Raw genomic sequence first — 227,305 nt, 5'->3', positions numbered from 1 at the left:
GAGTTGCAGCACGGCGGTGGAGGCGAACAGACCGATCCACCCGGTCTTCGCGACGAGCAGCGCGGCCACCGGCGGTCCGGCGACCCAGGCGACCGAGAGCAACGTCCGCAGCACGCTGACGACCATCGACGGTCCCTGCGAGACCTGCCGGCCGTACGCGAAGAGCTGTGGCAGCAAGGCGCCCGTGATAGCGACGAACACGACGGACGTGCCGAGCAGGAACCAGTAGTCGCGCAGCACGGCGAACAGGCCGTATCCGACGGCCCCGGCGACCCCGCCCGCGGCGAGCAGGTACCGGCGCTGCACCCGGCCGTCCGAGAGCCTGCCCATGATCGTGCTCGCCACGACCTGCGCGATCGGGCTCACGATCAGGAAGAAGCCGAGCTGGAACGGCGTGACCTTGATCTCGCTCGTGAGGAACAGCGAGCCGAACGGCATCGCGAACGCCATCGACAGGCCGCACACGACGCTGATGCCGGAGAGTTGGAGGAACGTACGGGACAGGAGCGGCGAGGATGTTCTCTCGCTGAGAGCCGTCACCGGGTAATCGTGCTCGTTGAGCGGTCAATCAGGAAACTAGATATCCCATTATGCGGGCAATCTCTCACACCACGACGATCGCACCGTCGCGACGGTGATCTGCACCACCTCTGAGCAGGCCGGATTCGGTCATTTCGACCACCTGGCAGCCGCCGAAGAACATGCTCGGCGCGCGAAACCGGGTGATCGGGAGTTCGCTTTCCGGTCGAATTCCCGGTTCGACGTGGAGGTGGTCTCCGCTCAGGTGCATGCGCGGCGCGTCGACCGCGTCCTGGGCGGCCATGCCGCGGTCGAGGACGTTCACGAGCACCTGCAGGATCGCGCCGCAGATCCGGCTGGACCCGGCGCTGCCGAGCACGAGTTCGGCCTGCCCGTGCTTGGTCACCACGGTCGGCGCCATCATCGACGGCAGCCGGTCGCCGGGCGCGTGGCTGAAGAACCCGTCCGGCGACAGGTCCTCCTCCCCCATCATGTTGTTCAGGTGCACGCCGGCGATCGAGATCCCGGAGCCCGCGCCGTTCGTCGTGGTCACGCTGCAGGCCGTGCCGTCCGCGTCGAGCACGGAGATGTGCGTGGTCGAGCCGAGGCGGTTCAGGTGCGTCTTCGGGGTGGCGAGTGCACGGATGAGGTCCTGCTGCGACGGGTTGTCCGGCAACGCTTCCAGCATCTGTGTGAGCAACGCACCACCCGCGGCGGGTGGTGGGTTCGTGTGGATGTCACGGCCGCGATGCCGCACGTGCAACGGCTCGCGGCGCACGGCTTCGTAGGCTTCCAGGTCCTGGCGGCTGAGGTCGCCGCCCTTCGACCTGATCCAGTCGGTGATCGCAACCGCGATGTCGCCGGTGTAGAACGGCGCCGCGCCGTCGCTGCCCAGCCGGTCGAGGGCCTCGGCGAGTGCGGGCTGCACGAGGAGTTCGCCTTCTTCGAACGCGGTGAGGCCCGCGCTGTGGGCGAGCGGCACCAGCAGGGACGTGACGTACGCCTGGTACCGGTTGATCCGATGGCCTTCACGGGCGTGCATCGCCGCCGTGGCCACGAGTTCGTGCAACGGCGCACGCCCGTAGGCGGCGGCTGCGGCAGCACCGGCCGGCATGCCGTACGCGGCGACCGAGGACGGTCCCACGTGGAATTCCTGTTCCGCGTCACCGAAGTGGACGGTGATGGGGGTCAGCGGAGCGCGATCGCCCGCCGTCCCGAGTCCCGGTGCGACGGCCGAGAAGTCCAGCAGCACAGGGATTTCCCCGGCCGGCGCGATCATCATGTACCCGGCGGAACCGAGCCCGGTCAGCAACGGCTCGGTGACGCAGGAAGTCAGCATCGCGGCGACCGCCGCGTCCACGGCGTTCCCCCCGGCACGCAGCATCACCGCGCCCGCCTGTGCGGTGAGCGGGTGGCCCGCCGCGATCGCGCCTCGCACCGTGAACCTCCAGAAGAGAAGGCGGTCAACGGTAGACCTCGATGCGGCATGCCGACCACTCGGCCCGCTCGGCGAGCACTTGGGTCCCGGAGGTTGAGATCATGGTCAAAACGGGTATTTCGACGACCATGGAGTGGATCACTCGGCTGATGGAGGCGCTGGGCTCGCCCGGCGCGGGCATCGCGGTCGCACTGGAGAACGTGTTCCCGCCGGTGCCGAGCGAGGTGATCCTGCCGCTGGCGGGGTTCACCGCCGGCCAGGGCAAGATCTCGCTGATCGCCGCCATCCTGTGGACGACGGCGGGCTCGGTGGTCGGTGCCCTGGTGCTGTACGGCCTGGGCGCGTGGCTCGGGGTGGAGCGGCTGCGCAAGGTCGCGGACAAGATCCCGTTCGTCACCGCGTCCGATGTGGACAAGGCCGACGAGTGGTTCGACAAGCACGGCACCAAGGCCGTGTTCATCGGGCGCATGGTGCCGGTCGTGCGGAGCCTGATCTCCATCCCGGCAGGCGTGTCCGGGATGCCGATCCTCAAGTTCACGCTCTACACGGCGGCGGGCAGCCTCGTGTGGAACACCGCGCTGATCCTCGCCGGCTACGCGCTCGGCGACAACTACGAGCTGGTCGACCGCTACCTGGGGTGGGTGTCGACGGTGGTGCTGGCCGCGCTGGCCATCGCCCTCGTCTGGTTCGTGGTCTCCCGCGTCAAGGCGCGCCGTTCGTAGAGCACCGACGCCACCGCGATAGCGAGACCGGCCACGGACAGCGCCACGCCGACCCACGCCGTCGAGGTGTAGCCCCAGCCGGCCGCGATGGCCAGGCCGCCCAGCCACGCACCCGCGCCGTTCGCGACGTTGAGCGACGAGTGGTTGGACGAGGCCGCGAGCGACGGGGCGTCCGGCGAGGCGTCCATCAGCCTGATCTGCAGGGCGGCCGCGAGGATCTGGATGGTGAAGCCCAGCAGGAACAGGAAGAGGAACAGGAAGACCGGGATGGTCGCGGTGAGCCCGAAGAGCACCAGGATCACGCAGACCGCGATCAGCCCGCCGAACACCGAGCCCGCGGGCGAGCGGTCCACGAACCGGCCGCCGAACGTCGCGCCGAGCGTCATGCCGAGCCCGAACACCGCGAGGATCCACGGGACGACACCGGCGGGCAGCCCGGCGACCTCGGTCGTCAGCGGGGCGACGTAGGAGTAGACGGCGAACATGCCGCCGAAGCCGATCATGCCGGTGAAGATCGCGAACCACACCGTCGGGCGGCCGAACGCGCGGACCTCGCCCTTCATCGACGCGCCCTCGACCTTGGGCACCAGCGGCACCCAGGCCGCGATGGCCCCCGCCGTGACGAGCGCGATCACCGCGACCGCGAGGTACGCCGTGCGCCAGCCGATCTGCTGCCCCGCCGCTGTCGCGAGAGGCACACCCACGAGGTTCGCCACGGTCAGACCGACCATCACGCGCGCAACGGCCGTACCGCGCCGTTCTGGGGCAACGAGCGTGGCGGCGACAACGGCCGCGATGCCGAAGAACGCGCCGTGCGGCAGTCCGGCCACGAACCGCGCGATGAGCAGCAGCGTCTTGTCCTGCGCGACTGCCGACAACCCGTTGCCCAGGGCGACCGCGAGCATGAGGCCGATCAGCATCCCCTTGCGCGGGAGCTTGGCCCCGAGCACCGCGATCAACGGCGCGCCGACGACGACACCGGCGGCGTAGAGGCTGATCGCGTGACCTGCCTCGTAGTCGGGGATGCCGAACGTCTCCGCGATCTGCGGGAGCAGGCCCATCGTCGCGAACTCGGTCGTACCGATGCCGAACCCGCCGAGCGCGAGAGCGGTCATGGCGCGGGTGGTGTTCAAGGCTTCCCCAATGGGTGTCAGCAGCAGAGACTAGTTAGCTACTGGAACGATTTTACGGTCCTTCTGACGCGCTTCAGAAGACTCCGGGGCGGTGCCGCTGCTCACACGCCGTTGGATCAGAGGCCTAACTCGTCACGCGCAAGAGGCCGGCCCCGTAGGACCGGCCTCTCTCTTGTCAGCTACCTCAGATGCGCGGGACGTCCACGAAGGTGCGGCCGTTGAGCGGCTGCGTCGCACGGGCGTTGCCCGCGGTGAACAGGCCCTTGAACCGCGCGATGGTCGCGGCCGACACGTGCTGCTCGCCGGTCAGGTACCACTCGACGCCCTCGGTGAACGGCGCCGTGGTGAGCGAGCCGGTGTAGTGCAGCGTGTGGTGACCCGCGGGCAGCAACCGGTTGAGGTCGATGGACTCGATGTCGACCGGCGCACCGCACTCGGGCGAGAGCGTCGCCAGCACGTCGTCCACCACGGAGTGCGAGCCGACGACCAGCGGAACGCCGACCACCAGCAGCTTGCCCGCGGCGCTGCGGTGCACGAGGTGCATCTCGAGCGGGGTGTTGCGGCCGCCGAACTGGTGCTCGGACGGCGTGTGGAAGTGGAACTGGACCAGGTCGTATCTGGTGCCCGCGACCGTGACGTGGCCGGCTCCGGGCTCGACCTCCGCCTCTTCCGTCTCCTCGTGGTCGCGGACCGTGCAGCCGTCGGCCTGGTCCGCGTCCTTGCGGATGTACTTCAGCTCCAGTGCGGAGTGCCCGTAGGACACGTCGAGCTTCGGCGCGTGCGGGTCGAACCGGATCGCGCCGGCGGTGACGTTCACGGGGCTTTGCTTCGGCGTCGCCGACTCGGCCGCGCCGCTCGCGAAGAAGGTCGCGGTGAGCACGAGTGGAAGAAGCGCCGGAAGGGATCGCTTGATGTTCATGGCGCTACTTTTCACCCGATCGGGTGAAATCGGAAAGAGAGTGTGGTCGCGCTCTCATAAGCCGGAAATATTCCCGGTGTTCCAATCGTGACAATTCTGAACTGCTTCAGCGTCGCGACGTGCGAACATGCAGGCCAAAACGATGCAACCCACTTGCAACAAGCGTTTTCGAAACCAGTTCGTTGAGCACGCAAATTCGAATTGAGACGGCGTTGTCCCGGCGCGAGAATTGAAGAACGAGAACGTTCTCGATCACCATTGTCCGATTCAAGCTTATTTGCCGAATTTGCCTGAAGTGACTCCGTTGACGCGGTGTGTCCGACAAGATGGACCGATGGTGACCGTCGCCGACATCCGCGCCGTGGCGCTCACGCTTCCGCGCACCACCGAACACCTCATCCGCGACCGCGTGAAGTTCCGCGTGGGCCAGATCGTCTACGCGGCCCTCTCCCGCGACGAGACCGTGCTGGGCTTCGGCTACCCGCGCGAGGAACGCGAAGCGCTCGTCGCGAGCGACCCGGTCAAGTTCGCGTTCCCCGGCCAGTCCGACATGCGCTTCCAGTGGGTGCACGCCTCGATGGCCGAGCTCGACGTCGAGGAGATGACCGAGCTCGTCATCGGGGCCTGGACGATGTGCGTGCCGAAGAAGGTCATCCGCGAGCACCTCGGTGAGGACTATATTTAGTCAACACTGAAGCTATCGAGCACACCGTCACCGAGTGAGACGAACGTGCCGTCGCGATGCGCGGTCGGCCGGAACCCCGGCACCAGGCCGATGCGCGTGCCACGTTCGGGGTCCCAGACCTCAAGGCCGTCGGCACCGGTCACGTACAACAGTCCTCCGTGGCCCCACATCGGGCCGGCCGGTCCCGCGAACACACCCTGCCGCAGCCCACTCGGCAGTGCGTACAGCTGGACGCCGTCGAGCATCGCCTCGTCGTCCTCGCCGATGCGCTGGACGGCCACCAGGTCGTCCGACACCCAGGCGACCGGCTGGTCCCAGGCGTACCAGCGCTGCGCCAGCCACGTCCCGGCCGGCTCGCCGCCATCCGCCTGCCAGGCTTCCAGGTCGATGGCGTGCGGCATCCCGGCGGGACCCCACACCCAGCGGTCGTCGAGAAGCCACCGGCCGCCGGGACTCGGGGTGAGGCGTCCGTGGAAGGCCCCCGTGCCCTTCGCCTCCCGTTCCGTCAACCGCTCACCGGAGGGCAGGGCGAAGACGTCGAGAACGCTCCAGGCCGTTGCCGCGACCACCCGGTCTCCCGGTAGGAACGCGAGCGGATACGGCGTCTGCTCGGAGTGATAGGTGCCGCGGCCGACCTCCAGCACCACGGTCTTGGTGTTCAGGTCGAGGACAACGGCCCGGGATCCGTTGTCGACGCACACGGCGGCATAGCGGCCGTCCGCCGACGTGTGGAGTGCGAGCAGCGGCTTCCGGGGGTGGTGCGGTTGGGCCTCGTCGACCTCCAGTTCCACCGCGCAGACGAGCCCGTCCTGATCCACCAGGCCCGACTCGGTCAGCGCGAGCCAGCCGTGCGGCAACGGCGCCAGGCAGCGCTCGTTGAGGGGCCGGACGTCCCAGGACTCCGCTCGCACGGTTCCCGCCACGAAGCGGTCCTCGTGCCGGATCTCGGGAGTTCCTCTCCAGCCGAGGCTTTCACCCCGGTCCTCTGCCCTCTCCGCGCACCCCTCGCAGACGGTGAGCAGCGGCTTCCCGAGGCACTCCCCGCACACCACGTCGTACCGCACGCCCGAGCCCGTCAGCACGCGGTAGAAGTCGGGCGACTCCTCCACCAGCATGTGTTCGCACGTGCGGAGGGAACCGGCGGCGGCCGCGTGGCCGCACTCGAGCAGTCTCACCAGGCCGACCCTACTCAGCGCAGAGGCAGCCCACCCCGGGTTCGACCCACTCCCGGCCTGGGGTCAGGGCATGTTGAGGCGGCTCACGGTCACCGCGTAGTCGCCGCCCTCGAAGGGTTTCCGGTCCCAGGTCGCGAACCGTTCGACCAGCGTGAGCCCGGCTTGCGCGCAGTGCTCGTCGTAGTCCTCGGCGGTGTAGCCGCGGTCCAGGCTGAATCCGGCGATCAGCACGTTCCCGACGTGCCTGGCCACGCCGGCGACGAGCGCCGCCTGCGTGCCGGGAGGGGTGAACAGCGGCACGTTGCCCGCCATGACGACCACGTCGAACGTCCGGCCCAGGTCGAGTTCGGCCAGGTCGGACCGCACCCACGGGATGTCCGGCGCCTGCTTGCGCGCGTGGGCCAGCATCGAGGCGTCGACGTCCGCTCCGACCACCTCGATGCCGTGCCTGGCCAGCTCGATCGCGACCCGTCCGGTGCCGCACCCGGCGTCCAGGACGGAGGCCGGCTCGAACGCACGCACGAAGGTCGCCTCTCCGTGCACGTCCATCCCCGACTCGGCGAGCGAGTCGAACCTGCGCTGGTACTCCGCCCCGTTCCACACGACGGGCATCATAGATCCGAAGATCGGCGGATACCGGACGAGCAGGAGCGCTGCCAAGGTCGAGGTATGACGCGCTTTCTGCTGGCAGTGGCGTTGCTCGTGGCCACGGCCTCGCCCGCGCAGGCCGCACCGCCGCGGTGGGTGGGCACGTGGGCGACGGCGCCGTCCTCCGCGGTCCCCGGCACCGAGAACGGCTATCCGAACTTCTCGATGCGCAACATCGTGCACGTCAGCGCCGGGGGCAAGGAGATCCGCGTCCGGCTCTCCAACGCCTACGGCCGCACCCCGGTCCTCTTCGGCCAGGTCACGGTGGCCCGCGCGGCCGGTCCGGACACGCCCCTCGCGCTGCCCGGCACGATGCGCACGCTGACGTTCGGCGGCTCCCGGTCGATCACGGCCCCGCCCGGTGCCGACGTGGTCAGCGACGGCGTGGCGCTGACCGTCCCCGCCGACTCCGACCTGCTGGTGAGCGTCTACACGCCGGAGCCCGGCGGCCCCGTGACGCGCCACCAGCTCACGATGCAGAACTCGTACTTCACCCGCGACGGCGACCACACGGCAGACGAGTCCGCCGCCGCCTACCGCGAACGCACCACGAACTGGCACTACGTCTCCGGCGTGGACGTCAGGTCGTCCAGCCTGCGGGGCAGCGTCGTGGCGCTGGGCGACTCGATCACCGACGGCGCGAACTCGACGTGGGGCGCGAACCTGCGCTGGCCCGACCAGCTCGCCGACCGCGTGAACACCCGCCTGGGCGTGCTGAACGCGGGCATCAGCGGCAACCGCCTGCTGCTCGACGGCGACTGGGCCGGTCCCAACGCGCTGGCCAGGCTGAACCGCGACGTGCTCACCCAGTCCGGCGTCCGCACGGTGATCGTGTTCGAGGGCATCAACGACATCCAGCAGACCCCGCACCAGACCGACCCGGCCAAGATCATCGCCGCGCTGAAGCAGATCGCGTCCCGGTCGCACGACCGCGGCCTGCGGGTGATCGGCGCGACGATCACCCCGTTCAAGGGCTGGAACAGCTACACCGAGGAGCTCGAGTCGGTGCGCCAGGCCGTGAACGCGTTCATCCGGACGAGCTCCGACTTCGACGCCGTCGTCGACTTCGACCAGGTGATCCGCGACCCTGCCGACCCGCAGCGGATCAGGCCCGACTACGACGAGGGCGACCACCTGCACCCCGGTGACAAGGGCTTCGAGGCGATGGCGAAGGCGGTGCGGGTCGCCACCCTCTGACACCCGATCGAGCGATGCCGGTTTGTGAGAGCCCCTGGCCCGGTCATCCGATGGAGATCGACACGAACCACCGGACTAGGGGTCCACGCATGCGTCTCACGATCCTCGCCGCCCTGCTCGCGATCAGCGCCACGGCTTGCGGGGCGCCGGACCCAGCCCCCCAGGCGGCCTCCACCACCGGCTCGGCCACGCCCACGCCGGCGAACGACAAGCAGCGGCACGCGGTGAAGGCCGAGCTGACCATGCAGGGCAGGCCCGGCCTCGGCCTGCTGGCCGCGACGAACCAGGGCACCGCGCCGATCACGTTCCAGGGCTGGCCGAAGCTCGCCTTCAGCAACCCGGCGAACCAGCCCGCCGCGATCCCGGTGGAGCAGAAGCTGGTGCCCGGCGAGGGTCCGTCGATCACGCTGCAGCCTGGGCAGACCGCTTTCGCCGGTGTGCAGCTGGACGTGGACGACGACGCGAACTCGTTCGCCATCAACGAGATGACCGCCGAGCTGCCGGGCATGACGCCGGTGAAGGTGACGTTCATCGGGACGGACGGCCGGCCGATCGCCGACCTGACCAAGCTCAAGGTGAGCGAGGCCGAGGTCGGGACGATGCAGCCAGCCGCCCAGGGCGTCCTGGTGTTCGACTAGCTCTTCATCCAGCGGTACTGCAGGTGCACCTCCCACGGGTGGGCGGCCCGGTCGAGGAACATCAGGCTGTCCATCCGGCAGTTGCAGGCGTTGCCCTCACGGGTGTTCTGCGGGTAGCTGCCGCCGATCTTGTACCCGCGCGGGTCCGTGGCGGACGCGCGGTCGGGCTCCGGTTCGCCTTCGAGCTTCCACGGGTCACCGGCCACGACGTAGTTGCCCGCCAGCGGCTTTCCGTTGCGGTACAGGGCCATCGTGCCGGTGTCGAAGTCGAACGTCGCCGCGAGGAACACCCATTCGTTCTGCGGCAACAGCTGCTGCCACGGCTCGGCGGCCGCGAACGTCTGGGACTCGCCTCCGTCGATCCTGCGGGCCAGCGCGACCAGCTTCAGTTCGCCGCCGACCTGGATCAGCTCCAGCAGCGCGCGCACCGCGTGGCCGTTGGAGTCGCCGGTCAGGATGCCGGCCAGGCCGATGGCGCCGTAGAGGTCGTCCGGGTCGGCGGAGTTCGAGTTCGGGGCCGGGTTCTGGCCCGTCATCTTCACCCAGCCCATGATCGACGCCTGGCGCGTGCCGTTGAACGCCTTGAGCGTGGGCACACCGGTTTCGCTGTACAGGCCCGCCTTCCAGTCGTCGTTGCCGGCGAGGGCCGGGTTGATCTGCTTGAGCTGCAACGAGTTGCGGCTGCGCCGGAACGCTCCGTCGCGCACGCGCATGTCGGCGCCGCCGTTGATCAGCTGCAACGCCGTGCCTGAGCGGCCGCTGTCCCGTTCCAGGGACTCGTTGCCGCGCACCGGGTGTTCGAAGTCGTAGTACGACACCAGGTTGCGGGACAACGTGGGCAGCACCGTGCCGAACGTGGCCTGCGCCGGTGCGGCCAGGCCGACGCTGAACACCGTGACCAGCCCGAGCGCGAGAAGCCGCCTCATCGAACCCCCTTGCCCTGCACTCGCAGGTCGCGAACTCTGCCGATGTTGTCGAAGGAGCCGAAACCGACGCGGCCAGAGGAGAACGTCTTGTCCACTGCGGTCATCAACGGGTACGGCGAACCGTCCACGTACACAGCGATCTCGCCCGAGTCGGCGCAGTGCTTGACCCGCACGCGATGCCAGGCCGTGTCGGTGACGGCTGGAGGCGCGCCGACGGAACGCACGGCATCCCACTGGTGGTCGAGGCGCAGGCGGTCGGCGTTGTTCACCACGAAGATGCCGTTGTGCGGGTAGATCTTGTTGTCCGACGAGAGATGCGCATAGTAGAACTCGGTGTCGGAGCGGTGGCCGAACACGATGATCACGTCCCGGTTGGACTCGGCGACCGGGGTGTCCAGCCGCACCGACGCGTCGACCTGCACCGAGCCGAACGCGGGACCCTTCCGCAGCACCGCGTACTCGAACGGGCGGCGCGGACCCGGCCGGGCGACGCCGGGCTGGGCCAGCACGACCTCGCGGCCGGGGAACTGCCAGAGCGACGGGGTCACCGGCTGCCACGACCGCGCGGAGCCGGTCCCCGCGACGAAGTCGTGGCCGGAGCGGCAGGCGGCGAAGGTGCGGGCACCCGTCACCTTCCAGACCTTGCCGTTCGCCTTGGCCAGCACGTAGAGCTCACCGGCCGCGTCCTGGCCGAAGCGCAGGTCGACCCGGTTCGGGTCGTTCACCAGAGCCTTCATCGTGGTCAGCTGCCCGTTGACGTAGACCATGAGTTCGCGCGACACGGCCATCGGCTTGCCCGCCCGCATCTCGCGTTCGTCGGCGTAGTAGAGCAAGCCCTTCACGCCTTCGCCGTAGATGTACTTGCCGCGCAACGAGGGGATCTTCGAACCGCGGTAGACGAAGCCGCCCATCAACGCGTTGCCGCTGTCCGCACACGGCCGCTGGGACGAGAGGCGGTTGTGGTCGAACGCGGTGACCGGGTAGGTGTAGCCGTACTTCGCGTCGTCGGCGGGCAGCGGGAACACACCGCACGACGGGTCGCCGCGCCGGTACTCCCAGATGCCCTCGCGTTCGCTCCAGCCCAGGTTGGCACCCTTGCGGACCTCGTAGACCGCGTCGACCGCCTTCTCGCCGATGTGGCCCATGTACATCCGGCGGGTGACGCGGTCCCAGCTGAAGCGGTACGGGTCGCGCATGCCGTACGCGTAGATCTCCCCCAGCGCGCCTGCCTTGCGCACGAACGGGTTCGCGCGCGGGATGCCGTACTGCCCGTTCACGCCGTCGCGACCGGCGGGGTCGATGCGCAGGATCTTGCCCTGCGGCAGCGCCAGGTCCTGCGGCACGGTGGTCGAGACGCCGATGCCGCCGTCGCCGGACGCGATGTAGAGCAGGTCGTGGTCCTCGTCCCACCAGCGCGCCGTCGGGTTGAAGCCGATCTCCTGGAAGCCGTGGATGTACGACGCGAAGCCGACCCGCAGCAGTTCGCGGCGCGTGCCGGAGAAGACGTCCGCGCGCGGGTCCGAGGCGGTCCACTCGGTGACCACGCCGTGCACCTGTGAGTTCGCGGGTGAGGGCAGGTCGGGCTTCTTGGTGGTCAGCGCGGCACCGGTTTCGGTGTGCACGGTGTAGAACTTGCCGTTGCGCCTGAAGTCCGGGTGGAACGCGGCGAACCCGAAGCCGCTGCCCAGGCCGCGGTGGGTGTGGAAGTCGGGGCCGATGGCCGCGCCCAGGTCCAGGAACGCGTGCTGCACGCCCTCGTCCAGCAGGTAGAGCTTGCCGTTCATGTCGGGCACGAACATCCGGCCGGAGCCGTCGGGCACCTCGCCGAGGTAGTTGATCCTGTTGTAGCGCACCAGTCTGGTGTCGGTGGGCGGTGGCACGGGCTGCGACTTCGGCAGCTGCGCGACCTCGGTCAGTTCCAGGCCGGTACCGGAGGCGCCCGGTGTCGGCAGCGGGTCGGCGATCGGCGCGTCGGACTGCGCCGACGCGATGGGCGCGAACAACGCCGAGAGCACGAATGTTGTGACTGCCAGACAGGACAAGCGTCTGTACATCCCCCACCACCCTGTGGGCCAGGCCGTGGCAGCACGGCAGCGGAAAGCGCTTTCCAACGCGGCGGCTCCCGGAATCTACCCAGCTAATAAGGTGGTTACAACCCCGCACCCAGTCGTGTGGGCTCGGTGCCACAGACCTTGATCCCGCGCGGAGCGGCGGCCGGGTGCTCGAAGTCGTAGTGGTGCACCACGGCGGACGCGATGCCCGGCGACACCTCGGGCGAAGCTCCGGCCTGCACGGTTGCGGCCGCGCACTCGTTCGGACGGCGCGGACCGGGCCTGGCCGCACCGGCCCTGGAGAGCGCCACCTCGTCGCCGGGGAACCGCCAGCGCGACGGCGTGACGGGCTTCCAGTCGCCCGCACCGCTGTTGGTTCCCGCCGGATCGATGCGCAGGATCTTGCCCTGCGGTACCGAGACGTCCTGCGGCACGTCCGACCGGTAGCCGATACCGCCGTCGCCGACGGCCAGGTACAGCAGCCCGTCCGGGCCGGAGCCGATCTCCTGGAAGCCGTGCAGGTACATCGCGAACCCGACGCGCAGCAGCTCTCGCCGGGTGCCCGCGAACGTCGCCGCCTTCGGGTTCGACGCCGTCCACTCGGTGATCACACCGTGCACCGCGGAGTTCGGCGAGGGAAGGTCGGGCGTGCGGTTCTTCAGCGCGTCCTTGGCCTCGGTGTGCGCGGTGTAGAACTTGCCGTTGCTGGCGAACCGCGGGTGGAACGCGACGAAGCCGAACCCGCTGCCGAGACCCTGGTAGTTGTGGAAGTGCGCGCCGACGGCCGAGCGGACGTCGAGGTACGTCCGCCGCCCGCCGCCGTCCCGGTTCAGCGTGTACATCCTGCCGTTCACGTCCGGCACGAAGAACCTGCCGGAGCCGTCCGGAATTTCGCCGATGTAGTTGATCCGGTTGTACTGCTTGAGCCTGCTGTCCCCCGCCTCCGGAGTGGTCGACGACTGCGGCAGCTGTGCGATCTCCTGCAGCCGCAAGCCGATCCCGGACGGCGCGGGCGCAGGGAGCGGATCCGTCACCGGGCCGGGCTGGGCGGCCGCCTGTGGCACCAGGGTGGCCGCCACCACCGCCAGCACGGCAACGACGGACAGCGATCTCTTCATCGGGCACCACCTCGTGGACAGGCTTGGGAAAGCGCCTACCACGCGGCGGCTGACTGGACTCTACGCTCTCAGTCGTGCCCTGTCACGGCTCCCAGCAGGTCGCGGATGTGCGCGGTCGCCGACGCGAACTCCGGACGGGCCATCGTCGTGGAGTAGTCCCGCTCGGCGGGCAGGTCGACCTCGATGACCTCCTGGACCACCGCGGGCCGTCGCGTCAGCACGATCACCCGGTTCGCGAGGTACACCGACTCCGCGATCGAGTGCGTCACGAGCAGCACCGTCGTGCCGGTCTCCCGCCACACCCGGTGCAGCTCGACGTTCATCTGCTCGCGCGTCAACGCGTCCAGCGCGCCGAACGGTTCGTCCATCAACAGCACGCGCGGCTGGTGCAGCAACGCACGGCACAACGCCACGCGCTGCTGCATGCCACCGGACAGCTCGTGCGGCAGGGCGTTCTCGAACCCGGAGAGCCCCGTCATCTCGATGAGCTCGTCGGCCCGCCTGCGCGCCTCGGCCGAGTTCATCCCGCGCATCTCGGCCTGCAGCAGGATGTTCCTGCGCGCCGACCGCCACTCCAGCAGGGCGGCGCGCTGGAAGACGAACCCGATGTCGTGGCGCGGGCCGCGGACCTGCTCGCCGAGCAGCGTCACCGAGCCCGACGACGGCTTCAGCAGACCGGACACCAGCTTGAGCAACGTCGACTTGCCACAGCCGGACGGCCCGACGATGGACACGAACTCGCCCGGCGCGACGTCGAGCGACACCTGCTGGATCGCCGTCACCTCCGTGCGCTTCGACTGGAAGCGCACGGAGACGTCGTCGATGGCGACAGCGGAAGTGGTTCCCAGAGTTGTGCTCATCCCTGCGATGCTCATCCCTTCGGGGCAACGCTTTCTTCCCAGTAGGCCGACGGCTCGGCGGCTTCCTTGATGATGCCGGTCTTCTGGAAGGTGTCGATGGTCTTCTTCCAGTCCTCGACGGTGTTGGCGCCCGGCGCCTTGTCCTTCGTGGCCTCGGTGTGCAGCAGCGTCAGCGTCGTCTTGAACTGCTCCAGCACGACCGTCGGCGACGGCAGCTGCTCGGCGGCGCCCTTCATCGACTCGGCGGCGGCCTCCGGTGCCTTCTCGGCCTCCGCCCACGCCTCCTGCGTGGCCGCGACCATCTTCTTCACCAGTTCGGGGTCCTTCTGCAGCATCGACTTCGACGTCAGCAGCCCGTTGCTGAAGTAGTTCAGCCCGAACTCGGAGAACCGCAGGTAGCTCACGTCCTTGCCGGACTTCTCCTTGATCGTCGGCCCCTGGTCGGACGCGAAACCGAGCAGCACGTCCGTGCGGTTCGAGATGACCGCGGCCATCTTGCCCGCGGGGTCGATGTTCTGGATGGAGACGTCGGACTCCTGCATGCCGTTCTGCTTCAGGAAGGCCGGGAAAGTCTTCGTCAGCGCGTCCCCCGCCGTTGTCGCGACGGACTTGCCCTTCAGGTCCTCCGGCTTCTTGATGTTCTTGTCGGTGAAGAACTGCACGGACGCCGGGGTGGTCTGCAAGAAGACGCCGATGCTCTTGGCCGGCACGCCCTGCTCGACCGCGGTGGCCAGCGCGGACGTGTCGGCCCAGCCGAAGTCGGTCTGGCCGGCACCGGTGGCCGTGACGGTCTTGCCGGAGCCCTGGCCCGCCTGGATCTTCAGCTTGATGCCGTGCTTTTCGTAGATGCCCTGCTTGACCCCGTAGTAGAACGGCGCGTGCTCGCCGTACGGGTACCAGTTGAGGGTGAGCGTGACCTCCTTGGTCTCACCGCCCGGCCCGGACGTCGTGCCGCCACCTCCACCGCAGGCGGCGACCAGCAGCATTGCGGGAAGTAAGCCTGCGAGCAGTTTCTTCATGTTCCGCCCTTCGCTAGGAGAGTGGTGACGGCGGCGCCGCGACGGCTGGCGTGCCACGGCAGCATCAGCTTCTCGGCGAGGTCGAGCAGGAGGAAGAGCAGGACGCCCACGACCGAGATGACGATCAGGCCGGCGAACAGCATCGGGGTGTCCATGTTGCCGTTGGCCTGCAGGATCACGTAGCCGAGGCCTTCGTTGGAGCCGACGAACTCGCCGACCACGGCACCGGTCACGGCGAGCGTGACGGCGACCTTCAGGCCCGCGAAGAGGTGCGGGAGGGCCGCCGGGAAGCGGATCTTCACGAACGTCTTGACCGGGCCGCCGCCCATCGTCGCGGCGAGTTCGAGCATCTCGGTGTCGACCGACTTGAGGCCGGTGACCGTGGAGATGACCACGGGGAAGAACGCCATCAGCACGGCCACGATCACCTTGGGCTCGAAGCCGAAGCCGAGCCACACGACGAACAGCGGCGCGATCGCGATCTTCGGGATGACCTGGGCGAACAGCAGGATCGGGTACGCGGTGCTCTCGATCGTCCTGGAGTAGACCATCGCGACGGCCACGAGGACACCGAGGACGCCCGCGATGACGAAGCCGAGAACGGTCTCGTAGGTGGTCACCCAGGTGTGACCCGACAGGTACGACCACTTGTCGGCCAGCAGGCCGAAGGTCTTGGCCGGTGACGGCACGAGGTAGGCCTCGACCAGGCCGGTGACGGTGATGAGGTGCCAGATGGCGAGGCAGGCGGCGAGCAGCGCGGCCGGACGCCACGCCCGCTCCACGACGCCGCGCCAGCGGTCCGCCCGAACCGTGTCCACGAAGCTCCCTGAGGTCTCGGAAAGCGCTTTCCAAGTACGCTATGTCCGGTCCACTGCACGGTCAAGACGAAGGATCGATGTAGCAGGACGTCTGCGGATGGGGTGAGACACCATCCGCAGCCTGGACGTACGAGACGACTGAATCGATCTCCCTCACTATTAGCAATTATCTGACGCCGGCGATACCCGGTCAGCCGGTGTGGCAGGTCGACGGGGCGGCCGGATTTTCGGCCGCCCCGTCGACCGCGGATTCCCGATCGGCGCGTCGTGGGGGAAGCAGCGGTGCGAGGAGCCGGAGCCGGCCGCGGTTCAGGAGCTGTCGGGCGAGCTGTAGGTGTTGCCGGCGTGGTCGCGGCCGCGGGCGAGGTAGATCTTGTGGTCGCCGGGTTTCAGGAACCGAACCGTGGTCGGCATGTACCGCATGGTGTACCCGCAACGGCGCATGGTGCTGCGGTTCGGCGGGCTGCCGTGCACCAGCATGGCCGAGTGCACGCTGCACGCCCCGCGCTCCAGCTCCACGTCGACGGCGCGTGACTCGTCCACCGCCGTCTCCTGGTTGAAGAACGAGTCGGCGGTGCCGGTGTGCTCGACGGCCGCGAGGTGGCTGCCCGGGATGACCCGCAGGCAGCCGTTCTCGACGGTCGACGGGTCGATCGCGAGCCACACGGTGATCGCGTCGCCCGCGGGCGAGATGCTGTCGCGCCAGAAGTGCGCGTCCTGGTGCCACGGCACGGGTTTGCCGTCGCCGGCGGGCTTGCAGATGAAGTGCGACGAGAACAGCGCGATGTCCGGGCCGATCAGCGACTCGACGAGGTCCAGCACGTCCGGGTCGAGCAGCCACTCGAACAGGGCGGGATCGGTCAGGTGCGGCACGTCCATGTGCTCGGGACGCCGGCCCTCGGGCAGTGCCGCCAGCTTGGCCTCGAAGTGCGCGGCCAGCGCCTCGAACTTCGCCGGCGCGAGCACGCCGGAGTGCGTCTCGTAGCCATCGGTCTGGAACATCGTCACCTCACGAGTAGGCCGGTCTCCTTGTCGTAACGCAGAACGCGTGCGGGCGGCGCGTCCACGGTCACCGTCGTGCCGATCTCGGGCTCGTCGTCCTCGGGCACGACGTAGCCGATCTGGTCCTCGCCGCAGTCCAGCGTCACCAGCGATGTCACGCCGAGGTTCTCCACAATGGACACCTCGCCGGTGAACAGGCCGTCAGCGGCGGGTGAAAGGTATTCGGGCCGCACGCCGATGATCTGTGAGCCGCGTGGCACGAGGTTCATGGGCGTCGAGCCGATGAAGTTGGCGACGAACGTGTCCGCCGGCCGCTGGAACACCTCGCGCGGCGTGCCGAGCTGCCGGATCCGGCCCGCGTCCATCACCGCGATCCGGTCGGCCAGCGCCAGCGCCTCGGCCTGGTCGTGCGTCACGAACACCGTCGTCAGCGCCAGCTCGCGCTGCAGCTTCTTGAGGAACGTCCGCGCCTCCAGCCGCAGCCGGGCGTCCAGGTTGGACAGGGGTTCGTCCAGCAGCAGCACCTCTGCCGACGCCGCGACCGCGCGGGCGAGCGCCGCCCGTTGCTGCTGGCCGCCCGAGAGCTGGCCGGGCCGCCGGTCCAGCAGGGCGCCCAGGCTCAGGCCGTCGGCGGTGCGCACGGCCGTCTCCCGCTGCACGGACTTCGCGACGCCCCGCACCCGCAGCGGATAGGCGATGTTCTCCGACACCGTCATGTGCGGGAACAAGGCGTAGTCCTGGAACACCATCGCCACCCGGCGCTCACCGGGCTGCAGCCGCGTGACGTCGCGGTCGCCGATGGCCACGGTTCCATCGGTGGCACCTTCGAGGCCCGCGATCGTGCGCAGCAACGTGGTCTTGCCGCAGCCGGACGGGCCGAGCAGGGCGAACAGCTCGCCGTCGGCGATCTTCAGGTCCAGCGCGTCCACCGCCCGCACCCCGTTGGGGTACACGGTGGACAGACCCTCGACAGTGATGGCCGCCATCAGCTCTTGATGCCTCCGTGGAATCGGAACCCGTACCGCTTGCTCACGAACAGGTACAGCACGACCACCGGGATCGAGTACAGCAGCGAGAACACCGGGATCACCGTCAGGTCGGCGCTGCCGCCCTCGTCGTAGAGGGTGCGCAGCAGCACGGCCGCCGGCTGCCGGCCGACGTCGCGCAGCAGCAGGAACGGCAGCAGGAAGTTGCCCCAGGCGTTGACGAACGCCCACACGAAGATCGTCGCGACACCGGGCCGCGCGACCGGCAGGACGACGTGGGCGAGCACCTGGCGGGGCGAGGCGCCGAACACCCGCGCCGACTCCTCGTACGACCGCGGCACGGCGTCCACGAAGTCCTTGAGGATGAAGATGGCCGCGGGCAGCATGCCGCCCGCGATCACCAGCGCCGTGCCGAACTGCGAGTCGATCAGGCCGAGCTGCAGCATCATCACGAAGATCGGCACCATCGCGGCCGTGCCCGTGACGACGCTCGACAACAGCAGGAGCAGGTACAGCAGCAGGTCCCTGCCGGGAATCCGCACCCGTGACAACGCGTAGGCCGCCAGCGCCGCGAGCACCGTCGTCACCACGGTCGCGATCACGCACAGCACGAGCGAGTTCACCAGCGACGTCAGCGCGTACGGGTGGTCGAAGGTCGCCACGACGTTGCGCAACGTCCAGTCCGGCCAGCGCAAGCCCAGTCCGGGCTTCGCGTCGAACGGCGCCGAGGCCAGCCACAGCATCGGCACCGCGAAGAACGCGAGCACCACCGCGATCAGCACGTAGAAGCCGATCCGCCGGACGATCCACAGAGGACTCATGCCCGCCTCCGCAGCAGCCGCAGGTACACCAAGGCGATCACCAGGTTGCCCACCAGCAGCAGCATCGACATCGCGGACGCGTACCCGAGCTGCCCTCCTTCCAGGGCCTGCCGGTAGATCAGCACCGGCAGCACCTCGGACTGGTGGTTCGGGCCACCGGACGTCAGCAGGAACGGCGTGAAGTCGTTGGCCGTCCACAGGCTGATCAGCAGCGTGTTCGTCAGCACGTGCCCGCGGATGTGCGGGAACACCACGTCCCGCACGGTCTGCCAGCCGGACGCGCCCGCCAGCCGCGCGGTCTCCAGCTGCGAGGGCGGCACCGCGGCCAGCGCCGAGGTGTAGAGCAGCATCGAGAACGCCGTGCCGCGCCAGACGTTGAAGATGATCAGGCTGGTCATCGGGTACTGCACCAGCCACGACGTCTCCGGCTGCCCGAGCAGCAGCCCCAGTGTGCCCGTGTCGCGGCTCAGCACGGCGAACCACAGGAACGCCACGACGGTGCTGGGCAGGATCCAGGAGAGCAGCACCAGGCCCTCGGTCGTGCGCCGCAACCACGGGCTGACCGAGCGCAGCAGCCACGCCAGCAGGAAACCGAGCACGTTCTGCCCGATGACGGCCGAGAACAGCACGAACAACGCCGTCAGCCACACCGAGTTGGTGAACAGCGGGTCGCGGACGGCCTCGACCAGGTTGTCCAGCCCGACCACCTGGGGGTTCGCCGCCGCGGGCCCGGTCAGCTGGTAGTTCGTGATGCCGATGTAGAGCGTCCACAGCGCGGGGAAGACCAGGAAGATCCCGATCAGCACCAGCGCCGGCGCGACGAACCCGACCGCGCGCCGGACGCCGAGGCCGGAGCTATCCAACGTTCTGCTCGCCGACCGCCTTCACCAACGCCTCTCTGTAGGCCCGCGCGACGTCGTCGGGACTCTTGCCGGACACCACGTCCGCGGTCGCCTGTTGCAGCGCGGCGGACACCTTGGGGTAGTCGGCGAGGCCCGGCCGGTACCGGGTGATCGGCAGGACCTTCTCCGCGATGAACGACAGCATCGGGTCGCCGCCGAGCACCTGGTCGTTCACGTCCTGGCGCTGGGTGAGCTGCGCGGTGCCCGCGAGCGACTCCTTCACGGCCTCGGCGGAGTTGAGGAACTGCATGAACTCCCAGGCCTGCCTGGGGTACCGGGTGTTCGGGTTGATCACGCGCACGCCACCGCCGGACATGCTCACGAAGTCCTGCCCGCCGACCCCCGCCCTGGACTCCTTGGCCGGGACCAGCGCCCAGCCGACGGCGGCGTCGCGGTCCGCCATCGCGGCCACGCCGTTCTTCGGTTCCACGACGGATCGCCAGAAGTAGTCGCTCTCCAGCAGAATGCCTATCTTGTTCTCGCTGAACAGCGTGAACGAGCGCTGGCGGCCGTTGGCCTCCTGCTGCAGCACGGGATCGCCGAGCCCGCCGCCGTAGATCTTCTGGTAGAGCGCGAGCACGTCCTTGAGCTGTGCCGAATCCCCTTGCCACTTCCCGTTCTCGTAGATCGGCCTGCCGGTGCCCACGAGCGCGGGCAGCACACCCTGCATGGTCGTGGCCTCGCCCATCGCGCTGCCTGCGTTGAGCTGGATCGGCGTCACGCCCTGGAGGGCCTTGAGCTTCGCCCCCGCGTCGAGCACGTCCTGCCACGACTTCGGTTGCCACTCCGCCGGCAACCCGGCCTGGGCGAAGAGCTTCTTGTTGAAGAACAGCACGCGCCCGTCCGTGCCCATCGGCACGCCGTACCGCTTGCCGTCGAACTCGCCGAGCCCCTGCACGGCCTTGGGAATCTGGTTCCAGCCGTCCCAGCCGGTGTCGCCGACGGTCTCGTCGAGGGGTTTGATCTGCCCGGCCTGCGCGAACTCGCCGAGCCAGATGCCGTCGATCTCGATGATGTCGCCGCCACCGCCGGTCTTCAGGTCGAGCGCGACCTTGGTCTTGTAGTCCTCGTCGCCGGTGCCGTTCTGCTCGAACTTGATCGTCGCCGTGACGCCCTTGGCCTTCTGCATCTCGGTGAACTTCGGGATCACCCAGTTCTGGATCCAGCCGGCCCCGCGCGCGTTCTTCCCGCCCACCGCCGCGTTGGCGACGATCGTCAGGGTGATCTCCTTGGCGTCGGCGTTGCGCGCCTGATCACCGCTCTGCGTCTGCCCCAGACATCCCGCCAGCAGCCCGCACACCACGAGCAGCCCGAACACCTTTGTCCGCCCCATCGGTCCAACATGGCACCGGATCACGGCGGCCACAAGCTCTCAGCGCCCTCTCAGTGGGCGGCTGCGAGGCTGGCGCGCGAAGGGGGTAGATCAACAATGCAGCTACTGATGGCGGCCGTCCTGGCCGCGTCCACACTGACGACACCGCAGCTCACCGGCCCGTTCGCGGTCGGCACGTTCGACGCCCGCCTGACCGACTCGACGCGTGCGGACCCGTGGCAGCCGGGGAAGAATCGCGAGCTGATGGTGAGCGTCAGCTACCCGGCGAGGCGGACCGGGCAGCAGGCGCCGTGGCTCGGCGCGTCCCTCGCGACGGCGCTGGACCCGGTCATCTCCAGCCCGGCCTACCTCGGCATCCCCGCCGGGACCGTCGACTGGTCCGGCACGAGGCGACAGGCGCGCGTGAACGCCCCGGCCACGCCGGGCAGGTGGCCGGTCGTGCTGTTCTCGCCGGGTCTTCAAACGCCGCGCGAGTTCTACGCCGCGGCCGCGGACGACCTGGCCGGCCGCGGCTACGTCGTGGTCACGGTGTCGCACACGCACGAGACGGTGGCGGTGGAGTTCCCCGGCGAGCGCATCGAGTGGGGCCTGATGCAGGACGCGAGCCAGGCCACGATGAAGAGGGCCGTCGACGCGCGGGTCGCCGACATGCGGTTCGTGCTCGACCGGCTGCCGAGCCTGCACAAGGGCGCGGACACCACCCGCGTCGGCATCGCCGGGCACTCGTACGGCGGCTACACGGCGGCCGAGACGATGGCGAACGACCGCAGGTTCGACGCGGGCATCAACATCGACGGCGCCATGGAGCACACGGGTGACGACGGCCCCTACGCGCCGGGAAAGGCCGTCACCGGAGGCCTCGACCGGCCGTTCCTGCTGTTCGGCGGTGATCTCGGCGAACGCGAGCTGAGCCACGTCGACACGAGCCTGACCAGGACGTGGGCCGACTTCTGGCCGAACCAGCGCGGGTGGAACCGGGACGTGCACCTCGACGACGGCGCGCACCTCGGCTTCAGCGACCTGCAGTGGTCCGTGCCGCAGATCGCGGCCATCCCGGCGGAGCGCCGCGAGAGTCTCATCGGGACGATCGACTCCGGGGATTCGCTCAGGGCCCAGCACGACTACGTGGCGGCGTTCTTCGACCTCCACCTGAAGCACCGGGGCACCTGGCTGTTCGAGCGGCCGCGGCACGAAGGCATCCGTCTGGTGCGGTGATCGGCGGTATGGTCCAGACCGATGTCTGTCGAGTTCGCGGTGCTCGGACCCCTGCAGGTCCGCGTGAACGGCAGGGAGCTGCGGGTCGGCGGGTTCACCCGCCGGGCGACGCTGGGTCTCCTGCTGCTCAACGCGGGCCGCGTGGTGTCGATCAGCGAGCTCACGGCCGCGTTGTGGCCTGACGGGCATCCGCCCACGGCACGCGGGATCCTGCTCAACGTCGTGTCGGCGTTGCGCAAGGCCGGGCTCGACATCGTCACCCGCAAGCCCGGCTACCTGCTGCGCGCGGAACCGGATCGCGTCGACCTGCACCGGTTCCGCGCCGCCCTGCACCGCGCTTCGGCCGCACCGGGGCCGGGGCAGACCGCCGCGATCCTGCGGGACGCGCTGGCGTTGTGGCGCGGGCCCGTCCTCGCGGACCTGGTGGCGGACGGCGTCACGTGGCCGGAGCTGGTGGAGATCACGCACCTGCGCGACGGGGCGGTGGAGGACAGGTTCGACGCCGAACTGGCGTGCGGGCGCCATCGCGAGGTGATCGCGGAACTCGAGGCGCTGGTGCGCGATCACCCGTTGCGCGAACGGCTGCGGGGTCAGCTGATGCTCGCGCTCTACCGGTCCGGCAGGCAGGCCGACGCGCTCGCGGTCTTCCGTGCGGCGCGGGAACGCCTCACCGCCGAGCTCGGCATCGATCCGGGGCCGGACCTGGCCCGGCTGGAACGGGCGATCCTCACCCAGGACCCGGCGCTCGCGGCCACCTCCTCCCCCGCGACGACCGTGCTGGAACGCAAGAAGGTCAGCGTCCTCGTCGTCCGGCTGGAACTGCCGGGAGCGGACGAGGCCGCCGACGAACGGCTGGACACCGCGGTCGCACAGGTGCTCAGGCACGTCGAAGACCTCGGCGGCACCACCGTCACGACGCTCGGCTCGACGGTCTGCGCGGCGTTCGGGGCGCCGGTCAACCGCGAGGACGACGCCGCACGGGCCGTGCGGGCCGCGTTCGAGATCACCGGCGAGCACCCGGCGGCCGCCGCGGTGTCCACCGGGCCCGCGCTCGTCACGTCAGGTGATCGCGTCGAGGTCGGCGGCACGGTGCTCGACGCCGGTCTGCGGTTGCTCGCCCAGACCGCGCGAGGTGAGGTCAGGACGTGCCCGGTGACCGACCGCGCCCTCACGCCGGCCGGGGACGACGCGCCGTTCGTGGGCCGCTCGCGCGAGATGGCCCTGCTCGTCGAGGCGTACGAGCAGGTCAGGACGACGAGCCGAACCAGGACGATCACGCTGGTCGGCGAGCCGGGCGTGGGCAAGAGCAGACTCGTCCGGGAGTTCGCCACGGGCCGCCGGACGCTCACCGGCCGCACGCCCCCGTTCGCGCGCGACGACGTGTTCGCCCCGCTGGCGGAGATCGTGCGGAGCCACGCGCAGATCTTCGACACCGACGACGCCGCCGCGGTCACCGCCAAGATCCAGGCGATCAGCGACGACCCGTGGCTCGTCACCCAGCTCTGCGCGCTCGCCGGAGCCGGCCCGCAGGGCGGTGACGCGCTGATGGCGTGGCGCAGGCTGGTCGAGCACCTCGCGGACGAACCGCTGGTGGTGATCGTCGAGGACGTGCACTGGGCCGACGAGCTGCTGCTCGGCTTCCTGCACGGGCTGGCCGACACCGCGGACGACGTGCCGTTGCTGGTGCTGCTCACCGCACGGCCGGGGCCGCCGGTCCGAGGTGAGTCGATCACGCTCGAGGCACTGTCCGAAGAGGACACCACGCGGCTGCTTGAAACGTTGATGGCACGCCACGACGTCGTGGCCGACGTGCGGACGCTGTTGCGACGGGCGGCGGGCAACCCGCTCTTCGCCGCCGAGTACGTGCGCATGCTCCGCGACGGCGCTCCGGACGCCCTCCCGGAGACGGTGCAGACCGTCATCGGCGCGAGGCTCGACTCGTTGCCCCCGCTGGAGAGGTCCGTGCTGCAGGACGCCGCGGTGATCGGTCCGGCGGTCTGGCCGGGCGCGGTCGCGGTCGTCGCGGAGCGAGACGCCGCCGAGGTGACGCGCTGCCTGGAGGTGCTGGCACAGCGGGACTTCCTGAAGCGCCAGACCAGCAGGGTCTTCGGCGAGGCCGAGTACGCCTTCAGCCACGTGCTGGTGCGCGACGTCGCCTACGACCGGGTTCCCCGCGGCACCAAGGCGATGAAGCACTACCACGCGGCCGAGTGGGTGCAGGCGTTGCCGTTGGAGCACGTTCCCTTGCTGGCGCACCACTTCCAGGAGGCGGTGTGGATCGCCGAGGCTTCCGGGAAGCCGTGCGACATCATGGGCCGCAAGGCACGGACGGCTCTCACCGACGCGGGCCGCAGGGCCACCGCCCTGGCCGCCGGGGAGACCGCGATCCGGTGCTACCGCGCCGCGCTGGCGGTCTGCCCGCCCGGCCATCCCGACAAGGCGGGCCTGCTCACGTTGCTGGGATCGAGCCTGGCGTCGAGCGGTGAAGGACTCGGGGAACTGGCCGAAGCAGTCGAACTGCACCTCGGCGCCCAGAACTTCGCGGGCGCGGCGGAGGCCTCCCGGGCGGCCTGGCGCGCCACCTGGCACCGGGGCGACCACGTGGCCGCCGAACGGCACCTCGACCGCACGATCGAGTTCCTCGCGCTGGCCGGGCCGGACGGGCGGGTGTCCGGCGTGCAGGCGTACCTCGCGCATTCCCTGACGCTCGTGGACAGGCTGGACGACGCGATCAGCGCCGCGCGGGAGGCGTTGCGAGGTGCCACCGGCGTCGACCGAGCCGTCGCGCTGGAAGCCCTGGGCCTCGCCAGGGTCAAGCAGGGCGACCCGGAAGGTATCGGCGACCTGCGCCAGGCCGTGACCGAACGCAGAGCGGCCGGCGTCTCGCCCAGCCTGTGCCTGTTCAACACGGGCACCGCCTACGCCGTGCTCGGCGACGCCAAGGCACGGCTCGCGGTGAGAGCCGAGGCACGGGTGGCCGCCCGACGGCACGGCGACGACGACACGATCACCTGGCTCGACTCATCCAGGTACCTGGACCTGTTGTGGGACGGCCGGTACGCGGAGGCTCTCCAGCACCTGGACGAGACCGTCGCCCGCTCCCCCGGCCAGTCCCACCTGCACGCCGCCCGCGGCCGCGTCCGGCTGCTGACCGGCGATCTCGCCGGGGCGGGCGAGGACGCGGACCGGGCGCTGGACCTCGCGAGGAGCAAAGGCCACCCCGGCGAGTTGCAGCACCCGCTGACGCTGAAGGCGCGCATCGCGCTCCGGAACGGCGCCCCGGCAGAGGTGGACGAGTTGCTGGCGCTGCTGCCCGGCCGCCCGATCACCGGCCCGGTCGGCGTCGACCTGCCGATCGTCCTCGCCGCCGCGGGCCACGGCCCGGACTGCCTCGCCGAGGTGTCCTGGTCGCGCTGGAAAGAGGCCGCGGCCGCCTACCTCGGCGGGGACCGGGGCGAGGCCCTCCGGATCTACCGGGAGATCGGCTCCGAGCCCGACGCGGGCGATGAGTCGCTGGTTATCGACCGGAAATAACGTCCGGGACGTGCCCGCGATCCCGCGCTACTACCAGGCCAAGACCAGGCTGCTCGACCTGGTGAACGAACTGCCCGACAACACCCCGTTCCCGCCGGAACGCGAGCTCTCGGACGTGTTCGGCATGTCCCGCACCACCATCCGCAAGGCGCTGGACGAGCTCGTGCTCGAGGGCAGGCTCGTCCGCGGGGCAGGCCGGCAGGGCACGGCAGTCGCGCCCCGCAGGCAGGTCCACCGGATCGGACTCGACGCGCTGGTGCGGGACCTCGCCGCACGCGAACGGGTCGTGGTCAGGACCAACGGCGGGCAGGACGTGATCAACGTCGAGTCGGTCCTCGTGCGCGGGGACGAACCGGTCGGCGTGCGCTCGACGTTCCTGCGCGCCTCCCGGTTCCCCGGCTTCGCCGAGCGCTACGACGGCACGACCCCGCTGCGGCAGTTCCTCTCGGACGCCTACGAGATCCGGTTCGGCGACGTCCACCCGTGGTGCACGACCGCTCTCGCCACCCCTCGCGTCGCCGGGCTGCTCGACGTCCGCCCCGCCACACCGCTGCTGTCGGCCGGGTGGCTCGGCCACAACCTCCGCGGTGCGCCGGTCGAACGGTCGTGGGCCGTCCTGCGCGGCGACCGCGCGCACCTCACGATGCGGGGCCTTCCGCTCAGCGCACCTGCTCGGCCTTGAACTGCATCCGCGGCGCCGCGTAGAACTCCTGGGCCTGCACCAGCCGCAGCTCGCGCTCACCGGAGCGGTAGGTCAGGTCGATCAGGTCGAAGACGCTGGACGCGGTGCGCTCCAGCGCCACCGCCGCGTCCTTCGTCTGCACGTAGTGGGCGGTGAACAGCGCGGCCGTGACGTCGCCGGACCCGTTCGCCTTGAACGGCAGGTGCGGGGTGGTGACCAGCCACGCCCCGGCGTCGTCCACGACGAGCATCTCGATCGTGCCCTCCTCCCGGTCCTGCCGCTCGACGCTCGTGACCAGCACGGTCGACGGGCCCATCGCGCGGGCGAGGTCGGCGGAGGCGAGCGTCGAGTCGATGCTCACCGGCTCGGTGCCGGTCAGGAAGCCCAGCTCGAACTGGTTCGGGGTGATGATGTCGGCCACCGGCACGACCCGGTCGCGCAGCAGCACGGGGATCTCGGGAGCCACGAAACAGCCGGACTTGGCGTTGCCCATGACCGGGTCGCACGCGTAGACCGCCGCCGGGTTCGCGGCCTTCACCCTGCGCACCGCGTCGATGATCACATCGGCGATGCCCGTGCCGCCCTGGTAGCCGGACAGCACGGCGTCGACCTGGGGGAAGATCCCGCGCTCCTCCACCCCGAGCAGGATCTCGGCCACGTCCGACGGTGGCAGGAGCGGACCGCGCCACGCGCCGTACCCGGTGTGGTTGGAGAAGTTCACCGTGGGAATCGGGACGACCTCGACCCCGATGCGCTGCAGCGGGAACACGGCCGCGGAATTCCCGACGTGGCCGTGAGCGACCACGGACTGGATGGACAGAACCTTCATTCTCCCACCCTAGAACGCCGCCCCCGGGGCGCCTCACCGAGACCGAATAGTGTGAACGGGTGGCCGCCCGACGCACAGTCCTGAAGACCTTCGCCCTGCTCCCGCTCGCCGGGTGCGCGACTCCACAAGCGACAGACCCGGTCAGCGTGGCACCACCGGCCACGACGACGAGTGCGGCACCTGTGCGGCACGACGCGTTGTTCGAACTGGAGAAGAAGTTCGACGCACGGCTGGGCGTCTACGCGATGAGCGACAACGGCAGCACGATCGAGCACCGGGCGGACGAGCGGTTCGCGTTCTGCTCGACGTTCAAGGGCCTTGCCGCGGCGGCCGTTCTGCACCGCAACCCGATGTCGCATCTGGACACCGTGGTCACCTACACCGAGGCCGACCTGATGAGGAGCTCGTTCGTCACGAAGCAGAACGTCCGGACGGGCATGAAGCTGCGCGACCTGTGCGACGCCGCGGTCCGCCACAGCGACGGCACCGCGGGCAACCTGCTGCTGCGCGACCTCGGTGGCCCGGCGGAACTCACGAGGTACCTGCGCGAGCTCGGCGACACCGAGACCCGCATGGATCGCGTCGAGCCCGACATCACCTCGGCCACACCCGGCGACCCGCGCGACACCGCCACCCCGCGCTCGCTCGGCACGGACTACCAGCGGATCGTGCTCGGCGACGCCCTCGAACCGGCGAAGCGCGACTTCCTGACCGGCCTGCTGGAACGGTCGGTCACCGGGGCGAAGCGCATCCGGGCCGGAGTACCGGCGGGCAGCAGGGTCGCCGGCAAGACCGGTACCGGCGCGCACGGCACGGTCAACGACATCGCGGTCGTGTGGCCGCCCGGCCGGGAGCCGGTCCTGATCGCGATCATGTCCAGCAAGTCCGCGGCGGACGCCGTGTACGACGAGGCTCTCGTCGCCGAAGCCGCCGCCTACGTCGTCAAGACCCTCACCTGACGCACGACACGTCCGCCCACACGGTCTTGGAGTCGGGGAACCGGTTGTGCCCCCACACCTGCGCCAGGCCGTTGACCAGCAACAAACCGCGCTGTCTGCGTCCGAGGAACCCCATCCGCCCGAGCTGCGGGAACCGGCCGGGCGTCCCGTCGTCGACCTCGACCCTCACCACCTCGCGCTCCGGCAGGCACAGAATGCGCGCGCGTCGCTGCGGGGCGGCGTGGTGGTAGGCGTTGCTCACGAGTTCCGTGGCCACCACCATCACGTCGACCACGACGTTCTCGTGCATTCCCCTCAGAAGACGACGAACTTCCGCGCGCACGTTCGCGAGCGGTAGAACACCCTCCGGTAGGACGAGGTCCAGTCGTTCGGTGGACCGTCCTGCAATACCCATCAGCATCTCCCCGCGCCCTGTTGTTTCAAGGCACGTGCCTCCGTACCCCAGAGCGCACCCGTCGAAACCTGCCGGCCTTCCATCACGCTTCCCTCGGAAGAACGGCCCAGACCACAGTGCCGCCGTGAGCTCTGTCCACACCCCAGCGGTCGGACAGCCGGGCCACCAGGACCAGGCCGTACCCGCGCTGCGGACGGGACACCTGGCGCAACGGCGGATGGGCACGGGCGTCGTGCGCGATCTCGATGCGGATTTTGTGTTGTTCGACGACGACGCGCAAGAACGACGGTTCCGACGTGTACCGGTACGCGTTGCTGACCAACTCGTTCACCACCAGCAACACATCGGCCACCGCGTCGGTGTCCTCGCCCGTCAACTCCAGCCGTACCCAGCGGCGGACGGCCGCGAGTGACGGTCGTTGCCTGCCCAGGGGCAGATCCGCCGCCTCGCCCGTCCTGGCTGCCTGGTCGCGAGCCAAACCGCTCCTCGGTCAGATGATCAGTTAGGGAGCGGGTTACCCAGGTGCATCCGCCGCCAAACCAATCGTTCATCAACTTGAACTACCCTCACTGCTCCGCCGCGACTCCAGGGGGAAGAGCATGCCGAGATCCTTCACTCCGTTATTGGCCGCGTTGCTGGTCATGTACTCGGTGCACCAGATGCTCACCGCCGTCATCGCCCCGCTCGTCGGCGCACTCGCGCTCAGCGCGTTCCAGCTGAGCCTGGTGTTCGCGGTCACCTCCGTGACGATCACCGTGGCGAGCGTGCTCTGGGGACTGCTGTTCGACGCCGCGGGACCGCGTCCCGTGCTGTTCGCCGGGCTCGTGCTGTGCGTGGCCGGGCCCGCCGGTTTCGCGGCGGCGGTGGCGTTCGGCCTCGACGAGACGCTGACCCCGGACCTGGCGTTCGCGATGGTTCTGGTGTTCCGCTCCGTGCTGTTCGGCGCCGGCCTCGCCGCGGTGCTCGTCACCGCGCTCGCCGTCGCGGGACTGTCCACCCACGGCGAGACGGCGCGCACTCGGGCCATCGGCTTCATCGGTGCCGCTCAGAGCCTCGGCGGCGTGATCGGCCCGGTAGCCGGCGGCGCGCTCGCGGTGGCGTCCCTGTGGCTGCCGCTGTACGTCGCGCCCGCGGTGGCCCTGGTGCTCTCGCTCCTGGTCCTCGTCACCATGAAACCTCTCGCTCCGTCCGCGGGGGAACCGGTGCGAACCCAGCCGCTGCTGCTGGTGCCCGCCTTCGGCACCGGCTTCTTCCTGCACCTGTCGCTCGGGATGGCGCAGGTCGTCGTCGTGCACCTCTCCACGGAGAGGCTGCGAGAGACCACGGGCAGCGCCGAGGGCGTGCTGTTCGCCTCCGTCATCGGGCTCGTGCTGACGCAGGGACTGCTCGTGCCGTTGCTGAAGTGGTCCCCGGCCCGGCTGATGCGAATCGGCTCCCCCGTCTCGGTGGCGGGGTACGTGCTGCTCGCCGTGGCGCCGTCCTCCGCGCTGATGGCACTGGCGTTCCTGGTGGTGGCGGTCGGTGTGGGTCTCGCGCTCACCGGCTTCGCCGCGGCGGCCTCGTTCGGCGTCGGGCCGCGGCACCAGGGCCTGGTCGCCGGGCTGGTCACCACCACGAGCGGGCTGACGTTCGTCGTCGCGCCGACGCTGGGCTCGCTGCTGTACGAGGTGGAGCCCATCCTGCCCCTGTTCGCCGCCGCGGTGGCCGCGGTCATCGCGACCGGGTTGTCGTTCGTCCCGGTGACACCGCAGGTCCCACGGCCGGTGGCCTGAGGCCGGCCCGCGGTTCGGAGGCTGCCGGACTGATCGACAAAGCCGTTACGCTGCGCGCGTGACGCGTTACCTAAGCGTGCTCGTGCTGGCACTGCTCGCCGCGACGGCCATGGCCGTCCCCGCGCAGGCCCACGCCGAGCTCAAGAGCAGCAATCCGGCGTCCGGCGCGGCCCTGGCGGCTCCGCCCGAGCAGGTCGAGCTGGTGTTCAGCGCGCCCGTCCAGCTGCCGGACGGGGACGCGGTCACCGTCACGGCGGCCGACGGCACCAAGCTGCCGGTCACCCAGGTGCAGGCCGTCGACCGGACGATCACCGCGAAGATCGACACCGCGGCGGCCAAGTCCGGCGCGCACACGGTCGCCTGGTCGGCCAAGTCCGACGACGGCGACACCGTCAACGGCACGTTCAGCTTTACGATGACCGTCGTGGCTCAGTCCACGTCGGCCAGTGCCCCGCCGTCGTCGGTGACGCCGAGTGCGCCGGTGTCGAACGCTCCCCCGTCGAGCACGTCGCCGGAATCCGGTGGCGTGCCGCTCTGGGTGTGGATCCTGATCGGGCTAGCGATCGTCGTCGGCGCGATCCTCCTGGTCCGCCGCCGCAAGCCGGAGAACCCGTAGCCGCTCGCTCAGGAGCTCGCGTTCGGCCGGGTGCTCGGCCCGGTCGAACGCGGCCTCCAGTGCCGCCGCCGGATCCTTCCCGAGCCGCCGCAACAGGTCCGCGCGCACGGCGTGGAACAGGTGGTAGCGGTCGAGGTCGAGCGCGTCGACCTCCGGCAACGCCCGCTCCGGGCCTTCCGTCTCGGCCAGCGCGACGGCGCGGTGCAGGGCCACGACGGGGCTCGGGGTGAGCGCCATCAGCTGGTCGTACAGGGCGACGACCTGGTGCCAGTCGGTCGGCGGGTCGCTGTGCACGGCGTTGATCGCGGCCTGGAGCTGGTACGGGCCGGGCCGGTTCCAGCGCAGGCAGCGGCGCACGAGGTCCTGGCCCTCCCGCACGAGGTCCGCGTTCCACAACGCCCTGTCCTGGTCTCGGAGCAGGACGATCCGGCCGTCGCGCAGCCGCGCCTCCCGCCGGGACTCGACGAGCAGCATCAGCGCGAGCAGCCCCCACACCTCGGGCTCGTCCGGCATGAGCGCCGCGAGCACCCGGCCGAGCCGGATCGCCTCCTCCGCGAGCGCCGCCCGGTCGAGGTAGCCCTCGTTGAAGACCAGGTAGACGACGGCGAGCACGGCCTTCAGGCGGTCGGGCAGGTCGGCGTCGCGCGGCACCCGGTACGGGATGCGGGCCGCGCGGATCTTGCCCTTCGCGCGCACCATCCGTTGCGCCATCGTGGGTTCCGGTACCAGGAAGGCCTTGGCGATCTCCGCCGTCGTCAGGCCGCCGAGCAGTTTCAACGTCAGCGCGACCTGGGCCGGAAACGCCAGTGACGGGTGGCAGCAGGTGAAGATCAGCCGCAGGCGGTCGTCGGGCACGTCCCCCACCTCCTGCTCTTCCGGTTCGTGGTGCAGCAGTGCCGCCTGCGCGTGCTTCTCCTGGCCCTTGGCCTCCCGGCGCACCCGGTCGATCGCGCGGTTTCGGGCGGTCGTGATGATCCACCCGGCCGGAGCCGGTGGGACGCCGTCGACCGGCCACCGCAGCACGGCCGTGGCGAAGGCGTCCTGCACCGCCTCCTCGGCGAGGTCGATGTCGCCGAGGAGACGGGTCAGGACGGACACCGCACGGCCGTACTCGGCCCGGAAGACCTCTTCGATCATCAGGACGCGACGGGCCTGACCTCGATCGACAACGGGCTGAGCACGCCCGCGAGGCGGCGGCCCCACTCGAGCGCCTCGTCGAGGTCGGCGGCCTGGATGACCGTGAAGCCGCCGATGTGCTCCTTGCCCTCGGCGAACGGCCCGTCCGTCATCAGCACGTCGTCGTCCTTCGCCCGGAGCACGGTCGCGGTCGACGGCGGGTGCAGGCCGGCGGCGAACACCCACGCGCCCTTCGCCTGCATCTCCTCGTTCAACGCGCCGAGCTTCGTCATGATCGGGCCGAGCACCTCGGGCGGCGGGGCCTCACCGTCGGGCTGGTAGATGCTGAGCAGGTACTTCTGCGTCATGGTGGACTCCTTTCACCCTTTGTACGAACGGGGCGGGCCTGTTTCGACGACCACGGCGACATGATCCCGTTGATCCTCCCGCTCGACGACCCGCGAGCCGTGCTGGCCGTGGCCGGCGGCAAGGGCGAGTCGCCGGCGAGGCTCGTCCGCGCGGGCCTGCCGGGTTCCACCTCACGACCCGCGCCTACCGCGAGCGGTCGGTGGACGGTGTGCTGGAGTGGGGGCATCGGTCCCACGACGAGTTCGAGATCCACGACCCCCGTCCCGCCGAGGCACCGGGGTGGCTCGCGACGCAACTGGAGGCGCTGGCGGACCCCGTCGCGTTGCTGGAGCGGCAGGCGGCGGCGCGGGCGGCCGCCTGGGACCGGCTGGTGGCGGCGCACCCGCGGCGGGCCCGCCGGATCGAGCGGCGGCTGGCGCGCCTCGGTGCCGGCGCGCGGGCCCGGGAGCAGGCGCGGTCCGAGATGGTGCGCGCGTTCTGGGTGATGCGGGCGTTCGTGTCGCGGGCCGGGGAGCTGATGTCGTCCGGGGACGACCTGTTCTTCCCGCCGATCGACGACGTGCTGCGCGTGCTGGCGGCGAGACCTCGTTGCTGAACCGCGTTCCCGCTCAACGGCAGGCCTTTGAGCGTTACCGCGCGCTGCCGCCCTACCCCGCCGTGATCCGCGGCCGGTTTGATCCGGAGTCCTGGGCCGCCTCACCGGACCGGCGGGCCGACCTCTACGACGCGGCCTCGGACGTGCCGATGCCGTCGGACGTCACCGGGTTCCCCGGCTCGGCGGGTGTGGGCGGGGGAGTGGCCCGACGTCGGCGCGCCGTTGTCGCACGCGGCGATCGTGGCGCGAGAGCTGGGCATCCCGGCGGTGGTGGGGTGCGGCAACGCGACGACCCGCATCGCGGCGGGAGACGTCGTCCAGGTCGACGGCGCGCGGGGCACCGTGAAGAAGGTGCGCTGACCTCGCCGCCGGGGGTGGGCTCAGTTGCGTGCGAGCGCGCCCTGCATCGAGACGAGCTGACGGCGCATGCGTTCCCGCACCAGGTCGATGACCTCGGTGACCGTGTCACCCTCCGCGTACGCCTGCACCTCGACCCACTTCAGGTCGAGCCGGGCGTGCGCGTGGATCACGGACTTGTCCGCGGTCAGGTTGACCCAGGCGAAGTCGACGCGGTCCGGCGCGTAGCGGTCGAGCGAGCCGATCCGCGCGGACGCGTAGTCCCTGGCCTGCTCGGGAATGGCCTCCCCGAGCGAGACCTGGATGTAGTCCATCGACACCTGCCTCCTCGAGCCGTGCGGCACCGCCGCGCGGCCGGTTCGACGATACGAACCCGACCGCGACGGCGAACCGGGCGTTGGTCCCGACAGTGCAGGGACTTTGTACCGAGGACACGGGACCCGCCGATGTCATCACGATCAAGTCTTTGGTACCAAAGAGGAAACTCGTTGGTTCAGCTGCTCCTCGGTGGGCGAGCCGGTGAGCATCTCCACGGAGCCGTCGGTGCCCACGAACGCGAACGCCGGCTGCGCGGTGACGCCGAACCGCCTCCACACCGCGCCGTCCAGGTCCGCCAGGTGCGGGAAGGCGGACATCCTGTGGTCGCTCACGAACTTCTTCATCGCGTCGAGCTGGTCCTCCGCCGCGACACCGACGAACTGGACCTTGCCGTGCTTCTTGGCCACCGCCTCGACCGTCTCCGCCTCGGCGTTGCACGCCGGGCACCACGGCGTCCAGAACCAGAGCACGGCGGGCTGGCCGACGAGCTTGTCGCCGCGGAACTCCGCGCCCTCCAGGGTCTTGGCGGTGAACTGGAACTTCTCCGGTGTCGGTGTCTTCTCCGCACAGCCGGCGAGCAGCAGGATCCCTAGCAGCAGTCCGAGGATGCGCATTCGGCCCCTCACCTCCTGTCCGGGCGTACGGCCTCGCGCCGGCTCCGGTTCAGCCACCGAAGTCACGCCTGCGTGGTCCAGGCGGCGATCTGGGCGCGCGACCGCACTCCCAGCACCGACTTGAGGTCGCGCACGTCCGCCTCCACGGTCCGCAGCGACACGTGCAGCCCGTCCGCGATCTGCTTGTTCGTCAGGCCTTCCGCGACCATCGCGGCGACGCGCAGCAGCCGTTCGTCGCGCCACGAGAGCGCGGCCTCCTCCGGTTCGGCCTGCGGCCGCGGCGTCGTGACCGACACCCCCGGCAACGCGAACTGCCGGACCGACTCGAGCATGGTGAAGTCGGGTTCGAGCAACGACCGCGACCGCAGCCGCTCCGCCATCTCCTGCCCGACGGTCCCCGGCATCAGCGCGAACTTGTGCAGCGCGACCTTCTCGCCCTCGGTCAGCAACTCGTAGCCGCGCTCGAACGCGGCGTGCAACGACCGGTGGTGCGCCGGAGCGTCCCGCGGCCCCGTCGTGAGGACGGCGAACCGGTCGTCCAGCCGCGCCACGATCTCCTCCAGCGTCAGCACGCGCACCAGCCGTGCCGCGAGTTCGAGCGCCAGCGGCAACCGGTCCAGCCGCGCGCAGACGACGTCGAGCAGCGAGGCGTTCTCGTCGAACTCGCTGTCGAGCGCCACCGCCCGGTCGACGAACAACCGCTTCGCGTCACGCGCCCCGAGCGGCGTCAGCCGGTACACCTGCTCCCCCGGCACGTTCAGCGGCGCGTGGCTGGTGGCGAGAACGCGGAACGAGGGGTGCGCGGCGATGAGGTTCGCGCAGTCGTCCAGCACGTGCTCGCAGCCGTCCAGCACCAGCAACCCGGGCCGCGGGGCGCCGGCGAGGAGATCCGGAACCCTTCGGACGTCCGCCAGTTCGACCATCAGCACGTGCTGCCGGTTCGCGACCACCTCGTGCACGAGCCGCGACTTGCCGACGCCGGGCGGCCCGGTCACGGTGACGATCCTGTTGCGCCCCAGCAGAGTGGTGAGCTCGGCCAGCTCGGTGGTGCGGCCGGCGAAGGTGTCGAGGCGCGGCGATGTGGGAACGACGTCGCGGGACCGCCTGCGGTACGCGCGCTGACGGCACGCGCCGGAGCAGTACTTGGCCGTGGTCAGCTTGGTGCCGCACTCCTCACACGTCACGAGGCACCGCCTGGGCTCCGCCGGGCAGGCTCGCGCAAGGGTCCCCTTCGGCTTTGGGTCCCCCGCGTCCCACCGTAGCCAGCAGGTCCGACACTCCGGCCCGCGTCGTGCCGTCGCCCGCGGCACTGCGGACAGGTTCGACACATCCGCTCATCGCGCCCACGCCAGCAGATCCGGCACTCCAGCCCACCGCACCGCTGCCGCCAGCACTGCGGACAGGTCCGGCGCACAGGCTCTTTCCACTCACGCCAGCACGTCCGGCGCTCCGGCTCACCGCGCCCACACCGCCAGCAGGACCAACCCCTCGCTCAGCCCACCCCTCACCGCCAACAAATGCGGCACACCGGCTCACCGCGCCCTCGCCGTCCGCGCGGTCCGCGCGGTCCGCGCCGCCAGCTGCGTCCGCGAGCTCAACCCCAGCCGCGAGAGCATCTGCGTCACGTGCGACCGCACGGTCGCGACCGAGATCCCCAGCCGCACCGCGATCTCGGTGTTGGTCAGCCCGTCCGCCACGAGGTCCGCGATCTCCCGCTGCCGCGCGGTCAGCGGTCCGTCCTGCCGCGGCGTGCCCACGTACGCGAGCAGCCCGGCGTGGTCGAGACGCTCGCCCAGCGACCAGGCCCGCTCCGCCCGTCGCGGGCCGGCGGAGGACAGCGCCCGTTCGCGTGCGTCCGCCACCATGCGGTTCCAGGGCTCCTGCTGGCGGGAGCCCCGTGTCCTTCGGGTGGCGGCCGCGGCGGCCATCAGCACCACGGCGCGGTCGGCATCACCTCGGTGTGCCGCCACGACGGCCAGGCCTTCGAGCAGTCCTGCCTCCGAGACGGCCGCGGGGGCGCCCACTCGCAGGGCGATCGCGAAGTGGTGCTCGGCCTGGTCGACGTCGTTCGCCGCCAGTGCGATCACGCCCGCGGTGTGCCGGGACGCCATCAGGCGGAAGCCGTCCAGGACGCCCAGCGACAGCGATTCCAGCGCTGCCGCGAGTGCGGCCGTCAGGTCGTCCAAGCGCAGCAGGAGCCACGCGTGGTTGTTCAGGAACGTCATCAGCAGTTCCGGGTCGCCCAGGGAACGCGCTGCCGCGACCGACCGTTCGTTGGCGGTGTGCGCGCCGGCGAGGTCGGAGTTGATCCCTCGCGCGTAGCCCAGGGTGTTCCACCCGCGGGCCTCCCAGGCGGGCTGGCTCATGGCCGGGTGTGCGACCAGGGCCTCCGCATACCGGAGGGCGGCCGCGTCGTCGCCGGTGAAGCCGGCCAGCCAGGCCGCGCGGAAGAGCAGCAACTCCGCGTGGGAGGTCAGCGGGCCGCGCGCCAGGGCGGTGGAGGCCATGCGCATCGCCTCGCTGTAGGAACGGTGCAGGTACCAGACGTGCACGACGCCCGCGACGAGCCACGTGTGGCGCGGGTCGGTGCGCGGTACGCGCGCCACTGCCTGCAGCAGCTGGTGTTCCTGGCTCGCCAGCCAGGTGTCCATCTCGGACGTCACCACCGGTGCGGCCGAGATCGACTGGATCGTCGTGGTCAGCGAGTCGACCAGCAGGTCGAACGTCGTGCCCGCCTCGCCGCTCTCCTCCAGCCGCGCCAGGCCGAACAGGCGGATCGACTCGAGCATCCGGAACCGCGCGCTCGACGACGACGGCGAACGCACCACCAAGGACTTGGCGCGCAACGATCCCATCAGCTGCACGACGTCCGCCTGGTCGCCGCACACCGCGGAGGCCAGGTTCAGGTCGAAGTCGCCGATCAGCGTGGAGAGCCTGCGCAACGCGGACCGCTCGGCCGGCGACAGCAGGTCGTAGCTCCACCCGATCACGGCGTCGAGCGTGCGGTGACGCGCGGGCACGTCGGTGCGGGCCGCGGCGAGTTCGATCGCGAGCGGCAGGTGGTCCCGCACCGAGTCGGCGAGTTCCGGGACACCACCGCATTCCAGGAACAGCTGCCGCGCGTCGGCCGGAGACAACGGGCCGATCTCGACGCACATCTCCCCGGCCAGGTCGAGGGGTTCGCGGCTGGTCACCAGCACGCGCAGGCGCGGACAGGCGGCGAGCAGCTCCGCCACCGCCGAGGCGGCCTCGCGGATCAGGTGCTCGCAGTTGTCCAGCACCAGGACGCGGTGATCGGCCAGCGCGCGGTGCACGGTCTCGCGCAACGGCGAGTCCGGTTCCTCCCACACGTTCAGCGAGAACGCGATCACGTGCCACAGCAGGTCGGGCCGGCGCACGGGCTCCAGTTCGACGACGGCGTCACCGAGGCGCAGTTCGGCCGCCAGCCTCGACTTCCCCGCTCCACCGGGCCCGACGAGCGTCACCAGCCGATGCCGCCGCAACAACCGTCGCACGGTGGTCAGTTCCCGCTCTCGTCCCACCAGACGAGTCCGCGAGTCCACCGACCACCACATGCGCGCGATTCTAGGAGCGAAGGTGATGCGAACAAATGTCGCCCGACAAATGCAATACCGCTCACAAAGCGGTTTGAGCTGCGCGAACACCGATTCCGGCGGACGGGAACCGGCCGCCTGCTGAGACGGCGGTTCTTCCCCTCCGTCAGCACGCCATCCGCCCAGCAGGTCCGGACGGCCGGTCGCCGAGTTCGTCCGGACCTGCTGGGCGGCTTCGGTGCTCTACACGGTGACGGGCTCAGTCCACCGGGTCGAGGGGCGTCACCGGGGGCTTCCCCACGTAGGGCCCGGAGCAGACGCTCTCGCTGCGGTAGCAGGTGAAGTACTCGAGGCCGTCGTAGGGATCTGCGCTGGTCATCCAGACATGGGCCCGGAGGGCCCCGCCCGTGACGTCCGTGTCGAGGGCGAGAGATGCGGGCCCGGACCTGTCGGTCCAGGTGCTGGAACTGGCCCAGTCCAGCCAGGTCCTGCCTGCCCACGCCTGCGCGTAGACCCGCCGTTCCCCGACGGCCTTGAACGCCCCGTCCACGCCGACCGACCGGTTGTACCAGGTGACCGTGCCCTTGTAGTAGCTCGCTCCGACCTCGATCGAGAAGGTGCTGGTGGGGTAGCCGGCGGCCGTGGCGGCGGGCGCCGCCGCGACAACCGTCCCGGCGACCGACGCCACCGCGGCCAAGACCGCGCCGAATTTCCTCGTGCGGCTCTTCGCCTTCGTCGTGTCCTTCAGCCTCGCCATGAAACCACTCCCAGGTTCTTCGAGTAACGGGTGCGCAAGCCACGGATCACCGTCGTGCGGAGGCGATCGCCTCGGATCGGCCGGTGAACGTTGCTGCCGTTGTCCGGCAACACCACTCAACCCCGCATGGACCTCGCACCGGAAAGGATTCGAACCGGCTCGAATCCACCGCGACCACTGCTACCGTCGGCGCGGTGCTCACGCTGCGTGTAGACGCCGACACGGTGTCCAGGACACGGTTGTCGCCCTCCCCGGCGTCGGAGTCCCTGGCGTGGCTGAAACTCACCGCCGCGTCGGCACGGCACCCGGTGTTCGGAGATCCCGGACCACTCGCCCGCGCGTCTCTCGCCCACCCGGACGTCGCACTGCTCGCGGACCTGTTGCCGCAGAACGGTGACACCTACACGCCCGACCTGCTCACCCCGCAGCCGGGGACAGACGCGCAGCACCGTGACCTGCTCGACGAGCAGATCGCGCAGATCGAGGCCGCGGCGCAGGACGACCTCGAAACCCAGGTCTTCACCTACACCCGGACCCACTGGAGCAGGCCGCTGCGCGCCGCGACCCGCCGGATCGCGGAGTCGGGGCGGATGCAGCGACGTCTCGCCAACGGCCTCGCCCGGTTCTGGCGGGACGCCCTCTCCGACGGCTGGCCCGAGCTGCGCTCGATCCTTGACCAGGACATCGCCCACCGCGCGACGGCCATCGCCACCCACGGCGTCGGCCGAGCGCTCGGAGCACTCCACCCCGACATCGACTGGGCCGGCGACGCGGTCACCCTCGCCAAGTCGCGGGACGGCGAAATCGACGTCACCGGCCGGGACCTGGTTCTCGCCCCCAGCGTGCTCGGCCGGCCCGACGTCGTCATCCAGGTCGACACCCCTGGACAGTTCGTCCTCTACTACCCCGCCCAGCGGGTCGGAGCCGGCCGGGACCGCAGGTCCGGAAGCATCGCGCAAGTGGTCGGCAACGCCCGAGCGGCCCTGCTGGCGGACCTCGACACCGCCCGGTCGACCGCGGAACTCGCCACCCGGATCGGATACACCCCGGGCACCATCTCCTACCACCTCGGCGCACTGCACCGCGCACACCTCGTCACCAAGGTCAGAGACGGGCGCTACGTGTTGTACCAGCGGACCGCACAGGCAGCACGTCTGCTGGAGGAAGAAGCCCGCGACTAGCCGGCCGACCGGGCTTCGGAGGACGTTCACCTCGTCGGCCGAGTCGGTGCGGGGCGGCGCGGAAAGGACACAGGATGTCCGTTCCTGTGAACCTTGCGCACGGGGAAGCCGCTGACCCGCGGTCCGCAAGGTAGGTCCGGACACCGCGGGGTTCGGGCGGGCACAGCGGTGTGCGATCAGGTGTCCTGTCCAGCCGAACATTGCGGTGTCCAGGGCAAGTTTGCGGTGCTTGCCACGGCGTCCGAGCTAGTTTGCGGGCCGCCACACGTTCCGCCTGAAGTTGGCCACCCATGTGCCACGCCGTAGTCAGGCGGCCTCCAGGACGAAGAACAGGAAGCTCAGGAAGGCCCCGGAGGGGAACCTCGCCATCTCGTCGGGAAAGAGTTCGTGGGCTTCCGGCGCCGGAGGCGGCTCGCTGATGACGGCGGTGCGGAAGCCTGCTGCGGTGAAGGCATCGGTCATCGCGTGCAGCGGGCGGTGCCAGTAGGTGAGCACGGCCTTCTGGCCGTTGAAGTCGTACTCGTCGGACCACTTGGTGGTCGCGAAGTAGTCAGTCTCGCGATGCACCATCTTGAGGAGGATGGGGTGGTTGACGACCACGATCAGCCGGCCACCGGGCTTCAGCACCCGCCGCAGCTCGGCCAGCGGTGCGGTCCAGTCCTCCAGGTAGTGCAGCACCAAAGCGGCCACGGCGTCGTCGAACGCGCCGTCGGGGTACGGCAGCGGGCCCGTTATGTCGGCGACCCGCAGGTCCACGTCGTCGCCGAGCCGCTGCCGGGCCAGCTCCACCATCTTGGCGCTGCGGTCGAAGCCGCTCACGACGGCTCCCCGATCACGTAGCGCCACGGACACAGGACCAGCACCGCAGCCGGCGTCGAGAATTCGTCGACCGGCCACGTCGCCGGCCAGGTCCACGATCGCGGGCCGGACGTAGTAGGCGTTGAGGAGGCTGGTCTCGTTCTCGGCCGTGTACGCCTCGGCGAAGCCGTCGTAGTCGTTCTCCACAGCCACATCGGCGATGACGGCGGAACTCTCGGGAATGGCAGGCATGTTTCCCATACTGCCCAGTGATCAATCAGGGCGCTAGGAGATCATCTCCCTCGCCAATCGCCCGCTTGGGCAGCGCGCAGGGCCAGGAATCCGCAAACCAGCCCTGGACAACAGCCGTTCGCATCCCGTCCGCGCTACCTTGCGGACCGCAGCTCACAGATCTGCACCACCGCAAACTTCAGCCGGACGAGACATCAGGTCCGGATGGTCAGCGACGGAACGCGCTGCCGCCCGCGCTCGTCGGCGTACGCGAGCTCGAACCGCTCGGCCAGCGCCTGCGGCGTCTCGCCAGAGAGATGATCAAGCGTCGGCACGGCGGCATTCTCTTGGGCGGCGCCAGCGCCGCCTCACCCGCCCCGACTGCTCCAGTCGGACAAGACAGATCTGTCAGACACGTCTTGTGGCCCCGCGATTACGCGCGGTATGGTCTAGACCTTCAATCGCCGCCGCGATGTAACGGGAGTACGCACACATCAAGGCAAAGGAAGACACATGAAGATTGGACGCAAGGTTACGGCCGCCATGGCCGGCGTTCTCGCTGCACCGCTGATCGTCGTGGCACTCCCCTCCGGCACGGCGTTCGCGCACGGTTATGTGAACTCACCTGCCAGCCGTCAGGCGCAGTGCGCGAGCGGCGTCGTGAAGGACTGCGGTGCCATCCAGTGGGAGCCGCAGTCGGTCGAGGGCCCGAAGGGCCTGCAGAGCTGTCACGCCAACCTGTCGCAGTTCGCGGTGCTGAGCAACGACAGCAAGGGCTGGAGGGTCGCCAACACCGGCCGTTCGGTGACGTTCAACTGGACGTTCACCGCGCGGCATCGCACGCGTGACTACGACTACTTCGTCGACGGTCGCAAGGTCGCGAACTTCAGCGGCAACAACCAGCAGCCCCCGGCCAGCGTGTCGCACACCGTCAACGTGGGCTCGGCGGGACGGCACAAGGTGCTCGCGGTGTGGAACATCGCGGACACGCCGATGGCGTTCTACTCCTGCATCGACATCAACGCGAGCTGATCACCGATCGCGTGAGGTCCCCTTCCTCTCACGCAACAGCTCGTCGACGTCGAACGGCATCAGGTTCAGCGGCGGACCGGACAACGGTTTCCGCAGCGCGTCGAGGATTCTCGCGTTCACCTCGTCCATGATCGCGCGCGCCTCGGTGTCGGTCTCGGCCGCCAGGGCGCGGGCCCTGGCGGTCTCGGCCTGCTTGCGCAACAGCAGGGAAGGGGGCACCCCTGTCGTGCCCTCTTCCTCCCGGACCTTCTTCCTGATCCACCAGTCCTCTTCGAGCGGCTCACCCGCGCCGGGCAACGGTTTTCCGGCGCCCGGCAGGTCGTCGAACTCGCCGCGGTCCTGGGCCTCGCGGATCTGCCTGTCGATCCACGACTCGAAGCCCATGCCGGGCGGTTTCCGCTGTGTCACGGGGAAAACCTCCTGACCGCGGCCCCGATCGCCTCTCCGAAGGCGGGGCTGCCCTTGTGGCCACTGTCGTCCACGAGGGTCAGCTCGGCGTCCGGCCACGCCTGCGCGAGCGCGTAGGCCGTGTCCGCCGGGCAGCTCATGTCCCTGCGGCCGTGGATCAACGCGGCCGGGATGCCGGCGAGCTCGCCGGCGCCACCGAGCAGGTCGTCCACGAAACCGCCGTGCGAGTAGTAGTGCGCGATGATCCGCACGAGCGCGATCACCTCGTCGGACGCACGGTCGGCGAACACGTCCGGCTTGCCGAAGTTCTCCAGCGACAGCACCGTGTCCTCCCAGCGGCACCACTCCAGCGCCGCCTGCTCCCGGATGCCGCGATCCGGGCTCTCCATCAGCTCCGCGTACGCGCGGACGACGTCGGGCGCGCCACCGGCGTGCGCGCTGAACCGGGCCCAGGCCTCCGGGAAGAACCGGGAAACGCCCTTGTAGAGCCAATCCAGCTCGCGTTGCGACGACAGCGTCACCGCTATCAGAATCATCTCCGACACGCGCTCGGGATAACGCTGGGCGTAGGCGACCGCGAGCGTCGTGCCCCAGGAACCGCCGTACAGCAACCACTTCTCGATGCCGAGGTGCTCGCGGAGCTTCTCCATGTCCGCGATCAGGTGCTCGGTGGTGTTGACGCTCATGTCCGCGGCCGGGTCGCTCGCGTGGGGTGTGCTCTGGCCGCACCCGCGCTGGTGGAAGATCACGATCCGGAACTTCGCCGCGTCGAGCGACTTCCGCGCGCCCTTCGCCGGGCCGCCGGGACCGCCGTGGAGGAACACGGCAGGCTTGCCGCCGGGATTGCCGACGGTCTCCCAGTAGATCTGGTTGCCGTCGCCGACGTCGAGCACGCCGTGGTCGTAGGGCTCCATGAGAACGAGCGTACCGAGCTACACCGACAAGATCGTCCAGGTCAGTCCGGCGTCGTCCGACCGGTGAAGCTCGGCGAACTCCTGGCCGGGCCCGCCGCGCACCAGCGTCGCGTGCCGCGCGTCGGAGAACGCCAGGTCCTCCAGCGGCGGCCCGCCGAGCGTGAGCGGCGTGTCCCACTTCTCGCCGGATCCGCGGTGCACGAACGACCAGTCGCGTCCGGTCGCGGCCACGAGCGCCGCCTCCGGTGACACCGCGAAGCCCGTCGTGATGCCCGCGCGCGGTGGCACGCCGACGGTCTTGAACGGCCCACCGCCCACGGCCTGGCGCAGTTCCTTGGTCATGTTCCCGAAGCCGGGATCGAAGCTGCACAACGCATAGCGGTCGGCGCCGACGGTGCCGAGCCGGGTGGCCGAGAACTCCGTGCACGGCGCCGGTTCCTCCAGCCAGCCCGCCGGTGACCGCGTCCAGTACCGGTTCTCCACGCCGATCGTCGACAACGAGACCTGACCGGGAGCGATCGAGCCGAACGCCCTGCCCTCGACCTCGACGCCCGGCACCGGCTGCCACGAACCGAACCACAGCTCGCGGTGGTACAACCGCGACGACGTGCCGTCGTGGATCACCGCGAGGAACCCGGCGCTGTCGAAACCCAGCGCCCCCACCGTTCCCTTGATCCCCGACGGTTCCCAGCGCGTGCCGCCGTTGCTGGTGACGAACAGCTGCTCGCCGTCGGTCACCAGGCCGGCCGCGTCGTCAGCGAACAGCACGCGCAGCCGGTCGGTCTCCGGCACGGACAGCGCCGGCGTCTTCACCCGCGTCCACGACGCGCCGCCGTCGAGCGTGCGGACGAGCTGCGGGCAGTTCGCGGTCTGGCACACCGTGTCGAGCCCCAGGACGAACCCCCGGTCAGCGGACGTCCACGACGTCGACGCGGGCACGACCCCGGTGCCCGCCCGCGCGGCGGAGGCGGTCAACCCGGTCAGCAGCAGCGAAACAGCAAGAACAGCAATGCGTTTCCCCCACATCGCCTTCTCCCCTCAAGAGGCTGATTCCCACTCAACACCTCTTGCGCGCGAGGCGGCAACCACCCACAACGACACCAAAACCCCGGCACCGCCCGCGATGACGAGGATCAGCCGCGGCCCCAGCACGTCGATCAGCAGACCACCGGCGACGTACGACACCGCGGCCGCCACCCCGATCCCGCCGTAGAAGTTGCCGAACACCCTGCCCGTCCGGTCGCCCGGCACGAGCCGCTGGACGAGCGTGCTGTGCGCGACGTCCATCGCCGCGATCCCCAGTCCCCGCACCGCCTGCAGCGCGAACGCGGACGCGACGCCCCACGCCAGACCGGTGAACAGGTTGCCGGCACTGCTGATCAGGAACCCGGTGACGAGCAGCGCGACCATGCTCCACCGCGCGGAGCCCCTGGCCAGCAACGCATAGCCGAGCAGCAGACCGACGCCCACCGCACCGAGCACGACGCCGGCCACGCTCTCCGGCTCGCCGAACACCCCCATCGTCAGCTGCAGCACCGCGACGTCGTCGATGGCGGTGCACGCGACGACACCGCAGAAGCCGAGGAACACGATCCGCAACGCCCGGTTGCGCCAGATCTCGCTCACCCCGGCCTTCACGTCGGTGAACAGCGTCTCCCCCGGCTCGGCCGGTACCACGAGCTTCGGCAGGCGCAGCAACAACAACGCCGACAGGCCGAACGAGACCGCGTCCACCAGCAGCACACCGCGGGTGTCCATGAACTGCAGCAGCACGGCGGCGAGGAACGGCCCGATGACGTCGGCGCTGTTGGATCCCAGTCCCAGCGCCGTGTTCGCCTGCGGGAGGTCCTTCGGGGCGACCAGGCTCGGCACCGCCGCCCGCGAGGCCGGGAGGAAGACCTGCCCGATCACGGCCCGCACGCCCACCAGCGCGAGCAGGACCGGCAACGGCGGCAGCGTGAACGCGATCACCGCCAGCAGGGCGCCCTGCGCGACCTCGCAGACGATCATGACGGTGCGCCGGTCGAACCTGTCGCTGATGACTCCGGTCAGCGGGCTGAGCAACGACGGCGCGAAGTCGCCCACGAGCAGCAACGCCGCCACCGCGATGGCCTTCCCCAGCACGGACTGCACGTGCACCATCAACGTGACGAGGCTGAGCGCGTCCCCGACAACAGAAACGACCCGTGCGGTGCTGAGCACGCGCAACGGGCCGTTTTCCTTCAGAAGCGTCAGCACATAGCTACTTTGCCAACACCTGGTCGAGCTGGTCAGCCAGTTTGTTCATGATCCCGGCGTAGGAGGAGTAGCTCAGCGGCGCGACCGCGCTCCACTCGACGAACCGGCCGGCCTGCACGGCGGGCAGGCCCTGGAAGACCGGGTGGCCCTCCTTCATCTGCTCCGGGGTGAGCACGTGCTGGCGGGTGTCCCACATGATCACGTGCTCTTTGTACGTGCCGGAGTTCTCCCACGACAGCGACTGGAAGTAGCCGCCGCCCTCGGTGTCGGGCGTGTCCGGCGTGAGCAGCGGCAGTCCGAGCTCCTTGACGTACCAGTCGAGGTCGGGGTTGCGGGCGGGCACGGCGACGTACAGCAGCTTCGGGTCCGCGCCGATCACCTGGATCTTCTGCTTCGCGTCCGTCATCTTCTTGCCGATGGCCTTGAGCCGCTCGGCGGCCTTGGTGAACGCCTCCTCGTCGGCCTTCACCTTCGGGGACTCGACGTCGGCGCCGAGCGACTTCGCGAGCTCCTTGAAGCGCTTTATCCCGTCCGGCAGCTGGATCTTCGACTGGCCGATGCCGACCGTCGGGGCGACCTTGAGGACCTTCTCCTCGAACTCGGCGGTGAGGTGCCAGAGCCCGGTGACCTCGGGGTAGTAGCCGGCGACGACCAGGTCGGCGTTCAGCGCGGCGAACTTCTCGAAGTCGATCTCGCCGTAGCCGGGACCGGTGACGTCGGTGACCTGGCTCGGGTCGATGCTGCCCGCCTCCGGGTCGGTCGTGCCGTCCGCGCGCTTGAGCGGGCCGAACGTGCCGACAACGTTGACACCGTAGTCCTTGAGGGCGCCCGCGGCGGACACCTGCGCGACGACGCGTTCCGGCCGTTTCGGCGCGGTGACCTCCTTACCGCGATCGTCCTTGAAGGACCACTGGCCACTTCCCTGCTCCGTGGGAGCGTTTCCACCGCACCCGGCCACTAGGCCGAGCAGCAGAACCGCGGCGACTGTCCTGCGCAACTGTCCACCTCCTGATTAGGCATGCCTAACCTATCAAGCGGGTTCACGAACCGGGAAACTGCGGTACGTTGATCACCGTGCGGAATCACTCGACGACAGCGCGTCGCTCAGCCGTCGTCGTCGCACTGATGTTGTTCACGTTGTTCGTGCTCCACCCCGCGTGCCCGCCGGAGCCCGCCCACCACGCGGCGTTCACGCCGGGCATCTCCGGCGAGATCTGCCCCCACGGCGAGACGCACCACGTGTCACCCGCGGCGCCCGCGCAGGCAGCGGTGCAGGTCAGCCCACTGTCGTTCACCACGCCGGACCCGGACGGCACGCCTGTCGCGCGCCCCGCCCGCACGGCGCGGCCCTCCTCGCGCGGCGAGCACGTGACCACAGGCCGCACACTCCTGCTCGACCTCGGGATCTCTCGGACATAGGCCGGCCCCCGCTCCCTTCACCGGCCTGTCACCACGTTCTTCCGAGGAACCCCCATGTCTGTACCTGTGCTGGACACGAGCACGCCCGTGCTCTGGATCGACGAGCTGTCGCGCACCTCCGCCTCCGGTTTCTGGGCGAAGCTGGAGAGCGCGAACCCCGGCGGCGGCATGAAGGACCGCGCCGCCCTGCACATGATCGGCCGCGCGCTGGAACGCGGTGATCTCCGCCCGGACGGCCACGTCGTGGAGTCGACCAGCGGCACGCTCGGCCTCGGCCTGGCGCTCGCCGGCATCACGCACGGCCTCCCGGTCACCCTGGTGACCGACCCCGGCCTGGAACCGATCATCCAGCGGATGCTGCGCGCGTACGGCGCGACGGTGGACGTCGTCGACCGCCCGCATCCGACCGGCGGCTGGCAGGAGGCCCGGCGGCAGCGGGTCGCCGAACTGCTGGCGGCGCTGCCCGGCGCCTACTGCCCCGACCAGTACGGCAACCCGGACAACGTCGCCGCCTACGCACCGCTGGCCCACGAACTGGCCGCGCAACTGGGGCACGTGGACGTGCTCGTGTGCGCCGTGGGCACCGGCGGGCACAGCGCCGGCGTGTCCTCGGTGCTGCGTCAGCACTTCCCCGCGTTACGCCTGGCCGGGGTCGACACGATCGGCTCCACGATCTTCGGCCAGCCCGCGCGGACCCGGCTGATGCGCGGGCTCGGCTCGAGCATCTTCCCCCGCAACGTCGACTACTCCGCGTTCGACCAGGTGCACTGGGTGAACCCGGGCGAGGCGGTGTGGGCGTGCCGGGCGCTGGCCTCGCGGCACTACGCGAGCGGCGGCTGGAGCGTCGGGGCCGTCGCGCTGGTGGCCTCCTGGCTGGCGCGGACCTCCCCGCCCGGCACGCGGATCGCCGCCGTGTTCCCGGACGGGCCGCAGCGGTACTTCGACACCGTGTTCAGCGACGAGTACTGCGCCGCCCACGGACTGCTCGGCGTGGTTCCCGCCGTGGATCCCGCGGAGATCTCCTCACTGGGTGAGCGTGAAGTGTTCTCGTGGACCATGTGCCGGTCCGTTGTGGACCCTCTGGCGGTGACGGCGTGATCGCACGGTTCCGTTCGTTCGACCGCAGCGTGCAGTTGTTGCTGCTCAACCAGTTCAGCATCAACGTGGGCTTCTACATGTTGATGCCGTACCTCGCCTCGCACCTGTCCGTGACGCTGGCTTTGGCCGGGTGGGCCGTCGGGCTCGTCCTGGGCGTGCGGAACTTCGCGCAGCAGGGCATGTTCCTGATCGGCGGCACGCTCGCGGACCGCCTGGGCTACAAGCCCCTGATCGTGGCGGGCTGCGCGTTGCGGACCGGCGGGTTCGCGTTGCTCGGGTTCGTGGACGGGGTGCCGACGCTGGTGATCGCGTCGGCGGCCACCGGGTTCGCCGGGGCGCTGTTCAACCCCGCCGTGCGGGCCTACGTGGCCGCGGACGCCGGGCCGCGGCGCGTGGAGGCGTTCGCGCTGTTCAACGTCTTCTACCAGACCGGGATCCTGGTGGGGCCGCTGGTCGGGCTGGCGCTGACCGCCGTGGACTTCCGGCTGACGTGCCTGGTGGCGGCGTTCGTGTTCCTGGTGCTGACGGTGCTGCAGTGGCGGTCGCTGCCCGCGCGGGCCGGTTCGCCGTCGGGCGGCTCGGTGCTCGCGGACTGGCGGCTGGTCCTCTCCAACCGGCGGTTCGTGCTGTTCGCGCTGGCGATGACCGGGTCGTACGTGCTGTCGTTCCAGGTCTACCTGGCGCTGCCGCTGGCCTCGGGGTCGGCGGTGCTGACCGCCGTGCTGTTCGCCGTGTCGGGCGTGCTGGCGGTCGCCGGTCAGATGCGGGTGACGGCGTGGGCGCGCACCCGGCTCGGGCCTGACCGGTCCCTGGTCGCCGGGATGGCGGTGCTGGGCCTGGCCTTCCTCCCGGCGCTCTACGGCGGCTGGCCCGGACTGGTGCTGTGCGCGGCGTTGCTCGCCCTCGGCACGATGATCGTGTTCCCGTTCGAGATGGACGAGATCGTCTCGTTGTCGGGCGACCGGCTCGTGGCGACGCACTACGGCCTCTACAACACGGTCGTGGGCGTCGGGATCCTGCTCGGCAACCTGCTCACCGGTGTCGGCTTCGACGCCGCCGCGCGGGCGGGCGTGCCTTGGGCGCCCTGGCTCGTTCTCACGGCCGTGGGGCTCGGATGCGCGTGGGCGTTGAAGAAGCTGGCGGCGCGTGTCGATTCCGGCGTCGCCGGTTCGACGTCCCCGTAGAAGGCAGGTTCCGGATCGGAGGGTCGCCATGATCGCCACGCTCATCGCAACACTGGTCGAAGAGGACCGCGCGGAGGACGACGGCGTCCTGGCGCCCGACGACCGCCTGACCTGCCACGTGCACGGGAGGTGGATCCACCAGTGCGTCTCGTCGCCCGTGCACGTCAACCCGGTCACGCGGCACCGCTGGTGCCGGGGCTGCGACTCGCCGCTGGGCGTCGTGGTCGACGAGCTCGCCGGTGCCGTCGCGATGCGCTGCCCCCGCTGCGGGTGCGGGGACAGCGCCGCCACCGCCCGCCTGATCGCCGCGTGCCGTGCCTCGATCGAGGCACACCGGGCCGCCTGACCATAACCGGCACGCGGGGCGCTTTCGTGCCGTCTTTCCGCACGAAAGCGCCCCGCGTGCGCCCCGTCATCACATCCGCGACGAGGTTCGCCAATTGACGAATTCTTGTCTTATGTCAACGCACGCGGGGTCCTTTCGTGCGGCATGACGGCACGGGAGGTCCCCGCGCGTGAGCAGGCGGGGCCGGAAAGGTTGAACCCCGGCACCCGTTCGGCCGTACGCCTCCTCAGAAGCCGATTCCGACTCCTGAGGAGGCCGCGTGCCCGGCCGTGCTGCAAGGACTACCGCTTTGGCCGCCGTGATCGCCGCGACGGTGGTGTCGATGCCTTCGGCGCACGCGCAACCCGCCGACGACGCGCTGAAGGTCTACAACGACCTGACGCGCGAGGCGGAGAAGCTCAACCAGGACCACCTCAAGGCGCAGGGCGACCTGTCGACGGCGAACGGGATCGTGGTCGCCGCCACCGAGGCCGAGAAGAAGGCGCTCGCCGAGTCGGAGCAGTTCCGCGGCCAGGTCGACACGCTGACCGAGGCGACGTTCGAGGGAGCCCGGCTCAACGACCTCTCGGCGTTCCTGACCTCGACGTCCCAGCAGGACTTCCTGGAGCGCATGCAGGCGATGAACATCATCGCCGCCGACCAGAACGCGGCGGTGTCGCGCATGAACGCCACGCTGGCCGAGGCGACGAAGGCCCGCACCGACGCGGCCAACGCCGCGGCCGCCGCGCAGAAGCTCGCCGCGGACGTCTCCACCCGCAAGGTCGCCATGGAACAGCAGGTCTCCACCGCGCGGACGAAGTACCAGTCGTTGTCCGCGCCGCAGAAGCAGACCCTGGCCGCTCCCGGCCCCAAGGTCACCGTGAACGCGCCCGCGGGCGCCGCCGGCGCCGCGCTCACCTTCGCACTGGGCCAGCAGGGCAAGCCGTACGTGTTCGGTTCGAACGGACCGAACTCGTGGGACTGCTCGTCGCTGATGCAGGCCGCCTACCGGTCCGCCGGTGTGTCCATTCCGCGCGTCACCTACGACCAGGCGAAGGTCGGCCGCGGAGTCGGCCGCGGCGAGGTCGCGCCTGGCGACCTGATCATCTACTACTCGGGTCAGTCGCACGTGGCGATGGCCGTGGACGGCACCCGAGCGGTGCACGCGTCCACTGAGGGCGTGCCGGTGAAGATCGCGAACATCGACTCGATCGGGCCCATTTCGGTGATCCGCCGAGTTGTCGGGTGACGCGTCTCTCCTACCCCGCGATAAACCCACGTGGACGACTGTGAGAGCGTGCTGGCCGGTGAACTGATGGGCCCCCGGTGGTAGACGAGAGCAAGGTCATTCCGTAACCTTGCCGAGACCTTCGGCCCAGCAGTTAACCCACTCGGGGCACACGCCAAGGTTGCCGCCTCACGCGCAGTAGTTCTCGCGGGGCGGCTGCCAGGAAAAAGGAGGACCCGCGACGTGGTGTCGCAACCCTCACGCCGCATCGTGCGTGGAGCATTCGTGGCGACGGCAGCAGTTGTCGCCGTGGCACTGCCCACGGCACCGGCCACCGCACAGCCCAACGCCGCGGACGCGCTCAAGAAGTTCAACGAGCTGTCCGAGCAGGCCTCCAAGCTCAACCAGGACCACCTCAAGGCCCAGGAAGACCTGAAGGCCAAGCAGGGTGAGCTGGACAAGGCCAAGGGCGACCTGGCCAACGCTCAGAAGGCCGAGGAGTCCCTCCGCGGTCAGGTCGACCTCCTCACCGAGGCGACCAACTCCGGCGCGAACTTCAGCCAGATCTCCGCGCTGCTGGTGAGCGACTCGCAGCAGGACTTCCTCAACCGCATGTCGGCCATCAACATCCTCGCGGCCGACAACGCGGACGCACTGCAGAAGCTGACCGACGCCGTCAACGCGGCCGACGCGGCGACGAAGTCGGCCAACGAGGCGACCGAGACGTCGAAGAAGCTCCTCGCCGAGATGGACCAGAAGAAGGCCGCTCTCGACAAGCAGCTCGCGGAGGCGACGGCCCAGTACCGTTCGCTGAGCACGTCGGTTCGCAACACGCTGGCGCAGTCCGGCGACATGTCGAACATCAACGTCCCGGCGGGCACCGCGGGCCGTGCTCTGCAGTTCGCGCTCAACCAGCGGGGAAAGCAGTACGTCTACGGCTCGAACGGTCCGGACACCTGGGACTGCTCGTCGCTGATCCAGGCCGCGTACCGCTCGGCGGGCGTGTCCATCGGCCGCACCAGCTACGCCCAGGCGGCCGCCGGTCGCCCGGTCAGCCGTGGTGAGGTCAAGGCCGGCGACATCATCGTCTACTACTCGAGCCAGTCCCACGTGGCGATGGCGGTGGACGGCATTCGTGCCGTGCACGCGTCGACCGAGGGGCAGCCGGTGAAGATCGCCGACATCGACTCGATCGGCCCGATCTCGGGCATCCGCCGCATCGAGGGCTGACCGTCGCACTTGTCGAACGCCCCCTGCCTTCGGGCGGGGGGCGTTTTTCACTCCCTCGGGTGCACGTGCGCCGCCGGCCCGGCGCGACGGTGGCGGCCGGGAACTCACCGCGGCCGACAGCTGACCAGCGTCAACGGGTACATGCTGACCCTGCAGTCCGACGGCAACCTGGTCCTGTCGGAGAACACCGGCACGGTGTGGGCCAGCGGCACCGACGGCAAGGGCGCGGTGCGGGCCGCGCTGCAGGACGACGGCGACTTCGTGCTCTACACGAGCGACGACAACGCCGTGTGGTCCACCGGCACGCAGGGCAACGAAGGCGCACGCCTGGTGCTGCAGGACGACAGGAACCTCGTCGTGTTCGGCGGTGACGGCGGCGCGAAGTGGGCCTCCAACACCAACACCGACTCGCCGCAGCCCTCCCCTGAGGCGCCCGCCGCCGCTCCGGTCCAGGAAGCGCCGGCCGCACCCGCCGCTCCGGCCGTGCAGACCTGCACCATCGCGGGCGGCGACACGCTCTGGGCGACCGCCGAGCGCTTCTACGGCGACGGCAACCGCTACGGCGAGATCGCGTCCGCCAACGGCATCGCGAACCCGGACCTCATCCACCCCGGCCAGGTGCTGACCATCCCCTGACCGGGGCCTGTGCGAATCGGGCCGGACACCCTTCTCACGGAGGGGTCCGGCCCGATTCGCATGTCAGGGAACCACCGTTGATTCCACCTGACCAAAAATCTCAGCCGGACTGCTCCTGGCGGGCGATCGCGAAGGCCGGGTTGCCCTCGTCGTCCTGCCGCACGTCGAGGACCTTGTCCTCCAGGTACTGGGCGGCCGCCGGTTCCAGGATGACCTTGGCGCCCGCGGGGGCGGCCACCACCTCGTCGCCGTCGACGGCCTCGCTGAGCGACAGCTCCAGGGCCGCCTGGCTGTCCTGCTCGGTGGCCAGGGCGAAACGCAGGCCGATGTCGTCGGTGGTGCCCTCTGACTGTGTCGTCAGCTCGTTGATGACCTCGGCAGCCATCGGCGTGACTTCGAGCATGTCGGCCCCTCACACATCGGAAACAAGAAACTCGTTCCGTGTTCCCGGCATGGGCCGGCTTCAACCGCCATCGGCCGAAGTCGCAGGTAGAACGCCCTTTCTGGCAGCAGGGCGGTGTTCGTGACGGGCGGTAGGCGCATCTCGCCGCTAGGCGACGCGGTGCGCCTGCCGCGACACCTCGTTCCGCACGTGCCCGCAGGCCGAGCACACGCGCTGCACCGGGATCAGTTCGGCGACGAGCCGCCACGAGTCGGCGAACGACGGCACCTCCTGCCCCGGCACGAGCAGGCTGTCGAGCACCTCCTGCCGGCGGCGGCCCTTCTCCCGGCTGCGCTCCACCGGGTCGCGCCGGTGGGCGAGGGCGCGCGTCTCCGCCTGCGCCTGGCGGCCCTGCGCGGTGAGGCCGACGCCTCGGCGAGGAGCGTTCAGGGCGGCGTTGCGCCGGTTCACCCGGTACCACTCGCCGAGGGAGATGCCCGTCAGCGGCGGCTTGGCGAGGCCCGCGCCGTCCGCCGTCCAGGTGCGCAGGCGGGCACGCAGGAACTCGTGTGCGACCTGCGCGCGGGAACGGGGGCGGCCCTGGCTGGTGCCGTCCGGCTTCTTGTCGATGGCCACGAGCAGGGCGTCGACGCTCCAGCCCGCCCTGAACCACGGCTCGAGCAGGCGCCGCACCCAGCGGCGGTCGGCGTCGGCCCACGAGGCGCGCACGCACAGCGACTCGACGGCGACGTCGACGTCGGAACCGGTGGACGGGACCACGCGGCCTGGCCAGCGGTTGGGTTCGATCTGCATCGGGAACTGACCTCCTCTAGCACGCACACGAACACCTGTTCGACATGCTGCCACGGGGGTCTGACAAAAAATGAACCTCCAGCGCCTGACCAGGCAAAACTCACCCGTTCAGCAGAGCCCGAACGGTACGGCGGCGTGGCGTCCCGCAGACCGCCACTCCGGCGCTAACCTGCGGAAATGACCCATCACGAGCCCCACGACGAGGTCGCCGGCAACCGGATGAACTGGCTGCGCGCGGGCGTTCTCGGCGCCAACGACGGCATCGTGTCGACCGCCAGCCTCGTGGTGGGCGTCGCGGGCGCCACCACGGACCGCGCCCAGATCCTCGTCGCGGGCCTCGCGGGCCTCTTCGCGGGCGCGATGTCCATGGCCAGCGGCGAGTACGTGTCCGTCAGCAGCCAGCGCGACGCCGAACGCGCGCTGCTCGCGCAGGAGCGCCGGGAACTCCGGGAGATGCCCGAGCAGGAACTCGAGGAGCTCAAGGAGATCTACGAGGACAAAGGCCTCGACGAGGAGACCGCCGAGGAGGTCGCCAGGCAGCTCACGAAGCACGACGCGCTGGCCGCCCACGCCGAGGCCGAGCTGCACATCGATCCGGACGAGCTGACGAACCCGTGGGGTGCCGCCATCGCGAGCTTCATCGCGTTCACCATCGGCGCGCTCCTCCCCCTCGCCGCGATCGCCCTCACCCCGACCGGCCTGCGCGTGCCGATCACGGTCGCCGCAGCCGTCCTCACCCTCGCCCTGACGGGTTTCGTCAGCGCCAGGCTCAGCGGCGCCGGCAAACGCCGGGCGGTCGTCCGCAACATCGCGGGCGGGCTGATCGCGATGGGCGTCACGTACGCCATCGGCTCGCTGGTCGGCCAAAGCATCGGATAGCGCCGAACTGGGTACTGGGAAGCACATGAGCGAAGAACGCGGCGCGTACGTCCAGCAGGACTCCGAGGACTTCGAGGGTCTGGACGAGGACAACCTCGGGCACGACCCGGTGGAGACCGAGCCGGAGGAAGGCTGGGCGGAGTCCACCAAGTACGGCATGACCGAGTACGAGCAGGCTCACCCACGACCGCTGGACGACCGGCTCGCGGAAGAACGCGCCGACGTCGGCGAGACGGGTGCATGATCGAGACATGAGCCTCGGCATCCCGGAGAAGATCACAGCGCTGCTCTTCGACCTCGACGGCGTGCTCACCAGCACCGCCGTGCTGCACCGCCAGGCCTGGCGGCAGACGTTCGAGGCCATGGGCCAGCCGTTCAGCGAACAGGACTACCTGGCCTACGTGGACGGAAAGCCGCGCTACGACGGCGTCCGCAGCTTCCTGACCTCACGCGGCCTCACGCCGTCGGAGGACGAGGTCCGCCGCATCGGCGACCAGAAGAACGACCTGGTCAACGCGATCATCGACGAGCAGGGCATCAACCCGTACCCGGCCTCGGTCGACTACCTGAAGGCGGCCAGGGCAGCCGGCATGCCCATCGGCGTCGTCACCTCCTCCGCCAACGCGATGCGCGTGCTGCGGGCGGGCAACCTGCTGGACTACGTCGACGCGCTGGTGGACGGCAACGTCATCACCGCGTCGAACCTGCGGGGCAAACCGGCACCGGACTCGTTCGTCGAGGGCGCCAGAAGGCTCAGGACCGCACCCGAGAACGCCGCCGTCTTCGAGGACGCGCTCGCGGGCGTGAAGGCAGGGCACGACGGCGGGTTCGGGTTCGTCGTCGGCGTCGACCGCGGCAACCAGGCGGAGGCGCTCAAGGCCGGCGGCGCCGACGTGGTCGTCGACGAGCTCGACGAGCTGCTCTCATGAGCTACGCCGTCGAACCGTGGCAGCTGCGCTGGCAGGGCCTGTCCGTGGACCACCTGCACCAGACCGAGTCGACGTTCGCGTTGTCGAACGGCCACATCGGCCTGCGAGGCAGCCTGGACGAGGGCGAGCCGAGAGGCCTGCCCGGCACCTATCTCAACGGCTTCTACGAAGAGCACCAGCTGCCGTACGGGGAGGGTGGCTACGGCTACCCGGAGGCGGGCCAGACCGTCGTGAACGTGACCGACGGCAAGATCATCCGGCTGCTGGTCGAGGACGAGCCGCTGGACATGCGCTACGGCAACGCCGTCGAGCACGAACGCACCCTCGACTTCCGCTCCGGCACGTTGCGCCGCCGCACGGTCTGGGAGTCGCCGACGGGCAGGCGTGTGATCGTGCGCAGCGAACGGCTCGTGTCGTTCACGCAGCGCGCGGTCGCGGCCATCCGGTACGAGGTCGAGCCGATGGACGACCTGCAGCTCGTCGTCCAGTCCGACCTGCTGGCCAACGAGCCGATCAAGAGCCGCAGCGACGACCCGCGTGTCGCCGCCGCGCTGGATTCCCCGCTGGTCAACGACTTCACGATGGCCGAGAAGATGCGGGCCGTGCTGTGCCACCACACCAAGGTGTCCGGCCTGCGCATGGCCGCCGCGATGGACCACGAGATCGACGTCGACGGCGTGGACACCCGCACGGAGATCCGTGCCGAGGACGACCTCGCCCGGTTCACCGCGGCCGTCGACGTGCCCGCGGGCGGCTGCCTGAAGCTCACGAAGTACCTGGCCTACGGCTGGTCCGGCCAGCGGTCGACCCCCGCGCTCCGGGCCCAGGTGGAGGCCGCGCTGGCCGGTGCCTGCCAGACGGGCTGGGAGGGGCTCCTCCAGGAGCAGAGGGCGTTCCTGGACGACTTCTGGGAAGTCGCGGACATCGAGATCGAGGGCGACGACCAGCTGCAGCAGGCGATCAGGTTCGCGCTGTTCCACGTCCTGCAGGCCGGGGCGCGCGGCGAGTCCCGCGCCATCCCCGGCAAGGGCCTGACCGGACCGGGCTACGACGGCCACGCGTTCTGGGACACCGAGATGTTCGTGCTCCCGGTGCTCACCTACACGGTCCCGGACGCGGCCCGCGACGCGCTGCGCTGGCGTCACGCCACTTTGGACAAAGCGCGGGAACGAGCGAAGGTTTTGGGGCTCAAGGGTGCCGCGTTCCCGTGGCGTTCGATCAACGGCGCCGAGTGCAGCGCGTACTGGCCGGCGGGCACCGCGGCGTTCCACGTCTCCGGCGACGTCTCGTACGCCATCCAGCAGTACCTGAACGCCACCGGCGACGAGGACTTCGATCGGTGCGAAGCCACCGAGATCCTGGTGGAGACCGCACGGCTGTGGATGTCGTTGGGGCACCACGACCCGCACGACGGGTTCCGCATCGACGGCGTGACGGGACCGGACGAGTACTCGGCGATCGTCGACAACAACGTCTACACCAACCTGATCGCCCAGCAGAACCTGTGGGCCGCCGCCGACGCCGCCGAGCGGAACCAGTACGACGTGGCGGAAGAGGAGATCGCGGGCTGGCGCAGCGCCGCGGCCGCGATGGCGGTCCCGTACGACGAGATGCTGCAGGTGCATCCGCAGGCGGACAACTTCACCAAGCACGCGGAGTGGGACTTCGAGAACACCCCGGAGGACAAGTACCCGCTGCTGCTGCACTTCCCGTACTTCGACCTGTACCGCCACCAGGTGATCAAGCAGGCGGACCTGGTGCTCGCCATGCACGTGCGCGGTGACGCGTTCACCGACGAGGAGAAGGCGCGCAACTTCGCCTATTACGAGGCTCGCACGGTGCGTGACTCGTCCTTGTCGGCGGGCACTCAGGCGGTGCTGGCGGCCGAGGTCGGGCATCTCGGACTCGCGTACGACTACCTGGTCGAGGCCGCGTTCACCGATCTCCACGACCTGCACGAGAACGTCACCAACGGCCTGCACATGGCCTCGCTGGCGGGTGCGTGGACGGCGCTGGTGGCCGGGTTCGGCGGAATGCGCGACCACGGCGGCGAGCTCACGTTCGCGCCGCGGCTGCCGGACGAGCTGACCCGGTTCTCGTTCCGGATGTCCTTCCGGGGCACGAGGATCTCGGTCGACGTGAGCGAGGCCGGGGCCACCTACCGGATCGTGGACGGCACCGAGCTGACCACGAGGCACCACGGCGAGCAGATCACGATCACCGCGGACACCCCGGTGACCATGCCGATCCCGAAGGCTCCCGACCTCGAGCGACCGAAGTCGCCGTTCGGCCGGGAGCCGCGCAGGCACTAGTGGAGCTGGGAGACCTGGTAATGCGCGATCAGGTCTCCCTTCACCAGCACGCTGAGGTGGACGTTGAGCGTCGGCCGGTCGACGAACGAGAAATCGACGTTCACATAGCCGAGAACCAGATCTTCGGCGAGCCGGCGCGTTTCCAGAATCTTGTACTCGGCTCTCAGCCCGACGGGCTGGGAATCGTAGTACTCGGCGACAGCGGCCCTGCCCACTCCGTAGGGGCGGAGGCCCTGGAAAATGGCGTCCTCGGTGAAGTTCGCGGCCACGCCCTCGGGGTCGTGCGCGTCCACGGCGGCCTTCCACCGGTCCATCACGTTCTCGATGATCATGTCAGTGCCCCGCGCTCTGGCCGCCGTCGACGTGCAGGATCTCGCCCGTGACGAAGCCGGCCTGTTCCAGGAAGGTGACCGCGTCGACCACCTCGGAGATCTCACCGATCCGGCCGACGGGGTGCAGCCCGGCGAGCGCCTCGTGGGTCTCCGGGGCGTGCATCGGCGTCTTGATGATGCCGAGCGCGACCGTGTTGAAGCGGATGTCGCGCGCCGCGTACTCGACCGCGAGCGACCTGGTGGCGGCGTTGAGACCGCCCTTGGTCAGCGACGCGAGGGCTGACGGCACGGCCGACAGGGCGTGGTCGACGAGGCTCGTGGACACGTTCACGACGTGGCCGCCGTTCGCCTCCATCGCCGCCACCGCGCTGCGGGTGATGTCGAAGAACCCGACGAGGTTCGTGGCCGTGACGGTCGCGAAGTCCTCGTCGGTGTACTCGGTGAACGGCTTGGCGACGAAGATGCCGGCGTTGTTCACGAGCGAGTCGATCCGGCCGAACCGCGCGAGCGCCTCCCGCACGACCCGCGCGCCCTCACCGGTCTTCGAGAGGTCGGCGCGAACGGCGAGCACCTCCGGGTCGTCGGAGTTCTCGACGGAACGCGAGACCGCGACAACCGAATAGCCGAGCTTGCGATAAGCGGGAACGAGTGCCGCGCCAATCCCCTGCGACGCTCCCGTGACGATTGCCACCTTGCTGGTCATTGTCCTGCTCACTTTCGAAGGAGGAGTAGCGGATCTGACAGCCACAACCACCCGCGAACCGGCTTCATTTCACGGAATTGTGACGCCTTTCCTCCGACGTGTGAGGCTCAGCCTCCCAGGGCGCGGTAGGGGTCGTCCGAGGGCAGCCAGGCGCGGTCCAGGCCGAGGTCGCCCACGTCCCGCACGATCGCGTCGGCCGCGGCGACGACGTCCGCGCGCTCCTCGTCCTCCCTGCGCACCAGCGACCAGGTCCACAGCACCTCGGGGTCGACGACGGGCCGTGCCACGAGATCCGGCGGCAACGGCGTGGTCTGCCCCTTCGGCGAGTTCAGCACCGGCGTCGTGCACACCCGCACGTGGTCGAAGAAGGCCGGTCCGGTGATCGCGCCGTTGTGGATGCGCCGGACGCGGCAGCCGGTGTCCTCGGCGAACTCCTCGGCGTAGTCGTTCCAGGACTGCCACGACGTCACGTCGTCGTCGACCAGCACCGCGATGTCCTTCGCCCTGACCGGGCTCGTGTCCGTGCCGACGGCCACCGCGTAGAGCCGGTCGGCACCGAGCAGCTGCGCCTTGAGCCCGAGCCGCGCGGCCTCGGTCCTGCGGATCCAGCACACGGCCAGGTCGAGGCTGCCGTCCGCCACCCGCGCCGCCTGCTGGTGCGACGGCACGACCCACGCGTCCACGTAGAGCTGCGCGACCCCGGCCGTGCGGGCGGTCAGGTCCGGCGGCAGCCAGTTCACGTACCCGATCCGCACCGGCCGCGACCCGGACAGCTGCCGCGCGTGCCGGTGCAGCTCGTCGGCCCGTTCCAGCAGCGCCCGCACCTCCGGGACCAGCGCGGCACCGGCGGACGTCAGCGCCACGGTGCGGCGGTCGCGGGCGAACAGCGGCACGCCGAGGTCCCGTTCGAGCGCCTTGATCTGCTGCGACAACGACGGCCCCGCGATCAGCAGCCGAGCCGCGGCCCGGCCGAAGTGCAGCTCTTCGGCGACCGCGAGGAAGTACCGGAGTTGACGCAGTTCCACCCGCCCATCCTAGGAGGCTCAGGCTCTCACGCAGGAGAAAGCCGGTCGTGGCATCCGCGGCGGCCCGGTCGCACGATGAGGCCATGAGAGAGTTCATCGTCGAGATCACCACCACGATCCCGGACGGCACACCCCAGTCCGAAGTGGACTCGCGTCGCGCGGCCGAGGCGGTGCGGGCCGGGGAACTCACCACGAGCGGCAACCTCGTCCGGTTGTGGCGCCCGGTCGGCGAACTGCGCAGCATCGGTCTGTGGCGCGCCGAGGACGAGGCCGACCTCCACGCTCACGTGCTCGGCACGTTGCCGTTGAGCCCGTGGATGAAGTTCGACGTCACCGCTGTGCAGCCCCACCCGAACGATCCCGGCCGACTGTGAACGTCCGGCCGCTGTCGCCGCCTGTACCCTCGGAATCACAGCTCCAGCACCACCTTCACGTCACCGGGCCGCGACTCGAACGCCTCCGCGAACGACTCCAGCGGCACCCGCCGGGTGATCAGGCCGGACAGCCAGGCGTCGTCCGCCCGGTCCAGGACCGCGGCGGCCTCCCGGTAGTGGCGCGGGTTCGCGTTGACCGTCCCGAACACGATCCCGTTGCGCAGCACCAGGTCCCGGTTGATCTGGCCGATGTCGGCCGGCAGCACCTCGCTGGACGGCACGCCGGTCAGGCACACCAGGTCCCGTCCGAGCAGCCGCGCGACCAGCGACGGCGCACCGGTCGCCTCGATCACCACCGGGCAGTCGGGCAACGTCCGGTGGTAGGTGGCTCCCAGCGACTCCACCAGGTCCGGCTTCGGCCCGGACTCGGCCAGGTCGAACACGTGCACGTCCAGCCCCCGCTGCACGCCGATCAACGCCGCCAGCAGCCCGATCGGCCCGGCCCCGGTCACCAGCACGCTCTCGAACGGGTACAGCGCCAGCCGGTCCAGCCGCTCCCACGCCTTGACCACGACGGAGGCGGGCTCGACCAGGACACCGGTCGAGGAGCTGACCGCCACCGCATAAGCGGCAGGCACTGTCCACAAGGTCGAGCCGTAACCGTCGAGCCCGGTGATGCCGCGCTCGGTGTACTGCCCGTTCCGGCACATGTCGAACTCCCCGCGCGCACACGCCACGCACGGCACCGGGTCGGGCCTGCGGACCACGCCGGCCACCAGCGAGCCCGGCGCGAACCCCGGACCGCTCACGACCCGCCCCAGGGACTCGTGTCCGATCACGAGGGTTCCGCCGACCCCGAACTCGCCGCGCACGATCTCGCGGTCCGTCCCGCAGATGCCGATCGCCAGTCCCTCGACCAGCAGGTCCTCCGGTCCCGGCACCGGATCGGGCAGCTCGGTCAGTGCCAGCGACCCGGCTCGTGCAAGATCCACCGTCAGTGCGCGCATGAGAACCATTCTTGACATATGAACAGCGACGCGCTGGTATGAGAGCGCTCTCACGCAACCCTGTCTCAGTGAGGAGATAGTCGATGCGCAAGCTCCTGCTGCTCGCGACATCGGCCCTGCTAGGGCTGACAACGATGTCCGCACCTGTTCAAGCGGCTCCACCGAACCTGCTCCCGCTCACGGTCACGAACAACTCGGGCCGCGGCGACGCGGTCCACCTGTACGTGTTCGGCGAGATGGGCGGCCGGCTCGGGTACGTGAACGCGAACGGCCAGTTCACCGCCTGGCCCGGAGGCGGGATCCCCCCGACTCCCGCACCGGACGTCTCGATCCCCGGCCCCGGGAACGGCGCCAGCCGGACCCTGCAGATCCCGCTCAACCTCGCCGGCGGCCGGCTCTACATGTCCTTCCGCGACAAGCTGAAGTTCTCCCTCGTCCCGGGCGGCCTGGTGCAACCGGCGCCGTGGGCCGCGGGGGACCCGAACCGCGACATCCTGTTCGACTGGAGCGAGTTCACCTACAACGGCGGCGGGCTGTGGCTGAACAGCTCGCAGGTGGACATGTTCTCGGTCCCCCACGCGGTCGAGGCGACGTCCCAGGCGGGCGCGACCAAGCGCACCGGCCAGGTCGTCTCCAACGGCCGCAACCGCATCTTCGACCAGCACCAGCAGCTGGGCGGGGACTGGGCGCGGCTGGTCCACACCCGCTCCGACGGCACGCGGCTGCGCGTGCTGAACCCGAGCAAGGGCCTCGACGCGGGCCTGTTCTCCAGCTCGTACTTCGCGAACTACGTCAGCAGCGTCTGGTCGACGTACCAGAACACGCCGCTGACCGTGGTCCCGTTCCAGAACGAGCCGAACCGCCGGTTCACCGGTCGCGTGAGCGGCGGGGTCATGCGGTTCACCAACACCTCGGGCCAGCAGGTCGCGGAGTTCCAGCAGCCGTCGACCCGGGACATCCTCAACTGCGACGGCAGGCTCGCGGCGCCGAACAACGAACTCGGCGCGATCTCGCGGTCGCTGTGCGCGGCGCTCAACCGGTCGACGCTCGGCTTCCTGCACACCCAGCCGACGTACAACGCGAGTGAGTTCTACACCCGCGCGACCACGAACCACTTCTCGAAGATCGTGCACCAGAACATGGTGGACGGGAAGGCCTACGGGTTCGCGTTCGACGACGTCGGCGCGTTCGAGTCACTTGTTCACGAACCGAACCCGCGTTCGGCGAAAGTCACGCTGACCGGATTTTAGACCGAAGTATTCTTGCGTTTGATCGACTTTCACTCCACTGTGTGAGGCGCCGTCGCCGCGGCTCTCACACAGTGGAGTCGTTGTGTGCGTACGGGTCCTGCTGGTCGAAGACGACGAGCGAATCCGGCAGGCTTTGGGCCTCGCCTTGTCCGATGAAGGTTTCTTCGTGGACGAGGCCGGTTCGGGCGAAGAGGCGTTACACCGTTTGGAGACGGAATCGTTCGACGTGGTGCTGGTCGACCTCACGCTGCCGGGTGTGGACGGCCTGGAGGTCGTGCGGACCCTCCGCGCACGCGGTGACCTGCCGATCATCGTGGTGACGGCGCGCACCGACGCCCGTGACGTGATCGCCGGGCTGGAGGCGGGAGCGGACGACTACGTCACGAAACCGTTGATGGCGACCGTTCTCGCCGCACGCGTCCGCGCGTTGTTGCGCCGGCGCGGACCGGGCCGTGAAACAGTTCGGATCGGGGCGCTGGAAATCCGTCCGCAGGAAGGGCTGGTGCACCGGGCGGGTGAACGCGTTCACCTCACCAGGACGGAATTCCGGCTGTTGCTGGAACTCGCTGGTGCGGGCGGCCGAATCGTCACCAGGGAACAGTTGCTGCAAAAGGTCTGGGGATACGACTACTTCGGTGACACCCGGTTGCTCGACGTGCACATAAGACGACTTCGCCGCAAGATCGAGGCGAATCCGGACGATCCGGAACTGCTTCTCACCGTGCGCGGCAGCGGCTATCGGATCCGCTCGTGAGACTGACGCTGCGCTGCCGGGTCACCCTCTCGTTCGGTTTCGGCCTGCTGGTCGTCACGAGCGTGCTGGCGTTCGCCACCTGGAACCTCGCCTCCGGCTACATGCTGCGGCAGCGGGAGGCGAGCGCGACGCGGCAGGCCGAGGTCAACGTGCGGCTGGTCGAGAGGTCGCTCGCCTCCCCCGGTCTCGACGAACTGCTGACCGGCCTCACCACCGGGCCCGACTCGTCGATCCTGGTGCTGAGCCACGAGGGCCTGGTGTGGGCGGGCCGCAAGGTCGAGCCGTCGCAGCTGCCCGCCGGGCTGGTGGAGCATCCGCCGGGCACGGAACGGATCACCGTGGACGGTCTGCCCATGCTCGCCGTCGCGCGGCCGGTGGCGGGTGACGCCGTCTACGTCGAACTGTTCGGGTTGCAGCAGCTCGACCGCACGTTCGCGTTCCTGAGCGCGGTGCTGATCGCCGGCACGATCGGCTCGGCGCTGCTCGGGGCGGCGCTGGGCTCGTGGGCGTCGAAACGGGCGCTGAAACCGCTGGCGGAGCTGAACTGCGCGGCGGGCCGGATCGCGGGCGGTGATCTGCAGGCCCGGCTGCCCGACCAGGACGATCCGGACCTCGCGGCTCTGGCGGCGAAGTTCAACTCGACGGCGCACGCGCTGGAGCAGAGGGCGTTGCGGGACGCCCGGTTCGCCTCGGACGTCTCGCACGAGCTGCGGTCGCCGCTGACGACGATGGTGAACGCGGGTGCGGTGCTGCGCCGGCGTCGGGACCACCTGCCGGGCACCGCCGAGACCGCGCTGGAACTGCTGACCTCGGAGGTCGACAGGTTCGCGCGGATGGTCGTGGACCTGCTGGAGATCTCGCGCGCCGACCAGACCGACGACTACGAGCCGGAGGAGTTCGACCTGAGCGCGTTGGTGCGCAACGTGATCGCGACCCGCTGGAGCGCGGTGCCGGTCGAGGCGGGCCCGGTACGGGTGCTCGGTGACCGCCGGCGGCTGGACCGGGTTCTCGCGAACCTCGTGGAGAACGCCGAACGGCACGCGGGCGGTGCGATCTTCGTGGCGGTGAGCAGGGCGGGCGACCGGGCCCGTGTCGAGGTCGAGGACGACGGGCCGGGTGTGCCGGAAGCGTTGCGGGAACAGATCTTCGAGCGGTTCGCGCGGGGCAGGCCCGGCAGCCGGGGAGACGACTCGGGCAGCGGGCTCGGGCTCGCACTGGTGCGCGAGCACGTGCAGCGCCACCATGGCCGCGTGTGGGTCGAGGACCGGTTCCCGCGGGGCGCGCGGTTCGTGGTGGAGCTGCCAGCTCTTACGAAGTCATGACGTGATGAGGCCTGACGGCGCGCTCCCCCGCGGTCCGGTCCTACGGTCGGTCCATGCGAGTACTGATCACTGGCGGGGCCGGGTTCATCGGGTCGCACGTCGCGGACGAACTGACCTCCCAGGGCCACGAATGCGTGGTGCTCGACGCCTTGCTGCCCGAAGCGCACGGCACTGTTCCTTCGCTGGAACACGAACTCGTCGTCGGTGACGTGACCGACGCCGCCGCGCTGCGGCCGCTGCTGTCCACAGTGGACGCCGTGTGCCACCAGGCGGCGATGGTCGGGCACGGCGTGGATCCGTTCGACGCGCCTTCCTACGCGCGCCACAACGACCTGGGCACGGCGGTGCTGCTGGCCGAGATGCACCGGGCCGGGGTGTCGCGGCTGGTGCTGGCGTCGTCGATGGTCGTCTACGGAGAGGGGCGCTACCGGTGTCTCTCGCACGGGATCGTGCGGGCCGAGCGGACCGCCGCGGACGTGGCGGCCGGCATGTACGAGCCGCGCTGCTTCTGCGGTGACTTCGTGGTGTCCGAACTGGTGCCCGAGGACGCCCCGCTGGAGCCGCGCAGCACCTACGCGGCGACCAAGCTGGCGCAGGAGCACCTCGCGCTCGCGTGGGCCCGGCAGACCGGCGGCAGCGTGTGGGCCTTGCGGTATCACAACGTCTACGGCCCGCGGATGCCGCGCGACACCCCGTACGCGGGGGTGGCGTCGATCTTCCGGTCCGCGCTGCAGAACGGCGTCGCACCGCGGGTGATGGAGGACGGGCGGCAGCGGCGCGACTTCGTGCACGTCACCGACGTGGCTCGGGCCAACGCGCTGGCGCTGGCCTCCCCGCGCCCCGGCTTCGAGGCCGTCAACGTCTGTTCCGGCACCCCGCACACGATCGGGGACCTGGCGTTCGCGCTGGCCGACGCGTGCGGCGGACCGGCGCCGGAGATCGTGGGCGGAGCGCGGCCGGGCGACGTCCGGCACGTCGTGGCGTCACCCGCGAAGGCGTTGGACGTGCTGGGTTTCGAGGCCGGGGTCGGCTTCGAGGAAGGGGTGCGGGAGTTCGCCTCCGCCTCGCAGCGGGAGCCCGTCACCAGTTCGTGAGCACCAGGTGGTTCACCGCCAGGGCCGTGACGGCCTGCGCGGTGAGCCACCGCTTGTCCAGCCTGGCCGTGCCGGCGAGCAGCCAGACGGCGAACGGCAGCCAGATCCGCTCGGTCTCGGCCTTGCTCAGGCCGGACAGGTCCGCCGCCAGGATCGCGATGCCGGCGGCGATGACCCACTTGTCCTTGCGCAGCCCCTTGATCCCGGCCGGGCCGATCACCAGCGCGAGTGCCGCGAGGTTCGCCCACGCCCAGTACCAGTACGGCCTGGTGTCGCCGATGCCCTGGTAGTAACGGAGTTTCACGAGCTCGTAGCCGTCGAGCCACCAGAACCCACTGATCGCGAACGCCGCCACGACCGCGAGCGCGCCCGCGACGGCCCAGCCGATCCTCCTGCCGACCGCGACGATCGCGAGCGGGGCCAGCAGCACCAGGCCGTAGGACAGGAACAGGCACCAGCCGAGCACGACGCCGCCCAGCAACGGCCACCGGGTGAGCAGGTAGACGCCGACGGCCGCCACGCCCATGAACATGCCGTCCGCCGACGCCCCGACCCACACCGCGCCGGGGAACAGGACGAGGAACGGCAGCACCGCGTTGGTGCCGATGGCCTTGGGGATCGCCACCACGGCGAGCGATCCGACGAGGACGCAGAAGATCGACGCCGCCGCTCCCCCGCCGAGACCGATGCGGTCGAGCGCGACGAACGTGAGCAGCGCGCCCGGCGGGTGCCCGGAGACGTGCGTGGTCCACGAGTCGGGCTGGAAGTCCGGAATCCGCGCGGCGAAACCGCGCAGCATCGCGGGGATGTCCGTGACGCCGGGAACCTCGTGCAGGTACTCGTCGTCGGTCGTCAGCCTGGTGACGAACCGGTTCCAGCCGTCGATCATCGCGAGCGAGAACGTCCACGCCGTCGCCGCGACGTAGGCGATCGGCAGCGCGAACCGGTGGCTCGCCAGCTCGGGTCCCTTGGCGACGACGAGGAACGCGATCAGGACCGCCACGGGCGTGCCGGGACCGAGGTGCGGCTGCCAGTCGCCGAAGAGCGGTGCCGCGGCGGCGAACAGGACGCCGGGGTCGTTGACGTTGACGACGACCCCGATGATGATGGCGGCAGCGAGGAGCAGCCCTGCGATGACTAGACGCACCGCGCCCAACCTAGGGGGTCGGCCGGGTGCCCGCAGGCCTCGCAAGACAATCGTAAGAACTCCTCCGTGCGTCACAATTCTGTAAGCACCACAACACTTTCCCGTGGTCCAGGGTGGACCCATGGATGTCGTGTTGCCCTGCCTGGACGAGGCCGCCGCACTGCCCGCGGTCCTCGCCGCCCTGCCTCCCGGACACCGCGCGATCGTCGTGGACAACGGGTCGTCCGACGGCTCGCCCGGGGTGGCCGCCGCGTGCGGTGCCCTGGTCGTGCACGAACCGAAGCGCGGCTACGGCGCCGCCGTGCACACCGGTCTGCTCGCGGCCACCTCGGGCCTGGTGGCGTTCGCCGACGCGGACGGTTCACTGGACCTGGCCGAACTGCCCGCGATGGCCGCGCTGCTGGCCGATGCCGACCTCGTGGTCGGCCGGCGAAGGCCCGTTCATGCCGGCGTGTGGCCGTGGCACGCGCGGGCCGGCAACGCCGTGATCGCGTCCCTGTTGCGGCGCAGGGGTTTGGACGTGCACGACATCGCACCGCTGCGCGTGTGCCGGCGGGAGGCGTTGCTGGCGCTGGACCTCCAGGACCGCGCCTTCGGCTATCCGCTGGAACTGCTGGTGCGCGCGGCGGAAGCCGGCTGGCGGGTGCGCGAGGTCGACGTGGCCTATCGGCCCCGCGCGGCCGGCACGCGGTCGAAGGTGTCGGGCTCGGTGCGCGGCACGATGCGGGCGGCCCGGGACATGGCGGGGGTGCTGCGATGAGGTTCTGCCTGCTGATCATGGCGAAGTCGCCGGTGCCGGGACAGGTGAAGACGCGGCTGTGCCCGCCGCTGTCGGCCGGGGAGGCGGCGGACGTGGCGGCGGCTTCGTTGCTGGACACGATCTCGGCCGCCCAGGACACGCCGGGCGCCGTGCCCGTGGTGGCGCTGGCCGGGGTGGTGCGGCGCGAGGACGTGCGTGACGCGCTGGCCGAGTGCGTCGTCGTCCCGCAACGCGGTGTCTCGTTCGCCGAGCGGCTGGTGAACGCGCACGCCGACATCGCGCGGTTCCGGATGCCGGTGCTGCAGATCGGGATGGACACGCCGCAGGTCACGCCGTCGCTGCTGGAGTCGTGCGCCGGGTTCGGGGAGGCGGCGCTCGGGTTCGCGCTGGACGGCGGCTGGTGGGCGCTCGGGCTGCGGGATCCGTTGCGGGCCGCGGTGTTGCGCGACGTGCCGATGTCGCGTGCCGACACGGGGGCGTTGACGCTGAAGGCGTTGCACGGGCTGGAGGTGCGGACGCTACCGGTGCTGTCCGATGTGGACACGATGGCGGACGCCCGTGCGGTGGCCCGGCAGGTGCCGGGCAGCCGGTTCGCGGCGGCGCTCGCCCAGGCGGCGGCGGTGACGCGATGATGTTCGACCAGGCCCTGAAGGGTCATCCCGGCTGGCTCGACCTCCCCGGCACCACCTCCCGCGAACTCAGCGTCGCCCGCTGGCACGCCGACGCGGACGGCGGCGACTCCGTCCTGCTCGACGTCTGCACCGGCCCCACCCTCGACGTCGGCTGCGGCCCCGGCCGTCTCGTCGCCGCGCTGCTGGCCCGCCGGGTCCGGGCGCTCGGCGTCGACGTGTCCCCGGAGGCGGTCCGGCGCACCACCGAACGCGGCGGCATCGCGATTCGCCGCGACGTGTTCGACCTGCTGCCGGGCGAGGGACAGTGGCAGCACGTCCTGCTCGCCGACGGCAACATCGGCATCGGCGGCGACCCGGCCGCCCTCCTGCGCCGCGTCCGGACCCTGCTGCGGCCCAGCGGAACCGTCGTCGTCGAGGTCGAGCCACCGGGTGCGGGCCTGACGACCGGCCAGGCGCGGGTGCGGACCGAGGACACCCGCGGCCAGTGGTTCCCGTGGGCCTGGAGCGACGCCGAGTCCCTGACCGCCGACGGTCTCTTCCTGCTGTGGCAGGCCGAACGCGCCGGGCGCTGGTTCGCGTGCTGGGAGCGGTTGTGAAACTCCCCGCCTTCAAGGCACCCGTCTTCAAGGCCCCCGCCCACCACACGGGCGTGACCAGCCGGGTCGGCACGTGGCTCGGCATCACGTTCGGGCTGTGCTTCGTCACCGGCCTGATCAGCCACGGCGTGCAGCACGACTGGGTGTGGCCGACCCGTCCGGTCGGCCTCTACCGCGTCACGCAGGGCGTGCACGTGATCTCCGGGGTCGCCTCGATCCCGTTGCTGCTGGCCAAGTTGTGGAGCGTCTACCCGAAGCTGTTCGAACGGCCGCTGGTGAAGTCCGTGCCGCACGCCCTGGAGCGCGGCTCGATCTTCGTGCTGATCGCGGCGTCGTTCTTCGAACTGGTCACCGGCCTGTTCAACGCGGCGCAGAACTACCCGTGGTCGTTCTACTTCCCCACCGCCCACTACGCGGTGGCGTGGATCGTGATCGGTGCCCTGCTCGTGCACGTCGCCGTCAAGATCCCGCTGATCCGCCGCACGCTCGAACCCGAACCGCCCGAGAAGCCCCTGTTGTCCCGCAGGGCTTTCCTGCGCACGACCGCGTTGACCACCGGTGTCGCCGTAGTGGCGACGGCAGGGGTGACGGTGCCGTGGCTGCGCAAGGTCTCGGTGCTGGCGTGGCGGTCGGACGGCGACCTGCCGGTCAACCGCACGGCGAAGGCCGCCGGAATCTTGGTGCCGCAGGACTGGCGGCTGAAGGTGGGCACGAGGAGCTTCTCGCTGGCGGAGCTGCAGGCGATGCCGCAGACCACCGTCGACCTGCCGATCGCGTGCGTCGAGGGCTGGAGCCAGAACGCGACCTGGACCGGCGTCCGCGTCTCCGAACTGGTGGGACGAGGGGACGTGCGGGTCGAGTCGCTGGAGAAGGACGGGCTGTACCGGGCGACGACGCTGCCCGAGGCGTTCGCGCAGGACCCGCTGACGCTGCTGGCGCTGCGGCTCGACGGCGAGGAGCTCAGCCCGGACCACGGGTATCCGTGCCGCCTGATAGCGCCGAACCGGCCGGGTGTGCTGCAGACGAAGTGGGTCACGTCGCTGGAGGTGCGGGGATGAGCGGCACGTTCTTCGCGCGGGTCCTGCTGGGCATCGCCGGAGCCGGCCTGGGAGCCTGGGGCGCCTGGCTGCTCCTCCCCCAGGTCACCCTCGAACTGCTGCTCTGGCTCGGCGGTGGCGTGGTCCTGCACGACTTCCTGATCGCCCCGCTCGTCGGCGCCGCCGGACTCGTGGTGAAACGCCCGTCCGTCGGCGTCGGCCTGACCGTCTCCGGCGTCGTCACGCTCGTCGCGGTGCCGCTCCTCTGGCGCGAGCACAGCGGGCCGGTGAACCCCGGCCTGCACGACCGCGACCACCCCACTGGAGTCGCGGTCGTGCTGGGCCTGACGTGGGTCTCCGTGGCCCTATACGAGGTCGCGGCGCACCTTCAGAAGCGTCGCCGCGCCCACGAAGAACACGACGTACCCGACGAGGAACAACGCGGCGGTGGTGCCGCTCAGGTCCGTCAGCACGCCGGGGGCGCCGGATCCGCCGACGGCACCGGCGAGGTTGCCGGCCGACCCGCCCGGCAGGACCTCGGTCAGCGACTCGACCGGCCCGAGCAGGGAGCCCACGCCCCGCAACAGGTTCTCGGTCACGATCGCCCACATCAGGCCGAGACCGACGGCCAGCGCGGGGCCCTTGGTGGCGACGCCGAGGAACACGCCGAACCCCGTCCACATGGCGGCGATCAGCAATGACGCGCCCAAGGCCTGGAAGACGCCGAGACCCGGCAGACTCCAGTCCCAGCCCTCCAGCGACGCCACGGTCACCGCCGCGCCGAGGTTCACGACGAACGTGAGGGCCACCAGCAACACCACGACGATCCCCAGCGCCCCGAGCGTGCCGGCCATCGCCGAGACCCGGCGCGGGCCGGCCGTCAGGGTCGTCTTCCAGGTGCCCCAGCCGTATCCGCTGCCGACGGCGAGCGCCGCCAGCACGAGGATGATCGCACCGCCGAACATGGGCAGGCCGCGGACCACGGCCGCGCCGACGTTCTCCGGTTGCATCGCGCTGATCAGCTGCTGCTGGGACATCGAACGCGTGTTGGTGCCGCCGTTCAGAGCGAGGTAGCTGAACACGTAGCCGAACGTCAGCGTCATCACCAGCCAGACGCCGATCAGCACCCAGGTCGCCGGCCACTTCCACAGCCTCAGCAGCTCCGCCTTCACGCTGCCCATCACGCCGCTCCCGTCATCTCGAAGAAGACCTCTTCCAGCGTCCGGCGCAGCGGCCGGACCTCCTGCACGTCCACGTCGGCGTGCACCAGCGTGCGCACCAACGCCCTCGCGTCCGCCTCCCGCACGTGCAGCACGTCGCCGTGCACCTCACTGCCCTCGATCAGCACGTGCGCCTTCTCGATCGGGTCGGCCCTGATCAGCAGGACCGTGTCGCCGCGCAACTGCTCGACCGTGCTCTCGGCGACGAGCTCGCCGTTCGAGATCACGCCGACCCGGTCGCAGATCTCCTCCACCTCGCCGAGCAGGTGGCTCGACAGCAGCACCGTCTGGCCCTGCGCGGCCAAAGCCCGCACCAGGTCGCGCATGTCGGCCATGCCCGCCGGGTCGAGGCCGTTGGTCGGCTCGTCGAGGATCAGCAGCTCTGGCCGGCCGAGCAGGGCCGCGGCGACGCCGAGCCGTTGCTTCATGCCGAGCGAGTACCGGCGGAACTTCTCGGCGGCGGCGCCCACCAGGTCGACCTGCTCCAGCGCGGTCTCGACGTGCGTCCTGTCCACGCCCCGGCGGGCGGCGTGCACGCGCAGGTTGTCGCGGCCGGACAGGTACGGGTAGAAGCCGGGTCCCTCAATCAGCGACCCGACCTTGAGCAACGCCCCGGGGGTGCCCGGCTTCTCGCCGAGGACCCTGGCAGATCCGCTGGTCGGCTTCACGAGCCCGAGCAGCATGCGGATCGTGGTCGTCTTGCCCGCGCCGTTGGGACCGAGGAACCCGTAGACCTCGCCCCGCCGCACGGACAGACTGACCTCGTCCACCACGGCGCGGTCGCCGTAGCGCTTCGTCAGCTTCTCCGTCGTCACGATCATGAGCTCAACTGTGGCCCCGCAGGATCTACGGGTCGTCCGCTCCGGAGCGTCATGAAGATACGCACATCTGCGTACGCCCTCGGTCGTATGGTCGGCGGCATGCGGATCAAATGGCAGGACGGCGCGCTCACGGCGGCGCTGCTGTTCTTCGGCCTCGCGGGCACGCGGTTCGCCGCGCGTCTGCAAGGCGGCGAACCCCTCGACGCCCTCGCGTACGCGCTCATCGTCGTGGCGGCCTGCGGCCTGCTGTTCCGCTCCGTCCGCCCGTTGTGGACGGTGCTGGTCACGATCGCGCCGATCGTGGTCTACCTGGCGCTGGGATACCCGTTCGGCCCGATCCTGGTGAGCGGTGTCGCCGCGATCTACGCGGTGGCCCTGTACGCGCGCGTCGAACTCGCCGCAGCCAGTGCCCTGCTGTACGCGCTGGCCATCCTGCCGTGGTGGAACGACTCGCTGACGTCGTGGGTCACCTGGTCGGCCGGCTGGATCCTGCTGCCCGGCGCGGCGGGTGCGCTGGTGAAGCTCCGCCGCCGGTCCGCTGTGGACGTTCGCGAGCGCACCGCGATCTCCGAACGCCTCCGGCTCGCCCAGGAGGTCCACGACGTCGTCGGCCACGGCCTCTCGGTGATCGCGATGCAGGCCGGAGTGGCGCTCTACGTGCTGGACAAGGATCCCGCGAAGGCCCGCGCGTCACTCGAAGCCATCCGCGACACGTCCAAAGAGGCGTTGGAAGGGCTGCGGTCCGAACTGGACACCCTGCGCGGCTCGGCTCCCCTGACCCCGGCGATCACGCTCGACGACATCCCGGCTCTGGCGGCACGGATGCGCGAGGCAGGGCTGGAGGTGTCGGTCGAGGTCGCCGGAATCGAGTTGCCGGACACCTACCAGCTGGCCGTGTACCGGATCGTGCAGGAGTCGCTGACCAACGTCCTGCGCCACTCCTCCCCCGGTGTCACCGCGTCCGTCAAGGTCTACACCGTGCGCGACGATCTGGTCGTCCACGTGACCGACACCGGCACGGCCACCGAGTTCACCGAGGGCCACGGCATCACGGGTATGCGTTCACGGGCCGAAGCACTCGGCGGCACACTCGAAACCGATGCGGCGCACGGCTTCGCGGTGATCGCCCGGATACCGTTGCCCGCATGATTCGCGTGGTGGTGGCCGACGACCAGCCGCTGGTCCGGATGGGGCTGCGGACGTTGATCGAGACCGAGGACGGCCTCCAGTTCGCCGGAGAGGCCGCCGACGGGCGGGAGGCCCTGGCGCTGATCCAGGCGACGAAACCGGACGTGGTGTTCCTCGACATCCGCATGCCGCTGATGGACGGCCTGGAGGTGTTGCGCCGCATCAGCGCCGACCCCGCGTGCGCCGACGTCAGGATCGTCGTGCTCACGACGTTCGACCTCGACGAGTACGTGTTCGAGGCGCTGCGGACGGGCGCGTCCGGGTTCCTGGTGAAGGACTCCGACCCGGCGGACCTGCTGCGCGCGGTGCACGTGGTGGCCGACGGCGGTTCGCTGCTCTCGCCGTCCGTCACGCGCCGGGTGATCGACCGGTTCGCGTCCGGGGCGTCGGCGCGGCCCGTGCCGCACCTGGACAAGCTGACCGAACGCGAGCGGGAGATCATGCGGCACGTGGCGTCCGGCGCGTCCAACGACGAGATCGCCGCGGTGCTGGTGATCTCGCCCGCGACGGTGCGCACGCACGTGTCGCGGGCGATGATCAAGCTGGGCGCTCGCGACCGCGCCCAGCTCGTCGTGTTCGCCGTGCAGTCAGGCCTGACGTGAGTCGAACGCGGCCTTGAGGCCCTGCGCGATCTCGGGCGGGATCGAGTCGTAGGCGCGCGGCGGCTGCGGGTCGTACTCGATGCCGACCTGCACGGCCTGCGCGACCATCTCGCCGAACTCGGCCTCGACCAGCCGCAGCGCCATGTCGATGCCCGCGGAGACACCCGCCCCGCTGACGACCTTGCCGTCGAACACGACCCGGTCGGTGCTCACCTCGACGCCGCGCACCTCCAGGTCCTCCCGCGCGGCCCAGTGCGTCGTGGCCTTCGAGACCAGCCCCGCCTCGGCGAGCAGCGTCGACCCGGTGCACACCGACGTCGTCCACTTCGTCGTCGGGTGCACCTCCCGCAGCCACTCGACGACGCCACCGGAGTCCTTCAGCAGTTCCCTCCAGTGCCCGGAGCCCGGCACCACGACGACGTCCGTCGACTTCAGCGAGTCGAACGTGTCGGTCGGCACGACGGTCAGCCCGTTGTCGCACCTCACCGGGTCGAGCGTCGCGGCGACGAACCGGGTCGTGACGACCGGCACGCTGCCGAGCACCTCGTACGGGCCGACGAAGTCGAGCGCCGTCATGTTCGGGTAGAGCACGAACGTGGCTTCCATCAGGCAACCCCAGTGGTCCGGAAACGGGCGCGGTAGCTGCCCGGCGACACGCCGAGCACGCGCAGGAAGGCCCGGCGCAGGGTCTCGGCCGAGCCGAACCCCGACTGGCGGGCGACGAGGTCGAGCGAGTCGCCGCTGCTGGCCAGCCGGTCGGCGGCGGCCTCGACGCGGGCTCGTTCGACGTACTGCGCGGGCGAGACGCCCACGCTGCGGGAGAAGACCCTGGCGAAGTGCCGCACGCTCATCATGGCCTTGCGAGCCATGACCGGCACCGTCCACTCCCGAGTCGGATCGGCGTGGATGTCGTCCAGCAGCGCGCGCAGCGAGCCGTCCGACACCGGCTTCGCGCGGGTGTGCACGCTGAACTGCGACTGGCCTCCCGAGCGTTGCAGGAAGACGACGAGGTACTGCGCGATCCTGCGGGCCAGTGCGGGCCCGTGGTCCTGCTCGACCATCGCCAGCGCCAGGTCGATGCCCGCCGTCACCCCTGCCGACGTGGCCACCTCCCCGTCGCACACGAAGATCGCGTCCGGTTCCACCTCGACGCCGCGGCTCTCCAGCTCGCCGGTGAACGCCCAGTGCGTCGTCGCCTTCTTGCCGTTCAGCAGCCCGGCCCCGGCCAGCACCACGGCGCCCGTGCAGACACCCGCCACGCGACGCGACCGCAGCGCCAGCCGCCGCAGGTTCGTCGTGAGCACCGCGTCGGACGCGGCCTCGTCGTACCCCCAGCCGCCGACCACGAGCAGCGTGTCGATCGGACGGTCCAGCGCGAGCAGGTCGGCACCCGCCTCGACGCGCACGCCCGCCGTGGCGGCGAACGGTTCTCCCCCGATCGTGGCGAGGGTGACCTGGTAGCGCTGCTCTCCGTAGTTCGCCGCCTGGAACACCTCGACAGGTCCCGCCAGGTCCAGCAACGCGACGCGGTCGTAGCCGACCACGACTATCTCCCTCAGATTCCCCACACCTCCACTTTCCTCACCCCCGCCCAGGGCGGCAACGCCATATCCCCCTCGCATTCGGCCACCCACGTAAACTGGCCCGCGATGCGCAAACTGCTCTTCCTCGCGGCGATCGGCCTGCTCACGATCGTGCTGGTCGTGAGCGACCACGTGTTCCCGCCGCCCTCCGACGCGGACCGCGAGACCAGGACCGCGGTCGTGTCGCTGGGCGACAGCACGATGTCCGGCGAGGGCGCCGGTGCCTACGAGCCGGGGACCGACGGCGAGGACGGCGGCAACTGGTGCCACCGCTCGCGCGCGGCCGAGATCATGAAGACGTCGTTCGAAGCCGACCAGAAGATCAACCTGGCGTGCTCGGGCGCCAACTCGGAGAAGCTGCGCAACGAGCAGCTGCCCCGCCTGCGCGAGCTCGCCGGGTCGAACCAGATCGTCGCGATCGTCGTCGCCATCGGCGCGAACGACGACCCGCGCTTCTCCGAGATCCTCAACAAGTGCTTCGAGGCGTGGGGCAAGCGCAGCGACTGCACGTCGTCCGTCGCACCGGAGTGGACCAAGCGCGTGCGGCGGATGATCCCGAAGGTCGAGAACACGCTGAAGGCCATCCGCCAGACCATGCGCGACTCGGGCTACCTCGACTCGTCCTACCAGCTGGTCGTGCAGTCGTACGCGGCCCCCGTGTCCCCGAAGATGCCGCAGTCGCTGCAGAACCTGTCCGGCTGCCCGCTGCGCACCGCCGACCTGGAGTGGGTCGTCGAGGAGGCCGTGCCGGAGCTGTCGAACGGCCTGCGCGCCGCCGCGGGCAAGGTCAACGCGCGGTTCCTCGACCTGGCGCGGGCCGGCGAGGGCCACGAGGCGTGCGTGGGCGGGGACGAGCCGGAGACCGAGTGGTTCACGCGGCTGTCGGTCGACTTCGACGGTCTGAAGGACCAGAGGCGCGCACCGCACGCGTTGCAGGAGTCGTTCCACCCCAACGCGCGCGGTCATGAGCAGATCGGGCGCTGTCTCACCGAGTTCCTGGCCTCGGACAAGCGCGACGGGGCGTGCGTGCCCCGGCTGGACGGCTCGCTCGGCCTCACCACCGAAAGTTAGACCCAGCGTTTCACTTCGTGCCGCGGCCAGCCGGGATCACCCGTGCGGGCGAACCTCGCCCACGCCTGGGCGATGTCGCCGCGGAACATGTCCGGCACGTCCGCGCCGTGGTGCGCCGGCGTGCGGGCGTAGACGGACCGGAACGCGCTCCCGTGCTCGTCGGCCAGCCGCATCGTCGGGCGCTGGAACAGTTCGGCGTCCTCGGCGGCCGTGTGGCACACCATCAGGTCCACGTCGTACGGGCCTTCGAGCGGACTGCGCGGCAGCGTGTCGCCGTCGACGATCGGTTGGTACAGCACGACGTCGGGGTCTGCTCGCCGCTGGACCTCGGCGGCTTCGAGCGGCGTGAAGAACCGTCCGGCGAGGCTGTGCGCTATCGCGCGGTGGAACAGACCGGCAGCGGAAGGCATGACCATCAGCGACGCGACCGTCTGCGCGCCGGACGACTGGCCGGCGACGGTGACGTTCGCCGGATCTCCGCCGTAGCGGGCGATGTTGCGCTGGACCCACCTCAGCGCGGAGACGACGTCGAGCAGCCCTCGGTTGTGCTGGATCCCTTCCAGGGCACCGTATCCGTCGGCTGCCAGGCGGTAGTCGCAGCTGACGAACACGATTCCGTTCGACGCGTGCACGTCACCCGCGTACTCGGGCTGTGCTGACGAGCCGACCGTGTTCGCGCCGCCGTGGACCCAGAGGATCACCGGCGCTGCGGAGTCCGCTGTGGACCAGACGTTCAGCGTGTGCCGGTCGCCGAACGCGCCGGTCGGCTCGCCGTCGCAGTCCACCGGTGGGTGGAGGCGCAGCGGGCCGACCGGCGGTTCCGCGTAGCGGATGCCGAGGTTCAGGCCGTCACCTGGTGCGAGACCGGCAGCACGCGCAGGTTCGCCGCCGCCCGTTCCAGCTGGGAGAGCACGCTCGGCCGCAGTCCCGCGATCTCCTGGTCGGCGGCCGGTCCGGCGACCTCCTGCAGCAGCACCTGCTGCGGGTGGTCACCCTCGGCCTCGGCCACCGCGAGCACCCGGAAGGGCGTGCCGGGCGCGAAGACCACGCGTTCCTCCGTGGCCACGGCGACCCGGTCGGCCACCTCGACCCGGCGGCCGGTGACCGACCAGATCAGGTACTCGGTGACGCCGTCGACGCGCTGGGACGGGTTCGCGATGGCGTCCAGCAGGCCGTGCTCGACCAGGACGTCACCGCTGCGGTAGCGCCTCGGCCCGGTCGGGCCGCTGACACCCCACACCACCGCCACGCCGCTGTGCACGGGCAGGCGGTTCAGGCCCGAGACGATGCACGCGACGTACGGGCGCAGGCGGCCCAGGCGTCCCATGCGCAGCGTCTCGACGACCATCTCCTCGTCCTGCGACACGCACGCCAGCAACGCCGTGAGGTCGGTGACCATGGCCTCGAACGCGGCCGGGTCCTCCTCCGCGTCCGGACGCTGGGAGAGCAGGCGCACGACCGTCGCCGCGTGCAGGCCGTAGCGCTCACCGAGAGCACGGCGGACCGTGTCGCGTTCGGCGTCGGAGCTGCTGTGGTCCTGGGCGACCGTCTCGCGCTCGCCGTCGTTCTCCGGCGGGGCCTCCCACATCGCCAGCGGCTGCAGCGGGAGCGGGCCGTCGACGCGGAACCTCACCGGGGTGGAGTCCGGGTCGTCCGACGGGAACGCGGCCTCGTCCGGGTCGTCCGCCAGCGCGTGCGACGTCACCGTCGCGATCGCCGGACCGGCGCCCATGCTCGCGTACGCGGGCCGGTCCTGTTCGGGCTCGGCCGACGTGACGGGGGTGAAGAAGCCGGTGCCGCTGTCCGCCGGCTCACGCGTCGACAGCGCGTGCGCCGCCGTGCTCAGAGCCGCGGCCGCGCTGTTGACGGGAGGCTGTGCGGGCGGAGGTGGCGGCGGTGCGATCACCTTGGAGTCGCAGAACACCAGGCGCAGGAGCTTGCGCACCTCGGGCTCCAGGCGTTCCACGAGAGCAGCGCCGTGCACCGCGACCGCACCGGGCGTCGTGCGCCCAGGCGTGCCCACGGTCAGACGAGCCCACTCCGGGTCCAAGGGCAGTGTGCGCACCTCGGCGGCGTTGTACGGCTCGTCCTGCTCACGCACCCACAGGCCTGAGGGGACGACTTCGAGCACCACGCCATCGCCGAGGGAGAACACCCCGGGCGAGACCTCGGTGAGGCCCTGCACCGGCGCCCGGTAGCCGGAGACCACGGGCACGGCCTCGTCCGGCACGCACAGCACCTCGGTGACGAACGGGCGCCACGTCTGCTGCCCGCGCGGGTCGACCGCGATCACCGCCGGCCCACCGCCGCGCAGGTTGCCCACCGGCAGGCCGGTGAACATCGCGATCGGCTCGCCGATCTGGTCGGCGACGAGGCTGCCGATGGCGGCGTCGATGCCGTACGGCACCAGCCGCACGCGCGACCGGGCCGCCTGGGGCAGCGCCGTGAGCAGGCGGCACACCTCGTCGATCGGGATCGACGACTGGCCGGGCCCGCCGACGACGACCGTCAGCACGTTGTCGCGGCACGGCAGCGCCACGATCGGCCGCGAGTCCTGGGCGGCCGGGTCGAACGGCGGCACCTGCGCGCGCAGCCAGAGTCCGCTCGGGATCGGCTCGGAGATGCCGACCTCACCCGTCGGCCACGGCGAGTTCGGGTCCATCGCCTCCCACTGCGGCACCGGGAAGCGGCGGCCGTAGGGCATCGGGGACGCGTTCGGCTGGAACTTCACCCAGCTGCCGTAGCCCTGCGTGCCGACGACGAACGCGGCACCGGGCACCGTGGTCAGCACGCCGTCCGGCGCCACGACCTCGGCCTGCAGCTGCTCGGCGAGCCACTGCGCGGGCGCGGTCGGCCGCATCGTCCCGGCGTGCGAGACCGCGAGCCGGATGGGCCCGCGGCCGTGCAGCGCCGTCACGACGTGCGGCCAGAAAGTGCTTTGGTCCCCGCCCGGGAAGTCGACCACGACGACGGTCCGGCCGTTGTCGGCCGGAAGCGCGCGGGCGAGGCCCGCGGCGCCCTGACTCGGGCCCTCGGGAGCGGAGACTACGAGCGTCGACCCGACGGAGTTCGCCGCGAACGGCGTCCTCTGGGGTACTGGCTCCGGCTGCGGCGCTGCTGCCGGGGGCTGCTCGACGGGATACAGATCCAGGTCCTGGTCGGTGCTCGTGATGGTCTGAACTCCGAAACTGCTCTGGCCAGAACTCTGCTGGGTCTGTGGTTGCTGGTCGCCATGGGCGGCGGCACGTCGGCCCATCAAGCGCCTGATCACCTCCGTGCCATCCCGGTCACTCGCCCTTTCGGCTTAATCGGGCAACGGTCGTGCACGCTATCAAGACGCGCAACGCTTCCGTCACCCAGTCGGGTTATTTGATCTCATCCGATCGATACCCACACGGCCCGTGCTCGTCCGCACACTCCGTGAGGCCCGATGATGGCGGACGCCGAGTAGGCCTTGCGTCCGTCCTTCCCAAGCTCCCATGCCAGGAGCACGTGGTCCACGCCCAGTTCGACCGGCTGCTCCACCTGGGCGACGAAGGTGCCGAGCACGAACGCCGGACCCCCGTCCGGTGCCACCGGCTGCGCGGACGGACAGTCGAGCGCGGCCCAGACGATCTCCGGGAGCACGCTGACCCCGTCGTTCGGCAGTACGTCCGTCGGCGTCCACACGCCGGCCCACTCGCTGCGGCCGTCGAGCGGGCCGAGCAGCGCGGCGATGCCGTCCTCACGGCCGGGACCGCAGCCGAAGCACGTCGGGAACGGGTGCTTGTCGCGCCACGGCACCTTCGCGGAGGCCTTCAGCGCCTCGTCTAGCGTCGGTGCGGCGGGAACCTCAAGGTCGAGCGTGGCGGGCTCGGCCGAGGCGATCACGACGTCACCGTCGAGCAACTGCCCGTCCCCGACCTGCATCTCGCGGTCCAGCGGCACCGGCTTGCGCAACCGGACGCTCACGGTCCGGGCGTCGACGTGCCCGGCGAGCAGACCGGCCGAGTACCCGCCGTTGCCCATGCCGGGAGGCCCGTTGAACCTGCTCGCGACCGTCACCGTGCTCATTCCAGGCCCTCCGCGTACACCCACTGGCCGTTCTCCCTGATGAACTTGCTCCGCTCGTGCACGACGCCGCCGACATAATGCGCCCGGAACTCCACCACACCCTCGGCCTGGAGCAGACCGCCGTTCTCGGTGGCCAGGATTTCGAGCTTCAACCAGCGATCGGTCGAGTCGATCCCGGCACTGGAAGGACGGTGCTTCGCGGCCCACGTGCGCAGCAGGTAGTCCTCATCGGACACGGCGAAAGCGCTGTAGCGAGAACGCATCAGCTGCTCGGCGGTGGCCGCCTTGCGGGCTCCGGAGTGCAGCGCACCGCAACAGTCCACATAGGACTGCCCGGTACCACAGGGGCACAGTTTGTTGTTCACGTCCACATTGTGCCTGGTGAACCCGTTAGAACCGATGTCGCGCCCTGTACGTACCCCTTGTCAGGACTGACTCGCGGGAGGCAGAGGAGACGGCAGTGAGTGTCGACAGCAGGACTGAGCTCGTACCGCTGCGCACGTGGTTCGGGCTTCGATGGCGCGGTTACGACCGCGACGAGGTGGACGACTACGTCGCCGAGCTGGAAGCCGAGCTTCGCCTGGTCACAGCCGACCGCGACGCGTCGGAGGCCCGCGCGGAGGCCCTGGCGAGCCGGCTGGTCTCGGTCCAGGAGGAGAACGCCGCCCTGCAGGACGGCCTGCACCGCATCTGCCTGACCCCGATCGACCTGAAGGGCCTGCCGGAACGGCTCGCCCGGATGGTCGCCCTGGCCGAGGAAGAACGCCGTGAGGTCATCAGGGATGCCCAGCTCAAGGCGTTGATGATCGTGGGCGAGGCCGAGCAACGAGCCCGCCGGCTCGACGAGGAGGCGGCCGCGAAGCGCGAGGGGATCCGCGAGGACTTCCGGCTCGCGATGTCGGCCCGCCGGGCCGAGGCGATGCGCGCCCTGGCCGAACTGCGCAACGTCGCCCGGGACGAGGCGGACCGCATCGTCGCGGAGGCGAAGATCCAGAGTTTGCACATCGAGTAGCCCGGACACCTTTGAGAGGATCAGGCAAGAAGCTGACAGCTTTGATCTCCTCGCGACACCACCTCACCTGGTCTGCTTGGTTCATCGAAAACCAAGCAGACCAGGACAGGCGGTAGGAAATGTCAGTCGCGATCGTGACCGGTGGCAGCTCGGGCATCGGCTGGAGCACTGCGGTGGAACTGGCCAGGCGAGGCGCCTGCGTGATCCTCACCTACAGCTCGAACGAGGCCGGCGCCGAGCAGGCCGTCACGGCCATCGAGCAGAACGGCGGCCAGGCCACCGCGCTGCACCTGGACGTCGGCCGCAGCGACACCTTCGCGGCGTTCCGGGACCAGGTCGCCGAGGTGCTGCGCGGCTGGGGCCGCGACGAGTTCGACGTCCTCGTCAACAACGCGGGCTTCGCCCAGACCGCCCTGTTCCCCGACACCACCGAGGACCTGTTCGACAGGTTCTACCGAGTGCTGCTCAAGGGCCCGTTCTTCCTCACCCAGACCCTGCTCCCCCTCCTCGCGGACGGTGGCGCGGTGATCAACACGACGAGCAGCTCCACCGAACACGCCGAACCCGGCTACTCCGGCTACGCCACCATGAAGGGCGCCCTGGTCGTGCTGACGCGCTACCTGGCCAAGGAACTCAGCCCCCGGCGCATCCGCGTCAACTCCGTCTCCCCCGGTGCCACCCGCACCCGGCTGGGCGACGACGCCTTCGAGAAGTTCCCGGAGGTGATCCCCGCGCTGGCCGCCAACACCGCGCTGGGCCGCGTGGGCGAGCCCGATGACGTGGCGGTGGCGATCGCGGCACTCGCAGGCGACGACGGACGGTGGATCACCGCGCAGAACGTCGAGGTGTCCGGCGGCTTCGGCCTCTAGGGCGTGTCCCGTCAGTCTCGTCCGCGGTAGTCGCGGCCGAGGGCCCCGGAGACCGTGACTCTCATCGAACGGACTTACGGAACACGCTAGCGGGTCGGCCGACCACGAGGCGCCGCGGAGCGGCTCGGCGGCGGCGCGCGGAACCGGCTGGAGCGGGGCGGTGGTGGTGCACGTGGGTCAGTCGACGAGCCTGGCCAGCTTCGCCGGGGCGAGCTTGCGGTAGCTCTCGGCCAGCAACTCGTCCACCTCCGCCCAGTCCGCATCGGGCCGCACCTTCATCCCGACGGCGTCCTGTCCCCACGCCGCGCGGAAGAACGGCTCTCCGGCGCCGACCAAGGCGTCGAACTCCTCGGGCTGTGCGCGAAAGGTCATGATCACTGTCGGCTCGGTGAGCTCCGCCGCGCGGCTGTACGCGCCCTCCTGGCCGGGGTGCGCCGTGAAGACGTGGAGGAACGTGCGGTTGCGGATGCGCCACCGCGTCCCCACCCACGCCGCTTCCTCACGGCTCTCCGGAAGCCTCGCGCAGATTCCGCGGAGCTCGCCGAGCACCTCGGCCGGCACGTCCGCCCGATCGGTCATGTCACACCCCCTGCGGACTGGCGACTCGGGACCACCGTGCCTTCTCGAACTCGCGCAGAGCTTCCTCCTGCCGGTAACGCAACAACCGTCTCAATGCGACGTGGAAGAAAACGGCTCCGACTTCGCACCAGGACCCGGAGGGCAGCCGCATGAGCACACTCCACATCGCAGCTCCGTTCGTCGGAGCGGTCCTCTCCGAGGTACTCCACTGGTACCGGGTGCGGGAGAAGCTCGAGTCGGCCAAGTACCGGAAGCTCCTGCACTCCCGACCGTACTGGATCATCACCACGCTCGCCGTGCTGTTCGGCGGTCTCAGTGTTCTGATCCTCTTCGGCGCGCGGTTCAACGACGGGGAGCTCCTGCTGGCCGGTGCCGCCTTCCCGACGTTGCTGCGCAAGGTGATCGCCGCGTTCGTCGGATCGCCCAAGACCGTGCTGGGCACCAACGATCGGCGGGTCGTCACCGACTACTTCGCGGTGGCCTGACATGCGAGCCGCGCTCGCCGTGCTCGTGCTGGTGCTGGTCACCGCGTGCGGCGGAGGCGGCAGACAGGCCGTCAGCACCGGCGGCCAGCAGCTGATCAAGAAGTACGCTTCCGCGCCCAGGTCCGCCGACGAGTACCACAACATCTTCGGGAAGCAGACGGAGAACCCGAGGGAGATCGAGGACGTCCTCAGGCGGACCGAGTCGTCGGGCTTCACGATTCCGCTCGCCACCAGGACGAAGACAGCCGCCCAGAAGGTGCTGGACGACTTCGCACAGCAGGAATCCGGCTACATGATCCTCATCGGACACAACGACAAGGGGATGTTCCGCTTCCCGGACACCAGCTCCTTCGACCTCAGGTCGGTGAGCAACCCGAAAGCCACCCTCGTGGTGATCTCGTGCGAGTCGTACCTGTACGCGTCCCGCACCTCCATCGGCGTGCCCAGCGAGCTGATCTACGAGGTCGCTTACAGCACGCAGGCGAAGTTCGTGGCCAGGATCAACGCCGCGACACCTCCCGTGTCCAGATCCGCGGCACAGACCATGCTCGACGAGTCGTTCCGCGCCGCGGTCGTCGAACGCGGCGCGAAGAAGGTCGCCGGTGCCACGCTGGGCGTCGGCGTCACGGCCTCGGTGATCGGCATCTCGATCCGCGGCGACCGCTGACCACACTCGTCCAGGCGGCCCGTTCGCCGGTGAGAGCGGTCGAAGCCTCTCACCGGCGCCGAACCCGACTAGTCGCGCTCGATCAGGTGCCCGATCACCTGCGGGCCGGGGTGCGCGTGGCCGGAGCCGTCGCGCCGCGGGTCGATGGCCGGCAACTCCACCGGCGCGCCCTTGTCGTCCGCACCCGCCGGGCGGGAGCCGATCCACGCGAGCACCAGGTGCGTCTCGCCCTTGAGGAAGCGTTGCGACCGCACGCCGTTCGTCGCGCGGCCCTTGGCCGGGTACTCGCTGAACGGGGTGACCTTGACGCTCTGGCCGGACGAGGTGACGACCATCGGCTCGCCGTGTTCGTCGTCGTCCGTGCGGATCGCGCCGAAGAACACCACGTGTGCGTCGCCGCTCAGGTTGATGCCCGCCATGCCGCCGCCCTTGAGGCCCTGGGGCCGCACGAGTTTCGCGTCGTAGCGCAGGAGTGACGAGTCGGAGCTGACGAACGCGAGGGTTTCGCTGCCGTCGGTGAGCCACGTGCAGCCGACGATCTCGTCGCCGTCCTTGAGCGAGATGACCTCGAACTCGTCCGAGCGGACCGGCCACTCCGGGACGCAGATCTTCACGGTGCCCTGCTTCGTGCCCAGCGCGATGCCCGGCGAGTCCTTCGGGTCGAGCGGCGCGATGCCGACGACCTTCTCGCCCTTGCCGAGCGGCACCAGCTCGGACGCCGCCATGCCGCCGCGCATCGAGACCGTGCCGCTCTGCTCCGGCAGCACGGGTAGTGGCAGCACGTCCGTCTTGAAGGCGCGGCCCAGGTTCGTGATGAGGACGACCTGGCCTCGCGCCGTGGAGTGCACCACGGCCGACACCGCGTCGTGCTTCACGCGGCCCGCCCGGCGCTTGCCCTCGGAGGCCTCCTCCGACTCGGCCGCGGTGCGCGCGACGAGTCCGGTGGCGCTCAGGATGACCTGGCACGGGTCGTCCGCGACCTCCAGCGGACCGGCGGGCTTGGACGCCGCCAGCACCTCCTTGAGGTCGCCGTCGATGAGGCTGGTGCGGCGCTCACCGCCCAGTTCCTTGGCCACGGCGGCGAGTTCGCTCGAGACGAGCTTCTTGAGAACGCCCTCGTCGTCCAGGATCGCGCTCAGCTCGGCGATCTCCTTGCGCAGCTTCTCCTGCTCGCTCTCGAGCTCGAGCTTGTCGTAGCGGGTGAGGCGGCGCAGCGGCGTGTCGAGAATGTAGGAGGCCTGGATCTCCGACAGCTTGAACTGCTTCATCAGGCCGTCCTTGGCGGCCGCCGCGTTCTCGCTGCCCCGGATCAGCTTGATGACCTTGTCGATGTCGAGCAGGGCCAGCAGGAGGCCCTCGACGAGGTGCAGGCGTTCCTCGCGCTTGCGGCGGCGGAACTTCGTGCGCCGCGTGACGACCTCGTAGCGGTGCTGGAGGAAGACCTCCAGCAGCTCCTTGAGGCCCAGCGTCTGCGGCTGGCCGCCCACCAGCACCAGGTTGTTGATGCCGAACGACTGCTCCATCGGCGTCAGCCGGTAGAGGTCGGCGAGCAGGGCCTGCGGGTTGACGCCGACCTTGCACTCGATGACGAGCCGGATGCCGTTCTCGCGGTCGGTGAGGTCCTTGACGTCCGCGATGCCCGTGAGGCGCTTGGACTTGTTGACCTCGTCGGTGATCTTCTCGACGATCCGCTCGGAGCCCACGCCGTACGGCAGCTCGGTGACCGTGATGGCCTGACGCCCGCGGGAACCTTCGAGCGGACCGGTCTCGACCTTCGCGCGCATGCGCACGACGCCTCGCCCGGTCTCGTAGGCCTTCCGGACCTCGTCCAGGCCGAGCAGGATGCCTCCGGTCGGCAGGTCAGGACCTGGAATGAACTCCATCAGCTTGTCGAGGTCGGCTTCAGGGTGGTTGATCAGCCACCGCGCCGCCCCCACGACCTCGCGGAGGTTGTGCGGAATCATGTTCGTGGCCATGCCGACCGCGATGCCCGACGTGCCGTTGACCAGCAGGTTCGGGAACGCTGCCGGCAGCACCGTCGGCTCTTCCAGCGAACCGTCGTAGTTCGGCCGGAAGTCGACCGTGTCCTCGTTCAGCTCACCGACCAGTTGCATCGCCGCGTGGGACATGCGCGCTTCGGTGTTGTGGTTGACGAACCCGCCCGCGAGGAACGAGTGGTCCTCCGAAACGACCCGGACCGAGTAGACCTCGGCCGGTTCCGCAGCCTCGACCGTGGTCACCGGCTCGAATCGATAGCCGGAATCCATGATCGGCAGGATCGTCGCGAGGACCTCCGGGTCCTTGATCCGGTCGATGATCCTCAGCCGCTCGGTCTCCCAGCGCTCGACCCGGTCGAAGTTGTGCTGGGTCAGCCACTTGCGACCGCTGCCCCGGCGGTCGAAGTCGAGCGCGCTCCGAACGTAGTCGGCGACGAACGGCACGGAGTCCTGGCTGAGCCGGTGCGGTCGCAGCGGCGAATGCTTCAGCAGGTCCTTCAGCTTCGCCTGCTTGGTCTTGAGGAAGCCAACGCGCTCGGCGAAGGCCGTGACGTTGCGCAGCCCCGAGACAACCAGTCGGTGTTCCACCGCGCCGCTGACACGGACGTAGCGGCGATGCGCGGCGATGACGCCGAACTCCGCAAGCAGCTCCTGCATCTCAGCGGTGAGTCGCTCGCTGTAAGACGAGTACTGAACCGTGAAGCCGTCCTTAGCGACGCGGCAGCCGCCGTCACCTTCGAACGCCGCCATCAAAAAGGCGCGCTTGACGCCCCAGCCACCGCGCCAGACGCACTCCGGCACGAACTTGTCTCGTGCCTGATGGCCTATGAGTTCTGCCAACGGACTCGCCCGGAAGGCATCCATGCCACCCGAACACTCCTGAACGTCAAGCTCCCAGATCTTCTTCCGGCCCCGGCGCGTCTCCCGCTCATTGAGGTAGCGCTGGCCTCCGACCACCTGGTCATAAGCGTGCAGGACCTCACCGAAGAAGTGCTCGTCGGTGTTGTTGAACCCAGCCCGCGTCGCGGACGCAAAACCCTCCGACACCCATGCTCCGGCGAGAACTCCGAGGACGTACTCCTGCGCGGTGGGGGTGATCTGAGACCAGGCGTTGCGGGCCACAGCCACGACCGCGCCGGGCTTGAGCTCATCCAGGCGCCGCCACTGGAACAGTGGCACACCCATTGGCGCCTCAAGGCAGAGAACTAGATGGTTTTCGCTGCCACGGACCGAAAACCCGGACTTCGTGGTCATCCGAAGCGTCGGGTGCACACCGGAGTTGAAGACCTTGTCGACCTGGACAGCCTTGCCGTCCTTGTCGAGCACCTCGAAGTCGGCATCGGCCTCGGAATCGGCCGGAAGGTCGACCAGATCACCGATACGCGCGCTGGACCCGTCGGCGAGCCGGATTCGGGTATCAGCCACCACGCAATAACGGCTCGCGGCCGGTCCATCGTCTGGTGACCCGAAATTTCCATGCCCGTCGATCAACGGCTCGTTCAGGCTGAAGTCCTGTGCGAGACGTACTAGCGCGTCATAGATCGCTGTGTCTCCGTGCGGGTGGTAGCGGCCCATCGTGTCGCCGACCACGCGAGACGACTTCACGTACGGCGATGTTGGCCGCTGTCCGTTGTCGTGCATCGAGTACAGGATGCGGCGGTGCACCGGCTTGAGGCCGTCCCGCGCGTCCGGCAGTGCCCGCGAGTGGATGACCGAGTACGCGTACTCCAGGTACGAGTCCTCGATCTCCGTCTTCAGCGAGTTGTCGAGCACCTTGGCGCCGGCCCGGTCGAACGCGGCCGGGTCGACCTTGGTCGTGGGTCCCTTGCGGCGTGCCATGACTTCGTGACTCCGTCTGTCTCTTGAAGGCTTAGAGGTCGATGGCCGACTGGTCGACCCGTGCGGCGGACTCGACGAGCCAGTTGCGGCGCGGTTCGACCTTCTCGCCCATCAGCAGTTCGAGGGCTTGCTCGGCGGCTTCGACGTCGTCCATGGTGATGCGCCGGACCGAGCGGGTGGAGGGGTTCATCGTGGTGTCCCACAACTCGTCCGCGTCCATCTCGCCCAGACCCTTGAACCGCGGCACCGGGGTGACGACCTGCTTGCCGGCCTTCTCCAGCCTCGCAACGGTCTGTTCCATCTGCCGCTGGGTGAAGGTGAAGTGCGTCTCGGCGTTGCGGCCGCGCGTCATGACCTTGTGCAACGGGGGCATGGCCGCGTAGAGGCGGCCGTCCTCGATCACCGGGCGCATGTACTTGGCGAACAACGTGATCAGCAACGTGCGGATGTGGCTGCCGTCGACGTCCGCGTCGGCCATCAGGATCACCCGGCCGTACCGCATCTGGGAGAGCTCGAAGGTGCGGCCGGTGCCCGCGCCCAGGACCTGGACGATGGACGCGATCTCGGCGTTGCGCAACGTGTCGGCCAGTGAGGCCTTCTGGACGTTGAGGATCTTGCCGCGCAGGGGAAGCAGCGCCTGGTACTCGGAGACTCGGGCCATGCGAGCGCTGTTGTGGACGAACACACCGGCTTCGAGTGCGAAGTTGTGGTAACCGTCGACGGTGAGGTCGTAGACGTCCTCCCGCTCGGGCAACGCCTCGACGGACGCGACCGAGTGGTTCACCATCGACGCCGCCTCGCGCAACCGCGTGAAGTCGTCGTCGTAGTGCGCCAGGACCTTCAGGAACTTCAGCCCGGTCGTCGCGTTCGCCTTGCGGTCGAGCTCGTAGGACAACGCCAGTTCGAAGTTCGACGGCGTGTCCAGCATCGGCGCCATCCGCTTCAGCGCGGCGATCCGACGGCCTTCGACCTGCTTGGCGACCCGCTCAGCGCGTGGAGTCGACTCCACGTACCGGCGACGACCCTTCTGAATCTTCTCCAGGTGACCGGTGGAGGTGTCGGCCATCCGCTGCTGCATCCGAGCCGAGTGCTCGCGGCCGAACTCCGGGTTGTTCTCGTGCCAGGCGATGACCGCGTCACGCTGGCGCTGACGTTCCGCCGGGTCGGCGAACTGCTCGGTCGTGGTGCGGGAACGCCAGGCGAGAAGCTCCTCGTCCTGCCACTGCCGCAGCGACCGCTCGCTCCACTCTTCGCGCTTGCCGGGCTGGGTGAAGAACGCGCGCACCCGCTCCGCTGCGGCGGCGCGGTGCTCGGGCTTGGCCCAGTACTCGGCCTGCACAGCACGCAGGCGCTCGGCGTAGGCCGCCTTCTCGTCGTCGTTCAGCGCCGAGTACCAGTCCAGGAAGCCCTGCTCGATGCGGGCGCGGAACTCCGGATCCAGGTCGCGTTCAGCGAGGCAGGAGGCGCGGAAGTCCGGGTTCTTCCACTGCTCGGAGAGCATCGCCGACTTGAACTCGGTGCCGCCGGCCGCGAGCCATGCGCGGTAGCCCTCGTGCACGTGCTCGCCCATCATCGCGGCGTGCAGCGCTGCGTGGTCTTCCCACGTCATGCGCTTGAGGTTGCGTGGGTCGTTGTTGCGCTTGTCGACGTCCACGTGGTGCCGGACGTTGCCGTCTTCGGTGCTGTCGAAGCCGTGGCGCAGGTTGTAGGCGTCGGCCAGGTAGTGGGTGTAGACCCATTCCTGCCGGTCGTTCATCCAGACCCGCTCGTAGCCGTCGAGGTTGTGTCCCTCCGCCTTCGAGGACACCGACCGGTACAGCGGCATCAGCGAGTCGCCGGCCTGCAAAGCGTCCGCGCGGCGATAGGAACCGTCACGCAGCCGGAACAGGTGGTCAGGCGTGCATCGCACCGACTCGCCGTTGTCCAAGGTCACGCGGACGAGCGGCGCGTCCTTCTTGGTCAGCCGCGGCTCGACCAGCGGGACAACGACGACACGACCGGCCTTGTTGGTGGCGTATCCGAAGTGCGAGACACCGCGCTGCCAGTCCTCCACCAGTTCCAGGAACGACAGGGACTTCCCAGACGCCAGTGCGACCCTGGTCTCGCCGACGAAACAGCCCAGCGCGCTGTCGCCCTCAACGAGAAAAAGTTCGCTACGCGAAACACCTGTGGTGCGGCAGTCGACCAGCTTGGCCGGCATCGCCGCGCCCTCGAGCGCGGTCTTGCGGCGTGCCGCGTCCTTCTGCTGCTTCTGGGTCAGCCGGACGCGCGAGGCGTCGACGACCTTCTGCAGCACGGTCTTGGCTTCGAGCTTGGTCTTGCGGTCTTCGGTCCAGGCGCGGATCTGCTGGTCCACGATGCCCTGCAGCACCTTGGTGATGCCGGCGGTGGAGAGCTCGTCCTTGGTCTGCGAGGTGAACTGCGGTTCGGGGATGCGGACGTGGATGACGGCCGTCATGCCTTCGAGCACGTCGTCCAGGGTCGGCATCTCCTCCTTCGGCTTCAGCAGGCCGCGGGTCTTGGAGATGGCGTCCTGCACGGACTTCAGCACGGCGCGGTCGAAGCCGCGGCGGTGCGTGCCGCCGTGCACGTTGCGGATCGTGTTGGTGAAGCATTCGACGATGCGCTCGTAGCCGGTGCCCCAGCGCAGCGCGACCTCGATCTCGGCCTGACGCTCCACTTTGGACCGCATCACGCCGTTCTCGTCGGCGGCGTTCTCGAAGTAGGTGCCGCTGCCGGTGATCACCAGCGTGCCGGAGACGGCGCGGTCGCCGGCGGGCGCCAGGAAGTCGACCATGTCGGTGAGGCCGTTGGGGTACTGGAAGACCTCTTCGGAGATCGAGTCTTCCAGGGCGGTCCGCAGCACGTAGGTGACGCCGGGCACGAGGAACGCCGTGTTGCGCAGCTTCTGGCGGACGGTCTCCACGTCCAGCGCGGCGCCGTTCTCGAAGTAACGGGCGTCGTACCAGTAGCGGGTCGAGGTGCCGGTCGACTCGTTGCGCTTCATCTTGCCGACGACGTTCAGCCCGTTCTGGCGGGTGAACTTGGCCTTGGGGCCGGGGCCGTCGAAGACTCCGGGGACGCCGTGGGCGAACGACATCGCGTGGACCTTGCCGCCGCGGCGCACCGTGACGTCGTAGCGGTGGGACAGCGCGTTGACGGCGGAGGCGCCGACGCCGTGCAGGCCGCCGGAGGTCTTGTAGCCGGAGCCGCCGAACTTGCCGCCGGCGTGCAGCTTCGTGAGCACCAGTTCCACACCGGACAGACCGGACTTCGCGTGGACGTCGGTCGGGATGCCGCGGCCGTCGTCGTCGACCTGGACGCTGCCGTCGGCGTGCAGGGTCACCACGATCTTCGTCGCGTGGCCCGCGACGCCCTCGTCGGTGGAGTTGTCGACGATCTCGCTGAAGAGGTGGTTGATGCCCCGGCTGTCGGTCGACCCGATGTACATGCCTGGCCGTTTGCGTACGGCCTCCAGACCTTCCAGATGGGTGAGGTCGTCGGCCCCGTACAGGGTCTCTGCGGTCACGGGTATTGCTCCCTGATTGTGTGCGGACTGCCAGCAGGGTATCCGCACCCACTGACAATTTTTCGCAGGACGCCCGTACCGGTCGCGGAAACCGCCCTGGGTGGTGCGTCACAAAGCCCGAGCCACGGTCCGCCAGCGGAGCAGGCTATCACGGAGAGCGACGAACCCCGCGACCGCCGTGCACACAGCGTCACGACGGTGAGCGGACGAGCGTTCGGTCCTGAACGGCCGACTGGAGCCACCGCCTCCACCACTTCCACTGAACGGGGTTCGCGCACCCGCGATCAGGACGGGGTACCCGCCGCGGCGCCCGCCCACGCCGGTCGGGTGCATCTGACACCAGAACCCACCATCGAGACACGACACCGAGACTCTGTCCGATGTGGACAGTCAGGGCGTCCGCCGAGGTGAGGAACCGGAGTGGGCGAGGTTGCGCGCGAGACCGTTCCGAGACCTTCCCGCAACGGACCCGTGAACCGCGATGAACATCGGCACGTATGCCCCGGTGTCGGAAACGGATCGAAGGACGGAGTGGTCGCGTGCGGCATGGTGTGGACTCGGGTCTCTTCCAGCAGACCGCCCACAGCCCGTCCTACTTCGAGCTGTCGCGGACGGGTGCGGGTGAACTCGTCGACTTCTGCATCCCGTGCAATCCGTACTTCCCGACGCCGGAGATGTTCGACGAGCTGTCGAAGAACCTGGAATCGGTCCTCAAGTTCTACCCGAGCGATTCCAGCAAGATCGCGGACCAGCTCTCCAAGGTGCTGGGGCTGAACCCGGCGACGCTCGCGATGTCGAACGGCTCGACCGAGCTCATCACGTGGATGGACCACCTGTGGGTCCACGAGAGCATCGCCATCCCGATCCCCACCTTCGGGCGCTGGACCGACCAGCCGATGGAGAGCAACAAGCGCGTCGACATGTTCCTGCTCCAGGAGAGCGACAACTTCGAGCTGGACGTCGACGAGTACATCAAGTTCATCCGCACCCGCGGCAGCAGGGTCGCGGTCATCTGCAACCCGAACAATCCCGACGGCGGCTACCTGCCGCGCCGGGAGATCATCCGGTTCATGGACGAGCTGTCCGACCTCGACCTGATCGTGATCGACGAGTCGTTCATCGACTTCGTCGAGGTCGAGCGCAATCCGTCGGTCGCCGCCGAGGCGTCCATCCGGCCCAACGTGGTCGTGCTGAAGAGCCTCGGCAAGAACTTCGGCCTGCACGGCATCCGGTTCGGCTACCTGGTCGCGAACCCGGGACTGGCCGGGAAGATGCGCAAGGCGCTGCCGAAGTGGAACCTCAACTCCCTCGCGGAGACCGTCGTGTTCATGCTGGCCGACCACGAGGCCGAGTACGCCGAGAGCCTGCGGCTGCTCAGCCGCGACCGCTACCGCATGGGCGTGGAGCTGTCGCGCATCCCCGACCTGACCGTCTACTCGTCGCAGGCGAACTTCCTGTTCGTGAAGCTCGGCGGGGGCATGGACGGCCGCGAGCTGCGCGACCACCTGCTGGCCAGGCACCAGGTCTTCATCCGCGAATGCGGCAACAAGCTCGGCATGACCAGCAAGTTCGCCCGGCTGGTCGTGCGGCCCGAACAGGACGTGGAACGACTCGTCGAGGGCATTCGCGACTTCACCCAGGCGCGGTGGACGAGCCATGCGGTTCACGCGAGCCACTCCAGCGAACCGTCGCTGCTCATGCACAGCGCCTGAACGAACGCACAGCACCCTGAATTCTTCTCCGAAAGGTTGCCCACAGATGTCATCACCGCACGCCCTCAGCGGTCGGCGCGGCCAGGTGGCTGCGGCCGCGCTGGTGGCCGCCACACTGCTGAACGCGGCCATGTTCGGCGGTACCGGCGCCACGGCGTCGTCTCACCGCGAGGCTCCGCTCATCGCGGGTGACCCGGCCGTGGACAACACGGACCTGTACGCGTTCGTGAGTCCCGACCACAAGGACACCGTGACGCTGGTCGGCAACTGGTCAGGGTTCCAGGAACCCAACGGTGGCCCCAACTTCTTCCCGTGGGCCGAGGACGCGCAGTACGACTTCAACGTCGACAGCGACGGTGACGCCAAGCCTGACGTCACCCTGCGGTTCACCTTCCAGAACGACGACCGGCGCAAGAACACCACGTTCCTGTACTCCAACGGTGTCGTGGACTCGCTCGACGACGAGAACCTGCTGTTCCGGCAGCGCTACGACCTCGAGGCGATCTACCAGAACGGCCAGAAGGTCAAGCTGGTCAAGAACGCCCCGGTCGCGCCGTCCCCGAACGGCCCGGCGTCGATGCCGGACTTCAAGAAGCTGCGCGACCAGGCGATCACCCAGATCGCCGGTGGCGGCAAGGTCTACGTGGGCCCGTCCGAGGACGCGTTCTTCGCCGACCTGCGCGTGTTCGACCTGCTCTACGGCGGCAACCTGAGCGAGGTCGGCCAGGACACGCTGCGCGGCTACAACGTCAACACCATCGCGATCCAGCTGCCCAAGCAGGCGCTGGCGTTGCGCAACGACGCACACCGCAACCCGAACATCGGCATCTGGAGCACCACGCAGCGCCGCACCCTGAAGCTCTCGCCCGGCAAGGCGGAGGCGGTCGGCGACTTCGTGCAGGTCTCCCGCCTGGGCAACCCGCTGGTGAACGAGGTCGTGGCGCCCGCGGGCCTCAAGGACGCGTTCAACGGCCTGCGCCCCGACCAGGACGCCGGCGTGAAGGAGCTCGTCGACCGGGTGGTGAACCCGGAGCTGCCGAAGCTCGTCGAGGCGATCTACAAGATCCCGGCACCGCAGGGCCAGCGCGACGACTTGGCCGAGATCTTCCTGACCGGCATCACCAAGAAGCTCGGCGCGCAGATCAACGCCGACCTGAATTCGCAGGTCAACAACCAGGACGTGGACGCGAGGCGGTTCCGCCCCTCGGAGATGCTGCGGCTGAACATGATGATCGAACCGAACGCCAACCCGAACCGCCTGGGCCTGCTCGCGGGTGACACGCAGGGCTTCCCGAACGGCCGTCGCCTGACCGACGACGTGGTGGACATCGCCGTGCAGGCGATGGAGGGCGCGGCGGCGTCCGGCAAGCTCGTGGACGCACTGGCCACGGGTGACAAGGTCGACGCGAACGACCAGCCGTTCGAGGCGAACTTCCCGTACGTGGGCCTGCCCCGCAACGGCACCGCCGTCAACGCCTCGGGCACCACGGCCGAGGTCGCGGTCAACCCGGTCGGCAAGATCGGCAACATCGACCCGATGGCCATGACCACCGCGGTGGGCTCGGCTTTCGTGTTCGGCGCCGGGTTCCTCATCTGGCGCAAGCGTCAGCAGCAGATCCGCAAGTACGGGTCGCACTCGAAGTGAAGTACCAGCAGCGGCAGGCCGCCGCGGTGGTTCTCCTGGTCACCGCGGCGCTTGCCCACCTCGCCGCCTCCGGTCCTGCCGACAGCAGGGCCGGGGGCGCGCCCCCTGTCCCGGCTGTGGCGCAGCAGAACCGGATGCACAAGGTGGTGCACCAGCTGCAGCAGCGGTTGCACGCGGTTCCGCAGGACAAGTCCTCTTGGGCGCAGCTCGGTTCGTCCTATGTGGAGCTGGCGAGGGTGACGGCCGATCCCGCGTACTACGCGAAGGCCGAAGGCGCGCTGAAGAACGCGGGTGACACGGGCCTTGCCGCGATCGGCATGGGCACGCTGGCCAACGCCCGCCACGACTTCCACGCGGCCCGCGACTGGGCCCTGAAGGCGATTGCCGCACTGCCCGCCTCCGCGGAGGCGCACGGCGTGCTGGCGGACGCGTTGACGCAGCTCGGCGACGACGCGGGCGCGCAGGACGCGGTGCAGAAGATGCTGGACCTCAAACCGAACACGGCGTCGTTCGCCCGTGCTTCCTTCCACTTCGAACTCCACGGCGACGTCGACGGTGCCCGCGACGCGATGCAGCGTGCGCTGAAGGCCTCCACGACGCCCGAGGAGATCGCGTTCTGCCGTTACCGGCTGGGCGAACTCGCGTTCGACCACAACCGGATCGACGAAGCCGCTGAGCACTACGAGCAGGGACTGGCGGCGAGAGGAGACGACATGACTCTCACTCAGGGCATGGCCAAGGTCGCGGCGGCACGGGGCGACGTCCCGGTGGCGCTGGAGTCGTACCGCAGGCTCGTGGCGCGCGCTCCCCTGCCGCAGTACCTGCAGGAGTACGCGGAACTGCTGGAAGCCGGCGGGAAGACCGAAGAGGCCGCCCAGCAGTACGCCGTGCTCACCGAGCAGCAACGACTGATGGAGACCCAGGGTGCTTCCGACGATCTGGCCGCGGCCCTCGTCGCCGCAGACCGCGGTGATGGCATGCAGGCGCTGCGCCGTGCGGAAAGCGAGTGGAGCCGCCGGCAGAGCGTCTTCGTCGCCGACGCCATGGCGTGGGCCCTGCACGTCAACGGAAGGGACGCGGAGGCGTTGAGCTACTCCGACCGCGCGGTGGCGCTGGGCTGGCAGAACGCCACGTTCTCCTACCACCGCGGCATGATCCTTGCCGCGCTCGGCCGGGTCGCCGAAGCCCAGGAGGCACTGGTGCAGGCACTCAGGCTGAACGCGAACTTCTCCCCGTTGCAGGCGTTGAAGGCGGGCCGCAAGCTCGCGGAGCTCCGAGGCGGCCGGTGAGCCTGTCCAGCTGGGTGGTGCGGCCCGTCCTGGTGGCGGTGTTGCTGCTCGCCGGAATCTTCTTCATCAACGGCGAGGCGTCCGCCCACCCGCTGGGCAACTTCAGCGTCAACCACTACCACGGGCTGCACCTGCACCCGGACCGGATCGACCTGCGGTCCGTGGTCGACGTGGCGGAGATCCCGACGCTGCAGGAGAACCTGAAGGCCCGCGACGCGAAGCAGTGGTGCGACGAGGTCTCCAGGACCGACCGCTCCACCGTGGACGGGCGGCAGATCTCCTGGACGCTCTCCAGTTCCACCAAGGAGCACCCGGTCGGGCAGGCCGACCTGAGCACGACCCGGCTGGTCTGCGAGTTCACCGCCAGGGTCGACCTCGACCGCCCGGCCAGACTGGAGTTCCGCGACGAGTCGAACGCCGACCGGGTCGGCTGGCGTGAGATCACCGCCGCCGGCACCGGCATCAGGCTGACGGACTCGCCGGTGCCGACCGAGAGCATCAGCGACGAGCTGCGGACGTACCCGGAGGACCTGCTCAGCAGTCCGATGGACGTCCGTTCCGCCGTGTTCAGCGCCGAACCGGGCAGCGGGTCCGAGCCGAAGATCGCCTCCGGCTCCCCCGTCCAGTCGTTCAGCGCCACGGCGGCCAGGCTCAACGACATCCTGGGCAGCGACGACCTCACGCCGTGGCTGGGGTTTCTGGCGTTGTTGCTGTCGTTGGTGCTCGGTGCCTCACACGCAGCGTTGCCCGGTCACGGCAAGACGCTCATCGCCGCCTATCTGGCTGGACGACAGGGCACGCCCAAGGACGCGTTCATCGTCGGTGTGTCGGTCACGGCCACGCACACCGGTGGCGTGCTGGTCCTCGGCTTGGTCATCAGCGCCTCCAGCGCGCTGGCCGGTGAACAGGTGCTGCGCTGGCTCGGGCTGGTCAGCGGCGTGCTGATCGCGATGATCGGTGTGATGCTGCTGCGTTCGGCCCTGTCGGCGACCCGCGAACCAGCACTCGCCGGAGTGGTGGCGGGGCACGGACATGGTCACGGGCACGGTCACGGACATGGGCACGGTCACGGCTACAGCCGCGCGAGCCTCATCGGCATGGGCGCGGCCAACGGCCTGGTGCCCTCGCCGTCCGCCCTGGTGGTCCTGCTCGGTGCGATGGCGCTGGGCCGCACGTGGTTCGGCGTCCTGCTGGTCCTCGGCTACGGCATCGGCATGGCCGGCACGCTCACCGCGGTCGGACTGCTGCTCGTGAAGGCGCGGGATCGCGTCGAAAGAATCCTGGACGGCCGTGCCACCCGCCTGCTGTCGCATTACGCACCCGTGGGCACGGCCGCGACGGTCATCGTCGTCGGCGCCTGGCTGACATTGCAGGCGGTCTAATTACACCAATGCAAGACGAAGGGCCCGGATTCTCTCGAATCCGGGCCCTTCCGCTTGTTTCCGCCCTTACAGGTTCGCCACCACGAACTGCTTGCCCTCGGTGTTCTCGACCGCGATCGACTGCACCTGGTCCGACGGGACGCTCACCATGCCGCGCACCGTCGCGCCCTCGACCCTGGCCTTCTCGGACGAGGTCCACGCGAACGCCTCGGACTTCGTGCCGTCCTTGGCGATCACGACCAGCTTGCACTTCTGCAAGGCCGGCAGACCGTTGATCTTGGCCGTGACCAGGTAACGGTCCTGCGACGACGGTTCGATGCCCGCCACCAGCTTGATCCCGCCGGTCGCCGTCGCCTCGCCCGTGCGAGGTCCGGCGATCGACGTCTGCGGCGCTTGGTTCTGCATGAGCACCGCGGCACCCCCGAACGCGACCACCGCGGCTACCGCCGCGGCGGCGAGATAACCCGGCCAGCGCCGGGGCCTGGCGTGCAGCGGTTCGGGAAGGTCCTCCACCGCCTGCGGACTCGCTCTCGGGCCTGGGGCGGCCTCCCGCTGCTGCGGGATGACCGACTCCTGCCTGATCTGCCGCAGCGTGCGCTGCAGCAGCAGGTCCGACGGCATGGGCAGGTCGTCCTCGAGCTCGTGCAGAAATGCCTCACGAGGCACGTCGTCAAGTGCTGTCCGGATCCGATGGAAGTCGGCGACCTGCGCACGGCAGGGCGGACAGCCCCGGAGGTGCTGCTCCACGCCAAGATTCTCGTGCGCGTCCAGAACGCCGAGCGCGTAGCAGCCAAGGGTGACCGCGTCGTGCGCGCCAGCTGTCATACGACCTCCTCGTCGTCCCGATTCGACCCCCGCGGCGAAACGGTGTCACGAAGGAAAACGGGCAGATAGGAGTGGTCGGTTCAGCGTTCGAACGAGTTCATTCTGATTGCGCATAACAATGGCATTACGTAACCGCCCCGCTACCCTTCTCCCTCGCGCTGAGCTGCGCTTTTCACTCGATCGGACGACTCAAGGTCCCATGTTTGACTACAAGCACGTCTGTGGACGAACCAGCGGTCGTTCCTCCGACTCAATGAACACCGCGAGGCCGTCCAGGACCCGCGCGAGGCCGAACTCGAACTCGTCCAGCAGGCGTTCGAAGCCGCCCGAGTTCCAGATGTGGGTCATCATCGGCAGCCGGTCCGGCGTGAAGTGCTCCCAGAGGGCGTCTCGGCCGTCCCACCAGTCCTCCTCGGACACGCCGGTCTCCCGCTCGGCCTGGACGCGGTCCGCCATCGTGCGACCAACGCCGTCGACGAAGTGGGACACGGTCGTCACCACGGCCACGATCTCCTCGGGCGCGAGCCCGAGCTCCGACACGGCGGCGTAGGCCGCGTCCTGGCGGGTCATGGCGTGCGGGCCGGGCATCCGCCGCGAAGTCGTCAGCTGCAGCATCCACGGGTGCGCCCGGTACATCGCCCACACCTGCCGGGCGAAGAACTCCAGACCGGCGCGCCACGGGCCCCGGGGCGTGGGCTCGGTCTCGCCCCACACCGCGTCGACCATCAGGTCCAGCAGCTCGGACTTGCCCGGTACGTGCCGGTAGAGCGACATCGCGGTGTTGCCCAGCGTCTCGGCGACCCGGCGCATGGTGAGCGCGTCGATGCCGTCGGCGTCGGCCACCTTGATCGCCGCCTCGACCACTCGCGACTGGCTCAGCGCGGCCTTCGGTCCCCTGGTCGGCTCGGCCGGCGGCTCCCACAACAGGCGCACGCTCCGGTCACGATCGCTCTTCACCCAGCCCCCTTCACAAACCTGCTTGCTGTGAATCCTAGAACCGTGTACAACGTACACCCTGTGTACAAAGTAAGCAGTTAATCCACGGGGGTGAAGTCGTGGGACACGCGGTGCTCGCGGAAGGCCTGCGCAAGAGATTCGACAAGAACTGGGCGCTGGACGGGTTCGACCTGGCCGTGCCCGCCGGAACGGTGTGCGGGCTGCTCGGCCCGAACGGCGCCGGCAAGACCACGGCGGTGCGCATCCTGGCCACCTTGCTGCGCCTGGACGGCGGCCGGGCCGAGGTCGCGGGCCACGACGTGGTGCGGGAGGCACCGGCCGTGCGCCGTCAGGTGGCGTTGAACGGTCAGCAGTCCACGGTCGACGACGTGCTGACCGGCAAGGAGAACCTGATCATGTGGGGGCGGCTCTACCACTTCTCGAAGCGCCAGGCCGTGGCACGGGCGGACGAGCTGCTGGAGCAGTTCGGGCTCACCGACGCGGCGGACAAGCGGGCCAAGCAGTACTCGGGCGGCATGCGGCGGCGCCTGGACCTGGCGTCGAGCTTCATCATGCGGCCGTCGGTGCTGTTCCTGGACGAACCGACCACCGGTCTCGACCCGCGCAACCGCGGTGAGGTCTGGCGGGAGGTGAAGCGGGTCGTGGCGGAGGGGACGACGGTGCTGCTGACCACGCAGTACCTGGACGAGGCCGACCAGCTCGCGGACCAGATCGTCGTGATGGACACCGGACGGGTCGCCGCGCAGGGCACGCCGGACCAGCTCAAGTCCAAGCTCGGCGGCGACCGGATCGAGGTGGTGGTCCGCAACGCCGACGAACTGCGGGTCGTGGCGGACGTGCTCGGCCCGGACGCCGAGGTGGACCCCGACTCGTTCCGGGTGAGCGCGGCCGTCGCCGACCGGGTGGCGGCGCTGACGCGGGTGACGTCGGCACTGGCCGCGAAGGGCGTGGAGGCCGAGGACATCGCGCTGCGGCGGCCGACGCTGGACGAGGTCTTCCTCGCCATCACCGGGCACAGGGCAGTCTCGGAGGTGCGGGCATGAGGTACGCGGTCGTCGACTCGTGGATCGTCGCGAAGAGGGACCTGATCCACTGGGTGCGCGAGCCGGTCAGGGTGTTCGCGAACCTCGCCTACCCGGTCATCTCGGTGCTGATCTTCGGGCTGGTGTTCGGCAGCGCGATGAACGTCTTCGGCGGCGGTGACTACATCGAGTTCCTGCTGCCGGGCATGTTCGGCCAGACCATCGCGTTCGGTGTCGGCTCCACGCTGATGATGGTGTCGATGGACGCCGACCGGGGCGTCACCGACCGGTTCCGCGCCTCACCGATGTCGCAGACCGGCGTGGTGGCCGGGCGCAGCATCGCGGACCTGGTGAACTCGTCGCTGGAACTGCTGGTGCTCGCCCTGTGCGGGCTGGTGATCGGCTGGTCGTTCCACGACGGGCCGCTCAACGCGCTGCTGGCGTTCGCGCTGTTGCTGTGGCTGCGGTTCGCGCTGGTCTGGGTCGGCATCTACATCGGCCTGCTGGTCAAGCCGGAGGCGGCGCAGGCGTCGTGGATGTTCCTGTTCCCGCTGACGATGTTCGCGAACACGTTCGTCTCGCCGGAGCTGATGCCGGGCTGGCTGCGGGTCGTCGCGGAGTGGAACCCGCTGTCGTCGACCGTGGCGGCGGCGCGTGAGCTGTTCGGCAACCCCGGGGTGGGCGGCGACTCGTGGGCCGCGCAGAACTCGTTGCTACTGGCGGTGCTGTGGCCCGCTTTGTTCGTGGCGATCTTCTGGCCGCTCTCGGTGCTGAAGTACCGCAACCTCAGCCGCTAGGAGGTCGGTCCGGAGCTGGTCGGCGAGCCACTGCGCCAGCAGTCGCCGCCAGTTCCGGACCCTGGCCAGGTTCTCCGGCTTCAGCGTCCGGTCGGCCTCCCACTGCCGCCAGTCCGCGCTCGCGAGCCAGCCGACGCACCCGGCGATCCGGTGCACGCGCAGCAGGTTCGGGTCGGGCCGGGAGCCGTACCCGGTCCAGAACGCCTGGGGCAGCACGGTTCCGTGCAGGTAGAGGTGTTCCTCGAACGCCGCCAGCTCGTCGAGCGGATTGCCCAGGCCGGGGTTGTCCCAGTCGATCAGCGTGGCCGCGTCCTCGCTGACGATGATGTTGTGCAGGTTCACGTCGTTGTGCAGCAGACCGATCGCGTGGATCTTCGCGAACGCCTCGCCGACGCGCCGCCAGACCTCCTCGGACACCGGCAGCGCCTCCGCCAGCGTCCGGCCCTCGACGTACTCGACCAGCACGTCACCCCGGCCGTTGTGCGCGAGGACCTCCGGCGCGCCGGGCACGACGAACTTCGGCAGGTCGCGCGCCACCTTGGGTTGCCGCAGCACGGCTTTGCGCCCGTCGGCCAGCGTCACGAGGTGCAGGACGTTGGTGAGGCCCTCCCCCTCCAGCGGCTCGACGCGGACGGCGGTCTCCAGCAAACGGAACAAACACCCACCTCCAGTAGCGATCGGTGTAACACAAGACACATCGGACAGATAAGGAACCTCGGGGGTGCATTCGGCGGCGACGACGCATGGAGGCCTACCGATGGTTCAACGTCCTCGGCGCTGGGCGCTGTTCGCGGTCCTGACACTGGTTCTACCACTGGCTGTGACCGGACAGGCACTCGCTGATCCCAACAACAACTCCCCTGCGAAGCTCACCCAGGCCGTCACGCTGAACGGCGTCCTGCGACACCTCGACGCCTTCCAGTCCATCGCGGACACCCACGGCGACCGCGCGGCCGGACGTCCTGGATACCAGGCGTCGGTGAACTACGTGGTCTCACAACTGAACGCGGCCGGCTACTCGCCGACCGTGCAGGAGTTCGACTTCCCGTACGTGGAGGACGACTCCCGGCTCGACCGCGTCGCGCCGGTGCCGCGGATCTTCCAGCGCGACAGCGAGTTCACCCGCAACGGGTTCACGCCGACGTTCGAGGGGGACGTCACCGCCGCCATCCAGCCCGTCGACGTGGTCGTCCCGCCCGCGCCCGTGCCGAACACGAGCAGCAGCGGGTGCGAGGCGGCCGATTTCGCCGGGTTCGCCCCCGGCCGCGTCGCCCTGCTGCAGCGCGGCACGTGCGGGTTCAACGTCAAAGCGCTGAACGCGCAGGCCGCGGGCGCGTCCGCGGTCATCCTGTTCAACGAGGGCCAGCCCGGTCGCACCGGCCTGACCACACCGATCGGCGCCACCCCCGGTCTCGCGATCCCCGTGGTGTTCGCGACCTACGCCGCCGCCGAGGAGCTCATCCTGCTCACGCCGGGCGCCACGGTCCGGGTGAAGGTCGACTTCACCGAGGAGACGCGCAAGACGTGGAACGTGTTCGCCGAGTCCCGTGCCGGCAACGCGGGCAACGTCGTCATGGCCGGCGCGCACCTCGACAGCGTCCAGGACGGGCCCGGCATCAACGACAACGGCAGCGGCACGGCGGCGTTGCTGGAGACCGCGATCCACCTGCAGGGCGTCAAGACCAACTCGAAGGTCCGCTTCGCCTGGTGGGGTGCCGAGGAGGAGGGCCTGCTCGGGTCCGAGCACTACGTCGCCACGCTGCCGCAGGCCGCGCAGGACAAGATCGCGCTGTATTTGAACTTCGACATGGTCGGCTCGCCGAACCACTTCTTCGGCGTCTACGACGGTGACGACTCGAGCGGCACCGCGCCCGTGCCGATCCCGCCGGGCTCGGCGCAGATCGAGGACGTGTTCGAGAAGTTCTACGCCGACCGGGGTCTGCCCTCGGAGGACTACGGGCCGTTCATCGCGGTCAACATCCCGGCCGGTGGCCTGTTCACCGGGGCCGAGGATGTGAAGACGGCCGAGCAGGCGGCACGGTACGGCGGCACGGCGGGCGTCGCGTTCGACCCGTGCTACCACCAGCCGTGCGACACCCGGTCGAACCTGAACCTGACCGCCCTGGACGTCAACGCCGACGCCATCGCCACCGCGGTGATCACGTTCGCGTTCGACACCTCGACGGTGAACGGCGTGCGCGCGCCCGGCAAGTCGCACGGACGCGCGCCGCGGGGTTCGTTCAGCTAGTGGTGTGGCCCGGAACGTTGCCGGGTGAATTCGCGGTCAGACGGGTGCGTCGTGGTGCCGCCCCCACGTCCTCATACTGGACGTATGGGGGCGTGGGGGCGGTGCCGCGAGGCACCCTGCTGAGCGTGAATTCGCTCGTCAACGGGCCGGGTCGCTCCACTGATCCCAGAGGTCGCACCGGTGATCCACCCGTGCGACCTGCTCTGTCGCGAACAGCCGGACGTCCTGGCGTGCCCAGCCGGGATGTCCGGTCTTCGCGAACCGGGTCCACGCCCCGACCATCTCGTCGGACAGCTTCTGCTGCTTCCCTGCGAGCTCGACACCGGCGTACTGGAACAGGAACGGCAGCTCCGAGCCGTGGTAGGCGCCGTACGGGAACTCCGGCATGCCCGGGAAGATCATCGGTGGCTCGGGCTCGGCGAACTCGTAGCCGAACGCGTGCGTCTGCGCGCGCAGCTCCGCGGTGGGACAGGCCGAGGTCATCGCCGAGAGCGCCGCGGAGAGCGGCACCCGTTCGTCGCCACCGCGCGGCGGGTAGGCGGCCAGGATCCGCTGGGCCTTGGCCGTGCCGAAGCCCTCGACCAACGCCTGCTCGTACCCGGCGGCGTCGAGCGGCGGGTAGAACATCGCGGCGAACACCGAGAACTCGTCGCGCGCGTTGCCCGCGAGCACCGGGACCTTGTGGAAGCGGCCTTCGCGCAGCACCGTGATCGGGTTCTCCGGCAACGCTTCCGTGCCGTACGCGGGCGACGAGAACTGCGGTGTCAGCGCCTGGACCTGCTCGACCGTGAGCCGGCGCAGGCACGCGACGTCCGCGCAGCCCGCTGCCTGGGCACCGGCTCGTTCGACGTCTTCGCGCTTGACCCAGGTGTGCTGGACGTTGTTCTCGCCTGCCGGGACACCGAACTGGCAAGGTCCACTTTGGATGATCGCCTTGTGGAACAGGCCGCGCGTCCGCGGCGTGGTCAGCTGCGCGCACGTCGACAGGCCGCCCGCCGACGCCCCGAAGAGCGTGACGTTGCGCGGGTCGCCGCCGAACTGCCGGATGTTGCGCTGGACCCAGCCGAGCGCGGCCTGCTGGTCGCGCAGGCCGAACGCGCCGGAGCCGGCGAGCCCCGGGAAACCGAAGTACCCGAAGGCACCGAGGCGGTAGTTGATCGTGACGACGACGGAACCGCCGCGCACCAACTGGTCCACGCCGTAGTCGGACCCGGCACCGCTGGTGAAGCTGCCGCCGTGGATCCAGACCAGGACCGGGCGGTTCGCGGCTTTCGCCGGCGTCGTGACGTTGAGGTACAGGCAGTCCTCGTCGGTCTCGCACCGGGGACCGGGCCTGTCCGCTGGCAGAACGCCCTGCCAGGGCTTCGCGGGCTGCGGATCGCGCCAGCGGTTCTCCCCGGTCGGCGGTGCGGCGAACGGGATGCCCTGGAACGAGCGCAGGGCGTCGACGGAGGTTCCCGACACGAATCCGGTGTCGGTGCGGACGATTCCCGCGGCGTGGGCGGGAACAGCGGTTGCGGCAACGAGTACGGCCGCCATCAAAAGGGTTGTGGTTGAACGCATGTCACGATCAACCTAGCCCGTGCCGCAACCGCTTTAGGGCCGTGTCGAAGTCTGGTTCGATGAGAGTCGAGCTTGAGGTGGTTCCTGGGGGCCGGCTATCGCGGATCAGACTTCGACACGGCCCTACACCACGGCTTTGTTCCGGGACAACAAGCGCGCCGCCACCGCCGCCGGCACGTACATCAGCACGCCGTACACGGCGGGCGGGATCGCCATCGTCTCGTCGTTCAGCACCGTCAGCGCCAGCGTGATCGCGATCGTGGCGTTGTGGATGCCGATCTCCATCGCGCTGGCGATCGCCTGCTTGCGCTCCACGTTGAACGCCTTGGGCACGTAGTAACCGATCAGCAGGCTGAAGATGCTCAGCAGCAACGCCACCGGGCCGAGCGTCGCGATGTTGTCGATCAGCTGCTGGTAGGCCTGCGCGATCGCGGCGATGATGACGAGCACCAGCACCACGACGGACGCGATGCGCACCGGGTCGTTCATCTTGAGCGCCCAAGCCTCGAACCTGCGGCGCACCAGCATGCCGATCGCCACCGGCACCAGCACGATCGCGAACACCTGCACGAACTTCGCCGGCTGCAACCCGACCTCGGCGGTGTCCGCCATGAAGTGCGCCATGCTCAGGCCGACGACCAGCGGCAGCGTGAACACCGCCAGCACCGAGTTGATCGCCGTGAGCGTGATGTTGAGCGCCACGTCCCCGCCGGCGAGGTGGCTGAAGAGGTTCGCCGAGGTGCCACCGGGCGACGCGACGAGCAGCATCATGCCGACGGCGAGCACGCCCTTGAGCCCGAACGCGAGCACCAGCCCGAGGCAGATCGCGGGCAGGACCACCACCTGGCAGACGAGGGCGATCACCGCGGCCTTCGGGTACTTCGCGACCCTGGCGAAGTCCTCGGTGGTGAGCGTGAGGCCGAGGCCGAACATCACCAGGGCGAGTGCCAGCGGCAGGAAGATCTGTACGACTAGCACGGTGGCCTCCGCGGATGTCCAGCTTGTCCAGTGTGATCTGTCCGGAAGATCCTGGCGTTACGCCCGGCCCGATGGAATCGGCCGGCTGGCGGCACCATCTCACGGATCGCGCCGGGGAGCGCACACTGAAGGGCGTGCAGATCGGCGTGTTCACCGCGGGCGACCTCCCGCCGTCGGAGATCGTCGCGCTGGCGATCGCGGCCGACGAGGCGGGGTTCGACGTCTTCGCGGTCGGCGAGCACCACAACCCGCCCTACACCTCGTCCTGCCCCGCCACGCTCCTGGCGCACGTAGCGGCGAGGACGACGCTGCGGCTGTCCACGGCCACCACGCTGATCACCACGAACGACCCGGCCAGGCTCGCCGCCGAGTACGCCACGCTCGCCCTCCTCGCTCCCGGCCGGACCGACGTGGTGCTCGGGCGGGGCAACACCGCGAGGGTGTTCGGCTGGTTCGGCAAGGAGATCGAGCACAGCCTGCCGCTGACGGTCGAGCACTACCTGGAGTTGAAGACCTTCTGGCCGGACCGGCCCTACCTCTGGCACGCCTGCACGCGGTCGCCCGAGATCGCCGACCTGGCGGCGGAGCACGGCGACGGGCTGTTCGTGTTCTCCGATCAGACCGAGCACCTGAGCAGGTACCGCGACCAGGCGGCGCGTCCGAGGGTCGGCGTGCTGGCGAACGAACTGGACGAGGGTCTGGCGCAGGAACCCGACCGCCTGCTGGTGAAGGTCCGCAGCCCCGCGGACGTCGAAAAGCTGGGGTCGGCGGTGTGTTCAGCCTTGCCACACCGCCACTCTTCGCCGGACTCCGTTCGGCACGGAACGTCCTGATCGCCGGGGCGGGGGGTGGCTTCGACGTGTTCGCGGGCATCCCGCTCGGCGTCGCGCTGCGCGAGCAGGGCAAGCGGGTGCACTACGCCAGCTTGAGCTTCAGCGACCTGGAACGCCTCGACCTCGACGCGTGGCTGGAGCCCGGACTCGCCGCCGTCGCACCGGAGACCTCCGGTGAGGACGCGTACTTCCCCGAACGCGAGCTCGCGCGGTTCCTCGACGACACCGTCTACGCGTTCCCGCGCACCGGTGTGCGGCCGTTGCGCAGCGCGTACCGCACCATCATCAAGAGGCACTCCATCGACGCGGTCGTGCTCGTCGACGGTGGCACGGACATCCTGCTACGTGGCGACGAACAACACCTCGGCACGCCGACCGAGGACATGACGAGTCTCGCCGCCGCCGCGGGCGTCGACGGCGTGGTGAAGATCGTGACCAGCCTGGACTTCGGCATCGACGCGCACCACGGCGTGTGCCACGCGCACGTGCTGGAGAACCTGGCGGCATTGGACAGGCAGGGTGCCTACCTCGACGCGCTGGCCCGCGGCGTGCACTACCTGCCCGCGCTGGAGAAGGCGCGGACGGCGTTCGACGTGGCGCTCGCGATCGAGGACTACCGCGAGGGCATCGATGACCGACGCCCTCGCCGCACACTCCCCCGCTGAGGCTCATCGGCGCCGGATCACCACCGCCACCACCAGAACCATCACGCCGATGGCAACGGCCGAGCCCAGCACCCACAGTCCGTAGATCGCGAACGCCACGAACTCCGAGCCGATCGCGGCCACGGACGTGACCGTGGCACGGGCATCGGAGGAGATCCGGTGCTGGAGCTCGGTCTCCACGTGCACGAGCACGAACCGGTAGAGGCCGTAGAACAGTCCCAACAGGACGATCGCGAGCGGCACGGCCAGCAGTGCCGCCGCGATCAGCACCGCACCCGAGGCGAACAGCACCCAGCCGCGGAACGGCAACCGGCCGCCGAGCGAGGCGCCGGCGGCCCCCATCAACGGCACGCCTATCGTCGCCATCGGCACCCACACCGTCGGCACGTCCCAGTCCTGCGCCAGCAGCGTGAAGTACTCCTCGAACGCGTCGATCGCGTACACCAGAGCCACCGCGAGCACAGCACGTTTGATCGGCACGGACGCGCGCAGGCCGGTCTTCAGCGTCGCGAGGTACCCGAGTTCGTCGTCGTCCTCGTCGCCGCGTTCAGGTTCGGGGAACCGCGACGCGATCACGGACGACGCGAGGCACATCGCGACCGACGCCCAGCCGGCCAGCTGGTAGCCACCGAACGAGAACAACGCGGTGGCGATGACCGCGACCGGCACCTGGGCGATCAGCTCGATGGTGTCGACGCGGGCGTTGAGCGGTCCGTACCGGTCCTCGTCGCCGTTGGCCGCGAGCCCGTCGTAGAGCAGGGCCTCGAAGGCACCGGACTGCAGCGTCCCGCCCAGGCCCCACAGCACGAAGCCGGCCGCGAATCCCCAGAACGACGGGAACAGCACCCAGGCCGCGTACCCGAAGGCCTGCAGCACACCGGAGGCGATCAGACAGCCGCGCCGGGAGAAGCGGTCCGCGAGCGCACCGGACGGCACCTCGAACACGACCGAGGTCAGCGACCAGATCGCGAGCAGCACCGAGATGGAGGCGTCCGACAGCCCGCTGTCGGCGAAGAGCAACGCGTACAGCGCGTAGATCGGGATGAGGTGCGAACACCACGCCCACGCCGTCGCGGTCCGGGAAAGATCAGTTGAAGATCAATGTCGTCGTCGCATGGCACAAGACTAGGCCGTCAGCGCCACCGATTAAACGACGCTGACGGCCCGTGGTCGGCTAGAAGCCGGCGGTGATCTTCGTGAACTCCAGCTCGGACTGCGGGATGCCGGAGCAGCTCGCGGACACCTGGCCGTCGCAGCCACCGCGGTCGCGGTTGACCGACCAGAAGGCCAGTCGCCCGAGGCCGTTGGCCTTCGACCAGTCGCGGATCGCGGTCCAGTCGTCGGCCGTGGTCAGCTCGAGGTGGTCCGACAGGCCGTTCATGCCCGAGATGCCGACGTGCTTGAACGCCTCGGCGTCGCTCCAGCCGAAGGTCGACTTGAGCTTGTTCTTCAGCCCCGTGGCCGCGTTGATCGTGTCGGTGCGGATGTTGGAGCTGTTGAAGTCGAACGGCATGATCGTGAACACGTCGATGTTCGCGTTCAGCGCCTTGGCCTGGTCGATCAGCCGGGCGCCGTAGAAGTTCGGGCCCGTGGTCGAGGTGCCGAACGTGACGATCGTCTGGATGCCCGGGTTGTTCTGCTTGACGATCCGCAGAGCGTTGACGATCCGGTCGGCCACGACGGTGTTCTCGAACTCGTCGGTGTTCTCGATGTCGATGTCGATGGCCTTGAGCCCGTAGGCGTTGATGACCTGCTGGTACGCGCCGGCCAGCGCCTCGGGGGTCGAGCAGTTCGGGCCCAGCTTGTTGCCGCTCCAGCCACCGAACGACGGCACGATGTCACCGCCGGCCGCGCGGATGGCGTTGATCGCCTGCTGGTCGGCGCCACCGGTCAGCGGGCGCTGGCCGTCCCACGACGGGGTGCACCCGCCGCTGGACAGGACGAACGCGAGGGTGAACCACTTGACGCCGGTCCGGCTCATGACCTCCGTCGCGCTCTGCGGGTTGCCCCAGCCCAGGTACAGGTAGGGCGCGCCGCGGCCGGTGCCGGGCACCGGCGGGTTCGACGTCGTCGGCGTGGTGGTCGTGGTCGTCGTCGGCGGGTTGCCGGTGCCGTCGCAAGAACCGCCGTTGACCTTGCAGCCGGACGGGCTGCCGCCGGAACCCTTGACGGTGAAGCCGAAGCTCACCGAGCCGCCGACGGGAACGCTGCCGTTCCAGGTGTTGCGGACGGTGATGTTCTGACCGTTGGCGCCGTAGCTGCCGTCCCACAGCGACGCGATCGACTGCCCGCTCGGCAGCGTGAACTCGACGGTCCACGACGAGAGCGCGGACCCGCCGCTGTTGGAGATCGTGTACTTGGCCTCGTAGCCGGTGCCCCAGTCCGAGGTCTTGGTGAACGCCGCCGTCACGCCCGACGCGCCGCTCGCGGGCGCGGCGGCAACGCCTCCGACCACGGTGGCCAGGGCCAGACCGAGGGTCAGGATCTGCCAGCGAAATTTCTTCATGGTGCTCCGTTCACGTGCAGGGGGTACGTGATGCAGGGCACGTTAACTGGTCTAAACCAATGGTTCAAGGGTGTGAACACCGCCAATCGGATGCGGTGATGAGAACGCTCTCTCATCCTGCGACGCGATGAACGCCCGAGAGATCGCCTCGCTGATGGCCGCTTCGGCACATGGTTCGGACATCCAGGTCACCCAGACCGCATACCGTCCCGAACTGGCCGCAGGTCCGAACGGGACAGTGGTCGGTACCGATGTCGCGCCGACGCATCGACATGCGCTGAGGAACTGCTGCGGCAGACCTCGCGCAGGAGCGCCAACGTGCCGCTGCCCGCCTACGCCCTCACAGCACGCTGGTGCGCTCCGTTCGTTCGCGATCGCGCTCTGCCCGATCGCGGTCCCGCTCCTCCAGCAGCTGCAGCAGCGCGTAGGTCGTCTGCCGCTGCTCCTCCACGAGCTTCGTCAGCCACGACCCGAAGTAGAGGAACCCGCCGACCCCGATCAGCCCGACGCCGAGGATCCCGCCCGACACGACGTACGGGATCTGCTCGAACGTGTACCCGGTGTGCGCGACGCCCCACCAGGCGAACAGGATCGCCGCGATCCCCGCCGTCATCAGCATCGTGCCCACGAGTCCGAGCCCGCTGCGCATCCGGGCGCGGCGCCGGTCCTGGATCGTCATCGCTCACCCGTTGCGGAGGTCGGGGACACCGGTCGGGTGCCCGGAGGGACAGGGACCGCCGCCCAGCAGGAAGGTGCCGAACGACTTCATGCCGAACGCTCCCGCCGCGGCGACCCCGAGACCGGTGAGCACGAGCAGTGCCGGTACGCCGGGGAAGTCGAGCAGGGAACGGGGCCTGGTGCGGGCGGAGGCGACCGGCGTGACCGGCTTCGACGGTGGGGTCACGCCCGCGACCGGAGGCGAGCCCAGGGCCGGCGGTGGCGCGTCGGCCGCGGGCGGCACCACGGGCACGATCGGGGCCGGTGCGTCCGGCGGTGTCGAAGCCCCTGAGGCGGAAGCGTTTGCGGCGGCCTCGGTGTCGCCCACGACGACCACCATCTTGCGCAGCGGGTTGAGCAGCGGCACGAGTTCCTTGGGCAGCAACGGGGCCAGGACGCCGTCCAGGATTCCGCCGAGGCCGAGCCTGGTGCGCAACGCCAGCACGTCGACGGTCAGGGTGAGACCGCGGCTGGTGGACGTCGCCGCGGTGCCTTCGAGCTTCGTCGCGGCCGTGGGCCAGGTGAGGGTGATCCCCAGCGGTTCCAACGCCTTCAGCAGTCCGTCCGGTGGCGCGTCCGGGGCCTTGACCGGGAACTTCTGGCCCAGCACGGTGAACTCGGCGATCGAGAACGTGCTCGTGCCGCTGCCCTTGCTGCCGTCGCTGACGGCGACGGACTCGAACTTCACGCCCGACAGCACGACCAGGCCGGCCAGCAGCGTGATCGTCTGCGCGGACGTGACGGCGGTCGAGCGGGCCTCGGACGCGCCCGCCGAACTGACGCTGCTCGACGACAGGCCGTCGGCGGTCAGCAGGAACGGCACCTCCTGCTTCGCACCCGCGTAGGACTCGGCTTTCGCGGCTCCCGCGGTGGCCTTCATGCCCGGCTGGGACTCATCCGCCGGGCCGCCGGGGTAGGCGGCGTTGGCCTGCACCGGGTAGGCGAAGCCGAGCAGCTGCGGCAGGCCGGTGCCGACGGCCGCGCCCGGCCACAGCGAGCTGGCGACCGAGCGGCCGATCGGGCCGGAGCCCAGTTCCGTCCGGGTGTAGGAGAGGTGCGCCTCGCCCTGCGGTTCGGCCGGCACCGGGATCAGGTCGGTGTGCAGCAGCACGGACACCGGCGCGGCGTGGGCGGTCAGCGTGAACCCGCCGATGTCCGCCCTCGCGGCGGGTGCCGGGGACAGCAGGAGGAGCAGCAGGACGAGCGCGTACCTCATGACGTCCCTCCGAAGTAGACGGTGGCCAGGTCGTTGTCCGCGGAGATCTCGCCGTGCGTCATCACGACGACCTGGTCGGCGACGGCCGATGCGGTCTCGGCGAACTGCTCGACGATCAGCATCGTGACGCCGGACCGCGCCAGCTCCCCCACGACCTCGTACAGCTCGGCGACGATCACCGGGGCGAGGCCCATCGAGAGCTCGTCGATCACGAGCACGGCCGGGTCGGTGACCAGCGCGCGGGAGAACGCGAGCATCTGCTGCTCGCCGCCGGACATCGAGCCCGCGAGCTGCCCGCGGCGCGCCTTGAGCTTCGGGAAACGCTGGTAGACCAGCTCGGCGTCCCCGCGCATCAGCCTCAGGTTCTCCGCCACGGTCAGGTTCGGGAAGATCGCGCGGCCCTCCGGGATCGTGCACAGGCCGGCGCGGGCGAGCTCGTCCGGCGCGGCGTCGTTGACGTGCACCCCGCCCAGGTGGACGTGGCCGGAGGTGGCCCTGATCTGTCCACTGAGGACCTTGACCAGGGTGGACTTGCCGGCGCCGTTCGGGCCGAGCAACGCGGTGACGGTGCCGCGCGGCACGTTCAGCGACACCCCGCGCAGCACCTCGATCCGGCCGTAGCCGGCGTGGACGTCCGTCAGGTCGATCATCCGAGGTACGCCTCCCGGACACCCTCGTGCGCGCGGACGACGTCCGGTGTGCCGGAGACCAGCAGCCGTCCCAGGTTCAGCACGTGCACGTGGTCGCAGTAGCCCATCACGAGGTCCATGTCGTGCTCGACCAGCACGACCGAGCGGCCCTCCGCGCTCAGTTGCCGCAGCAGCTCCCCGAACGCGTCGGTCTCCGCCCGGTCGAGGCCGGACGACGGTTCGTCCAGCAGCAGGAGGCGTGGATCGGTGGCGAGCGCGCGAGCCAGTTCCAGCAGGCGCGCGGCACCGGTCGGGACGGTGTCGGCCTGGTTGCCCGCGAACTCCGCGATCCCGACCCGTGCCAGCAGCTCCTGGGCCAGCTTCGCGGGCCTGCGGCGGCTTTCCAGCGCCACCACGACGTTCTCCCAGACCGTCAGCGACCCGAAGACCTCCAGCCGCTGGAACGTCCGCGCGACACCGAGCCTCGACCGCTGGTGCGGCCCTCTGGTGGTGATGTCCTCGCCGTCGAGCAGCACCCGTCCGGCCGTCGGCTTGCGCAGCCCGCTGATCACGTCGAACAACGTCGTCTTGCCCGCCCCGTTCGGTCCGATCAACCCGGTGACGCCGGGTTCGACGGTCACCGACACGTCGTCGACCGCGGTCACCTCGCCGAAGCGGACCGTCACGCCCTCCACCCGCAACGTGCTCATGCGCGCCGCCGGGACCAGGCCCGGAAACCCCAGCTGACCAGCCCGTTGGGATCGCGCGCGAGCCCGGCCGCCGCCACGCCGAGCAGCACGACCGCCACTCCCGCGAACGCCGGGAAACCGCTCTGCAGCACGGGGAGCAGCATCAGCAGCACCCCGCCGAGCAACGCCCCCGACACCGACGTCACGCCCGCGATCACCGCGAACAGCAGCAGGGGCAGGTTGTTGAACAGCTGGAAGTCGCTCGCCGCGACGGTCTCCCGCAGCTGCGCGAACAACCCGCCCGCCAGCCCCGCGATCGCCGCAGACAGGGAGAACACCCAGACCCGGATCCAGCGCACGTTCAGCCCGAGCGTCGCGCACGCCGCCGAGCTGTCCTTGACCGCGATCATCCGCCGCCCGAGCCGTCCTCTCCTGACGGCCAGCACACCGACGCCGACCAGGAGGAAGACGGCCGCGGCCAGCAGCAGCTGAGCGGTCGCCGACTCGACCAGCTTCGGCACCTGCAGGCTGCCCCGCACGCCGAACGCGATCGGCGACTGCAGCACAAGCTTGTCCATGAGCTGCGCGAACCCCAGCGTCGCCAGCGCCAGGTACAGCCCGCTGACCCGCAACGCCGTCAGCGCGATCACCGCCCCGACCACCGCCGCGACTCCGGCGCCGATCAGCAACGTCACGGGCGACGGGCTGCCGAGCCGCGCCACCGTCACCGCGCCCACGCCGACGAACGTGAACTGCCCCAGCGACACCACACCGCCGTACCCGGTGAGCAGCACCATCGACAGCAGCACGATCCCGAACACCAGCGCCAGCGCGAGCTGCCCGGCCACCACCGGGTCCACCAGCAACGCCAGCACGACGACCACACCCGCGAACAGCCCGGCGGCCACACCGGTCGTCAGCGCGGTCGGCACGGCGACACCACGCGATCCCTGGACACCACCGATCCGCAGCGGCGACTGCGGCATCGCGAGCAGCACCACGAACAGCAGAAGGGCCGGAATCGCCGCCCGGAAGGAGATCCAGAACGGCGACGACGGCAGGTACGCCACCGCGTACGACTGCACCAGCCCCAGCCCGAGCGCGCCGGCGAACGTCCACGGCAGACTCCGCAGCCGCCCCACCAGCGCGGCCGTGTACGCGGTGATCACGAGCAACGTCATCGTCACGTAGTCGAGCTGCACGACCGGCGTGAGCAGGATCCCGCCCAGCGCCGCCAGCGCCGACCCGATCGCCCAGCTCAGCGCGGACAGCCTGGTCGGCCGCGTCCCGTAGAGCGCGGCCAGCTCCGGCGCGTCGACGCAGGCCCGCATCGCGAGCCCGGTCCGCGTCCGGTTCAGCAGCGCGTACAGCCCGCCCGCGACGAGCACCGCGCAGGCCAGCGTCACCAGGTCGTGCCCGCTGACGAACGACTGCCCGACGTGGATGCCGAGCTGGTCGAGGAACGGCCGCACCGGACGCGCCTGCGGCGGCCACAGGACCTGCGCCACCCCGATCAGCCCGACCAGCAACCCGACCCCGGCCACCAGCGTGATCCCGACCGGCGCCCCCGCGAGCCGCCGCATGACGAACCGCTCGACCACCAGCCCGAACAGCGGCGCGCACACACCGACCACGAGCAGCAGCGCGAGCCACTGGGGCAGGCCGCGGTTCTCGGCGAGTTCCCAGTAGAGGAACGCCATGACCATGCCGATCGCGCCGTGGCCGACGTTGAAGACCTTGGACGTGCTGTAGGTCAGCACGAGGCCGCCGGCGACGACGGCGTACGCGCCACCGGTGACGAGACCGAAGATCGTGTAGGCGAGGAGGGCGGTCATCCGCCCACCCCCGTGTCGATCAACGTGCCGCACGAGTACCCGGACGCCGGGGCCAGCCGCGACCACGTCCCGCCCTTCAGCCGCACCAGCGTCATGCAGGCCGAAGTCCGCTTCCCGCCGACGTCCTGCGGCGCGACCATGCCCTCGGCGGTGAAGTCGTGCACCCCGCGCACCGCCTCGATCATCGCCTTGCGCGTCAGCTGCGGCCCGACCTTCGCAGCCGTGGTCACGAACAACCGGGCCGCCGCCCAGGCGAACATCCCGAAGTAGGAGGGCGCGGCACCCGGCGCCACCCGTCCCAGCCATTGCTTGTACAGCGCCACCTGGGCGTTCGACTCCTCGAACAGCGCGCCGTTCGTGTAGACCACGGTCCCGTCGACCGCCGCACCGCCCTGCTTGACGTACTGCGGGTCGTACGCGGACGGGTCCGTGATGAACGCCTCCGGCGTGTACCCCTGTTGCCGCATGGCCTGCTGCAACCGCACCGCGTACTGCGCCGAGCCGATCCAGTACACGATCTTGGTGCCGGTCTCCTTGAGCTTCGCCACGTACGGCGCGTAGTTGACGTCGGTGATGTCGATGGCCTGCGAGTAGACGAACCTGATCCCGCGCGCCTCGGCCGCCTTCTGCATGCTGCGGGCGTTCTGCGCGCTCGCGTCGGCGTTGAGGTACAGGTAGGCCGCGGCACCGATGCCGCCGGGGAAGCTCGACTTGACCAGGTCGGGACCGGCCGAGGACACGAGGTTCACGACGTTCGACGCCACACCGAAGCTCACGGGCGTGCGCTGGCGTTGTGCCGTGACGGTCGAGGCCCGCAGGTCCGGTATCCCGCAGCCGGCCGCCGCGGGTCCACCGCCCTGGTCGAACGCCGACATCGAGCCGACCAGCGCGAAAGCCTGTTCGCAGGCCTGGGAGGTGGCCTGCTGGTCGCCTCCGCTGTCGGTGCGGGAGTCGAACGAGACGAGCTTGAGCTTGCGCCCGCACACCGAGCCCTGAGTGGCGTTGAAGTACTCGACGAACGCCTTGGTGGCCTGCTGGGCCGACTGGAAGATGCCGGGCACCGGGCCGCTGATGTCGGAGATGTTGGCGATCGTGATCTCGCCGGCCGTGACGCCCTTGTCCGTGGCGCCGCCGGTGCCCTGGCAGCCGCCCGCGATGCTGCCGGGCGGGTTCGGCAACTTGTCGGGCTGCTGCGGGTTCGCGGCACCCGGTTGCTCCGCGGTGCCTTCGGAGACCACACCGTCCTCGCCGGTCACCGCACCGTCCTGGGTGCCGGCCGACCCTCCCTGCGGCACGACGAGCGCTGCGCGCTGGTCGTCGGTGAGCCTGCTTCCGCACCCGGCGATCAACGCGCAGATCGTCAGTGCGATCAGAGCGGTCCTGCGACGCATGCGCACTGACGCTAGAGCTCTGCATCCATCCAGGTCTACGCAGCTTCTAGAACGCGTTCTACATGCAAACAATCGCCTGGAAATCCGTCACCAAAAAGCGGTCACCTCGTTATGGGCGACCGCGTCAAGGAACACGTTCTACTTACGACGGCGGCAGCAGTTCCGGACGGCGCGGCCGGATCACGTCACCGGACGACTCGCCGCGCACTCGCCGCATCACCCACGGCACTACGTGCTCGCGCGCCCACTTCCAGTCCTCCGCGCGCCGGACGCGGCGGTCGACCAGCGGGGCCATGCCCAGCACGGTCCGCTCCAGCGAGTGCGGGACACCGAGGGCGTCGAGAACGGAGATCGCGACCTCGGCGTGCCCGGCCGAGTTGAGGTGCAGCCGGTCCGGCGACCACATGCGGCGGTCGCGCAGCTGACGCATGTTCCACATGTCGCCCAGCACGCACGCGTGTTCGGCGGCGATCGCGCGCACGTGCTCGTTGTAGATGGCCACGCGACCACGCATCTTGCGGAACACCGGGTCGTCACCACCGTCGACGCCGGTGAAGAGGATCACGCGCGCGCCCGCGTTGGTCAGGCGCGCGACGGCCGCGCGGTAGCGGCGCATCAACGCGTCGATGTCCACCTTGGGCCGCATGAGGTCGTTGCCGCCCGCGTAGAGCGAGACCAGGTCCGGCTTCATCGCCAGCGCGCGTTCGAGCTGCTCGCCGAGCACCTGCGGCAGCAGCCGGCCGCGCACGGCCAGGTTCGCGTAGGTGAACTCGGGGTCCGCCGCCCCCAGCACGTCGGCGACGCGATCCGCCCAGCCCCGCACACCGTTCGGACGACCAGCGTCTTCGTCGCCCACACCTTCGGTGAACGAGTCCCCCAACGCCACAAAACGCTTGCTCATGCTCACGACCCTATGACGGGCATTCGGAGCAGACGCCGCGGGGGTTGCGGCCGCTTCGATAACGTTTCGGTAACGGCGACGTCTCGAACTGAGGCGGCTTCCCATTCCTGGCCGTATTCCCGTTCGTGCGACTCCCCATGGACTTGGCGAAACCGACGCGACTGATGGTCGCGCTGGCAGGCTGTGCGCTGGCGGTGCTCCTGAACACCGGAACCGCTGCGGGGCAGCCCTCGACGCCGTCCACCCCCATCTCCACGCCGCCGCCGGACAGCGGCGGCAAGGGTGACGAGATCGTCCAGACGCAGTGGGGGCCCCTCGGACCGGCCGACCGGGACTTCATGAACCGCGTCAAGCAGGCCGGGTTGTGGGAGAAGCCCGCGGGCGAGAAGGGCAAGGCCAAGCGGGCAGACCAGCCCAAGATCCAAGAGGCCTGCAAGCACCTCATCGAGGGGCACACGCTCCTGGACAACGTGGTGAACCGGGCGGGCGTTCTGCTCGGCCACACGTTGCCCACGGAGGCCTCGGACGAGCAGAAGGGCTTCCTCGCCGAGATGGACGCGGCGAACGGCGACGAGTTCGACGCCGTCTTCGCCAACCGGCTCCGCGCGGCGCACGGCAAGGTCTACGCCTACGCCGCGCAGATCCGGGCCGGTACCAAGAACGAGCTCATCCGCATCCTTTCCACGCAAGCGATGATCACCGTCTTCGACCACATGAAGGTGCTCGAGGAGACCGGTCGCGTCGACTTCGCCGGACTGGAATCGCCCCAGCCGCTCGCGCCTCCCCCGCCCGCCGGCGATTCCGGGACCCCGGAACCGACGGGCGACCAGGCGGCCGAGCAGTCGGCCAACCCGACCGACGGCGTGATCCCGACCGTGCCGCAGGGCACCAGGTTCACCCGCACCGCCGAGCAAGGCGTGTTCGGGGACAACAACGGCGTCTTCTTCGGCGCCATCGGGGTGCTCGCGCTCGCGCTGGTGGGGATGCGAATGATATCCCGGTCGAAAAAGTCACGGCGGAAATCTCGTTCGTACTAATCAAAACAGCACACCCAGGTTCATCCAGAAGATAGCGGCCCCATACCGCCGTCAGCTTCACCATGCCGTTTTATCGGACTACCACGAGGTGGCAAATGGCTATTCACCGGAGGAAATCCACGATCTGGCTCACCGCCGCCGCGGCGGCGATGGCCGTGGTCGCGGGCGGTGCCGCGGTGGTGGCCATCAGTTCTTCTGATGGCGCCGCGCTCGCCGACGGTCCGGACAAGAGCTTGTTCGTCGACATCACCAAGGTGAAGCCGAACGTCAAGAAACCAAAGCCGGAGAACGACGCCACCACAGGCACGTTCACCGTCGACTGCGGCCGGAACGAGAACGGGCACTTCAACCCGGACAACTTCATCGCGCAGCCTGGTGTCCGCAACGGTGCTCAGCACCTGCACGACTACGTCGGCAACCTCTCGACGAACGCGGACTCCAACAACAAGTCGCTGCAGGCAGCGGGCACGACCTGCAAGAACGGTGACAAGTCCGCCTACTTCTGGCCGGTCGTCCGCATCACCGACGAGGAGCCGGAGGAGGCCGCACCGCCCGCGGAGCAGGCCCCGCCGAAGAAGGACGACAAGGCCCAGCAGGACAAGGACAAGGCGGCCAAGGAAGCCGCCCAGCTCGAGTGCCCCGACGTCGCGTCGCTGCTGCCCGAGGACGTGCCGGACGCGGCCCAGGCGGAGATCGACCGCGAGCTCGAGAACATCGAGAAGGTGACCGCCGAGGCCGAGAAGAGGCTCGAGCAGGTCAAGGCCCAGGACCGCGACAACATCATCGTCGGCCCGACGCGCGAGAAGCGCGCCGCGATCCTGAACCGGATGATGCTGGCGTTCAGCCGCCAGGGCAAGCAGGCTCCCGACCTGAACCCGGCCGCCGCGTGTGCGGTGAAGGACAAGGCCGCGGGCGAGGAGGGTCTCGACAACGGCGGCGAGAACGCCGAGGCCGCGCAGGCCGAGGGCACCGAGGACAAGAAGAACCAGAACAACCCCGAGGAGAACGCGAACAACGAGCTCGAGGGCAACGAGGGCGAGATCCAGCGTCCGGCCGTCGTCGACCTGACGTTCCGCGGCAGCCCGACCGGCAAGGTCGTCGCGATGCCGAAGTTCCTCCGCGTTCTCTACGGTGACGCCAAGGCCGGCCAGAACGGCCCGAAGAACGCCAAGGCGTCCTGGACCTGCACGGGCTTCGAGGACAAGGTCCTGATGGACAAGTACCCGATCTGCCCGCAGGGCTCGAAGGTCAAGCGCGTGCACGACTTCCCGAGCTGCTGGGACGGCAAGAACATCGACTCCGCGAACCACCGCGACCACATCGTGTTCCCCGACCAGAACGGCAAGTGCAAGCAGGGCTTCAAGGCCGTTCCGCAGCTGCGCATCTCCCTGACCTACAACATCCCGCTCGACGTCCAGAAGGAAGGTCGCTACCTGGTCGACTCCTTCCCGGAGGAGGAGCACAACCCGCTCACCGACCACGACGACTTCGCGAACGTGATGTCGCAGAAGATCATGAACCGCCTCGTCAACTGCGTCAACACCGGCAAGAAGTGCCGCGAGTGACGCTTTGACCACGCAGTTCAGACAGGCGAAGTCCCCCGGTGCCCCTCCCGCGCACCGGGGGATTCTCGTTGTGCGGCTCGGCTTCGTTCACCACCGTGAACCTTGTTCCGGAATGATTGACCAGAAAGGTATAGACCACTAACACTGGCCGCATGGTCACCCGTTCCTGCACGGTCTTGATCGCCCTGCTCGCCTCGCTGCTGGTCCCGGTCACCGCCCAGGCGGCACCGGCGACGTTCGTCCATCCGGGAGTCGTGGTCTCCCGGCCACAGCTCGACTTCATGCGCACCAAGGTCCTGGCCGGCGCCCAGCCGTGGAAGACCGCCTACGACCGCATGATGGCGTCGAAGTACGCCGACCTGAACCGCACGCCGAAGCCTCGCGCCGTCGTGGAGTGCGGCCCGGTCAGCAACCCCAACAACGGCTGCACCGACGAACGCGAGGACGCGCTCGCCGCCTACACGCTGTCCCTGGCCTGGTACGTCACCCGCGACGTCAGGTACGCGACCAAGGCCATCCAGATCATGGACGCCTGGTCCGCCACGATCCGCGACCACACCAACTCGAACGCGCCGCTGCAGACCGCGTGGTCGGCCAGCAGCTGGCCCAAGGCCGCCGAGATCATGAAGCACGTCTACGGCACGTGGCCGGGCAGCGCCCGGTTCGCCACGATGCTGCGCACCGTCTACCTGCCCGAGATCCAGAACGGCCGCGCGAACACCAACGGCAACTGGGAACTCAGCATGATGGAGGCGTCGATCGGCATCGCCGTGTTCCTGGAGGACCGCGCGGCCTACGACAAGGCCGTGAGCATCTTCCGGACGCGCATCCAGGCGTTCATCTACCTGACCACCGACGGGGCGCTGCCGAAGACGCCGCCGGGCAGCGGCATCGACACCAGGGCCGAGATCATCTCGTACTGGCACAACCAGTCCACGTTCGTCGACGGCCTCACCCAGGAGACCTGCCGGGACTTCGCCCACACGGCGTACGGGCTCTCCGCCGCCTCGCACCTCGCGGAGACCGCGCGGCACCAGGGCCAGGACATCTGGGGCGAGATCAAGGACCGCATGCGGCACGCGTGGGGCCTGCACACCAAGTACCAGAACGGCGAACCCGTGCCGTCGTGGCTGTGCGGCGGTTCCTACAGCCGTGAGCTCGGGCCGACGCCGGAGGTCAGCTTCAACGCCCTGAACACCCGGCTGGGCGTCGCGATGGCGAACACCAAGCTCTACACCGAGTCGAAGCGTCCACACGGGACCGACAACCTGTTCATCGCCTGGGAGACGCTGACTCACGCAGCCAACCCGTCGTAGGACCGACTAGCGTGCGCTCATGACCGATACACCGGACGTGAAGCCACGCAGCCGCGACGTGACCGACGGCCTGGAGCGCACCGCCGCGCGCGGCATGCTCCGGGCCGTCGGCATGGGCGACGAGGACTGGGAGAAGCCGCAGATCGGCGTGGCCTCGTCGTGGAACGAGATCACCCCGTGCAACCTGTCGCTGGACCGGCTCGCGAAGGCGTCGAAGGACGGCGTGCACGCGGCCGGCGGCTACCCGCTGGAGTTCGGCACGATCTCCGTGTCAGACGGCATCTCCATGGGCCACGAGGGCATGCACTTCTCGCTGGTCTCCCGCGAGGTGATCGCCGACAGCGTCGAGACCGTCATGCAGGCTGAGCGCCTCGACGGCTCGGTGCTGCTCGCGGGGTGCGACAAGTCGTTGCCCGGCATGCTGATGGCGGCGGCACGGCTCGACCTGGCCAGCGTGTTCCTCTACGCGGGGTCGATCCTGCCGGGCCGGGTCACGCTGACCGACGGCACCGAGAAGGAAGTCACGATCATCGACGCGTTCGAGGCCGTCGGGGCCTGCTCGCGCGGCCTGATGAGCCGTGAGGACGTCGATCTGATCGAACGCGCGATCTGCCCCGGCGAGGGCGCGTGCGGTGGCATGTACACCGCGAACACCATGGCGAGCGCGGCCGAGGCGCTGGGCATGTCGCTGCCCGGCAGCGCCGCTCCCCCGGCCACCGACCGGCGCCGCGACGGGTTCGCGCGCCGCTCCGGCCAGGCCGTGGTCGAGATGCTCCGCAAGGGCATCACGGCGCGGCAGATCATGACGCGCGAGGCGTTCGAGAACGCGATCGCCGTCGTGATGGCGTTCGGCGGCTCCACGAACGCGGTGCTGCACCTGCTCGCCATCGCGCACGAGGCCGGCGTCGAGCTGTCGCTGGACGACTTCAGCCGCATCGGCGCGCGCGTGCCGCACCTGGCCGACGTGAAGCCGTTCGGCCGGCACGTCATGACGGACGTCGACCGCATCGGCGGCGTGCCCGTGGTGATGAAGGCGCTGCTCGACGCCGGTCTGCTGCACGGCGACTGCCTCACCGTCACCGGCCGCACGGTCGCCGAGAACCTCGCCGACATCAACCCGCCCGACCCGGACGGCCTCGTGCTGCGCGCGCTCGACAAGCCCATCCACCACACCGGCGGCATCACGATCCTGAAGGGCTCGCTCGCCCCGGAAGGCGCCGTGGTCAAGTCGGCGGGCTTCGACTCGGACGTCTTCACCGGCACCGCCCGCGTGTTCGACCGCGAGCGCGCCGCCATGGACGCCCTGGAGGACGGCACCATCACCGCGGGCGACGTCGTGGTCATCCGCTACGAGGGCCCCAAGGGCGGGCCGGGCATGCGCGAGATGCTCGCGATCACCGCGGCGATCAAGGGCGCGGGCCTCGGCAAGGACGTCCTGCTGCTCACCGACGGCCGGTTCTCCGGCGGCACGACGGGCCTGTGCGTCGGGCACGTGGCACCGGAGGCCGTCGACGGCGGTCCCATCGCGTTCGTGCGCGACGGCGACCAGATCACGCTGAACGTCGCTTCCGGGACGCTCGACGTGGACGCGGACCTCGACAGCCGCCGCGAGGGCTGGGCGCCGCTGCCTCCGCGCTACCAGCGCGGCGTGCTCGCCAAGTACGCCAAGCTGGTCGGCTCGGCCTCGCGCGGAGCCGTCTGCGATTAGGTCCCCCACTTGGCTGAACTGCCAGGCGAGCGCGGGTCACCCGGTCGGTGGGTGACCCGCGATCCGCCCGCCGAGGTGGGTACTTGGCCTGCACGAACAGACAGCCAAGGCGGAGGGACGAAGACGATGATCGACCAGGCGCACGTTGAGGCCCTGTACGACTGCGACGTGATCGACAACCGGGGCGAGAAGATCGGTTCGGTCAAGCAGGTCTGGCTCGAAGACGGCACTGGCGCGCCCATGTGGGCCGAGGTCCACACCGGACTGTTCGGGATGAAGGAGAGCTTCGTCCCGATCCAGCAGGGCCAGGTGGCGGGTGGCGCGATCACCGTTCCCGTCAGCAAGGAGCAGGTGAAGGACGCGCCGAGCGTGCGCCCCTCGGACGACCACATGTCGGACGAGGAGCAGCAGGCGCTCTACCGGCACTACGGGATGATCCCGCAGGCCAAGACCGGTGAGCACGACCGGCTCGGCGGCGGCCGGGACGGCAGGCACGGCAGGAACGACTCCGCAGAGGTCACCCTCTCCGAGGAGAAGCTCGACGTCGACACCCGCAACGTCGAGGCGGGCCGGGTGCGGCTGGTCAAGCACACGGTCACCGAGCAGCGCAACATCACCGTGCCGGTGACGCACGAGGAGGTCCGGGTCGTCCGCGAGCCCGCCCAGGGCAAGCCGGGCAAGCCGTTCGCCGACGAGCAGGCGGAGGTCACCCTGCACCGCGAGGAACCGGTGGTGCAGAAGCGCACGGAGGCGGTGGAGCGGGTCCGGCTGGAGAAGGACTCGGTCACCGAGCAGCGGGACGTCAAGGGCGAGGTGCGCAAGGAACGCGCCGAGGTCGAGCGCGACGACGAACCGCGCCGCCGCCGCTGACCGAAGGTCGAGCGAACCGCCCGCCACTTCCGTCGGCGGGCGGTTCGCGGCGTTCCGGCACGGGATCCCGCCCGGCCGCCCAACTCGAAGGCGGCCGCGTTTCCCGCGACGAGGTCGCTGCGGGCACGGCGGTTCTCGCCGCGGGCGGCGGCTACGACGCGATCTTCCAGGCCGGCCACCGACACACTGCTCGCGATCAGCGACGAGGACGGCGACGGCAGGCTGAGCCTGGACGACTGGCTGGCCGCAGGGTGGCTACGGCACTCCGCCGGCCGTCGCCCAGGAGTCGTTCCGCCTGCTCGACACCGCCGGCAGCGGCTACCTGACGCGCGCCGAGATCTCGGTCGCGGCCAGGACGTACTTCACCAGCACCGACCCGAGCCGCGGGCAACCGCCTCCACACCCCGCCGGCCTGATCAGTACAGGCCGTCGAGAACCTCGGCGTAGCGCCGCTCGATCTCGCGGCGGCGCGGCTTCAGCGACGCGGTCAGCAACCCGTCCTCGACGCTGAAGTCGTGCTCCAGCACCGCGAACCGCTTGATCGTCTCGTGCCGCGCCAGCTGGGCGTTGACCGTCTTGATCGCGTTGCCGACCTCGGCCTCCGCGTCGGTGAGCCCGCCGGCGGTGTCCGCGTCGAGCGTCACGAGCGCCACGCAGTACTTGCGCCGGTCGCCGTGCACGATCACGTTGCTGATGTACGGCGACGCCGCGTTGATCATGCTTTCGATCCGGGTCGGCGCCACGTACTTGCCGCCCGAGGTCTTGATGAGCTCCTTCTTGCGGTCGGTGATCGTCAACCGGCCCGCGTCGTCGAGCTCGCCGATGTCGCCGGTGTGCAGCCAGCCGTCGACCAGCGACTCGGCGGTCGCGTCCGGCCGGTTGTGGTAGCCGCGCATGACGCCGGGGCCGCTGAGCAGCACCTCGCCGTCTTCGGCGATCTTGACCTCCATGCCGGGGATCGGCGGGCCCACGGTGCCGATCTTGATCATGCCCGGCCGGTTGAAGAACGTCGCCGCGGACGACTCGGTGAGCCCGTAGCCCTCCAGGATCGTGATGCCGGCGCGCTCGAAGAACTCGGCGATCTCCGGGGCGAGCGGGGCCGAGCCCGACACGAAGTAGCGGATCCGGCCGCCCACCCGGTCGCGCAGCTTGCGGTACACCAGGCGATCCGCGAGCCAGCGCGTCGCCGGGCCGTGGTCGCGGTCGGCCCACCGGAAGATCTTCTCGGTGACCCCGCCCTTCTCCCGCGCGCCCGCGACGATCCGGCCGTGGATCTTCTCGAAGATGCGCGGCGCGGCGGCCACGATCGACGGCCGCAGCTCGCCGAGGTTGTCCACGATCCGCTCGACGCTGCCGTCGACGGCGGTCGGCACGCCCGCGGCGATCATCGCCATCGTCAGCACCTTGCCGAACGCGTGCGAGAGCGGCAGCCACAGGAAGTGCAGGTCCGTCGGCTGCAGAATGCCCAGGGACGCGATGGCCTCCGCCGTCGTCAGCCAGTTCTCGTGAGTGAGCTCGACACCCTTGGGCGTGCCGGTCGTGCCCGAGGTGTAGATCAACGTCGCCAGGTCGTCCGGCGCCAGCCCGTCGATCAACGCCTCGTAGTCGCCCGAACCCCGGGGCACCGAGCCGAACCGCAGCACCTCGACGCCGTCCGGCACCATCGCGGCGTGCTCGTCGGTCTCCACGACCACGATCCGGCTACCGGAGTCGCCGATGACGTGCGCGATCTCCGCGGCCGTGCTGTTCGGGTAGATCGTCGTGGTGGCGCCCCCGGCGGCGAGCACGGCGAGGTCGGTGACGATCCACTCGATGCTCGTGCGGCCCATCAACGCCACGCGGTCGCCCTTGCGCAGGCCCTCCCCGGCCAGCCCGAACGCCTCCGCGGCCACCCGTTCCTGCAGCTCGGACCACGTCAGCGAGACCCAGCCACCGTTGTCGCGGTACCGCATCGCCTCGGCGTCGGGCGTGCGTGCGACACGATCACGCAGCAGGCCGGGAATCGACAGCGCCATTGCTTCTCCCCTTCTCTGGAGCGTCGCTCCAGAGCGGTACTCTAACCCTCGTGTCCGACCGACGACAGTCTCTCCTCGACGCGGCGCTCCAGCTCGTCGGAGAAGGCGGCCTCGACGCCGTCACGATCGCGGCCCTGACCGAGCGGTCGGGCATGTCGAACGGCAGCATCTACCACCACTTCGGCAGCCGCGCGGGCGTGTTCGCGCAGCTCTACGCCGACAGCTACGCCCGCTGCGTCGCCGCGATGCTGCCCGCCCTGCAGGCCGGGACGGCCTCCGAGGGGGTGCGCGGCCTGACGCTGAGCTACCTCGACTGGGTCATGGCGAACCCGGACCGGGCGCGCTTCCTCTACGCCGCACCGGACCACGCCGACCCGGCCGCCAAGATGGCGGAGTTCGCGCCGGTGCTGGCCTGGTTCCTCGACCGGATGGCGTCCGGCGAGCTGCGCACGGTGCCGCCGTGGGCACTGGAGCCCGTCGCGATGGGGCCGGCGCACGAGTCGGTGCGCCGGTTCCTGCTCGGGGTGTTCGACCTGGCCCAGGCGCGCGAGATCGTCGCGGACGCCGTGTGGGCCGTGCTGAAGCCCTAGTCCTCAGCGGGCTTCGGCGCGGGAAAGACGAGATCGCCGTGGACGACGCCCAGCTGGACCACGGTGCCGCTCACCTTCCCGCGGAACACGTTCACGCCCTGCTCGTGGACCTGCACGTGCTCTTCGACCTGTTCCTCGTCCCCGGTCATGATCGCATTATGCCGTAGAACAGGTGTTCGATTATGCTGCGATCCATGCGCCAGGGATCACTGTTCGACCTGGACGCGGAGCCGGAACTGGCTCCGCTCGCCCCGCGCCGCACCGAGCTCGGCCACGGCGCGTGGATCGACGTCCAGCCCGGCTGGCTCGCGGGCGCCGACGCGCTGTTCGACCGGCTGGTCGACGAGGTGCCGTGGCGTGCCGAACGCCGCCAGATGTACGACACCGTGGTCGACGTGCCGCGCCTGCTCTGCTTCTACAGCGGCGCCCTGCCCTTCGACGTCCTCACCACGGCCCGCGACCGGCTCAGCAGGCACTACCTGGCCGAGCTGAAGGAACCGTTCACCACCGCCGGCCTCTGCTACTACCGCGACGGCCGGGACAGCGTGGCCTGGCACGGCGACACGATCGGCCGCGGCCAGACCGAGGACACGATGGTCGCGATCCTGAGCGTCGGCACGCCGCGCGCCCTGCTGCTGCGGCCACGCGGTGGCGGCGAGACGCACAAGTACGCGCTGGGGCACGGCGACCTGCTCGTGATGGGCGGCTCCTGCCAGCGCACCTGGGAGCACGCCGTCCCGAAGACCTCGAAGGTCGTCGGGCCGCGGATCAGCGTCCAGTTCCGCCCGCGCGGAGTCCGCTAGTGGTGTGACTCGGAAGGTTGCCGGGGGAATTCGCGGTCAGACGGGTGCATCGTGGTGCCGCCCCCACGCCCTCATACTGGACGTATGGGGGCGTGGGGGCGGTGCCGCGAGGCGCCCTGCTGAGCGTGGATCACCTCGCCAACGTTCCGAGTCGCGCCACTCGCGACAAGTTCCTCGGACACCTGCCACACGCGCCGGGCCTCGTCGGCGTCGCGCAGCCGGCTGTAGAGGGCCTGCTCGGCGGGCGGCCCGCTCAGGTGACCGAAGCGGCTCGGACCGTAGAACACGCCGGCTTCGGGCGCGGTTGCGGCGAGCAGGGCCGGGAGCTGTGCGGACTCGACGGTGCCGAGGACGCCCACCGATGACAGGCCCCGGATCGCGCGCACGCTGAGCGTGTCGCGGGCGCGGCCCACCTCAGGACGGGCGGCGAGCAGGTTGGTGGGCGCGACGCCGGGGTGGGCGAGGTTGCTCGTGATCCCCCAGCCGCCCGCCTCGCTGCGCCGCGCGAGCTCGAGGCCGAACAGGCCGAAAGCGATCTTCGACTGACTGTAGGCCTTGCCGCCGCTGTAGGAGCGTTCCCAGTTCAGGTCGTCCCAGTTGATGGCGTGGTGATTGGCGGCGATGCTGATCTGCGACGTCACGCGGGCGCGACCGGCCTTGAGCAACGGCAGCAGGTGCCCGACGAGCGCGAAGTGGCCGAGATGGTTGGTGCCGAACTGCAGCTCGAACCCGTCCGCGGTCGTCTGCCGTTCGGGCGGGGTCATGACGCCCGCGTTGTTGACGAGGACGTGCACGGGCTTGTCCTCCGCGAGCAACGTCTCGCTCAGCGCGGCGACCGACGCCAGTGAGGAGAGGTCGAGGGAGCGCAACGACACATCGGCATCCGGGGTCCGCCGGCGGATCGCGGCGATCGCGGCCTCGCCCTTGCGCTGGTTGCGGACGGGCAGGACGACCTCGGCCCCGGCCGACGCGAGCCGTCCCGCGATGCCGAGCCCGACGCCGTCGCTGGCGCCGGTGACAACGGCACGTTTGCCGTACAGGTCCGGGATCTCGATGTCGAACTTCCTGCTCATCGCGCACTCTCCTGCTCGTCGTGGTGTGTTCCTCCACAGTGGCCGGATCGGCGCGCCCGCATCCAGGACCTCTCGCTCCGTGGCTACGGCAGCGCGTGCACGTTAGAAACAGGGAGACGAAAGGAGCCGCCGTGATCGATCGAGCCGGTCTGGCCGCGTTCCTGCGCCACCGCAGGGAGGCGCTGCAGCCCGAGGACATCGGCCTGCGGCGCGGGCCGCGGCGGCGGACCAGCGGCCTGCGCCGCGAAGAGGTCGCCGCCCGGTGCAACATGTCGGCGGACTACTACGCGCGCCTGGAACAGGAACGCGGCACACATCCGTCCGAGCAGATGATCGCGGCGATCGCGCAGGGCCTGCACCTGTCGCTGGACGAGCGCGACCACCTGTTCCGGCTCGCCGGGCACACCCCGCCGTCGCGCGGCGCGATCAGCGAGCACGTCAGCCCCGGCCTCGCCCGGATCTTCGACCGGCTGCACGACACCCCGGCCGAGATCGTCACCGAACTCGGCGAGAACCTGCGCCAGACGCCGCTCGGCGTCGCGCTCACCGGCGACGCGGCGCGGTACACCGGCCCGGCCAGGAGCCTCGGCTACCGGTGGTTCACCGACCCGGCGTCGCGCGCGCTGTACGAACCCGCCGACCACGAGTTCCTGGGCAGGATGTTCGCCTCGGGCCTGCGCGAAGCCCTCACCCGGCGCGGCCCCGGCTCGCGGGCCGCGCGGTACGCCGAACTGCTGCTCGCCCGCAGCGAGGAGTTCCGCAGGCTGTGGGACGCCCAGGAGGTCGGCATCCGTTCCAAGGAGGTCAAGCGCTTCGTCCACCCGGGCATCGGGGCGCTGGAACTGCAGTGCCAGACGTTGCTGGACCCCGACCAGCACCATTACCTGCTCGTCTACACGGCCACGCCGGGCACCGAGAGCTACGAGAAGCTGCAGCTGCTGTCCGTCGTCGGAGCCGCCGCGCCGGCGGGCTGAGCACGGCGACAGCCGCGTTCAGCACCGCCGGCACACAGCGGACTCGGATCAGATCACGTCCACGAACACCGGGTTGGCGTAGAACCAGAGGTCGGCCCACGGGTCCGAGTTGGCGATCTCGTCGATCATCGGGTCACCGGACGAGGTGAGCCGCTTGCCGTCGCTGCCCCGCAGCCGCAGGTAGAACGACCGCTCGACGTTCTTGAAGGTGTACGTGAACCGGATCTTGCCGGTGCGCGGCACCTCGAACGTCTTCGCGACGGTGGTCTCCGGCGCGAGGAACCGGTCGCGGTCGGCGGACGGACCGGTGACCGGGCCCGAGATCAGGTCGACCTTGGCCAGCACCGGCCTGGCGCCGGAGAAGTTCGGGCCGGACGCGCGGTCGACCTCGATGGTGACCTCGACGTCGCTGCCGCGGCGCACGAACGTCCGCCCGCCCAGTGTCACGCCGCGCAGGTCGTCGCGCGAGCGCACGCGCAGCCGCAGGCCGTCGATCAGGCGGCCGTGCACGGTCAGCACCTTGCCGGCCTGCAGGCCGCGCATGATGTCCACGTAGGACTTCGACCGGGAGCCGACGATGTTCGAGCCGTACTGGCCGGGGAAGAAGTCGCCGTAGGTGGTCTGCTTGACGCCCGAGTCGATCGGCGCGCCCTTCGAACCGGTGGTGGCGTAGTCCTGCTTGCCCGGCGTGAGGGTGTCGTTGAAGACCTGGTGCACGTCCGAGTTCGCGGTGATCCACCACGGGCGTCCCTCGGCGAGCAGGGAGTCCCACAGGCCACCGACCTTGGCGGTCATCCAGTCGAAGCCGCCGTGGGTGCGGTAGGACTCCGGCGGGTAGCCGGGGAACGACTCCGGGCCGGGGGCGGCCGTGTCGTAGTAGCCGCGCGCACGGCCGGAGCCGCCCAGGGACTTCGGCATGCCGGCGGCCTGGTGGCCGGGCGCGCCCTCCATGCCGACCGCGACACCGGGAGCCGCGTCACGCCAGCCGCGGATCTCGTGCGGGCTGTCGACGCCGCGCCGCGACGGGTGGTTCGCGAACATCAGCGCGATCTCGGTCCGTCCGGAGAGGACCTGCGCCTCCAGGTACCGCAGCGCGGCCAGGGCGAGCGACTCGGAGTTGTTCGCGATGCGGCCGTCGTAGGACAGCTCGAACGCCTTGAGGATGTCGACGGTGTTCTTGCCGGGCGGCATGAACACGGTGGCGTGCTCCGCGCCGGGGATGTTCCACTCCAGGCCCTGGTAGACCAGCACGTCGCGCTGCGACCGGCGGACGCGTTCGATGTCGGGCGTGATCTGGTCGATCGAGAACTTCTGGTGCGCGACGCCGCCGTGGTCGGTGATGACGATCCAGTCGAGGCCGAACTCGTGCGCCTTCGCGACCTGCTGCGCGATCGTGTACTGGCCGTCGTCGGAGTACTGGGTGTGGATGTGGTGGTCGCCGGCGTACCAGCGCTCACCGCCGCCCCAGGGGTTCACCGGGACGTGCGCCTCGGCCTTGCCGCTACCGGCGGCCACGGCGACACCGGCGGCACCGGCCGCGATGCCGAGGCCGACCAGGAACTTGCGGCGCTCGACCGACGACGGGCGGTCGTCCGCGGGGTCGAGCCAGCTGCCCTCAACCGGCTCTACCTCGTGGTGGTGGTGCGCGTGATCACCGTGCGGGTGATCGTGAGAGTGGGACATGCGCAGATCTCAACCGGTCAAGCTGTCCAGGCGAACGAACGGCAGATGAACCCTTGTGCCGGGACGTTCATTCACACGGCCTGGACGGCCAGCAGAGCGAGGTCGTCGTGGTCGTCCCGGTCCAGCCACTTGAGCACGGCCTGCTCGCAGTGCCGCGCGATCTGCTCCGCCGACTGGCCCCGGCACTCCCCGAGCACCGCCCGCAGACGCTGCTCGCCGAACAGCTCCGTGCGGTTCGTGTGCGCGCGGGCCTCGGTGAACCCGTCGCTGTACAGGACCAGCGTGTCCCCCGGCGCCAGCGTGATCTGCTCGCCGGAGAACCGGACGTCCGCCAGGATTCCGACGATCGCCCCCGTGGCGCTCACCTCGTCCACCGTGCCGTCCGCCCGCAGCACCAGCGGCGCGGGATGGCCACCGGACGCGAGCGACAGCCGCGCTCCCCCGTCGGCCAGTGGCACCAGCTCACCGACGACGAGCGTGGTGAAGAGCTTCGAGCCGGTGGCGCGCAACGAGGTGTTCAGCAGGTGCAGCAGCCGCACCGGGTTCGTCTCGACCAGGGACAGCGCCTGCAGCGACTGCCGGACACGTCCGCTGTGGACCGCGGCCTCCAGGCCGTGCCCGCAGACGTCGCCCAGCACGAACGTCGCCGAGCCGTCCGTGCGCGGGTGGACGTCGTAGAAGTCGCCGCCGACCAGCGCCCGCTGGTGGGCGGGGATGAACACCGAGGCCAGCGTCACACCGCGCACCTCGGGCAGTGGCAACGGCAGCAGAGCCGACCGCAGCACCTCGATCGTCCGCTGCTGCTCCGTCAGCTTCGACGACGACTCCAGCGCCACGGCGGCGTGCTTGCCGAACAGCCGGATCCGTTCCACGTCGTTCGGCTCGAAGTCGCCCTTCCGCACCACGACCAGCGCACCACCGACGCCCAGCGGCACGGCGAGCGCGCAGCCGAAGTCCTCCGGCACACCCCAGCTACCTTCACCCAAAGAGGTGATCCTCATCAGGCTGGACGTGCCGGTCAGCACCTCGGAGATCTCCGAGGCACGGCGAGGCGTGCGCGTGACCGTGGGCTCGCCGCCGTCGCAACGCCACCACTCCAGGCGGTCACGGGTGGCCGGCACGACGGCGACGCAGTGCTCGCCCAGCAACTCCGCCGCGAGCTGCACGATCGTCTTCAGGGTCAGGTCGCGCGACCCGCCGCCGGCGAGCCGCAGATGCGCGTGGTCGAGCGTGGAGTCCGTGAAGTACCAGGCACTCCAGCCGTCGCCGAGGTCGTGCCGGCGGCCCGCGGCGTGCACGTCGAACTGCCCGCCGAGGCCGAGCCGGGGGAACCTGTCGGCGGCCGCGGCGTTGCGCACGCGCACGACCCCGGCGGCGTCCACGACGAAGACGGCTTCCCGCAGCCCGTCCACCAGGCGCTGCCAGCCGTCGAGGTCGATGCCCACGGCGCTGCTCATCCGCTCTTGTCCTGCGCAGACGGCCGGGTCATCACGGCCTCCTGCGGGTCGTTTGCGTGCATCGCGGCATCAAGTTACCTCGCTCCCAACCTAACGTGGCAGTCTTGGCTGCGACCACCGAGGCACGGAGGCTTGGAGTGACCACGGCCAACGAAGAGACGGACGCGACCCTCGAAAGGGTTCTCTCCGCCATGAGAGACCTGCGTGACGGCAACTTCCGCCGCAGGCTCGTCGTGCCGGGGAACGGGCCCGTGTCAGCGCTCGCGGACGTGTTCAACGAAATCGCGGAACGCAACCAGTGGCTCGCCGGCGAACTCGGCCGGGTCCGCCAGGCGGTGGGCCAGGAGGGCCGGCTGACCGAACGGGTGGCGCCCGCGGGCACCGCCGGTGGCTGGTCGCTGATCGCGGACTCGGTGAACGGCCTGGTCGAGGACCTGATGCGGCCGACGACCGAGCTGAGCCGCGTGCTGGCCGCCGTCGCCGAGGGCGACCTGACCAAGCGCATGTCGGACCAGACGCTGCGCGGCGAGTTCGCCACGCTCGGCTCGACGGTGAACGGCCTGGTCGACCAGCTGTCGTCGTTCGCCGACGAGGTCACCCGCGTCGCCCGCGAGGTCGGCACCGACGGCCGCCTGGGCGGCCAGGCGAAGGTGCCCGGCGTCGCCGGCACCTGGCGCGACCTGACCGACAACGTCAACTCGATGGCGAACAACCTGACCAACCAGGTCCGCAACATCGCCCAGGTCGCGACGGCCGTGGCCACCGGCGACCTGACCCAGAAGATCACGGTCGACGTCTCCGGCGAGATGCTGGAGCTGAAGAACACGCTGAACACGATGGTCGACCAGCTGTCGTCGTTCGCGGACGAGGTCACGCGTGTGGCCCGCGAGGTCGGCACGGACGGCAAGCTCGGCGGCCAGGCGAAGGTGCCCGGCGTCGCCGGCACGTGGCGTGACCTGACCGACAACGTGAACTTCATGGCGGACAACCTGACGACCCAGGTCCGCAACATCGCCCAGGTCACGACCGCGGTGGCGCTCGGCGACCTGACCCAGAAGATCACCGTCGACGCGCGCGGCGAGATCCTCGAGCTCAAGTCCACGATCAACACGATGGTCGACCAGCTGTCGTCCTTCGCGGACGAGGTCACGCGTGTCGCCCGCGAGGTCGGCTCCGACGGCCGCCTGGGCGGTCAGGCGCAGGTGCCCGGCGTCGCCGGCACGTGGCGCGACCTGACCGAGTCGGTGAACGTCATGGCGAACAACCTGACGACCCAGGTCCGCAACATCGCCTCGGTCACCACCGCCATCGCGCGGGGCGACCTGACGCAGAAGATCACGATCGACGCCCGCGGCGAGATCCTGGAGCTCAAGACCACCATCAACACGATGGTCGACCAGCTGTCCGCGTTCGCCGACGAGGCCACCCGCGTGGCCCGCGAGGTCGGCACCGAGGGCCGGCTGGGCGGCCAGGCGACGGTGCCGGGCGTCGCGGGCACCTGGCGCGACCTGACCGACAACGTCAACTTCATGGCGAACAACCTGACCAACCAGGTCCGCAACATCGCGCACGTCGCCACCGCCGTCGCGAACGGCGACCTGTCGCAGAAGATCACCGTCGACGCGCGCGGCGAGATCCTGGAGCTCAAGTCCACGCTGAACGTGATGGTCGACCAGCTCAGCTCGTTCGCCGAGGAGGTCACCCGCGTCGCCCGCGAGGTCGGCACCGACGGCCGGCTGGGCGGTCAGGCCCGCGTGCAGGGCGTCGCCGGCACGTGGAAGGACCTGACCGACAACGTCAACCTGATGGCGGACAACCTGACCAACCAGGTCCGCAACATCGCCGCCGTCGCCACCGCCGTCGCGAACGGCGACCTCTCGAAGAAGATCACCGTCGAGGCGAAGGGCGAGGTCGCGGCCCTCGCCGAGACGCTGAACGGCATGGTCGACACGCTCCGCGCGTTCGGTGACGAGGTCACCCGCGTCGCCCGCGAGGTCGGCACCGAGGGCATCCTGGGCGGCCAGGCCCGCGTGTCCGGCGTCGCCGGCACGTGGAAGGACCTCACCGACTCGGTGAACTTCATGGCGGACAACCTGACCAACCAGGTCCGCAACATCGCCCAGGTCACCACCGCCGTGGCGCAGGGCGACCTGACGAAGAAGATCGACGTCTCGGCCCGCGGCGAGATCCTGGAGCTCAAGACGACCATCAACACGATGGTCGACCAGCTCAGCTCGTTCGCCGACGAGGTCACCCGCGTCGCCCGCGAGGTCGGCACCGAGGGCAAGCTCGGCGGCCAGGCCGAGGTCGACGGCGTGGCCGGCACGTGGTCGAAGCTGACCGACAACGTCAACCAGCTCGCCTCGAACCTGACCACCCAGGTCCGCGCCATCGCCGCCGTCGCCACCGCCGTGACCGCGGGCGACCTGACCAGGCAGATCACCGTCGACGCGTCCGGTGAGCTCGCGGAGCTCAAGGACAACGTCAACCAGATGATCGCGAACCTGAAGGAGACCACGCGGGCCAACCGCGAGCAGTACTGGCTCAAGACCAACCTGGCGCGCCTGTCCGGTCTGATGCAGGGCCACCGCGACCTGCGCGCGCTGGCCTCGTTGATCATGAGCGAGCTGACGCCGCTGGTCAGCGCCCACCACGGCGCGTTCTTCCAGATCGACGAGGACGAGTCCAAGCAGACCCTGGAGCTGACCGCCACCTACGGCTTCCGCCTGGACTCCGCCCGCACCACCCGCGTGGCCATGGGCGAGTCCCTGGTGGGCCAGGCGGCCCTGGAGAAGAAGACGATCCTGGTCAGCGACGTCCCCGGCGGCTACCTCACCGTCTCCTCGGCACTCGGCGAGTCGGCCCCGGTGAACCTGGTGATCCTGCCGATCCTGTTCCAGGGCGAGACCCTCGGCGTGATCGAGCTGGCGTCGCTCAACGAGTTCTCCGACGTCCACCTCGACCTCCTGGACCAGCTGAAGGAGGCCATCGGCGTCAACGTCAACACGCTGCTGGCCAACTCCCGCACCGACGCCCTGCTGGTCGAGTCCCAGCGCCTCACGACGGAGCTCAGGGCCGGTTCCGAGGAGCTGGAGGACCGCGCGCGCCAGCTCCAGACGGCCTCGAAGTACAAGTCCGAGTTCATGGCCAACATGTCCCACGAGCTCCGGACGCCGCTGAACTCGCTGCTGATCCTGGCCAAGCTGCTCGCCGACAACCTCGACGGCAACCTCAACCCCAAGCAGGTCGAGTTCGCCCGCACGATCCACTCGTCCGGCTCCGACCTCCTGCAGCTCATCAACGACATCCTCGACCTCACCAAGGTCGAGGCGGGCCACATGACGCTGCACGAGGACCCGGTCCGCCTGGACGAGCTCGTCCGCTACGTCGAGACGCTGTGCCTGCCGCTGACGGCCGAGAAGAACCTCGAGTTCTCCGTGCGAGTGGACCCGAACGTGCCGGAGACCCTCCACACGGACGAACACCGCCTCCAGCAGATCCTCAGGAACCTGCTCTCGAACGCGGTGAAGTTCACCCACGACGGTGGCATCCGCCTGCACGTGCGCATGGACGACCCGTCCACCGTGGCGTTCGACGTGCACGACACCGGCATCGGCATCCCGGCCGAGAAGCTCGCCGTGATCTTCGAGGCCTTCCAGCAGGCGGACGGCACCACGTCGCGCAAGTACGGCGGCACGGGCCTGGGCCTCTCCATCAGCCGTGAGCTGGCGCAACTGCTCAACGGCGGGCTGCGGGTCCGCTCGGAGCCGGGCATCGGCTCGACCTTCACCCTGTGCCTGCCGCTGGGCAAGGTCGCCTCGGACACGATCGTCCTGCCGGAACCGGCCCCGATCGTCACCCCGGCGCCGGTCCTGGCCGCCTCCAGCTCGATCCGCTTCCACGGCGAGAAGGTCCTCGTGGTGGACGACGACCTGCGCAACGTCTTCGCGCTCACGAGCGTGCTCGAGCTGGTGGGCCTGGAGGCGATTTTCGCCGACAACGGCATCACGGGCGTGCGGGCCCTCGAGCAGTACGACGACGTGGCCATCGTCCTGATGGACATCATGATGCCCGAACTGGACGGCAACGCCACGATCTCGGCGATCCGCGCGATGGAGCGCTACGCCGACCTCCCGGTCATCGCCGTCACGGCGAAGGCCATGAAGGGCGACCGCGAGAAGTCGCTGGCCTCGGGCGCCACCGACTACGTCACGAAACCGGTGGACACCGAGCACCTCATCCGCCTGATCGCCTACTACCTGGGCGTGTCGGCGGAAGCCTGAGGTTGATGAGGGGAGCTTTCCTGAACCTGAGGTTGATGAAAGCTCCCCTCATCAACTTCGCGACGCGGCCCTCAGCGGGCCGAGTCCACCGCCTCCTGCACGGCCACGTCCACCGACTCGTGCAGGCTCAGCACCTCGGCCACGTCGGCCAGCTCGAACAACCGCCGGACCGGCGCCTGAGCGGCGGCGATCCTCAGCTGTCCGCCGGCCTCGGCCAGCCGTCGGTGCCAGTCCAGCACCAGCGCGAGCCCCGTCGAGTCCATGAACGCGAGTCCGGCCAGGTCGAGCACCGCGTGCGCTCCTGTCACGTCCTCGTCGAGCCTCGCGGACAAGACAGGGACGGTGTCGATGTCCAGCTCACCGGCGATGGCGAGCACTCGCCATCCCCGCTGGACCTCGCTGCCGACGTTGAGCTCCATCGTCGCCGTTCCCTTCGCCACGCCCGACTCGTGCGACCCAAATCGTGCAGCACGACGTTCGACCATGCGACCACCGGGGGGCTGAAAGATCCGAACGACGCGCCGGATGTGCGACGATGCGCCTTGTGTTGAACGACCCACTGGCAGAGGTGCGGGTGACCCTGACCGCCGACGGCGGTTCGTGCGCTCACGCACGTCAGGTGGTGCGCGAAGCCGCGGTGTCGTGGGAGCTGTCCGAGGACCTCAGCGACGACGCGCAGCTCGTCGTCACCGAACTGGTGTCCAACGGCATCGATCACGGTGAGGGACCGATCACACTCACCGTGAGCCGGAAGGCGGGCGGCATGCTCGTCGAGGTGCGCGACGAGTCGCCGAAGCTGCCTCAGCTGAGACCGGTCGACCCCAGCAGCCCGCGCGGGCGCGGCATGCAGCTCGTGCAGGCCCTGAGCGTCAGCTGGGGAACGACACCCGAACGTGGCGGGAAAGTGGTCTGGGCTCAACTAGAAGCGTGAAAAAGGGGTATCTCAACCCTTATGACCGCTCTTCCTCCCGACCCTGATCCCGACCTCACTCCTGGGCTGGAGCCCGGAGGCGGGGTGAATCCAGGAGAAACCCCTCCGGACTCCGGATCGACCACCACGGGCCTGTCCCACCACGAGCGGACTCCGCCCAAGGCGACCGCCGGACGCATCGTGATCGCGATCATCGTGCTGTTCGCGGTGCTGGTGGCCGCGATGCTCCTGACCCGCGCTTTCCTGCTCGTGTAGCCGCGGCTCCCGAAGTCTCAGGTTGTGGGCGTCCGCCGATGGCGCGTACGGTCGGTGCGGACGGGAGTCTTCATGAACCAACTTCGCCAGAGAACTACCTACGTCCAGTCCATTCCGATCGTCGCGCTCACCGGCGAGATCGACATGATGTCCTCGGCACCGGTGACGAGCAGGCTCGCCGAACTGCTCGATCGCAAGCCGCCCGCGCTGGTCGTCGACCTGCGGGAAGTGCGCTTCTTCGGCTCCGAGGGCATTCGCGCGCTGGTGGAGACCCAGCACCAGGCGGACGAGCTCGGCGTCAAGTTCGGCGTCGTCAGCGACAGCAGAATCGTGCTGCGGCCGCTGGAGATGACGGCGGTCGACCAGCTGTTGCTGCTGTTCGCCGACGTCGAGGACGCCGTCACCGCCCTACGCGGCTGACGAGTTCCTCGCGCGCGAACGCTCCACCAGGGAGAGCAGCAGGCCTTCCTTGGTGGACCACGGGGAGATGTCCACGACGTCGTGGCCCGAGACCTTCATCAGACCCTCCGCGACCACCGCGCCCGCCAGCGACTGCTGGGCCCGGTGGCGCGAAATTCCCGGCAGAGCCGCGCGTTCACGCACCGAGAGCCTCGCGAGCCGCGGGATCCACTTCTCCAGGTCCTTGAGCCGCAACTGACGCGGCGCGTAGGTGCCGTTGCGCGCGCCGGCGAGGCGGGCCAGCTGTTCGAACACCTTCGAGCACCCCACCGCGTGCGCGCTCTCACCCCAGGGGAACGCGGACGCCAGCCGCTCGGCGACCTCCACGCGCATCTCCGTGACGGTCATCCCGGTGCGCGTCAGAGTCCTTGCCCCCAAAGGCAACGACACCGCACGGTCGGGCTCGGCGCCGGCACCCGCGGCGAGCTCGACGGTGCCACCGCCGACGTCCAGCACGACCATCGGACCCGCGCTCCAGCCGAACCAGTGCCGCGCCGCGGCGTACGAGAGGCGGGCTTCTTCCTTGCCGGACAACACCTTCAGCTCGACGCCGGTGCGTCTGGCCACCTTGCTGATGACCTCGTCGACGTTCGCCGAGTCACGCACGGACGAGGTGGCGAAGGGCAGGAACTGGGTGTCGCCCGCCTTCTTGCGGGCGGCGAGCACGGCGGCGCAGAGGGACTCGACGCCCTCGCGGCTGATGGCCCCGTCCGAATCCAGCTCCCGGTCCAGCCGCAGCCGGACTTTGTGGGACACCAGCGGACGCAACAGGTCTCGTTCCACGACCACCAGGTGCGCGCTGAAGCACCCGACGTCCAGAACTCCGACCGCCATCCGCCACCTTCCTTCTATCAAGTCTTCTTTACCTCATCGGCAGCCATTGTGCGGAACTCAGCCCCCGAACGGGCAATCTCGACCCGATGAGATGCGTTACAGTCACCGAATGTCACTGGCGGAGATACCTTCCCGGCTCGAACACGCCCTCGGCAAGGCGCAGTCCGGCGTGATCGTGCTGGCCGTGGACGGTCTCTCCTCGGACGTGGCCAAACAGTCCTGGCTGTCGGCCTCCGTCTCGACATTGTCCTCCACGGTGCCACCGACGTCCGCGACGGCGTTGCTGACGGCTCTGACCGGTGTCTCCGCCGATGTCCACCGGGTGCCGGGATCGGTGTACCGCAACGGATCCGGGCTCGTGCACGCCGTCAACGGCATGCCCGCGATCCCGGACCTGCCGACCGTGCTCGAACGGCACGGCGCGACCGTGCTGGCCCGCGAGCTCGACCTCCTCGAAGGAACCTGGGCGCAGGCACTGCTTCGAGGGTGCACCCGGATACCCGCGCCCGCCCGGCACAAACTCGTGGCGCAGTCCGAGGACCCGCCGCTGCTCGTCGCCAACGTCGTCGCCGATCTCGACAAGGCGCTCCAGGACGTCCGGTTCCTCTGGACGTACGTCAACATCGACGACCACGTGCACCGCCACGGTTACGACGAGTCGGTGCACGAGGCCATGCTCCGTCTGGACGCGCACGCTTCCCGTTGGGCCGCACAGGGTTGGACCGTCGTGGCGCACTCCGACCACGGCATGGTCCCCGTCGACCCCGATCCGGAGCTCGTCGAGGCCTGGGACGCGATCGTGCGCGAGGAGTGCGAGATCCCCTCCGGCGGCGCGGGCCGCATGCGCTGGCTCTACCCGAAGGCCGATCGCCTGGAGGTCGTTTTCGACCGCGTGGCAACGGCTCTGGGCGACGCGGCGACCGTTCACCACGCCACCGATCTCGGCCTGGCGCAGCCCGAGGCCGGTCCGGTCGTCGCGGTGGCCGCGTCGCCTCGGTTCCCCGTGCCGGATCCTTCGGTGCGGTACGAACACGGCGGCCTGAGCCGCGACGAGATCGACGTCCCCTTCGCCGTCTGGCAGGCCGTACAGTGAGCGCGTGCACGTCGAATTCTCCAACAGCATAAGGGAAATCGATTCTGCCGATTGGGATTCCGTTGTGCACCAGGCAGGTGCGCCGGTGTTCTACCGACACGCGTACGTCAGCGCCTGCGAACAGTCGCCGCTGACGGCCGTCGACGCGTGCGCGTACTTCGTGGCACGGCACGGTGGCAGGCCGGTCGCGGTCATGCCCGCCTACCTCCAGACGGCCGCGAATCCGTTGCGCCGCCTGCACGAGGTCTATCCGGAAGCGGCCGGTGAGACCGCGCTGCTGAGCCACACGTGGCACTGCTACGACGCGCACGTGCCCGCCACCGCCGAGGTGCTGCCCCGGTTGCTGGACCGCATGATCCGCACGGCGTCGATCCTCGGTGCGCGCTGGTGCGGGTTCGTGAACGTGCAGCGCGGCAACGCGCTGTCGCAGGCGCTGCGCGCGGCCGGCCTGCCCGCACGCCACCTGACGGACAGGTGGGCCACCGGCCTCACCACCTACGAGCACTACCTCGCCGGCCTGAGCCTGCGCGCCAGAGCGAACCTGCGCCGCAACGAACGAAGATCGGCCGAGGCCGGCGTCACCGCCGAGACCCTGCCGGTCGACCACGCCTCGCTCGACGAGATCACCCTGCAGTGCGTCAAGACCGCCAGCCGCTTCGAGAACAACGGCTTCCACCCCGGCACCGCCTTCGCCGAGTTCGTGACAGCCCTGGGCGACCTCGCGCGGGTGATCGAGGTGCGCCAGCACGGCAGGCTCGTCGCGGCCGGCGTGTGCCTCGTCGACGCCACCCGCTTCCACACCTGGACCTGCGGCGTCGACTACGCCGTGGACGGCAGCTACAGCCCGTACGGCGCGTTGTTCGCCGAGTCCGTCCGGCTCGCGGTCCGCCTGGGTCTCCCGACCCTCGAAGGCGGCCGGGGCAACGCCGCGTTCATGCGGCGCCACGGCCTGCGCCCGCACCACCTCGACGCCGTTCTCTTCCGCGTCTGAACACCGAATCGTTCACAAGGGTGAACAATTCGTTCTACAACGACGGAATGCAGGAAGTTCATATATCTGATTCATCCATCCCAGCATCCTTTACGCTGTTCAGCGGCACTGGACAAGACGCAGGAATCAATTTTTGACACACCTTTACACGCCTTGATCCGATCTGGCAGGGTGGCGCCGGGCGCAAGACGAAGAAAGGGACTGGACGGTCTCGTGAATCTGTCTCGACGCACCCTTCTGGCGTCCGCAGCGGCCACTCCCCTGCTCACCGGAGCAGGCGTGGCCATCGGTGCGGGAGAAGCCGCGGCTTCACCCGCCACCCTCCGTGCGGCCCTCGATCACGGCAACACCAAGCTGAAGGCGGTCGCACCCGGCATCACCTCGTTCCCGGAGATCACCAGGGCCGAGAGGTGGACCTACGTCGCCGACGGCGGCTGGATCGGCGGCTTCTGGCCGGGCACCCTGTGGCTCGCGCACCTCGACAGCGGCGACGCGCAGTTCCGCGCACTCGCCGAGGCCGCCTGCGACCGGCTGGCACCCCGGCGCCTGGAACCGCGCGACCACGACCTGGGGTTCCTCTTCTACCCCTCCTGGGTCACCGCGTACCGGCTCACCGGCGACACCAAATGGCGTGACGGCGCCATCGACGCCGCGACCACGCTGATCCAGCGCTGGAACGCCACCGGGAAGTTCATCCGCGCGTGGGGCAGGCTCGGCACGCCGGGCAACGCGGGCCGCGTCATCATCGACACGATGATGAACCTGGACCTGCTCGCGTTCGCCACCGAGCAGACCGGCGACCGCAGGTTCCTGGACATCGCGATCGCCCACGCCAGAACCACTCAGACGCACTTCCTGCGCCCGGACGGCTCGACGCCGCACGTGTTCGACTTCGACCCGGACACCGGCGCCGCCATCGGCCCGAACACCGTGCAGGGCTACAGCCCGGCGTCGTGCTGGGCGCGCGGCCAGGCGTGGGGCATCTACGGCTTCACGACCATGTACCGGCGCACGGGCCTGCGCGAGTTCCGCGACACCGCACGCAAGATGTCCGACTACGCGCTGTCGGTGCTCACCCCGGACGGCGTGCCGGTGTGGGATTACCGCTCGCCGCTGGGCGTCAACGACATCAAGGACTCGTCGGCGGGCGCGATCATGGCGTGCGGCCTGCTCGACCTGGCCAAGGCCACCGGCACGACCCGCTACCGCGACCGGGCGCTGAGGATCCTCGACGGCCTGGTCTCCACGTGCCTGACGACCAGGTCGGCGCGTGCCGAGGCGATCCTGGCGCGCGGCACCCGCAACCGCCCCGCAGAGGACGGTGTGGAGGTCTCGCTGCCGTACGGCGACTACTACCTGTACGAGGCGATCCTGCGGGTGCTCAAGCCCGCGCAGATCGCCGAGGCCATCGGCCTGTAGCGCTACTGCTCGATCACCTTCGCCGTCGGCCCGTCGTTCCAGGTGGCTTCCAGCCTGGACAACCGGCCGGCGGCGTTGCGGAAGTTCACCACCAGCGGCCCGCCGGGCTGTTCCACGGACACCGAGTACCCGTCCGCGGGTGTGGCCGACAGCGCCTGCACCCCCTGCGGGCGGTAGCGCACGACCACGTCACCGCCGCGCAGGTGGAACGCGTGGACGTAGGAGCCGTCCGCTTGCCATTCCCCCTGCGGAGATTGAGCCGAGGTGGGACGCGCATCCGTACTACTGGGAGGAGCCGGAACAGATGACGTGGTGACGACAGGAGGCCTGGTGGACGAAGGCGTGACAGGCGGCGGGGTGCCCGCGGAGGCACCGGGTTCGGGCACCGGGACGGTCAGCGAGGTGATGGTCGGCATCGGCAGCACGGCCGAACCCGTCGTGAAGCCCGCGGCGGCGACCGGCGCGGGTTCCATCGCCCACCGGATGCCGAACCACGACAGGCCGACGGCGACCGCGGTCACCACCGCCCAGGCGACCAGGTACCCGACGGACCGTCTCACTGCGGCAATCCTCCCGTAGCGGCTCATGGCATCAGTGCTGCTGGTCGAAGACGACCCGGTGGTGCGGGCGGCGATCACTCGCGCTCTCACCGGCCAGGGCCACATCGTGCACGGTGTCGCGCTCGCGATCGAGGCTTTGCGAGAAGTCACCGCGAACGACTACGACGTCGTGGTGCTCGATCTCGGGCTGCCCGACCTCGACGGCGGTGACGCGCTGCGGATGATCCGGGGCGTCACGAACACCCCGGTGGTCATCGCGACCGCCCGCGACGACGAGGCCGGGATCGTCCGGCTGCTCAACGCGGGCGCGGACGACTACCTGGTCAAACCGTTCTCCAGCGAGCACCTCGAAGCCCGCCTGCAGGCGGTGCTGCGGCGTGCCCGCGACAGCAGGCAGCTCGTGATCGGTGGCCTGGAGATCGACGTGAACCTCCGCAGGGCCACAGTGGACGGCCAGGAGCTCTCCTTGACGCACAAGGAGTTCGAGCTGCTCTCCTACCTCGCGGCACGGCAGGGGGAGGTGGTGCCGCGGGCGGAGATCCTCGCCAGCCTCTGGCCGTCCCACCGCGACGACCAGACGCTCGACGTCCACCTGTCCTGGTTGCGCCGCAAGCTCGGTGAGCGGGCCGCGCAGCCTCGTTATCTGCACACGGTGCGAGGGGTGGGCGTGCGCATGGTCGCCCCGCAATGAGGCGGTCACTGGTGCTGGTCGCTCTCGCGGCGACCAGCATGGTGGCGCTGGCGTTCCTCATCCCGCTGGCGATCGTCGTGCAGAACTCCGCGTACAACCGCGCTCTGAGCGAGGCCGAGAAGCAGGCCGGCGCGATGACGCAGACGTTGCTGATCACCCGCGACCCGCAGGAGATCCGCAAGGTGATCAGGAGCACCCGGTACGGCGGTCAGCAGCGGCTGGCCGTGCACCTCAGCGTCCCGCCCGGCACCTACGGCTACTCGCACATCACCGCGGCGGACCTGCAGGAGGCCCAGAAGCGCGCGACGGCGTCCACGGTCGAGAGGCCGGACGGCGTGGCCTACCTGCAACCGCTGGTCACCAGCGAGAGCGGGATAGCGATCGTCGAGGCGTTCGTGCCGCACGAGCAACTGACCCACGGCGTGATCGGCACCTGGTGGGTGCTGGCAGGCGTCGCGGTCGGCCTGGTCGCCGGTTCGGTGCTCGTGGCCGACCGCCTGGGCGCACGCGCCGTCAAAGCCACCAGGGCGCTGGCCGAAGGGGCGCGCCGGATGGGCCAGGGCGACCTCACGGCGCGTGTCCCGGTGAAGGGGCCGCCGGAGTTCGAAGAGGTCGGCAAGGCCTTCAACGCCATGGCCGAGCGCGTCCGGCACCTGCTCGCCGCCGAACGCGAGGTGGTCGCCGATCTCTCGCACCGGCTCAGAACGCCTCTCACGGCCCTTCTCCTGGACGCGGACACGCTCGGACACGGCCTGGGGGCGGACCGCGTCCGAGAGGCCGTCCAGGGCCTCGAGAGGGAGGTCGACGAGATCATCAAGATCGCCCGCTCCGGCCTGCAGCCCGACGACAGCGGCGCCGACGCGGCGGAGGTGGTGCGTGACCGGCTGGTGTTCTGGTCCGCGCTCGCCGACGACCAGGAACGGCCCTGGACCGTCCGCGGCGCCGACCGGCCCGCTCCCGTGCCGCTCTCGCGCGCCGACCTCGCGGCCGCGCTGGACGCGTTGCTGGGCAACGTCTTCCGCTACACGCCGGAGGGCACGCGGTTCGCCGTGACGCTGGTGCACCAGGCCGATCTGGTGGCGCTGGTGGTCGAGGACGCGGGTCCGGGCATCGCGGACTCCCGGCAGGCGGTGCGGCGCGGTGCCAGCGGCGGCGGTTCCACCGGGCTGGGGCTCGACATCGCCCGCCGTGCCGCGGAGAGCACGGGAGGTTCCCTCCACGTCGACCGTGGTCCGTTGGGCGGTGCACGCGTGCAATTGAGGCTCCGGAGGGTTTAGGCGCCCTCGCGGGGCCGGAAGACGAACACCGCCGGCGGCGCGGACCGTGGGACGGGTCCAGCGCCGCCGGCGGGCACCGGCCGGCTGCGCGGCACCGCTGCCGCACCACCGAGTCCCGAGCAGGAGGGAGGAACCCGATGAGCAGTGCGCGCTTGCCTTCCCACACCGGTGTGACGAGGTGGATCAGCCGGGGCTCTCGGCGCCAGGTGTGGGGACCGGCGTATTCAGTCGGTCTGGGTCGATCGTTTCTGCGATCTGACATGAAGTTAGCCGACCGCTGATCGTCCCCAATCCCCCGTTCAGACGATTAATCCGTCTTAAATATATTTAAGTTCGCCCGGTCGGTCGTCCACGACTTAAGTGAATTCAAGTGGTTCCGCCCGGCAGAATCACGGTCGACGTCGTCACGGTGAACGGTTCCGGCTGTCCCGCCGGAACGGCCGCGGTAGCGGTCTCCGACGACAACACGTCATTCACGGTGACTTACAGCGACTACACCGCGCAGGCCGGTTCCGGTTCGACGCCGACGCAGTTCCGCAAGAACTGCCAGCTGAACCTCCGCGTGCACTACCCGCAGGGCTTCACGTTCGGGATCGCGAAAGCCGACTACCGCGGGTTCGCGCACTTGCCCGGAGGCGCGCGCGGCATGCAGCGCGCCAGCTACTACTTCTCCGGTTCGTCGTCCACGGGAACGAGCACGCACGACATCGCGGCGCCCACTAGTGACAACTGGCAGTTCACCGACACCACCGACGTCGCGGAGATCGTGTTCGCTCCCTGCGGCGCGGTGCGGCACCTGAACGTGAACACCGAAGTGCGCGCTTTCACGAACTCGGCGAACCAGCCGGCGTTCGTGTCCATGGATTCCACGGACGGGAGCATCAAGACCCGCTACCAGTTCGCCTGGAAGCGATGCTGACCCAAAATGATCACGGAGAGGGCCTGGAGCTATACTCACAGTGAGCAACAGGCCCTCTTCTCGTGACCCGCACGTGACTTTTGACGGGTGAGTCAACCGGGCCATTGCTTCCCGCGTATACCCATGTAGATTCCCGCTCACCGTGACGGCCATTGGGGTGACTGTCGCGGACTCGCGCGCCGCACGCGAAACGGAGGCAGCATGCAGGCGAACGCCCAGACAACCGCCCAGGTCGACGACCTGACACTCATCGCGCTGCCCACCGCGGTGAACTGCGCGGATCTGTTCGTGCGTTTCACCCTGGGTGAGTGGCGCCTGCGCAACATGACCGCGGAGTGCTCGGCCGTCGCCTGCGCGCTGGTCGAAGCCGCCATCGAGTCAGCCGATCCGAAGACCTCGCGGCTGATCACGCTGCGACTGCGACTGAGCGGCGACTACCTCGTCGTCGAGCTGGAGGCAGCCAGGTTCATCATGCCGCCCACCTCTCCGGACCTGCGCACCGGCGAGCTGCAGCTCGGCAACGGCACCAAGCTGATCTGGTGCGAGCTGGCCCTGCCGACGGGCGTGAACGCCAACGCGGTGCCGCTGCCCCGGCGCGAGAAGCGCCGCTCCCCCGCAGCCGAGGCGCTGGGCGACGAGCCGGACGTCGATCCCGAGCTCATCCAGCGCATCCTGTTCGGTCTCGGTGGCTCGATGGGCAACGGCCACCAGCGCTAGACCCCGTTCTCACCCAAAGGCGCATCCAGCCGCGGATGCGCCTTTGTCGTGTGCGCGCTCTCACGGGGTGGACGCTTCACCTATCTACTTCGCAACTCAGAAATAACTGCTTCCCGCCAATCCTGGTCGCCTGTTAACCCAGCTCGGTGAAAACAATTCTTGGTGCTCTCGCCCGCAATGTTGGGCTGCTTGGCGGACGGTTCGTCAACAACCTTTCCGATACGGTCTCGTACCACGCCGCCCGAACTGTCCTGCACATTCGGAAAGGTGTCGCAATGATCAGCATGCTGGCCGCAGTCGGCCTGGCGCTGTCCACCATCGTCATTCCCCCGGTCGCCGACCCGCCCCCGACGGGTCAGATCACCATCGACGTCGTCACGGTCAACGGCTCCGGCTGTCGCGCCGGTACGGCCGCCGTCGCCGTCTCCCCCGACAACAAGGCGTTCACGGTCACCTACAGCGACTACCTGGCGCAGGCCGGTCCCGAGTCGCGGCCGACCGACTTCCGCAAGAACTGCCAGCTGAACCTCAAGGTGAACGTCCCCGGCGGATTCACCTTCGGCATCGCGCAGGCCGATTACAGAGGATTCGCACACCTCGAAAGAGGAGCGAAGGGCACGCAGAAGGCGAGCTACTACTTCCAGGGCATGTCGGACAACGACCAGCGGTCCAAGACCTGGAACGGCGCGCTGAGCGACAGCTGGCAGGTCACCCACAAGACCGACGTCGCCTCGATCGTCTACCACCCGTGCGGCGCGAAGCGGAACTTCAACATCAACACCGAGCTGCGGGTGGACAAGGGCACGTCCGACCCGAAGAAGACCAGCTTCATGGCGATGGACTCGACGGACGGCTCGATCGAGACCATCTACCACTTCGCCTGGAAGAAGTGTCCGAAGTAGACAGTCACGTCAGCTGAACCGCGCCCTCGCACGGCAAGGCCGGAGCCCAGGAGGCATGGGCTCCGGCCTTGCCGGTTCTGCTGCCGACGCGATCAGATGTTCTGGTTCGCGAACCCCTTGGTCGCGATCTTCGACAGCATTCCCTGCCACACCGAGCTGCTGGTGTGCGGGTCACCGGTCACGCCCAGCGCCGACTTGAGGCCGTTGAACGCGCTCGTGGTGGCAGGGCCCCAGATGCCGTCGATCGCGAGGCCGGAGCCGCGGAAGTTGTTGCACACGGCCTGGACGAACTTGGTGTCGGACTCGGAGTCCTTGACCGCGCGGACCGGCATGCCACCGAAGTCGGCGTGGATGTGGTCCTCGTGGGAGGCGTTGTACCAGCCGTCGAGCACGTAGCGGAAGCGGCGGCGGCACACGGCCTCCGTCGCGAGGTAGCGCTTGCGGATCGAGGCGGTGCCCGACGCGTGGTGCCTGTCGAGCGGCGAGATGGTGTTGCCGCCGGACCACCGGACGTGGTCGAGGTCCATCGCGGTGCCGGCGCCGTGCTGGCCCGCCTTGTCGACGTAGAAGCCCGCCGAGACGATGTAGCTGATCGAGCCGTAGCTCGACGAGAGCGAGCGCAGGTCGCGGATCCAGGCGACGAGCGCGTTGTAGAACGCGTCGGTGGCCTGCCAGTTGCGCGCGGTCGTGTTGCCGCGGTTGGAACGCCAGTAGTAGACGGGAGTGCCGTCGATCTTCTGGAACGTCATCATCGCCAGCGTGCCGACCTCGGCGGCCTCGATCTCCGCGGGCGTGTGCTGGTCGTCGGGCATGGGCGCGGCACTGGCCAGCCCCGGTGCGATGGTGGACAGGCCGGCGAGACCGGCGACCGCCGCCGCGCCCGTGACGAAGCCGCGTCTGGTGACGTTGTTCTCGAACACCCCAGTACTCCCTCTGCGTCCAAGCCGGCGGCGGCAGGAGGAAGAGCCTGTCTCACCTACCGGCTCGACGGAGTCTAGGGATCACTTCCGAACGGCGGAATCGCGTCTGACCTGCGTTTTTCCTTTGCCTTTACCGCAGGAGCGGCGCATGCCGGGCCCGCTCGCCCGGTCCGGTCCGGCCATTGTCGTCCAGGTCAGCGGACGGGCCCGAGCACGCGGATCAGGTTCTTCTCGGTGTCGTTGCCCAGCTTCTCCAGCGCGAGCTTCGCCACGGGTGCCCCGAACTTCGCGAGCCCGTTGAACTCGACGTGCGCGCGGTAGGCGATCCGGGCCGTGCCCGGCGTGTCCCCCGGCGTGATCGAGATGTCGTCGGTCGAGGTCGCGGTGTCGTTGCGCCCCACGAACTGCAGGCCGCCCGGGTCGTCACGGGTCAGCTCGTAGACGAGCTCGGTCTTGCGGCCGAGGAACGACGACACGTTGCGCCAGCGAGAGCCCACCTCGACCGGGCCGTCGTCCAGGCGCGTGCACGACACGGTGCCGGGGTCCCACTGCTCGGCGCGGGAGAAGTCGCGCAGGTATTCGACGACGCCCTCGGGCGTGGACGCGACGGTGAATTCGCGCTCGACGTCCACGCCGGACACGTTCGGCGAGTTGAACACCTGCGGCGCGAGGTTCAGCCGGTACTGGTCGACCAGTTCGGCCTGGCTCTCCGCGCGGCGTGCCAGCCGCTCCAGCCGGGTGTCGTCGAAGCTGTTCAGCTTCCGCAGCGTCCGCCACAGCGCGACCTTGCCCTCGATGCTGACGCGCAGCGTCTCCAGTTCGAGCACGTCGCTGAGCGGTGAACGGCCGAGCACCCTGCCGTTGAGCTTGAGCCTGCCCGCCTTCTCGACGAGCCAGCCGATCGCCTCCTTGTGCGGGCGCGACTCGACACCGGCCTGACGCATGAAGTCGAGCAGTTCCTTGCGGTCGGCCTCGACGTCGTCCGCGAGAACCCTCAGTTCGGGGTGCGTCTTGCTGATGCGACGGGCGAGCTCGGTGCCGGCCATCGCCCCGGTCAGGTGGTCGTTGAGGTAGATGCTCAGCAGCTCCGTGTTCACGCTTTCCGGTTACCCGCTGCCAAACCTTCCCGGCGCTCGATCGCCCGCACCGGCTCCAGGATGATCGGCTGTGCGCGACGACCGGTCAGCAGGTTCCACCCCCACTGCGCGAGCACCGCGACCCGGTTGCGCCAGCCGACCAGGAACGCGATGTGCACGACCAACCACGCCGCCTTGCCGATCAGGCCCTTGAGCCGCAGCTTCTTGATGTCCGCGACGGCGTCACCGGGCGAGATCGTGGCCATCGTGCCGAGGTCGAGGTACTTGAACGGCTTCGCCCTGCGGCCGTTCAGCCGTGCCTTGATCACGCGGGCGACGTGGTGGCCCTCCTGGAGCGCGGGCTCGGCGATGCCGGGCAGGTCGTTCAGGTTCACCATGTCGCCGATGGCGAAGACGTCGTCGGTGACCGAGCAGTCGACGGGGTTCACCAGGATCCTGCCCTTGCGGTCGACCTCGGCACCGGTCGCCTCGGCGAGCTCGCGCGCCAGCGGCGAGGCCTGCACACCGGCCGCCCAGATGATCGTGCGCGCCTCGACCCGGTCGCCGTCCTTGGTCGTCAGGCCTTCCGCGTCGATGGACTCGACCATCGCGTTCGTCATCACCGTGACGCCGAGCCGTTCCAGCTTCACCCGCGCGTGCTCGCGCAGTGGCGCGGAGAACGGCGGCAGCACGTGCGGCACGGCGTCCATCAACGTGATGCGGATGTCGCGCGGGTCGATCTCCCGGAACTGTCCCTTCAACGCACGGCGTGCCAGGTCGGCGAGCTGCCCCGCGAGCTCGACGCCGGTCGGCCCCGCCCCCACGACCGCGAACGACAGCCACTGCTTCGGGTCCTCGGCGCCCACCGCGGTCTCGAACGCCCGCAGCAGCTTCGAGCGCAGGCCGACGGCCTGTTCGAGGGTCTTCATCGGCGGCGCTGTCTCGGCCCACTCGTCGTGGCCGAAGTAGCTGTCACGGGAGCCGGCCGCGACGACCAGGGTGTCGTACTCGACCTGCGTCGACCTCCCGTCCGGCAGGTCGACGTGCACCCGCTTGGCGGCGGTGTCGAAGCCGGTCACCTCGCCCAGCAGGACGTGCGCGTTGCGTTGCTTGCGCAGGATCGCCCGGAACGCCGGCGCGATGTCGCCCGCGGGCAGCAACGCCGTCGCCACCTGGTACAGCAGCGGCTGGAACAGGTGGTGGTTCGTGCGGTCGATCAGCGTGACCTCGGCGTCCGCGCGCTTCAGGCCGCGCACCACGCCCAGTCCGCCGAGCCCACCTCCGACAACGACAACCCTGTGCTTGCTCATGGGAGTCGCATACCCACTGAGGCCAGGAGGTAACAGCGCCCTCGCATACCCGACCGGAACGCGGGTATCCGCCCGCCATGACCACCACCGCTGACCAGTCGCTCTGGCTTGCCGCCCTCCCAGCGAAGTCACGTCCGCCGCTGACCGGACAGCACACCTTCGACGTGGCCGTGGTCGGCGGCGGCATCACCGGCCTGACCACCGCGTTGCTGCTCAAGCGCCGCGGCCTGCGCGTCGTCGTGCTCGAGGCCGGGCGCGTGGCCTCGGGCGTGTCCGGCAACAACACCGCCAAGGTCACCGCGCTGCAGTCCACTGTGTACTCGCAGATCCGGCAGACCCACGGCCTGGCCGCCGCCACCGACTACGCCGCCGCGTCCGTGGCCGCCGTGGCCCAGGTCGCCGACCTGGCGAAGGGGATCGACTGCGACCTGCGCCGCTCCCCCGCCGTCACCTACGCCTACACCGAGTCCGAGGTGCGCGACGTCGACAACGAGCTGATCGCGGCTCGGCAGGCCGGTCTGCCGGTGCGCGACGCCAAGAACGTCGACCTGCCGTTCGAGGTGCACGCGGCGGTGTGGCTCGACGACCAGATCGCCCTGCACCCGGTGAAGTACCTCCAGGGCCTGGCCGACGTGATCGACGGCGACGGCAGCCGGGTGTGCGAGCACAGCAGGGTCGTCGACGTGAGCGGGCACCGCGTGTCGACCGACGACGGTCAGGTCACCGCGGACAAGATCGTGATCGCGACGCACTACCCGACGCTGGACCGGGGCCTGTACTTCGCCCGCCTCGAACTCACCCGCGCCTACTGCATCGCGGCCCGCGTCAACGCACCGACGCAAGCGCTCGCCATCAGCACGGGCAGCCCGTCGTGGTCGATCTCGGCGCACCAGGACAAGCTGATCATCGCCGGTCAGAGCCACCAGACGGGCAAGCCCGCGGTGGAGCCGTTCCGCCGGCTGGAGGACTTCGCGCGCAGGCACTGGCAGGTCGAGGAGATCACCCACCGCTGGTCGGCGCAGGACCCCACGGCCTACGACCACCTGCCGATGATCGGCAGCTACACGCCGGGCAACAGCACGCTGTTCACCGCCACCGGGTACATGAAGTGGGGCCTGACCAGCGGCACGTTCGCCGCGACGCTGCTCGCGGACCTGGTGACGGGCAAGCCGAACGACCTGGCCGAGCGGTTCAGCCCGCACCGGCTGTCGCTGAAGTCGTTGCCGACGCTGGTGAAGAAGAACGCCGAGGTCGCGGTGGAGATGGTCGGCGACCGGATCATGCCCGCCGACGCCACCTCCAGCGAGAACCTGCCGCGCGGCCAGGCCCACGTCATCCGCGACGGCCTGGGCAAGACCGGCGTCTACCGCGACGAGGACGGTGAGCTGCACGGCGTGTCGATGCGCTGCACGCACCTCGGCTGCTTCGTCCGGTTCAACGCCGCCGAACGCAGCTGGGACTGCCCGTGCCACGGTTCGCGGTTCGACGTCGACGGCGCGGTGCTGGAGGGACCGGCGACCCAGCCCCTCCCCCGCAAGGAACCGCGCTAGCGGGCCCCGCGTGGTTGATGAGGGGAGCTTTCATCAACCTTCAGGCCTTCGCGACGAGAGTCAGCACGTCGTACTTCGCGACCGACTCGCCCTTCTGGTTCGTCACGTCGGCGTCCCAGCGGACCTCGCCGTACTCCTGGTCCTCGCGCGGCGTGATCTGCTTGACCGTCAGGGTCACCGTGAGCTGGTCGCCGGGGAACGTCGGCGTGACGAACCGCAGGTTCTCCAGCCCGTAGTTCGCCAGCACCGGTCCGGGCTCGGGCGAGACGAAGAGGCCCGCCGCGAACGAGACCACCAGGTAGCCGTGGGCGACCCGGCCGCCGAAGAACGGGTTCGCGGCGGCGGCCTCCTCGTCCATGTGCGCGTAGAACGTGTCGCCGGTGAACGTCGCGAAGTGCTCGATGTCCTCCAGCGTCACCTCACGCGGACCGGCGACGACCGTGTCGCCCAGGCGCAGCTCCGCCAGTGTCTTGCGGAACGGGTGCACCGCGTCCTCGCGGCGAGGCGCTCCCGTCACCCAACGGTTCGTGATGGCGCCCAACGCGCGCGGGCTGCCCTGCACGGCCGTGCGCTGCATGTGGTGCAGGACGCCGCGCATGCCGCCCATCTCCTCACCGCCACCTGCCCGGCCGGGGCCGCCGTGCACGAGCATCGGCAGCGGTGAGCCGTGCCCGGTCGACTCGCCGGCGTCCTCGCGGTCGAGCACCAGCAACCGGCCGTGCCACGGTGCCGTGCCGATCACGACCTCGCGCACGAAGTCCGTGTCGGCCGAGACGATGGACCCCACCAGCGAACCCGCACCGCGCGCGGCCAGCGCCACGGCGTCGTCCACGGAGGTGTAGGGCATCAGCGTCGACACCGGCCCGAACGCCTCGACCTCGTGCGGCTGCACGGCGTCGGCGGCGGCGCGCAGCAGCATCGGCGACATGAACGCGCCCCGTTCGGCGTCCGCGTCCACAAGGGACAGGGCGCCGTCGCCGTAGACGACCGAGGCGTTCTCCCGCAACGCCTTCAGCGACCGGCGGACCTCCTCGCGCTGCTCCAGCCCGGCCAGCGCGCCCATCTTCACCGACTTGTCGGCGGGGTTGCCGATGACCACCTCGGCCAGCTTCGCCGCCGTCGCCTCGGCCACGGCGTCCATCAGCCGCTCGGGCACCAGCGCGCGCCGGATCGCCGTGCACTTCTGGCCCGCCTTGGTCGTCATCTCGGTCACCAGCTGGCCGACGAACAGGTCGAACTCGGGCGTGCCGGGGACGGCGTCCGGGCCGAGGATCGAGCAGTTCAGCGAGTCGGCCTCGGCGTTGAACCGCACCGACGACCGGATCACGGCCTGGTGCGTGCGCAGGTGCTGGGCGGTGGACGCGGACCCGGTGAACCCGACCAGGTCCTGCGGGGTCAGGTGGTCGAGCAGGTCGCCCGCCGAACCGCAGACCAGCTGCAACGACCCCTCGGGCAGCAGACCGGAGGCGAGCATCAGCTCGACCAGCTTCTCGGTCACGTACGCCGTCTGGGACGCGGGCTTGATCAGCGACGGCACCCCGGCGATGAACGCGGGCGCGAACTTCTCCAGCGGCCCCCACATGGGGAAGTTGTAGGCGTTGATCTGCACCGCGACCCCGTGCAGGGGCGTGCAGATGTGCTGGCCGACGAACGTGCCGCCCCGCCCGAGCGGCTCGACGGGCCCGTCGACGTAGACCTTGTCGTTGGGCAGCTCGCGCTTGGCCTTGGACGCGTACCCGAGCAGCACGCCGAAGCCGCCGTCGACGTCGATCCACGAGTCGGACCTCGTCGCGCCGCTGCGGGCGGACAGCGCGTACAGCTCGGCCTTGTGCTCCTTGAGGTAGAGCCCGAGGGCCTTCAGCAGCTGCGCGCGCTGGTGGAACGTGAGCTCGCGCAACGCGGGCCCGCCGACCTCTCGCCCGTACCGCAGCGCCGCCCCCATGTCGACACCCGCCGACGAGATCCGGGCGATCTCCTCGCCCGTCACGGCGTCGTGCAACGGCGCGCCCTCCACGGAAGGCGTGTGCCATCCACCCGACACGTAGCTGCGCAGCAAGCTCATCGAGCCAACCCTTCTCACGAGGGGCCGATGGATCCTCATCGACCCGTCCACCCGGCAACGTATCAGCCGCCGGGTGGCGTCGCGGGAGGTGAAGGCTCTGCTCGACGAGCTCGGCGAACTGCTCGTCCGGAAGGACCCGCGCTGTCCGTTCTCCTGACGCAGCGCCTCAGCGCGTTCCGAAGTTCTGCGTCCAGTAGTGGCCGTACTTGGTGTTCTGCCGGTACTGGTGGCCGACACCGATGTCACGCAGGGCGCAGTTGAGGATGTTGGCGCGGTGGCCGGAGCTGTTCATCCACCCGCGGACGACGTCGGCGGGCGTCTGCGCCCCGGCGGCGACGTTCTCGGCGGCCCTGGTCCAGCGGGTGTAGCCCGCCCGTTCGATCCGGGTGACCATGGTGCTGCCGTCCGAGCCCGTGTGACTCATGAAGTCGTGCGTGGCCATGTCGACCGAGTGACGCTGTGCCGCGGTGTTCAGCGCCGCGTTCGACCTCAGCGCCGGGCATCCCACCTTGGCTCGTTCGGCGTTCGTGAGGGCGATGACGTCCTCCTGCACGGTGGCCGCCGTGGCGTGAGAGGTGAGGGTGGCCGCCAGTGCCAGGGTCGCGGCGGCGAGCAGGGAAGTGCGCAACGCGAACATGGTTGATCTCCTGTGCGGAAGGGGAGCCGGGACCCCGGCTCCCCTTGGTGTGGACGGCGTCAGACGATTTCCCAGTTCACGGAGATGATGCCGAGCGACGTGTCGGCCAGCCGGGCGAACGCGGGCTGGCTGAGGTCGATCTTGTTGCTCGCGCAGCTGGGGCACTTGTCCTTGATGGGCACGGTGATGGTGCGGCCGTTGTGCGTGACCCGGATGGACTTGCGGCACAGCGGGTCGTTGTTCGGGTTGGGCGTGGTCCACAGCGCGGCGGGTGCCGCGACCAGCAGCTCGGTCGCGGCGTTGATCCTGGTGCCGCACGCGCCGTAGCCGGCGTCGTTGTAGTAGCTGGCGGTGCCGCTGACGGCGGAGGCGGTGCCGGAGAAGGCGAAGGACAAGACCGCGGCCGACGCGAGGGCGCCTAGCACCTTGGACTTCATGGTTTTCCTTTCAGGGGTGGAAATCGTTTCAGGCCACGGAGTTGAACGTGACCCTGAAACCGCTGCAGTTCGCGCACTGGTAGACGGTCTGGTTGCCGGGCTCGGTGTCCTGCTTGGACCACGCATAAGCCTTGGGGCAACGGGACTTGATGGTGAAGCTGTAGTCGGTCTGGGCGTCGCGGTTGGGGTTGACGCAGTTGATGCGCTGACCGCTGGCGCCGTACTTGACGTACGCGGGGTTGCAGTAGGGCAACAGGTTCTCGGGGCACCCGGCGGTGCCGCACGAGGTGGAACCCGGTGGTACGGACGCGTTCACCGGTGTGATGGTCACCGGCACGGAGAAGGCGTTGACGTAGCTGACGTTGTACCAGGGGGCGAGCCGGTCGCGGGTGTCGAAGTTGAACTCGGCGAGGCTGGCCGGCTGTTCACCGGTGACGCACCGGGCGGCCTGGACACCGCAGTCCCCCACCGCGCAGCGGAAGTCCGCGCCGGAGGTCCCGGTGCAGCCCTGCCGGGCGAAGAAAGTGCCGCGCCAGTGGCCCGGTGAGGCGGTCTCGGGGATCGTGATGGTCGCGGACTGGCCGTGGCGCAGCGTGGGCAGGTTCGTCAGCGCCTTGGAGCCGTCCGCGTTGACGGTGCTGCCGATCCAGATCGTCTGACCGGTGTTGTTGACCAGGGTGACCGTGTGGTCGATCGCCGCGTTCGCGGTCGGCACGCCGGCGACGGCGAAGGCGAGTGCGAACAAGGCCGCGAGTAGTCGTGTGAGCATCTGCGGGCTCCCTCCCTCAGGGCTCCACGATCACCCGCGGGGGCCACCCGGAGCACCACGGTCGGTCCGCAAAGTTCCCTCGTGGAGCCAGGCCCACCTGGTGGCCCGCAACTCCCGGCGGCCCGACAGCCCGAGCTTGCGGTAGACCCTGGTCAGGTGCAGCTCGACGGTCCGCGTCGCCATCGCGAGCCGGGACGCGATCTCCTTGTTGTTCAGGCCGGCGCACACGAAGCGGGCGACCTCGGCTTCGACGGGCGTCAGTTCCGGTGCCGCCACACCTCGCACGGCTTCGTCGACCCGCCGCAGCAGAACGGTGTCGCCGACGTTCAGTGCCGTGGCACGGGCGCGCGTGTAGATCTCACGCGCTGCCGCCTGTTTGCCGTGCAAGATGAGGCGATCGCCGTAGTCGCACAACACTTCCGCCAGCTCCATCCGGGCGTGTGCCATGTCCAGCAACCGGATCGCACGTTCGTAGACCACCAGGTCCTCGCCGTCGGGAGGACTCGCCGCGGCGACCGCCGACAGGCTCCAGCCGAGCGCTCTGGGCTCACCCCAGCGCGCCGCGGCGGTGTGCTCCTCCACCGCCAGGCGCAGGGCTTCCCCGGTGTCGCCGCACGCCAGCGCGGCGCGTGCGGCCAGAGAACGCCACGGCAGCACAGCGGGGTTGCCGACACCGGCCTCCCGGCCGCACGCGAGACAGCGGTCCAGGGCGTCCCGCGGGCGGCCCTGCGCCATCGCCACCACCGCCTCGGCCGCGCGGCGCAGCGGACCACCGGCGTCGTGGCCGAGCAGCGCGGCTTCGGCTTCCTCGATCTCCCCGCGGGCCACGAGCAGCTCCACCGTCGAGAACAGCACGACCGGGCGGATCTCGTCCGCGATGCCGTCGCGCCGCAGCAGAGCGAGCAGCGACGAGCACCTCGCGAGGTCACCGGTGCGGCGCGCGACGCAGGCCTGGGCGAGCACCACGTGCTCCGCCAGTGCCTGGTCGCCGGGTCTCTCTTCGAGCAGGGCGAGGCCGTGCGCGTCGGCGGCGACGAGCTCACCCGCGCAGACCAGCGTGCCCAGCGCACGCGACACGCACCGCGCGTTCGCCCGGCAGGCAGGGGATTCCAGCGCCTGCTCGGCCGCCTGGACGGCGCCGGTCCAGTCCTCCCCCGCCGCCAGCAGATCCGCCGCGACGGCCGCCCCGCACTCGTGGCCCGCGTTCACGCCGTCGGGACGAACGCCCGGCGCAGCCCCGGCCTGCCCGCCACGCCCATCTTGCGGTAGACGCGGGTGAGGTGGAACTCGACGGTGCGCAACGTCAGGCCCAGCTCGGCGGCGATCTCGCGGTTCGACCTCCCCGCCCTGGCCAGCAGGGCGATCCTGCGTTCCTGCGCGCTCAACGCGGACTCGCCGTCGTTGCGCAACAGCCGCGACGTCAACGCGTCGGCCGCTCGCGTCCACTGTGGACAAGATCGCAGGTGCCGCGCGTGCTTGCGGGCGCGCTCGACCTCTCCGCGCGCCAGCAGGAGCTGCACCAGGTCGTGCCGCGCGCGAAAAGCCTCGGAGGTCCGTCCCAGGTAGGTGATCGCTTCTTCGAGCGAGACGTCGTCACCGCCGCGCGCCAGCGCCGACGCGTGCAGCGCGAGTCCGATGGCCCGTGGCGCGCCCCAGCGTCTCGCCGCGACCAGGTCCTTGTCGGCGCAGATCCGCGCGAGCACGAGATCTCCCTGGTCCACGGCGGCCAGTGCGGCCCACGACCGCCACGGCAGCACCGCGGGGTTCACGACACCCGACGCGGCGAGGAGCCGCCCGCATTCGAGGAACTCGTCCAGCGCCGCGGCGCTCTGGCCCTCCGCCAGCAGGAGCCGGCCGCGGGCGAAGTGCAGTTCGGCGCTGTCCTGGGCACGTTCCGCCTCCAGCACGGCGCGGGCCCTGCCGAATTCCCCGGTCTCGGTGAGCGCGAGGACCAGCCACGCGACCGCGACGACGCGAAGCCGTGGGCGGACGTCCCGGCTGAGCAGCCGGACCGCCGCGCGAGGATCGCCGCGCAGCAGCATGATCCGGCCGCCGAGCAGGTCGTGGACGTCGCGGCTGACGCCGGCGGCGGCGATCCAGTGCCGTTGGGCCAGGTCGAGTTCGTCGGCGTGGGTCAGGACCAGCACCGCCTGCCAGAACGTGTCGTCGTCCACCGGCTCCGCCGCCAGCGCCTGCCGGGCGGCGGCGACCGCCTCCGTCCGGCCGATGAGGACACCCGGCTCGTTCCACCGTCCGTTGCGGACCGATTCGAATCGGAGCGGGTCGTTGTTCGTCATTCGACGGCTTCCTTCCCTGCCCGGATCACACCCGATCAGTCGGCCAATTGATACGCGGTGCGCCTTTCCCCGACCATTGTCCCCGCCGGGAACACCGATTTGATCAATGCGTCTGAGCAGCAGGAACACGCCATGGCCGACTCCTTCGCGCACCGTCTCGATTGGACGTCCACCTGGTCTGGACCATACCGCCGATCACATCTCGGCTGAACCGGAAATTCTTCTTTCTTCTTCACTTGGCAAATCGGATCAACAGGAGTATTCAGCGGCCCCACCGCGTCTCCGACTACCACAAGCAAGGCATGTCGGGGAATTACCGGCCGAACGCGGCGATCACCCGGTCCCAGCTGATAATTCGTATTACAGCCTTGTTTCGCCACATCGTCACCCCCTACCGTCCGAAACCTCGGAGTCCTCGACGCAAAGGAGCGTTCCCATGGCACCGAACCGCCGACAACTGCTGCTCGGGACCGCGGGCGCGGCCCTGCTGGCGACGAGCGCGGGGGCAGCGCCCCAGGCCGTCGCCGCACCCGCGGGGTTCCCCGACTACCGGTACCGCAGGCTCGCCCTGGTCAAGAGCAAGCTCCGTTACAACCCCACCGGCGAACTGATCTTCCCCACCATCCGCGGCACGAGGGACCGGATCTCCGGCGCGCTCGCCGCGTACTACCTCTACTACGCACCGCACGACGCCCCTGGCGGCATCTGCCTGGCGTACGCGAACACGCTGGACGAGGAGTTCACCGAGTACGCCGGCAACCCGATCATCACGCGGAGCTGGCCCGGCGAGTACACCGTCTCGCACGTGTCGTCGCCGCACGCGATGTGGAACGACGACGTCAAGCGCATGTACCTGTACTTCCACGGCGAGAACACCGTGACGCGGCTGGCCAGCTCCGCCGACGGCATCCACTTCTCCTACGAGAAAGAGGTCCTGTCCACGCGCCTGTTGCCCGCGGGGACCACGGAGACCTCCTACGCCAGGGTGTTCCGGCACGACCTGCCCTCGCGCAACGCCCGGTACGTGATGGTGTTCATGCTCAACAACACCACGAACCGGCGGGACATCGGCTGGGGCTGGTCGGCGAACGCCCGCGACTGGACGTTCTCGCAGACGCCACTGATCCGGCACCAGGACGTGGGCGCGGTCAACGTCGGCGGCCCGCACCTGTTGTTCCGCAACAACAGCGTCTACGTCGTGTACAACACCGACATCGGCAGTGGCGGCAACATCCTGATCACCGAGGTGGGCCTCGACTTCAGCAAGCGCAACCACCTCGGCGTCTTCCACGACTCGTTGTCCGGCGCACCGGACAACGGCAGGTCGGCCGCGCCCTCCTTCGGCACGTACCAGGGCCGGGAGTACATGATCTACGAGGCCGGGGACCGGTTGTCGGGCAACATCGCCATCGCGCAGGCGATCTGACGGTCACCGGTTCTGGGCGAACAGCGCGGCGCAGTGGTCGGCGAACGCTTGCGCGCGACGCGTGAGCGGGCCGCCGGCCGCCCAGCCGAGCACCACGGGTGTCGTGGGCACGTCGTCGCGCAACGCCACCGCGACCACCTCCAGCCCTTCGTAGGACGTGGTCAGCGCGGGCTGCTGGACGGTGATCGAGTAGCCGATGCCCCGGGCCACCAGGGAGCGCGCCAGTTCGAAGCTGCGCGCCCGGTGCGTCACGACCATCTCGGCGCCGGCCGCCGTGAACACCGAACGGAAGTAGCGCTCGCTCGGCGGGACGTCCAGCAGCACGAACGGATCGTCCGCGAGTTCACGCAGAGCCACCGCACGCCGCCGGCGCAGGCGATGCCCGGCGGGCAGCAGCACCTTGGGCGCCTGGTCGTACAACGTCCGGGTCGCGATGCCGGGCACCAGGTCCTGGTCGTAGAGGAACGCGATCTCGCACCGCCCGGTGATCAGGTCCTCGCCGATCTCCGGCAGGCTCCCCTCCAGGAACCGCACGGACACCTCCGGGTGCGCGCGTTCGAACGTCGCGATCGCCGCGGGCAGGTGGAACGGCGCGATGGGCGCGTAGCAGCCGACCGTCAGCACACCGCTGACCTGCCGGCTCAGGCCGCGCGCCTCGGCACCGAGGTCGCCCATCGCCCCGATCACGCGGCGGGCGTCCGCGAGCACCCGCACGCCCGCCGCCGTCAGCGCCGCTCCCCTGCGCGGTGAGCGGACGACCAGCCGCAGGTCCAGCACCCGTTCCAGTTCGCTCAACGCCAGGGAGATCGCGCCCTGCGACACGTGACACCGCGCGGCGGCCGCCGTCAGCGAGCCCGTCTCGGCCACCGCGATCAGGTATTCGAGCTGCCGCAGCGTCACGTTGGGCAGGTTCATGAGCTGAGCTTATAACTGACCGGAGAAACGTGAACTGGTCAAAAGAGTTCGGCACGGGCATCGTCCGAACGGTGACCCGACCGCACACCCACCCGTTCCTCCCGTTCACCCCGCCCCGGCTGCCGATCGGGGAAGGACTCGACCGCGGCAGGGCCTTCCACCGGCTGCTCGACGCGCGCCGGTCCGTGCGCTGGTTCTCCCCCGATCCCGTGCCGGCCGAGGCGATCGAGCTCGCGGTCCTGGCCGCGAACACCGCCCCGAGCGGCGCGCACCAGCAGCCGTGGCGGTTCGTCGCCACCCGGAACCCGGACCTCAAGCGCCGCATCCGTGCGGCGGCCGAAGAAGAGGAACGCCGCTTCTACCACGAGCGCGAGCTGCCGGAATGGCATGCGGCGCTGGCACATCTGGAGACCGACGCGAACAAGGAGTTCCTGGAGGTCGCACCGTGGCTGGTGGTTGCGTTCGCCCAGAAGCAGCAGGACGGCAAGAAGACCTACTACACCAACGAAAGCGTCGGCATCGCCTGCGGCTTCTTCATCGCGGCGCTGCACTCGATGGGCCTGGCGACGCTGACGCACACGCCGAACCCCATGACGTTCCTGGCCGACCTCCTCGGGCGGGAAGGCGAACGTCCGTACATCCTCTTCCCGATCGGCTACCCGGCGGACGACTGCGAAGTGCCGGACCTGCGCCGCAAACCGCTCGGAGACGCACTGACGTTCGCCGGCGGGCTTGCCTGATCGTCCCACCACCGTGGACCATCGGGGACGTGGACGAGCTACGCGCGCTGATCGCCAAACATGCCCGGCCGGACATGACCACGATCATCGACGACGTCCTGGTGTCGAGGACGACGGCGGGTGGCCCGCCCGCGCCGTCCATGTCCGGCACGATCCTCGCGTTCGTCGCCCAAGGCCGCAAACGCATCGCGCTGGGCGAGCGCGTCTACGACTACCGGGCGGGCCAGTACCTGGTGGCGTCGATCGACATGCCGATCACCGGCAACTACGTCGGCATCAGCCCGTCCGAACCCGCGCTCGGCATCGGTCTGGTCCTCAAACCGGAGCTGGTGGCCGAACTGCTGCTGACGGGCGACCTCCCGAAGGCCGCGGGCACGCCGGAGGGACTGGCCGTCAGCGACGCCTCCCCCGAGCTGGTCGACGCCGTGACGAGGCTCGCCCGCCTCCTCGACCAGCCGAGGGACGTGCGGGCGCTCGCGCCGCTGATCAAGCGGGAGATCCTCTGGCGCGTCATGACCGGCGAACAGGGCGCGGTCGTCCGTCAGCTGGGCGCGCAGGACAGCAGCCTGAGCCACATCGCCAGGGCGGTCCGGTGGATCCGGGAGAACTACGCCGAGTCGTTCAAGGTCGAGAACGTCGCGCGGATCGCGGGCATGAGCGAGTCGGCGTTCTACCGCAACTTCCAGGCCGTCACGGCGATGAGCCCGATCCAGTTCCAGAAGCAGATCCGGTTGCAGGAGGCCAGGTTGCTGCTGGCGACGAACTCCGACGTGACGAGCGTCAGCCACCGGGTCGGCTACGACAGCCCGTCGCAGTTCAGCCGCGAGTACCGGCGCCAGTTCGGCGCGCCGCCCAGCAGGGACGCGAAGCTCAGGCTGCAGCCCGCCCTCTGACGTCCAGGTACACCGCGCGGACCTCCAGCGTCCGCTCGACCTTCTCGATCACGGGCGCGAAGAACTGGCGCCGGTGCTCGGCGTCGCTCATCGAGATCACCGAGAAGTACATGCTGCCGAACGCCGCGAACAGCGTGGCGTTGCGCAACATCGCCGACGGCACACCGGGGATCATCGACTTCGCCACCGGCGACCCGATCCACTGCTCGGCGATCGCGGGTGTCACCACGATCAGGCCCAGCACCACGAAGAACGCGAACAGCGCGAGCCCGATCACCGCCGCCTGCACCAGCTGCCGGATCGCGAGCATCACCAGCAGGTTGCGCGTCTGACGGCCGTTCAACCGCTTGGGCGGCAACGGTTCGGCGATCTCCACTTCGGACAGCGGCGTGCCCTTGCAGGCGGTCTTCAACACCTCCGGCCGCAGGTCCTGTTCGACGCGGCCGATCTCGTCGCGCAGCCGGGCGGCGGCCGCGAGCACGGTGATCGAGGCGAACAGCAGCACGACCAGGCTGACCCGCGGCCACCGCAGCTGGTTCATCGCCTGCCACAGCTCACCGGTGAAGAACAGGAACAGCGTCACGAACAGCATCGGCGGCAACGCCCGGCCGATCAGGTGGACGCTGTTGCTCAGGTCGGCGATCACGTGCCGGATGGCGGCTTTGAGCAGTGCGCCCAATCCGTAGGTGGTGGCCAGCATCGTTGCCACGAAAGCCACGCCGAAGAAGACGACGAACCACAGCGCGGTGACCCACCACTCCGTCTCGGTGTCGTCGGCTCCAGGCGTGGTGACCTTGTCGTTGATGGCGAGCTGCAGCAACGGCACGATGACCGGCATCGCCGCGTACGCCACCAGCACCACCACGGTCGTGCGCGGGGAGAAGCTCGGCAGCCGCCGCGTGAACAGCGAGAGCAGGATCCACGCGGACACCATCACCGCGACGATCACGCCCAGCAGCACCCACTTCGACAGGCCGGTGGACTTGAGCAGCACCAGCCAGGCGAGGCTCCCGACCGCCACGAACGTCAGCGCCGGCAGCATCCGCGGCAGCACGTGCGACCGGAACCCGTACCCCTCGATCATCGTCGGCGCGCCCTGCCGGACGAACCACTGCTCGGTCCGCCGCACGACCGTCTCCGAAGCCACGGCGAGGATCATGCCTCACCGCTCGAACAGGCGCGCCATGACGGAGTAGTAGTGGGTCGGGGTGATGCGGGCGAGGGCGTCGAACACGTAGGCGTCCGGCCCGACCAGCACGCGTGCCTTGCCGCGTTCGACCCCGCGGTGGATCACCTCGGCGGCCTTGTCCGGAGTGGTCAGCGCGATCTTGTCGAAGTCCGCCGCGATCTGGTCCAGCGACCGGCCTCGCTCGTCGAGCTCGGTGTGGAGCCGCCCGTTGCGGATGATGTTGGTCTTGATGCCGCCGGGGTGCACGGCGACCGCCGAGACGCCGGTGCCGCGCAGTTCCTGGCGCAGCGAGTCGGTGAAACCGCGGACGGCGAACTTCGAGGCGCAGTAGGCGCTCTGGTTCGGCATGCCGCACAGCCCGAACACGCTGGAGGTGTTCACGACGACGCCGTAGTTCTGCTTGAGCAGCATCGGCAGGAACGCCCGCGTGCCGTTCACGACGCCCCAGTAGTTGATGTCGAACAGCCAGGAGTCGTCCTCCGCCACGGAGTTGAGCACGCTCGTGGACGTGGCGACGCCCGCGTTGTTGAACACCGCCGCGAGCGGCATCTTCAGCCAGGCCCGCACCTCCTGCGCGAACAGCCGCACGTCCTCGGCGTCGCGCACGTCGAGCACCCGGCTGAGCACGGGACCGCTGAGCGAGGCGGCCGTCTTCTCCAGCTCGATCTCGTTGACGTCGGCGATGACCACCGGAGAACCGTGCCGCGACAACCTCTGGGCGAGGCTGCGGCCGATTCCCGAGGCCGCCCCGGTGATCACGGCCGGACGTCCGGAGATCTTGCGGACCATGTCTGCTCCTGTCGTCGACGACGGCGGAGCCCCACGTTAGCGGCGCAGCCCCACGTCAGCGGCGCAGCTCGGGGAACTGGTCGTCCCGCCACTCCCCCGTTCCGTCGACGCGCTTCTCCTCCCGCTCCCGCAGATCGACGCGCCGGATCTTGCCCGAGACCGTCTTGGGCAGCTCGTAGAACTCCAGCCGTCGGATCCGCTGGAACGGCGCCAGGTTCTCGCGCGCGTGCCGCAGGATCTGCAGCGCCGTCTCGCGGTCGGGCTCCCAGCCCGCGCTCAGCGCCACATAAGCCTTGGGCACCGCGAGCCTGACCGGATCGGGCGCCGGGACCACGGCCGCCTCGGTGACGGCCGGGTGCTCGATCAGCACGCTCTCCAGTTCGAACGGCGAGATCTTGTAGTCCGACGCCTTGAACACGTCGTCCGTGCGCCCGATGTAGAAGAGGTAACCGTCCTCGTCCCGGCTCGCGATGTCGCCCGTGTGGTAGTAACCGCCCGCCATCGCCTCGGCGTTGCGTTCCTCGTCGCCGTGGTAGCCGGCCATCAGCGACATCGGCCGTCGGCTGAGGTCGATGCAGATCTCGCCCTCGTCGGCCTGCTCGCCGGTGATCGGGTCGACCAGCACGACCGGAACGCCCTGCAACGGCCGTCCCATCGAACCGAGCTTCACGGGTGCGCCCGGCACGTTGCCGACCGACAGCGTCGTCTCGGTCTGGCCGAAGCCGTCGCGGATGGTGAGGCCCCACTGCTGCCTGACCTGCTCGACCACCTCGGGGTTCAGCGGTTCCCCGGCGGCGACGACCTCCCGCAGCGCGCCGGGTCCGCCGCTCAGGTCGGCCTTGATCAGCATCCGCCACACGGTCGGCGGCGCGCAGAACGTGGTGACGCCCTTCGCGCGGATCTGGCGGAGGAGCGCGGCCGCGTCGAACCGGGCGTAGTTGTAGACGAAGATCGTCGCCTCGGCGATCCACGGCGCGAAGAAGCAGCTCCAGGCGTGCTTGGCCCAGCCGGGCGAGCTGATGTTCAGGTGCACGTCGCCGGGCTGCACGCCGATCCAGTGCATGGTCGTGAGATGGCCGACCGGGTAGGAGACCTGGGTGTGCTCGACGAGCTTGGGACGGCTGGTCGTACCGGAGGTGAAGTAGAGCAGCAGCCGGTCGTCGGCCTTGGTCTCCGGGTGGGGCAACGGGTCGTCCGGCGCCTCCGCCGTTTCCGCGTAGTCGAGGCAGCCCTCCGGCGCGCCGCCGACCGAGATCAGCACCGGACCGTCCTCGAACTTGCCGGCGTCCCCGGCCCGCGCGATGACGTGCCGCACCGAACCCCGCCGCAGCCGGTCTGCGAGGTCGGCGGGCCCGAGTGCGGTGGTGGTCGGCATGATCACCGCGCCGAGCTTCATCACCGCGAGCATCGACTCCCACAGCTCGGCCTGGTTGCCCAGCATGATCATCACGCTGTCGCCCCGGCCGACGCCGTGCGACGCGAGCCAGCGCGCGACGCTGTTCGACCGGCGGCGCAGCTCGTCGAACGAGTAGGCGCGCTCGGAGCCGTCCTCCTCGACGAGGTGCAACGCCGTGTCGGTGTTGCCCTTCGCGATGACGTCGAACCAGTCGTGCGCCCAGTTGAAGCCGCCGTCGAAGCTGGGCCAGGTGAACGCGCCGGGGTCCGCGAGCATCGAGTCGCGGGCCGCGCGGTAGATGTCGTGACTGGACATGTCGCAGAGGGTGGGAGCACCGGGGCCACAGGTATACCCCCGGACGGGGGTGTACCCCTTTTCGAGGGTGCGGCCGTCAGCGAGACTGCTCGACGTGCTGCCAGACCGTTTCCAGGCATTGCTGCCGCAGCGCCTGGACATGCTCCGCCGGGCCACCGGGCTGCCCGTCGTGTTCGGTGGTGCCGTCACGCCTCATCGCGACCTGCTGCTGAGCAGCTTCCAGGGCACGCGCGGAACGTCGTTGCACGGGCTGCGCGTCGGCACCGGCCGGGGCCTGGGCGGCACGGCGATCGCGATGGGCACCGCGGTCCGCGTCAACGACTACGCCTCGACCAAAGCGATCACCCACGAGTTCGATCAGATGGTGGTCGTCGACGAACGCCTCACCTCGGTGTTCGCCTACCCGGTGACGGTGCGCGGCACGGTGCACGGCGTCCTCTACGGGGCCGTGCGCGGGCAGGCGACAGTGGGTGACCGGGCGATCAGGATGGCCGGTGCCCTAGCGCAGGGATTCGCACAGGACCTGGACATGCCTTCCCAGCAGAACCAGACACTGCACACGCAGGCCGCACTCCGCGAGCTCGCCGAGGTCGCCAAGCTCGTCGGCGATCCCGTGCTGCGCGAACGACTCCGCAAGGTGCACCAGAACCTCGGCGGCGAAGCGCCCGTCGGCGTCCCCACCGGCCTGACCCCGCGGGAACTCGATACGCTGCGGCTGGCCGCGGTCGGTGCGTCCAACCGGGAGATCGCCGCCGAGCTCGGGTTGAGCACCGAAACCGTCAAGGCCTACCTCCGGGGCGCGATGCGCAAGCTGGGGGTGCACAACAGAACCGCCGCCGTCCACGCGGCGAGGTCGACGGGAGCGCTTTGAATGTCGTTGCTGGAGAAGGCCGTGATCGGCACCGATCGCCTGCTCTACAAGCTGACCGGCGGCAAGTTCACCCTCGTCTCGCTGTCGAGGCAGACGGGCCTGACGCTCATCACCGTCGGCGCCAAGTCCGGTGAGCGGCGGGAGAACCAGGTCCAGTACGTGGCCGACGGCGACTCGATGCTGGTCGTGGGGTCCAACTGGGGCAAGCCCCACCACCCCGCGTGGACCACGAACCTGCTGAAGAACCCGGACATCCAGGTCAACGTGCGCGGTGACGTCCGCGACGTGCGGGGCACGCTGCTCGAAGGGGCCGAGCGGGAGGCCGCCTGGTCCCGCATGGTGGCGGCCTGGCCCGCGTTCCAGGACTACGTGGAACGTTCAGGCGGCCGCGAGCTGCGGGTCTTCCGCCTCACTGCGCGCTGAGTCCCACGCCAGCCACACGCAGCCCGCGATCATGAGCGCGCCGTGGGCGATCCGCACCGCGGGCGGCGTGAAGAACTGCGGCAGGAACAACGCGAACCCGGCGGCGAACACGATCGCCGCCGTGGTGCGGAGCTTGAGCGCGACCATGACCGCCGCAACGCCCATGGTGACGAGGCCGAGCGCGAAAATCGTGACAGCGAACGGGTTGTAGCGCACCGACTCGGCCAGTTCGAGGACGTTCGGCTGCTGTGCGACGGCGTGCAGACCGAAGTCCTCGGCGCCGTAGTACGGCAGCGTGAGGCCCGCGCCGACCCAGAACGTGATCGCGGCCGTGCGGTGGATTCGCAGCAACGCGATCGGCACGAGGATGAAGGCGATCATGGCGAACAGGTGCGACAGCACCCACGCGGTCGACCCCATCGAGGCCGCGGCGCCCGCCGCCGTCGTCTCGTCGTGCCACGGTCTCACCGCGGGATACAGCAGGAAGAGCAGGCCTGCGGCCGAAAGCGTCCACTTCACGATTGCCCCCTGAGATCATCGAGATACATCCGGACGAGCTGGTCGTAGGTCTCGTCGAGGTCTTCCGGCAGGCCGAACCCGCCGCTGGACTCGATGGACGCGAAGCCGTGCACGATCACCCGCAGCCGCCGCGCGGCGTGGACGGCGTCCGAGCCCTCCAGGCCGTAGCTCCGCAGCGTCGCGAGGACGAGTTCCATGAACTTGAGGCCGGCCGCCCGCTGCAGTTCGTCGTGCAGCGGGTCCATCGGCGCGGCCGCATAGCGCTTCGGGTGCTTCTGGACGTACGAGCGGTACGCGTGCACGAGCGCGCTGACGGCCTCGTCGCCCGACCGGCCCACCACGGTTTCGGTGAGCCAGGCGGTCATGTCCTCCATCACCCTCAGGCCGACGTGGGCCCGGAGGTCGCCGAGGCTCGCGACGTGCTTGTAGAGCGACGGCGTGGCGACACCGGTCCGTGCGGCGACGGCGGCGAGCGTCAGTGCGTCGATGCCCTGCTCGTCGACGAGCTCCAGCGCGGCGTCGACGACCTTGGCGGTGGTGAGACGTGAGCGAACTGCCATAGCTCAAAAGCTAACGCTATTAGCCTCCGACGTCAAGCGGGGAGATTTCGTGAAGATCTCGCGGATGCCCGGTGATCACGGCCCTCGCGCCGATATGAATGGCGGGTCACTCACATCGACAAGGAGAAACCATTGCGTTTAGCCAAGATCCTGGGGGCGGTCACCGCGGGCCTGCTGTTCGCGTCGACCGTCACGGCTACCTCGGCCACGGCCGGTCCGACGTCGCAGACCACGATCGACCCGAACTCCGTGAAGGAGTCGATCGACTATCTGGTGCAGACCTACCGCGTCACCGAACGCGAAGCGTTGCGGAGACTCGAGCTCCAGAACGACGCGACCGAGCTCGAAGCGACGCTGCGCAAGGAGGCCGCCGGCGAGTACGGCGGCATGTGGCTCGACCAGCAGACCGGCGAACTCGTCGTCGCGATGACGAAGCCCGCCGCCGCCCAGCGGCAGATCGCCGCCATGCCCGACCGCGCCAAGGTCAAGGTCCGCACGGTCAAGCACTCCCTGGCCTCGCTGCGGTCGGCGCACGACCGGATCAGCAGGCAGGTCGGCGCCGGTGCCGAGTCGGTGTACCTGCCGGCCATCAGCACGACCGAGAACCGCGTCGTCGTCTGGGAACGCGCGTGGCTGCGGGAGAACAAGGCCGGGACGGCCGCCCAGGCGGAGATCCGCACCTTCGACGCCGACCCCGGCATGGTCTCGGCCCGCGTTCTGCCCAAGCCCACGCCGTACTCGGCCGACCCGGTCGACTGGGGCTTCTGCCACCCGCTCTACTGCACGAACTACGGCCCCATGCGCGGCGGTCTGCGCCTGGACATGAGGCGTGACAACGGCACCACCGGCGGCTGCACGAGCGGCTTCAACCTGCGCACGACCGGCGGCGCGTTCCCCGGTGTGCCGTGGGTGCTGACGGCGGGCCACTGCATGGCCACCAAGACGAACAACGTGCCGACCGAGCACAACCGCCAGGTGGTCCTGAACCAGCACGGCATCGAGAAGAACTCCTACCCGTACGACTACGCCGCCGTGCGGTACGTCGACGCGGCCACCGCCACCAGGTGGCTGGAGGGCCAGACGAACCGCAACACGGTGCTCAAGTACTGCCGCAACGGCGGTTTGGACAGCAACGGCGACACCCCGTGCGGCCCGCAGGCGACGTCGCAGAACCAGGAGATCACCTCGGTCACCCCGCTGTCCGGGATCCTGACCGGCGCGATCGTCTGCGCCAGCGGCTCCGGGTCGAGCACGGTGAACTACCCGGACTCCTACGACAGCGGCGCCGGTGCGGGCTACCTCGTCGGCACCCGGTGCGGCCGTGTCCTCTCGACCGACGTCGGCATCAACACCGACCTGTGCGCGCGCAACGGCGACAGCGGCAGCCCGCTCTTCAGCCAGGTCACCAAGGCCGGGCTGGGCATCCTCAACGGCAGCCAGCAGTCGCGCAGCGGCGCCTGCCAGCAGGGCGAGCTGAACAACTACTCCCCGCTCTCGACGATCCTCGAGGACCTCAGCGCCCGCCAGGCGAGCGGCGGATCGGTTTTCAACGTCATCACCACCCCGCAGGGCTGACCTGACCGGTGCCCTGGAAGACCGGTTTTCCGGCTTCCAGGGCACAGCGCCGCTGGCAGAGGGCTTGATCCCTTGAGAGCGCTCTCATCTGACAAATTCGTGAAAACCTTTACACGTTGACCGAGGGTCACGGCGCGACAACACTTCCGAACCACTGGGCGCACAACTCAACACCCGGAAAGGTCGGTTCGATGCAGCGACGCATCGGGACGGCCCTTGCCGCCGCCTTGATGGTGGCCGCAGGGATCACCGTCGCCACCACCAGCCAAGCTCCCCCTGCCAACGCGGCGGTGACCTGGGCCGACGAGTTCAACGCTCCCGCCGGCACCGGTGTCGACGGCAGCAAGTGGAACATGGAAGTGGGCAACAACAACGGCAACAACAAGGAACACCAGTGGTACCAGTCGGGTACCTCGAACGCGGCGCACGACGGGCAGGGCAACCTGGTCATCACGGCCAAGCGCGAGAACCCCGGCAACTACAACTGCTGGTACGGGCGGTGTCAGTACACGTCCGCGCGCATCAACACCGCGAACAAGTTCACCCAGACCTACGGCCGGTTCGAAGCGCGCATGAAGATGCCGCGCGGCAAGGGAATCTGGCCCGCGTTCTGGATGCTCGGCGCGGACATCAACACCGGCAACCCGTGGCCGGGTTCCGGTGAGATCGACATCATGGAGTTCCTGGGACACCAGACGAACACCGTGTACGGCACGATCCACGGCCCCGGTTACTCCGGCGCCGGCGGCAAGTCCCACGCCTACAACGGCCCGAACTTCTCCGACGGTTTCCACACCTTCGCGGTGGACTGGAAGCCCGGCGAGATCACGTGGTCGGTGGACGGCAACGTCTACGCCCGCAACACCCCGACGGACGTCAACGGCAACCCGTGGGTGTTCGACAAGCCCTTCTTCATCATCATCAACCTCGCGGTCGGTGGTGAGTGGCCGGGCTACCCGGACGCCAGCACGACGTTCCCGCAGCAGCTCGTGATCGACTGGGTCCGCGCCTCCAACGACACCCCCAGCGGTGGCGGTTCGGAGATCCGCGGCATCGGCGGCAAGTGCCTCGACGTGCCCTGGGCGAACACCGCCAACGGCACGCCCATCCAGGTCGTCGGCTGCAACGGCAACGCCGCCCAGAAGTGGAGCCGTCCCGGTGACGGCACCATCCGCGCGCTGGGCAAGTGCCTCGACGTCAGCGGTGGCGGCACCGCGAACGGCACAGTGGTCCAGCTCTGGGACTGCAACGGCTCGGCTGCCCAGCAATGGGCCGTCAGCGGGGCACAGGACATCGTGAACCCGCAGGCCAACAAGTGCCTGGACACCATCGGCGGCTCCTCGGCCGACGGCACGAGAACCCACATCTGGGACTGCCTCGGCGTCGCCAGCCAGAAGTGGCAGGTCTGAGGTCTCTCCCCGTCCGGACGCGCATGGCCTGACGGGGAGATGCAAGTGCGCTGGACGTGAACCCCCGCGGCGGATGGGTTCACGTCCAGCGCTTTTTCTACGCCAGAAGCCTTGCGACAGCCCAGTCCTGCACCGCGACGCCGACCGACTTGAACACCGTCCGGCCTTCCCGCAGCGGCGGATTTCCCAGCGCCGCACCGAGTTCGACGAGCGACTCCAGCCTGAGGACGCCGCTCTGAACCGCGCGGATGATCTCGCCGGCCTCGCTCAGCGCCGCCTCGACCTGGTCCACCACCACGACTCCGGCGGTCGCCAGCAGTTCCTCGGGCAGCTCGCGCATCACCGGCCGGTACGACCCGATGGCGTTGACGTGCACACGTTCCTTGAGGGCGTCACACCGGAAGAGCGGCACGGTCGACGCCGTCGCACAGCACACGACATCCGCGTCCCGCACGGCTTCCTCGGCCTGCGTCGCCACGTCCATGACCGTGTCCGGCAGCTCGTCCTTGAGGCTCTCCAGCAACGCCTCGGCCTTCTTGGCGTTGCGGTTGAACACGACGAGCTTCTTCAACGGCCGCACCGCGTGCACGGCCCTGACCTGGTCCGCGGCCTGCGCCCCGGCTCCCAGCAACGCCAGGTGCGACGCGTCCTCGTCGGCCAGCAGATCCGTTGCCACACCGACGACAGCGCCCGTGCGCAGGGTCGTGAGCGCCACCGCGTCCGTGACGAACTGACCGTCCGGGTGCGAGTACACGACCGTGCCCGTGATCATCGGATCGCGTTCGACCTCGATGCTGATCACCTTGACCGCCGTGGACCCCGTGGGCCGGTGGTGCACGGCCATGACGAGCGACCGGCTGTCGCCGAACGCCTGCCGCGGCGGCAGGTCGAACTCCTCCGCGGCCAGCCCGACGAACGCTTCTCGCACGGCCTCGATCGCTGCGGGCATCGTCATGGTTCGGATGGTAACGACCTGCCGGTCAGCCCTCCCTCGTGACGCCCGCCAGGAACGCGGTCCACGCGGCGGCGCCCACCTCGACGTGGGCGGCGGGCGCCTTGCTGTCCCGGATGCCGATGCCGACGGCGACTTCGACGCAGTCACTTGCATTCGCGCTGTAGCTGCTCTTGCGCCATTCGGCCATGTGCGTCTCCTCAACCGGCGATGTCCTTGATCAGACTCCTCGATTGTTCCTCGTCCAACGCCGTCCGGGCGAGTGATTCGACCACCGCGTCGTAGCTCTTGATGGGCAGCGGCGCCTCGATGATCAGGCTGGCGTTCTCGCTCTCCACGAAGACGACCGGCTCGATCTTGTGGAACCGCAGCAGGCTGAACGGCCCTGAGTGCCCGGCGTGCGCACCCAGTGACGTCGGGATGACTCTGATCACGACATACGGCCGCATCGACACCTTCTCCAGGTGCTGCAACTGAGCGCGCATGACTTCTTCGCCACCGACCGGCGTCCTGAGCACGGATTCGTGGATGTAGAAGGTCGCCTTCAGCCCAGGCCGGAGCGCCTCTTTCCGCATCGCCCGCGCCGCGACGCGTTCAGCCACCTCGTCCTCCGGCACGTTCGCATTCGCCTCGACCACTGCTCGCGTGTAATCGGGAATCTGCAACATGCCGTGCACGACCAACGGCTGCCAGCTCACGAGGGTCTTCGCGATCGCCTCGTGCTGGACGAGGGTGCGCGGCAGGATCGGCTCGGCGGCCCCGTGTTCCTGGAGCCATCCCTTGACGTTCGTCGCGCGGAACAGCTTCATCAGGTGCTCCCGCTCCCCCGACGGCGTCCGGCACACACCCAGCAGGAGCGCGAGTTCCAGTTCGGTGGCGCCGCCCTTGCCGTTGATCAGGTCGGAGAGCTTGGCCTCCTGCCAGTCGGCGAGTTCGGCGACTTTGCGCGAGGTCATGCCCGTGGCGGCAATGGCCGCGCGCAGCCCGTCACCGAACTCCCGGCCCCTCGCAGTGGAGAATCTTTTCGGCATGACGAGGACCGTATCGCCATTCCTGAGGGCTCCAGAACATTCGGAGCCAACACAACCCAAAAGGGCGTTAGCTTGGAGCTCCTCCAAGCTGCAGAATAATCCTGTGAGATTTCGATGGACGCCCCACGAAGGGCGGCGACACGCCATCTCCGACGAGCCGGTCAGGGGGCAGCTCGTCGAGACGCTGTGCGGCGATCCCTTTGTGCCACAGGAGCTGGACCTGTGGACCAACAAGAACGTGTGGCCGACGTGCTGGGACTGCGACGGCATCTGGCGAGAGAGCGAGGGGATCCTGCCATGGCCGCGGAAATCCTGACCGAAGACCTGCTGCGCATATCTCTTCAGCGCCTCTCGCGTGAGGTGGTGAAGACTTATCCACAGTTCGGTGAGTTGCTCGCACAAAACATGCTGCGCACGTGCGGCCTCATTCCCGACCTGGAACGCGCGGAGCACTATCGCGATCTGGGCACGTTGCTCATCGACCTCGGCCGGCTCTACCAGGCGGAGGCCGACCTGCTCTCCACGGTGGACCCCTCGTCCTGACCCCGCACGAGCGAGGACGCCGCCACTCCCGCGACGACGTCCTCGCCCGGCCCACTAGCAGGCGCCGATCCGCAACGAACTGATCCGGTCGTCCATCCCGATCGGCAGTCGTGGAGTCCGCACGCCGCTCCCCACCGAGAACGACGCCCCGCCGTAGTTGGGCAGGTCGTAAGCGCACCAGGTGACGTTCGTGCGATTCCAGATGGACGAGATCGCGTTGTCCATGCCGAAGGGACGGAGGTCGGGAACGCCGACCTTGAGTTGCAGCATCCGGCCTTGACCGTTGGTGTCCTCCCACGCGCAGAACCAGCCCGACGGGCAGTCGACAGACGCCGTGTCCGGCATGTCATCGGCGTGCGCGGGTGCTGTCCCCACCGGAACGGAGACAGCCAGCGCGGCGCAGAGCGCCGCAAGCCACCGCTTCATCAGGACCCCTCCGTCAGCAGGTGCCTGCGCGGAGGGAGCTGATGTTGTCGTTGCGGTTGTACACACCGCTGTTCCCCTTCCAGCCCGCGCCCACCGGCCACGTCGCGCCGCCGTAGTTGATGTCCAGGAACGTGCACCAGGTCTGGCCGGTCCGGTTCCACACCGAGGAGACCTGGTCGTTCAGGTTGAAGGCGCGCAGGTCCGGAGCGCGATACTGGAACGCCGCCCTCTTGGGCCCGACGCCGTTCGCGTGCTCGTACACGCAGAACTCACCGGGGTCGCAGCCCTCCCAGGCGGCGATCGACACGTCTCCGGCACCGGACTGCGCCGTGGCCGGCAGGGCCGTGAGGATCAGGGCTGTCGCTCCGACCGCTGCCGCGAGCGCCGACTTCATGGACCTCATGAGCGTTTTCCTCTCGTACACGTGATTGTTCTTCGGATTCCCGTCCGTCTCGAATCACTCCGTCCGGGACCCCCCATTCGTAGCGTCTTCGAGTTGATTTGTTTCGTCTTGTGGACACCGATCAATCAACTCCGGACAATGCCCCTGGGGAGCAACAGGGGGAGGTACTGGCGTGCCCAGACCGGAGAAAACGCTGGAAACCGCCGAGGGGGAGCTCGCGGATTTCGCGGCTGACCTGCGAAAGCTGCGGGAGAAGGCAGGCAAGCCCGGATATCGGGAGCTGGCGAAACGGGCGCACTACGCGGCGACCACGTTGTCCGAGGCGGCGGCGGGCAGGAAGTTGCCCACTCTCGCCGTCACGCTGGCGTACGTCGAGGCGTGCGAGGGCGACCGGGAGGAGTGGGAACGGCGCTGGCACGAGGTGGCAACGGAAACTGCCGCCCAAAACTCACCAAAACCTGACGACCGGTCGCCGTACATGGGTTTGGCGGCGTTTCAGCGGGACGATTCGCAATGGTTCTTCGGCCGCGAGCGATTGGTCGCGGATCTCCGGGCCCGGCTGCGAGAACGCCGGTGCGTCGTCGTTTCCGGCGCTTCCGGATCGGGGAAGTCGTCGTTGTTGCGCGCCGGTCTGGTTCCACACTTCGACGGATCGGCCGTGGCGTTCACGCCGGGAGCGCATCCGTTCGAGGAATGCGCGGCACGGCTGGCACCAGACCTCTCCCCCAACGCCGTGCACGACGAGCTGCGCGCCGATCCACGCGCGTTGCACCGCCTCGCCCTGAAGATCGCGGGCGACGGACCGGAACTGCTGCTCGTGGTCGACCAGTTCGAGGAGGTCTTCACCCTCGTCGAGGACCGGGCCGAACGGTCCAGGTTCATCACCGCCCTGCTCACCGCCGCGCACGCGGACAACAGCAGGGTCCGCGTCGTGCTGGGCCTGCGGGCCGACTTCTTCTCGCGCTGCCTGGACCACCCGGAACTGGTCGAGGTCCTGAACGACGCCCAGCTCGTCGTCGGGCCCATGACGACCGAGGAACTCCGCCAGGCGATCTGTGAGCCCGCGGCGAAAGCGGGCTGCGCGGTGGAAGGTGCGCTGCTGGCAACGCTGGTCGCCGAGGGCAGATCGGTGCTGCCGCTGGTGTCGCACGCGTTGCTGGAAACCTGGCACCGCCGCAGGGGAACCATGCTCACGCTCACCGGCTACCAGGCAGCGGGCGGCATCAACGGCGCCCTCACCCAGACCGCCGAGACCTTCTACTCCACGCTCGACCACGAACGGCAACGGCAAGCGAAGACCCTGTTCCTGAGACTCACCGCACTCGGCGAGGGCACCGAGGACACCAAACAGCGCGTACCGAGGTCCGACCTGCCCGTTGACAACGCTGTCCTGGAAGGTCTGGCCCAAGCCCGCCTGCTCGCACTCGACGGCGACACGGTCGAGATCGCGCACGAGTCGTTGCTGCACGCCTGGCCGCGGCTGCGCCAGTGGCTCACCGACGACCGCGACGGCCTGCGCACCCACCGCCACCTCGCCGAGGCCGCGGCCGCCTGGGATCACGCCGACCGGGACCCCGGCTCCCTCTACCGCGGCGCCAGGCTGACGTCGGCCGAAGACTGGGCCAGGAGGTCCGCCGTCGTTCTCACACCGGTCGAGCGGTCGTTCCTGAAGGCCGGTGAGCAAGCGGAACGACGAGTCGCCCGGCGGCGCCGGCTGCGCACCGCGATCGGTGCGACCCTGGTCGTCGTCGCCCTCCTGACCGGTGCGATCGCGGTGCAGCAACGGGAGAACGCCCTCGAACTCGGCCGGTTCGGCCTGTCCAGGGAGCTCGCGGTCAGGTCGGCCGCCATCACCGACCAGCCCGTCTCGGCCGCGCTGCTCGCGGTGGAGGCCTTCAGGCAGGCGCCGTCGGCGGAGGCCAGGGGCGCGCTGCTGAGTGCCCAGTCCCACGCGTTCTTCACGATGTTCGGGGAACGCAGGAGGTCCGGTGTCACCGACGTGGCGCTGAGCCACGACGGCAGGTCGCTCGCGATCGGGTACAGCGACGGGCTGACGGCGCTGTGGGACGTGTCGTCCCGGCTGCAGATCGCCTCGCACGACCTCGGTGAGGACGGCTGGACCAGACTCGCCTTCCACCCGGACGGCCGCATCACCATCGCCGGCAACGACTCGGCGACCGTGTGGGATCACACCACCGGCCGGACCAGCACCCTCCGGTTCCTCGGCAAGTCCGTGTCCGCGGTCAGCCCGGACGGACGCACCGTCATCACCGCTCCGGGTGTGGACTGGAACTCCGGAGCGGTTCCGCTGCAGGTGCACGACGTGCTCACCGGCAGGACCGCCACCCCGCTGACCGCCGGGCCGCGGATCAACGCCGTGACGTTCAGCGCGGACAACACCACACTCGCCGTCGCCTCCTACACCGAGGTGAAGGTGTGGGACCTGCGTTCCGGGCAGCTCCTCACGGACATCCGCCTGCCCGGCGACGAACGCCAGCCCGAGATCGCGCTGAGCCCCGACGGGAAGGTTCTCGCGGTCGACGAGCTGGACGCCGGAGTCCACCTCTTCACGGTCGCCGACGGCAGCAGGTCCGCGATCCTGCCGCAGTCGACCGTGTCCCGCTCGATCCCTCTCACCCACCTGATGTTCCGGCCGGACGGACAGTCCCTCGTCACGTTCGGCGGCCTGCTGGAAGGCAGCACGATCATCACCGAGTGGGATCTCGCCGGCAATCGCAAGATCGCCCATCTCCTGTCCGACTCCCCCGTGCGCGTGGGCGCCTTCAGCTCCGACGGCCTGACCCTCGCGACCACGGGCAGCGACGAGCAGGCAGGGGTCCTCCGCCTCGGGGACTCGATTCTCGCGACCTCGACGGCAGGCGACCTCGACGGCCTCGCGTACACCGGGGACGGCCGGGTGCGCACAGCAGGCCCTGGACGCGTGACGCCGTGGGACGTGACCGCCCGCCGTCAGTCAGGCTCGTCCGTCGTCCCCGCCCGCCGCGGCGAGGGGACACCGTTCGGCGGTGAACCCCCGGTGTTCACCCGGGACGGGCGTCTTCTCGCCTACTTCACCCAGGACGAGTCGGACGGCGGTCAGGTCGCCCTGTGGGACGTCGAGAAGTCCCGCCGGACCTCCCTGGTGACGCGGCTGAGCGAGAACGGCGGCCTGGCACTGAGTCGTGATGGGCGCACGCTCGTCACGACGTCCCCCACCTACGTCAAGCTGTGGGACGTCGAGACCAAGCGCATCAAGAAGATCCTCACCCTGCCCGGTGAGGCCGGAGCGGACGTGCAGGCGCCGATCGTCGTCACCTTCGCACCCGATGAGCAGACCCTCGTCACAGCGTCGGCTGACGGGCGTGTGCGGTTGTGGGACGTCACGCAGGACCGGCCGACGACGCTGCTGCACCACAACACCGCGGTCACCGCCGTGGCGTTCGGTCCCGACGGACGCACGTTGGCCATCGGTGGTGCGGACACGAGCGTGCTGTTGTTCGACATGAGGACCCGTGAGGAGATCGCGACCATCAAGGGACACGAGGGGGCGATCACCGCGTTGGCGTTCAGTCCGGACGGGCGGACGCTGGCGACCGCCGGCAAGGACCGGACGTTGCGGTTCTGGGATCTCGACGTCGACCGGGTGCGGGATCGGCTTTGCGGGCACGTGCGCGGGCGGGTGAACAGCGATCAGTGGGCACGGCTGATGCCCAGCCTGCCGTTCGAGCCCAGTTGCCGGTGACTCACCGGGACAGCACGACCGCGCGGCCGCCGGCGTCGAACTCGTGGGCGAGCGTCGTCAGGGGCCGGCCGCCGGCGGCCCAGGCAGCCGTCCAGGTCAGGCACTCGGCGGCGCCGTTGCCCGCCCGGTCGACCAGGTCGGCGCCTATCGAGTCGAGCCAGTCCCAGGAGGTGCCGCCGATGCCTGCCAGGAACTCCTCGTCCCATTCGCGCACCAACTCGCGCACGGTGCCTTCACGGCGCGCGCGTTCGTTGACGTCCTTGATCCACTGCTGGCGTTCGTCCTCGGTCAGCACCACGCCCGTCTCGGGCTCGCGGAACCCCGGCAGGTCGTGCGCCAGCCCGCCGGAGCCGACGTAGAGCACGCGCCGGTCGGCGAAGAACTCCCCGACGCGGCGTCCGAGGGCCGCCGCGCGGCGGAAGGTCGCGTGTGGCGGGGAGGCGCAGTTGACGAAGACCGGCAGCACCGGCTTGGCGTCGACCGACCCCAGCAGGTCGCGGGCCGTGTGGCCGAACGCGTGGTCCAGCGCGGCGCTGTAGGCCGTGGCGATGTCGAACTCGTGCGCCACGAGGTCGGCCACCAGCGCACGTCCCAGCGCGGAAGGCACGTCGTAGGAACCGGCGGGGCCGGCGACGTCACCCTGGGCGGTGGCCTCCAGGACGACGGCGAAGGTCGGGACCACGGAGCGGAAGGCGCGGCGGTGGTCGGTGCCGAAGAAGACGACGAGTTCCGGGTCGAACGCCGTGACGGCGTCCCGTGCGGCGCCGATCGCCTCGCGGACCGGGCCGAAGGGCGCGCTGGGCAGGGTGATCAGGTGCGAGGCGCAGACCGTTAGGCGGTTCTTCACCGGACCAGTCTAGGTTCCGGGGTGTGACGAGACGTGCACTTGCGGTGACCATCGCCGCGGCCCTCCTTGCGCCGGTTTCCCCCGCCCACGCCGACTCCGTCAGGCGCATCGAGACCGAGCGGATCGAGAGACCGGTGGCTCCCGGCGTCACGCTCAGCTCCTTCGACTGGTACCGGCCCGACGGCTGGGTCCGCGGGGACGCGCTGGCCGTCGACCTCACGAAGGCCCGGGCCGGGTACGTCGACCCCGGCGCCGTCTCGCAGGCCGTTCCCCTCTCGCAGCAGACGGGCGGAGCCGTCGCGGCGATCAACGGCGACTTCTTCGACATCGACAACTCCAACGCACCGGAAGGCGTCGGCGTCCAGGACGGCCACCTGAGGAAGTCCGGAGAGGGCCGGGCGATCGGCATCGACGCGGCCGGCGTAGGGAGCGTCATGGAGACGTTCTTCGAGGGCACGCTCAACGGCACGCACGAGCTGACGCAGCTCAACAGCGCGCAGATCGACGTCGACGGCATCGGCGTCTTCAACTCGTTGTGGGGCACGTACAGCAGAGCGCGCGCTACGCAAGGCGCGGCCAACACGGCCGAAGTCATCGTCAAGGACGATGTCGTGCAGTCCGTCGGCAGCCCGAGCGACCGGCCCGTCCAGGGGTACGCGCTGGTCGGCCGCGACCGGGGCGCCGACGTTCTCAGGGCCCTGAAGCCGGGCGACCGGGCGGAGATCGGCTACCGGAACCGCACCAGCGACGGCAGCACCCCGAAGACGGCCATCGGCGGGCGACAGCTGCTGGTCCGCAACGGCAGGAACGTCGCCCCGGCGGACTCGCCGCACCCGCGCACCGCGGTCGGGTTCTCGCAGGACGGCAAGAAGATGTACATGCTCACCGTCGACGGACGGCAGAGCCCCTACCTGCAGGGACTGGACCTGGACGACCTCGCCGACGCGATGATCGAGCTGGGCGCGCACAACGCGCTCAACCTCGACGGCGGCGGTTCGTCGACCATGCTCGCCCGCGAACCCGGCACGACCGAGCTGAAGGTCGTCAACACGCCGTCGGACGGCGGCGAACGCCCGGTCCCGAACGGCCTCGCGCTCTACGCCCCCACCGGTACCGGCAGGCTGACCGGCTTCGACGTCCAGACCGCGAGCACCCGCGTCTTCCCCGGCATGACCCGCCGGATGACGGTGCGCGGCCACGACGAGACGTTCGGACCGGCGAACGACGAGCACGTCTCGCGCGCGACGGGCGGATGGGCCCTCGGTGACACCTTCCACGCCTCGCCTCACTCGGGGCCCGCGAGCTTCACCGCCTTCAAGGGCCTCACGTCCAAGACGACGCGTCTCACCGTGCTGGGCCGGCTCGCCAGGATCGCCCCGGCCGAACCCCGGATCAGCCTGATCGAGGACGAGCGCAGGCCGTTGCGGATCAACGGTGTCGACGCCAGGGGGTTCAGCGCGCCGATCGAACGCGCCGACCTCGAACTCAGCTACGACCGGAAGATCATCGAGGTCACCCCGGACCTCCAGGTCAAGGCGCTGCGCACCGGCGCGACCACGATCCGGGCACGCGCCCAGGGCAAGGAGACGCACACGGCGGTCACGGTCGGGGTGACCGACCAGCCGCTCGCCACGTTCGACGACGCTCCACACTGGACGTTCGGTTCCGCTCGCGCGACCGGGAAGGTCGAACCGGAACCGGACGGCCACACCGGTGCGGGCCTGAAGCTCAGCTACGACTTCACGCGGTCGACCGGCACGCGCACCGCCTACGCCGTCCCGCCGAAGCCGCTGCGGGTCGACGGGCAACCCCTGTCGCTCGCCGCGCGGGTCCACGGCAGCGGCCAGGGCGAGTGGACGGCCTTCACCGTCACGGACTCGACGGGCCGGTCGCGAGCGCTGTACGGCCCCCACGTGACCTGGCACGGCTGGCAGCAGATCGAGGTCGCGGTGCCGCCGGAGCTCCAGTTCCCCGTGCAGGTCACCAGGTTCACCGCGATCGAGACCAGGGCCGACCGCGCCTACCGGGGCGAGGTGGTCCTCGACGACGTCGTCGCGAGAGTGCCGCCGGCCCTCACCCTGCCGCCCGCCCCGGACCCGCGCGAGGACGTGATCGGCCCGGCGCGGGGCTGGACGTTCGCGGTCATGTCCGACGCCCAGTTCGTGGCCCGCGCCCCGGACAGCGACCTGGTCAGGTCCGCCCGCCGCACCCTCCGGGAGATCAGGGCGTCCGGCGCCGAGTTCGTCGTGATCAACGGCGACCTCGTGGACGAGGCGGCACCGGAGGACCTGGCGCTCGCCCGCCGGGTCCTGACCGAGGAACTCGGCGACTTCCCCTGGTACTACGTGCCGGGCAACCACGAGATCATGGGTCCGGGCACGATCGAGAACTTCCGCCGCGAGTTCGGCGCCACCAGCCGCACGTTCGACCACCGGGGCACCAGGTTCGTGCTGCTCGACTCGTCGACCGGCACGATCAGGGGCGGCGGCTTCGAACAGATGGAGATGCTCCGCACCGCGTTGCGCACCGCCGAAGGCCAAGCCGTCGTGCTGATGCACCACCCGCCGCGCGATCCGACGCCCACGCGCACGAGCCAGCTCGCCGACCGGCTGGAGGCGTCCTACTTCGAGCGGCTGCTGTCCGAACGCGACAAACCGACGGCCTTCATCGGCGGGCACGTCGGCGGCTTCTTCGCGTCCACTGTGGACGGGGTCCCGCACGTGATCAACGGCAACTCCGGCAAGGCACCCGCCCAGCCGGGCGGGTTCACCGGCTGGACGCTGGCCGGGGTCGGCGAGGACGGCCTCAAAGCCGAGTTCCGGCCGCACGTGGACGCACTCCAGGTGCACGCTCCGTCCACCCTGCCCGCCGGCGTCGCGGAAACAGTTGCGGCGACGGTGAAACAGGGATCCCGGTCCGTGCCGGTGCGGTATCCGATGGGCGCGATGTGGGAAGGGTCACGTGGTCTGCACGTGGGCGCCAGGGCCGGGATCAGGCCGTGGCACGTCGCCTGGCTCGAACCGGACACCGGCGTCCTCACAGGCATAAGGCCTGGTCAGGTCAAGATCACGGTCACCGTGAACGGCGTGACGAGCAGCGCGGACGTGCGGGTGAGCCCGTGAGAGGCGTCTTGACCTGGTCTGAGTGAGTGCGGTGTGAGGCGGTGGGGGAAGATACTCCCCATGACCACCGCCGACAACGGTTCCGCCGACAACGGTTTCGCCGACCTGGGGCTGCGGCCCGACCTCCTCAACGCCCTCAACGCTCTGGGCTACGAGGAGCCGACGCCGATCCAGAGTGAAGCGATCCCGCCGTTGCTCGCGGGCAACGACCTGCTGGGCCAGGCGGCCACGGGCACGGGCAAGACGGCGGCGTTCGCGCTGCCGCTGCTCGAGCGCATCGCCGACAGGATCGGCAAGGGCGAGAAGCCGCTGGCTCTCGTGCTCGCGCCGACCCGTGAGCTGGCCGTGCAGGTGTCGGAGGCGGTCCACCGCTACGGCCGCCACATGGGCGCCCGCGTGCTGCCCATCTACGGCGGCCAGCCGATCGGCCGCCAGCTCCGCGAGCTGTCGCGCGGCGTCGACGTGGTGGTCGCCACCCCGGGCCGCGCGATCGACCACCTCCAGCGCGGCACGTTGCAGCTGGGCGACCTGCGGGTCGTCGTGCTCGACGAGGCCGACGAGATGCTCGACATGGGCTTCGCGGAGGACATCGACGCGATCCTCAGCGAGACGCCCGCCGAACGGCAGACCGTGCTGTTCTCGGCCACGATGCCGCCGCGCATCGACCGCATGGCCAAGAGCCACCTGCGCGAGCCGGTGCTGATCCAGATCGAGCGCGAGAAGACCGAGCCGGGCGAGGCCCCGCGCGTCCGGCAGACCGCGTACCTGGTGCGCCGCGAGCACAAGCCCGCCGCACTCGGCCGCGTGCTGGACGTCGAGTCGCCGACCGCCGCCGTCGTCTTCTGCCGCACCCGCGACGAGGTCGACCAGCTCACCGAGACGCTGAACGGCCGCGGCTACCGCGCCGAGTCGCTGCACGGCGGCATCAGCCAGGAGCAGCGCGACCGCGTCATGTCGCGCCTGCGTTCGGGCACCGCCGACCTGCTGGTGGCCACCGACGTCGCCGCCCGCGGCCTCGACATCGAGCAGCTCACGCACGTCGTGAACTACAACGTGCCGTCCGCGCCCGAGGCGTACACGCACCGCATCGGCCGCGTGGGCCGCGCCGGCCGTGAGGGCGTCGCGATCACCCTGGTCGAGCCGCGCGAGAACTCCATGCTCAAGACGATCGAGCGCGTCACCAAGACCAAGATCCCGGTCGAGAAGGTGCCGACGGTCGCCGACCTGCGCGCCCGTCAGCTGGAGCTGACCCGCTCGTCGCTGCACGAGTCGCTGCTCGAGGACGACCTGTCGCGGTTCCGCGTCGTGGTCGAGACCCTGGCCGACGAGTTCGACGTCATGGAGATCGCGCTCGCCGCGGTCAAGCTCGCGCACGAGGCCTCGGGTGCCGCCGCCGACGAGGAGGAGATCCCCGAGGTCCGCCCGCGTGAGGACCGCCCGCGCCGCGACGGTGTCCCGGCCGGCCCGCGCCGCGAGCGCCGTGGCCCGTCCGAGGGCATGACCAGGCTGTTCCTGGGGGCCGGTCGTTCGTCGGGCATCCGCCCGCAGGACATCGTCGGCGCCATCACCGGCGAGACCGGCCTGAAGGGCCGCGACATCGGCGCGATCGAGATCGCCGACAGGTTCTCGCTGGTCGAGGTGCCCGGCGACTCCGCGAACGACGTGATCGAGCAGCTGCGCGACGCCACGATCAAGGGCAAGCGCGTGACGATCCGCCGCGAGCGCCAGCCCCGCTAGGTCCCCTACAGCGACGCGGCCCCCTCCGGAAGTTCCGGAGGGGGCCGCGTAGTTTCTCCGATCAGGCCGTCTGGGGAACCAGCGTCCACCGCTGGTTCGCCAGGCCGGTGTAGTCCCACGTCTTGACCAGGGCGCCGTTGCCGGAAGCACTTCCGACCGCGTCCGCGTACCCGAAGGTCAGCGCGCTCTGCAGGCCGTAGGTGTTGTCACCCTCCTGCGTGAAGACGAACTGCTGGGTACCGCCGTAGTGGCAGGTGAACTGGACGAGCGAGGTACCCGGCTGCCAGTCGCCGTACCTGACGTCGAGGCACTTCCCGGACTGCGCGTTCTGCAGCGCGTACTTGTTCTCGCCGAGCGCGATGATGTTCCACTTCATCTTGCCGCCGCCGACGCAGTCCCACAGCTCCTGGCCGGTCAGGTCGGCGTTGGCGCCCTGGTTGGGCACGTCCCACATGCCGGCGGTCTGCATGCAACGGCCGGAGTGGACGCCCTTGACGTGGGTCCAGCCGGTCTGCACGGGCACCACGGCCTCGCGGTGCGTCGGGTCGATGATGCGCCAGAACTGGTCGGACGTCTTGGAGTTGGTGTGCTGGACGATGACGGCCGCGTTGGCGGTGCCGCCGTCCTTCACCGTGGCGAACCGGCCGGTGGCGACGTTCTGGATCTGGAACGAACCGTCGGTGGTGTTCTCGATGAACTTCCAGCGCAGGGTCGACTGACCGCTGTCACAGGAGTTCTGCACGACGTAGTCGCCAGACGCGTCCAAGCACAGCTTGGAGTACATGTTCCGGATCATGTACTGGTCGTCTTCGTACTTGAAGAGCTCGTACACCTGCTTGGGAGCGACGAGGCAGTCCCACAGCTCCTGGTACATCCCGGGGTCGTCCGCCTGCTCGATGCCGACGACCTGCACGCAGCGCTTGGAACCGATGCCCTGGAACTCGACCACGCGGCGGTTCGACGGCTTGATCTGGTCGCGCTTGACGGCGGCGTCCCGGCCGACGTTGAGGAACGCGTGGCGGGCGGCCAGGTCGGAGGCGAGCGCCGTGCGTGCCGCGACGACGACGTTCGGCATGAAGCCGTCACGCACGGCGCCGTCGAGGATCTCCTTGATGCGCTTCTCGGTGTCGATCGCGTCCTGGCGGTCCTGCTCTTCCAGGTCCTTCTGGTACGCGGCGTGCACGCCGGTGAAGATGAAGGCCTTCCAATCCGCGGCATTGGTGCTGTCGGCCGCGGCCTGGGCGTCGGCCTTGCGCCACTTGCTGTTCGGCATGGTGGCGGCCTTGCTGGCGAGCCCGTAGACGAACTCGCGGTCGGTGACGAGCTTCAGGTCGTCGGTCATCACCGCCCTGGCGACGATGTTCCACGCGCTGGCCCTGGCCTGCTCGTTGGCGAGCCGTTCCTGCCGCTCCCGCTCGATGCGCTGAGCCTCTTCCAACGCTCGCTGCTGGTCGATGTCCGCGGCGGCGCGGACGCCCGTGACGACGAAGGTGGTGCGCTCGGCGTCCGTCGACGTCGGGGTCAGGACGGCAGCGGCCCTCGCCTTCACCTCGCTGCCGGTCGCGGCACGCGACCAGAGGCGGAACACGAAGTCCTTGAGCGAGCAGTTGAGGTCGTCCTGCGTGAGGTTGCTCCAGCTGATCACCGCGGCGGCGGCGACGCGCTGCCTGTCGCGCTCGGCCTTCCTGAGGCGCTCGACCACGTCGGCCTGGTGCGCGGTGAAGACGGTCTCGGTGATGAACCGGTAGCACGACTCCGGGTCGGTGTCGTTCGTGCTGAAGGCCGTCGCGGCTGCCTCCGCCACCCTGCTGTTGGCGTCGATCCTGGACTGGTCCGAAGCCCAGCTCCACACCCAGATGGTGAAGGAGCAGTCCTTCATCGACCATTGGGACGGACCGACGGTCACGCCGAGTTCCTGGCCCACCGCGAGCTTCTGATCCGTGTTCGACACCCGAGTCTCGGCCTGAGAAGCGTTGGCGGACAAGGGTTCTGCTGTGGCTACGGCCGCGAGCGGACCGGCCGTGAACGTGGAGACGACCGCGAGCGCACCGATTGCGCGCATGCAGCGACCGCCCAGACTGGATCTGGACAAAGTGCGAATCCCCCAGGACTCATGGCATCAACAACGGTTTTGTGGCCAGACCCCCCAGCCTGCCGGATGCCGTGCGGAACTTTGGCACGGCGAGAGCACCAGCCGCAACGGATGTGACCTCCGTCACGTTTGATGGCCGAGCAGGCCCGTGCTAGAAACCCCCTGGGCAACTCTGCCCATCGCCTTACTTTTTCTGGGGGAAAATGTATGGGGCGTCATACTTTGCTGCGCTCAGTTCTGGTGGCAGCACTGGCTTTCGGTGCGGCGGTGGCGATTTCGGCCACGCCGGCCACGGCCGAGACGACGATCACGAACAGCAGCACCACCCTGGCCGCGCTGGCGCCGTGGAGACGCGATGCCGTCAGGCGGACGGCCACGTCGCCCGACGTGTCGGCCGAGCTTCGTGCCGAAGCGATGTACGCGTTGCTCAACCCTCGCGGCGACGAGGCCATCGACGAGTACTTCGCGACCGGCAGGGACAAGGCCATGGCCAGAGCCCTGGAGCGGGAGCGGAACAACCTCCGCCACATCCAGGAGATCAACAGGTACGCGCCGACCGGAAGCGCGGTCAAGTTCACCTCGTCCAACGCGCTCACCGGCTCGGCGAACGCCCAGGACGAGTACGTCCAAAGTGGATACCAGCGCGCTGTGGAAGCCGATGAGGCGACGAACAACCAGCACCAGGAACACCTCGCGCGCCTGGCCGGCGAAGACCGCGCCTACGTGACCTACCTCGCCACCAACGATCCCGGCGTGCAGGTCCGCGCCGCGGCCAAGCGCGCTCTCGAGAGCGGCGACGACGTCCAGGTCGGTCTGTTCTTCAAGTACTACTGGGGCATCGGGGCCGACGTCGACAGGGAGACGTTCCGCCGCACCACCCTGCACCAGAACGCGATCTGGCACAGCAGGATCTACGCCCTCACCCAGGCCGCGCTGGCCGCGGAGAAGGCCGAACGCGAGTCGAGCGGCGAACTCGCCCGCAAGGCACGCCTCGACGCGATCGCCAACTGGGAGTTGATCGACCGCGAGGCCGAACAGTCCTCAGTGGACTGGAATGCCGAGAAGGGCAAGGCCGACGCCCAGGCGGCGGCGTGGGCACTGATCGCCCAGCACGCCCGCAACGCGCAGAGCGAGCAGGACTGGGCGGCCGTCCTGGCACGCGCCGACAGCTCCAACGCCTCCTGGGCGGACGAAGCGGCGTGGGCCGTCGCGCAGGCGAAGTTCTGGCAGGACACCGCCGCCACCGCGAAGAAGAACGCGGACGACGCACGCGGCCGGGGTGACCGGTAACAGATGAACACGACACCTACCAGCGCCGCCTCACTGCGGCGCCGCTCAGTCACGGCCTTGGTCGTCATGATCGTGCTTGCCCTGCTGGCAAGCACGGCCCCCGCCGTCGCGGCACCCCAGCGGCAGGCACCGGTGCTCCTGCAGCAGGTCCAGGCCGAAGACCCGGTCGACGAGGAACATGAGTTCTACAAGCAACTCGTCGGCGACATCCGCGACCACGCCGAGGACGTGGAGGTGCGCGACGCGGCCGCGGCCGCACTGGCCGTGGGCACCAAGGAGAGGCTGATCTGGTTCCTCGACCACGGTCAGGCCGAGGCCCAGGCCCGCGCCGAGGCGCGCAAACAGGTCGAACGCGCGGAGAACCGCAAGAAGGTCGAAGAGTGGGCTCGCACCGGCGGCCCGAACGTCAAGGCGGGCGCTCAGGCCGCGTTGGCCGCGGGCGACCGTGCCATCGCGGACTTCGTGGCCTACGGCTACGAAATCGCTCTGAAGCGGGACAAGCAGCAGGCCGAGGACGACAAGGCCGAGCAGGACCGCATCATCGCGCGCGTCCGCGACATGGTCGCGCACGGCGGCCCGCAGGTGCGGGTCGAGGGCGAGGCCGTCCTCGGCACCGGCGACTACGCGGCCATCCGCGAGTTCTACCTCACGGGCTACCACGAGGCGAACAAGCGCGACCACGACTTCCAGCTGGTCATCGAGAAGGCCCTTGAGGACCGCAACCGCGCGCTGACCGAGCTCGACCAGTTCGCCCGGCGCTCGGAGGCTGCGGCCAAGGCGCGCGCGGAGATCACGCGCGCCAACATCGAGGTCGTGAAGACGCTGGAAGACGGCATCTTCGCGATGCAGATGGCCGTGAAGGCCGCGCACAAGGCCGACAAGATCTTCCAGGAGGACAAGCCCGGCCGCGCCAGCGGCCGACTGGGACGCACGGCGGAAATCGACGCGTTGCGGGCGGAGGCGGCCGAGTACGCCGCGCTCGGTGTGAGGGTCAGCGCGCAGGCGGAGATCATCGACGCCCAGGTGCACAACGCGGCGGTCCGGCTCGTCGAGACGGGCATGACCAACGGGCTGGACTGGGCCAAGGTCACGATCGGGATCGTCCAGGCGGTCAAGGCCTCCGGGCTCGCCGGCGAGACCTCGCAGCACGCGACCGAGGCCACTCTGGCCGACAGCCGTGCGCTCGACGCCGACCGCAATGCCCAGGAACACGCCGCCAACGCCCGCAAGTACCGCGAGGAAGCAGAACGCCAGTCGCGGAAGGCGGTCGAACTGGCCGCGGCGGCACGAACGCAGCACGACATCGCGGTCGCGGCGCGCAACCGCGCCGAACAGCAGAAGAACCTGGCGGCGCAGAAGGCCGCCCAGGCCCAGCAGCACGCCGGGAACGCCCGCAGCGCGAGGGTGAACGCGCAGGGGGCCGCGGCGAACGCGATCGCCAAGTCCAAGGAGGCGTCGGCCGCGTACAACAACGCGGTCCAGCACAAGGCCGCGATGGACGAGACGGTCACCAAGGCCGAACGGCTCGGCAAGCAGGTCCAGGTCGCGGAGCACGTCTTCGGCAGGCGCGTGCAGGTCTACAACCAGTTCGCGAGAGAACTGGAGGTGGCGCGCAAGAAGGCCGAGGAGCTCGGCGGCGAGGCGTGGGACGAGTACCGGCGCATCGAGGGCGAGACCAACGCGGCCAAGAGCGCCGCCGACCAGTCGTCGGCGTGGGCGAGCAACGCGAGGGCCGCCGCGGCCACCGCGCAGGCGGAAGCCCGGGCGGCGACGAACGCGGCGAACGCGGCCCAGGCCGCGGCGAACCAGGCCGGCAAGGAGGCCGTCACGGCACGCCGTGCGGCCGACGAGACGCACCGCATCGCGCTGGAGACCACCACCGCGGCGATCGCGTCGAAGGACGCGGCCGAGATGGTGCAGGCCGAGGCCGAGGACGCGGTGCGCGAGGCGAACCAGGCCGTGTACCAGTCCGTGGTCGCGGACAAGGCGGCGTCAGCGGCGGCAGCGTCCGCTGAATTGGTCATCGACCCCGTGCGGGCGGCGGAGAGCATCCTCAAGCCGTACGCCGCGATCAACGCCGACGCCCGCAAGGCGCTGGCGACGGTGGCCGAGGCGCTCCTGATCAGCGAGGAGCAGTCCCGTGCCGCCAGGCAGAAGGCGGACGAGGCCGGGCAGGCCGCGATCAGGGCACGTCAGGCGGCCGACCAGGCCGTCGGTGACATCAAGCCCGCCTACGAGGCGGCCGCGGCCGCAGTCGAAGCGGCGAACAGGGCCGCGCAGGACGCCCTGAACGCCAACAACGCGGCGAACACAGCGGCTGCACACGCCGGTGCCGCATCGGGTTCGGCCGCCACGGCCGCACGCTGGGCGAGCTCGGCCCGTTCCGACGCGACCCTCGCCGGCGAGTCCGCGAACGCGGCCTCGCACGCGGCGGCGACCGCGGGCCAGGCAGCGGCAGCCGCCGAGACCCTCCGCGGTGTCGCACTGGGCATCGCGCAGAGCTTCGACGTGTTCGAGAACTCCATCGTCGAACGCCTGAACCAGGTCGTCGACATCCGGCAGCGCTACGACGAGGCCAAGCGCCTCGCCCAGCAGGAGGCGGAGGTCAAACGCCAAGCCCTGAACCTGCAGGCGATCCAGCTGTACACCAGCGTGTTCGCGTGCACGGTCTCCTCGTTTTCTTTGCAGTGCGAGGCGCTGAAGAGGAACGTCGAGCAGAAGATCGGCGCGGGCCTCGCCGCCGCGGGCAACTACGTCGAGGACTTCTACAAGTGCGCCGGCGGTGACGACGAGGCGGCCTGCAAGCGGTACGTGGAGAGCTCCAAGAAGGTCCGCGGCTTCGTGAACGACGCCGTGAACGGGTACCGCGACGCCGCACTCGGCACGTTCGACGGCCTTGAGCAGCTCCTGCGGTGCGGTATCAACGGCGCGAACGGCAGCTGGGCGGCGTGCCAGGGAATTCTCCAGGGCCTCTGGTACCAGGCGACGAACCCGTACACCTGGACCAACCTCGACGAGTGGCAGACCAACCCCGCCAAGGCGCTCGGCCAGGTGCTGTGGGACGTCACCCTCAGCCTGGCCACCAGAGGGCCGGGCGGCGTGGCATCGAAGTCGCTCAGGATGCTCGCCCGCAAGATCGACGGCGGCACCGGCATGCTCTCGAAGACCATCGCGGAGCTCGACAGCCACGTGGTCAAGCTGCACGAGACCGTGCGGGACAAGCTGCCCGACGGGCTGGTCGAGATCCTCAACCTCAGGGCCAAGTTCCAGGACGGCAACGCCAGGTTCGACGGCAGCGTCGCGGTCGTCGACGGCCAGCTGTACCGGGTGGAGTCGTTCACGATCCGGCCGGAGGGCAGCCCGAACCTCGTCGACGGTGCGAAGGTCCGGCTCGAGGGCGGCACGCTGCGCATCGAGAACGGCGTGGCGAAGCTCGACGACGCCAAGCTCAAGGTCGAGCCGCCGAAGCCGTGCGCCGTCGGCGTCTCCGCACGCGCCGCTGCCGCCACGGCGCCGGGCTGCAACGGCGAGTTCTCCAAGCCGGTCAGCAATGCCGACGGTTTCAAGCACGACCTCAACCTCGGGAAGTCCGGCGAAACGGAGCTCGGCTGGCTGGGAATCCGGCTGAACGCCCAGGAGAACAACTGGGTCGACGCGTTGGCGGACAAGGCCAAGGAGGTCGAGCCCGAGATCACCAAGGCGATCCGCGACCTCGCGAGCCGCAACTCCGGAACCGTGGAAGGCCTCGACCACAGGTTCAAGGACGACGGGGTGTGGCCGTACCCGGGACTGAAGCGGAAGGCTCAGGAGGAGATGAACCCTCAGCCGAAGAACCCGCTCGACTACGACCAGATGCCGGAGAAGCGGACGCTGGCGGAGATCGCGCCGAAGATGAACGACGCGCTGCGGTACACGATCGTCTTCGACCACGACGTCTTCGCGCAGAAGGCCCAGGACGCGATCCGGCAGTTCGCCAGGCAGTACAACGAGGCGGCCTTCACCAACTTCTACGAGAAGGCGAAGGACACCGGGTATCCCGGTATCAACGTCACCTACGAGATCGACGGGTTCTACTTCGAGGTCCAGTTCCACACACGGGACAGCTACGAGGCCAAGTCCAGGGAACACCCGAACTACGACCAGAGCCGTAAGCTGCGCGCGGCGATGGCGTTGATCGGTCAGGACTCGACGAAGACGAAAATGGAGAAGGACCAGGAGATCAGGGATCTGATGGCGGCGAGGCAGCAGAGGCTGGACGACTCCGCCAAGATCTTCGGTCCGGTCCCCAAGCCGCTCAACGCGGACAAGGTCAGGTCCGGTAACTCCACCCCCTGACGGGCGATGACGAAGTCGCGCCCCGGAACGGTGACGTTCCGGGGCGCATCCTTTCCGAACGAGGTCCGAATGAACCGGCAGTACCACTACTACGCGGTAGTGAACGAGCGTCATCCGCACGAGGACGATCCGGTCGGTGTTCTGCGCCGCTGGGTCGACCAGGACGGCCAGCCTCACGACGAGTCGTACTCACCGGACCTCGCCTGGGTCCCGACGGATGACCTCGTCATGCTGGAGTCCGGTCGTTCACGCGCTCAGGCCCGCCCCATCACCGAGGAGACCGCCCGGCGGTTCGAAGAGGTCCAGTTCAAGCGCTTCCACGCCGACAACCCGGCGGACGGCAAGTACGACTACCTCGCCTGGGTGGACGTGGATCACCCCGCGGACGACCCATTGGCCGTGATCCGCACCTGGATCCTGCCCGGCGGAGGTCGCCGCGAGCAGATGTACGTGTCCGGTGTCCGAGCCTGGAGGCCCAGCTTCGTCCGGGAGGACATCGGCAGAGGACACGTGGACGGCGCTCTCGTGCCCATCACCGAGGAAGCGGCGGAGCAGTACCAGCAGGCCGAGATCAGCAAGCGTGACGCGACCTGAGCCTCACGGTTTGCGGGCCTCGACCAGGAACCGCGTCGAGGTGGACACGAACTCCCCGTGCTCCTGGATGTGCGCGTGCATGTCCAGGAGCCGGTCCCGGTACCCCTCCACCGTGAACCCGGGAACGGTCCACAACACCTTCCGCAGGAAGTGCACGACCGCCGCAACGTCGAAGAACGCCACCCGCAGCGCCACCGGCTCCAGCCGCAGCACCTCCAACCCGGCAGCCTCGGCATCAGCACGAGCCCGCGACACACCACGGGCCTCGCTCACCGGCTGCGGCCCCATCATGAAGTCGGTCAGCTCCCGGTTCGTGCCGGCCCCGATCTGCTGCGAGAAGTAGGTCCCACCAGACCGCAGCACCCGCGCGATCTCGCCCCACGGCGTCACCACGGGATGCCGCGAGATCACCAAGTCGAACGTCGACGAGCGAAACGGCAGCGGCCCGCCATCCGGAGCACGCACCACGAACGGCAGGTTCTTCGCGGCGACGAGGGCGTTGGGAGGCCACGACTCGGTGGCGGCCATCAGGGGTGGCAACACCGGCGCCGACGCCGTCACCTCTCCCCCGCCGGTCTGCAGGTCGAGGGCCGATGAGACCGCTCCCAGGCGCGCGGCGATCTGGGACGCGTAGCCCCACGGTGGGCGTTCCTCGGTGGCCGGCCCTCGAACCAGGAGAAGTCCCAGCCCTCCAGCGGCACGGCCTCGCCCTCGGCCACCAGTTCCTCGAATGTCCCCATGAGCGGGAATGCCACCATAGGTGCGCCGAACCGGCCACCGAGAATGGCGGCACCTGCCCTGGGCGCAGAGACGCCGCGTCCCTGGTTCGTCTCGCGCACGGCGGGGCAGGTGCCGCAGGGTGTTACAACGACCGAACGGCCGTGCGGTTACGCCCTAAGACGTAACAGAAGCACGACCGTTCGGCCCAGAACAGCAACATCACTCAGTGGAGGGAACGATCAGCGCAGACGGTAAGCCCTCAGCACCGTCTGGTCGACCGTGTTGCCGTCCGCGTCCGCCGCCACCACGCGCAGCGACACGAACCCGCCCGCCTTGCCGCCGGGAGGAACGACCGACTTCACCGGAACCCAGGTGACGCCGTCGTCGAACGACGCGTACGCCTGCAACGAGCGCACCGAGGCCTTCCCCTCCTGACGCGACGCGGTGAACTTCACCGGCATCGGCGCCCCCGCCTTCCCGCTGTTGCGCAGGTCGAGCGGTATCGAGTAGCCGACCTCCAGCAGCGGCAGCTTGCCGTCGGCGGAAGCTGAGAACTCCCACGATGTTTTCACGTTGGTGGACAAGGCGAGCGAGTCGCGGGACGCGTCCAGCACGAGCTTGTACCTGCCGTCACGGGCGGGGGCGTGGAACGAACCCCGCCTCACGTCGGAGAAACCCAGCGACGCCCCGTCGCGGAACAGCTCCACGTAGCCGCCTCCGGTCTGCCGCCAGTTCTCCACCCACCCCGACCCGCCGAACGGCGAGATCCGCGTGGTGATGAGATCGCCCGCCCGTTCCACGCCACCGCCGTCGGCCCACGGCACGAGCGACGGGCCGCCGAGCTGGGGCGAGGTGACGGCACGCAGGTTCGTGCGCTCGTACCTGCCGCCCGGCTGGAAGGTCACCGGCTCCACGTGCGCCCACGAGGTGGTGATCGGGTCGTCGCCGGCTCCGGACGCGCGCCCGTCGAAACCCTCCTGGAACCACGTGCCCGGGGTGAAGTACTCGGTGCGCTCCGTCGGAGCGGCGAGCCGTTCGTCCAGCGTCACGCCGATGGCGCCGTTGACGACCGGGTTGTTCCGCTGGTTGACCGAGCCGTCCCCGCCGGACGTGTGGTAGCGCGCCTTGACCCGCGCGAGCTCCGAGTGCCGGAACTTCTTGACACCGAACGGAAGCGAGCCCTTGTGCTGCAGGAACAGCGTGTACGAGACCGGCGAACCCGCGATGGCCCGCACCGTGAGCGTCGCCGGCGTGACGGCCACGTGGTGCTCCGCCGCGGCGATCACCGGGATCGCGGTCTGCTCCTCGTACCCGAACGGCACCGGGCCCGCCCACAGCACCGCGACCGCACCGGCGTCCTTCATCGCCTGCGCGACCGGGTAGACGTCCTCGCCGGCGGTCCTGACGAGAGCGAGCTTGCCGCGCACGTCGGAACCGCGTTCGGCCACGTCGAGCCGGTGCTCGCCGGGCGGCAGGTACTTGCTGCTCTCGTAGTACCGCACCGGGAACCCGCCGGGGACCGAGACCAGCGGCTGCCCGCCCTTGAGCCCGGAGTCGTAGGTCAGCTCGGGCAGCGGCGCGCCGAACGACAGGCCGTACAACGGAACGCGGCCGTCGATGATGCTCGCGACACCGCTGATCTTGCCGGGTGCGAACGGTACGCGCAGCTGGGCGTCGCGGTACCAGACCACCGAGTCGCGCTCGGGCAGGTCGACGCCGATCTGCTTGCCCTGCCTGGCGTCCAGCGTCACGGACACGTCCGCCGCCAGCGAGACGCGGCCGGCCACCTCGGTCGCGGCGACCGGCGCGAACCAGTCGTAGTTGGGCGTCCGCTCGTCGATGCGGCTCAGCACCGCGTAGTCCGCGACGGGCAGCCGCGCCGAGCCGGTGCCGTCCGGCCCGATGCTGAGCACCGACGCCTCCTTCGTCGTCATGTTGACCACGACGGCGAACTCGTCCGGGACGGGCTTGCCGTCACGGCCGATCATCGTCAGCGTCAGCGCGTGCCGTTCCTCCTGCACGTGAGCGCCGACGGAGGTCGTCAGCTCGACGCCTGCCCCGGATGCCTTGACGTGCCCGAAGAACATGCCGTTGCCCTTGCGCGGGTCCAGGACGACGTCGACCGCGACGCTGCCCCGCGCCGGCACGGTCACCGACGACGGGACGGAGAAGTCCGCGCCGAGGTCGTGCCGCAACGTCAGCGAAACCGGATCGGCGCCCGCGTTGGAGTAGGTGATCGTCTTCGTGAACGTCCTGGTGTGCGGCCATTCCAGCAGCCCGAACGACAGGCTTCCGGTGGAGGCCCGCACCTGCTGGCTCACCGCGCGGCCGACGTCGAGCAGGCCGGTGCCGACGCTCGTGGGCGAGTCCGCGACCGGTTTCACCGTCGCCATCAGGTGTGCCTTGAGCTCGGCCGCGGTCCAGGACGGGTTGCGGTGCGCCAGCACCGCCGCCGCGCCCGCCACGTGCGGCGCGGCCATCGACGTGCCGGTCAGCCGCGCGTGCAGGTCGTCGACGACGTGTTCCCACAACGTGTTCTCGGCGCGGGCGGCCACGATGTCCGTGCCCGGCGCCGCGATGTCCGGCTTGACCGCGTGGTCGCCCAGCCGCGGGCCGCGCGACGACATCTCCTCCACCGCGCCCTGCTTGGTCAGGTTGGCCACGGCCAGCGCCGAGTCCGCCACGGCCGGCGAGGACACCTTGCGGTACGTCCCCGAGTTGCCCGCCGCGACCACGAACAGCGCGCCGGTCTCGGCGGTGAGCTCCTCCACCTTGCGGGACAACGGGTCCGAGCCGTCGGACTGGTCACCGCCCAGCGACATGTTGACTACCTTGGCCTTGACCTCGCGCGCCGCCCACTCCATGCCGGCGATCACCGCGCTGTCGAAGCAGTACGAGGCCTCGCAGACCCGGCCCACGGCGAGGGAAGCACCCTTGGCGACGCCGACGTGCTGGCTGCCACGACCGGCGACCGTGGCCGCGACGTGCGTGCCGTGACCGATGTCGTCCTGGATGCCGGACGGCGTGAAGTCCTTCGACACGGAGACGACGCCCGCGAGTTCCGGGTGGTTCCGGTCGTACCCGGTGTCGAGCACGGCGACCGTGACGCCGGTGCCGTCGAACCCGGCCTGCCACGCGGCCGGCGCGCCCACCATCGGCACGCTCTCGGTCAGCGAGATCTGCGACTTGCCGTCGAGCCACAGCTTCTCGGCGCGCAACGCGCTCGTGCGCCGCGCCGTCCACTGCTGGGCCGCGTCCTTCTTGGGCACCGCGCCCGCCGACCGGAAACCGTTGTTCAGCAACGGAATCCGGTCGATCTTGTCGTCGGTGTACCCGTAGGCGTGCAACGAGGTGATGTCGAAGAAGCGCTTGTCGACGCGATCCTGCCCCACCGCGTCGATGGCGTCCGCCGGCACCACGTACTGATGGTCGTTCTGCACGTACTGGGCGAACTGCACGCCGGGCCGCCCCTCGACCCGGACGAGTTCCCCGTGCTCGCCGACGACGACCTTGTCACCGCTGATCAGCGTGATGGCCGAGGTCTTCTGCGTTCTCGGCGGCGGTTCCGCCTGCGCCGTCGCCGCCGGGCTGAGCAGCCCGGCGGCGAGAGCGGTGATCACCAAACATCGTGCTGAGCGCACGTGTCCTCCCCTAGGTGTGAACCTCTCCACCCAGGAAGACTCCAAACGGTCCGTGCGGGTTGCCTCACGCTCCGCGATAGGTGCCGAAGCTCCAGCGGTTGCCCTCGGGGTCGGCGACCGTGAAGCCGCGCGAACCGTAGTCCTCGTCGCGCATCCCGCGGATCTCGGTCGCACCTCGGGCGAGCGACTTCTCGTAGATCTCGTCCGGCCGGTCGGTCACCACGTAGATCGATCCGGCACCGGCCTTGGTCGCCTCGACCTCGCCGACCGACCGCACGGCGGACCCCAGCATGACGCCGCCGCCCTCGGGCCAGACCATCTCGCAGTGCACGACCTCGCCGTCGGCCTCCCCCGGCACGACGAGATGCTCGGCGAACCCGAACGCCTCCACGAGGAAGCGGATCGCAGCGGGAGCGTCCTGATACGACAGACAGGGCCAACAGGTAGGTGTGGGTGTGCTCATGAGAGCAACTTTGTGCCCTGACCGTGCTCGCTGCCTTGTACTAATGGAAGCTCGGCCGCGATCCACTCGGTCGGGGTCGCCCCGCACAACGCGCGCCAGTCGCGGTTGAAGTGCGCCTGGTCGGTGTAGCCGCACGCGGCGGCCACCTCGGTCAGCGTGGGCCGCCGCTCGCCGCGCAGCATCCGGTTCGCCCGCTCGAACCGCATCACCCGGCCCATGACCTTGGGCGTGAGCCCGTACTCGGCCGCGAACCGCGCGCTCAGGTGCTGCCGGCTCCACCCGACCTCGGCGGCGATCCCGGCCACCGGCACCCCCGCCGCGAGCCGCTGCCACGCCCACGCCACCTCGACCTGCTGCCGCACCGGCCTGACCAGCCTGCCGAGCACCTCGTCCAGGCGCGCGAACCGGTCCGTCCACGTCGGCGCGTCCCGCAACCGTTCGCGCAGCTCGGCGGCCGGAGCGTCGAGCGAGTCGAGTTCCACGGTGGTCGCCGCCAGCTCACCCGCCGGCATGCCGAAGAACGCCCGCATCCCCAGCGGTGTGAGGTCGCACTGGACGCCGTGCTGGAACCCGTCGTGCGTGATGAGCACGGCCTCGTCGTGCAGCCCGCCGCACAGCGCGGCGAACCGGCCCTCGGGCAGGTCGACCGTGCCGTCCATCGTGACCACGAGGGTCAGCGAGCGTGACGGCAGGCCGCGGTGGACGCCGGGATCGGTGCGCATCCGATACCCGGAGTACCGCGTCACGAACGGCCGCAACCGCGGGTGCGGCAGGCCGATGACGTGCTCGACGTCCACACCCTCGATGCTAGTGTGCCGCGCCGCGAGTTCGCCGTTGAAGTCGCTCCACCAGTAGCACGCCACCTCGTCCGAGCCGTGCTGCAACCGCACGCGGGGCGCTTTCGTGCGGCATGACAGTACGAAAGGGCCCCGCGTGCGGTGCGAAACGGCAGCGGCGGATTCCGGCGCAGGACATCAGAACAACTCGCCCAGGACGAGCAGGCCCGCGCCGACGGGCACCAGGTCAGGACCGTACGACGTGACGCTGACGTCCACGTCCGGCATCGCCCTCAGGTAGAGGCCGGGCGACTCGAGCACCTTCCGCCCACTCAGGACGATCTGGTCGAGGTCCAGCAGCTGCACCAGGTTCGTCACCGCCGCGGCGAGCACCCGCGCGGCCTCCACGCCCGTGCTGGCCGCGTGCACCGCCTCGACGCACCCGCGCCGTCCGCAGACGCACAGCGGTCCGTCGAGCTGGATCGTCGTGTGCCCGAACTCTCCCGCGCCCGACCTTGCGCCGCGATGCACCTCTCCTCCGAGGAGCAGCCCCACGCCCAGACCGGTGCCCACGAACACGAGCGCCGCGTCCCGCAGCGGTCTTCGCCACGCCTCGGCGAGCACGGCGGCGTTGGTGTCCTTGTCCACCACGACCGGCAGCCCGAGCCGTTCCTCGGCGAGCGCCTTCAACGGCACCGAGGACCAGCCCGGAAGCCCGTTCGGCGACACCACCCCGGCGCGGTGCTCCAGCGGACCGGCGATGCCGATGCCGAGCCCCAGCACCTCGTCCCCGGCCTCGACCAACGGCGCGAGGGCGTCCAGCACGTCGGCCGGCGTGAACATCGGGGGCAGCGGCACGACCGACGACGACACCACCTCGCCGGTCAGGTCCAGCTTCACCACCCGCAGTTCGTCGCGGTCGACGTAGGCGCCGTACGCGTACGCCCCGCCCGGCACGAGCCGCAACGACATCCGGGGCTTGCCGCGACCGCCGTCACGGACGGCGCCCGTCTCCTCCAGCAAGCCCGCCGACATGAGCCGCGCCACGATCTTCGAGATCGCCTGCGGGGTCAGTCGGGTCTCCGCGGCGAGGGAAGCCCTGCTCAGCGCCCCGGAACGGACGAGCCTGAGCACTGCCCTGTCGTTGTGCGAACGCAGCGAGGTGAGGTCCACGGTCGCAATTATTCAACAGCGTTGCTTTAATCGGAAGCATGACTCGAGTCGGACTTCTGGGCTACGGCATCGCGGGGCGGGTCTTCCACGCCCCGCTGATCTCCTCCACCGAGGGCATGGACCTCGTCGCGATCGTCACGGCGAACCCGGAGCGGCAGGCGCAGGCCCGTGCCGCGCACCCGGACGCGAAGATCGTCAGCGCCGGCGAGCTGTTCGAGCTGGACCTCGACCTGATCGTCGTGGCCACGCCGAACAGGACGCACGTCGAGTACGCGAAGCGAGCCATCGCCAAGGGCGTCGCGGTCGTCGTCGACAAGCCGTTCGCGCCGACCTCCGCCGAAGCCGAGGAGCTCGTGGCCGCCGCGCAGGCCGCGCGAGTGCCTCTCACCGTCTTCCAGAACCGCCGCTGGGACAGCGACTTCCTCACCGTTCGCGAGATCGCCGGCCGACTGGGCCAGGTGCGGCGGTTCGAGTCCCGCTTCGAGCGCTGGGTGCCGGAGATCTGGGACAACTGGCGCGAGTCCGGCGCCCCCGAGGAGGCGGGCGGCCTGCTCTACGACCTCGGCGCGCACCTCGTCGACCAGGCTTTGCAGCTGTTCGGGCCGGTCAGGAGCGTCTACGCGGAGCTCGACCGCCGCCGCCCCGGCGCCCAGGTGGACGACGACGTGTTCGTGGCGCTGACGCACGAGAACGGTGTCCGCTCCCACCTGTGGGCCAACGCGCACGCGGCGAACACCGGACCGCGCTTCCGCCTGCTCGGCAGCGAGGGCGCGTTCGAGATCAGCGGCCTGGACGAGCAGGAGGACGCGCTCGGCGCGGGCCGCCGCCCCACCGGCCCGCACTGGGGACACGAGGACCGCACCGGACGACTCGGCATCCTCGGCGAGACCACCGAGATCGCCGTCGAACCCGGCGCGTACCAGCACTTCTACGCCGAGCTGAGCGCCGGCCGGATCCCCGTCGACCCCGCGAGCGCCGTGCACGCGCTGCGGGTCATCGAAGCCGCTTTCCTTTCCGCACGCGAGAACAAGGTGGTAGAGCTGTGAACTCCGAAGAGCTTCTCGCCCAGGAGCGGCGCCTGCAGTTCACCCGGTTCGGCAACGACGTCGCCATCGAACTCGGCCTGCACCTGCTCGACGCCGCCCGCGAACAGGGTCTGCCGATCGCGATCTCGGTGCAGCGCAACGGGCACCGGCTCTTCCACGCCTCGCTGCCCGGCACCGCGCCGGACAACGACACGTGGCTGGAGCGCAAGGCGCGTGTCGTCGAACGGTTCGGCCACAGCTCGTTCTACGTCGGCACGACGTTCCGCGAGAAGGGGTCGACGTTCGAGGCGGAGTCCCACCTCGCTCCGGATCTCTACGCGGCACACGGAGGCGTCTTCCCCGTCATCCTGCGCGGAACCGGTCCGGTCGGCACCGTCGGCGTCTCGGGCCTGCCCCAGGCGGAGGACCACGCGTTCGTCGTGACTCAGCTGGAATCGTTCCTGGAGTCACACGACACGCAATGACACGAATAGTCATTGATACAAATTGACAGCCATCACTTCGAGTGGACTCGCCCCCACTCGAAGTGGTGGCGTATATCATCAGTACAACACCGGCCAGCGCACACAAAAGAGTGATCCTACTGAGCCAAACGAGTGTCTTATTCCACAGCCCTCCGAATAGCGTCCTGATCACCCACCTGCCGATACAACTCGGTTGCGTAGAGCAGAAGTTGTACGCTCTGTAGCATCAAAAGGCGTAAACCACCCACCCGAATGTCGCCTTTTCGGCCCCTTCACATCCATCAGCGATGCGAACTAACGTCCATTCCGGCTTAACGGTTTGGTCCATTAGCGCATTGAGATAGGTGGGTACCGGTTGTGACTGTGACGGATTCTGACCTCAATGAGGGCCGTCAGCAGCTGAGTTTGGGCACGGCCGCCGCACGAAATCTGGCCACTACCACCAAATCCGTCCCGCAGATGCAGGGAATCACTTCCCGCTGGCTGCTCAAGGTGCTCCCCTGGGTGCAGGCGGCAGGTGGTGCGTACCGCGTCAACCGGCGCCTCACCTACACCCTGGGCGATGGCCGCGTCTCGTTCACGAACATCGGCGCGGAGATCCGCGTCGTGCCGATGGAGCTCACCGAACTGGCGCTGCTCAAGGGCTTCGACGACGAGGAGGTGCTCGCCGCGCTCGCCGGCCGCTTCACGCAGCGGGAGTTCGGCATCGGCGACGTCATCGTCGAGAAGGGCCGCCCGAAGGACACCCTCGTGCTGATCGCGCACGGCAAGGTGGACAAGGTCGGCACCGGTGAGTACGGCGGCGAGACGGTGCTCGGCAACCTGGCCGACGGCCAGTACTTCGGCGAGACCGTGCTGGCAGGGCCGCAGGGCGAGTGGGAGTACACCGCCAAGGCCGTCACCCCGGTCACCGTGCTCACGTTGTCGTGGAACGACTTCCAGGCGCTCAACGGGGAAGCGGGCGGCCTGCGCGCACACATCCAGCAGACGTTCAACAACCGCAACAAGCCGCAGGACGAGCACGGCGAGGCCGAGATCGACCTCGCATCCGGTCACGACGGCGAGCCCGTCCTGCCCGGCACGTTCGTCGACTACGAGGTCTCGCCGCGCGAGTACGAGCTGAGCGTCGCCCAGACCGTGCTGCGGGTCCACACCCGCGTCGCGGACCTCTACAACAAGCCGATGGACCAGGTCGAGCAGCAGTTGCGGCTCACGATCGAGGCCCTGCGCGAACGCCAGGAGCACGAGATCGTCAACAACAGGTCGTTCGGCCTGCTGCACAACGCGGACCTCAAGCAGCGCATCCACACCCGCACCGGCCCGCCCACCCCGGACGACTTCGACGAGCTGCTGTCGATCGTGTGGAAGGACCCCGGGTACTTCCTCGCCCACCCGCGCACGATCGCGGCATTCGGCCGTGAGCTCAACAGGCGCGGCCTCTACCCGCAGCACATCGACTTCAACGGCCAGCAGGTGCCGGCCTGGCGCGGCATCCCCGTGCTGCCGTGCAACAAGATCCCGGTCTCCGACACCCGCACGTCGTCGGTCATGCTGATCCGCACCGGCGAGCAGAACCAGGGCGTCATCGGCCTGCACCAGACCGGCATCCCGGACGAGTACCAGCCGGGCCTGTCGGTGCGGTTCATGGGCATCAACGACCAGGCGATCATCAACTACCTGGTCAGCGCCTACTACTCGGCCGCCATCATGGTGCCGGACGCGATCGGTGTGCTGGAGCACGTCGAGCTCGGCCGCGAGGGATAGGTCTTGGCCTCCTTCACCATGCCGGAGTTCTACGTGCCCCACCCGGCGCGGATGAACCCGCACCTCGAACGCGCCCGCGCCCACTCGACGCAGTGGGCGCGGGACATGGGGATGCTCGACACCGGGGTGTGGACCGACGAGATCCTCGCGGGCGACGACTACGGGCACATGTGCGCGTGGACCCATCCGGACGCGCCCGCGGAGATCCTCGACCTCATCACGGACTGGTACGTCTGGGTCTTCTACTTCGACGACGAGTTCTTCGCGGAGTTCAAGCAGAGCAAGGACGTGGCGGGTGCGAAGGCGTATCTCGACCGGCTGCCGGCGTTCATGCCCCTGGGCGGCACGGACCCGTGGCCGGAGCCGCGGAACCCGACCGAACGCGGTCTCGTCGACCTGTGGCAGCGGACGATTCCGCTGATGTCGCAGGACTGGCGGCGCCGGTTCACCACGAGCACCCACAACCTGCTGCTCGAGTGCATGTGGGAGATCAAGAACATCGAGAGCGGTACGGTCGCCAACCCGATCGAGTACATCGAGATGCGCCGCAAGGTCGGCGGCGCACCGTGGTCGGCGAACCTGGTGGAGGTCTCCGAGGCAGCCGAGGTGCCCGCGTCCGTCGCGGGCACCCGGCCGCTGCGGGTCCTGTCCGACACGTTCTCCGACGCGATCCACCTGCGCAACGACATCTTCTCGTACGAGCGGGAAGTGTTGCGGGAAGGCGAGAACTCCAACGGGGTGCTCGTGTTCGAGAAGTTCTTCGGCCACGACACGCAGACCGCCGTCGAGGCCGTGAACACCCTGCTGACCTCACGGCTGCACCAGTTCGAGAACACGGTCTTCACCGAGCTGCCGCAGCTGTTCGCCGAGAACGCATTGGGCCCGGAGGACCAGGCCCGCGTGCTCAAGTACGTGAAGGGCCTGCAGGACTGGCAGTCCGGCGGCCACGAGTGGCACCTGCACGCAGGCCGCTACACCAAGGTCGAGGGAGGAGCCGGGAACTCGGCGTTCTTCCGCACGATCCTGCGCGGGCCGACCGGCCTGGGCACCTCCGCGGCCTGGCTGGGGGCGTCCCGTGGTTGAGCTCCCCTCGTTCGACATGCCTTTCGCGGCAAGGCTTTCACCGCACGTCGACCGCGTCCGCCAGCACACGAAGACGTGGGTGCGGGACATGGGCATGCTCGGCGGCGTGCCGTGGACCGAGGCGTTCTACGACGCCGCGGACTACGGCGGCTTCGGCCCGCTGACCCACCCGACGGCCTCCCTGGACGACCTCAAGCACATCAACGACTGGCACACGTGGGGCTTCTACGTGAGCGACGCGTTCCGGGACGGCTTCCTCCGGCCGCGCAACGTCACGGGCGGCAGGGCGTTCGTGGCGGCGTTGAAGTCGGTGCTGAACGGCGCGGCGCCCTCGGCGAACCCGGCGGAGAGGGGCCTGGCCGACCTGGTCTCGCGCTCCACCCTGGACGACGAGGACCGGCACCACCTGGCCGAGTTCTTCGACGCTTTGCTGTGGGAGCTCCACAACACGGCACAGGGCCGGGTGCCCGACCCGATCGACCTCGTGGAGATGCGGCGCCGGTCGATCGCCGCGGAGCTGTCCGCGAAGCTCGCGCGCAAGTCCGTCGGCGCCGAGCTGCCGGCGGAGTTGTTGCGCAACAGCACGATGCGGGCGCTCGTCGACTCGTTCGGCGACGTTCCCGCGCTGCGCCAGGAGATCGTCGGCTTCGACCACGCCCACGCCACCGGCGGCAGCACGACCAGCGCGGTGCTCGCCGTGCGGCAGTTCTTCGACTGCGACCTCCAGCAGGCCGTCTCGGTCGTGGCCGACCTGATCTCCGCCCGGCTGCGGCAGATCGGCTCGATCATCGGCGAGCTGCCGTCCATCGCCGACGAGTACGGCCTCGACGCGGAGGCCAAGGCCGGGCTGGACCGGTACGTCGAAGCCCTCAAGTCCTGGCTGGCCGGAGAAGTGCTGTGGACGCAGCGCACCGGCAGGCACAGCTCCTCCCCGATCCCCACCCGGAAGTCGTTCCACGCCCCGTCGGGCCTCGGCACGCAGTCGCTCCACATCCGGCCGCACGGGCGCGGCCGGGTCGCCGTTCGCTAGTTCCATCCCAGCACCAACAGATTGGCAGGACTTCCAGTGACTGTTACCGATCCGGGCCTTGGGGTCGAGGGCGGGCAGCTGAGCCTTTCGACGAAGGCGGCCCGCAACCTCTCGTCGACCACCAAGTCCGCACCGCAGATGCAGGGGATCTCACCCCGGTGGCTGCTGCGCATGCTGCCCTGGGTCGAGGCGAAGGGTGGTGCGTTCCGGGTCAACCGCCGGCTCACCTTCGCGATCGGCGACGGCCGGGTCACCTTCACCTCCGTGGGTTCCGAGGTGCGGATCGTGCCGCAGGAGCTGGCGGAGTTCAAGCTGCTGCGCGGTTTTGAGGACGAGGCGGCGCTGACCGCCGTCGCGAACCGCTTCGAGCAGCGCGAGTACCTGCCGGGTGAGGTCATCGCGCACCGCGGCGAGTCCGTCGACGAGATCATCGTCATCGCGCACGGCAAGGTCACCAAGACCGGGCGCGGCGAGTACGGCGACGACGTGGCGCTGGGCACGATCGCGGACGGCGAGTACCTCGGCGACGAGCCGGTGCTGTCCGGTTCCGACAAGAACTGGAGCTTCACCGCGCGTGCGCTGACGCCGACGACGGCCGTGGTGCTGACGCGGGCCGCCTTCGCGCAGCTCAACGGTCAGATCGAACCGCTGCGCGAGCACATCGCGCAGCAGCTGGCGAACCCGACGAGCGCGTCGAACAAGCACGGCGAGGCCGAGATCGACATCTCGTCCGGCCACGACGGCGAGCCGGCGCTGCCCGGCACGTTCGTCGACTACGAGCTGCGGCCCCGCGAGTACGAGCTCTCGGTGGCGCAGACGATCGTGCGCGTCCACACGCGTGTGGCGGACCTCTACAGCCAGCCGATGGACCAGGTCGAGCACCAGTTGCGGCTGACCATCGAGGCCCTGCGCGAACGCCAGGAGCACGAGCTCATCAACAACAAGGAGTTCGGCCTGCTCGCCAACGCCGACCTCAAGCAGCGGGTCAGCACCTCCTCCGGCCCGGTGACGCCGGACGACATGGACGAGCTGATCTCGCGGCGCCGCAACACCAGGCTGATCCTGGCCCACCCCAAGGCCATCGCGGCGTTCGGCCGGCAGCTCAACAACCGCGGCCTGTACGTGCCGACCGTCGAGGTCGAGGGCAAGTCGCTGCAGTCGTGGCGCGGTATCCCGATCGCGCCGTGCGACAAGATCCCGGTCAACAAGAACGGCACCACGTCGATCATCGCGATGCGGCTCGGCGAGGAGAAGCAGGGCGTCGTCGGCCTGCGCCAGACCGGCATCCCGGACGAGTACGAGCCCGGCCTGAACGTGCGGTTCATGGGCATCGACGAGCACGCGATGCTCAAGTACCTCGTGTCGACGTACTACTCGGCCGCGGTGCTGGTGCCGGACGCGCTGGGCGTGCTCGAGAACGTGGAGATCGGTCTCTAGAGATGACAGCCGAGATGACCGAACCTCTCGCCGCCGGGCGACCGTCCGGCGAGGTGCTCGCGTGGAGCCGGAGCTTCGTGCTCCCGGCTCTGCGCAAGGCGGTGGACCAGTTGCCGCCGGCGATGCGCACGATCGCGGAGTACCACCACGGGTGGCGCGACGAGTACGGCAACCCGGTGCTGGAGAACGGCGGCAAGGCGATCCGTCCCGCTCTCGTGCTGCTGGCCGCCGAGGCCGTCGGTGGCAGCGCCGCCGACGCGGTGCCGGCGGCGGTCGCGGTGGAGCTGATCCACAACTTCTCGCTGCTGCACGACGACGTGATGGACCGCGACACGACCCGGCGTCACCGGGCGACGGCGTGGACCGTGTTCGGCGTCAACGCGGCGATCCTGGCCGGTGACGCGCTGCAGGCCCTGGCCTTGGACGTCCTGGCGGGATCGGGACATCCGCGTGCGGTGGAGGCGATCCGGACGCTGGGTGACGCCACCGTGGCGTTGCTCGAAGGACAGGCCTACGACCTGGACTTCGAGACCCGGTCCGACGTCGAGGTGTTCGAGGTCGAGCGGATGGCGCGCGGCAAGACGGGTGCGCTGCTGGGCGCGTCCACGGCCTTGGGCGCGCTGTACGGCGGCGGGTCCGACGAACAGGTCGAGGCGCTGCGCGGGTACGGAACCGAGCTGGGCCTCGCGTTCCAGCACGTGGACGACCTGCTCGGCATCTGGGGCGACCCGGCGGTGACGGGCAAGGCCGGGCACTCGGACCTGGTGAACCGCAAGAAGTCGCTGCCCGTGGTGCGTGCCCTGACCGCCGGGGTCCCCGCGTCCGCCGAGCTGGCGTCGTTGTACTTCGGGTCGCAGGAGATGAACGCGGAAACGCTTGCGCGGGCCGCACATCTGGTCGACGAGGCCGGTGGACGTGCCTGGAGCCAGACGCAGGCCGACGAACTCCACACGCAGGCGCTGGTTCATCTCGGCGAGGCCTCCCCGGCCGCGCGTGCGGCAGTGGAACTCGGCACTCTCGCCCAGCTCGTGACCCACCGAGATCACTGAATCACCTTCGGGAAGGCGCTCGATGACGGAACATCCGCCGCGTTCGGTGCTGCTCGCCTCACCCCGGTCGTTCTGCGCCGGGGTGGAGCGTGCCATCGAGATCGTGGAACGACTGCTCGACCAACGCGGCGGCCCCGTCTACGTGCGCAAGCAGATCGTGCACAACGTCCACGTCGTGCGCGCGCTGGAAGCTCGGGGCGCCGTGTTCGTGGAGGAGCTGTCCGAGGTGCCTGTCGGGGCCACGGCGGTCTTCTCCGCGCACGGCGTCTCCCCCGCCGTGCGCGCGGAGGCGAAGGCACGGTCGTTGGACGTGCTGGACGCGACGTGTCCTCTGGTGACGAAGGTGCACGCCGAGGCACGGCGCTTCGCCGAACGCGGCGACACCATCGTCCTGATCGGGCACGCCGGGCACGAGGAGGTCGAGGGCACGCTGGGCGAGGCGCCCGGCCAGATGGTGCTGGTGGAGACCGTGGCGGACGTCGAGGCACTGGAGATCACCGGTCCGGTGTCCTACCTGACGCAGACGACGCTGGCCGTCGACGAGACGGCCGAGGTCGTCGAGGCGCTGGAGCGGAAGTTCCCGCAGGTGCGCGGGCCCGGTTCCGACGACATCTGCTACGCCACCACGAACCGGCAGATCGCCATCCGCGAGGTCGCCGCGCGGTCGGACCTGGTGCTGGTGGTGGGGTCGAAGAACTCGTCCAACTCGGTGCGGATGGTCGAGCTCGCGGCCCGCGGCGGCACGCCCGCCCACCTGATCGACGACGCCTCGGAGATCGACCCGGCGTGGCTGGACGGAGTGACGTCGGTGGGCGTGTCCGCCGGCGCGTCGGCACCGCCCGAACTGGTGGACGAGGTCGTGGCAGCCCTCGAAGCGCTGGGCACCGTCTCGGTGTCCACGCACACGACCGCGACGGAGACGATCGCCTTCACCCTCCCGCGGGCGGTGCGTCGTGCTGGCTGACATCACCTCGCCCGCGGACGTCCGGGCACTCTCGTCCTCCGAACTCGACTCGCTGGCCGCGGAGATCCGGTCGTTCCTGATCTCCAAGGTGCACCGGACCGGCGGCCACCTCGGCCCGAACCTGGGCGCCGTCGAGCTGACGATCGGGGTGCACCGGGTCTTCGACTCACCCGTCGACGTGGTGCTGTTCGACACCGGGCACCAGTCGTACGTGCACAAAATGCTGACCGGCCGTTGCTCGGACTTCCACTCGTTGCGGCAGGCCGGCGGCATGTCCGGCTACCCGTCCGCGGCCGAGTCCGCGCACGACGTCATCGAGAACTCGCACGCCTCCACCGCACTGTCCTATGCGGACGGTCTGGCCAAGGCGTTCGAACTCGGCGGCGCCGACCGCCGGGTCGTCGCCATCGTCGGTGACGGCGCGCTGACCGGCGGGATGTGCTGGGAGGCGCTGAACAACATCGGCGGCTCGTCGCGGCCGGTCGTGGTGCTGCTCAACGACAACGGCCGCTCCTACGACCCGACGGCGGGCGGCTTCGCCGCGTCGTTGCTGAACGGCTCGGCTCGCGGGCTGTTCGAGGCGCTGGGTCTCGCGTACATCGGCGAGGTCGACGGCCACGACGTGCACGCCGTCGAGAACGCCCTGTGGGAGGCCAAAACGCTCGGCCGTCCGGTCGTCGTGCACTGCAAGACCGTGAAGGGCAAGGGCTACACCGCCGCCGAGACCGACGAGGCCGACCGCATGCACGCCGTCGGCGCGTCCGGTGCCGCCGGCGGGCGGACGTGGACCGACGCGTTCTCCGACGAGATCGTGTCCATCGGCGCGGACCGCCCGGACGTCGTCTGCCTGACCGCCGCGATGCTGGAACCGGTGGGGCTGCGGCCCTTCTCCGAGCGCTTCCCGGCGCGCGTCTTCGACGTCGGCATCGCCGAGCAGCACGCCGTGACGTCCGCCGCCGGCATGGCGATGGGGGGGCTGCACCCGGTCGTCGCCGTCTACGCGACGTTCCTGTCCCGCGCCTTCGACCAGCTGCTGATGGACGTGGCCCTGCACCGGCTCCCGGTGACGTTCGTGCTGGACCGAGCCGGCGTGACCGGCCCGGACGGCGCCTCGCACCACGGCATGTGGGACGCCTCCGTGCTGCCCGTGGTCCCCGGCCTGAGGCTGGCCGCCCCACGCGATCCGGCTTCGCTGGCCGCACTGCTGCGCGAGGCCGTCGACGTCTCGGACGGCCCCACGGTGGTGCGCTACCCGAAGGCCGCCATCGGTCCGGACGTGCCCGCGATGCGGCGCGTGAGCCACTTCGACGTCCTGCGCGAGGTCCCGGACGCCGAGGTGCTCCTGATCTCGGTGGGCCCGCTGGCCGGCCCCTGCCTGGCGGCGGCGGAGGAACTCGCCTCGCACGATGTCCGCGTCAACGTCGTGGATCCGCGCTGGACGGCTCCCCTGGACCCGCACCTCGTCAAGTACAGCGGCCGGCACCGCCTGGTCCTCGCCGTGGAGGACACGACGTCCACCGGAGCCCTGGGCGCACGTCTGGGCCAGGCCCTGGCCGGTTCCCCGGCCTGCGTGGCGACTTTCGCCCTGCCACCGCGTTTCCTGCCGCACGACTCACGAGCCCGCATCCTGCGCGCGCACGGACTGGACGCCGCCGGCATCACGACGAGCGTGCTGAAGCGCCTCGGCGTGAAGTGACGTACCAGCCGATCCAGAAGGACAACGCGATCGCCCCCGCTCCCACCAGCGGTGCCTTCACCTCCGCGGGGAGGTCCAGCGGGCGCAGGCCGGTCGCGAGCGCGAGCAGGATCGGCCCCTGCACGACGAACGCGACGTAGGCGGACCGCGCCAGCCCCTCCGCGAAGGGTCCCTGGCGCGTCAGCTTTCGTTGCGCCAGCCCGATGAGCCACAGACTTCCCGCCACCACCAGGATTCCCTCGACGAGCGCGAGGGCGGCGGCCTGCCACCTCCAGCCGCCGAGGAACGGTTCCGCGTTCTCGGCCAGGTCCAGCACTCCCATGAGCGCCGCCGCCACGGGCAGCACGGCGATCGTGCCGATGACGACGTTGCGGGTCATGCGGTAGATCTCGTCCGGCACCCGTTCCGCGAGCTTGCGCCCGCCGATCGCGCCGAGCAGCAACATCCCGAGACACTGCGGCCACCACCACAGGTGCAGGTCCCCGACCTGCCCGCTGCGCGCCGGGAACACCAGCCGCGTCAGGAAAGTCGTGCCGGCGACCACCATCGCCATGCCGACCACGGTCCGCGGCGTGATGGCGCGTTCCTTGACGGGCGGCCCCAGGGCGATCGCGATGCTGAAGATCAGCAGCACGCCGACGAACCACAGCGACCCGCTGTCCAGGAACGGCCGCCGGTCCGTGAACGCCTGCCACCACGAGACGTCCCGGCCGGCCCCGTTGTAGGCGATCCACACGAACGTCGGCCAGACGACGACGGCGCTGACCACCCAGGGGGTGCCGAGCCGGACGAGCCGGTCGGCGATGAACCGCCGCCGGCCTTTGCGTTCGATCGAGTCCGGCGTGAAGATACCGGCGATGAAGTAGAAGGTGCCCATGAGGAACAGGCCGGACGGCCCGATCAACGCCGCCAGCACCGTCTCGACGCCGGGGTGGAACGTGACCTCGTTGACCTCGTCGTACGGCCAGCCGCCGATCGCGGCGTAGCCCAGCAGCGCGTGGCCGCCGATGACCCACGCCACCAGGACCACCTTCAGGTTGTCCACTGCGGACAATCTCATGGTTTCGATGGTCCGCTTCCTGGCGCGATCACGCCAGCAGCCAAGAGGTGCGGGCGTAGGTGGCAGGGAGATCCGGGCGTTCGGCGGCAGCGCGGTGAGCGCCGGGGTATGCGAGGTGAACGGCGTGGGCGGCACGAGCCGGTGCAGGTGGCGTGCCCGCCAGCGAGTTCCGGTGCCTTGGCACGAACGGCGACCACATGCGCGCCGCCGCACCCGAGCGGGTGCGCGAGGGCGAGACCTGGGGCGTGCGGCGGTGACGCGGAACGCGTGCGCTGGAAGCCGTGCAGTCCCAAGGCCACCGCGTCGCGGCCGCTCCGACACGGCCGCCTGCCACTGCCGCGCTCCGGCTCGGCGACGTGCCTACGGCTCGGCGGCGTGCCGCTGGTCCGCCGGTCCCGGGACTCGCGGACCGGTTACGGCCTGTCGCCCGTGTACACACCCATCGTCCGGAACCGCAGACCCGGCTCCTTGTACTCCTCCATCGCGTGCGCGATCCACCCCGCGATCCGCGCGATCGAGAAGATGGCCTCCCCCGCCGTCGGCGGCATCGAGAACGTCAGCCCGAACTGCGCCAGCGCCAGGTCCATGTTCGGGAACGTCTTTGGCTGGGTGGCGATCACCTTGTCCGCCACCAGGTCGCCGTGGTCGCGCAGCAGCGCGAGGAAGTGGTCGGCGCGCGGGTCGCGGGACTGGTAGATGCGGTGCCCGAAGCCGGGGATCGGCTGGCCCGCCCGCAGGTGCTCCGCGACGGCGCCCATCGGGTCGGCCGCGGCCTGGGTGAGGAAGCGGTGCGCGATCGTCGCGGCGGCGCCGTGCCGCTGGCCCTCCATCGCGCCGAGGCCCGCGGAGACGACGGCGTACGGGTGGGCGTGGGCCGACGCGGCGACCCGTGCGGCCATGGTCGAGATGGCCAGGTCGTGGTCCGCCAGGAGGATCAGGGCGGCGTTGAGCAGGTCAGTTCGCGGGGGTTCCGGTGAGAGGCGGGCCCAGAGGCGGTCGGCGATGTCGGTGCCCGCGGGCCTGCCCAGCATCGGCAGGGACTCGACGACGTCGGCGATCAGGGACATGGCCGTGGTGATGGCCCGGTCGAGGTCGAACCTCAGCGGGTCGCCCGCGCTCGCGAGGACCACGGCCACCCGGATCCGGTCGGTCAGGGTGGCGCTCTCCGGAAGGGCCATCCAGATCTCCTGGCCCTCGGGGAACTGCACGCCCTCGGAGTCGATCCCCGTCCACAGCCAGTGCGCGACGTCCTCGAAGCGCTTGGTGCTCGCCAGTCCCGGGACGGAGCGGCCCCGGTAGTGGAGGCGGTCCTTCTCCAGCAGGGAGATGCGGGTGCGGATGCGATCCGTCACAGCGGCCACTGCGCCGCGGGCACCAGTGCGTTGCGCCAGGGCTTCGACCTCGGCGACGTCGAACATGCTCTGGCGGTTGACCTTCTTGCTGGTCAGGAGTTTGCGGCTGACGTACGAGTAGACCGTCGCCGGTTTCACGCCCAGTCGGCGGGCGGCCTGGTTCGTCGTCAACATTGATTCCATCAACGTTGACTGTACAAGACATGTTGACGGAGCCTTTCATCCATGTTGATTGATGCACCCAAAGGGCTTAAAGACGTCGTCGTCACCACGACGCTGATCGGGGACGTGAACGGTGCCGCGGGCTACTACCACTACCGCGAGCACGACGCGATCGAACTGGCCAGGACCCGGTCGTTCGAGGACGTGTGGTTCCTCTTCGCCGAGGGCCGGCTGCCGGACCGGGACGAGGCCGTGCTCTTCACCGAGCAGACCGCCGCGTTGCGAGCGCTGCCGGCGACCGTCAGCGAGGTGCTGCCCTCAATCGCGCGGTCGGGCTGCACGGCACTGGCCGGGCTGCGGACCGCGCTCTCGATGCTGCCGTCGCGGCCGATGTGGGACGCGCCGATGAGCCAGCGGAAGGCGGACGCGCTCAGGGTCAGCGCGATGACCCCGACGATCCTGGCGGCACTGCACCGGCTCAAGCTCGGACTTGATCCCGTCAACCCGAGGGTTGATCTGTCCACGTCGGCGAACTGGTTGTACATGTTGACTGGACAGGAGCCGTCGACATGGGCGAGCCGTGCAGTCGAGCAGTACCTGATCGCCACGATCGACCACGGCTTCAACGCCTCGACGTTCACCGCACGCGTGGTCGCGAGTGCGGGAGCGGACGTCGTGTCCGCGGTGACGGCGGCCATCGGCACGTTCTCGGGACCGCTGCACGGTGGCGCGCCGGACCGGGCGCTGGAGGCGCTGGACCTCATCGGGACGCCGGACAACATCGACGCCTGGGTGCGGGAGCGGATCGAGCAGGGCGACCGGATCATGGGTTTCGGGCACGCCGTCTACAAGACGGAGGACCCGCGGGCGCGCCTGCTCAAGGGCATCGCCCAGGAGCAGCCGACCCGTCTCACCGAGTTCGCGGTCACCGTCGAGCGCAGGGTCACGGAGCTGCTGGCCGAGCTCAAGCCCGGCCGGCAGCTGTACGCGAACGTGGAGTTCTACGCCGGCGTGCTGATGGAGCAGTGCGGCATCCCGCGCGAGATGTTCACGCCGACGTTCGCGTGCAGCCGGGTGGTCGGATGGTGTGCCAACGCGCTCGAACAGTCCGAGGACACGAAGATCATCCGTCCGGTCGCCCGCTACACGGGACCCCAGCCGACGATCGCGCGCACCGGTATCAGGTGAGGTACCGGAGTTCGTCGTGCACGCGGACGCGGTCGCGGTCGTTGACGTCGGTGGAGCCTGCCAGGCCGGCGGTGCGGTCGCGGTGCCGGTCGAGCCAGACGGAGAGGGCGGCTACTGCGAGGACGATCGCTGCAAGAGTCATGTCAATAAGTTTGCGGTCAGCAATATCCCGCCAACAGTGGCAGATCTGACGCTGCGCGCTAATATCCTGCCATGCTTCGATCGGTGGCGGTTCCCCTCATCGACGGCGTCGCGCCGTTCGAGTTCGGCCTGCTCTGCGAGGTGTTCGGCATCGACCGGACCGAAGAGGGCGTGCCGCTGATCGATTTCCGGGTGTGCGGGGAGATCCCGAACCAGCCGGTGCCGACGAGCATCCGCGGCGTGAGCATCACGCCGGAGCACGGGTTCGACGCGCTGCAGAGCGTCGACCTCGTCGCACTGCCCGCCGTGCGCGTCCGCGACGACTACCCGGAGAAGCTGGTCAAGGCGCTCCAGGAGACCGACGCGACGCTGCTCAGCGTGTGCAGCGGGGCGTTCGTCCTCGGCGCGGCAGGCCTGCTCGACGACCGGCACTGCACGACGCACTGGCACGAGGCGGGGCAGTTCCGGGCGCGGTTCCCGAAGGCGCGGCTCGACCCCGACGTGCTGTTCGTGGACGACGGGAACATCATCACCAGCGCCGGCACCGCGGCGGGCATCGACGCCTGCCTGCACCTGGTCCGGCGCGAGCTCGGCACCAAGGTCGCCAACACGATCGCGCGCCGGATGGTCGTGGCCCCGCAGCGCGACGGCGGTCAGCGGCAGTTCGTGGAGCTCCCCATCCCGGAGTGCAGCTCCGACAGCCTCGAGCCGGTGCTGGAGCAGGTGCTCGACACGATCGCGGACAACCACACGGTGGCGACGATGGCGAAGCTCGCCGTCATGTCCGAACGGACTTTCGCGCGCCGGTTCGCCGCGGAGACCGGCACCACTCCGAACAAGTGGCTGTCACTCCAGCGGGTACTTCACGCGCGCAGGTTGCTCGAAGAGACCGACCTGGACGTCGACACGGTCGCGACCAGGTCAGGCTTCGGGACAGCCGCCCTCCTCCGGCACCACTTCCATCGCGTCGTCGGCATCGCACCGAGCGACTACCGCCGCACATTCTCCTGTCGTTAGGCGGGTGAAGATCTTCTCGGAGATCGACCCCAGCGCCTCGACCTCGGCGTCGGTGAGCAGGTCGAACACCAGCTCGTGCACCGTCTCGGCGTGCGCCGGCGCCGCCTCCTCGATCGCGGACCGGCCCTGGTCCGTCAGCACGACGAACGACCCGCGCCCGTCGCTGCTGCAGTTCTCCCTGCGCACCAGGCCGCGTTTCTCCATCCGTGCGACGTGATGTGAGATGCGGCTCTTCTCCCAGTGCAAGGACCGTGCAAGCTCCAACACCCGTACGCGTTCGTCAGGCGTGTCGGTGAGCTGCACCAGCACGGCGAAGTCAGCCATCGAGATGTCCGAATCGACCGACATTCGCCTGCTCAGATGCGCATTGAGCTCCCCCTGCATCCGGACGTAGGCACGCCACGCCCGCTGCTGCTCAGGTTCCAACCATCGTGTCACCGCTTCAGCATACGGGAATAGTTGACACATCACCCACGTTCCGGCAAGGTGAGTGACACTTCAACCAAATCGAGCAACCGAAGGACTTGACACCATGACCACCGCCACCAACCTCTCCGAACTGACCGGCGACTACGTCATCGACGCCTCGCACTCCCGCATCGGCTTCGTCGCGCGCCACGCGATGGTCACCAAGGTTCGCGGTGCGTTCAACGAGTTCGACGGCAAGATCTCCATCGACGGCGACAAGCCGGAGAACACCACCGCCGAGGTGACCCTGAAGGTCGCGAGCATCGACACGCGCAACGCGCAGCGCGACGGTCACCTGACCACCAACGACTTCCTCGCCGTCGAGGAGTACCCGGAGATCAAGTTCGTCTCGACCGCCGCGAAGCAGGTCGACGACGACAACTTCGAGATCACCGGCGACCTGACCATCAAGGACGTCACCAAGAGCATCACCATCCCGTTCGCCTTCGAGGGCGTGGCCGTCGACCCGTTCGGCAACACCCGCGTGGGCTTCGAGGGCTTGCACACCATCAACCGCAAGGACTACGGCGTCACCTGGAACGCCGCCCTGGAGACCGGTGGCGTGCTGGTGAGCGAGAAGGTCGTCCTCGAGTTCGAGATCTCCGCGATCAAGCAGGCCTGACGACGGCCACCGGGCACGGGGCGTGGTAGATCAGGGCCTGCGAGGTAGACCCGAGCAGCATCCCGGCGAATCCGCCACGCCCCCGCGACCCGACCACGAGCAGCCCGGCCCGTTGCCCGAGCTCCAGCAGCAACGGGATCGGTCGCTCCCCTGCCACGAGTTCCACCGCGACGTCCGGGTACTTCTCCAGCCACCCGGACATTCGCGTTTTCGGCGCCGGCCACTGCTCGTCGTGCGCCATCGCCGCCACCAACGGCGTGCCGGACGCCGCCGCCTCCTCGAACCCGAAGCCGATGGCCGGATCCGATTCGGGCGAGAGGTCGACGCCCACACCACGGGCCCTTGCCCTTGGTTTCCGCGGACCACCACCACGGGACACTCACCGTGAACCGACAGCGCCACAGCCGTTGAGCCGACCAACGCTCCGGTGAACCCGCGCTTGAGAGAGCCACATCCGCCCTTGGTCGTACATGGCCGAACGCAGGTCACTCGCTGATGAGATGGCCTCCGGATACCCGCGCGTGGGCAACGTGCAGGCGTGCACCAACCGCAACGGCGCTCCGTGGAGCACGCACGCCCGAGCAGCCCAGGCCACCGCGGCGAGCGCGGAAGAGGAACCGTCGACTCCGACGACAACGGAAGTCCGCTCTTGATCGCAAAGTAGGCCCGATCGTCGTAGTGCGCCGCGTGCCGTTAGGCCCTTCGTGTCAGGGTCTTTGGGCTACCGTGGCCTTCATGGCGACGCGTGTGTTCCTCGTCGACGACCACGAGATCGTCCGCCGCGGCATAGCGGACCTGCTCGGCGAGGAGTCCGATCTCGAAGTGGTCGGTGACGCCGCATCGGTGACCGAGGCCCTGGCCAAGGTGCCGGGCGCGCAGGCCGACGTGGCGGTGCTCGACATCAGGCTCCCCGACGGCAACGGCATCGAGCTGTGCCGCGACCTGCGCAGCCGCATCCCCGGCCTGCAGTGCCTGATGCTGACGAGCTTCGCGGACGACGAGGCCCTGTTCGACGCGATCATGGCGGGCGCCTCCGGCTTCGTGCTGAAGCAGATCCTCGGCGCGGACCTGGTCAACGCCGTCCGCACCGTCGCGGCAGGACAGTCCCTCCTGGACGCCCGCACGACTTCCGCGCTGCTCAACCGGATCCGCCGCGAGCGCGAGGAGGGCGACCCGCTGCGCGTGCTCAGCGAGCAGGAGCGCACGGTGCTCGACCTGATCGGCGAGGGCCTGACCAACCGGCAGATCGCCGAGCGCATGTTCCTCGCCGAGAAGACCGTCAAGAACTACGTCTCGCACCTGCTGGCGAAGCTCGGCATGCAGCGCCGCACGCAGGCGGCCGTGTTCGCGTCGCAGTTCCGCAAGGACGGCGACAAGCTCCGTTAGCCCAGGGGGACGCGCCACACCAGGAAAGTTCCGCCGCTTTCCGGCGCCGTCACCTCCAGCAACCCGCCGAACTTCACCGCGCGGTGCGCCAGGTTGCGCAGGCCGCTGCGCGCCGCCTCGGCCGGAAGGCCGACACCGTTGTCCTGCACGGTGATCACGACGTCCTCACCGGCGTCGATCAGCACCGTCAGCTCGGTGGCCTCCGCGTGCCGCACGCAGTTCGTGACGGCCTCGCGCACGACGGCCTCGACGTGCTCGGCGAGTTCGGGGGGCACCGAGTTGTCCACGGTGCCGGACATGCGGATGGACGGCTTGAGGTGCGTCGACTCGGTCAGGCCCGCGACGAGGTCGAGCAGGCGCCTGCGCAACGAGCTGTTGTCGGTCGAGTGCAGGTCGAAGATGGACGTGCGGATCTCGCGGACGGTCTCGTCGAGCTGCTCGACGGCGGTCCGCAGGCGGGCGGCCACCTCGGGTTCGGTGATGCGGCGCAGGGTGGCCTGCAAGGTGAGACCGGTGACGAACAGGCGCTGGATGACGTGGTCGTGCAGGTCGCGGGCGATGCGGTCGCGGTCCTCCAGCACGTCGAGCAGGCGCTGCGAGCGTTGCTGCTCGGCGAACTCCAGGGCGACGGCCGCCTGGTCGGCGAACGACGCGAGCATCGGGACCTGGTCGGGCAGGAAGCGGGTCCCGCCGCCCTGGCGCAGCACCACGAGGGCGCCTGTCACGCCCATCTCCGAACGCAGCGGGACGGCCAGGGCCGCGCCGTTGTCCGAGCCGAGGTCGTCCACCAGGAGCGGCACGCCGGAGCGGATCACCTCGTCGGCGGCGCGCTCGGCGGCGCCGGAGTCGTCGATCTTCACTCCCGCGCTCGCGGCGACGGAGAGCGGTGCCTGCCGGCCGTCGCCCAGGACGACGAGGGCCGAGTCGGCGCCGGCGAGTTCGACGGTGCGCTGGGTGATGAGGCGCAGCGCGTACTCGCCGGAGGCGCCGCCCAGCAGTTCGGAGTTCACCTCGCCGATCGCCTCCAGCCACCGCTCGCGCATGCGGGAGCGTTCGAACAGGCGGGCGTTCTCGATCGCGATGCCCGCGGCGGCGGCCAGGGCCAGCAGGACGGCCTCGTCGTCGGCGGTGAACTCGGCGGCGTCAATCTTCTCGGTCATGTAGAGGTTGCCGAACACCTCGTCGCGCACGCGCACGGGCACGCCCAGGAAGCTGTGCATCGGCGGGTGGTTGGCCGGGAAGCCGACCGACATCTCGTGCTGTGCGAGGTCACGCAGGCGCAACGGCGTCGGGTCCTTGATGAGCAACCCGAGCAGGCCCTTGCCCTCGGGCAGGTGGCCCATGGACCCTCGGGTCACCTCGTCCACGCCGACGTGGAGGAACTGCGAGAGGTCGTCGCGGGTGCCGAGCACGCCCAGCGCGCCGTAGCGGGCACCGACCAGGTCCACGGCCGCCTGGACGATGCGCAGCAGTGTCGGCTCGAGTTCCAGACCGGACGCGACGGCGAGCACCGCCCCCAGCAGTTCCTGCATGTGGTCGCGGGTGGTCACGATCTCGTCCATGCGGTCCCGGACCTCGTCGAGCAGCTCGTCGAGATCGCGGCGACCAGGCACGTCAGGCACGCCGCCTACATTCGCACACTTTCGACCAACTCACGGCCCTGGGAAATGAGGACCTTCGACCGTGGCTCCGCCGTCGTTCCGGCCGCACAGTGTGACCATGACCGTCACCGTGCCCGGCTCACTCGGACTGGCGAGTGAGGAAGTGCGCGGCGTCCTCTCCCTGGCCAGAGCCTCCGCTCCCGACGTGCGGTTCGAGGTGCGTCCCGAACAGATCGAGCTGCACACCACCGGGCCGCACAGCCGGGAGACGCGGCTGGCCTGCGGGGCGGCGCTGCTCATCGCCCGGCTGGCACTGCAGGCACACGGCATCCGTCCACTGGTGACGCTGCTGCCAGGACCGACCGCGCACGACGCGGCGGCGGCCATCAGGCTCGGCGGCTACCAGGAGCCGAACTCGGACGTGCTGGCGCTGCTGCGGTCGCTGGGCGCGAACCGTCGCACGTGGACGGCGTTCCCCGAACTCGCCGCCTGGCGCGGCCTGCTGTCGCGGGCGGCCGAAGTCGAGCGTGCCTGGCTGCACGTGCGCAGCGGCACCGAGCTGGTGCTGTGCACGTTCACCCAGGGTGCCGCGGCCGAAATCCGCGCGGGGCAAGCGATGCAGCGCGTCGTGCTGACCGCGGGAACGGCCGGGTTCGCCGTCTCCTCCGCCCACGACGCCGTGAGCCTGTCCGCGTTGCGAGCGGACCTGCGCCCCAACCTGGGCAACACGCTGGTACCCCAGATCGTGCTGCGCCTGGGTACCGCTTAGCGGGTCATCACCGCCTTCCACAGCAGCCGCGCCAGCTCCGGGTGGCAGATGTCGTTGTGAGCGCCCGCGATCCCGTCGATCCGGCGGATCACGGACGTGCAGTCGACGTTGTGCACCTGCCCGCGCAGGAGCTCGCCGGGAGAGCCGATGTTGTGGCCGTGCGCGTAGGTGCCCTGCACGCCGTGCGAGCCGAGGCCGCCGTACTTCGGGTACTCGTCGAGGTCGACCTGCCGGCCCGATCGCGCGGCCAGCGGGTAGAACCGGCCGATGGCGTAGTCGTTCGACGACGTGGTGACGATGATCGGGCCGGGCACGCGGCCGAGCACGCCGCGGAAGTAGCCGGAGCCGGGTTCACCGGGCAGCCGTTCCGCGAACGACCACAGCGACATCGCGGCCTGCACCAGGGTCAGCGTCGCGGCGGGCACCACGTTCGCCATCGCGGTGGCGGTGATGCAGCCGAAGCTGTGGCCCATCAGGTGGATGCGCGCGTTCGGGGCGGCCTGGGCGACCTCGCGGGCGATCCTGGCCGCGCCGCTCTCGCCGAAGACCTTGGCGCGCCGCTTCATCTTCCAGAACGTCAGGATCCGCAACGGCGACAGGATGCCGCCCAGCGCCGGATCCTCCAGGCACGCCCGGTAGAGCTGCTCGGCGTCGAACGCCATCCCGTCCTCGCCCGGCAGGTCCGGGACCGAGCTCTCCAGGTAGTCGTAGGCCTGTTTGACTCCTGCCGACATCCGGCAGGGGTGCTGCCGGGCGGCCTGGACGATCGTGCGCACGGCGGCCGTGCGTCCGGCGCCACCGCCAAGGCGGTTGGCTTGTGCCTTGATGAACTCGTCCGACCGCACGTCCTCGTCGCCCCACGCCTTCGACGGCCAGTGCAGGCCGACTAGCAGGGACTTGAAACCACCCGGAAGCCGGTGTGCCGCTTCACGTTCGGCACGGCAGCCGGCCATCGTCGCGACCCACCGCCCGTAGTGTTCACGGGCGGCCGGCACGTCGCCGTTCCACCCGTGGATGAAGAAGAAGACGTCCGTGACGCCTTGGCGGGCGTCGTACAGCACGTCCGCGCTGTCCCGCCCCCGCTCGTTGCCCGTCTCGTCGAAGCAGACGAGGTGATAGCTGATGTCGTGACCTGGCACGGATTCTCGGGACATCGCGGATCACCACCACACACAGAACGCGTCCCACTGTTGTCCGTTTAATCGGAATCGGGGCGGCCCATGTTTACCCCCGCTGATCAGGAAAACCCGTTCGGACCAGGCGATTCACCCCGATTGCGCCGGTAGTGGCGGGCCGCGCGGACCCTGTTGCCGCACGACGGCGAGCACCATTCGCGACGCGGGTGGTCCTTCACGAAGTAGAGCACGCAGCCCGGCGCATAACAGGCGCGCAACAGGACCCCGTCCTCGCCGGTGAACAGGTCCACGGCCTCCGCGGCGATCGAGGCGCGCTCGCGATCCGCGGGTGACCCGACACTTTCGTTGTGCCGCAACAGTTCGCCGTCCCGCACGGTCAGCTGCGGCCACCGCTGCGCACTGCGCGCCGCACGGTTGACCTCGGCCACGGCCCGCTCCAGGTCACGATCCCGCGCGACCGCACGCGTGTCCCCGGTCAGCACGCCAGCGAGGTCGCGCAGTGCCTGCCGCAGCGAGCGGAACGCGTCGAGATCGGCCTCGTCCACCGGAACGCCCAGGAAGTCGCGGAGCCCACCGACAGTCGTCAGGTCGTCGTGGACCTGCGACCGATTGGCCCAGATGGTGTTCATCAGCAGGACCGGACGGGGCTCGTCGGGCGTCAGCACGTCTAACGGTAACACAGGCTTGCATCCGTTAGAAAACCGTTCTAACGTTTGCGGCGTCGCCCAACCGTTGGAAGGACCGTCGTGACACTCGTGCCCCCGTTCGACGCCGAGACCGCCCGCCTCAAGGTCCAGGCGGCCCAGGACGCCTGGAACACCAGGGACCCGGTGCGCGTCGCCGGTGCGTACACGCCGGATTCGGTGTGGCGCAACAGGTCCGAGTTCGTCCGAGGCACCGATGAGATCGTCGCGTTCCTGACGAAGAAGTGGGAGCGCGAGCACGAGTACGTGTTGCGCAAGTCGTTGTGGGCGTTCAGCGACAACCGCATCGCCGTGCGCTTCCAGTACGAGTGGCACGACGACGAGGGCCAGTGGTGGCGCAGCTACGGCAACGAGAACTGGGAGTTCGCCGAGTCCGGCCTGATGCGCAGGCGCGAGGCGAGCATCAACGACGTGAAGATCGCCGAGTCCGAGCGCCGCGTCGACCCGGACTCCACCTACGAGATCCCGGCGGAGTGACGACATGCACGTCAAAGCGTTGTGGCGCTACCCGGTGAAGTCGCTGGGCGGCGAGGAACTGCGGCAGGCCGCGTTCACCCCGGACGGCGTCGAGGGCGACCGGCTGGTGCACGTGCGAGGTCCGCGCGGTGTGCTGACCGGACGCACCCGGTACGGCCTGCTCACCATTCCGGCTTCCACCGGCCCCGACGGCCCGTTGGTCGACGGACATCCCTGGGACAGCTGGCAGGCGCACGAGAAGGTGCTCCCGTTCGGCGGCAGGCTCACCCGCTACACCGGCCCCGAGCGGTTCGACGTGCTCAACGTCCTCGTCGCGACGGACGGGCAGGTCGAGGCCGCGGGCGTCGACGTGCGGCGGTTGCGGCCCAACATCCTCATCGGCGGCGTCGAGGCCGGTGAGGAGGACGGCTGGCCGGGGCACGCGCTGGTGGTCGGCGACGTGGTCATCGGGATGTACCAGAAGCGCGCCCGCTGCGTGGTCACGACGATCGACCCGGACACCGGCGCACAGGACCTGGACGTGCACCGCCGGATCCGGCACGAGTTCGGCGGCGTGCTGTGCCTCGACAGCTGGGTGGTCCGGCCAGGTGTGGTCAACGTCGGTGACAGCGTCGAGCTGGTGCCGACCGACGAGCTCCCCGGCCACGTGGGCGGGTGGATCGTCGGCCGGCCGTACGCCTTTTAGTCGATGTCCTCGGTGTGCACCCAGCCGACCAGGTTCTTGTGCACGTTGTCGTGGTCGAGGATCAGCGTCCAGAGGTAGCCGTCGCCCAACTCGCTCGCCATGGACAAGGCCGCGATGTCATGACCGCGCGGCACCACTCCGTAGCCGCAGGCCATCGCCGGGCAGCTGTGAGCCCACAGCTCGAACTGCGAAACCCGCAACTTCGTGCCCACGTTGCTGCACGACTGGCTCCAGTTGGGCACCTGAACGGCGGAGGCGTCCAGGTGGCCGGCGCGGTTGTCCGTCGTCCTCGCCACGTTCCAGGTGATGCCCACGTTGTTGGTGTAGCAGTAGACCCGGACGGCCGTGCCGGCGGGAAGGACGTGGTAACCGCAGTTGAGGGTCGCGCACTGGCGCAACCACGCTTCGGTGGTCGTGTACGTCCAGTGGTCCGCCGCCGGGACGGCCTGCTCGGTCGCGGGGACGTCCGGGGCCGCGCCGGCCGGCACCGGAGTCGTCCCGATCGCGAGGACGATCGCCATCAAACTGAACAAGCGCAGCAAAACAGAACGCGTGTGCATGAGAGCCCCCAGGCTTTTCATGAGTGCGTCGGCAGCCCCCGCTGCCAACGCGCTCAAGCCTGCCTGAGCACCGGAACAGGTGTCAACGAGGCCGGTTCGCCTAGATGTTGCGGCGGTACTGGCCGCCCACCTCGAAGAACGCCTCGGTGATCTGCCCGAGCGTGCACACGCGGGCCGCGTCCATCAGCACCGCGAACACGTTCTCGTTCGTCTGCGCCACCTCACGCAGCCGCGCCAGCGCCTTCTGGGCCTCGTCGCGGTGCGCGGCCTGATAGGCGCGCGTGCGGTTGACCTGCGACTCCTTCTCCTCCTCGGTGGCGCGCGCGAGCTCGATCTTCACGACCTCGCGCTCGCCGCCCTCGGGCAGGAAGGTGTTGACGCCGATCAACGGCAGCGAGCCGTCGTGCTTGCGCTGTTCGTAGAGCATCGACTCGTCCTGGATGCGGCCGCGCTGGTAGCCGGTCTCCATCGCGCCGAGCACGCCGCCGCGTTCGGAGATGCGGTCGAACTCCATCAGCACGGCCTCTTCGACGAGGTCGGTCAGCTCGTCGATGACGAACGAGCCCTGCAGCGGGTTCTCGTTCGCGGAGAGGCCCCACTCCTTGTTGATGATCATCTGGATGGCCATCGCGCGGCGGACGGACGACTCCGTGGGAGTGGTGATCGCCTCGTCGTAGGCGTTGGTGTGCAGGGAGTTGCAGTTGTCGTACAGCGCGCAGAGAGCCTGCAGCGTCGTGCGGATGTCGTTGAAGTCCATCTCCTGCGCGTGCAGCGAACGGCCCGACGTCTGCACGTGGTACTTGAACTTCTGCGAACGCTCCGCGGCGCCGTAGCGGTCGCGCATGGCCACGGCCCAGATGCGGCGCGCCACGCGGCCGATGACGCTGTACTCGGCGTCCATGCCGTTGGAGAAGAAGAACGACAGGTTCGGCGCGAAGTCGTCGATGTTCATGCCGCGCGCCAGGTACGACTCGACGTAGGTGAAGCCGTTGGCGAGCGTGAAGGCGAGCTGGCTGATGGGGTTCGCCCCGGCCTCGGCGATGTGGTAGCCCGAGATCGACACCGAGTAGAAGTTGCGGACCTGCTGCTGGATGAACCACTCCTGGATGTCCGCCATCATGCGCAGCGAGAACTCCGTGGAGAAGATGCAGGTGTTCTGGCCCTGGTCCTCCTTGAGGATGTCGGCCTGAACGGTGCCGCGGACGTTGGCCAGCGCGAACGCCCTGAGCCGCGCGTACTCGTCCGCGTCGGGCTCGCGGTCGTTGTCCGCCTTGAACTTGTCGACCTGCTGGTCGATCACCGTGTTGAGGAAGTACGCGAGGATCGTCGGCGCCGGGCCGTTGATCGTCATCGACACGGACGTCGTCGGCGCGACCAGGTCGAAGCCGTCGTACAGGGCCTTCATGTCGTCGAGCGACGCGATCGAGACGCCGGAGGTGCCGATCTTGCCGTAGACGTCCGGCGGGGTGTCGGGGTCGCGGCCGTAGAGCGTCACCGAGTCGAACGCCGTGGACAGCCGCGTGGCCGGGTTGCCCTGCGACAGGTACTTGAAGCGGCGGTTGGTGCGGAACGCGTCGCCCTCGCCCGCGAACATGCGCGCCGGGTCCTCGCCCTCGCGCTTGAACGGGAAGACCCCCGCGGTGTAGGGGAAGAAGCCCGGCAGGTTCTCCTTGCGCAGGAACCGCAGCAGCGAGCCCTCGTCGTCGTAGCGGGGCAGGCTGACCCGGCGGACCTGGTTGCCGGACAACGTCTCGCGCGTGAGCCTGGTGCGGATCTCCTTGTCCCGCACCTTGAACACGAGCTCGTCGCCGGAGTACTGCTCGACGGTGGCGGGCCACGCCTGCAGCAGGTCGGCCGTCTCACGGTCGACCTTGCGCTCGGCCTCGGAAGCCAGTTCGGCGATGTCCGTGACGCCCTTGCCCGCTGCCTCCAACGCCTTCCGGGCACCGGAGAGCTGGGTGTGCCTGCGGACCGCCTCGACCTGCTCCTCGGTCCTGCGGTGGTAGCCGCGCACCGTGTCGGAGATGTCGGAGAGGTAGCGCGCACGGGCGGCGGGCACGATCGTGGACGCGGAGGTCGACGTCTTGCCGGAGACGACGGGGAGCGCGCCCTCCTCCACCGCGAGACCGTGCTCCACCAGACCGTCGCGCAGGAACTGGTAGAGCGCCGTCACGCCGTCGTCGTTGAACGTCGCGGCGGACGTGCCGTAGACCGGCATGTCCTCCCACTTGACGCCGAACGCCTCGCGGTTGCGCACCATCTGCCGTGCGACGTCCCTGCGCGCGTCCTCGGCACCGCGGCGCTCGAACTTGTTGATCGCCACGGCGTCCGCGTAGTCGAGCATGTCTATCTTCTCGAGCTGCGACGCGGCACCGAACTCCGGCGTCATCACGTACAGCGAGAAGTCGACGAACGGCACGATGGCCGCGTCACCCTGACCGATACCGGGCGTCTCGACGATGACCAGATCGGCACCGGACGCCTTGCACGCCACGATGGCCTGCTCCAGGCCGTCCGGGATCTCGCTGCCCGCACGGCGCGTGGCCAGCGAACGGAAGAACACGCGGTCGCCGTCGAGGCAGTTCATCCGGATGCGGTCGCCGAGCAGCGCGCCACCACCACGGCGGCGCGTCGGGTCGACGGCGAGCACGGCGATGCGCAGCTTGTCCTGCTGGTCGAGCCGGAAGCGGCGCACCAGCTCGTCGGTGAGCGACGACTTGCCCGAGCCACCGGTGCCGGTGATGCCCAGGACCGGCACCTTGCGCGTCGTCGTCAGGGGCTCCGCGGTCCCGGCCTCGATGTGCGTGATCGCGCGCGCCAGGGCCTCGTCCGCCCCCGTCAGCAGCGCGTCGTGGCTGAACGGCTCCGTCAGCGCGTGGTCGCACTCCTCGATCATCAGGTTGATCATCCGGGCGAGGCCGAGCGTCTGCCCGTCCTGCGGCGAGAAGATCCGCGCGACCCCGCGCGAGTGCAGCAGCTCGATCTCCTCGGGGACGATGACACCGCCACCGCCGCCGTAGACCCGGATGTGCCCGGCGCCGCGCTCGTTGAGCAGCTCGACCAGGTAGGAGAAGTACTCGACGTGCCCGCCCTGGTACGCGCTGATGGCGATGCCCTGCGCGTCCTCCTGGATCGCGGCGTCCACGACCTCCGCCACCGACCTGTTGTGGCCGAGGTGGATGACCTCCGCACCCTGCGACTGCAGGATCCTCCGCATGATGTTGATAGCCGCGTCGTGGCCGTCGAACAGGCTGGACGCGGTCACAAAGCGCACCGGGTTCACCGGCTTGTGCAGAGTGGTCGCCATGAGAATAGTTTGACTTCCTACTATCGGACGTGCAACCGAGGGTGGTCCAGGTCTCTGTATCGAGAAGGAAGGGACATCCTCCCGCCGCCTGCCACAGGTTCGCTCGCGGAGCACTTCGCGCGAGTAGCGTGCCGCCATGGCCGACGTTGACGACTGCTTCGCGAGCCTCGACGCTCCGGCGCGCGACGCGTTCGCGCACATCCGCGCGCTGGCCGAGGAACTCGCCCCGGCGGCCGAGCAGGGCCTGAGCTACGGCCTGGCCGCGCTGAGGCTCAAGGGCAAGCCGCTGCTCGGGTTCAAGGCGGCGAAGGACCACCTGGCCGTGTTCCCGTTCAGCCCCGCGGCCGTCGACGTGGTGCGCGACCGGCTGGCCGGTTTCTCGCTGTCCAAGGGCACTGTCCGGTTCACCACGGACATGCCGCTGCCCGACGACGTGGTGCGTGACCTCGTGCGGCAGCGGATGGGTGAGAGCGGCTAGGTGTATTGCCCAGCGAGGTTGCGAACGGTCCGACACGTAGTCGGATGATCTTGGAATGAGGGAGGGCCTCCGGGTTCGGTGTGGATTGCGACATCT

General features: G+C 69.6%; 213 protein-coding genes and 1 pseudogene (1 of these 214 cut by a window edge). 103 read left to right on the top strand and 111 right to left on the bottom strand.

Annotated elements, in window-relative coordinates:
* A protein-coding gene (locus tag AB0M48_RS28480; RefSeq protein WP_363847658.1) for a sugar efflux transporter crosses the window boundary here: on the bottom strand, positions 1-540 show its beginning. Its footprint begins 663 nt before the window's first position; only the first 540 of its 1,203 coding nucleotides appear in the window; the start codon lies at positions 538-540; its stop codon lies beyond the left edge, outside the window.
* Between the two features lie 64 nt (positions 541-604).
* On the bottom strand, positions 605-1,957 hold the full coding sequence (locus AB0M48_RS28475) for a gamma-glutamyltransferase (protein ID WP_363847655.1): 1,353 nt from the start codon (positions 1,955-1,957) through the stop codon (positions 605-607).
* Positions 1,958-2,085: 128 nt separating this feature from the next.
* Between AB0M48_RS28475 and AB0M48_RS28470 the strand changes: the two genes are divergently transcribed.
* Positions 2,086-2,679 carry a DedA family protein gene (locus AB0M48_RS28470; RefSeq protein ID WP_363847652.1) on the top strand — a complete coding sequence of 198 codons (594 nt, stop codon included), beginning with the start codon at positions 2,086-2,088 and terminating at the stop codon, positions 2,677-2,679.
* Here the strand turns inward: AB0M48_RS28470 and AB0M48_RS28465 are convergent.
* Together AB0M48_RS28465 and AB0M48_RS28460 are read right to left on the bottom strand one after the other, a co-directional pair.
* Positions 2,586-3,794, bottom strand: a complete 1,209-nt coding sequence (locus AB0M48_RS28465) for an MFS transporter (RefSeq protein ID WP_363847650.1) — start codon at positions 3,792-3,794, stop codon at positions 2,586-2,588. The genes AB0M48_RS28470 and AB0M48_RS28465 overlap by 94 nt on opposite strands.
* A gap of 202 nt (positions 3,795-3,996) precedes the next feature.
* On the bottom strand, positions 3,997-4,731 hold the full coding sequence (locus AB0M48_RS28460; protein WP_363847647.1) for a carbonic anhydrase family protein: 735 nt from the start codon (positions 4,729-4,731) through the stop codon (positions 3,997-3,999).
* Between the two features lie 334 nt (positions 4,732-5,065).
* On the opposite strand from AB0M48_RS28460, the gene AB0M48_RS28455 reads away from it, so the two are divergent.
* Entirely contained in the window at positions 5,066-5,416 is a 351-nt protein-coding gene (locus tag AB0M48_RS28455) for an MmcQ/YjbR family DNA-binding protein (RefSeq protein WP_363847644.1), read from the top strand.
* Here the strand turns inward: AB0M48_RS28455 and AB0M48_RS28450 are convergent.
* Entirely contained in the window at positions 5,413-6,591 is a 1,179-nt protein-coding gene (locus tag AB0M48_RS28450; RefSeq protein WP_363847641.1) for a hypothetical protein, read from the bottom strand. The genes AB0M48_RS28455 and AB0M48_RS28450 overlap by 4 nt on opposite strands.
* A gap of 63 nt (positions 6,592-6,654) precedes the next feature.
* A complete protein-coding gene (locus tag AB0M48_RS28445; protein WP_363847826.1) occupies positions 6,655-7,203 on the bottom strand; it encodes a class I SAM-dependent methyltransferase in 549 nt (182 codons plus the stop codon).
* A gap of 57 nt (positions 7,204-7,260) precedes the next feature.
* Between AB0M48_RS28445 and AB0M48_RS28440 the strand changes: the two genes are divergently transcribed.
* Together AB0M48_RS28440 and AB0M48_RS28435 are read left to right on the top strand one after the other, a co-directional pair.
* On the top strand, positions 7,261-8,436 hold the full coding sequence (locus AB0M48_RS28440) for an SGNH/GDSL hydrolase family protein (protein ID WP_363847639.1): 1,176 nt from the start codon (positions 7,261-7,263) through the stop codon (positions 8,434-8,436).
* Positions 8,437-8,525: 89 nt separating this feature from the next.
* The gene (locus tag AB0M48_RS28435; protein WP_363847636.1) at positions 8,526-9,074 is read left to right on the top strand and encodes a DUF4232 domain-containing protein; all 549 of its coding nucleotides are present in this window, start codon (positions 8,526-8,528) and stop codon (positions 9,072-9,074) included.
* On the opposite strand, the gene AB0M48_RS28430 is transcribed toward AB0M48_RS28435, so the two are convergent.
* The 11 genes from AB0M48_RS28430 to AB0M48_RS28380 form a co-directional block, all read right to left on the bottom strand.
* Complete coding sequence (locus tag AB0M48_RS28430; RefSeq protein ID WP_363847633.1) at positions 9,071-10,000, bottom strand: hypothetical protein; 930 nt, start codon at positions 9,998-10,000, stop codon at positions 9,071-9,073. The two genes, AB0M48_RS28435 and AB0M48_RS28430, sit on opposite strands and share 4 nt — an antisense overlap.
* On the bottom strand, positions 9,997-12,054 hold the full coding sequence (locus tag AB0M48_RS28425; RefSeq protein ID WP_363847630.1) for a PQQ-dependent sugar dehydrogenase: 2,058 nt from the start codon (positions 12,052-12,054) through the stop codon (positions 9,997-9,999). The genes AB0M48_RS28430 and AB0M48_RS28425 overlap by 4 nt, the downstream gene beginning before the upstream one ends.
* Positions 12,055-12,149: 95 nt before the next feature.
* Positions 12,150-13,169 carry a PQQ-dependent sugar dehydrogenase gene (locus tag AB0M48_RS28420; protein ID WP_363847627.1) on the bottom strand — a complete coding sequence of 340 codons (1,020 nt, stop codon included), beginning with the start codon at positions 13,167-13,169 and terminating at the stop codon, positions 12,150-12,152.
* A gap of 68 nt (positions 13,170-13,237) precedes the next feature.
* Complete coding sequence (locus tag AB0M48_RS28415; RefSeq protein WP_363847625.1) at positions 13,238-14,029, bottom strand: ABC transporter ATP-binding protein; 792 nt, start codon at positions 14,027-14,029, stop codon at positions 13,238-13,240.
* 11 nt (positions 14,030-14,040) lie between these two features.
* The gene (locus AB0M48_RS28410) at positions 14,041-15,048 is read right to left on the bottom strand and encodes an ABC transporter substrate-binding protein (protein WP_363847622.1); all 1,008 of its coding nucleotides are present in this window, start codon (positions 15,046-15,048) and stop codon (positions 14,041-14,043) included.
* Positions 15,045-15,866, bottom strand: coding sequence for an ABC transporter permease (locus AB0M48_RS28405; RefSeq protein ID WP_363847619.1), 822 nt, complete (start codon positions 15,864-15,866; stop codon positions 15,045-15,047). The genes AB0M48_RS28410 and AB0M48_RS28405 overlap by 4 nt, the downstream gene beginning before the upstream one ends.
* Before the next feature lie 309 nt (positions 15,867-16,175).
* Positions 16,176-16,868, bottom strand: a complete 693-nt coding sequence (locus AB0M48_RS28400; protein WP_363847616.1) for a phytanoyl-CoA dioxygenase family protein — start codon at positions 16,866-16,868, stop codon at positions 16,176-16,178.
* 2 nt (positions 16,869-16,870) lie between these two features.
* Complete coding sequence (locus tag AB0M48_RS28395; RefSeq protein ID WP_363847613.1) at positions 16,871-17,854, bottom strand: ABC transporter ATP-binding protein; 984 nt, start codon at positions 17,852-17,854, stop codon at positions 16,871-16,873.
* Positions 17,854-18,675 (bottom strand): carbohydrate ABC transporter permease, encoded by an 822-nt coding sequence (locus AB0M48_RS28390; RefSeq protein WP_363847610.1) that lies wholly within the window; start codon positions 18,673-18,675, stop codon positions 17,854-17,856. Before AB0M48_RS28390 ends, AB0M48_RS28395 begins: the two co-directional genes overlap by 1 nt.
* The gene (locus tag AB0M48_RS28385; RefSeq protein ID WP_363847607.1) at positions 18,672-19,538 is read right to left on the bottom strand and encodes a sugar ABC transporter permease; all 867 of its coding nucleotides are present in this window, start codon (positions 19,536-19,538) and stop codon (positions 18,672-18,674) included. Before AB0M48_RS28385 ends, AB0M48_RS28390 begins: the two co-directional genes overlap by 4 nt.
* Positions 19,531-20,910: an extracellular solute-binding protein gene (locus AB0M48_RS28380; protein WP_363847604.1), complete on the bottom strand. Its 1,380-nt coding sequence runs from the start codon at positions 20,908-20,910 to the stop codon at positions 19,531-19,533. Before AB0M48_RS28380 ends, AB0M48_RS28385 begins: the two co-directional genes overlap by 8 nt.
* 108 nt (positions 20,911-21,018) lie before the next feature.
* Between AB0M48_RS28380 and AB0M48_RS28375 the strand changes: the two genes are divergently transcribed.
* Genes AB0M48_RS28375 through AB0M48_RS28365 form a run of 3 tightly spaced genes read left to right on the top strand, consistent with a single transcriptional unit; the run spans position 21,019 to position 26,341 of the window.
* Positions 21,019-22,125 carry a prolyl oligopeptidase family serine peptidase gene (locus AB0M48_RS28375; protein ID WP_363847601.1) on the top strand — a complete coding sequence of 369 codons (1,107 nt, stop codon included), beginning with the start codon at positions 21,019-21,021 and terminating at the stop codon, positions 22,123-22,125.
* A gap of 21 nt (positions 22,126-22,146) precedes the next feature.
* Positions 22,147-25,659 (top strand): BTAD domain-containing putative transcriptional regulator, encoded by a 3,513-nt coding sequence (locus tag AB0M48_RS28370; RefSeq protein WP_363847599.1) that lies wholly within the window; start codon positions 22,147-22,149, stop codon positions 25,657-25,659.
* Positions 25,660-25,669: 10 nt separating this feature from the next.
* Entirely contained in the window at positions 25,670-26,341 is a 672-nt protein-coding gene (locus AB0M48_RS28365) for a GntR family transcriptional regulator (protein WP_363847596.1), read from the top strand.
* On the opposite strand, the gene pdxY is transcribed toward AB0M48_RS28365, so the two are convergent.
* Entirely contained in the window at positions 26,319-27,170 is an 852-nt protein-coding gene (gene pdxY, locus AB0M48_RS28360) for a pyridoxal kinase PdxY (protein WP_363847593.1), read from the bottom strand. The genes AB0M48_RS28365 and pdxY overlap by 23 nt on opposite strands.
* Positions 27,171-27,229: 59 nt before the next feature.
* On the opposite strand from pdxY, the gene bla reads away from it, so the two are divergent.
* The gene (bla, locus tag AB0M48_RS28355) at positions 27,230-28,129 is read left to right on the top strand and encodes a class A beta-lactamase (protein WP_363847590.1); all 900 of its coding nucleotides are present in this window, start codon (positions 27,230-27,232) and stop codon (positions 28,127-28,129) included.
* On the opposite strand, the gene AB0M48_RS28350 is transcribed toward bla, so the two are convergent.
* Positions 28,122-28,523, bottom strand: coding sequence for an ATP-binding protein (locus tag AB0M48_RS28350; protein WP_363847587.1), 402 nt, complete (start codon positions 28,521-28,523; stop codon positions 28,122-28,124). The two genes, bla and AB0M48_RS28350, sit on opposite strands and share 8 nt — an antisense overlap.
* 82 nt (positions 28,524-28,605) lie before the next feature.
* A complete protein-coding gene (locus tag AB0M48_RS28345; protein WP_363847584.1) occupies positions 28,606-29,001 on the bottom strand; it encodes an ATP-binding protein in 396 nt (131 codons plus the stop codon).
* Between the two features lie 121 nt (positions 29,002-29,122).
* Between AB0M48_RS28345 and AB0M48_RS28340 the strand changes: the two genes are divergently transcribed.
* A complete protein-coding gene (locus AB0M48_RS28340) occupies positions 29,123-30,295 on the top strand; it encodes an MFS transporter (RefSeq protein ID WP_363847581.1) in 1,173 nt (390 codons plus the stop codon).
* A gap of 58 nt (positions 30,296-30,353) precedes the next feature.
* A complete protein-coding gene (locus tag AB0M48_RS28335; RefSeq protein WP_363847578.1) occupies positions 30,354-30,911 on the top strand; it encodes a copper resistance CopC family protein in 558 nt (185 codons plus the stop codon).
* Here the strand turns inward: AB0M48_RS28335 and AB0M48_RS28330 are convergent.
* Both AB0M48_RS28330 and AB0M48_RS28325 read right to left on the bottom strand, forming a co-directional pair.
* Positions 30,852-32,048 carry a DUF6596 domain-containing protein gene (locus tag AB0M48_RS28330; RefSeq protein ID WP_363847575.1) on the bottom strand — a complete coding sequence of 399 codons (1,197 nt, stop codon included), beginning with the start codon at positions 32,046-32,048 and terminating at the stop codon, positions 30,852-30,854. The genes AB0M48_RS28335 and AB0M48_RS28330 overlap by 60 nt on opposite strands.
* Positions 32,048-32,395, bottom strand: a complete 348-nt coding sequence (locus AB0M48_RS28325; RefSeq protein ID WP_363847574.1) for a YciI family protein — start codon at positions 32,393-32,395, stop codon at positions 32,048-32,050. The genes AB0M48_RS28330 and AB0M48_RS28325 overlap by 1 nt, the downstream gene beginning before the upstream one ends.
* A gap of 200 nt (positions 32,396-32,595) precedes the next feature.
* On the opposite strand from AB0M48_RS28325, the gene AB0M48_RS28320 reads away from it, so the two are divergent.
* Both AB0M48_RS28320 and AB0M48_RS28315 read left to right on the top strand, forming a co-directional pair.
* Entirely contained in the window at positions 32,596-32,991 is a 396-nt protein-coding gene (locus AB0M48_RS28320) for a hypothetical protein (protein ID WP_363847571.1), read from the top strand.
* Positions 32,992-33,177: 186 nt separating this feature from the next.
* Positions 33,178-33,351, top strand: coding sequence for a PEP-utilizing enzyme (locus tag AB0M48_RS28315; protein WP_363847568.1), 174 nt, complete (start codon positions 33,178-33,180; stop codon positions 33,349-33,351).
* Between the two features lie 20 nt (positions 33,352-33,371).
* On the opposite strand, the gene AB0M48_RS28310 is transcribed toward AB0M48_RS28315, so the two are convergent.
* From AB0M48_RS28310 to AB0M48_RS28290, 5 genes are all read right to left on the bottom strand, one after another.
* Entirely contained in the window at positions 33,372-33,662 is a 291-nt protein-coding gene (locus AB0M48_RS28310) for an HPF/RaiA family ribosome-associated protein (protein ID WP_363847566.1), read from the bottom strand.
* Positions 33,663-33,806: 144 nt separating this feature from the next.
* Entirely contained in the window at positions 33,807-34,280 is a 474-nt protein-coding gene (locus tag AB0M48_RS28305; protein ID WP_363847563.1) for a redoxin domain-containing protein, read from the bottom strand.
* Between the two features lie 62 nt (positions 34,281-34,342).
* On the bottom strand, positions 34,343-35,464 hold the full coding sequence (locus AB0M48_RS28300) for a LuxR C-terminal-related transcriptional regulator (protein WP_363847560.1): 1,122 nt from the start codon (positions 35,462-35,464) through the stop codon (positions 34,343-34,345).
* A gap of 348 nt (positions 35,465-35,812) precedes the next feature.
* The gene (locus tag AB0M48_RS28295; protein WP_363847557.1) at positions 35,813-37,855 is read right to left on the bottom strand and encodes a LuxR C-terminal-related transcriptional regulator; all 2,043 of its coding nucleotides are present in this window, start codon (positions 37,853-37,855) and stop codon (positions 35,813-35,815) included.
* Positions 37,856-38,093: 238 nt separating this feature from the next.
* Positions 38,094-38,591: a hypothetical protein gene (locus AB0M48_RS28290; protein WP_363847554.1), complete on the bottom strand. Its 498-nt coding sequence runs from the start codon at positions 38,589-38,591 to the stop codon at positions 38,094-38,096.
* Between the two features lie 194 nt (positions 38,592-38,785).
* Between AB0M48_RS28290 and AB0M48_RS28285 the strand changes: the two genes are divergently transcribed.
* Positions 38,786-39,772 carry a DUF5937 family protein gene (locus AB0M48_RS28285; protein ID WP_363847552.1) on the top strand — a complete coding sequence of 329 codons (987 nt, stop codon included), beginning with the start codon at positions 38,786-38,788 and terminating at the stop codon, positions 39,770-39,772.
* Positions 39,773-40,078: 306 nt separating this feature from the next.
* Here AB0M48_RS28285 and AB0M48_RS28280 read toward each other — a convergent pair whose 3' ends face one another.
* Positions 40,079-40,822, bottom strand: a complete 744-nt coding sequence (locus tag AB0M48_RS28280) for a class I SAM-dependent methyltransferase (RefSeq protein ID WP_363847549.1) — start codon at positions 40,820-40,822, stop codon at positions 40,079-40,081.
* 492 nt (positions 40,823-41,314) lie between these two features.
* On the opposite strand from AB0M48_RS28280, the gene AB0M48_RS28275 reads away from it, so the two are divergent.
* Positions 41,315-41,833: a lytic polysaccharide monooxygenase auxiliary activity family 9 protein gene (locus tag AB0M48_RS28275; protein ID WP_363847546.1), complete on the top strand. Its 519-nt coding sequence runs from the start codon at positions 41,315-41,317 to the stop codon at positions 41,831-41,833.
* Here AB0M48_RS28275 and AB0M48_RS28270 read toward each other — a convergent pair whose 3' ends face one another.
* Genes AB0M48_RS28270 through AB0M48_RS28250 form a run of 5 tightly spaced genes read right to left on the bottom strand, consistent with a single transcriptional unit; the run spans position 41,834 to position 46,390 of the window.
* On the bottom strand, positions 41,834-42,241 hold the full coding sequence (locus tag AB0M48_RS28270; RefSeq protein ID WP_363847543.1) for a DUF1992 domain-containing protein: 408 nt from the start codon (positions 42,239-42,241) through the stop codon (positions 41,834-41,836).
* Positions 42,238-43,155 carry a prolyl aminopeptidase gene (pip, locus tag AB0M48_RS28265; protein ID WP_363847540.1) on the bottom strand — a complete coding sequence of 306 codons (918 nt, stop codon included), beginning with the start codon at positions 43,153-43,155 and terminating at the stop codon, positions 42,238-42,240. Before pip ends, AB0M48_RS28270 begins: the two co-directional genes overlap by 4 nt.
* 18 nt (positions 43,156-43,173) lie before the next feature.
* The gene (locus AB0M48_RS28260; protein ID WP_363847537.1) at positions 43,174-44,181 is read right to left on the bottom strand and encodes a hypothetical protein; all 1,008 of its coding nucleotides are present in this window, start codon (positions 44,179-44,181) and stop codon (positions 43,174-43,176) included.
* Positions 44,182-44,193: 12 nt separating this feature from the next.
* Positions 44,194-45,393, bottom strand: coding sequence for an MFS transporter (locus AB0M48_RS28255; RefSeq protein ID WP_363847534.1), 1,200 nt, complete (start codon positions 45,391-45,393; stop codon positions 44,194-44,196).
* A gap of 4 nt (positions 45,394-45,397) precedes the next feature.
* A complete protein-coding gene (locus tag AB0M48_RS28250; RefSeq protein ID WP_363847531.1) occupies positions 45,398-46,390 on the bottom strand; it encodes an ABC transporter substrate-binding protein in 993 nt (330 codons plus the stop codon).
* Between the two features lie 77 nt (positions 46,391-46,467).
* Between AB0M48_RS28250 and AB0M48_RS28245 the strand changes: the two genes are divergently transcribed.
* The 7 genes from AB0M48_RS28245 to AB0M48_RS28215 all read left to right on the top strand — a co-directional run bounded on the left by AB0M48_RS28245 (position 46,468) and on the right by AB0M48_RS28215 (position 52,513).
* Entirely contained in the window at positions 46,468-46,812 is a 345-nt protein-coding gene (locus AB0M48_RS28245) for a hypothetical protein (RefSeq protein WP_363847528.1), read from the top strand.
* 54 nt (positions 46,813-46,866) lie between these two features.
* A complete protein-coding gene (locus AB0M48_RS28240; protein ID WP_363847525.1) occupies positions 46,867-47,910 on the top strand; it encodes a PLP-dependent cysteine synthase family protein in 1,044 nt (347 codons plus the stop codon).
* Complete coding sequence (locus AB0M48_RS28235; RefSeq protein WP_363847522.1) at positions 47,907-49,094, top strand: MFS transporter; 1,188 nt, start codon at positions 47,907-47,909, stop codon at positions 49,092-49,094. The genes AB0M48_RS28240 and AB0M48_RS28235 overlap by 4 nt, the downstream gene beginning before the upstream one ends.
* A gap of 28 nt (positions 49,095-49,122) precedes the next feature.
* Positions 49,123-49,440 carry a hypothetical protein gene (locus tag AB0M48_RS28230; RefSeq protein WP_363847519.1) on the top strand — a complete coding sequence of 106 codons (318 nt, stop codon included), beginning with the start codon at positions 49,123-49,125 and terminating at the stop codon, positions 49,438-49,440.
* A 298-nt stretch (positions 49,441-49,738) separates the two neighbouring features.
* Complete coding sequence (locus AB0M48_RS28225; protein WP_363847823.1) at positions 49,739-50,668, top strand: C40 family peptidase; 930 nt, start codon at positions 49,739-49,741, stop codon at positions 50,666-50,668.
* A gap of 264 nt (positions 50,669-50,932) precedes the next feature.
* Complete coding sequence (locus AB0M48_RS28220) at positions 50,933-51,877, top strand: NlpC/P60 family protein (protein WP_363847516.1); 945 nt, start codon at positions 50,933-50,935, stop codon at positions 51,875-51,877.
* A gap of 141 nt (positions 51,878-52,018) precedes the next feature.
* On the top strand, positions 52,019-52,513 hold the full coding sequence (locus tag AB0M48_RS28215; RefSeq protein WP_363847513.1) for a LysM peptidoglycan-binding domain-containing protein: 495 nt from the start codon (positions 52,019-52,021) through the stop codon (positions 52,511-52,513).
* Positions 52,514-52,613: 100 nt separating this feature from the next.
* Here the strand turns inward: AB0M48_RS28215 and AB0M48_RS28210 are convergent, their stop codons facing one another.
* The gene (locus AB0M48_RS28210; RefSeq protein ID WP_363847510.1) at positions 52,614-52,916 is read right to left on the bottom strand and encodes an iron-sulfur cluster biosynthesis protein; all 303 of its coding nucleotides are present in this window, start codon (positions 52,914-52,916) and stop codon (positions 52,614-52,616) included.
* A 147-nt stretch (positions 52,917-53,063) separates the two neighbouring features.
* Positions 53,064-53,708: a hypothetical protein gene (locus AB0M48_RS28205; RefSeq protein WP_363847507.1), complete on the bottom strand. Its 645-nt coding sequence runs from the start codon at positions 53,706-53,708 to the stop codon at positions 53,064-53,066.
* Positions 53,709-53,885: 177 nt separating this feature from the next.
* Between AB0M48_RS28205 and AB0M48_RS28200 the strand changes: the two genes are divergently transcribed.
* From AB0M48_RS28200 to AB0M48_RS28185, 4 genes are read left to right on the top strand one after another with little or no spacing between them, the layout of a single operon-like run.
* Entirely contained in the window at positions 53,886-54,587 is a 702-nt protein-coding gene (locus tag AB0M48_RS28200; protein ID WP_363847504.1) for a VIT family protein, read from the top strand.
* A gap of 25 nt (positions 54,588-54,612) precedes the next feature.
* Positions 54,613-54,831, top strand: coding sequence for a hypothetical protein (locus tag AB0M48_RS28195; protein WP_363847502.1), 219 nt, complete (start codon positions 54,613-54,615; stop codon positions 54,829-54,831).
* Between the two features lie 7 nt (positions 54,832-54,838).
* Positions 54,839-55,516 (top strand): beta-phosphoglucomutase family hydrolase, encoded by a 678-nt coding sequence (locus tag AB0M48_RS28190; protein ID WP_363847499.1) that lies wholly within the window; start codon positions 54,839-54,841, stop codon positions 55,514-55,516.
* Positions 55,513-57,828, top strand: a complete 2,316-nt coding sequence (locus AB0M48_RS28185; RefSeq protein ID WP_363847496.1) for a glycosyl hydrolase family 65 protein — start codon at positions 55,513-55,515, stop codon at positions 57,826-57,828. The genes AB0M48_RS28190 and AB0M48_RS28185 overlap by 4 nt, the downstream gene beginning before the upstream one ends.
* Here the strand turns inward: AB0M48_RS28185 and AB0M48_RS28180 are convergent.
* From AB0M48_RS28180 to AB0M48_RS28170, 3 genes are all read right to left on the bottom strand, one after another.
* A complete protein-coding gene (locus AB0M48_RS28180; RefSeq protein WP_363847494.1) occupies positions 57,825-58,160 on the bottom strand; it encodes a nuclear transport factor 2 family protein in 336 nt (111 codons plus the stop codon). The genes AB0M48_RS28185 and AB0M48_RS28180 overlap by 4 nt on opposite strands.
* A 1-nt stretch (position 58,161) precedes the next feature.
* On the bottom strand, positions 58,162-58,863 hold the full coding sequence (locus AB0M48_RS28175) for an SDR family oxidoreductase (protein WP_363847491.1): 702 nt from the start codon (positions 58,861-58,863) through the stop codon (positions 58,162-58,164).
* A 107-nt stretch (positions 58,864-58,970) separates the two neighbouring features.
* Positions 58,971-59,888 carry a LysR family transcriptional regulator gene (locus AB0M48_RS28170; protein ID WP_363847488.1) on the bottom strand — a complete coding sequence of 306 codons (918 nt, stop codon included), beginning with the start codon at positions 59,886-59,888 and terminating at the stop codon, positions 58,971-58,973.
* 83 nt (positions 59,889-59,971) lie between these two features.
* Here AB0M48_RS28170 and AB0M48_RS28165 point away from each other — a divergent pair, with 83 nt between their 5' ends.
* The gene (locus tag AB0M48_RS28165) at positions 59,972-60,262 is read left to right on the top strand and encodes a muconolactone Delta-isomerase family protein (RefSeq protein ID WP_363847485.1); all 291 of its coding nucleotides are present in this window, start codon (positions 59,972-59,974) and stop codon (positions 60,260-60,262) included.
* 35 nt (positions 60,263-60,297) lie between these two features.
* On the opposite strand, the gene AB0M48_RS28160 is transcribed toward AB0M48_RS28165, so the two are convergent.
* A complete protein-coding gene (locus AB0M48_RS28160; RefSeq protein WP_363847483.1) occupies positions 60,298-61,269 on the bottom strand; it encodes an alcohol dehydrogenase catalytic domain-containing protein in 972 nt (323 codons plus the stop codon).
* 83 nt (positions 61,270-61,352) lie between these two features.
* Here AB0M48_RS28160 and AB0M48_RS28155 point away from each other — a divergent pair, with 83 nt between their 5' ends.
* From AB0M48_RS28155 to AB0M48_RS28140, 4 genes are all read left to right on the top strand, one after another.
* Positions 61,353-62,519 carry a beta-1,3-glucanase family protein gene (locus AB0M48_RS28155; protein ID WP_363847480.1) on the top strand — a complete coding sequence of 389 codons (1,167 nt, stop codon included), beginning with the start codon at positions 61,353-61,355 and terminating at the stop codon, positions 62,517-62,519.
* Between the two features lie 82 nt (positions 62,520-62,601).
* Complete coding sequence (locus AB0M48_RS28150) at positions 62,602-63,273, top strand: response regulator transcription factor (protein WP_363847477.1); 672 nt, start codon at positions 62,602-62,604, stop codon at positions 63,271-63,273.
* Positions 63,270-64,595 carry a HAMP domain-containing sensor histidine kinase gene (locus AB0M48_RS28145; RefSeq protein ID WP_363847474.1) on the top strand — a complete coding sequence of 442 codons (1,326 nt, stop codon included), beginning with the start codon at positions 63,270-63,272 and terminating at the stop codon, positions 64,593-64,595. The genes AB0M48_RS28150 and AB0M48_RS28145 overlap by 4 nt, the downstream gene beginning before the upstream one ends.
* 53 nt (positions 64,596-64,648) lie before the next feature.
* On the top strand, positions 64,649-65,689 hold the full coding sequence (locus tag AB0M48_RS28140) for an NAD-dependent epimerase/dehydratase family protein (protein WP_363847471.1): 1,041 nt from the start codon (positions 64,649-64,651) through the stop codon (positions 65,687-65,689).
* On the opposite strand, the gene AB0M48_RS28135 is transcribed toward AB0M48_RS28140, so the two are convergent.
* Positions 65,676-66,836 carry a hypothetical protein gene (locus tag AB0M48_RS28135; RefSeq protein ID WP_363847468.1) on the bottom strand — a complete coding sequence of 387 codons (1,161 nt, stop codon included), beginning with the start codon at positions 66,834-66,836 and terminating at the stop codon, positions 65,676-65,678. The two genes, AB0M48_RS28140 and AB0M48_RS28135, sit on opposite strands and share 14 nt — an antisense overlap.
* A 121-nt stretch (positions 66,837-66,957) precedes the next feature.
* Between AB0M48_RS28135 and AB0M48_RS28130 the strand changes: the two genes are divergently transcribed.
* The 4 genes from AB0M48_RS28130 to AB0M48_RS28115 are packed head-to-tail and all read left to right on the top strand — an operon-like array spanning position 66,958 to position 69,882.
* Complete coding sequence (locus AB0M48_RS28130) at positions 66,958-67,596, top strand: glycosyltransferase (protein WP_363847465.1); 639 nt, start codon at positions 66,958-66,960, stop codon at positions 67,594-67,596.
* Entirely contained in the window at positions 67,593-68,228 is a 636-nt protein-coding gene (locus AB0M48_RS28125; RefSeq protein WP_363847462.1) for a DUF2064 domain-containing protein, read from the top strand. Before AB0M48_RS28130 ends, AB0M48_RS28125 begins: the two co-directional genes overlap by 4 nt.
* Positions 68,225-68,824: a methyltransferase domain-containing protein gene (locus AB0M48_RS28120; RefSeq protein ID WP_363847459.1), complete on the top strand. Its 600-nt coding sequence runs from the start codon at positions 68,225-68,227 to the stop codon at positions 68,822-68,824. Before AB0M48_RS28125 ends, AB0M48_RS28120 begins: the two co-directional genes overlap by 4 nt.
* Positions 68,821-69,882, top strand: coding sequence for a molybdopterin-dependent oxidoreductase (locus AB0M48_RS28115; RefSeq protein ID WP_363847456.1), 1,062 nt, complete (start codon positions 68,821-68,823; stop codon positions 69,880-69,882). The genes AB0M48_RS28120 and AB0M48_RS28115 overlap by 4 nt, the downstream gene beginning before the upstream one ends.
* A gap of 344 nt (positions 69,883-70,226) precedes the next feature.
* Here AB0M48_RS28115 and AB0M48_RS28110 read toward each other — a convergent pair whose 3' ends face one another.
* Positions 70,227-71,042, bottom strand: a complete 816-nt coding sequence (locus tag AB0M48_RS28110) for a hypothetical protein (protein WP_363847453.1) — start codon at positions 71,040-71,042, stop codon at positions 70,227-70,229.
* A complete protein-coding gene (locus tag AB0M48_RS28105) occupies positions 71,042-71,902 on the bottom strand; it encodes an ABC transporter ATP-binding protein (RefSeq protein ID WP_363847450.1) in 861 nt (286 codons plus the stop codon). Before AB0M48_RS28105 ends, AB0M48_RS28110 begins: the two co-directional genes overlap by 1 nt.
* Positions 71,903-72,001: 99 nt before the next feature.
* Here AB0M48_RS28105 and AB0M48_RS28100 point away from each other — a divergent pair, with 99 nt between their 5' ends.
* Entirely contained in the window at positions 72,002-73,051 is a 1,050-nt protein-coding gene (locus AB0M48_RS28100; protein ID WP_363847446.1) for a histidine kinase, read from the top strand.
* Positions 73,048-73,692 (top strand): response regulator transcription factor, encoded by a 645-nt coding sequence (locus AB0M48_RS28095; RefSeq protein ID WP_363847443.1) that lies wholly within the window; start codon positions 73,048-73,050, stop codon positions 73,690-73,692. The genes AB0M48_RS28100 and AB0M48_RS28095 overlap by 4 nt, the downstream gene beginning before the upstream one ends.
* Here the strand turns inward: AB0M48_RS28095 and AB0M48_RS28090 are convergent.
* Complete coding sequence (locus tag AB0M48_RS28090) at positions 73,678-74,298, bottom strand: DJ-1/PfpI family protein (RefSeq protein WP_363847440.1); 621 nt, start codon at positions 74,296-74,298, stop codon at positions 73,678-73,680. The genes AB0M48_RS28095 and AB0M48_RS28090 overlap by 15 nt on opposite strands.
* Complete coding sequence (locus AB0M48_RS28085; protein ID WP_363847437.1) at positions 74,298-75,260, bottom strand: DJ-1/PfpI family protein; 963 nt, start codon at positions 75,258-75,260, stop codon at positions 74,298-74,300. Before AB0M48_RS28085 ends, AB0M48_RS28090 begins: the two co-directional genes overlap by 1 nt.
* A gap of 81 nt (positions 75,261-75,341) precedes the next feature.
* On the opposite strand from AB0M48_RS28085, the gene AB0M48_RS28080 reads away from it, so the two are divergent.
* Positions 75,342-76,346 (top strand): GDSL-type esterase/lipase family protein, encoded by a 1,005-nt coding sequence (locus tag AB0M48_RS28080; protein ID WP_363847434.1) that lies wholly within the window; start codon positions 75,342-75,344, stop codon positions 76,344-76,346.
* On the opposite strand, the gene AB0M48_RS28075 is transcribed toward AB0M48_RS28080, so the two are convergent.
* The 4 genes from AB0M48_RS28075 to AB0M48_RS28060 all read right to left on the bottom strand — a co-directional run bounded on the left by AB0M48_RS28075 (position 76,343) and on the right by AB0M48_RS28060 (position 80,764).
* The gene (locus AB0M48_RS28075; protein ID WP_363847431.1) at positions 76,343-77,131 is read right to left on the bottom strand and encodes a carboxylesterase family protein; all 789 of its coding nucleotides are present in this window, start codon (positions 77,129-77,131) and stop codon (positions 76,343-76,345) included. The two genes, AB0M48_RS28080 and AB0M48_RS28075, sit on opposite strands and share 4 nt — an antisense overlap.
* 56 nt (positions 77,132-77,187) lie before the next feature.
* Positions 77,188-79,602 carry a hypothetical protein gene (locus AB0M48_RS28070; protein ID WP_363847428.1) on the bottom strand — a complete coding sequence of 805 codons (2,415 nt, stop codon included), beginning with the start codon at positions 79,600-79,602 and terminating at the stop codon, positions 77,188-77,190.
* Positions 79,603-79,721: 119 nt separating this feature from the next.
* Positions 79,722-80,399 (bottom strand): hypothetical protein, encoded by a 678-nt coding sequence (locus AB0M48_RS28065; protein ID WP_363847425.1) that lies wholly within the window; start codon positions 80,397-80,399, stop codon positions 79,722-79,724.
* Positions 80,396-80,764, bottom strand: a complete 369-nt coding sequence (locus AB0M48_RS28060; protein WP_319987766.1) for a YchJ family metal-binding protein — start codon at positions 80,762-80,764, stop codon at positions 80,396-80,398. Before AB0M48_RS28060 ends, AB0M48_RS28065 begins: the two co-directional genes overlap by 4 nt.
* A gap of 95 nt (positions 80,765-80,859) precedes the next feature.
* On the opposite strand from AB0M48_RS28060, the gene AB0M48_RS28055 reads away from it, so the two are divergent.
* Both AB0M48_RS28055 and AB0M48_RS28050 read left to right on the top strand, forming a co-directional pair.
* On the top strand, positions 80,860-81,411 hold the full coding sequence (locus tag AB0M48_RS28055; RefSeq protein WP_363847422.1) for a DivIVA domain-containing protein: 552 nt from the start codon (positions 80,860-80,862) through the stop codon (positions 81,409-81,411).
* Positions 81,412-81,530: 119 nt separating this feature from the next.
* Entirely contained in the window at positions 81,531-82,280 is a 750-nt protein-coding gene (locus tag AB0M48_RS28050; protein WP_363847419.1) for an SDR family oxidoreductase, read from the top strand.
* Positions 82,281-82,457: 177 nt separating this feature from the next.
* Here AB0M48_RS28050 and AB0M48_RS28045 read toward each other — a convergent pair whose 3' ends face one another.
* A complete protein-coding gene (locus AB0M48_RS28045; protein ID WP_363847416.1) occupies positions 82,458-82,859 on the bottom strand; it encodes an MmcQ/YjbR family DNA-binding protein in 402 nt (133 codons plus the stop codon).
* A 149-nt stretch (positions 82,860-83,008) separates the two neighbouring features.
* On the opposite strand from AB0M48_RS28045, the gene AB0M48_RS28040 reads away from it, so the two are divergent.
* Positions 83,009-83,344 (top strand): hypothetical protein, encoded by a 336-nt coding sequence (locus AB0M48_RS28040; RefSeq protein WP_363847413.1) that lies wholly within the window; start codon positions 83,009-83,011, stop codon positions 83,342-83,344.
* Position 83,345: 1 nt separating this feature from the next.
* Positions 83,346-84,011, top strand: a complete 666-nt coding sequence (locus AB0M48_RS28035; RefSeq protein ID WP_363847410.1) for a hypothetical protein — start codon at positions 83,346-83,348, stop codon at positions 84,009-84,011.
* Between the two features lie 68 nt (positions 84,012-84,079).
* Here the strand turns inward: AB0M48_RS28035 and AB0M48_RS28030 are convergent, their stop codons facing one another.
* Together AB0M48_RS28030 and AB0M48_RS28025 are read right to left on the bottom strand one after the other, a co-directional pair.
* Positions 84,080-87,847, bottom strand: a complete 3,768-nt coding sequence (locus AB0M48_RS28030; RefSeq protein ID WP_363847407.1) for a DNA gyrase subunit A — start codon at positions 87,845-87,847, stop codon at positions 84,080-84,082.
* 31 nt (positions 87,848-87,878) lie between these two features.
* A complete protein-coding gene (locus AB0M48_RS28025) occupies positions 87,879-91,376 on the bottom strand; it encodes an ATP-binding protein (protein WP_363847404.1) in 3,498 nt (1,165 codons plus the stop codon).
* 539 nt (positions 91,377-91,915) lie between these two features.
* On the opposite strand from AB0M48_RS28025, the gene AB0M48_RS28020 reads away from it, so the two are divergent.
* Genes AB0M48_RS28020 through AB0M48_RS28005 form a run of 4 tightly spaced genes read left to right on the top strand, consistent with a single transcriptional unit; the run spans position 91,916 to position 97,404 of the window.
* On the top strand, positions 91,916-93,088 hold the full coding sequence (locus tag AB0M48_RS28020) for a histidinol-phosphate transaminase (RefSeq protein ID WP_363847401.1): 1,173 nt from the start codon (positions 91,916-91,918) through the stop codon (positions 93,086-93,088).
* A gap of 46 nt (positions 93,089-93,134) precedes the next feature.
* Positions 93,135-94,733 carry a DUF4331 domain-containing protein gene (locus AB0M48_RS28015; protein ID WP_363847398.1) on the top strand — a complete coding sequence of 533 codons (1,599 nt, stop codon included), beginning with the start codon at positions 93,135-93,137 and terminating at the stop codon, positions 94,731-94,733.
* Positions 94,730-96,022 carry a tetratricopeptide repeat protein gene (locus AB0M48_RS28010; protein ID WP_363847395.1) on the top strand — a complete coding sequence of 431 codons (1,293 nt, stop codon included), beginning with the start codon at positions 94,730-94,732 and terminating at the stop codon, positions 96,020-96,022. The genes AB0M48_RS28015 and AB0M48_RS28010 overlap by 4 nt, the downstream gene beginning before the upstream one ends.
* A complete protein-coding gene (locus AB0M48_RS28005) occupies positions 96,019-97,404 on the top strand; it encodes a sulfite exporter TauE/SafE family protein (RefSeq protein ID WP_363847392.1) in 1,386 nt (461 codons plus the stop codon). Before AB0M48_RS28010 ends, AB0M48_RS28005 begins: the two co-directional genes overlap by 4 nt.
* A 66-nt stretch (positions 97,405-97,470) precedes the next feature.
* Here AB0M48_RS28005 and AB0M48_RS28000 read toward each other — a convergent pair whose 3' ends face one another.
* Together AB0M48_RS28000 and AB0M48_RS27995 are read right to left on the bottom strand one after the other, a co-directional pair.
* The gene (locus AB0M48_RS28000) at positions 97,471-98,229 is read right to left on the bottom strand and encodes a zf-HC2 domain-containing protein (protein ID WP_363847389.1); all 759 of its coding nucleotides are present in this window, start codon (positions 98,227-98,229) and stop codon (positions 97,471-97,473) included.
* Positions 98,230-98,436: 207 nt separating this feature from the next.
* Complete coding sequence (locus AB0M48_RS27995; RefSeq protein ID WP_363847387.1) at positions 98,437-99,186, bottom strand: TetR/AcrR family transcriptional regulator; 750 nt, start codon at positions 99,184-99,186, stop codon at positions 98,437-98,439.
* Positions 99,187-99,284: 98 nt separating this feature from the next.
* On the opposite strand from AB0M48_RS27995, the gene AB0M48_RS27990 reads away from it, so the two are divergent.
* Positions 99,285-100,229 (top strand): ATP-binding cassette domain-containing protein, encoded by a 945-nt coding sequence (locus AB0M48_RS27990; protein ID WP_363847384.1) that lies wholly within the window; start codon positions 99,285-99,287, stop codon positions 100,227-100,229.
* A complete protein-coding gene (locus AB0M48_RS27985; RefSeq protein WP_363847381.1) occupies positions 100,226-101,005 on the top strand; it encodes an ABC transporter permease in 780 nt (259 codons plus the stop codon). The genes AB0M48_RS27990 and AB0M48_RS27985 overlap by 4 nt, the downstream gene beginning before the upstream one ends.
* Here AB0M48_RS27985 and AB0M48_RS27980 read toward each other — a convergent pair.
* Positions 100,922-101,662 carry a lipopolysaccharide kinase InaA family protein gene (locus tag AB0M48_RS27980; protein WP_363847379.1) on the bottom strand — a complete coding sequence of 247 codons (741 nt, stop codon included), beginning with the start codon at positions 101,660-101,662 and terminating at the stop codon, positions 100,922-100,924. The two genes, AB0M48_RS27985 and AB0M48_RS27980, sit on opposite strands and share 84 nt — an antisense overlap.
* Positions 101,663-101,762: 100 nt before the next feature.
* On the opposite strand from AB0M48_RS27980, the gene AB0M48_RS27975 reads away from it, so the two are divergent.
* Complete coding sequence (locus tag AB0M48_RS27975; protein WP_363847377.1) at positions 101,763-103,253, top strand: M28 family metallopeptidase; 1,491 nt, start codon at positions 101,763-101,765, stop codon at positions 103,251-103,253.
* Between the two features lie 138 nt (positions 103,254-103,391).
* Here the strand turns inward: AB0M48_RS27975 and AB0M48_RS27970 are convergent, their stop codons facing one another.
* Together AB0M48_RS27970 and AB0M48_RS27965 are read right to left on the bottom strand one after the other, a co-directional pair.
* On the bottom strand, positions 103,392-104,792 hold the full coding sequence (locus AB0M48_RS27970) for a carboxylesterase family protein (protein ID WP_363847375.1): 1,401 nt from the start codon (positions 104,790-104,792) through the stop codon (positions 103,392-103,394).
* A 147-nt stretch (positions 104,793-104,939) separates the two neighbouring features.
* Complete coding sequence (locus AB0M48_RS27965) at positions 104,940-105,794, bottom strand: bile acid:sodium symporter family protein (RefSeq protein WP_363847373.1); 855 nt, start codon at positions 105,792-105,794, stop codon at positions 104,940-104,942.
* A gap of 134 nt (positions 105,795-105,928) precedes the next feature.
* Here AB0M48_RS27965 and AB0M48_RS27960 point away from each other — a divergent pair, with 134 nt between their 5' ends.
* Positions 105,929-106,627, top strand: a complete 699-nt coding sequence (locus AB0M48_RS27960; RefSeq protein ID WP_363847371.1) for an LLM class flavin-dependent oxidoreductase — start codon at positions 105,929-105,931, stop codon at positions 106,625-106,627.
* Between the two features lie 26 nt (positions 106,628-106,653).
* On the top strand, positions 106,654-107,292 hold the full coding sequence (locus tag AB0M48_RS27955) for a DUF1152 domain-containing protein (protein ID WP_363847369.1): 639 nt from the start codon (positions 106,654-106,656) through the stop codon (positions 107,290-107,292).
* Positions 107,293-107,295: 3 nt separating this feature from the next.
* On the opposite strand, the gene AB0M48_RS27950 is transcribed toward AB0M48_RS27955, so the two are convergent.
* The 9 genes from AB0M48_RS27950 to AB0M48_RS27910 form a co-directional block, all read right to left on the bottom strand.
* On the bottom strand, positions 107,296-108,312 hold the full coding sequence (locus AB0M48_RS27950; protein ID WP_363847367.1) for an MFS transporter: 1,017 nt from the start codon (positions 108,310-108,312) through the stop codon (positions 107,296-107,298).
* A gap of 154 nt (positions 108,313-108,466) precedes the next feature.
* Positions 108,467-109,798, bottom strand: a complete 1,332-nt coding sequence (locus tag AB0M48_RS27945; protein WP_363847365.1) for a cellulose binding domain-containing protein — start codon at positions 109,796-109,798, stop codon at positions 108,467-108,469.
* Between the two features lie 340 nt (positions 109,799-110,138).
* Entirely contained in the window at positions 110,139-110,477 is a 339-nt protein-coding gene (locus AB0M48_RS27940) for a hypothetical protein (protein ID WP_363847363.1), read from the bottom strand.
* Between the two features lie 3 nt (positions 110,478-110,480).
* The gene (locus AB0M48_RS27935; RefSeq protein ID WP_363847361.1) at positions 110,481-111,731 is read right to left on the bottom strand and encodes a choice-of-anchor P family protein; all 1,251 of its coding nucleotides are present in this window, start codon (positions 111,729-111,731) and stop codon (positions 110,481-110,483) included.
* Positions 111,728-112,381 (bottom strand): ABC transporter ATP-binding protein, encoded by a 654-nt coding sequence (locus tag AB0M48_RS27930; RefSeq protein ID WP_363847359.1) that lies wholly within the window; start codon positions 112,379-112,381, stop codon positions 111,728-111,730. Before AB0M48_RS27930 ends, AB0M48_RS27935 begins: the two co-directional genes overlap by 4 nt.
* Positions 112,378-113,070 carry an ABC transporter ATP-binding protein gene (locus AB0M48_RS27925; RefSeq protein ID WP_363847357.1) on the bottom strand — a complete coding sequence of 231 codons (693 nt, stop codon included), beginning with the start codon at positions 113,068-113,070 and terminating at the stop codon, positions 112,378-112,380. The genes AB0M48_RS27930 and AB0M48_RS27925 overlap by 4 nt, the downstream gene beginning before the upstream one ends.
* A complete protein-coding gene (locus AB0M48_RS27920; protein ID WP_363847355.1) occupies positions 113,067-114,884 on the bottom strand; it encodes an ABC transporter permease in 1,818 nt (605 codons plus the stop codon). Before AB0M48_RS27920 ends, AB0M48_RS27925 begins: the two co-directional genes overlap by 4 nt.
* Positions 114,881-116,275, bottom strand: a complete 1,395-nt coding sequence (locus tag AB0M48_RS27915; RefSeq protein ID WP_363847353.1) for an ABC transporter substrate-binding protein — start codon at positions 116,273-116,275, stop codon at positions 114,881-114,883. The genes AB0M48_RS27920 and AB0M48_RS27915 overlap by 4 nt, the downstream gene beginning before the upstream one ends.
* A gap of 142 nt (positions 116,276-116,417) precedes the next feature.
* On the bottom strand, positions 116,418-117,176 hold the full coding sequence (locus tag AB0M48_RS27910; protein ID WP_363847351.1) for an SGNH/GDSL hydrolase family protein: 759 nt from the start codon (positions 117,174-117,176) through the stop codon (positions 116,418-116,420).
* A gap of 137 nt (positions 117,177-117,313) precedes the next feature.
* On the opposite strand from AB0M48_RS27910, the gene AB0M48_RS27905 reads away from it, so the two are divergent.
* The 5 genes from AB0M48_RS27905 (at position 117,314) to AB0M48_RS27885 (ending at position 123,672) form a co-directional block, all read left to right on the top strand.
* A complete protein-coding gene (locus tag AB0M48_RS27905) occupies positions 117,314-118,213 on the top strand; it encodes a DUF4142 domain-containing protein (RefSeq protein WP_363847349.1) in 900 nt (299 codons plus the stop codon).
* Between the two features lie 95 nt (positions 118,214-118,308).
* Entirely contained in the window at positions 118,309-119,778 is a 1,470-nt protein-coding gene (locus AB0M48_RS27900; protein WP_363847347.1) for a DUF1996 domain-containing protein, read from the top strand.
* A gap of 152 nt (positions 119,779-119,930) precedes the next feature.
* Positions 119,931-121,094: an alginate lyase family protein gene (locus AB0M48_RS27895; protein ID WP_363847345.1), complete on the top strand. Its 1,164-nt coding sequence runs from the start codon at positions 119,931-119,933 to the stop codon at positions 121,092-121,094.
* A gap of 19 nt (positions 121,095-121,113) precedes the next feature.
* Positions 121,114-122,802 (top strand): dihydroxy-acid dehydratase, encoded by a 1,689-nt coding sequence (gene ilvD / locus AB0M48_RS27890; RefSeq protein WP_319987804.1) that lies wholly within the window; start codon positions 121,114-121,116, stop codon positions 122,800-122,802.
* A 126-nt stretch (positions 122,803-122,928) separates the two neighbouring features.
* On the top strand, positions 122,929-123,672 hold the full coding sequence (locus AB0M48_RS27885) for a PRC and DUF2382 domain-containing protein (RefSeq protein ID WP_363847342.1): 744 nt from the start codon (positions 122,929-122,931) through the stop codon (positions 123,670-123,672).
* 416 nt (positions 123,673-124,088) lie between these two features.
* On the opposite strand, the gene AB0M48_RS27880 is transcribed toward AB0M48_RS27885, so the two are convergent.
* Positions 124,089-125,687 carry an AMP-dependent synthetase/ligase gene (locus AB0M48_RS27880; protein WP_363847340.1) on the bottom strand — a complete coding sequence of 533 codons (1,599 nt, stop codon included), beginning with the start codon at positions 125,685-125,687 and terminating at the stop codon, positions 124,089-124,091.
* Between the two features lie 50 nt (positions 125,688-125,737).
* On the opposite strand from AB0M48_RS27880, the gene AB0M48_RS27875 reads away from it, so the two are divergent.
* Entirely contained in the window at positions 125,738-126,277 is a 540-nt protein-coding gene (locus AB0M48_RS27875) for a TetR/AcrR family transcriptional regulator (RefSeq protein WP_363847338.1), read from the top strand.
* Here AB0M48_RS27875 and AB0M48_RS27870 read toward each other — a convergent pair.
* Positions 126,274-126,426, bottom strand: a complete 153-nt coding sequence (locus tag AB0M48_RS27870; RefSeq protein ID WP_363847336.1) for a hypothetical protein — start codon at positions 126,424-126,426, stop codon at positions 126,274-126,276. The two genes, AB0M48_RS27875 and AB0M48_RS27870, sit on opposite strands and share 4 nt — an antisense overlap.
* 45 nt (positions 126,427-126,471) lie before the next feature.
* Here AB0M48_RS27870 and AB0M48_RS27865 point away from each other — a divergent pair, with 45 nt between their 5' ends.
* Positions 126,472-127,080: an alpha-ketoglutarate-dependent dioxygenase AlkB gene (locus AB0M48_RS27865; protein ID WP_363847334.1), complete on the top strand. Its 609-nt coding sequence runs from the start codon at positions 126,472-126,474 to the stop codon at positions 127,078-127,080.
* A 71-nt stretch (positions 127,081-127,151) separates the two neighbouring features.
* Here the strand turns inward: AB0M48_RS27865 and AB0M48_RS27860 are convergent, their stop codons facing one another.
* On the bottom strand, positions 127,152-128,153 hold the full coding sequence (locus AB0M48_RS27860; RefSeq protein ID WP_363847332.1) for an SDR family oxidoreductase: 1,002 nt from the start codon (positions 128,151-128,153) through the stop codon (positions 127,152-127,154).
* Between the two features lie 131 nt (positions 128,154-128,284).
* Here AB0M48_RS27860 and AB0M48_RS27855 point away from each other — a divergent pair, with 131 nt between their 5' ends.
* Positions 128,285-129,127 (top strand): helix-turn-helix transcriptional regulator, encoded by an 843-nt coding sequence (locus tag AB0M48_RS27855; RefSeq protein ID WP_363847330.1) that lies wholly within the window; start codon positions 128,285-128,287, stop codon positions 129,125-129,127.
* Between the two features lie 48 nt (positions 129,128-129,175).
* Here the strand turns inward: AB0M48_RS27855 and AB0M48_RS27850 are convergent, their stop codons facing one another.
* Positions 129,176-130,810 carry a PHP domain-containing protein gene (locus AB0M48_RS27850; protein WP_363847328.1) on the bottom strand — a complete coding sequence of 545 codons (1,635 nt, stop codon included), beginning with the start codon at positions 130,808-130,810 and terminating at the stop codon, positions 129,176-129,178.
* A gap of 71 nt (positions 130,811-130,881) precedes the next feature.
* On the bottom strand, positions 130,882-132,267 hold the full coding sequence (locus tag AB0M48_RS27845; RefSeq protein ID WP_363847326.1) for a PP2C family protein-serine/threonine phosphatase: 1,386 nt from the start codon (positions 132,265-132,267) through the stop codon (positions 130,882-130,884).
* A 137-nt stretch (positions 132,268-132,404) separates the two neighbouring features.
* Here AB0M48_RS27845 and AB0M48_RS27840 point away from each other — a divergent pair, with 137 nt between their 5' ends.
* Positions 132,405-136,550 carry a HAMP domain-containing protein gene (locus AB0M48_RS27840; RefSeq protein ID WP_363847324.1) on the top strand — a complete coding sequence of 1,382 codons (4,146 nt, stop codon included), beginning with the start codon at positions 132,405-132,407 and terminating at the stop codon, positions 136,548-136,550.
* 71 nt (positions 136,551-136,621) lie between these two features.
* Here AB0M48_RS27840 and AB0M48_RS27835 read toward each other — a convergent pair whose 3' ends face one another.
* Positions 136,622-136,990 carry an STAS domain-containing protein gene (locus tag AB0M48_RS27835; protein ID WP_363847322.1) on the bottom strand — a complete coding sequence of 123 codons (369 nt, stop codon included), beginning with the start codon at positions 136,988-136,990 and terminating at the stop codon, positions 136,622-136,624.
* Positions 136,991-137,094: 104 nt separating this feature from the next.
* On the opposite strand from AB0M48_RS27835, the gene AB0M48_RS27830 reads away from it, so the two are divergent.
* The 3 genes from AB0M48_RS27830 (at position 137,095) to AB0M48_RS27820 (ending at position 138,156) form a co-directional block, all read left to right on the top strand.
* The gene (locus AB0M48_RS27830; protein ID WP_363847320.1) at positions 137,095-137,481 is read left to right on the top strand and encodes an ATP-binding protein; all 387 of its coding nucleotides are present in this window, start codon (positions 137,095-137,097) and stop codon (positions 137,479-137,481) included.
* A gap of 21 nt (positions 137,482-137,502) precedes the next feature.
* Positions 137,503-137,736, top strand: a complete 234-nt coding sequence (locus tag AB0M48_RS27825; protein WP_319987818.1) for a DUF6480 family protein — start codon at positions 137,503-137,505, stop codon at positions 137,734-137,736.
* Between the two features lie 72 nt (positions 137,737-137,808).
* On the top strand, positions 137,809-138,156 hold the full coding sequence (locus tag AB0M48_RS27820) for an STAS domain-containing protein (RefSeq protein WP_266037552.1): 348 nt from the start codon (positions 137,809-137,811) through the stop codon (positions 138,154-138,156).
* Here AB0M48_RS27820 and AB0M48_RS27815 read toward each other — a convergent pair.
* On the bottom strand, positions 138,145-139,029 hold the full coding sequence (locus AB0M48_RS27815; protein ID WP_363847318.1) for an exopolyphosphatase: 885 nt from the start codon (positions 139,027-139,029) through the stop codon (positions 138,145-138,147). The genes AB0M48_RS27820 and AB0M48_RS27815 overlap by 12 nt on opposite strands.
* 109 nt (positions 139,030-139,138) lie before the next feature.
* Between AB0M48_RS27815 and AB0M48_RS27810 the strand changes: the two genes are divergently transcribed.
* The 3 genes from AB0M48_RS27810 (at position 139,139) to AB0M48_RS27800 (ending at position 142,532) form a co-directional block, all read left to right on the top strand.
* Positions 139,139-140,122, top strand: coding sequence for a hypothetical protein (locus AB0M48_RS27810; protein ID WP_363847316.1), 984 nt, complete (start codon positions 139,139-139,141; stop codon positions 140,120-140,122).
* Between the two features lie 85 nt (positions 140,123-140,207).
* Positions 140,208-141,113, top strand: coding sequence for a GNAT family N-acetyltransferase (locus AB0M48_RS27805; RefSeq protein ID WP_363847314.1), 906 nt, complete (start codon positions 140,208-140,210; stop codon positions 141,111-141,113).
* Between the two features lie 213 nt (positions 141,114-141,326).
* Positions 141,327-142,532, top strand: a complete 1,206-nt coding sequence (locus tag AB0M48_RS27800; RefSeq protein ID WP_363847312.1) for a glycoside hydrolase family 88 protein — start codon at positions 141,327-141,329, stop codon at positions 142,530-142,532.
* Positions 142,533-142,534: 2 nt separating this feature from the next.
* Here the strand turns inward: AB0M48_RS27800 and AB0M48_RS27795 are convergent, their stop codons facing one another.
* Positions 142,535-143,092, bottom strand: a complete 558-nt coding sequence (locus AB0M48_RS27795) for a hypothetical protein (protein WP_363847310.1) — start codon at positions 143,090-143,092, stop codon at positions 142,535-142,537.
* 25 nt (positions 143,093-143,117) lie between these two features.
* Here AB0M48_RS27795 and AB0M48_RS27790 point away from each other — a divergent pair, with 25 nt between their 5' ends.
* From AB0M48_RS27790 to AB0M48_RS27770, 5 genes are all read left to right on the top strand, one after another.
* On the top strand, positions 143,118-143,783 hold the full coding sequence (locus tag AB0M48_RS27790) for a response regulator transcription factor (RefSeq protein ID WP_030478935.1): 666 nt from the start codon (positions 143,118-143,120) through the stop codon (positions 143,781-143,783).
* Entirely contained in the window at positions 143,780-145,060 is a 1,281-nt protein-coding gene (locus AB0M48_RS27785; protein ID WP_363847308.1) for a HAMP domain-containing sensor histidine kinase, read from the top strand. The genes AB0M48_RS27790 and AB0M48_RS27785 overlap by 4 nt, the downstream gene beginning before the upstream one ends.
* Before the next feature lie 370 nt (positions 145,061-145,430).
* Positions 145,431-145,979: a DUF4360 domain-containing protein gene (locus tag AB0M48_RS27780; RefSeq protein ID WP_363847306.1), complete on the top strand. Its 549-nt coding sequence runs from the start codon at positions 145,431-145,433 to the stop codon at positions 145,977-145,979.
* A gap of 201 nt (positions 145,980-146,180) precedes the next feature.
* Positions 146,181-146,696 (top strand): ATP-binding protein, encoded by a 516-nt coding sequence (locus AB0M48_RS27775; protein ID WP_319987827.1) that lies wholly within the window; start codon positions 146,181-146,183, stop codon positions 146,694-146,696.
* Positions 146,697-146,971: 275 nt separating this feature from the next.
* A complete protein-coding gene (locus tag AB0M48_RS27770) occupies positions 146,972-147,598 on the top strand; it encodes a DUF4360 domain-containing protein (protein WP_363847303.1) in 627 nt (208 codons plus the stop codon).
* 92 nt (positions 147,599-147,690) lie between these two features.
* Here the strand turns inward: AB0M48_RS27770 and AB0M48_RS27765 are convergent, their stop codons facing one another.
* The 3 genes from AB0M48_RS27765 to AB0M48_RS27755 all read right to left on the bottom strand — a co-directional run bounded on the left by AB0M48_RS27765 (position 147,691) and on the right by AB0M48_RS27755 (position 150,904).
* A complete protein-coding gene (locus AB0M48_RS27765; protein ID WP_363847301.1) occupies positions 147,691-148,518 on the bottom strand; it encodes an extensin family protein in 828 nt (275 codons plus the stop codon).
* A 194-nt stretch (positions 148,519-148,712) separates the two neighbouring features.
* Positions 148,713-149,615 carry an SRPBCC family protein gene (locus AB0M48_RS27760; protein ID WP_363847299.1) on the bottom strand — a complete coding sequence of 301 codons (903 nt, stop codon included), beginning with the start codon at positions 149,613-149,615 and terminating at the stop codon, positions 148,713-148,715.
* Complete coding sequence (locus AB0M48_RS27755) at positions 149,612-150,904, bottom strand: NAD(P)/FAD-dependent oxidoreductase (RefSeq protein ID WP_363847297.1); 1,293 nt, start codon at positions 150,902-150,904, stop codon at positions 149,612-149,614. The genes AB0M48_RS27760 and AB0M48_RS27755 overlap by 4 nt, the downstream gene beginning before the upstream one ends.
* Positions 150,905-150,981: 77 nt before the next feature.
* Here AB0M48_RS27755 and AB0M48_RS27750 point away from each other — a divergent pair, with 77 nt between their 5' ends.
* Positions 150,982-152,454: an FAD-dependent oxidoreductase gene (locus AB0M48_RS27750; RefSeq protein WP_363847295.1), complete on the top strand. Its 1,473-nt coding sequence runs from the start codon at positions 150,982-150,984 to the stop codon at positions 152,452-152,454.
* A gap of 40 nt (positions 152,455-152,494) precedes the next feature.
* Here the strand turns inward: AB0M48_RS27750 and paaZ are convergent, their stop codons facing one another.
* From paaZ to AB0M48_RS27720, 6 genes are all read right to left on the bottom strand, one after another.
* Entirely contained in the window at positions 152,495-154,516 is a 2,022-nt protein-coding gene (gene paaZ, locus AB0M48_RS27745; RefSeq protein WP_363847294.1) for a phenylacetic acid degradation bifunctional protein PaaZ, read from the bottom strand.
* A 166-nt stretch (positions 154,517-154,682) separates the two neighbouring features.
* Positions 154,683-155,153 carry a CAP domain-containing protein gene (locus AB0M48_RS27740; RefSeq protein WP_363847292.1) on the bottom strand — a complete coding sequence of 157 codons (471 nt, stop codon included), beginning with the start codon at positions 155,151-155,153 and terminating at the stop codon, positions 154,683-154,685.
* A gap of 59 nt (positions 155,154-155,212) precedes the next feature.
* Entirely contained in the window at positions 155,213-155,590 is a 378-nt protein-coding gene (locus AB0M48_RS27735; RefSeq protein ID WP_363847290.1) for a cysteine/serine endopeptidase inhibitor, read from the bottom strand.
* Between the two features lie 28 nt (positions 155,591-155,618).
* Positions 155,619-156,359 carry a thaumatin family protein gene (locus tag AB0M48_RS27730; RefSeq protein ID WP_363847288.1) on the bottom strand — a complete coding sequence of 247 codons (741 nt, stop codon included), beginning with the start codon at positions 156,357-156,359 and terminating at the stop codon, positions 155,619-155,621.
* Between the two features lie 30 nt (positions 156,360-156,389).
* Positions 156,390-157,568, bottom strand: coding sequence for a helix-turn-helix transcriptional regulator (locus tag AB0M48_RS27725; RefSeq protein WP_363847285.1), 1,179 nt, complete (start codon positions 157,566-157,568; stop codon positions 156,390-156,392).
* Positions 157,565-158,656 carry a helix-turn-helix transcriptional regulator gene (locus AB0M48_RS27720; protein WP_363847283.1) on the bottom strand — a complete coding sequence of 364 codons (1,092 nt, stop codon included), beginning with the start codon at positions 158,654-158,656 and terminating at the stop codon, positions 157,565-157,567. The genes AB0M48_RS27725 and AB0M48_RS27720 overlap by 4 nt, the downstream gene beginning before the upstream one ends.
* 436 nt (positions 158,657-159,092) lie before the next feature.
* Between AB0M48_RS27720 and AB0M48_RS27715 the strand changes: the two genes are divergently transcribed.
* The gene (locus AB0M48_RS27715) at positions 159,093-160,082 is read left to right on the top strand and encodes a hypothetical protein (RefSeq protein WP_363847281.1); all 990 of its coding nucleotides are present in this window, start codon (positions 159,093-159,095) and stop codon (positions 160,080-160,082) included.
* Between the two features lie 3 nt (positions 160,083-160,085).
* On the opposite strand, the gene AB0M48_RS27710 is transcribed toward AB0M48_RS27715, so the two are convergent.
* Positions 160,086-160,997: a LysR family transcriptional regulator gene (locus AB0M48_RS27710; protein ID WP_363847279.1), complete on the bottom strand. Its 912-nt coding sequence runs from the start codon at positions 160,995-160,997 to the stop codon at positions 160,086-160,088.
* 71 nt (positions 160,998-161,068) lie between these two features.
* Here AB0M48_RS27710 and AB0M48_RS27705 point away from each other — a divergent pair, with 71 nt between their 5' ends.
* Both AB0M48_RS27705 and AB0M48_RS27700 read left to right on the top strand, forming a co-directional pair.
* A complete protein-coding gene (locus AB0M48_RS27705; protein WP_363847277.1) occupies positions 161,069-161,737 on the top strand; it encodes a nitroreductase family protein in 669 nt (222 codons plus the stop codon).
* A gap of 29 nt (positions 161,738-161,766) precedes the next feature.
* Positions 161,767-162,630, top strand: coding sequence for an AraC family transcriptional regulator (locus AB0M48_RS27700; RefSeq protein WP_363847275.1), 864 nt, complete (start codon positions 161,767-161,769; stop codon positions 162,628-162,630).
* On the opposite strand, the gene AB0M48_RS27695 is transcribed toward AB0M48_RS27700, so the two are convergent.
* Genes AB0M48_RS27695 through AB0M48_RS27685 form a run of 3 tightly spaced genes read right to left on the bottom strand, consistent with a single transcriptional unit; the run spans position 162,608 to position 166,319 of the window.
* Positions 162,608-163,777: a hypothetical protein gene (locus AB0M48_RS27695; RefSeq protein ID WP_363847273.1), complete on the bottom strand. Its 1,170-nt coding sequence runs from the start codon at positions 163,775-163,777 to the stop codon at positions 162,608-162,610. The genes AB0M48_RS27700 and AB0M48_RS27695 overlap by 23 nt on opposite strands.
* Before the next feature lie 15 nt (positions 163,778-163,792).
* Positions 163,793-164,608: an SDR family NAD(P)-dependent oxidoreductase gene (locus AB0M48_RS27690; RefSeq protein ID WP_363847271.1), complete on the bottom strand. Its 816-nt coding sequence runs from the start codon at positions 164,606-164,608 to the stop codon at positions 163,793-163,795.
* Between the two features lie 55 nt (positions 164,609-164,663).
* Positions 164,664-166,319 carry an AMP-binding protein gene (locus AB0M48_RS27685; RefSeq protein WP_363847269.1) on the bottom strand — a complete coding sequence of 552 codons (1,656 nt, stop codon included), beginning with the start codon at positions 166,317-166,319 and terminating at the stop codon, positions 164,664-164,666.
* A gap of 94 nt (positions 166,320-166,413) precedes the next feature.
* On the opposite strand from AB0M48_RS27685, the gene AB0M48_RS27680 reads away from it, so the two are divergent.
* Positions 166,414-167,190 carry a LuxR C-terminal-related transcriptional regulator gene (locus AB0M48_RS27680; RefSeq protein ID WP_363847267.1) on the top strand — a complete coding sequence of 259 codons (777 nt, stop codon included), beginning with the start codon at positions 166,414-166,416 and terminating at the stop codon, positions 167,188-167,190.
* Entirely contained in the window at positions 167,191-167,613 is a 423-nt protein-coding gene (locus tag AB0M48_RS27675; RefSeq protein WP_363847265.1) for a nitroreductase family deazaflavin-dependent oxidoreductase, read from the top strand.
* On the opposite strand, the gene AB0M48_RS27670 is transcribed toward AB0M48_RS27675, so the two are convergent.
* Positions 167,569-168,132, bottom strand: coding sequence for a hypothetical protein (locus AB0M48_RS27670; RefSeq protein ID WP_363847263.1), 564 nt, complete (start codon positions 168,130-168,132; stop codon positions 167,569-167,571). The genes AB0M48_RS27675 and AB0M48_RS27670 overlap by 45 nt on opposite strands.
* Positions 168,129-168,692 carry a WHG domain-containing protein gene (locus AB0M48_RS27665; RefSeq protein ID WP_363847261.1) on the bottom strand — a complete coding sequence of 188 codons (564 nt, stop codon included), beginning with the start codon at positions 168,690-168,692 and terminating at the stop codon, positions 168,129-168,131. The genes AB0M48_RS27670 and AB0M48_RS27665 overlap by 4 nt, the downstream gene beginning before the upstream one ends.
* Positions 168,693-168,824: 132 nt before the next feature.
* On the opposite strand from AB0M48_RS27665, the gene AB0M48_RS27660 reads away from it, so the two are divergent.
* Together AB0M48_RS27660 and AB0M48_RS27655 are read left to right on the top strand one after the other, a co-directional pair.
* Entirely contained in the window at positions 168,825-170,267 is a 1,443-nt protein-coding gene (locus AB0M48_RS27660; protein ID WP_363847259.1) for a trypsin-like serine protease, read from the top strand.
* Positions 170,268-170,497: 230 nt separating this feature from the next.
* Positions 170,498-171,676 carry a family 16 glycosylhydrolase gene (locus AB0M48_RS27655; RefSeq protein WP_363847820.1) on the top strand — a complete coding sequence of 393 codons (1,179 nt, stop codon included), beginning with the start codon at positions 170,498-170,500 and terminating at the stop codon, positions 171,674-171,676.
* Positions 171,677-171,773: 97 nt separating this feature from the next.
* On the opposite strand, the gene AB0M48_RS27650 is transcribed toward AB0M48_RS27655, so the two are convergent.
* Genes AB0M48_RS27650 through AB0M48_RS27640 form a run of 3 tightly spaced genes read right to left on the bottom strand, consistent with a single transcriptional unit; the run spans position 171,774 to position 173,659 of the window.
* Positions 171,774-172,631: an ornithine cyclodeaminase family protein gene (locus AB0M48_RS27650; protein ID WP_363847257.1), complete on the bottom strand. Its 858-nt coding sequence runs from the start codon at positions 172,629-172,631 to the stop codon at positions 171,774-171,776.
* 25 nt (positions 172,632-172,656) lie between these two features.
* Complete coding sequence (locus AB0M48_RS27645; protein WP_363847255.1) at positions 172,657-172,818, bottom strand: DUF397 domain-containing protein; 162 nt, start codon at positions 172,816-172,818, stop codon at positions 172,657-172,659.
* 10 nt (positions 172,819-172,828) lie between these two features.
* Entirely contained in the window at positions 172,829-173,659 is an 831-nt protein-coding gene (locus AB0M48_RS27640; protein ID WP_363847253.1) for a DUF5753 domain-containing protein, read from the bottom strand.
* On the opposite strand from AB0M48_RS27640, the gene AB0M48_RS27635 reads away from it, so the two are divergent.
* The gene (locus AB0M48_RS27635) at positions 173,583-173,975 is read left to right on the top strand and encodes a zinc finger protein (RefSeq protein ID WP_363847251.1); all 393 of its coding nucleotides are present in this window, start codon (positions 173,583-173,585) and stop codon (positions 173,973-173,975) included. The genes AB0M48_RS27640 and AB0M48_RS27635 overlap by 77 nt on opposite strands.
* Positions 173,900-174,202 (top strand): hypothetical protein, encoded by a 303-nt coding sequence (locus AB0M48_RS27630; protein WP_363847829.1) that lies wholly within the window; start codon positions 173,900-173,902, stop codon positions 174,200-174,202. Before AB0M48_RS27635 ends, AB0M48_RS27630 begins: the two co-directional genes overlap by 76 nt.
* A gap of 54 nt (positions 174,203-174,256) precedes the next feature.
* Here AB0M48_RS27630 and AB0M48_RS27625 read toward each other — a convergent pair whose 3' ends face one another.
* Both AB0M48_RS27625 and AB0M48_RS27620 read right to left on the bottom strand, forming a co-directional pair.
* A complete protein-coding gene (locus tag AB0M48_RS27625; RefSeq protein WP_363847249.1) occupies positions 174,257-174,628 on the bottom strand; it encodes a peptidase inhibitor family I36 protein in 372 nt (123 codons plus the stop codon).
* 13 nt (positions 174,629-174,641) lie between these two features.
* On the bottom strand, positions 174,642-175,031 hold the full coding sequence (locus tag AB0M48_RS27620; protein WP_363847247.1) for a peptidase inhibitor family I36 protein: 390 nt from the start codon (positions 175,029-175,031) through the stop codon (positions 174,642-174,644).
* A gap of 172 nt (positions 175,032-175,203) precedes the next feature.
* Between AB0M48_RS27620 and AB0M48_RS27615 the strand changes: the two genes are divergently transcribed.
* The gene (locus AB0M48_RS27615) at positions 175,204-178,773 is read left to right on the top strand and encodes a hypothetical protein (RefSeq protein WP_363847245.1); all 3,570 of its coding nucleotides are present in this window, start codon (positions 175,204-175,206) and stop codon (positions 178,771-178,773) included.
* Position 178,774: 1 nt separating this feature from the next.
* On the opposite strand, the gene AB0M48_RS27610 is transcribed toward AB0M48_RS27615, so the two are convergent.
* The gene (locus AB0M48_RS27610; RefSeq protein WP_363847243.1) at positions 178,775-179,620 is read right to left on the bottom strand and encodes a hypothetical protein; all 846 of its coding nucleotides are present in this window, start codon (positions 179,618-179,620) and stop codon (positions 178,775-178,777) included.
* 23 nt (positions 179,621-179,643) lie between these two features.
* Between AB0M48_RS27610 and AB0M48_RS27605 the strand changes: the two genes are divergently transcribed.
* Together AB0M48_RS27605 and AB0M48_RS27600 are read left to right on the top strand one after the other, a co-directional pair.
* Positions 179,644-182,742 carry a phosphodiester glycosidase family protein gene (locus tag AB0M48_RS27605; protein WP_363847241.1) on the top strand — a complete coding sequence of 1,033 codons (3,099 nt, stop codon included), beginning with the start codon at positions 179,644-179,646 and terminating at the stop codon, positions 182,740-182,742.
* Positions 182,743-182,802: 60 nt separating this feature from the next.
* Positions 182,803-184,479, top strand: coding sequence for a DEAD/DEAH box helicase (locus AB0M48_RS27600; RefSeq protein WP_363847239.1), 1,677 nt, complete (start codon positions 182,803-182,805; stop codon positions 184,477-184,479).
* A 61-nt stretch (positions 184,480-184,540) separates the two neighbouring features.
* Here the strand turns inward: AB0M48_RS27600 and AB0M48_RS27595 are convergent, their stop codons facing one another.
* Positions 184,541-186,541 (bottom strand): RICIN domain-containing protein, encoded by a 2,001-nt coding sequence (locus AB0M48_RS27595; RefSeq protein WP_363847237.1) that lies wholly within the window; start codon positions 186,539-186,541, stop codon positions 184,541-184,543.
* A 270-nt stretch (positions 186,542-186,811) separates the two neighbouring features.
* On the opposite strand from AB0M48_RS27595, the gene AB0M48_RS27590 reads away from it, so the two are divergent.
* The 3 genes from AB0M48_RS27590 to AB0M48_RS27580 all read left to right on the top strand — a co-directional run bounded on the left by AB0M48_RS27590 (position 186,812) and on the right by AB0M48_RS27580 (position 192,790).
* A complete protein-coding gene (locus AB0M48_RS27590) occupies positions 186,812-187,861 on the top strand; it encodes a hypothetical protein (RefSeq protein ID WP_363847235.1) in 1,050 nt (349 codons plus the stop codon).
* A 3-nt stretch (positions 187,862-187,864) separates the two neighbouring features.
* The gene (locus AB0M48_RS27585) at positions 187,865-192,196 is read left to right on the top strand and encodes a hypothetical protein (protein ID WP_363847233.1); all 4,332 of its coding nucleotides are present in this window, start codon (positions 187,865-187,867) and stop codon (positions 192,194-192,196) included.
* 69 nt (positions 192,197-192,265) lie between these two features.
* Positions 192,266-192,790, top strand: a complete 525-nt coding sequence (locus tag AB0M48_RS27580) for a hypothetical protein (RefSeq protein ID WP_363847231.1) — start codon at positions 192,266-192,268, stop codon at positions 192,788-192,790.
* Between the two features lie 3 nt (positions 192,791-192,793).
* Here the strand turns inward: AB0M48_RS27580 and AB0M48_RS27575 are convergent, their stop codons facing one another.
* The 5 genes from AB0M48_RS27575 to AB0M48_RS27555 form a co-directional block, all read right to left on the bottom strand.
* Positions 192,794-193,351 (bottom strand): SAM-dependent methyltransferase, encoded by a 558-nt coding sequence (locus tag AB0M48_RS27575; protein ID WP_363847229.1) that lies wholly within the window; start codon positions 193,349-193,351, stop codon positions 192,794-192,796.
* A 398-nt stretch (positions 193,352-193,749) separates the two neighbouring features.
* Positions 193,750-197,151 (bottom strand): S8 family serine peptidase, encoded by a 3,402-nt coding sequence (locus tag AB0M48_RS27570; RefSeq protein ID WP_363847227.1) that lies wholly within the window; start codon positions 197,149-197,151, stop codon positions 193,750-193,752.
* 64 nt (positions 197,152-197,215) lie between these two features.
* A complete protein-coding gene (locus AB0M48_RS27565; protein WP_363847225.1) occupies positions 197,216-197,614 on the bottom strand; it encodes a VOC family protein in 399 nt (132 codons plus the stop codon).
* Positions 197,611-198,504, bottom strand: a complete 894-nt coding sequence (locus AB0M48_RS27560; RefSeq protein ID WP_363847223.1) for a helix-turn-helix domain-containing protein — start codon at positions 198,502-198,504, stop codon at positions 197,611-197,613. Before AB0M48_RS27560 ends, AB0M48_RS27565 begins: the two co-directional genes overlap by 4 nt.
* Before the next feature lie 84 nt (positions 198,505-198,588).
* Entirely contained in the window at positions 198,589-199,563 is a 975-nt protein-coding gene (locus AB0M48_RS27555; protein ID WP_363847221.1) for an ROK family transcriptional regulator, read from the bottom strand.
* Positions 199,564-199,601: 38 nt separating this feature from the next.
* Between AB0M48_RS27555 and AB0M48_RS27550 the strand changes: the two genes are divergently transcribed.
* The 9 genes from AB0M48_RS27550 (at position 199,602) to AB0M48_RS27510 (ending at position 210,096) form a co-directional block, all read left to right on the top strand.
* Positions 199,602-200,609 (top strand): Gfo/Idh/MocA family oxidoreductase, encoded by a 1,008-nt coding sequence (locus AB0M48_RS27550; protein WP_363847219.1) that lies wholly within the window; start codon positions 199,602-199,604, stop codon positions 200,607-200,609.
* Positions 200,606-201,073 (top strand): heme-degrading domain-containing protein, encoded by a 468-nt coding sequence (locus tag AB0M48_RS27545; protein WP_363847217.1) that lies wholly within the window; start codon positions 200,606-200,608, stop codon positions 201,071-201,073. The genes AB0M48_RS27550 and AB0M48_RS27545 overlap by 4 nt, the downstream gene beginning before the upstream one ends.
* 357 nt (positions 201,074-201,430) lie before the next feature.
* Complete coding sequence (locus tag AB0M48_RS27540; RefSeq protein ID WP_363847215.1) at positions 201,431-202,837, top strand: family 2B encapsulin nanocompartment shell protein; 1,407 nt, start codon at positions 201,431-201,433, stop codon at positions 202,835-202,837.
* Between the two features lie 3 nt (positions 202,838-202,840).
* Positions 202,841-203,920 (top strand): hypothetical protein, encoded by a 1,080-nt coding sequence (locus AB0M48_RS27535; RefSeq protein WP_363847213.1) that lies wholly within the window; start codon positions 202,841-202,843, stop codon positions 203,918-203,920.
* Positions 203,921-203,936: 16 nt separating this feature from the next.
* The gene (locus tag AB0M48_RS27530) at positions 203,937-204,950 is read left to right on the top strand and encodes a hypothetical protein (RefSeq protein ID WP_363847211.1); all 1,014 of its coding nucleotides are present in this window, start codon (positions 203,937-203,939) and stop codon (positions 204,948-204,950) included.
* Positions 204,951-204,986: 36 nt separating this feature from the next.
* On the top strand, positions 204,987-206,387 hold the full coding sequence (locus AB0M48_RS27525; protein ID WP_363847209.1) for a family 2B encapsulin nanocompartment shell protein: 1,401 nt from the start codon (positions 204,987-204,989) through the stop codon (positions 206,385-206,387).
* Between the two features lie 14 nt (positions 206,388-206,401).
* Complete coding sequence (locus tag AB0M48_RS27520) at positions 206,402-207,436, top strand: family 2 encapsulin nanocompartment cargo protein polyprenyl transferase (protein ID WP_363847207.1); 1,035 nt, start codon at positions 206,402-206,404, stop codon at positions 207,434-207,436.
* 22 nt (positions 207,437-207,458) lie between these two features.
* Positions 207,459-208,400, top strand: a complete 942-nt coding sequence (locus AB0M48_RS27515; RefSeq protein WP_363847205.1) for a 4-hydroxy-3-methylbut-2-enyl diphosphate reductase — start codon at positions 207,459-207,461, stop codon at positions 208,398-208,400.
* The gene (locus tag AB0M48_RS27510; protein ID WP_363847203.1) at positions 208,390-210,096 is read left to right on the top strand and encodes a 1-deoxy-D-xylulose-5-phosphate synthase; all 1,707 of its coding nucleotides are present in this window, start codon (positions 208,390-208,392) and stop codon (positions 210,094-210,096) included. The genes AB0M48_RS27515 and AB0M48_RS27510 overlap by 11 nt, the downstream gene beginning before the upstream one ends.
* Here AB0M48_RS27510 and AB0M48_RS27505 read toward each other — a convergent pair.
* Together AB0M48_RS27505 and AB0M48_RS27500 are read right to left on the bottom strand one after the other, a co-directional pair.
* Complete coding sequence (locus AB0M48_RS27505) at positions 210,059-211,156, bottom strand: acyltransferase (protein ID WP_363847200.1); 1,098 nt, start codon at positions 211,154-211,156, stop codon at positions 210,059-210,061. The two genes, AB0M48_RS27510 and AB0M48_RS27505, sit on opposite strands and share 38 nt — an antisense overlap.
* 413 nt (positions 211,157-211,569) lie before the next feature.
* Positions 211,570-212,691 carry a citrate synthase gene (locus tag AB0M48_RS27500; RefSeq protein ID WP_363847198.1) on the bottom strand — a complete coding sequence of 374 codons (1,122 nt, stop codon included), beginning with the start codon at positions 212,689-212,691 and terminating at the stop codon, positions 211,570-211,572.
* Between the two features lie 42 nt (positions 212,692-212,733).
* Between AB0M48_RS27500 and AB0M48_RS27495 the strand changes: the two genes are divergently transcribed.
* Positions 212,734-213,858, top strand: coding sequence for a citrate/2-methylcitrate synthase (locus tag AB0M48_RS27495; RefSeq protein ID WP_363847196.1), 1,125 nt, complete (start codon positions 212,734-212,736; stop codon positions 213,856-213,858).
* Here AB0M48_RS27495 and AB0M48_RS27490 read toward each other — a convergent pair.
* A complete protein-coding gene (locus tag AB0M48_RS27490) occupies positions 213,851-214,000 on the bottom strand; it encodes a hypothetical protein (protein ID WP_319987880.1) in 150 nt (49 codons plus the stop codon). The genes AB0M48_RS27495 and AB0M48_RS27490 overlap by 8 nt on opposite strands.
* 71 nt (positions 214,001-214,071) lie before the next feature.
* Here AB0M48_RS27490 and AB0M48_RS27485 point away from each other — a divergent pair, with 71 nt between their 5' ends.
* Positions 214,072-215,016, top strand: a complete 945-nt coding sequence (locus AB0M48_RS27485) for a helix-turn-helix domain-containing protein (protein WP_363847195.1) — start codon at positions 214,072-214,074, stop codon at positions 215,014-215,016.
* On the opposite strand, the gene AB0M48_RS27480 is transcribed toward AB0M48_RS27485, so the two are convergent.
* Positions 214,921-215,454, bottom strand: coding sequence for a MarR family transcriptional regulator (locus AB0M48_RS27480; protein WP_363847193.1), 534 nt, complete (start codon positions 215,452-215,454; stop codon positions 214,921-214,923). The two genes, AB0M48_RS27485 and AB0M48_RS27480, sit on opposite strands and share 96 nt — an antisense overlap.
* 94 nt (positions 215,455-215,548) lie before the next feature.
* Between AB0M48_RS27480 and AB0M48_RS27475 the strand changes: the two genes are divergently transcribed.
* The gene (locus AB0M48_RS27475; RefSeq protein WP_363847190.1) at positions 215,549-216,106 is read left to right on the top strand and encodes a YceI family protein; all 558 of its coding nucleotides are present in this window, start codon (positions 215,549-215,551) and stop codon (positions 216,104-216,106) included.
* Here the strand turns inward: AB0M48_RS27475 and AB0M48_RS27470 are convergent.
* Both AB0M48_RS27470 and AB0M48_RS27465 read right to left on the bottom strand, forming a co-directional pair.
* A complete protein-coding gene (locus AB0M48_RS27470; RefSeq protein WP_363847188.1) occupies positions 216,093-216,437 on the bottom strand; it encodes a universal stress protein in 345 nt (114 codons plus the stop codon). The genes AB0M48_RS27475 and AB0M48_RS27470 overlap by 14 nt on opposite strands.
* Before the next feature lie 48 nt (positions 216,438-216,485).
* Positions 216,486-216,734: pseudogene (locus AB0M48_RS27465) on the bottom strand (universal stress protein); the annotation flags it as partial.
* Positions 216,735-216,841: 107 nt separating this feature from the next.
* On the opposite strand from AB0M48_RS27465, the gene AB0M48_RS27460 reads away from it, so the two are divergent.
* Positions 216,842-217,492 (top strand): response regulator transcription factor, encoded by a 651-nt coding sequence (locus AB0M48_RS27460; RefSeq protein ID WP_363847186.1) that lies wholly within the window; start codon positions 216,842-216,844, stop codon positions 217,490-217,492.
* Here AB0M48_RS27460 and AB0M48_RS27455 read toward each other — a convergent pair.
* Positions 217,489-219,054, bottom strand: a complete 1,566-nt coding sequence (locus AB0M48_RS27455; protein ID WP_363847817.1) for a GAF domain-containing protein — start codon at positions 219,052-219,054, stop codon at positions 217,489-217,491. The two genes, AB0M48_RS27460 and AB0M48_RS27455, sit on opposite strands and share 4 nt — an antisense overlap.
* Before the next feature lie 157 nt (positions 219,055-219,211).
* Between AB0M48_RS27455 and AB0M48_RS27450 the strand changes: the two genes are divergently transcribed.
* The gene (locus tag AB0M48_RS27450) at positions 219,212-219,862 is read left to right on the top strand and encodes a hypothetical protein (protein ID WP_363847184.1); all 651 of its coding nucleotides are present in this window, start codon (positions 219,212-219,214) and stop codon (positions 219,860-219,862) included.
* On the opposite strand, the gene AB0M48_RS27445 is transcribed toward AB0M48_RS27450, so the two are convergent.
* Positions 219,859-221,016: a hypothetical protein gene (locus tag AB0M48_RS27445; RefSeq protein WP_363847182.1), complete on the bottom strand. Its 1,158-nt coding sequence runs from the start codon at positions 221,014-221,016 to the stop codon at positions 219,859-219,861. The genes AB0M48_RS27450 and AB0M48_RS27445 overlap by 4 nt on opposite strands.
* Positions 221,017-221,099: 83 nt before the next feature.
* Positions 221,100-221,627, bottom strand: a complete 528-nt coding sequence (locus AB0M48_RS27440; protein ID WP_363847180.1) for an ABATE domain-containing protein — start codon at positions 221,625-221,627, stop codon at positions 221,100-221,102.
* 117 nt (positions 221,628-221,744) lie between these two features.
* Here AB0M48_RS27440 and AB0M48_RS27435 point away from each other — a divergent pair, with 117 nt between their 5' ends.
* Positions 221,745-222,179: a nuclear transport factor 2 family protein gene (locus AB0M48_RS27435; RefSeq protein ID WP_363847178.1), complete on the top strand. Its 435-nt coding sequence runs from the start codon at positions 221,745-221,747 to the stop codon at positions 222,177-222,179.
* A 4-nt stretch (positions 222,180-222,183) separates the two neighbouring features.
* Entirely contained in the window at positions 222,184-222,864 is a 681-nt protein-coding gene (locus AB0M48_RS27430) for an MOSC N-terminal beta barrel domain-containing protein (protein WP_363847176.1), read from the top strand.
* Here the strand turns inward: AB0M48_RS27430 and AB0M48_RS27425 are convergent.
* Together AB0M48_RS27425 and icmF are read right to left on the bottom strand one after the other, a co-directional pair.
* A complete protein-coding gene (locus tag AB0M48_RS27425; RefSeq protein WP_363847174.1) occupies positions 222,861-223,385 on the bottom strand; it encodes a hypothetical protein in 525 nt (174 codons plus the stop codon). The genes AB0M48_RS27430 and AB0M48_RS27425 overlap by 4 nt on opposite strands.
* A gap of 139 nt (positions 223,386-223,524) precedes the next feature.
* Positions 223,525-226,731 carry a fused isobutyryl-CoA mutase/GTPase IcmF gene (gene icmF, locus AB0M48_RS27420; RefSeq protein ID WP_363847172.1) on the bottom strand — a complete coding sequence of 1,069 codons (3,207 nt, stop codon included), beginning with the start codon at positions 226,729-226,731 and terminating at the stop codon, positions 223,525-223,527.
* A 136-nt stretch (positions 226,732-226,867) separates the two neighbouring features.
* Between icmF and AB0M48_RS27415 the strand changes: the two genes are divergently transcribed.
* Entirely contained in the window at positions 226,868-227,209 is a 342-nt protein-coding gene (locus AB0M48_RS27415) for a DUF1801 domain-containing protein (RefSeq protein ID WP_363847170.1), read from the top strand.
* Positions 227,210-227,305: the final 96 nt, after the last annotated feature.

This window comes from Lentzea sp. NPDC051208, assembly GCF_040682435.1.
Lineage (GTDB): Bacteria > Actinomycetota > Actinomycetes > Mycobacteriales > Pseudonocardiaceae > Lentzea > Lentzea kristufekii.
This window is presented reverse-complemented; position numbering and strand designations above follow the sequence as displayed.

Coding starts and splice junctions, on each gene's coding strand:
- AB0M48_RS28460 (WP_363847647.1), bottom strand. CDS start 4,731: ATGAACATCAAGCGATCCCTTCCGGCGCTTCTTCCACTCGTGCTCACC.
- AB0M48_RS27870 (WP_363847336.1), bottom strand. CDS start 126,426: ATGACCGGGGACGAGGAACAGGTCGAAGAGCACGTGCAGGTCCACGAG.
- AB0M48_RS28465 (WP_363847650.1), bottom strand. CDS start 3,794: ATGACCGCTCTCGCGCTCGGCGGGTTCGGCATCGGTACGACCGAGTTC.
- AB0M48_RS27930 (WP_363847359.1), bottom strand. CDS start 112,381: ATGATCGACCTGACGGACGTCCACGCCGGCTACGGCCGGATCGAGGTG.
- AB0M48_RS27645 (WP_363847255.1), bottom strand. CDS start 172,818: ATGGCCGAATGGCGCAAGAGCAGCTACAGCGCGAATGCAAGTGACTGC.
- AB0M48_RS27415 (WP_363847170.1), top strand. CDS start 226,868: ATGGCCGACGTTGACGACTGCTTCGCGAGCCTCGACGCTCCGGCGCGC.
- AB0M48_RS28455 (WP_363847644.1), top strand. CDS start 5,066: ATGGTGACCGTCGCCGACATCCGCGCCGTGGCGCTCACGCTTCCGCGC.
- AB0M48_RS28030 (WP_363847407.1), bottom strand. CDS start 87,847: ATGGCACGCCGCAAGGGACCCACGACCAAGGTCGACCCGGCCGCGTTC.
- AB0M48_RS27600 (WP_363847239.1), top strand. CDS start 182,803: ATGACCACCGCCGACAACGGTTCCGCCGACAACGGTTTCGCCGACCTG.
- AB0M48_RS28050 (WP_363847419.1), top strand. CDS start 81,531: ATGTCAGTCGCGATCGTGACCGGTGGCAGCTCGGGCATCGGCTGGAGC.
- AB0M48_RS28260 (WP_363847537.1), bottom strand. CDS start 44,181: ATGTGGGGGAAACGCATTGCTGTTCTTGCTGTTTCGCTGCTGCTGACC.
- AB0M48_RS28040 (WP_363847413.1), top strand. CDS start 83,009: ATGAGCACACTCCACATCGCAGCTCCGTTCGTCGGAGCGGTCCTCTCC.
- AB0M48_RS27520 (WP_363847207.1), top strand. CDS start 206,402: ATGACCGAACCTCTCGCCGCCGGGCGACCGTCCGGCGAGGTGCTCGCG.
- AB0M48_RS27900 (WP_363847347.1), top strand. CDS start 118,309: ATGGCTATTCACCGGAGGAAATCCACGATCTGGCTCACCGCCGCCGCG.
- AB0M48_RS28120 (WP_363847459.1), top strand. CDS start 68,225: ATGATGTTCGACCAGGCCCTGAAGGGTCATCCCGGCTGGCTCGACCTC.
- AB0M48_RS27500 (WP_363847198.1), bottom strand. CDS start 212,691: ATGGAATCAATGTTGACGACGAACCAGGCCGCCCGCCGACTGGGCGTG.
- AB0M48_RS28070 (WP_363847428.1), bottom strand. CDS start 79,602: ATGGGCCGACGTGCCGCCGCCCATGGCGACCAGCAACCACAGACCCAG.
- AB0M48_RS27975 (WP_363847377.1), top strand. CDS start 101,763: ATGGTTCAACGTCCTCGGCGCTGGGCGCTGTTCGCGGTCCTGACACTG.
- AB0M48_RS28425 (WP_363847630.1), bottom strand. CDS start 12,054: ATGTACAGACGCTTGTCCTGTCTGGCAGTCACAACATTCGTGCTCTCG.
- AB0M48_RS27945 (WP_363847365.1), bottom strand. CDS start 109,798: ATGAAGAAATTTCGCTGGCAGATCCTGACCCTCGGTCTGGCCCTGGCC.
- AB0M48_RS28280 (WP_363847549.1), bottom strand. CDS start 40,822: ATGCCTGCCATTCCCGAGAGTTCCGCCGTCATCGCCGATGTGGCTGTG.
- AB0M48_RS27735 (WP_363847290.1), bottom strand. CDS start 155,590: ATGAAGTCCAAGGTGCTAGGCGCCCTCGCGTCGGCCGCGGTCTTGTCC.
- AB0M48_RS28440 (WP_363847639.1), top strand. CDS start 7,261: ATGACGCGCTTTCTGCTGGCAGTGGCGTTGCTCGTGGCCACGGCCTCG.
- AB0M48_RS27715 (WP_363847281.1), top strand. CDS start 159,093: ATGGCACCGAACCGCCGACAACTGCTGCTCGGGACCGCGGGCGCGGCC.
- AB0M48_RS28375 (WP_363847601.1), top strand. CDS start 21,019: ATGGCGGCCGTCCTGGCCGCGTCCACACTGACGACACCGCAGCTCACC.
- AB0M48_RS28410 (WP_363847622.1), bottom strand. CDS start 15,048: ATGAAGAAACTGCTCGCAGGCTTACTTCCCGCAATGCTGCTGGTCGCC.
- AB0M48_RS27730 (WP_363847288.1), bottom strand. CDS start 156,359: ATGCTCACACGACTACTCGCGGCCTTGTTCGCACTCGCCTTCGCCGTC.
- AB0M48_RS27650 (WP_363847257.1), bottom strand. CDS start 172,631: ATGACGATGCCCGCAGCGATCGAGGCCGTGCGAGAAGCGTTCGTCGGG.
- AB0M48_RS27640 (WP_363847253.1), bottom strand. CDS start 173,659: ATGCCGAAAAGATTCTCCACTGCGAGGGGCCGGGAGTTCGGTGACGGG.
- AB0M48_RS28230 (WP_363847519.1), top strand. CDS start 49,123: ATGATCGCCACGCTCATCGCAACACTGGTCGAAGAGGACCGCGCGGAG.
- AB0M48_RS27460 (WP_363847186.1), top strand. CDS start 216,842: ATGGCGACGCGTGTGTTCCTCGTCGACGACCACGAGATCGTCCGCCGC.
- AB0M48_RS28290 (WP_363847554.1), bottom strand. CDS start 38,591: ATGGCGAGGCTGAAGGACACGACGAAGGCGAAGAGCCGCACGAGGAAA.
- AB0M48_RS27895 (WP_363847345.1), top strand. CDS start 119,931: ATGGTCACCCGTTCCTGCACGGTCTTGATCGCCCTGCTCGCCTCGCTG.
- AB0M48_RS28175 (WP_363847491.1), bottom strand. CDS start 58,863: ATGACCAGCAAGGTGGCAATCGTCACGGGAGCGTCGCAGGGGATTGGC.
- AB0M48_RS27785 (WP_363847308.1), top strand. CDS start 143,780: ATGAGGCGGTCACTGGTGCTGGTCGCTCTCGCGGCGACCAGCATGGTG.
- AB0M48_RS28395 (WP_363847613.1), bottom strand. CDS start 17,854: ATGGCGGCCATCACTGTCGAGGGTCTGTCCACCGTGTACCCCAACGGG.
- AB0M48_RS27880 (WP_363847340.1), bottom strand. CDS start 125,687: ATGGCGCTGTCGATTCCCGGCCTGCTGCGTGATCGTGTCGCACGCACG.
- AB0M48_RS27580 (WP_363847231.1), top strand. CDS start 192,266: ATGAACCGGCAGTACCACTACTACGCGGTAGTGAACGAGCGTCATCCG.
- AB0M48_RS28370 (WP_363847599.1), top strand. CDS start 22,147: ATGTCTGTCGAGTTCGCGGTGCTCGGACCCCTGCAGGTCCGCGTGAAC.
- AB0M48_RS27845 (WP_363847326.1), bottom strand. CDS start 132,267: ATGAGCAGCGCCGTGGGCATCGACCTCGACGGCTGGCAGCGCCTGGTG.
- AB0M48_RS28380 (WP_363847604.1), bottom strand. CDS start 20,910: ATGGGGCGGACAAAGGTGTTCGGGCTGCTCGTGGTGTGCGGGCTGCTG.
- AB0M48_RS28080 (WP_363847434.1), top strand. CDS start 75,342: ATGCGCAAACTGCTCTTCCTCGCGGCGATCGGCCTGCTCACGATCGTG.
- AB0M48_RS27865 (WP_363847334.1), top strand. CDS start 126,472: ATGCGCCAGGGATCACTGTTCGACCTGGACGCGGAGCCGGAACTGGCT.
- AB0M48_RS27625 (WP_363847249.1), bottom strand. CDS start 174,628: ATGAAGCGGTGGCTTGCGGCGCTCTGCGCCGCGCTGGCTGTCTCCGTT.
- AB0M48_RS27755 (WP_363847297.1), bottom strand. CDS start 150,904: ATGAGCAAGCACAGGGTTGTCGTTGTCGGAGGTGGGCTCGGCGGACTG.
- AB0M48_RS27885 (WP_363847342.1), top strand. CDS start 122,929: ATGATCGACCAGGCGCACGTTGAGGCCCTGTACGACTGCGACGTGATC.
- AB0M48_RS27750 (WP_363847295.1), top strand. CDS start 150,982: ATGACCACCACCGCTGACCAGTCGCTCTGGCTTGCCGCCCTCCCAGCG.
- AB0M48_RS27445 (WP_363847182.1), bottom strand. CDS start 221,016: ATGTCCCGAGAATCCGTGCCAGGTCACGACATCAGCTATCACCTCGTC.
- AB0M48_RS28310 (WP_363847566.1), bottom strand. CDS start 33,662: ATGGACTACATCCAGGTCTCGCTCGGGGAGGCCATTCCCGAGCAGGCC.
- AB0M48_RS27925 (WP_363847357.1), bottom strand. CDS start 113,070: ATGAGCACGTTGCGGGTGGAGGGCGTGACGGTCCGCTTCGGCGAGGTG.
- AB0M48_RS28140 (WP_363847471.1), top strand. CDS start 64,649: ATGCGAGTACTGATCACTGGCGGGGCCGGGTTCATCGGGTCGCACGTC.
- AB0M48_RS28105 (WP_363847450.1), bottom strand. CDS start 71,902: ATGATCGTGACGACGGAGAAGCTGACGAAGCGCTACGGCGACCGCGCC.
- AB0M48_RS28240 (WP_363847525.1), top strand. CDS start 46,867: ATGTCTGTACCTGTGCTGGACACGAGCACGCCCGTGCTCTGGATCGAC.
- AB0M48_RS27665 (WP_363847261.1), bottom strand. CDS start 168,692: ATGGCAGTTCGCTCACGTCTCACCACCGCCAAGGTCGTCGACGCCGCG.
- AB0M48_RS27915 (WP_363847353.1), bottom strand. CDS start 116,275: ATGCGTCGCAGGACCGCTCTGATCGCACTGACGATCTGCGCGTTGATC.
- AB0M48_RS27635 (WP_363847251.1), top strand. CDS start 173,583: ATGCCCGTGGCGGCAATGGCCGCGCGCAGCCCGTCACCGAACTCCCGG.
- AB0M48_RS27825 (WP_319987818.1), top strand. CDS start 137,503: ATGACCGCTCTTCCTCCCGACCCTGATCCCGACCTCACTCCTGGGCTG.
- AB0M48_RS28445 (WP_363847826.1), bottom strand. CDS start 7,203: ATGCCCGTCGTGTGGAACGGGGCGGAGTACCAGCGCAGGTTCGACTCG.
- AB0M48_RS28325 (WP_363847574.1), bottom strand. CDS start 32,395: ATGACGCAGAAGTACCTGCTCAGCATCTACCAGCCCGACGGTGAGGCC.
- AB0M48_RS27490 (WP_319987880.1), bottom strand. CDS start 214,000: ATGACTCTTGCAGCGATCGTCCTCGCAGTAGCCGCCCTCTCCGTCTGG.
- AB0M48_RS27790 (WP_030478935.1), top strand. CDS start 143,118: ATGGCATCAGTGCTGCTGGTCGAAGACGACCCGGTGGTGCGGGCGGCG.
- AB0M48_RS27770 (WP_363847303.1), top strand. CDS start 146,972: ATGATCAGCATGCTGGCCGCAGTCGGCCTGGCGCTGTCCACCATCGTC.
- AB0M48_RS28415 (WP_363847625.1), bottom strand. CDS start 14,029: ATGAGCACAACTCTGGGAACCACTTCCGCTGTCGCCATCGACGACGTC.
- AB0M48_RS27940 (WP_363847363.1), bottom strand. CDS start 110,477: ATGACGATCCAGGACCGGCGCCGCGCCCGGATGCGCAGCGGGCTCGGA.
- AB0M48_RS27810 (WP_363847316.1), top strand. CDS start 139,139: ATGTCACTGGCGGAGATACCTTCCCGGCTCGAACACGCCCTCGGCAAG.
- AB0M48_RS27455 (WP_363847817.1), bottom strand. CDS start 219,054: ATGGACGAGATCGTGACCACCCGCGACCACATGCAGGAACTGCTGGGG.
- AB0M48_RS28200 (WP_363847504.1), top strand. CDS start 53,886: ATGACCCATCACGAGCCCCACGACGAGGTCGCCGGCAACCGGATGAAC.
- AB0M48_RS27905 (WP_363847349.1), top strand. CDS start 117,314: ATGGACTTGGCGAAACCGACGCGACTGATGGTCGCGCTGGCAGGCTGT.
- AB0M48_RS28340 (WP_363847581.1), top strand. CDS start 29,123: ATGCCGAGATCCTTCACTCCGTTATTGGCCGCGTTGCTGGTCATGTAC.
- AB0M48_RS27720 (WP_363847283.1), bottom strand. CDS start 158,656: ATGACGAACAACGACCCGCTCCGATTCGAATCGGTCCGCAACGGACGG.
- AB0M48_RS28295 (WP_363847557.1), bottom strand. CDS start 37,855: ATGTGGTGGTCGGTGGACTCGCGGACTCGTCTGGTGGGACGAGAGCGG.
- AB0M48_RS28130 (WP_363847465.1), top strand. CDS start 66,958: ATGGATGTCGTGTTGCCCTGCCTGGACGAGGCCGCCGCACTGCCCGCG.
- AB0M48_RS28155 (WP_363847480.1), top strand. CDS start 61,353: ATGCGCAAGCTCCTGCTGCTCGCGACATCGGCCCTGCTAGGGCTGACA.
- paaZ (WP_363847294.1), bottom strand. CDS start 154,516: ATGAGCTTGCTGCGCAGCTACGTGTCGGGTGGATGGCACACGCCTTCC.
- AB0M48_RS27550 (WP_363847219.1), top strand. CDS start 199,602: ATGACTCGAGTCGGACTTCTGGGCTACGGCATCGCGGGGCGGGTCTTC.
- AB0M48_RS27820 (WP_266037552.1), top strand. CDS start 137,809: ATGAACCAACTTCGCCAGAGAACTACCTACGTCCAGTCCATTCCGATC.
- AB0M48_RS27920 (WP_363847355.1), bottom strand. CDS start 114,884: ATGACCGCCCTCCTCGCCTACACGATCTTCGGTCTCGTCACCGGTGGC.
- AB0M48_RS28305 (WP_363847563.1), bottom strand. CDS start 34,280: ATGCGCATCCTCGGACTGCTGCTAGGGATCCTGCTGCTCGCCGGCTGT.
- icmF (WP_363847172.1), bottom strand. CDS start 226,731: ATGGCGACCACTCTGCACAAGCCGGTGAACCCGGTGCGCTTTGTGACC.
- ilvD (WP_319987804.1), top strand. CDS start 121,114: ATGACCGATACACCGGACGTGAAGCCACGCAGCCGCGACGTGACCGAC.
- AB0M48_RS28100 (WP_363847446.1), top strand. CDS start 72,002: ATGCGGATCAAATGGCAGGACGGCGCGCTCACGGCGGCGCTGCTGTTC.
- AB0M48_RS27910 (WP_363847351.1), bottom strand. CDS start 117,176: ATGAGCAAGCGTTTTGTGGCGTTGGGGGACTCGTTCACCGAAGGTGTG.
- AB0M48_RS28215 (WP_363847513.1), top strand. CDS start 52,019: ATGCTGACCCTGCAGTCCGACGGCAACCTGGTCCTGTCGGAGAACACC.
- pip (WP_363847540.1), bottom strand. CDS start 43,155: ATGGAGCCCTACGACCACGGCGTGCTCGACGTCGGCGACGGCAACCAG.
- AB0M48_RS27850 (WP_363847328.1), bottom strand. CDS start 130,810: ATGTCCCACTCTCACGATCACCCGCACGGTGATCACGCGCACCACCAC.
- AB0M48_RS27450 (WP_363847184.1), top strand. CDS start 219,212: ATGACCGTCACCGTGCCCGGCTCACTCGGACTGGCGAGTGAGGAAGTG.
- AB0M48_RS28090 (WP_363847440.1), bottom strand. CDS start 74,298: ATGGAAGCCACGTTCGTGCTCTACCCGAACATGACGGCGCTCGACTTC.
- AB0M48_RS28065 (WP_363847425.1), bottom strand. CDS start 80,399: ATGAGCACGGTGACGGTCGCGAGCAGGTTCAACGGGCCTCCCGGCATG.
- AB0M48_RS28035 (WP_363847410.1), top strand. CDS start 83,346: ATGCGAGCCGCGCTCGCCGTGCTCGTGCTGGTGCTGGTCACCGCGTGC.
- AB0M48_RS27675 (WP_363847265.1), top strand. CDS start 167,191: ATGTCGTTGCTGGAGAAGGCCGTGATCGGCACCGATCGCCTGCTCTAC.
- AB0M48_RS28435 (WP_363847636.1), top strand. CDS start 8,526: ATGCGTCTCACGATCCTCGCCGCCCTGCTCGCGATCAGCGCCACGGCT.
- AB0M48_RS27530 (WP_363847211.1), top strand. CDS start 203,937: ATGCCTTTCGCGGCAAGGCTTTCACCGCACGTCGACCGCGTCCGCCAG.
- AB0M48_RS27495 (WP_363847196.1), top strand. CDS start 212,734: ATGTTGATTGATGCACCCAAAGGGCTTAAAGACGTCGTCGTCACCACG.
- AB0M48_RS28350 (WP_363847587.1), bottom strand. CDS start 28,523: ATGGGTATTGCAGGACGGTCCACCGAACGACTGGACCTCGTCCTACCG.
- AB0M48_RS27620 (WP_363847247.1), bottom strand. CDS start 175,031: ATGAGGTCCATGAAGTCGGCGCTCGCGGCAGCGGTCGGAGCGACAGCC.
- AB0M48_RS27565 (WP_363847225.1), bottom strand. CDS start 197,614: ATGAGCACACCCACACCTACCTGTTGGCCCTGTCTGTCGTATCAGGAC.
- AB0M48_RS28275 (WP_363847546.1), top strand. CDS start 41,315: ATGAAGATTGGACGCAAGGTTACGGCCGCCATGGCCGGCGTTCTCGCT.
- AB0M48_RS27655 (WP_363847820.1), top strand. CDS start 170,498: ATGGTGGCCGCAGGGATCACCGTCGCCACCACCAGCCAAGCTCCCCCT.
- AB0M48_RS28390 (WP_363847610.1), bottom strand. CDS start 18,675: ATGAGTCCTCTGTGGATCGTCCGGCGGATCGGCTTCTACGTGCTGATC.
- AB0M48_RS28160 (WP_363847483.1), bottom strand. CDS start 61,269: ATGCGCGCACTGACGGTGGATCTTGCACGAGCCGGGTCGCTGGCACTG.
- AB0M48_RS28190 (WP_363847499.1), top strand. CDS start 54,839: ATGAGCCTCGGCATCCCGGAGAAGATCACAGCGCTGCTCTTCGACCTC.
- AB0M48_RS28330 (WP_363847575.1), bottom strand. CDS start 32,048: ATGATCGAAGAGGTCTTCCGGGCCGAGTACGGCCGTGCGGTGTCCGTC.
- AB0M48_RS28430 (WP_363847633.1), bottom strand. CDS start 10,000: ATGAGGCGGCTTCTCGCGCTCGGGCTGGTCACGGTGTTCAGCGTCGGC.
- AB0M48_RS27475 (WP_363847190.1), top strand. CDS start 215,549: ATGACCACCGCCACCAACCTCTCCGAACTGACCGGCGACTACGTCATC.
- AB0M48_RS27430 (WP_363847176.1), top strand. CDS start 222,184: ATGCACGTCAAAGCGTTGTGGCGCTACCCGGTGAAGTCGCTGGGCGGC.
- AB0M48_RS27710 (WP_363847279.1), bottom strand. CDS start 160,997: ATGAACCTGCCCAACGTGACGCTGCGGCAGCTCGAATACCTGATCGCG.
- AB0M48_RS28015 (WP_363847398.1), top strand. CDS start 93,135: ATGTCATCACCGCACGCCCTCAGCGGTCGGCGCGGCCAGGTGGCTGCG.
- AB0M48_RS28000 (WP_363847389.1), bottom strand. CDS start 98,229: ATGACAGCTGGCGCGCACGACGCGGTCACCCTTGGCTGCTACGCGCTC.
- AB0M48_RS27775 (WP_319987827.1), top strand. CDS start 146,181: ATGCAGGCGAACGCCCAGACAACCGCCCAGGTCGACGACCTGACACTC.
- AB0M48_RS27685 (WP_363847269.1), bottom strand. CDS start 166,319: ATGTCCAGTCACGACATCTACCGCGCGGCCCGCGACTCGATGCTCGCG.
- AB0M48_RS27935 (WP_363847361.1), bottom strand. CDS start 111,731: ATGAGGTACGCGCTCGTCCTGCTGCTCCTCCTGCTGTCCCCGGCACCC.
- AB0M48_RS28180 (WP_363847494.1), bottom strand. CDS start 58,160: ATGATCATCGAGAACGTGATGGACCGGTGGAAGGCCGCCGTGGACGCG.
- AB0M48_RS27970 (WP_363847375.1), bottom strand. CDS start 104,792: ATGGCGGCCGTACTCGTTGCCGCAACCGCTGTTCCCGCCCACGCCGCG.
- AB0M48_RS27425 (WP_363847174.1), bottom strand. CDS start 223,385: ATGGCGATCGTCCTCGCGATCGGGACGACTCCGGTGCCGGCCGGCGCG.
- AB0M48_RS27815 (WP_363847318.1), bottom strand. CDS start 139,029: ATGGCGGTCGGAGTTCTGGACGTCGGGTGCTTCAGCGCGCACCTGGTG.
- AB0M48_RS27515 (WP_363847205.1), top strand. CDS start 207,459: ATGACGGAACATCCGCCGCGTTCGGTGCTGCTCGCCTCACCCCGGTCG.
- AB0M48_RS28400 (WP_363847616.1), bottom strand. CDS start 16,868: ATGTTCCAGACCGATGGCTACGAGACGCACTCCGGCGTGCTCGCGCCG.
- AB0M48_RS27985 (WP_363847381.1), top strand. CDS start 100,226: ATGAGGTACGCGGTCGTCGACTCGTGGATCGTCGCGAAGAGGGACCTG.
- AB0M48_RS27485 (WP_363847195.1), top strand. CDS start 214,072: ATGCTTCGATCGGTGGCGGTTCCCCTCATCGACGGCGTCGCGCCGTTC.
- AB0M48_RS28420 (WP_363847627.1), bottom strand. CDS start 13,169: ATGAAGAGATCGCTGTCCGTCGTTGCCGTGCTGGCGGTGGTGGCGGCC.
- AB0M48_RS28110 (WP_363847453.1), bottom strand. CDS start 71,042: ATGGGCAGCGTGAAGGCGGAGCTGCTGAGGCTGTGGAAGTGGCCGGCG.
- AB0M48_RS27860 (WP_363847332.1), bottom strand. CDS start 128,153: ATGAGCAGGAAGTTCGACATCGAGATCCCGGACCTGTACGGCAAACGT.
- AB0M48_RS28210 (WP_363847510.1), bottom strand. CDS start 52,916: ATGCTCGAAGTCACGCCGATGGCTGCCGAGGTCATCAACGAGCTGACG.
- AB0M48_RS27585 (WP_363847233.1), top strand. CDS start 187,865: ATGAACACGACACCTACCAGCGCCGCCTCACTGCGGCGCCGCTCAGTC.
- AB0M48_RS28470 (WP_363847652.1), top strand. CDS start 2,086: ATGGAGTGGATCACTCGGCTGATGGAGGCGCTGGGCTCGCCCGGCGCG.
- AB0M48_RS27690 (WP_363847271.1), bottom strand. CDS start 164,608: ATGGTCCGCAAGATCTCCGGACGTCCGGCCGTGATCACCGGGGCGGCC.
- AB0M48_RS28165 (WP_363847485.1), top strand. CDS start 59,972: ATGAGAGAGTTCATCGTCGAGATCACCACCACGATCCCGGACGGCACA.
- AB0M48_RS27440 (WP_363847180.1), bottom strand. CDS start 221,627: ATGAACACCATCTGGGCCAATCGGTCGCAGGTCCACGACGACCTGACG.
- AB0M48_RS27740 (WP_363847292.1), bottom strand. CDS start 155,153: ATGTTCGCGTTGCGCACTTCCCTGCTCGCCGCCGCGACCCTGGCACTG.
- AB0M48_RS27505 (WP_363847200.1), bottom strand. CDS start 211,156: ATGAGATTGTCCGCAGTGGACAACCTGAAGGTGGTCCTGGTGGCGTGG.
- AB0M48_RS28185 (WP_363847496.1), top strand. CDS start 55,513: ATGAGCTACGCCGTCGAACCGTGGCAGCTGCGCTGGCAGGGCCTGTCC.
- pdxY (WP_363847593.1), bottom strand. CDS start 27,170: ATGAAGGTTCTGTCCATCCAGTCCGTGGTCGCTCACGGCCACGTCGGG.
- AB0M48_RS28205 (WP_363847507.1), bottom strand. CDS start 53,708: ATGCAGATCGAACCCAACCGCTGGCCAGGCCGCGTGGTCCCGTCCACC.
- AB0M48_RS28095 (WP_363847443.1), top strand. CDS start 73,048: ATGATTCGCGTGGTGGTGGCCGACGACCAGCCGCTGGTCCGGATGGGG.
- AB0M48_RS27595 (WP_363847237.1), bottom strand. CDS start 186,541: ATGCGCGCAATCGGTGCGCTCGCGGTCGTCTCCACGTTCACGGCCGGT.
- AB0M48_RS28045 (WP_363847416.1), bottom strand. CDS start 82,859: ATGACCGATCGGGCGGACGTGCCGGCCGAGGTGCTCGGCGAGCTCCGC.
- AB0M48_RS28125 (WP_363847462.1), top strand. CDS start 67,593: ATGAGGTTCTGCCTGCTGATCATGGCGAAGTCGCCGGTGCCGGGACAG.
- AB0M48_RS28195 (WP_363847502.1), top strand. CDS start 54,613: ATGAGCGAAGAACGCGGCGCGTACGTCCAGCAGGACTCCGAGGACTTC.